Raw genomic sequence first — 228620 nt, 5'->3', positions numbered from 1 at the left:
CAGGGTGGCGACCACATGCCAGACACGGCGCAGCTCGTAACGCGCCAGGTCCTGGTTGATGTGCCCGGCCTTGAGGATGTCCGCATACTTCAATGTCGGATCGTCGAGTTTGTAGCTGTCGGAGGCGATGTACATCTCTTTCTTGCCTTCGAGTTTCCAGTCGTAACGATCCGGTGCACCGTTGTACATGTCCAGGTTGTCGGAGGTGCGCAAGCCATCGGCAGCGGTACCCGGCCCGTCATAGGACACTTGCGGTGCCCGTCGCACACGACGTTGCCCGGCGTTGTAAACCCAGGCCGCGCGCGGTTCCTTCACCTGGTCGAGGGTTTCGTGAACCAGCAGTACACCACCGGCCAGACGTGCAGGCGCCGTCACTTTCTGCTTGAAGTAGAACAGGATGTTGCCCGGGTTGGCTGGATCGTAGTCCTTCATCTTGTCACGGAACACGAACTGATCCTGGAAGTACACCAGGCTGAAGGAACCATTCGCCTGAGGCGTGGCCTGGGTGACCAGTCGAGTCACGCTGCCGCCACGGTAGCGGGTGATGTGGTTCCAGATCACCTCGACACCGCTCTGCGGAATCGGGAACGGTACAGCGGTCTCGAAATTTTCCAGACCGTTGCCGCCACCGACCAGCTTGGTATTGGTGGCGTTTTTCTTGATGGCGGCGAACACGTCATCCGGCACCGTGGCACCGCGATGGGACGGATACACCGGCATCTTGAAGCTGTCCGGGTAACGCTTGAACATCGCGTACTGACCCGGTGCCAGCTTGTCCTTGTACTGATCGACGTTCTGCGCGGTGATGGTGAACAGCGGTTTTTCACTGGCGAACGGGTTGGACAGGAAACCTTTGCTGTCGACGCTGCCAGCGTTCTTCGCCATTGGCTTCCAGGCCGGGATCGAACCGTCGGCATTACCCGCCATTTCGGCGCCCATCGGCGTCAGGCTCTTGCCCAGCTTGTCCGCTTCGGCCGCCGGGACCGCAGCCATCACGCTGGAGGCCAGCAGTGTCAGCCCCAGAACACCAACGTGGAACAGACTCTTTGTTGTTTTCATAAGTGTGTTCGTCCTGAAAATGCAGTGCTTAGAAGTTCACGCCGAAGCTGAGCGCAACGAAGTCGCGGTCGTCCACGGTGGTGTACTTGCCGTCGAAGAAGTTGGTGTAGGCCAACGACGCGGTGTAGGTGTTCTGATACTCGGCGTCCAGACCCAGGCTGACCGCCTTGCGGCCTTCCTCGAAGTTGCCGCCAGGGCCAGGCGAGTAACCGTCGACGTCATGCTGCCAGGCGATGTTCGGCTTGAGGTTCACACCGGCAAACACGTCGTTGTATTCCCAGATGGCCCGTGCACGGTAGCCCCAGGAATCCGTCGTGGTGAAACCGTCGTTTTCGCAGTAACGGCTGACGTTGTTTTGCGGGCCACCGGCCAGGGTAGACGCGTTCAACGCCTGGCACTGACCGCCTGGCAATGGACCTGGGCCGTAGCTCGGGTCACGACCGTAACGGGCTTTGGAGGTGCTTTCCAGGCCACCGACGTGAGTCCAGCCCACCTCGCCCACCAATGTCAGGCGCTCGGCGCCCATCACTTGGTCGAAGAAGTGGGTGAAGGTGGTTTGCAGCTGGCTGACTTCCTTGCGGCGATAGCCGTGCTGATCCGTATTCGGGCGGCCTTGCAGTACGGACACGCGCGGGTCCAGCGGGGTCAGGCCGGAATACAGGATGTCGGTGGTGTTGAGCTGCACCGGCGCGTTCGGACGGTAGCTGAACTCACCGCTCCACGCGGTGCCGGTAGGCAAGGTGGTGGAGAAGCTCAGGCCGTACAGGCGGATGTCTTCCGGATACTCGACGAAGTAGCTGGAGTTGCCCGCTACCTGCAATGGCAGCAACGATGGAGCCAACGCAGTTGCGGTACCAAGGGGAATACCTGAACCGACCAATGCGCCAACCAGTCCCGCGCCGCTATAGGCACTCGCCGGCGCTCCTTTGCCGCTGAAAATCGGTGCGCGGCTGTGGTAGTTCATGAAATAGGCACCGAACTCGGTGTCCAGCGGCTCGAACATGTACTTGAAGGACACGCCGAACTGGCCGCTATCGCGGGCATCCCGGTCCGGGCCACGGCGAACGATCGCGCCTTCATCCGGGCTGCCCCAGTTCACGCCGCGAGCCGCGAGCGTGTTGAGCACGGCGTTACGCGCGCCAGCTGGCAAACCCGCAGCCGCCAGCGAACTGTTGACACCGTTGCGGGTACGCAGCACAGCCAGGTTATTGTCGCACCCGTCGGCAATCACGTCCGGCTGCGAGAAGAACGTGCCGCAGTTGTCGGCGACGGTCTGGTCCCATTCGAGCTGATAGAACGCCTCGGTCGACAGGTTCTCGGTCAGGCTCTGGGACACGTAGAACATGTTGACCGGGATCAGGCCTTCCTTGATCTCGGCACCCGGGCGACGGAACGCGGACACGTCGATCGGGTTGATCGAGTTGATGCCGCCGCCGATGAAGGTACTTTCACCCCAACTGACCACTTGCTTGCCCAGACGCACGGAGCCCGGCTGATCAGCAATCGCGTAGTTGTGATAGACGAAGGCGTCGAGGATCTGGCCGCCGGAGGACTTGGCGCCCTCCTTGCGGTTGCTGTCGCTGATGTCCTTGAACGGACGGCTCTCATCCTTGAGTTCAAAGTCATACCAGTATTTGCCACGGACGAAGATACCGGTGTCGCCGTATTTCAACTCAAGGTCATGGATACCCTTGAAGATCTTCGAGAAGGTGTCACCGCTCTTGAAGTTCAGGTGACCGTCGTCGGAGGTCTGCGACAGGCCACGACCACCGTTGTTGACGCCGATGAGGTTCTTGTTGGCGCTCTCGGTCGACCAACTGGCACCAATCGACAGCGACGAGTCGAACTGACCTTCGATTTCACCGATGTTGAAACTGACGCCGAATGCGGGCCCGGCGAGCGTGGAGGCAAGACTGACAGCCAGAGGCAGTTTCGCCCGGCGCCAGAACTGGTTTGCTGATGTCATCGACGCTACTCCATGTGCATTATTGTTATGGCAGTGAGTACTTTTAAAAACGCCTGGTTGACCGGGCGCCAAAGGCCTCCCGAAGTCACTCCAAAGTTGCATCGCCCCGTCTTGTGCGTGTGCCCCGTTCTTAAAAATCCTTGAGCGGACTATAGCCAGCAGGTAGTAGAGCTTGATCCCTCTAAAGTGTGATTTGAGCTGCCAGCCACTCTGGAACAGTCCTTTCGCCAGGCCGACCCCTGTCGGCAGGGGAAGGATGGCTGAAAATTCGGATTTGACAAGCCAAGCGCTTGCTTGGTGGGGCTGGCGCGCCCTTTCGGGCACGCCAAGGGAGGGTTAAAGCGTCGAGAGGAAGGTGCTGTTGTTCGCCTGCCATTCGGTGATGTCGAGGCGGATGCGCTTCTTGTCCAGCTTGCCGACACTGGTCTTGGGAATTTCAGTAACAAGGGCGATCTGGCTCGGGATGGCCCACTTGCTCAGGTGCCCCAGCTCGACGAAGGGCTTGAGGTGTTCCTTGAGCTCTTTGGCCCCGATGGCATGGCCGTCGCGGATCACCAGCAAGGCAAACGGACGCTCACCCCACTGCGGGTCGGCGATGCCCACCACTGCTACTTCGCGTACCGCTGCGTGGCGACTGATCAAGTCTTCGAGGTCCAGGGAGGAGATCCACTCGCCACCAGTCTTGATCACGTCCTTGATCCGGTCGCGGATGTCGATCACGCCCATGCTGTCCAGCGTCGCCACGTCTCCGGTATGCAACCACCCCCCGGACCAGAGCTCGGCGCCCTTCTGTGGCTCGTTGAAGTAGCCTTCGGTGAGCCAAGGGGCTCGCAGGACCAATTCACCCTGGGTTTCACCATCGGCGGGCAGGAAATGGCCGTCGCAATCCACGATTGCCGCCTCCACCAGGGGGCCTGGCACACCGGCCTTGATTCGATAGGTGGTGCGTTCGTCTTCGGTGCCCGCCATCAGTTCGTCATTGAGGTGTGCACACGACACCAGCGGCCCGGTTTCCGACATGCCATACGCGGCAGTCAATTGAATGCCCTTGGCCTTCGCCGCTTCATACAGCGCGCGATTCAACGCGCTGCCGCCAATGACGATTTTCCAGCCCGCGAAATCCGTGCCCTGCGCCGCCTTGGCATTCAGAAGCATTTGCAGGATGGTGGGCACGCAGTGGGAAAAGGTGACCTTTTCCTTGTGCCACAGCTCCACCAGGTATTCAGGATCATAGCGGCCGGGATACACCTGCTTGAGGCCGAGCATCGTCGCGACATACGGCAAGCCCCAGGCATGCACATGGAACATCGGGGTGATCGGCATGTACACGTCGTTGGTACCCAGCAGGCGAACGCTGTCGATGGCGCCCATGATGGTCGACACGCCAATGGTGTGCAGCACCAGTTGCCGATGGGTGAAATACACGCCCTTGGGATTGCCGGTGGTGCCGGTGGTGTAGAAGGTGGTGGCCACCGAGTTTTCGTCGAAATCCTCGAAGTCGTAGCGCGTGCTCGCAGCCGCCAGCAACTGCTCGTACTCACCCACCAGGTTCGGCAGGTCGGCAGTCTTTTCCGGCAGGTCGGTCAGCAGGACGGTTTTCTCGACCGTGGTCAGGTGCCCGGCCACGGCATTGTAGAGCCCCACGAACTCGCTGTTGACCAGCACGAAGCGGTCCTCGGCATGGTTCATGGTGTAGAGAATCTGCTCCGGCGACAGGCGCACGTTGATGGTGTGTATGACCGCGCCGATCATCGGGATGGCGAACATGCACTCCAGGTAACGATGGCTGTCCCAGTCCATCACCGCCACGGTATCACCCGCCTTCACACCCGCCTCGGTCAGCACGTTGGCCAGGCGCGCGACACGTTCGATCAGAGTTGGATAGGTGTAGCGCAGCTGGTCGCGGTAAATGATCTCGCGGGTTTTCTCGTAGCGAGCCCCGGACATCAGCAGCCGTTTGATCAGCAATGGATACTGGTAAGCGCCTTCGGCTGGGGGGATAACGCGAGTCTGCAACATAAGAATCCCTTTTCTGACTGCACGGTCGTGGCTGAAAGCTAGCACTCTAGTGCCCTTGCACGCCGGCCAAATCAGCCAAAGGAATGATTTGCAGAGCCGCCTAAATGCTAGCTTTGCGCCAGCATTCAACGACTTGAACACCCATCCTGTAGGAGCGAGCAATCGAGCGTCGACCGGCTGCTCCTACAGGGAAGAGGCGGTGGGTCAGTGCATTTCGGTGAACGCCAGTTTTACGCCAATGGCGATCAGCACCGCGCCCATGGTGCGGTCGAACCAGTGGCCCATGCGGGCGAAACCGGCGCGCACGCGCTGCTGGCTGAACAGCATGGCCACCAGGCAGAACCAGCTCGCCGTGGCGACGGCAAGGTAAACCCCATAACCGGCCTGCACCGACAGCGGCGTGTGCGGGTTGATGACCACGGTGAACAATGACAGGAAAAACAGGGTGGCCTTCGGGTTCAGGCCGTTGGTCACGAAGCCCGAAGTAAAGGCGCCACGGGCAGTGCGCTCACCCGCTTCCTTGTGCAGATCATCCGCCACGGGTTTGGCCGGTTGCGCCCGCAAGGCCTTGAAGCCGATGTACAGCAAGTAGGCGGCGGCCGCCCATTTCAAGGTGTTGAAGAGCACGATCGACTGGGACACGATCAGACCGATCCCGAGCAAAGAATAACCAACGTGCAGGAAAATCGCCGTACCCACGCCCAGTGCGGTCCAGGTGCCGGCGCGTCGGCCGTGGGTCACGCTTTCACGTACCACAACGGCAAAGTCCGGGCCGGGGCTGGCAACGGCCAGCAGATGGATAAGGGCGACGGTCAGGAATTCTGTCCAGTACAAGGGAATACCTCGAGGTGATCGGTCGAAAAAACTATGACCCCTGTAGGAGCGGGCTTGCCGTGATGGCGGTGGGCCAGGCGATATTTTCGTTAACTGACACAACGCTATCGCGAGCAAGCTCGCTCCTACAATGTAGGTCGGCAGGGAGTAACCATTTGTTTCTATCTGGTAGGCTCGGCAGATTACGCTTTCAGTTCATTGCACAAAAGGTACAGTTGATGACGAACTTTTGCCGCGCCGTTTTCCTTGACCATCCATCGCTCGACCTCGGTGACCTGGACCTCTCCCCCTTGCGCGATTGTTTCGACGAACTGGAGCTCTTCGCGCAGACCGCGCCGGAACAGGTCGCCGAACGCCTCAAGGGCGCGACCGTCGCCATCAGCAACAAGATCCTGATCGACGCCGCCGCCATTGCTGCCAGCCCCGACCTTAAGCTGATCCTGATTACCGCCACTGGCACCAACAACGTCGACCTCGCGGCCGCCCGCGCCCATGGCGTGACCGTCTGCAACTGCCAGGGCTACGGCACGCCGTCGGTGGCGCAGCACACGATCATGTTGCTGCTCAACCTGGCCACGCGCCTGGCCGACTACCAGAAGGCCGTCGGTGAAGGTCGTTGGCAACAAGCCAGGCAGTTTTGCCTGCTCGACTACCCGATCGTCGAACTGGAGGGCAAAACCCTCGGCCTGCTCGGACACGGCGAACTCGGTGGCGCCGTTGCCCGATTGGCCGAGGCGTTCGGCATGCGTGTGCTGCTCGGCCAGATTCCAGGTCGCCCTGCTCGCCCGGATCGCTTGCCGTTGGACCAACTGCTGCCGCAGGTCGATGCACTGACCTTGCACTGCCCGCTCAATGAACACACCCGCCACTTCATCGGTGCCCGCGAGCTGGCATCGATGAAGCCGGGCGCGTTCGTGGTCAATACCGCGCGCGGTGGCTTGATCGATGAACAGGCACTGGCCGACGCCTTGCGCAACGGCCACCTCGGCGGTGCGGCCACGGACGTGCTCAGCGTCGAACCGCCAGCCGCGGGCAACCCGTTGCTGGCCGCCGATATCCCGAGGCTGATCGTCACCCCGCACAACGCCTGGGGCAGTCGCGAAGCGCGCCAGCGCATCGTTGGACAACTGACCGAAAACGCCTTGGGGTACTTCAGCGGTAAGGCACTGCGGGTCGTCAGTTGATAAACTGCCGCACTTTTTTCAGGGAGCAGAATATGGATCCGCGCAGTGAAGTACTGCTTCGTCAGGCCGAGTTATTCCAGGGTGCTGTATTGCTGGCGGGTTTGCCCGCCGACGATTTGCTCGGGCGCCTGCCCGACGCTCACGGCTGGTGCTGGCATGCCGGCGATCAGGCCGCTCTGGAGGCCCGCTTCCCCGGGCGCAGCCATTTCGGCGTAAGCGCCCCGGAACGTGAGTTCGATGCTGCCGTGCTGTTCCTGCCCAAGGCCCGGGACCTGACCGACTACCTGCTCAACGCCCTCGCCTCGCGTCTGGCCGGGAAAGAGCTGTTTCTTGTGGGTGAAAAGCGCAGCGGCATCGAAGGTGCAGCCAAGCAACTGAACCCGTTCGGCAAGCCGCGCAAGCTCGACAGTGCGCGGCATTGCCAACTCTGGCAGGTCACGGTGGCGAACGCGCCTGCGGCCAAATCCCTGGAAAGCCTGGCGCAAACCTACGAACTGCCATTGGATGAAGGCCCGCTGACCGTCGTCAGCCTGCCGGGTGTATTCAGTCACGGCCGACTGGATCGCGGCAGCGCGATGCTGCTGGAGCACCTTGATAAGTTGCCGAGCGGCCATTTACTGGACTTCGGTTGCGGCGCCGGTGTGCTGGGCGCTGCGATCAAGCGTCGCTACCCGGACAACCAGGTGACCTTGCTGGACGTCGATGCATTTGCCACGGCCAGCAGTCGCCTGACCCTGGCGGCCAACGGCCTCGACGCCGAGGTGATTACCGGTGACGGTATCGATGCGGCCCCCATGGGCCTGAGTGCGATTCTGAGCAATCCACCGTTCCATGTCGGGGTGCACACCAACTATCACGCTACCGAGAACTTGCTGAGAAAAGCAGCGAAACACCTGAAATACGGCGGCGAACTCCGTTTGGTTGCCAACAGTTTCCTCAAGTACCAGCCACTGATCGAAGAGCACCTGGGCGTGTGTGCGATCAAAGCCGAAGGACAGGGTTTCCGCATCTACCGGGCCAAGCGCAGCTGACGCGTCTTTAAAAAAAGGGGCTTGCCCAATCGGATTTGCCTAGGCAGAATCCGCTCCGTCCTAGGGGAGTAGTCTCCCACGAGCGCCACGCTCGTCCGGCATGCGTCAACATACTTGGTCCTCAGACCATGGCGCATGCGACCCAAGCCTCCGCATCAGACGGAGCGCAGGGTTTGACAAGACCTATGACACGCACACCTTACCCGGGGCGGGAAGGCTGTACGTGTCATAGCCGTGTCGACCCGCCCCTTAGGAAAACCCTGATGCTGGATTCACTTCTCGTCCCCACCGCAATCGTTGCCTTGGCCGAAATCGGCGACAAGACGCAACTGCTCGCGCTGATTCTGGCTGCCCGGTTCCGTAAACCGTGGCCCATCATCGCCGGCATCGTCGCCGCTACCCTCGCCAACCACGCAGCCGCCGGTGCAGTCGGGGCCTGGTTCGGCAGCTTCTTCTCGGATGCAATGCTGCACTGGATTCTCGCCGCCAGCTTCGCCGCGACCGCGCTCTGGACCCTGGTGCCAGACAAGATGGACGACGACGAAGCCAGCACCACGCGCAAGTTCGGGCCATTCCTGACGACGCTGATTGCGTTCTTCCTGGCGGAGATCGGCGACAAGACGCAAATCGCGACGGTCATGCTCGCTGCGCAATACCCGGAATTGTGGCTGGTGATCATCGGTACCACCGTGGGCATGCTGATTGCCAACGTGCCGGTGGTATTGGCGGGTAACTTTGCTGCCGAGAAACTGCCGTTGACCCTGATCCGTCGTTTGGCGGCCTCGGCGTTCTTCATCCTGGCGGTGGTCGCGGTATACAAGGCGATGCAAAGTAGCGGGTGGGTTTGACGCGCTAGAGCGATAAATGCGCGTTACTTCGGTGACCCCATCGCGGGCAAGCCCGCTCCCACAGGGTTCACGGGCGTCTGCGCAATTCGTGTTTCACACCGCAACCTGTGGGAGCGGGCTTGCCCGCGATTGCGGTGGATCAGGCGACATTGTCGTTAATTGACACACCTCTATCGCGAGCAAGCTCCCTCCTACAGGGGATCCATCAGGACTTCGGCGCCTTCTCGTACAACGGCATCACCTTCGGAATCGCCGCCTGCAGGGACGCGATCCGGCTGCTGGAGTTCGGGTGAGTGCTCATGAACTCTGGTGGAGAGCCTTCCGAAGCCTTGCTCATCTTGTTCCACAAGGTGATCGCCGCATTCGGGTTGTAGCCGGCGCGAGCCGCCAGTTCCAGGCCGATCAGGTCCGCTTCGTTTTCATTGGCGCGGCTGTTCGGCAGCGTCATGCCGTAGTTCGCGACGGTGTCGGCCAGAGCCAGGCTGTCCTGGCCCAGACCGAGCAAGGCACCCGCGCCCTGCTTGGCCATTTCGATACCGTAAGCCTTGGACATGGCTTCACGACCGTGCTCGCGCAGGGCGTGGGCGATTTCATGCCCCATGACCGCGGCGATTTCATCGTCGGTCAGCTTCAGGCTGTCGATCAACCCGGTGTAGAAAATGATCTTGCCGCCAGGCCCGCAGTTGGCGTTGAGCTCGTCACTCTTGATCAGGTTGACCTCCCATTTCCACTGCGCCGAATCCGGACGGAAAACCGGTGCCTGGGCAATGAGTCGATTGGCTATCGCCTGGACACGCTTGGCTTCGGCACTGGTCTTGTCCAGCACGCCCTGACTGCTCGCCTCGCCCACGGTCTTCTGGTAAGACTGGGCATACATCTGGTTGACCTCGTCCGTGGACAACATGCTGAACATGTACTGCTTGCGCTCGACACCCACGGCACCGCCGCTGGTGGTGTTGACCGACTGACACCCGGCGAGCAACAGGCCCGCACTCAGAGCACACACAACCAATCTTTTGTTCATCAACACACTCCTTGAAAACTTGCCGGCTATCCTAGGCGCCCATTTGTATTGGCGCCAGATACAACAGACACACAAGCAAACATTTCAGATGAAGCCCGTGCCGTAGGAAAAAATTCACACTCCTACCATCGCCACACGCAGCAATGGTTCAAATACGACACTGATCCATCAGAAAGAGTCATTTCGTCGCTCCCCGCTTATGGCGCTTCAAGTCCAGGCCGATACATCACCGCAGACGTCCTCTTGCGGGTGGAGCCCTCATGAAATTCAAGTCGATCCAGTTTTCCGTGGCAGCGCTCGCCGGTGCCATCGTTCTCAGCGTAGTCGCCGCGCTGGTGCTGTATACGCTGTTTTCCGGTGCCCGCACCCAGGTCATGGTCCAGGAGCGAACCCAGGCGCAATTCGAGCAAGTCATCGAGCAGCGCTTGACGTCCCTCGTGCAAACCCAGGTCTCCCAGATCCAGCGTGAACTCGAGGCGCCCTTGCTGATCGCCGGCGGGCTGGTGCGAGTCAACGCCCTGATCGGCACGCCAGGCACCGACGGTCAGCCGCAACTGAGCCTGAACCGTGAGCAACTGATCAGCCTCATCAGGGAAAACGTCGTAAAAAATCCGAAAATTCTCGGCACCTACATTGCCTGGGAACAAAACGTACTGGACCGCAATGATGCGGCCTACGTCGGCACGCAGGTGGTGGGCATCGACCCCGCCAACGGTCGTTTCCTGCCATGGTGGTACCGCAACGCCGATGGCAGCCTGGGGCTGGACAAGCTGGTGGACGTGGACGACCAGAAAACCCTGTCCACAGGGGTGCGCGCCAGCGAGTACTACCTGTGCTCGAAAGAAACCAAAAAGCCCTGCGTGATTGATCCGGCCCCCTACAAGGTCGGCGACAAAATCGTCATGCTTGCGTCCTTCATTGAACCCATCATGCTCAATGGTGCCTTCCAGGGCATCGTCGGCGCCGACCTGTCGGTGAACTTCATCCAGGACATGCTCCTGGGCGCCAACCAGAAGTTGTACAACGGTTCCGGCGTAATGGCACTGATCGGCGGCAATGGCCGGATCGTTGCCTATACCAAGGACCCGAGCAAGTTCGGCGAGAAAGTCAGCGACATCCTCGACAGCCAGCAGGTGGCCAACATGGCCAATCTCAAGCGCGGCGAGGTGACTTATAGCGTCGACAAGACCCAGGGCCGGATCGAGTTATACCTGCCGTTCGGCATTGGCCAGACCGATGCTCGCTGGACGCTGATGCTGCAACTGCCGCTGGACGCGGTCATGGCCGACCTGCAAAAACTGCAGGCCGACCTCAATGCTCAACGCAAATCCGACACCTTTGGCATGGCCATGGTTGGCCTGCTGGTTGCAGGCATCGGCCTGCTGGTGATCTGGCTCGTGGGCCACGGCATTGCACGCCCACTCAAACAAATGGTGGCCATGCTCGACGACATCGCCAAGGGTGAAGGTGACCTGACCCGCCGCCTGACCAGTGATCGCGCCGATGAACTGGGCTCGATTGCCAACGGCTTCAACACGTTCCTCGCCAAATTGCAGGCGATGATCACCCAGGTCGTCAGTTCGGTGCAGAGTGTCAGCGACTCCTCGGAACACACCGCCGATATTGCCATCCGCACCAACATCGGCGTGCAGAAGCAGATGGTCGAGATCGATCAGGTGGCTACCGCGGTGCATGAAATGACCGCCACGGCCCAGGATGTGGCGCGCAACGCCACCCAGGCAGCGCAAGCCGCCAGTCATGCCGACCAGTCGGCGGCCCAGGGCAAGCAGATCGTGCAGGACACGTCGAACTCGATCGGCGTGCTGGCGGTGGAAATCGGCAAGGCGGTGAACGTTGTACAAGCGCTGGCCAAGGACAGCGAGAACATCAACGCCATCCTCACCGCCATCCGTGGCATCGCCGAACAGACCAACCTGCTGGCGTTGAATGCCGCCATCGAAGCGGCGCGAGCCGGGGAACAGGGCCGCGGCTTTGCCGTGGTAGCCGATGAGGTGCGCAACCTGGCGCAGAAAACCCAGAAGGCCACCGAAGAAATCCAGACCATGATCCAGCAACTGCAACAGGGCACGCGGGACGTGGTGCGCGTGATGGAAGACAGCCAGAGCCGCACCGACGAAAGCGTGCAACAGGCGGCCAAGGCAGCCGAAGCGCTGGATGCGATCACCCAGGCCGTGTCAGTGATCAATGACATGAACACACAGATCGCCAGCGCCGCCGAGGAACAGAGTGCGGTGGCCGATGACATCAACCGCAACGTGATCAACATCGGCCAGGTGGCCGGTGAAGTGGCGGGCGGAGCCGATGAATCGAGCGCGGCGAGTGCGGGATTGACCAAATTGGCTGAGCAGCAGCGGCGGTTGATCAATCAGTTCAAGGTTTGATTCAAGGACCCCATCGCGAGCAGGCTCGCTCCCACAGGTTGTGTGTCGTAGCCAAATTCTCCAGCTGATACAAAAACCCTGTGGGAGCGAGCTTGCTCGCGATGGAGGCCGGACCTGACACCCCATCAAGCCGGGGTCAGGCACTCCGGGCCATTGAGCTTCGGATCATTCACCAGGTTGGCCAGCACCCGCTCGCGCAATGGAACCGGCTCGCTGGCCAACAACCCTTGCAACACATGCAGGGGCGTCTCTGGATCCAGCCAGGCCTGCTGCCCCGCCGCATCGAGAATCAACGGACGACGCTGGCTCGCCGCCGGCTGGGTGATCACCGCCGTGCTCAACCACACCTGTTCCTGGACGGGATAGGCTTCCCAGACCGCAGCAAAAAACAGTGAAGAACCCTCCCCAGGCGTCAGCCAATACGGGCGTTTGCGAGTGCCACCGCGCCATTCGTAAAAGCCGTTGGCCGGTAACAGACAGCGGCGTTCACGCAGGGCCTGGCGAAACATCGGTTGCTCGGCCACGGTTTCAGCGCGGGCGTGGGCCGGAGTGCGCGACAGGTCGGTCAACCACGGCGGCGTCAGCCCCCAGCGCGCGCGCGCCAGCTCGCGCTGACCGTCCGCACCGGCACGCAGCATCAATACCGAATCATTGGGGGAAATGTTCCACTGGGCCTGCTGATCGGCAGGGAAGCCAGGCAGGGCCGCGAAAGCGGGATTCCAGCGGAACAGGGCATAACGTCCACACATTGGGCAACAGGACTCTTGAGAAAACGCTCGCCAGCCTAACAGACCAGCGTGCCGGGAAAACTGTCCGGTTCATCGCCGGGCAGCGGCAGGGCCGCATTGTACGCAGCGATCAACGCTCGGGCATTGTCCGCCTGATCATCCTCGACCGATAACCCCAACAGACCGAAGATCGGCAGTTCGCCGCTGCCACCGAGCAAATCCCGCCCGGCCAGATGCGCCTCGATGCCTTCACTGGCGAGCATGCTCTTGAGCAGCTCGCCCTCCATCAGGTTTTCAGGCTCATAGATTCGCCGCATGGAGCGCCCCTTCATTCGTTTTCGCTGTGAACTTCAAGCATCCATTCGTGGCCATCGGTTTGCAGTACAAAGGTGATGGGCCTGCAGCACACCGGGCAATCCTCGATGTAGGTCTGATCGCCGCCGGACAAATCCAGCACCGCTTCGGCTTCTTCTCCACAATACGGGCATTCGTAGCGTTCGGTTTCCAGCATCGCGGTCTCCAGGGTGACTTGTGCGTATAATCGCCGGTCTATTTGCAGGGCTATTGGTGTCTGACTACTTTTTCAGACCGTGCTCCGCCGGTTTTCGATCAAAACCTTTACTTACACTAGCCGTTTCCAACAAGAGAGCATGATGGGCGAATTCGATGCCATCCGACCTTACGACGATAGCGAAGTACCAGCGGTGCTGGCACGTTTGCTCAGCGACAAGGCGTTTCTAGATATCCTCACCCACTTCCGCTTTCCGCGTTTTGCCGGCGCGCTGGGCTGGATGCTCAAACCGCTTATCGCCCGCCGCCTGCGCCGTGAGTTCGCGGGCGTCAATTCGGTGGCCACCCTGCAAGACAAGGTCGAGTATTACGTCGACCACACCATCGACCGCGCCACGGATGGAGTGACCTACACCGGCGTCGAGCAGTTCAAGTCCGGCAGTGCCTACCTGTTCATTGCCAACCACCGCGACATCGTGATGGATCCGGCCTTCGTCAACTACGCCGTGTACCACGCCGGCCTGCCGACACCGCGCATTGCCATTGGCGACAACCTGCTGCAAAAACCTTTCGTCAGCGACCTGATGCGCCTGAACAAGAGCTTCATCGTGCATCGCTCGATTACCGGGCGCCGGGAAAAAATGGCGGCTTACCAATTGTTGTCCGCCTATATCAACCACTCGATCCGCAACGATTGCGCTTCGATCTGGATCGCCCAGGCCGAAGGGCGGGCCAAGGACGGCGATGACCGTACCGAGTCGGCGATCCTCAAGATGTTCCATATGAGCCGCAAAGACGAGCCGTTCGGCGAAGTCATCCGCTCGCTGAACCTGACCCCGGTGTCGATCAGCTACGAATACGACCCGTGCGACCAGGCCAAGGCCCGTGAGTTGTATATCCGCGCCACGACCGGCAGCTACACCAAGGCGCCTGGCGAGGACGATGTGAGCATCGCCAAGGGCATCACCGGCTACAAGGGCCGGGTGCACGTCAACTTCGCGGCGCCCATCACCGAGTTGTTCGAAGACACCAAGCAATTGGCAGTCGAAATGGACAAACAAATCCTCGGCGGTTATCGCCTGTTCCCGGTGCATTACCTGGCTTACGAGCAATGGCAGGACGCCGACCCGCAGTTGCAGGTGCCGAGCGCTTCCCAGGTATTTGCCGCCGATGAGCTGGCCAAGGCCCAGGCACAATGGCAAGAGCGCCTTGACGCTTGTCCCGAAGAGCACCGTCCGTTTTTGGTCCTGCAATACGCGACGCCCGTGCGCAATCAGTACCGGGTGAAAGCCGGCTTACCGTTGTAGGGGGCTGGACATGAAAAACGGCGCTCTCGGGCGCCGTTTTTCATGGGGGTTACCTGGATCAGACCATCAGACCCGCGTGCTGATCCACGACACCAGCAACGCCAAGCCCAGGCAGGCAAAACCGAAGCGGTAGAAAAACCGGTTCATGCGCAAGGTCGCCCAATCCATGATTGGCTCTTCACTTGGACGGCTCTGACGCTGCGCCACCAGACTGGCCTGCGCGCGCAGTTCACGACGACGGGTGGCGTGCAGCAGCCAGCTGCCGGGGCAGGCAAACAGCAAGGCCAGAAGGTTGATCAGTTTGGCGGGATGGGCGGTTAACAGCGTCATCAAGTGAAGCGACATCACGAACCTCGGACAAAACAAGCGTGGCAGGCGTCGGATCGACGGTTGCGGCGCGAATTCTACCGAAAGACGTGCGTGCTGCCGAAGTTTTACGACAAATAACGCACCATTTGGCAGATTCCTGCCCTGCGTCACGGCTTCGTCATCTGAATGCGCCAACCTTTCGCCCGACCAAAACCGACACGGACATTGTCATGTTGCACGCCGAAAATCAGGATCGTCTCTACCTCGTCGCCCAAAGTGACGAACAACAAACGCTGGTGGGCAGCCTCGCCTTCAACGTTCAGGATCGCCATTGGCTGGTGTACTGCGCACTGGGTGGGCATCAACATGCGGACTTGCCCGAGACGGACTTGCTCACTGGCGTGAGCGTGCTGGATTTTTACTGCGAGGCGGCTTGAACTGAGTGGCGGCTATAAACCGCCATCGCGGGCAACTACCCTCATGAAAAAGCCCGGGACCATCACTGGCACCGGGCTTTTTTGCATCAGGCAAGCAATTACTCGCCGAGGATCTGCCCCACGGTCGGGTCCTTGAACAGGCGCGTCAACGCATCGCTCAACACGTCGCTGACCAGCTTGGTGTTGGTTTCCTGGTTCGGCGCCATGCCAAAGCGCTGATCCAGTGAAGCGCCGTAACGACCGCTGTAGCGGCGGTTGGCGTTCTGTACGTCGGAGCGGAAGGTCGCGCCGATGGTCGCCTCGGTCACGTACATGCCTTCCTTCGGCGACTGGTACTTCAGCTCGGCCAGGGTCACGGTCAGTTGTGGGGCGTTCAGCGCGTTGGACGTCGGAGTGAAGCCCAACAGGCGCACGGCCGCTTCGGCCTGGGCCTGCAACTTCGGCAGAATCTGTGCCCCCTGCACGGTGATCGCGCTGGTTTCAGGGTACAGGCCGCCGCGGGTGCCCAGGGTCGGCGACGGACGACCGTCCACCACGCGCACCACCACTGGCTGGCCATGGCCGACCGGTGCCAGCTGAGCGGTCAGCTTCGGCTCCGGATTGAGTTGTTGCGGGCTGTGGGCGCAGCCAGCCAGCGTCAAGCTGGTTACAGTGATCAAACCGAACAACAAGCGTTGCAACATGCTCTTCTCTCCAGAATCAGGCACAAACAGGTCGGCAGTATAGCGGTGCGCCAGCGCGGCGAACCAGCGCAACAATCACGGAAAAGTCCGACAAGGCCTTCGGATTCGGCGCCTGTCACACAGATTTCACCCTTCATACACTTGCACGTCACGTTTTTTGGACAATCTCCACAGCAATCCACCTCAAGGTACATGGCCATGCGTTTCCTGACTTCATTGTTCGCACGCCGCCCGCTGCCTCGCTGCTTCGCCCTGCTCGACCGCAACGGCCACTGCCAGGCGTTCAAACAGTGCAATCTGCAGCCACTGGGTGAAGGCTGGGTCGAAATCGAGGAAATCCGCCTCAATTGGTTGCACCAGCCCCTGCCCGTCAGCGCCCGCGTCAGCCAGCGCCAACCGCGTGCCCGCGCGCAGCCACTGTTGGCCATCTGACCAGACGCCTAATAAAAGTCATTAAACACGCCCATTTCCCTGCGTTTCTTAGATACAATCTCCCCCCGATTATAAGGACGTCTCCTGATCGGGCCTCGCAGCATCGTCAACGCCTCCGGCATTGGCACCCCGCACCGCCCCACAGAGAGCCGCCCACACAGATCGAGTGAAGCTGGCGCGCTTGCTGTTCCCTGGCAATCCCTTCTTTTCGCGAATCTGCAGAGCTGTCATTACGCTCGGTCACTGAGCTGTTTGCCCGTTTTGTCCGTCGTGCCTGGCACGACGGCCATCCATCCGGGCGCGGTGCCAGGCTGGGACAGCCCTTTTTTGAGGTTCACGTCTTCAAAAGAGCGTGAAAAAAACGGGTTTTCACAACTTCACAAGAGTGTGGCGAGCAAATGAATAGTTTTGCGTCTGAATATGCACCATTAGCGTCTGGAACAGCCCAACGACACAGGACCGAGTACGCCTCGAACACCGGAGCCTGAAGCCTGTCCGCTACGGATTTGGTTGCACAAACGGATGTCTCGACCATAAGTCGAATTGCCAGTCGCGCGTCGAAATGAGTTCATAGACCTCATTGACCCGGCCGGTAGCGTCCGTCGAAGTTGCGATAAATTGCGAAGATTCGGACATGGCGATACTGCCATGGGTACCTTGGGGCATCATTGACACGCCCCGTCACTCCTGGCAGCCATGCCGACAATTTGGTGCTGCAGATTTTGGAGACGCGTTAAATGGCGCATAACGAAGCAGTCGACGTAGTACTTGTTGGGGCCGGCATCATGAGTGCCACCCTGGCCGTACTGCTCAAAGAGCTCGACCCCGCGATCAAGCTGGAAGTCGTCGAGCTGATGGATTCCGGTGCTGCGGAGAGCTCCAACCCGTGGAACAACGCCGGTACCGGTCACGCCGGGCTGTGTGAGCTCAACTACACGCCACAGGGCGCTGACGGCGTCGTTGACATCAAGAAAGCCGTGCACATCAACACCCAGTTCGAAGTGTCGAAGCAGTTCTGGTCCTACCTGACCAAAAAAGGCACCTTCGGCTCGTGCAAATCCTTCATCAGTCCGGTTCCGCACCTGAGCTTCGTCCAGGGCGACAGCGGCGTGTCGTTCCTCAAGGAACGCTTCAAGGTGCTGAGCAAGCATCACGCCTTCGCCGACATGGAGTACACCGAAGACAAGGCCATGATGGCCGAATGGATGCCATTGATGATGCCTGGCCGCGACAAGGACGAAGTCCTCGCCGCCACCCGCGTCATCAATGGCACCGACGTCAACTTCGGCGCACTGACCAACCAGTTGCTCAAGCACCTGACCAGCGCGCCCGATGCCCAGGTCAAGTACTGCAAGCGCGTCACCGGCCTGAAGCGCAACAATGGCGGTTGGACCGTCAGCATCAAGGACGTCAACAGCGGCAACACCCGTGAAGTCGACGCCAAATTCGTGTTCCTCGGCGCGGGCGGCGCGGCTCTGCCGCTGCTGCAGGCATCGGGCATCGAGGAAAGCAAAGGCTTCGGTGGCTTCCCGATCAGTGGCCAGTGGCTGCGTTGCGACAACCCGGAAGTGGTCAAGCACCACCAGGCCAAGGTGTACAGCCAAGCCGCCGTGGGTTCGCCGCCGATGTCCGTGCCGCACCTGGACACTCGCGTGGTCGACGGCAAGAAATCCCTGCTGTTCGGACCGTACGCCGGTTTCACCACCAAGTTCCTCAAGCACGGTTCGTTCATGGACCTGCCCATGTCGGTTCGGGCCGGCAACATCGGCCCGATGCTCGCCGTGGCGAAAAACAACATGGACCTGACCAAGTACCTGGTCAGTGAAGTGATGCAATCGATGGAGCAGCGCCTGGAATCCCTGCGTCGCTTCTACCCCGAAGCCAAAGCCGAAGACTGGCGCCTGGAAGTGGCCGGCCAACGGGTGCAGATCATCAAGAAGGACCCGAAAAAAGGCGGCATCCTGCAGTTCGGCACCGAACTGGTCGCCGCCAAAGACGGTTCCCTGGCGGCACTGCTCGGCGCTTCGCCGGGTGCTTCGGTGACGGTTTCGATCATGTTGGAACTGATTGAAAAATGCTTCCCGGGCAAGGCCTCGGGCGAGTGGGCTGCCAAACTGGCGGAAATCTTCCCGGCCCGTGAAAAAGTCCTGGAAACCGACGCTGCGCTGTATCGCAAGATCAACGCGCAGAACAACGTCGCGCTGGAACTGGTTGAAGAAAGCAGCGAAACCCCAAGCTTCGCTTGATTCAGCCCCATAAAAAACGCCCCGCTCTCGTTGAGAGCGGGGCGTTTTTTATGCCTGAATACAATCTCCGATACCTGTAGGAGCCAGCATGCTCGCGATGAACGCCAGAACACTGCGGGGCATCAGGCTCCCCGCGTCATCGTTGCCCTCCATCGCGAGCATGCTCGCTCCTACAGGGGATCAGCCGCGGGCAGCGTTGATCAATTCGATGTACTCAGCGGCGTTACGCTGATCCTTGATCAACGCGACAAAATCATTGCCGTGCTCGTCCTTGCCATCGAAGTCCAGGCCTTCGGCCTTGAAGAACACCAGGAAACGTTCGAAGTCGTCGATGCGCAGGCCACGATAGGCCTTGATCAGTTTGTGCAGAGACGGCGAAGTGGCATCGACCGGTTCGAAATCGAGAAACAACTTGATCTGCTCGTCGCCGATCTCGTCACCAATCACTTGCTTCTTATCTTTACGCATTGCCGACTCCAGCTCGCAGACATTTCACGGGGACGGCAGTTTACCCCTCACTGGCCGCCCGGCTCAACGCGGACGCACGGCGCCGGTGTGCAAATCAGCCCACACGTGTCCATTGGCGTAGCTCAGGAACTGGCAATACACGGTTTCATTGCGCAACAGGTCGATGACCACACGGTACTGAGCCAGCGGGTAGAACAGCGTCAGGGTTTTGCTCTTGTCGTCGTAGATCGGCTTTTTCAGGCTTTTGCTTTCGCCATCGAAGTTGACCAGCACCTGGGTGATGGTCGCGCCCTTGTTCAGGGATTTGCCCTTGAGGCGAATCAACAACGGCGAGGTGACCGGAATCGGTTGCTGATTGGACTGGCGCTGGCTGCCGACCACCACCGAATACTCGGTGACCTGCAACAGTTGTTGCTGTTCCGGCTCGGCGTCGCGCAAGGTCAGATCATCGGGGGGCAGGAACTGCGCGTGCATCGGCGCCGGCGCGGCCGCCAGGGGCAGGCTGAGGGTCAGCAACAGGGCGGTGCAGCAGCGGATCAAAGGGCTCATGACGGGCTCCAAAAGTAAACGCATCCCCCCTGTAGGAGCGAGCTTGCTCGCGATGGACGTCAACGGTAACGCGGGAAACCTGATGCCCCGCGGTGTTCTTGCGTCCATCGCGAGCAAGCTCGCTCCTACAGGGAAAGGGGGGATCAATCGAACTGCGTGCGCATCCAGGCCTGGTACTCCGCCACGCCCGGCTCGCCTTCTCGCGGCGCCCAAGGTGCGAGTTCGCCTTCGCCAACAGGGCGATAAGGCCCGGCCTTGCACTCGAACATCAGGCTGTCGGCTTCCAGCACCACGAGGCCGTGGAACACACCGATCGGCAAATCCACACCCACACATTCACCACCAGCCTGAAGAACCTGCTTTCGCACCACCCTACCGGACTCGTCGAAAATCAGCAGGCCAAGACGCCCTTTGAGTACCAGCAAGGTTTCGGCCTTGTTTTCCCCCAGGTGACGGTGAGGCGGAATGTAGGTGGCGGGTTGCAGGCCCACCGCCATTCGGTGACAGGCCTCATCCATCTCATGGAAATTGTGATGCTGGCGGCCACGCGGGTTAGCCCCGGCTTTCTCGGCAAGGTCGGTGAACAGGGTCTGGTCAAGAAAGCGCGGCGTTCCCATGGCTTACATCCCTTTAACGGCAAAAATCCCGTTGGCGTTGCGCCAGTAGCCCTTGTAGTCCATGCCGTAACCAAAGATGTAGCGGTCGATGCACGGCAGGCCGACGAAATCGGCTTTCAGGTCCGGGCGTGCCTTGCGGTCGTGATCCTTGTCGATCAACACGGCGGTGTGCACTTTGCGCGCGCCGGCATGTTTGCAGAAATCGATGATCGCACCCAGGGTGTGACCTTCGTCGAGGATGTCGTCGATGATCAGCACGTCACGGTCGATGAACGACACTTCCGGCTTGGCTTTCCAGAACAGCTCGCCGCCACTGGTTTCGTTGCGGTAGCGAGTGGCGTGCAGGTAGGACGCTTCCAGCGGGAATTGCAGATGGGTGAGCAGCTTGCCGGCGAAAATCAGGCCGCCGTTCATGACGCAGAACACCACCGGGTTGGTATCCGCCAGTTGTTCGTTGATGTGTGCACCGACACGGGCGATGGCCGCCTCGACCTCCGCTTCGGTGTACAGGCAGTCAGCCTCTCGCATGATTTGACGGATATGCTCGAGATCAGCGGACATGGTGCTCTCCAGGGGTGCAAGTTGGGAAAAGCGGGCAAAGGTACGCATCCGGCCCGGTCAGATCAAGCGTTTGTGGACTAACGTACTCTAATGTCTATAGGACAACACCCTCGGATAGATTAATCTAGGCCGGTTTTTTTGCCCGCCGCCGGAGCCTTTCCCATGCCCATCCTCGAGATCCGCCATCCGCTGATCCGTCATAAACTTGGCCTGATGCGCCGCGCAGACATCAGCACCAAGAATTTTCGTGAACTCGCCCAGGAAGTCGGCGCCCTGCTGACCTACGAAGCCACCAAAGACCTGCCGCTGGAAACCTACGATATCGAAGGTTGGTGCGGCACCGTGTCGGTGGAAAAAATCGCCGGCAAGAAAATCACCGTCGTGCCAATCCTGCGCGCCGGTATCGGCATGCTCGAAGGCGTGCTGAGCCTGATCCCGGGCGCCAAGGTCAGCGCCGTGGGCGTGGCCCGCAACGAAGAAACCCTTCAGGCCCACACCTACCTGGAAAAACTGGTGCCTGAGATCGACGAACGTCTGGCGATGATCATCGACCCGATGCTCGCCACCGGCAGCTCCATGGTCGCCACCATCGACCTGCTGAAAAAGGCCGGTTGCCGCGACATCCGCGCCATGGTGCTGGTTGCCGCCCCCGAAGGCATCGCCGCCGTCGAGAAGGCTCATCCGGACGTGACCATCTACACCGCGTCGATCGACGAGAAGCTCAATGAACACGGTTACATCATCCCAGGCCTGGGCGATGCCGGTGACAAGATCTTCGGCACCAAGCAGAAGGACGCGTAACCATGCAGCAAGAGTTCAACGATCCGCTTTGGCGCACGGTGCTGTCCGGCGCGCAGATGCTGTTCGTGGCGTTCGGCGCGTTGGTGTTGATGCCGTTGATTACCGGCCTCGACCCTAACGTCGCGCTGTTCACTGCGGGTCTGGGCACGATCCTGTTCCAGATCGTCACCGGACGTCAGGTGCCGGTGTTTTTGGCATCGAGCTTCGCCTTCATCACCCCGATCATTCTCGCCAAGGGCCAGTTCGGCCTCGCGGCGACCATGGGCGGTGTGATGGCGGCCGGTTTCGTCTACACCTTCCTCGGCCTGGCCGTAAAGATCAAAGGCACCGGGTTTATTGATCGCCTGCTGCCGCCGGTGGTGATCGGCCCGGTGATCATCTCGATCGGCCTGGCCATGGCCCCGATCGCCGCCAACATGGCGATGGGCAAGGCCGGAGACGGCTCCGAGCTGATCCACTACCAGACCGCCATGATGATCTCGATGCCAGCGCTGCTGACCACCCTGATCGTCGCCGTGTTCGGTAAGGGCATCTTCCGCCTGGTGCCGATCATCTCCGGCGTGCTGGTGGGTTTTGCCATGTCGTTCTATTTCGGCGTGGTCGATACCGCCAAGATCGCCGCCGCTCCCTGGTTCGCGATTCCGGCCTTTACCGCGCCGGAATTCAACTGGCAGGCCATTCTGTTCATCGTTCCGGTGGCGCTGGCCCCGGCCATCGAGCACATCGGCGGTGTGATTGCCGTGGGCAGTGTGACCGGCCGTGACTACCTGAAAAAACCCGGCTTGCATCGCACGCTGTTCGGCGATGGCATTGCCACCACCGCAGCCGGGTTGTTCGGCGGTCCGCCCAACACCACCTACGCCGAAGTGACGGGCGCGGTGATGCTGACCAAGAACTACAACCCGAAAATCATGACCTGGGCGGCGATCTTCGCCATCAGCCTGGCGTTCATCGGCAAGTTCGGCGCGCTGCTGCAAAGCATCCCAGTGCCGGTCATGGGTGGGATCCTGTGCCTGCTGTTCGGCTCGATTGCCGCAGTGGGGATGAACACGCTGATTCGCCACAAGATCGACCTGGGCGAAGCGCGCAACCTGGTGATCGTCTCGGTCACGCTGGTGTTCGGGATTGGCGGCGTGCTGGTGGGCACCGGCACAGGTCCGGACGACTTTGGCCTGAAAGGCATCGCGCTGTGCGCGGTGGTGGCGATTGCGCTGAACCTGATTTTGCCGGGCAATGATGGCTGGAAGAACAAAAAGGCGGATGAGCCTTTGTTGTAAGGCTTGCCGATATGGTTGTTGGAGCGGGCAAGCCCGCTCCTACAGGAAGCAGCGCTGTACCTGTAGGAGCGGGCTTGCCCGCGATGCCTTTAAAGGGCCAAAGGCGCCCGCTCACACAAGGCATTCAGCGCATGCGCCCACTGCGGGTCATCGTTGAGACAAGGCACCAGCACCAGCTCCTCCCCTCCCGCCTCGCGGAACTGCTCCTTGCCACGATCGCCGATCTCTTCAAGTGTCTCGATGCAATCGGCCACAAATGCCGGGCACATCACCAGCAACTTCCTCACGCCGCTTTTGGCCAGCTCATCCAAACGGGCTTCCGTGTAAGGTTCGATCCATTTCGCCCGGCCCAGTCGCGACTGGAACGATACGGACCACTTGCCATCAGGCAAGCCCATACGCTCGGCAAATACCGCCGCACTGCGCAGGCACTGTGCGCGATAACACGTGGCGAGCACCTGCGGCGAGGCCTTGGCGCAGCAGTCAGCATCACCAAGGCAGTGCCCTGGGTTGAGCTTTTTCAGATGACGCTCCGGCAAGCCGTGGAAGCTGAGCAACAAGTGATCGAATTCCTGCTCCAGATGCGGCCTGGCACTGGCCACCAGGGCATCGATGTATTCCGGCTGGTCGTAGAACGGCTCGAGGATCGAGAACTGCAGGTCGAGTTTTCGCTCGCGCACAACGCGCTTGGCTTCTTCGATCACCGTGGTCGTGGTGCTGTCGGCGAACTGAGGATAAAGCGGTGCCAGGGTGACGCGTTTATGCCCCTGGGCGGCGAGCTGCACCAGTTTCGACTCGATCGACGGCTCGCCATAACGCATCGCCAACTCCACCGGACCGTGCCGCCACTGAGTGGTCATGGCCTGTTGCAGGCGACGGCTGAGCACCACCAGAGGCGAACCCTCCTCCCACCAGATCGAGGCGTAGGCATGCGCCGACTGTTCGGGGCGCTTGATCAGGATCAGCGAGACGAGCAAACGACGTACCGGCCAAGGCAGGTCGATCACATACGGGTCCATTAGAAATTGATTGAGGTAGCTGCGCACATCCGCCACCGACGTGGTGGCGGGAGAACCCAGGTTGACCAGAAGCAACGCGTGATCGGTCATGCAACATCCTATTTCAAAGGCGGCGGGACACGTCGTCCAGCGCCGCGCGCAAATCAGTGAACCGGAAGGTGTAGCCCGCTTCCAGCAAGCGAGCCGGCATAGCCTTCTGGCCGCCCAGCAACAACGATGACAATTCCCCAAGGCCAACTTTCAGGGCCAGCGCCGGCATCGGCATGAAGGCCGGTCGGTGCAGCACGCTGCCCAGCGTCTTGGCGAACTCGCGATTGCGCACCGGTTTGGGCGCGCAGGCATTATAAGGACCACTGGCGCTTTTCTGATGCAGAAGAAAATCAATCAGGGCGATTTCATCCTCGATATGAATCCATGGCATCCATTGCCGACCATTGCCCAAAGGCCCACCCAGTCCCAGTTTGAACGGCAGCAATAGCCGCGACAAAAAGCCGCCCTCGGCGGACAACACCAGCCCGGTGCGGATGAAGATAACCCGAATGCCCAGCGCCTCGGCTCGTTGCGCGGTTTCCTCCCAGGCAATGCACAGCTGACTGGCAAAGTCGTCGATGACCGGTGCCGAGTCCTCGGTCAATTCCCGCTCACCACCGTCGCCATACCAGCCAATCGCCGAACCCGAAATCAAGACCTGTGGTTTGTGCTCCCGCGTTTCCAGCCAGGACAGTAGGCTTTCAGTGAGGGTAATTCGGCTGCTCCAGAGGAGCGCCTTGCGCCGCGATGTCCAGGGGCGATCGGCAATCGGGGCACCCGCCAGATTGATAACCGCATCGACGGATTCCTGCCCAAGGTCCTCGAACGACGCGACACCGCGCACGCCTTCGCCACAGATTTCGCTGACCTTTGCAGGCGAGCGGCTCACCACGGTCAGTTGATGCCCTTGGCTCAGCCAGTGCCGGCAAAGTTGACGGCCTATCAAACCAGTACCGCCGGTCAGCAATATGTGCATGACTTCTTCCTCGCGTGGCGTTTTAGCCTGATCACTAGTCTATTTTTATAAGCAGGGAATCTTTGATATCGGACAGGCTCTGTGTTTAACAATAGGCCAAGCTGTCAGAACGAGAACACCAAAAGTTATACCAAAAAATAATTATGTACAGGTTTAATCTGCGGCGTAGTCTGTACAGAAAGGCAAACGAGGCCCCTATGACTGTACCTATCGCAATCATCGGCACCGGCATCGCCGGACTCTCAGCGGCCCAGGCCCTCACCGAGGCAGGGCATGTCGTTCAACTTTTCGATAAAAGCCGCGGCAGCGGCGGACGCATGTCGAGCAAACGCAGCGATGCGGGCGCCCTGGACATGGGCGCACAATATTTCACTGCGCGCGACCGCCGCTTCGTCACCGAGGTCCAGCGCTGGCAAACCAAGGGTTGGGTCGCCGAATGGGCGCCGCAGCTCTACACCTACCACGGCGGGCAACTGAATCTCTCGCCCGACGAGCAGACACGCTGGGTCGGCACGCCGCACATGAGTGCCATCACCCGAGGGCTGCTCGGTGACTTGCAGGTGCAGTTTGGCTGCCGCATCACCGAGGTCTATCGCGGTGAAGAGCACTGGCATCTACAGGACGCCGAAGGCTTTACCCACGGCCCGTTCAGCCACGTGATCATCGCCACGCCAGCCCCTCAGGCCACGGCGCTGCTGGCTTCTGCGCCCAAGCTCGCCGGCGCGGCAGCGGGGGTCAAAATGGACCCGACCTGGGCGGTCGCCCTGGCCTTCGAAACGCCGCTGGACACGCCCATGGAAGGTTGCTTCGTGCAGGACAGTCCGCTCGACTGGCTGGCCCGCAACCGCAGCAAACCAGGACGAGACAACACCCTCGACACCTGGGTACTGCACGCAACCAGCGCGTGGAGCCGACAACACATCGACCTGCCCAAGGAGGCGGTGATCGAACAATTGCACGGTGCATTCGCCGAATTGCTGCACAGCAGCATGCCCGCCCCCACCTTCAGCGTGGCCCATCGCTGGCTCTATGCCCGACCTGCCAGCAGCCATGAATGGGGCACCCTGGCCGACGCCGACCTGGGCCTTTATGCCTGTGGCGACTGGTGCCTGTCAGGGCGGGTAGAAGGGGCCTGGCTCAGTGGCCAGGAAGCTGCACGGCGCTTGCACGAACACCTGCAATGAACCCGATCAATCCGAGCAAACTGCTGCTGTCGAAATGGACAGCAGTCCATCCGCAAAACCGCGAAAAACACTTTCTGGTGACCGACCTCTACCGCGATGATGCGGGCACCGTACTGGACGTTGAACTGCAGGCGGTGCTGACCAGGCGCAGTGAACGTCTCGATTGGAAGGCCCTGAGAAACGGCGAAGCCTGGATGCCGGGCTGGAAGTGACCCAGCACCGCGAGACGGCACAACTTATACAAAAAGTTTGACTTGTACACCTTTGAATCTATGATGAACTCATGTTGTACAGAATTATTAGTCTGTACAGGTTTAGATTCGAGGTGCGCCAATGCCCGATACCCGCGTGAAACCGAAAATAGCCATCAGTGCCTGCCTGATGGGCGCCGAGGTGCGCTTCAACGGCGGACACAAGCAATCGGCCCTCTGCAGCCTCACCCTTGCCGAGTATTTCGATTTCATCGAGGTCTGCCCGGAAGTCGCGATCGGCCTGGGCATTCCCCGGCAACCGATTCGCCTGGTCGGCAATCCGGACCATCCCGAAGCCGTCGGCACCGTTGACGCCGAACTGAACGTTACTCGGCCATTGGCTGATTTCGGCGAGCAAATGGCCGGCGAACTGAGCGATATCTGTGGCTACATCTTCATGCAAAAGTCGCCGTCGTGCGGCCTGGAGCGGGTCAAGGTCTATCACCCCAACGGTGCGCCGGTCGATGGCGGAGGTCGTGGCGTCTACGCCCAGGCTTTTGTGCACAGCATCCGAACTTGCCAGTGGAAGAAGCAGGTCGGCTCAACGACCCGGTCCTGCGCGAGAACTTCCTCACCCGCGTGTTTGCCTACAGCGACTGGCAATGCGTGCTGCAAGAAGGCCTGACCCGTCGCGCGCTCACCGATTTCCACTCGCGCTACAAATACCTGCTGATGGCCCACCACCCGGTGCAGTACAAGACCCTCGGCAATTTGCTGGGCAACATGGGCGATACCGATCCTCGCGAACTGGGCCCGCGCTATTTCAGCGAACTGATGGCGGCATTGAAACAATGCGCCACGCGTCGCACCCACACCAATGTCTTGCAGCATCTGAGCGGCTACCTCAAGCGCTGCATCAGTGCCGAAGACAAACAGGAGGTGCAGCACGTTATTGGCCAATACCGACACGGAATCGTGCCGCTGGTGGTGCCGCTGACGCTGCTCAAACACCATTTTCGCCAACACCCGGATCCGTACATTGCGCAGCAGGTCTACCTGCAACCGCACCCGGAAAACCTCAGCCTGCGAAATGCGATCTGATGAAAAGCGCAATTGACAGCAGTGCCGGCGAAGACCTTGGCGCCGACTTCAAGAAGGCCCTCGATGACGGCTGGCTGCCGATCCGCGAGGTGGCTCGGCAGACCGGCGTCAACGCGATCACCCTGCGTGCATGGGAGCGTCGCTACGGCCTGATCGTGCCGCAGCGCACGCCAAAGGGGCATCGGTTGTTCAGTGCCGAGCACGTGCAACGCATCCTGACGATCCTGACCTGGCTCAATCGCGGTGTGGCTGTCAGCCAGGTCAAGCAGCTGCTCGATACACCGCAGCCACACAGCGCCGCAGTAGAAAACGACTGGCACGTCCTGCGCAGCGCCTTGCTGCAAGCGGTCACGCTGTTGAATGAGCGCAGCCTGGATGACACCGTCAACCAGGCCATCGCGCTGTATCCGCCGCAAACCCTGTGCGAACACCTGCTGATGCCGTTGCTGGCCGAGCTTGAGCAACGCTGGCAAGGTCAGTTTGGCGCACAGATGGAACGCGTCTTTTTCCACTCCTGGCTGCGCAGCAAGTTCGGTGCCCGCATTTACCACAACAACCGCCAATTGCGCGGCTCGCCGCTGCTGCTGATCAATCATTCGGACCGGCCACTGGAACCTTACTTGTGGCTGACCGCCTGGCTGATCAGCAGCGCCGACTGCCCGGTGGAGGTGTTCGACTGGCCACTGCCGACAGGCGAACTTGCATTGGCCATCGATCACCTGCAAGCGCGTGGCGTACTGCTCTACTCCAGCACAGCCATCAACTTGGCGCAGTTGCCAAAGCTGTTGAATGGCGTCAGTTGCCCAAAAATGATCGCAGGGCCGACCGTGTGCATCCACCACGCCGAGTTGACGCTGAAAACCTCCGAGATCGCTGATTTGTCCCTGGCCGAAGATCCGTTATCGGCGCATCGGCAATGGGCTCAGCGCGGGCTTTATTAAGATGAGTGCCAATAACAGCATGCAATTGATCTGGCTGCGCAGTGACTTGCGCCTACATGACAACACCGCCCTCTCGGCTGCAGCAGCCTGCGGACCGTGTGTCGCGGTGTATCTGCTCAGTCCTGGACAATGGCAAGCGCATGATGACGCGCCCTGCAAGGTGGATTTCTGGCTGCGCAACCTCGGCGAGTTGAGCAAGGCACTGGGCGAACTGCACATTCCCTTGATGATTCGTACGGCCAACCATTGGGGTGAAGCGCCCAAGGTCCTGCTCGACCTTTGCCGTCAATTGAACATTGAAGCGGTGCATGCCAACGAGGAATACGGCATCCATGAAAGTCGTCGTGACACGGCCGTGGCCGACCTGCTGAACCGGCACGACATCACTTTTCACAGTTACCTGGACCAATTGCTGTTCAAGCCCGGGACCGTGCTGACCAAAACCGGCACTTACTTCCAGGTGTTCAGCCAGTTCCGCAAGGTGTGTTACGAGCGCCTGCACCGTTCGCTGCCAAGCCGGGTGAAAGCACCGTCAGCGCAAGCGAAGCTGGACATCGCCAGCGACGAGATCCCCTCGCAGATCGAGGGCTTCGAGCCTTGCGGCGAAGCCCTGCGCAGTCTCTGGCCGGCGGGTGAAGCTGAAGCGCAACGGCGCCTCGAGTCGTTCACCGATGTGCAGATCGACTACTACCAGAGCGAGCGTGACTTCCCTGCCAAACCCGGCACCAGCCAGCTCTCGGCGTACCTCGCTGCCGGTGTCATTTCCCCGCGCCAATGCCTGCATGCGGCCTTGCAGAGCAATCAGGGCGAGTTCGAAAGCGGCAAGGTCGGCGCGGTCACCTGGATCAACGAACTGCTGTGGCGCGAGTTTTATAAACACATTCTGGTGGGTTACCCCCGGGTCTCCCGACACCGCGCCTTCCGCCCGGAAACCGAAGCCTTGGCCTGGCGCAAGGCGCCCAAGGAGCTCCAGGCCTGGCAGCAAGCACGCACCGGCCTGCCAATCATCGACGCGGCGATTCGCCAATTGCTGGAAACCGGCTGGATGCATAACCGCCTGCGCATGATCGTGGCGATGTTCCTGACAAAAAACCTGCTGATCGACTGGCGCGAAGGCGAGCGGTTCTTCATGCGTCATCTGATCGACGGCGACCTTGCGGCCAACAACGGCGGCTGGCAGTGGAGCGCGTCCACCGGCACCGACTCGGCACCCTATTTCCGGATATTCAATCCGATCAGCCAGTCGGAAAAATTCGACCGCGAAGGCGTGTTCATCAAGCACTGGCTGCCGGAGCTGGCCGACCTGAACAAAAAGGATGTACACAACCCGGCCCACCTCGGTGGTCTGTTCGGGGTAGCGGATTATCCCTCGCCCATCGTCAATCTGAGCACCTCGCGTGCACGTGCATTGGCCGCGTTCAAGGACCTGCCATCACGACAACCTGCCGGAGAGGATCATGAGTGATTTCCTGCGTGGTTTTGCGCGGCAGTTTGCCAAGTTGGACAAAGACAATCTTCAGCACTTGGACGCGCTGTACACCGCCGACGTGCACTTTACCGATCCGCTGCATGACGTACAGGGACTGGAAACACTGCGTCGCTATTTCACGGCGCTCTACGCCAATGTCAGTGAGCTGCGCTTCGACTTTCATGGCTTTGACCAGATTGCCGAGGGCGAAGGCTACCTGCGCTGGGTCATGAGTTATCGCCATCCGCGCCTGGCCGGCGGTCGGCTGATTCGCGTTGACGGATGTTCGTACCTGCGCTGGCGCGACAAGGTGTATCGCCACCGGGATTACTTCGATGCTGGCGCGCTGCTTTATGAACATGTGCCCGTGCTGGGCCGGGCGATTGCCTGGTTGAAAAGGAGGATGGGATGAGTCGTACACCTGCAAGACGGTATTGGCTGACCGGCGCCAGTAGCGGCATTGGCGCCGCACTGGCCGAAGAAATATTGAAAACCGGCGCGCAACTGGCTGTCAGTGCCCGCTCGGTCGCGCCCTTGAAAATCCTCTCCAAACGCTATCCGGGGCAAGTGCTGGTGGTGGCGGGTGATCTGACCGACAGCCAGACCGTACGTGAAATCGGCGAACAAATAGCCGACTTCTGGGGCGCACTGGATACGGTGATATTGAACGCTGGAACCTGCGAATACGTCGACGCTCGCCAGTTCGATGCCTCGATCATCGAGCACGTGGTGCGCACCAACCTGCTGGCCAGCAGTTACTGTATCGAGGCCGCCTTACCCCTGTTGCGCAAGGGTGTCGCTCCCCATCTGGTGGGCGTTGCCAGCTCCGTGACCTACCTGCCGCTGCCTCGAGCCGAAGCCTATGGCGCGTCAAAAGCGGGGTTGCGGTATCTGTTCGAATCCTTGCGCCTGGACCTGGCGCCGGACGGCATTGAAGTCACCGTGGTCAGCCCGGGTTTCGTCGAGACACCCCTGACCGCAAAAAACGATTTCCCCATGCCTCTGAGCTGGCCAGTGGGCAAAGCCGCACGTCACATCTTCGCCAAACTCAAGGATCGCCCCCTGGAAATCGCATTCCCGGCGCTGTTCATGGCGGCGCTCTGGCCCCTGTCGAAAATGCCCAACGGCGTGAAGTTCGCCATCGGCAAACGCATGGTGCGCAGCAATCCACCGATCAAGGATGAGACGTGAACATCGCAATTATCGGTAGTGGCATCTCGGGGCTGACCAGCGCTTACCTGCTCAATCGCAACCACGAGATCACCCTGTTTGAAGCCGATGATCGCGTCGGTGGCCACACCCACAGCGTGGACGTGAGCGTCGAGGGTCGCCGCTATGTCGTGGACACCGGCTTCATTGTGTTCAACGACTGGACCTATCCCAATTTCATTCGTCTGCTGGAGCAGATTGGCGTGAGCTTCAAGCCGACGCAGATGAGTTTCTCGGTCATGGACCCCGACAGTGGCCTGGAATATAACGGCAACAACCTCAACAGCCTCTTCGCTCAGCGCCGCAATCTGCTGTCGCCCGGGTTCTGGGGAATGCTGCGAGACATTCTGCGTTTCAACAAACAAGCACCACGCGACCTCGCCGAGGGCCGCATCGCCGCCGATACCAAGCTCGGGGATTACTTGGCGGCGAACGGCTACGGCGAGCGCTTCACCCTGCATTACATCGTGCCGATGGGCGCCGCCATCTGGTCCATGTCCATGGCCGACATGCTCGGTTTTCCATTGCAGTTCTTCGTCCGCTTCTTCAAGAACCACGGCTTGCTGTCGGTGCGCAATCGACCTCAATGGTGTGTGATCGAGGGCGGATCAAGTGCCTATGTCGAACCGCTGACCGCGTCGTTCAAACATCGGATACGCCTTGGGTGCCCGGTGACACGGGTCGAGCGCACGACCGAAGGCGTGGTTATCCACAGCGCCGCCGGCAGTCAACGCTTCGACAAAGTGGTGTTTGCCTGCCACAGCGTCGAAGCGCTGAACCTGTTGGCCGACCCCAGCGCCGCCGAACAGTCGATCCTCGGTGCCCTGCCCTACGCCAACAACGAAGTGGTGCTGCACACCGACACACGGCTGCTGCCCACCCGCAAATCGGCCTGGGCCAGCTGGAATTACCGCCTCGGTGGCAGCGGCCACACCCGAGCCGCCGTGACGTACAACATGAACATTTTGCAGGGCATTGAGAGCGACACCACGTTCTGCGTCAGCCTCAACCAGAGCGCCGGCATCAGCCCATCGAAAGTGCTCGGCAAATTTACCTACGCCCATCCGCAATACAGCGTGACGGCGATAGCGGCACAGCAACGTTGGGAAGAACTGAACGGCGCGCAGCACACCTTCTATTGCGGCGCCTACTGGGCCAACGGTTTTCATGAAGATGGCGTGGTCAGCGCATTGCGCGTGGCCCGGTCATTTGGGCTCACACTGTGAACAGCGCCCTCTACAGCGGCTGGATACGCCACCGCCGATTTTCCCCAAAGCAGCATGAGTTCCGTTACCGGATCGGCCTGCTGTACCTCGATCTGGATGAGCAGGACGCCGTACTGGGCTTGTCGCCGCTGTCGGGCAATCAGCGTTTCTCGGCTTTTTCGTTTCGTGAAAGCGATTACCTCAAGGCCTATACCGGCAACGGCATGCGCTTGAGCGATGCGGTGCGCGAACACGTCGGCCAGGCGATTGGTCATGTGCCGCAAGGCTCGATCTGCTTGCTGACCCAGCCGCGCAGCTGGGGGTTGTCGTTCAACCCGGTGAGCTTTTTCTACTGCTACGAACTTGACGGTCAATTAGCGGCGATTCTCGCCGAGGTCACCAACACGCCCTGGCGCGAGCGCTATCACTATGTATTGCCGGCCAGGACGCCCGATGACCTACACGACTTTCATCAGCATTTTCGCGTGGCCAAGGCCTTCCATGTGTCGCCCTTCCTGCCGCGCGATCTTGAGCACCGCATGAGCTTCAGCCCCGCCGCTACGAGGCTGGGGATACACATGGCCGATTGGCAGGGCAATCGCAAGCTGTTCGATGCCACGCTCAACCTCGAACGCGAAGCGCTGGATCGCACCAGCCTTCATCGTTACTTGCGGCGTTTCCCGTGGATGACCGCAAAAACCTGCCTGGGAATTTACTGGCAAGCCCTGCGCCTGCTGCTCAAACGCCTGCCGATCTTTGCCCATCAGGCGGCCGATGGCAGCTCCCGAACCGCGACCATAGCGCCCAAGGACCACCGTCATGAAATCCATTAGCGTCTCGGGCAGAACCCACCTGCTTGCCATCAACGGCCTCAGCGGATCGCTGCTGCGCCGTGGCGTCCTCAGGCAACTGGCACGCCTCAAAAAGGGCCAACTGGTGATTATCGAAGAGGGCGAGCGCCTGGTATTCGGCAGCGCCGGCAGCGCTTTGCAAGCGGAGATCCAGGTCCTCGATGCTGCCGCGTGGGGATTGGTGGCGAGCAATGGTTCAATCGGAGCCGGCGAAGCCTTTATCCATGGCTACTGGAGTTCGCCGGATTTGACCGCCGTGGTCCGGGTGTTTGTCAGCAACCTTGAGGTGCTGGACGCAATGGAAGGCGGCCTGGCCAAACTGGGCCGGCCAGTCGTTCAAGCGCTCCACTGGCTTAACCGTAATACGCGCAAAGGCTCGCGCCAAAACATTGCCGCTCATTACGACCTGGGCAATGACCTGTTCGAACAATTTCTCGATCCGACCATGATGTACTCCGCCGCCCAGTTCCGCAGCCCCGACGACAGCCTGGAACAGGCGCAGTTGAACAAGCTGGAGCGCATCTGCCGCAAACTCGACCTGAAACCGAGCGATCACCTGCTGGAAATCGGCACCGGCTGGGGCAGCATGGCGCTGTACGCAGCACAAAACTATGGTTGCACGGTGACCACCACCACGCTGTCCAGGGAACAGTACGCCTTCACCGCACGGCGCATCGAAGCCCTGGGGATGCAAGACCGGGTGACGTTGCTGCTCACGGACTATCGCGATCTCACCGGGCAATATGACAAATTGGTGTCGATCGAGATGATCGAAGCGGTGGGGCACCGCTTTCTGCCCACTTACTTCAAGCAATGTGCACACCTGCTCAAGAGCAACGGCTTGATGCTGTTGCAAGCGATCACCATCCGCGAACAGCGTTACGAACAGGCCAGGAACAGTGTCGACTTCATTCAGCGCTATATCTTTCCCGGAGGCGCTCTGCCCTGCGTGCAGAAGATGCTGGAAATCGTCAGCCGCGACACCGACATGAACTTGCTGCACATGGAAGATTTTGGTTTGCACTACGCGCGAACCCTGCGCCTGTGGCACGAGAATTTTCGCCGTGCCCAGGGACGCTTGAGCGAGCTGGGCTACGACGATTGCTTCCTGCGGCTGTGGGAGTTCTACCTGTGTTATTGCGAGGGGGGCTTTCTGGAGCGCACCATCGGCACTGCACAATTGCTGCTGGCCAAGCCTGCGGCGATGCCGGCACCGTTGCTTGGCCAATTCGATGCCTGAGCGGCTGATCAACGCGCTGTTGTTTCAGATCGGATGGCTGGCCTGCGTAATGGGTGGCAACAGCCTGTGGTTGTTGGTGGCCATGGGAGTGCTGGTGTTCCATCTGCTGTGGATAAGTCGCTGGGCGGACGAAGGCCGATTGATCCTCAGCGTGGTCCTGCTGGGCACCACTGTCGACAGTTCATTGCGCTGGCTGGGGGTGTTCGACTTCAACGATATCGCACCGCTGATTCCTCTGTGGCTGATGCTGATGTGGGCACTGCTGGCCACAACGTTGCGCCATAGCCTGCAATGGACGGCCAGCCCCTGGTGGCTGGCAAGCCTGCTTGGGGCCGTGGCGGGCCCATTGTCGTATTACGCCGGAGGACAACTGGCCGGGGTGCAATTTCCCTACGGCCAGTGGCCAACCCTGATCGGCCTCGGCGTACTCTGGTCGCTAGTGTTACCGACGCTGCATTTCATGGCCAGGCGGCTGGCGAACTGCGACCCTCGACCCTAAGCGTCCGTCAGACCTTTCACACAGCGGCGATCAGCTGACTTACACTGCGCGCCATGAAAACCATCGCCCACACGCAAATCGTCGAGCCTGCAGTCACTTGCTCGACTTGCGCAGCCTGCTGCTGTCAGCTCGAAGTCATGTTGATCACCGACACGGGTGTGCCCGAGCGGTTTATCGACACGGATGATTGGGGCGGCGAAGTCATGCTGCGCCTGGACGATGGTTGGTGTGCCGCGCTGGATCGCAACACCATGATGTGCACGATCTATGAGAAGCGTCCGCTGATTTGCCGGGAGTTCGAGATGGGCGCACCGGAGTGCATCGAGGAGCGTCGGGGGATTGCTACGGCGTATCGGTAATGGCGTGTTGGGCTGACGCCATCGCGGGCAAGCCCGCTCCTACAAGAGCGCTGAACCTGCTCGCGAGGGGTGTACCAGTCGATAGTGATGTTGACTGACTCACCGCATCGCGAGCGGGCTTGCTCCCACAGTTCATTTAAACAACAGGAATTACAACGGCATCGTGTAGTGCAATGCGTAACTTTCTACACCGTCGTTCGGGCTGCTGATCCCGGCGTTGGAGTAATGCGTTGCGCGAATGCCGACTTCATGCCCGCCCGCAAAACGCAGGCCGAATCCCAGACGGTCTTCGAACTGGAAGGAGCCGCCCAACTTGTTGTCTTCAAGCTCGGTGTTGGAAAACAACGCCACGCCGACCCCAAGTTCAACGTAGGGCTTCACGTTTTGACCGGCAAATTCATAAACGAACACCGGCGAGAACGACAGGCTGTTGTTGCTGGAAGTCTTGTCGCCTTCCCAGTAAGTGTAGGCGCCGCTCCAGTAACCGGTCAGGCGACCAACGTCACTTTGGAGCCAGCTTTTGTCCCAATCAAAATTCATCCCCAATCGATAGGTCATGGTCGAATCGCTGGTCTGGCCGACCGCGAACTCCACGCCTGCCGCTTGGGCGGTAAAACTATTCCCCATCAACGCAGCCGCAATCGCGGCCAAACAAAACAGTCGTTTCATCAGAAACATCCTTTTGCGAACCATCACGTAAGATTTTTTCGTTATTGAGCAGAACCAGCCTATAGAAATCGGCGTTTATTCAGAAGTTCATTCTGATTAGCCATCCCCCCATAAATTGTTTATCGGCCCAAACGACTTACAACACCAGAAGACTTCCACAGTATCGGCAGAATGTGACTGAAGTGAACCGGATCGGCACTTGTCCAAAACTGCGCTTCACGCGCCGGGCCATCAGCGAGCAGATTGCGCTGCGACAAAAGCCGTTGCAATTGACGCGCCACCGCCGCGCCGGTGTCGATCAGGCTGATGTCCTCGGGGATCATCTGCCGCAGCATCGGCTTGAGGAAAGGGTAATGGGTGCAGCCCAGGATGATGGTGTCGCAACCGGCCGCGAGCAACGGCCCAACGTAGCTGGCCAGTAGCGTGCGCAAGGCCGGACTGTGCAGGTCACCGTTTTCAATCAGTTCCACCAGGCCTGGGCAGGGCTGGGTGATCACTTGTACGTCGGTGGCGAAGCGGTCGAGCAAGGCGGCGAACTTGGCGCTTTGCAAGGTGCCGGTGGTCGCGAGGACACCGACCACGCCGCTGCGCGTCGCTGCTGCGGCGGGTTTGACCGCCGGCTCCATGCCCACGATGGGCCACTGGGGATAATCACGACGCAGGTCGGCCACCCCGGCGACTGTCGCCGTGTTGCAGGCGAGCACCAGGGCCTTGGCGCCTTGCGCCTGGAAAAATTCGGCCATCACGCTGCATCGCTGGCGAATGAACTCCGGGGTTTTCTCGCCGTAGGGGATGTTCCCGCAGTCTGCCACGTACAGCAGCGTTTCATTGGGCAACAACCGCTGGATCTCAGCCAGCACCGACAGCCCACCGACGCCGGAATCGAACACGCCGATGGGCGCTTCACGCATGTGTTGGCCCACAAACGCGACAGCCCGGGTCACGCTTGACCCTCAGCTCACGAAAGCGTGAACCCAGAGCGTCGATCAACAAAAGGCGCCCCACCAGTGGCTCGCCGAAACCGGCCAGCATTTTCAAGGCTTCCAGCGCTTGCAGGCTGCCGACCAGGCCCACCAGCGGCCCGATCACCCCCGCTTCGCTGCAGGTCAAGTCGGCTTCGCTGCCGTGCCCGTATAAACAGTGGTAGCACGGACTGTCCGCCCGCCGGAGGTCGAACACCGACAATTGCCCTTCAAGGCGAATCGCCGCCCCGCTGACCAAAGGTTTGCCGGCGGCGACACACGCGGCATTGACCGCTTCGCGGGTGGAAAAGTTATCGGAGCAATCCAGCACCAGGTCCACTGCCGCCACTGCGGCGGCCAGGGAATCCTCATCCAGCGCCGTGCGATGGGCGATCAGCTGGACCTCGGGGTTGATCGCGCTCAGTCGGCGCATCGCCGAGTCGACCTTGGTCTGGCCAACGCTGTCGGTATCGTGAATGATCTGGCGTTGCAGGTTGGTCAGGTCGACGGTGTCGAAATCCGCCAGGTGCAACTCGCCCACACCGGCTGCCGCCAGGTACAGCGCGACGGGTGATCCAAGGCCACCCAGGCCGACGATCAATACGCGGCTCTGTTTCAGGCGCGCCTGACCGTCGATGTCGACGTGTTGCAGCAAAATCTGCCGACTGTAGCGCAACAATTCCTGATCATTCAGCACGGCAGGCACCCCCAGGCTGATCCGTTGGTGGCCGCCCAGATCGGTGCGGCTGCGAACCTCGGCAAACCCGTGAGTCTGCAACAGATCACGCACGGCCTCTGCCTGATCATAACCGTGTTCGAGCATCAGCCAGCCCCCCGATTCCAGGTGCTGCGGTGCCTGCGCGACGATCAGGCGCAGATCGTCCAGCCCGTCCACACCGGCAACCAACGCACTGGCCGGCTCGAAACGCACATCGCCTTTTGCCAGATGCGGATCAGTTGATGCGATGTAAGGCGGGTTGCTGATGATCAATTGAAAACGTTGGCCGGCCAAGGCGCTGAACCAATGACTGTTCAGCACCGTGGCGTTGTCCAGTTGCAGACGCTGGCGGTTACGCTCGGCCAGGGCCACGGCTTGGATCACGCGATCCACCGCCGTGACTTTCCACGCCGGGCGCTCGCTGGCCAGGGCCAGGGCGATGGCGCCGCTACCGGTGCCCAGATCGAGCACGGTGGCCGGAGTCGCGGGCAACAGCTCCAGCGCCGCTTCCACCAGCAACTCGGTGTCAGGACGCGGTATCAGTGTGTGCGGCGCAACCTCAAGGTCAAGCTTCCAGAAACCTTGCTGACCCAGAATGTAGGCCACCGGCTCACCGCCACGACGGCGTTGCAGGTACTCGGCAAACTGCAACGCGGCTTCGCCCGGGACGATGCGCTCCGGCCAGGTGTGCAGGAAACTGCGGGACTTGCCCAATGCCGCCGCCAGCAACAACTCGGCATCCAGACGCGCCGTGGGCGAGTCGGGCAGATCGGCAGCGCGCAACAGACTGGCGATGATCGTCATTCGATGGCCGCCAGTTGATCAGCCTGGTACTCGGCCAGCAAAGGCTCGATGACCGCATCGACGCCACCGGCGAGGATTTCGTCAAGCGAATACAGGGTCAGGTTGATGCGGTGATCAGTCACCCGACCCTGGGCATAGTTATAGGTGCGGATGCGCTCGGAACGATCCCCCGAACCCACCAGCAGTTTACGCTCGCTGGCGATGGCATTCGCTGCAGCGCTGGTCTGCTGGTCGTTGAGTTTGGCGGACAGCCAGGCCATCGCACGGGCACGGTTCTTGTGCTGGGAACGTTCTTCCTGGCACTCCACGACAATGCCCGACGGCAAGTGAGTGATGCGGATTGCCGAGTCGGTCTTGTTGACGTGCTGACCGCCCGCGCCGGAAGAACGGTACGTGTCGACACGCAGGTCCGCCGGGTTGATCTCGATCGCTTCCTGTTCGTCCGGCTCGGGCAGCACCGCCACGGTGCACGCCGATGTATGGATGCGGCCCTGGGATTCGGTGGCCGGAACCCGTTGCACACGATGCGCGCCGGATTCGAATTTCAGCTTGCCGTAAACATTCTCGCCTTCGACCCGGGCAATGACTTCTTTATAGCCGCCGTGTTCGCCTTCGTTCTCGGAGAGGATTTCCACTCGCCAGCCACGCCGCTCGGCGTAACGCGAGTACATGCGGAATAAGTCACCGGAGAAAATCGCCGCCTCGTCGCCGCCGGTGCCAGCACGGATTTCAAGGAACACGTTGCGGCCATCGTTCGGATCCTTGGGCAGCAACTGGCGCTGCAAGAGGGCTTCGATCTCGACCAGTTGCTCCTTGGCTTCACGGACTTCTTCCACGGCCATCTCGCGCATGTCGGCGTCACTGTCCTTGAGCAAAGCCTGGGCACCTTCGAGGTCGGCCTGGACCTTGAGCAACTGCTTATAAGTCGCCACGATCGGCTCGACTTCCGCGTACTCCTTGGAATAGGCGCGGAATTTGGTCTGGTCGCTGATGACTTCGCCGTCGCCAAGCAAGGCGGTCAGTTCTTCAAAACGATCCTGGAGCACGTCCAGCTTGTTGAGCAGTGACGCTTTCATTGCGGTTTTTTATCCGAAAAGCTGTTCGATGAGCCCTCACCGAGGGCAAAGAGTTCCTGGGCCATGGCCAGCGCATCGAGGCGACCTTCGGCAGAGAGCTTTTTCAATTGAACGCTTGGCGCGTGCAAGAGTTTATTGGTCAGGCCGCGCGCCAGTTGCACCAGCACCTCTTCGGCGCTGCCACCGTTGGCCAGCAACCGCTGGGCCTTTTGCAGTTCTTCGTCGCGCAGGCGCTCGCTCTGTTGACGATAGGCCTTGAGCACATCCACCGCCGCCAGCTCGCGCAGGCGCACCATGAAATCCTCGGCGCCCACCGAGACCATTTCCTCGGCCGCTTGTGCAGCGCCCTGGCGACTTTTGAGGTTTTCGGCGACCACTTCATGGAGATCGTCGACGCTATAAAGGTAAACATCGTCCAACTCGCCGACTTCCGGCTCGATGTCCCGTGGAACGGCGATGTCCACCATGAAGATCGGCTTGTGCTTGCGCAGCTTCAGGGCACTTTCCACCGCGCCTTTGCCAAGGATCGGCAACTGGCTGGCCGTGGAACTGATGACGATGTCGCTGCGCACCAGCTCTGCCGGAATATCCGAGAGCAGCACGGCATGGGCGCCGAACTGCTCGGCCAGAATGCTCGCGCGCTCCAGCGTCCGATTGGCGACGACGATGCGCTTGACCCCGAGGTCATGCAGATGGCGGGCGACCAGAGTGATGGTCTCGCCCGCTCCGATCAGCAGGGCCTGGCTGCGTTGCAAGTCGCTGAAAATCTGCTTGGCCAGGCTGACGGCGGCAAAGGCCACAGACACCGGGTTTTCACCAATGGCGGTGTCGGTGCGCACTTGTTTGGCAGCGTTGAACGTGGCCTGGAACAGACGACCGAGCAGCGGACCGACAGTACCGGCCTCCCTCGCGACCGCATAGGCCGATTTCATCTGGCCCAGAATCTGCGGTTCACCCAGCACCAGCGAATCGAGCCCGGAGGCGACCCGCATCATGTGACGAACTGCCGCATCATCTTCATGCACATAACTGCTGGCGCGCAGCTCGTCGAGGCTCAGATGGTGATAATCCGCCAGCCAGCGCAGCACGATGTCAGCCGAAAGCTGATCCTGTTCTATATAGAGTTCACTGCGATTGCAGGTGGAGAGGATCGCAGCTTCGCGGCTGTCGGTGAGTCGGCAGAGCTGCTGCAAGGCCTCAACCAGTTGCTCAGGGGTAAAGGCCACGCGCTCGCGGACGTCTACTGAAGCAGTCTTGTGGTTAATACCGAGTGCAAGGAAGGCCATTCAAAGTCGCTGATGGTGACGTGAAGCCGGCAATTGTCCTACTTCGACACACCGAGAACAACTACCCGATTTCTATTGACCCGGTAGGCGCGACCCCGGCTTGCGAGCGCTTCTCGTTTACACCTCATTCTCACCCGCCATGACGAGGGCAAACGGGAAAATGGTCGGGCGGTTATGTTTGCAAGATGGCTTGTGTCATGATGGCCCGACCGCAGGTTAGTCGTCCTCTTCCTATATGAATAGATCTTCCGCGTTGCTCCTAGCTTTTGTCTTCCTCAGCGGCTGCCAGGCCATGGCACCCGTTTCGTCGGACGGTACGCCGCCGGTCGAAGACAGCACTCCGGCCCCTGAAAAACCCAAGGTCTACAGCTCATTCAGCGAAGAAACCGTCTTCAGCCTGCTGAGCGCCGAACTGGCTGGCCAGCGCAATCGTTTCGACATTGCCCTGGACAACTATGTGACCCAGGCCATCAATACCCAGGACCCGGGCATCTCCGAGCGTGCCTTTCGCATCGCCGAGTACCTGGGCGCCGACCAGGCAGCTCTGGACACCGCTTTGATCTGGGCGAAAAACGCGCCGGACGATCTTGAGGCCCAGCGGGCTGCCGCCGTGCAACTGGCGCGCGCAGGACGCTATGACGACTCCATGGTCTATATGGAGAAAGTCCTGCAAGGCAAGGGCGATACGCATTTCGACTTCCTTGCCCTGTCTGCGGCGGATACCGATCAGGAAACCCGCAACGGCCTGATGAAAAGTTTCGACCGATTGTTGCAGCGTCATCCGAACAACAGCCAACTGATTTTTGGCAAGGCACTGCTGATGCAGCAGGACGGCGACAATAAGGGTGCATTGACCCTGCTGGAAGATAACCCGCCGGAAGAAGGTGAGATCGCGCCGATCCTCTTGCGCGCACGCTTGTTGCAAGTCCTCGGTCGCGGTGATGAAGCGCTGCCCCTGCTCAGAAAAAGCATCAAGCAGTACCCGGACGACAAACGCCTGCGCCTGACTTATGCGCGCATGCTGGTCGAACAGGATCGCATGGACGACGCCAAGGTCGAGTTCTCGAGCCTGGTCCAGCAATACCCGGAAGACGACGAACTGCGTTACTCCCTTGCGCTGGTCTGCCTGGAAGCCAAGGCATGGGACGAGGCCAAGGGTTACCTGGAAGACCTGATTGCCCGGGAAAGCCACGTCGACTCGGCGCACCTGAACCTTGGCCGTATCGCTGAAGAGCGTAACGACCCCCAGGGCGCACTGATCGAGTACGCCCAGGTTGGCCCGGGCAACGATTACCTGCCGGCGCAACTGCGTCAGGCCGACATCATGATGAACAACGGCAAGACCGCCGAAGCGCAAAGACGGCTAGCGGCCGAACGAGATGAACAGCCGGATTACGCGATCCAGCTTTACCTGATCGAAGCCGAGACCCTGTCCGCCAATAAACAGGAAGACAAGGCCTGGGGTGTGCTGGCCAAGGCGTTGCAGCAATACCCGGACGATCCGAACTTGCTGTACACCCGCGCCATGCAGGCGGAAAAACGCAATGACCTGGCGCAGATGGAGAAAGACCTGCGCCTGATCATCAAGCGCGACCCGGACAACGCGATGGCACTGAACGCCCTCGGCTACACCTTGTCCGATCGTACGACACGTTATGTCGAAGCCAAGGCGCTGATCGAACAGGCACACCAGATCAATCCGGAAGACCCGGCGGTACTCGACAGCCTCGGCTGGGTGAATTTCCGCATGGGCAACCTCGACGAAGCCGAAGCCTTGTTGCGCAAGGCGCTGGAGCGCTTCCCCGACCAGGAAGTCGCCGCTCACCTGGGTGAAGTCCTGTGGGCCAACGGCAAGCAGCGAGAAGCCCGGCAAATCTGGAGCAAGTTCCTTACCGAACAACCCGACAGCCCCATCCTGCGCGACACCATCAAGCGCCTGACCGGATCAGAGACTCTTTAAGATTATGTTTTTGCGCCACCTCATCGTATTCAGCTTCATCGCCCTGCTCGCCGGTTGCGCGGGCTTCGGCGCCCGTGAATCGGTCCAGGGCCAGGGCGACCAGGCCCAATGGCGCGAGCACAAGGCGCAATTGGCCGGCATCGATGGCTGGCAGATCAACGGCAAGATCGGCATTCGCGCGCCGAAGGATTCGGGTAGCGGCACGTTGTTCTGGCTGCAACGCCAGGATTACTACGATATCCGCCTGTCCGGCCCACTGGGTCGCGGCGCAGCGCGCTTGACTGGCTCGCCGGGCAAGGTTTCGCTGGAGGTCGCCAACCAGGGGCGCTATGAAGCGCCGACCCCGGAAGTGCTGCTCGAAGAACAACTGGGTTGGAACCTGCCGGTGTCACACTTGAACTGGTGGGTACGCGGGCTTCCGGCACCGGACAGCAAGAGTCGCCTGACGCTGGACACCGACAGCCGCCTGGCCAAGCTGGATCAGGATGGCTGGCAGGTCGAATACCTTAGCTATAGCGAACAGAACGGCTACTGGCTGCCCGAGCGGATCAAACTGCACGGCGCCGACCTTGATGTCACATTGGTGATCAAGGAATGGCAACCTCGCAAGCTGGGGCAGTGAAATCATGACGGTCCCACGCCTGACCCTGCCCTCCCCGGCCAAGCTCAACCTGATGTTGCATATCCTCGGCCGTCGTGAAGACGGCTATCACGAGTTGCAGACGATTTTTCAGTTTCTCGATTACGGCGATGAAATCACTTTTGCCGTACGCGACGACGGCGTGATTCAACTGCACACCGAATTCGAAGGCGTACCTCACGACAGCAACCTGATCGTTCGGGCGGCGAAAAAACTCCAGGAGCAATCCGGTTGCACTCTGGGGATCGACATCTGGATCGAAAAAATCCTGCCCATGGGCGGCGGTATTGGTGGCGGCAGTTCAAACGCCGCGACGACTTTGCTGGGTCTCAATCACCTCTGGCAACTGGGGTGGGATGAAGATCGCCTGGCCGCACTGGGCCTGTCGCTGGGGGCTGACGTCCCGGTTTTCGTGCGTGGCCACGCGGCTTTCGCCGAGGGCGTGGGCGAGAAACTCACCCCGGTAGACCCCGAGGAACCGTGGTATCTCGTGCTTGTGCCGCAAGTATCTGTAAGTACAGCAGAAATTTTTTCAGATCCACTGTTGACACGTAACTCTCCTCCCATTAAAGTGCGCCCCGTTCCCAAGGGAAACAGTCGAAATGACTGCTTACCGGTGGTAGCAAGGCGTTATCCAGATGTTCGTAACGCATTGAATTTGTTAGGTAAATTTACCGAAGCAAAACTCACCGGAACTGGAAGTTGTGTGTTTGGGGGCTTCCCAAGCAAAGCTGAAGCTGATAAAGTCTCGGCCCTTCTTACAGAGACCCTTACAGGGTTTGTAGCAAAAGGAAGCAACGTTTCGATGTTGCATCGCAAGCTGCAAAGTCTGCTCTAAAGGAACCGAGTACTGGGTACTCGTTGCAACAGATACAGGGGCGTCGCCAAGCGGTAAGGCAGCAGGTTTTGATCCTGCCATGCGTTGGTTCGAATCCAGCCGCCCCTGCCATTTTCCTATACTCATCCAGGTATACCCTCAGCCTTCAGGTACTGCGCGTGTCCAAGATGATGGTCTTTACGGGGAACGCTAACCCCGATCTGGCTCGGCGTGTCGTACGTCAGCTGCATATCCCTCTCGGTGACATCTCTGTCGGTAAGTTTTCCGACGGTGAAATTACTGCCGAGATCAATGAAAATGTCCGCGGTAAAGACGTCTTCATTATTCAGCCGACCTGCGCTCCGACCAACGATAACCTGATGGAACTGGTCGTGATGGCTGATGCCTTCCGCCGCTCCTCGGCTACTCGTATCACTGCTGTTATTCCTTACTTTGGTTATGCCCGTCAGGATCGCCGTCCGCGTTCCGCACGTGTGGCTATCAGCGCGAAAGTCGTGGCTGACATGCTGACCGTCGTTGGCATCGACCGTGTTCTCACGGTTGACCTGCACGCTGACCAGATCCAGGGTTTCTTCGATATTCCGGTAGATAACATCTACGGCTCCCCGGTACTGGTGGATGACATTGAAGATCAGCGCTTCGAAAACCTGATGATCGTGTCCCCGGACATTGGTGGCGTCGTGCGTGCACGTGCCGTTGCCAAATCCCTGGGCGTGGATCTCGGGATCATCGACAAACGCCGTGAGAAAGCCAATCACTCCGAAGTGATGCATATCATCGGTGATGTCGAAGGGCGTACCTGCATCCTGGTCGATGACATGGTCGACACCGCCGGCACCCTGTGCCATGCGGCCAAGGCTTTGAAAGAGCATGGCGCTGCCAAGGTTTTCGCCTATTGCACGCACCCTGTGCTGTCGGGTCGGGCGATCGAGAACATTGAAAATTCCGTGCTGGACGAACTGGTGGTGACCAACACCATCCCGTTGTCCGCAGCTGCACAAGCCTGTGCGCGTATCCGCCAACTGGATATCGCACCGGTTGTTGCCGAAGCGGTCCGCCGCATCAGCAATGAAGAATCGATCAGCGCGATGTTCCGCTAAGGGCCCTGCCCTTCTCGAACACCCTGTTGACGAAAAGCGCCCCGCCCCGGCATCACCTGCCGGGGCGGGGCTTTTTTGCCCATACCGTGTCTGGCGCTGGTCGCAAACGCCAACCGGTGATGGCTATTTTGGAGATACAAAATGACTGACTTTACTCTGAACGCTCAAGCGCGTACTGACCTGGGGAAAGGTGCGAGCCGCCGCCTGCGTCACGCTCTGAACATCCCGGCCGTTGTATACGGTGGTGACAAGCCTGCTGAATCCCTGACCATCGTGGCCAAGGAAATGGCCAAGCTGTTCGAAAACGAAGCGGCCTACAGCCACGTTATCGAGCTGAACGTTGACGGCAAAAAGCAAAACGTCATCGTTAAAGCCATGCAACGTCATCCAGCCAAGCAATTCATCATGCACGCTGACTTCGTGCGCGTTGTTGCTGGCCAGAAACTGACTGCAAAAGTACCGGTTCACTTCATCAACGAAGAAGCTCCGGTCAAGAAAGGCGGCGAAATCTCTCACGTTCTGAACGAGATCGAAGTTTCCTGCGAAGCCAAGGACCTGCCTGAATTCATCGAAGTCGACCTGGCTAAGGCCGAAGTCGGTTCGATCATTCACCTGTCCGACCTCAAAGCCCCTAAAGGCGTTGAGTTCGTTGCTCTGGCACACGGCGATGACAAGGCTGTTGCCAACGTCCACGCTCCACGTGTTGCTCCAGAAGCTACCGAAGAAGGCGCTGCAGAGTAATTTCACTCTGTACGCCGGAGTGACGGAAACATCGCGGACTGGAACGTAGCGAGAAAGCGGGCGGGAACGCGGAGTTTACATTCATGGTAAATGAGCATTTTTCGTCCGCCACTTGCACCGGCGGCGATGTTATCCACCACTTCAAGGAAGGGCCCCTATCGTGACTGCCATCAAACTGATCGTTGGCCTGGGAAATCCAGGCGCTGAATACGAACAGACCCGGCATAACGCAGGGGCCCTTTTTGTTGAGCGCATCGCGAACGCACAAGGTGTCAACCTTGGCGCCGATCGCAAATATTTCGGCCTGACCGGGCGCTATTCGCACCAGGGTCAGGATGTTCGTCTGCTGATTCCCACCACCTACATGAACCGCAGCGGCCAGGCCGTGGCGGCACTCGCCGGTTTCTTCCGCATCAAGCCCGAAGAAATCCTGGTGGCGCATGACGAACTCGACCTGCCTCCGGGCGTTGCCAAGCTTAAACAGGGCGGCGGTCACGGCGGTCACAACGGGTTGCGCGACATCATTGCGCAATTGGGTAATCAGAATACCTTCTACCGCTTGCGGCTTGGCATTGGCCACCCGGGCGTAGCCAGTATGGTTTCAAATTTCGTCCTGGGTCGCGCGCCTCGCGCCGAACAGGAAAAACTCGATGCCAGCATCGACTTCGCCCTCGGCGTGCTGCCGGATATCCTCGCCGGTGAATGGAACCGCGCGATGAAAAACCTGCACAGCCAGAAGGCCTGACTCTAATCCGAGGGGGAAACACCATGGGATTCAATTGCGGCATCGTCGGCCTGCCTAACGTCGGCAAGTCCACCCTGTTCAACGCGCTGACCAAATCCGGGATCGCGGCCGAGAACTTCCCCTTCTGCACCATCGAGCCGAACAGCGGTATCGTGCCGATGCCGGATTCGCGTCTGGACGCCCTGGCCGCCATCGTCAACCCAAAACGCATCCTGCCGACCACCATGGAATTCGTCGACATCGCAGGCCTGGTGGCGGGCGCGTCGAAAGGTGAAGGCCTGGGCAACAAGTTCCTGGCCAACATCCGCGAGACCGATGCCATCGCCCACGTGGTCCGCTGCTTCGAAGACGAGAACGTGATTCACGTCTCCAACAGCGTCGACCCGAAACGCGACATCGAGATCATCGATCTGGAACTGATCTTCGCCGACCTCGACAGCTGCGAGAAGCAACTGCAGAAAGTCGCGCGCAATGCCAAGGGTGGCGACAAGGACGCCGTGGTCCAGAAAGGTCTGCTGGAGCAATTGATCGCTCACTTCACCGAAGGCAAGCCGGCGCGCAGCCTGATGAAGAACATGGGCAGCGACGAGAAGCTCGTGATCAAGGGCTTCCACCTGCTGACCACCAAGCCTGTCATGTACATCGCCAACGTTGCTGAAGACGGCTTCGAAAACAACCCGCACCTGGACGTGGTCAAGGCCATTGCCGAAGAAGAAGGCGCCGTGGTTGTTCCGGTCTGCAACAAGATCGAAGCGGAAATCGCCGAGCTCGATGACGGCGAAGAGAAAGACATGTTCCTCGAAGCCCTGGGCCTGGAAGAACCTGGCCTGAACCGCGTGATCCGCGCCGGCTACGAAATGCTCCACCTGCAGACCTACTTCACCGCCGGTGTAGAAGAAGTCCGCGCCTGGACCGTGCGCGTCGGTGCCACCGCACCGCAAGCTGCCGGCGTAATCCACACCGACTTCGAAAAAGGCTTCATCCGCGCCGAAGTGATCGCCTACAACGACTTCATCCAGTTCAAGGGTGAAGCCGGTGCCAAGGAAGCCGGTAAATGGCGCCTGGAAGGCAAGGATTACATCGTCAAGGACGGCGACGTGATGCACTTCCGTTTCAACGTGTAAGCCGCTTTCTTACACGGCGGACAGACAAAACCCCTGGGACTCAACCTCCCAGGGGGTTTTTCTTTGGCCCGCAATTGGTGTGCAGGTGTCGACCCACCACGATGGTCGTGGACGATGACGCTCCGCAACCCTGTAGGAGCGAGCACGTCGAGGCGTCGAACCGTCGCGATGGCGTCAACGATGACACCGACCACCTGACACCCCGCGGTGCCTGATCCTCCTGTAGGAGCGAGTTTGCTCCGGGCGGCGTTCCGACGATGGTCGCCAACGATCACGCGGGAAGCCTGACACCCCGAGGCGCCCGAACCACCATCGCAAGCCTTCCAGCGTCGACCGGCTGCTCCTACAGTAAAGCTGCGTTTTCAGAGGCTTCCAAAATCTGGAAACTTCCTACAGACCCGGCGCCATAACATTTGGACGCATCCTACGCGCCTATCAGAACCGTCCTATTTCCACAATTTTCAGCCTCTAGAACACTGACCCGCATCCAACGCGGGTGGATAAAAACCTCCCCGCCACTCCATCCAGGCCAGGGAGGCTTGAGCATGAATGCACCCCCGATTTTCTTCGACCACAGCCGCCACAAACTCTGGGTACGCGACCTTGAACCCTCCCTCGACGTACTGGCCTTCCACGGCGAAGAGCGCCTCAGCCAACCCTTTTGCTACCACATCGAATTCACCAGCACCGAGCAGGACCTGGCCGCCCAGCAACTGCTCGGCCAGGACGCCGGCTTCAGCCTGCATGCCATACCGATCGCGGTGATGCCCTGGGAAACGCTGACCATCGAACCGTTGCGCACCCTGCAAGGGGTGATCACCGGTTTCCAGCGCCTGTCCGCCTCCAAAGACGAAGCGCGCTACGAAATCACCCTGCAACCGCGCCTGCAACTGCTGGGCCTCGGCCGGCAATACCGCATCTACCAACATAAGTCGGTGCCGGAAATCGTCGAGAGCATCCTGCGCAGCCGTCACGACATGCGCGGCCATGAATTCCTGTTTCGCCTCAAGCGTGAATACCCCCGGCGCGAACAGGTCATGCAATACGGCGAGAGCGACCTGACGTTCATCAACCGCCTGCTGGCCGAGGTCGGCATCTGGTACCGCTTCGTCAGCAACGAGCGCCTGCGCTTCGATGTGGTGGAGTTCTGCGACAACCAGTGCGGTTACCAGTTCGACGTGCAGTTGCCGCACCGCCCGCCAGCGGGGTTGGGCAGCGACGAGGTCGGCGTGTGGGCCCTGCAAACCCGCCACCGGGTGGTGGAACAACACGTCAACGTGCGCACCTATCAGCACCGCGACGCCAAGGCGCGGCTCGATGCCGAGGTCGATCACTCCCGTGGCGCACGCGGCACCTACGGCGAGGCCTACCATTACGCCGAACCCTACCGGGCGCTGGGCGACCCTTACGAGCGCCACGAAAAACAGCTCGGTGAAAGCGGCTACTTCTTCGCGCGCCTGCGCCACGAGCGTTACCTCAACGAGCAGACACACCTCAGTGGCACCAGCAACAGTCCGACCCTGGCGCCGGGCCAGGTGCTGTCCATCAGCGACGGCGCCCCGCAAGCCTTCAACCCGAGCTGCGCGGTCATTGCCGTCAGCACCCGGGCCAGCCGCGATGGCGCGTTTGTCTGCCAGTTCCAGGCCATGCCCTACAGCGAAGAGCTGTGTTTCCGCCCGCCGTTGTTACCCAAACCGCAGATCGCCGGCACCGTGCCCGCCCGCGTCACCAGCGGCCTGGCCCACGACCGCTATGCCGAAATCGACAAGGAAGGCCGCTACAAGGTCAACTTCCTGTTCGACCGCGACACCTGGCCACTCGGCCGCGAAAGCGCCTGGCTGCGCCTGGCCCGGCCCTACGCCGGCGACACCCACGGCCTGCACCTGCCGCTGATCTGCGGCACCGAAGTGGCGATCGCCTTCGAACAGGGCGACCCCGACCGCCCCTACATCGCCCACGCCCTGCACGACAGCGAACACCCCGATCACGTCACCCTCAACGCCCGCAACTACAAGCGCAACGTGCTGCGCACCCCGGCCAACAACAAGCTGCGCATGGACGACAGCCGGGGCCAGGAGCACGTCAAGCTAAGCACCGAGTATGGCGGCAAGAGCCAGCTGAATTTGGGGCATCTGGTGGATGCGCAGCAGAAAAAGCGCGGCGAAGGGTTTGAGCTGAGGACCGATGATTGGGGCTGTGTGCGGGCGGGTAAGGGGGTGTTCATCAGTGCGGATGCGCAGGGCAAGGCCCAAGGCCCGGTCCTCGACATGAGCGCTGCGGTGAACCGCCTGCAACAGGCCGGCCAACAACTGCAAAAACTCTCCACCGACGCCCAGGCCGCCCACGCCGAACCTGCGGATGTGGCGGCGCAATTGCAGCTGCTGCGCCAGGACCTGGAACAACTGAAATCCTCGGTGTTGCTGCTCAGCGCCCCACAGGGCATCGCACTCACCAGCGGCCAGCACCTGCAACTGGCCGCGCAGGACAACCTGATGCTCAACGCCGGCGGCGAAGCGGACATCAGCGTGGTCAAGCGCCTGTTCATCGGCGTGGGCCAGGGCTTGAGTTTGTTCGTGCGCAAGTTGGGCATCAAGCTGATCGCCAACCAGGGCGCGGTGAGCATCCAGGCGCAGAACGACAAGTTGCAAGTGCTGGCAAGGCATGGTCTGGACATCAGCAGCACGGAAGATGAAGTGCGCATCACCGCGAAGAAAAAAATCATCCTGAACGGCGGTGGTAGTTACCTCACCCTGGAGCGGTCTGGCATCGAGTCGGGCACAGCGGGAGACTACAACGTCAAGTCGGCGCATTACGCCTACTCAGGCCCCGCCAGCATGACCGCCGCGCACCCGGACTACCCGGCCAATCCGTCCAGGCAACCGCTGCGGTTCAACCTCTCGCAAGCGGCCAATACCCATCAACAATCCTGGGCCGGCATGCCCTACACGCTGTACGCCGACGGTGCCGAACTCAAGCGAGGGGTGTTGGACGATTCCGGGCAACTGGAAATCGACCACCAGGTGGTCACGCATGCCTATCGGTTGGTCATGGCCAGCGGTGTGGCGTTCAAGATCCCGGTGCCAGGCGAGTACCGCAATGCCGAACAGGCGCAAATGGCCAGTCAAGGCCTGCGTAATCACGCCTCTCAAGCGCACGACGAGATCCATCAACCCAACTCACACACGGACCACCGCGCCTTGTACGGCAAGGCCATGCAAGCGAATGAGCAAGGGAAACCATCATGAGCCAGTATGAAGCTGTATTTCCGGTCGCACTCCAGCATGCCCAGGAGGTGACCTGCACGCCGCCCTGGTACGTACGTGATACCGAATACCCACCCGCCATGGCCACCTATGAGCCGCTGATCAACGGCGAGGAAGCGTTTCGCGCCGTGCATCTGGCCATTGCCCAGGCCAGGGAATCGGTCGACATCATCTGCTGGGGATTTCAGCCGTCGATGTATTTCATCCGCGACGGGATATCGCCGTGCATCGGTGATCTCCTCGTCGCGAAGGCTCGTGAAGGGGTCAAGGTGCGGATACTGGGCTGGGAAATGCCGTTCAACAGTGCAGGTTTCGCCGACGAAGCCAATCTGCCAGGCAAAGGCATGGTGAGCATCGGTGATCGTAAAATGCAGAGCTCCACCGAGGAGCAATACGCTTTCGACCGCCAGTGGTTCGTCAACCATGCGGTGGCCGACTACATGGCCGCCGGACTTCAGGCCGCTCGCGGTATTTGCGTTTTTGTCAGCCGAGGGTTCAGCCTGTTTGAACGGGCGGAAATCGCCCACCAGGCCCGCTATAAAAGCCTCGACCCCAAAGTCAGCGCCACCACGCAATTTATCCTGACGGCCGCGGCGACCCACCATCAAAAGACCGTCCTGGTCGATTACGAACGGCCGGACCGCGCCGTCGGTTTCGTCATGGGCCACAACATGCTCGACGAGTACTGGGACACCAACGACCACTCGGGACGCAACCGTTACAAGGACAAAAAGCCCGCCCCCAACCTGGGCCCACGGGGCGATACCCCACGCCAGGATATTTCCAGCCGGGTCAGCGGGCCGATCCTGGAACACCTGCACCACAACTTCGCCAAGGCCTGGCTGAAGGAAACCGGCGAGAACCTGCTCGATCTGCGCCAGGCCAAAGTGGTCGGGCCGCAACTGCAATGCGCCCCGGGCACCACCCACCAGATCGCCCAGATCGTGCGCACCCAGGCCCAGGAAGGCAAACGCGATATTGAGCAGGCCTACCTGCAAGCCGTCAACAATGCCAGCCAGTTCATCTACATCGAGAACCAGTATTTCCGCTGGCCGCCGCTGGCCGAGCAGATCAAGGAACACGCGGCTGCCATGGTCCGCGGCGGTCGCGACCCCGCCGTTCACGGTGACCTGCACCTGTTCGTGATCACCAATGCCACCGCAGACGGCATTGGCTCCGGCACCCTCAACACCTACCGCATGCTCGAAAGCGTGGGCAAGGGTCATACCATCCCCGAAATCACCAAATTGCAACGCATCAAACAGGCCAAGGCCGACGCGGCAGCGCTGGAAACCGAGTTCGGCGAACGCCTGGAGGGGCAGGCTCTGGCGATGCTGTTGAGCCTCACCGACCCATTGGCCGGGACCGATTACGGTTCCCGGGCCCAGCAAGAACGGTGGACGAAAGAAGCGGAGAACGCCAGGCGCAAAGCCGAGCTTAAAGAACAGATAAAGGCCATCAAGGGAGAAAGCTTTGGGGAGCTTCCGGAGCTGTCCAGCCTGAAAGTACACGTGTGTTCGCTGGTCGCTCCCGACACCGCGGAGGGCGTCGCCTGGATGCCGGTGTACATCCACTCCAAGTTGATGATCGTCGACGACGTATTCACCACCCACGGCTCGGCGAACATCAATACCCGCAGCATGCAGGTGGATAGCGAGCTGAACATCATTCATGAGTGGGTGAGTGTGACGCGAGCGATGAGGCAGCGGTTGTGGCGAATGCATACGGGCAAGTTGGGGGCGCAGGATGATCCTGAAGAAGCGTACCGGGCTTGGCAAAAGATTATCAATGAGAACAAAACCCGTCAGGCAGACAAGCACTCCCCATATGCCCCCCTCGTCGAGTTCTATTACGACAAAAAAACCTATCGGATCTCGACTGATGCGCCAGTTCTTGATGCTGTCATGCCTATTGCTGGTCGCGTGCGATAGCAGCCACACCCTCTCTACCAAGGAAGCCACCTTGAAACCTTTGACGAAAACAGCAGCCAATCTTGCCTTTAGCTGTGTGCACGAAAATATTCCTGAGGCCTCTAGCGAGTCCAACGTACTGTTCCAGTACGCGCGCTGGTTGCAAAAGAACAACTTGCTCAAACAGGATGAGAAAGTTAACGCAGAGGTTGAGCGTTTGTACCGCATTTCCAGTGAGAATGATCACCACAAGGCAACGATCAATTTGCAAAATGGGGCAATACGCGGCACGTTCAAACTGCGAAGTGAAGAACAGCTTCGCATGAGTCAGCAACTGATTGATGCGGGAGTGGCCTCGGGATACTACTTCGTCGGGATTTTATTGCAGCACGGCTCTGCGGGATTAAAAAAAGATCACGAACAGGCGTTGCAGTACTACCGCAAGGCAGCTGATGAGGGGAGTGCGCTCGCTCAAGCTTTAGTCGCAGGCAAGCTGGCGCCGATTGACATTGCTCCGGATGTTGCACGGCAAATGCGGCGTTGCGCAGCCGAGCAGGGGAATGGTGCTGCGGCCGTCGATCTGGCAGTCCATTTAAAAAACAGAAAACAGTACGGGGAGGCACTCGAAGCATTCCAGATGGGCGTAGCTGCAGGCAATGAAGCCGCTGCCGGCTGGCTGGGTGATGGATTTCGTGACCCGCAACCTACCAACCAGTTAGATTACCTTGACCAAGAAAAAGACCCCGAACGGGCAGAGCGTTATTACAAAATCTGGAAACTTCTCTCGGGCTATTCATACGCCAACCCCAAAGTCCCCGAAATCAACGAAATCGTCCCGCTCCCCCCCGCGCCGCTACCGGCATGGAATGGCAAGCTAAAGTGGGTCGAAGAGCGCCTGGCCAATATCCCACCTGAGAAGCCCAGCGAAGCGTTGATTCATCAATTGGCCAAGGCCAGGATGCTCGACCCCCTCACCGGCCGGCCCATGCCCGGCTCCCCGGACTTCGTGAAGATCGACCCCGATGAAAGGCCTGCCTGCAACACCGGCGAACCCTGCACCCATACCGGTTACTGGCATGCCTACCGCGTCGCTGGCGGTGGCAGCTACGTGGGCGAGAACAAACCGCAACGTTTCGAGAAAGGCCGGACCATGCCGACCCTGGCAGTCAGTTATCGCCAGCGCCGTTTCCTGTTGCCGGATGTGTTGACGAGCAAAGAAGAAAAGATTGAATGGAGGCTGGTCGGTGAAGCGTGAATATTTTTTGATCTGGATCATGAGTGCGTTGTTGGTTGGCTGTAATGCTGATGCGCTACGTTCCGGTAAAAAAAATTGTCGTGAAATCACTGACCAATCGGAGGGGAAGTGCACGGCGAACCTGAAGTATCTGTCCAGCAACTATGTCGTAAAAAATGGTTATGTATATTGGATTACAATTGATAATCTTACTGAAAGTCCCTGTCTTTTAGGGATGCCTGCTTTCTTTCATAATATGTTTTCCTGGAAGTGCGTATCTTCAAAATGGAACGATAAGGAGATAGTGGAAGAACGAAGTCTCTTGAAGGTGGCAAAATTTTCACCGGAGTTCAAGACGCTTGAAGGGACTGAGCCTTCGCTTCCAGATTGGCAGCAAGAGCATTTGGTGAATTACGCGAAAGACGATCGCGCCGTCTATCATTACTTCTCTAAATTGGATGGCGCCGACCCGAAGGATTTTTCAGTTATTTTTCCATTCGGCACGAATAAAATATGGCAAAGATTTGAATTATCTCAAAGTGCAGGATCAACCTATTTTGGTAGAGAAAAATTCAAATACGTTAACTTTTCCGAGTTAAATTTGTTCACCGATGTCCGTTGCCCAGGTCATGGATTGTCGTGCTTGTCAATCTCTCACATGAAAGAAGCGCACGACTATGAAAGACATCCGTCAATGCGTGGGTGGATCGGAAATGACGTAATTTTACTTCGTCACGATGGCATAACTTATTTTACTAATAGTCTGTCGCCAGACACGTTTACATTCTCAACCCGTTACGGGCATTACATTTATACCAATAAAAAATTTTATGAACTGCATCGGTCAGCAGAAGGGCTGTTCGACATGGACGTCGAATATTACGAAAGCTTGAATAAGTGGTGAAAACAATACACTCACCAATCGGTGATGATCGGACAAAGAACTGCATCTCGCAAACGCCCCCTGTAGGAGCGAGCATGCTCGCGATGGACTTCAACGATGACGCGGGCTTCATGATGACCAGCGGTGTTCTTGCAACCATCGCGAGCATGCTCGCTCCTACAGAGGGCACGTCTTGGAACCTCTTGTTTACAAATTTTTCGATAACTCAATGGAACGGCCACCCCTGGCCACTAACAAGGAACGACTCAATGAAAAAGACTGATAAAGACCCCATCACCGTAGAATTTGGCCCACTGTTGTCCGACGCACAAGCCAAGGGCGAGAGCATCGTGCTGTTGGACGCCGAAGGTCATCTTGTCGAGGCGCACGCTCACGGTAATCTTGTCGAAAAAATCGACGGTGGAATGCGTTTGACACGCCCGGACGGCGTGTCGGTGAGTGTGATTGACGGTGAGATGTTCATCGAAAACCTGGTTCCCAAAGCTGTGGGTATCCGGGATTTATCAGAGGTTGAGTCGTTTTCCGTGAGCGTGAAGGAGCAGGCACGCACCTGTCGCGTCGGGTTTCAGGGTGGCGGCCACCTGCAAATCGTGTATTCCCCTGACGGGCAGGTGATGGAGCTTTCCGGGCACAACCTCAAACAAACACTCTCCAAAGACAACACCCTGGTATTTGCTAAAGGTGATTCAGCCCACGGGCAATAGGGTTGATTCCTCGTGGACACAACCCCTGTGGGACCGTGTCCACAGTTTCCTTTTCTACAGGGATAAGGCCTGTCAGACCTTCCTGGTCCTCGGCAGGAAAATCGCCAGCACCCCGAACAACGGCAGGAACGAGCACAGGAAGTACACATACTCGATACCGTGGATGTCCGCCAGGTGCCCCAGCAAGGCCGCGCCGATCCCGCCGAAGCCGAACATCAGGCCGAAGAACACCCCGGCGATCATGCCGACGTTACCCGGCACCAGTTCCTGTGCGTACACCACGATGGCCGAGAATGCCGAGGCGAGGATGAAGCCGATCACCACGCTGAGCACGCTGGTCCAGAACAGGTCGACGTGCGGCATGATCAGGGTGAACGGTGCCACGCCGAGGATCGAGAACCAGATCACCGCCTTGCGGCCGATCTTGTCGCCGATCGGCCCACCGAAGAAGGTGCCCGCCGCCACTGCGCCGAGGAAGAGGAACAGGTGCAGTTGCGAGCTGGCCACCGACAGGTCGAACTTCTCGATCAGGTAGAAGGTGAAATAGCTGGTGAGGCTGGCCATGTAGAAATACTTGGAGAACACCAGCAGGCCCAGCACCACCAGGGCACTGATCACCCTGTTCTTCGACAGGCCGTGGGTGGCCGCATGGCCCTGCTTGAGCTTGAACAGGCTCAGGTGGTTGGCGTACCAACGACTGATGCGGTAGAGCACGAACAGCGCAAACACCGCGAACAGGCCGAACCACGCCACATGGCCCTGGCCGAACGGAATGATGATCGCAGCCGCCAGCAGCGGGCCGAACGCCGAACCCGCGTTACCGCCGACCTGGAAGGTCGACTGCGCCAGGCCAAAGCGCCCGCCCGAAGCCAGGCGCGCAATGCGCGAGGCTTCCGGGTGGAAGGTCGACGAGCCGATGCCGATCAGCGCCGCAGCCAACAGGATCATCGGGAAGTTGCCGACCACCGACATCATCACGATGCCGATCAGCGTGCACACGGTGCCGGCCGGCAACAGCCAGGGCTTGGGATGGCGATCGGTGTGGTAACCGACCCAGGGCTGCAACAGCGAGGCGGTCAACTGGAAGGTCAAGGTAATCAGGCCGACCTGGGTGAAGGTCAGGCCGTAATTGTCCTTGAGCATCGGGTAGATCGACGGCAGCACTGACTGAATCAGGTCGTTGATCAAATGCGCCAGCGCCACGGCGCCGATGATGGACATGACCAGGGGACTGCTTTGTGGGGTCGCGGACGCCGGCGTCGTGCCGGTCTGGGCATTGCTGATAGCCATGGGAGTTTCCGTACAACAGATGGGTGCACACGGGCAGGTGCGTCAATGTGCCATTTTTCGGTGCAGATGCGCCATCCCCTTAGGCAGCTAACGAACGGAACATGTTGACCTGTAGGAGCGAGCTTGCTCGCGATGGACGTCAAAACGCCGCGGTGTGCCAGGCGTCCAGCGTCATCGTTAACGACCATCGCGACGGTTCGACGCTTCGACAAGCTCGCTCCTACAGGGGGTACAGGTCGGCATCCATGGGTAATAGCCCATCGCCATGGTCTGAATCTTGCCTTGTTATTGGCTTCAACGCGGCGTTCTTACAAAGGACGTCGAGAATGGGAAGTTTCGCTACAGAATCGGCCTACAGAGCTGACCAGGGTGAACTTCCGAGGCCTTTAAAAGGGGCACGAGTCGCGGTCGCAATGACTTCGACGCACGCCAATGGTGCGTGGTGCCCACAGGAGTCGTGGGGCATGCAGGCTTTTTTATCGCCGGGTATTTCGTTGTTGGGCCGTTTCGGCTTCGCCCGCAAATTTCAGTTGTTGTTCCTGCTATTTATCCTGCCACTTGCAGGCAGCCTGCTAATGATCGGCCAGGACTATCGGGCCAAGTTGAGCCTGATCTCGGGCGAACGCGCCGGCGTGCGCCAACTGTTGGCACTCGACGAACTGGATAACCTGCTGTCCGCCCAGCGTGACCGCGCCGCCCGCTGGCGCGCCACCGAGACCAATCGCCAGCCGACGCCTGCGACCCTCGCCGCCGTGTCGGCATTCGACGCCTGCGACCCTCGCCGCCGTGTCGGCATTCGACGCCGTGCAGCCCGCCCTCACCCAGGCCACCACCGACCTGGCTGGCACGCTGCAAACCGAAGGAGCCGACACCCAGACCCTCGCCCGCTTTCAGGCTCTGCAAACCGCGCTCGACGGCCTCGATTCAAAAAGCCTGAGCAGCGTGGGCTGGTGGCCCGACGGTTATGATCGATTCACGAACGCCCTGAGTGCACTGCAAGCGCTGCGCGAACAGATCGCCATGGACAATCGCCTGACCCTGGCGCCATGGCTGGAAACCTACCTGCTGACGCAAATTTCCACCCAGCACGCGCCTGACCTGATCGAACGCGTCGGCCGGCTGGCGAGTGTCGGTCAGGCCTCGGTGGTGTCCGGGCAATTCACCCTGCAGAGCCGCCTGCAACTACGCGACCTGCGCAGCCGCATCGGCGATGCCCGCGAACAGCTTGTAAAAACTGCGAGCTTGCTGGAGGCGCGTCTGCCCAGCAACCTGCAAAGTTGGGCCGGGCACTACCACGACAGCCTGAAAAACCTCGACGCCGAACTGAAAGTGCTGGACGACGGCGTGTTCGGCGGCAGCATCCAGCTCAAGCCCGAGGAATTCGAGCGCGGTCTCGACGCCCTGCTCGGTGACCTCGCCACATTGCGTCAGCAGTCGTTGGTGTCGCTGGATCAGCGCCTGGATGATTACCAGGGTTCGGCAATCCGCCAGTTCATCGTGGTGGCGGCTGTCTTTGGCTGCCTGTTGTTGGCAGCGCTGTACCTGTTCATCTGTTTGCAGGCCTCGATCCGCCGCAGCGCCAGCGGCATTACGCTGCTGGCCGAAGCCCTGCGCGACGGCAACCTGAGCCTGCAAGTCGCGGTTGAGGGGCGCGATGAATTGGCGGCAATCAGCACGGCGCTCAATGTTGCCGTGGTGCAACTGCGCACCAGCCTGCTGGGAGTCGATCACGAGACCCTGCAATTGAGTCATGCGGTGCGCACGCTCAATCAGCATTCCAGCGGCGCCCTGAATGAAGTCGAAGCGCAGCAATTGCAGATCAGCCAGATCGCCGCCGCCGCCACGCAATTGGCTGCCACCTCGCAAGGCGTGGCCCAGAGCTGCGAACAGGCCTCCGGCAGCGCCCAGCACACCCAGCGCATCGCGGCTGATAGCAGCCGCGACAGCCAACGCACCACCGCGAGCATCCAGCAGCTCAACCAGCGCTTGAATGAAACGGCGGCGGCGCTTGGGCGCGTCAGTGAACAAGGCCAGCAGATTCAACTGGTGGTCGACACCATTCGCGGCGTCGCCGAACAAACCAACCTGCTGGCGCTCAACGCCGCCATCGAAGCCGCCCGTGCCGGTGAACAGGGCCGTGGTTTCGCCGTGGTCGCCGATGAGGTGCGCAGCCTGTCACAACGCACCCAGACTTCCACGGCGCAGATCGCCGGCACCGTCGACAGCCTGCGCAATACCGTCGATGAAGCCGTGAGCCTGATGGAGGCCGCGTGTGGTCAAGCGCAGTCAGACGCCCAAGCCGTCACCGGCCTGGGCGAGCGCCTGGGGGAAATCGCCAGTGCCGTGCAAAGCGTTACCGACACCCTGACGCAGATCGCCACGGCGGTCGACGAGCAGGCCAGCACCGCCGATGAAGTCAGCAGCAACATCCAGCAGGTGGATCAGGCGGCGGTGCGCTTGCTCGAAGGCGCACGGGCGGTGAACCTGGCGGCAGACACGTTGAGCCACGGCAGCAAGGCATTGAGTACCAATACCGGGAGATTTCAGCTCGGATGATCGCGGCAGGAAGGGTTTTTTCACCCTTTGCGGATAAGCGGTTGAAACTGTGGAGAAATATTTTGTTTTTACGCTTGACGCTTCTGCATTAGCGGTGAATAATGCGCGCCACTTGGCTACATAGCTCAGTTGGTTAGAGCATAGCATTCATAATGCTGGGGTCCGGGGTTCAAGTCCCTGTGTAGCCACCAAGTACTAAAAACGGCTTACCGCAAGGTAGGCCGTTTTTTTATGCCTGAAGAAAATGCCTGCAGGTTTGCGTCACTTACCGTCCGCCGATAAAGTCCACTGACCTTTCCCACGGACGGAGTGCCCTCGCGTGATCTCAGCCCTTGCCCTGAATCGTTTCCGCCTGTCAGCCCTGTCGCTGGTCGTTGTCGCCCTCACCGCATGCCATGCTCCGCCCGCCTCGACGTTGCCCACCGCGCCGGAGGCCGCGTCGGGCTTTCGTACCGACCTGCAAACGCGCCACGCCTCCCGGCACATGGCTGCCGCCGCAAACCCGCTCGCAGCCGAAGCAGGGCGCGCGATGCTGCGCCAGGGTGGCTCGGCGATTGATGCGGCCATTGCCATGCAGGCGGTGCTGACACTGGTTGAACCGCAGTCATCGGGCATCGGTGGCGGCGCCTTTATCGTGTTCTGGGATGGCAAACAGGTGCGCACGTTCGACGGCCGCGAAACCGCGCCAGCCGGCGCCACCGAGAAACTGTTCCTGCAAGCCGATGGGCAACCGATGGGGTTCACCCAGGCGCAGATTGGCGGTCGTTCCGTGGGCACGCCAGGTGTGCTGCGGGCGCTGGAGATGGCTCATCGACAATACGGGCGCCTGCCGTGGACGCAGCTGTTCGAGCCTGCGATCGAGCTTGCCGAGTACGGCTTCCCCATCTCGCCACGCCTGCACCAGTTGATCGCGGCCGACTCGTCGATGGCGCGCTCGCCCGAGATGATGGCGTACTTTCGCAACACCGACGGCAGCCCGAAAGCGATCGGTACACTGTTGAAAAACCCGGCGCTGGCCGCAGTATTCAAGCGCATCGCCAAAGAAGGCGCCGACGCGTTCTACACCGGCGCCATCGCCGAGGAAATCGTTGCCAAGGTGCAGGGCCACGCTAATCCAGGCAGTCTGTCGCTGAGCGATCTCAAAGGTTATTCCGCCAAGGAACGCGCGCCGTTGTGCACCGATTACAAACGCTGGCAGGTCTGCGGCATGGCGCCACCGTCGTCGGGCGGTATCGCCGTGGCGCAGACACTCGGCACCCTGCAAGCACTGGAAGCCCGCGACTCGCGCTACGCCCTGGCGCCACTGAAACCGATAAAGAGTGCCCAACCCGCCCGCCTCGAACCCACTCCGCAAGCCGTGCACCTTATTGCCGAAGCCGAACGCCTGGCCTACGCCGACCGTGCACAGTATGTCGCCGACAGTGATTTCGTGCCGGTCCCGGTCAAAGGCCTGGTCGACCCCGTCTATCTGGCCAGCCGCGCCGCCCTGATCGGCGAACGCAGTATGGGCACCGCCAAACCCGGAAACCCGCCCGGCACTCAGGTGGCCTACGCCCCCGACCGGTCGCCCCTGCGCATTTCCACCTCGCAAGTGGTGGCGGTAGATGACCAGGGCGGTGCAGTGTCGATGACCACCACGGTAGAGTCCGCATTCGGCTCTCACTTGATGGTCCAGGGCTTCATGCTCAACAACCAGATGACTGACTTCTCGTTCATCCCCGAAGAAAACGGGAAAAAAGTTGCCAACCGCGTAGAACCCGGCAAGCGTCCCCGCTCCTCCATGGCGCCGACCCTGATCTTCGATCGCCAAAGCGGCGAGTTCCTCGCCACCCTCGGCTCCCCCGGCGGTTCACAAATCATCGAATACGTCACCAAATCCACCATCGGCCTGCTCGACTGGCAGCTCGACGCACAAACTGCCATCAACCTCCCCAACTTCGGCAGCCGCAACGGCCCGACCGAACTGGAACAGGGGCAGTTCAGCGCTGGCTTGATTCAGGCATTGAAAGACAAGGGCCACAGCGTGACCGAGATCGACATGACCAGCGGCACCCAGGCGATTGTTCGGGTCAGGGATGCACAGGGTAATGCAGCACTGGCTGGTGGCGCGGATCCACGGCGGGAGGGAGAGGCGTTGGGGGATTGAGTTTTACATTCTCAAAAGCCGCAGAGTCGTGTTCAACATCAAGGGAAATGACTTGCGGTGGGTCGTCGCTGTTGCCTATCGCTTCGGGGCCGTTTACATAAAATTTGTCAGCACTCACGAGCAGTACGACGCAATCGACGCCAACACCGTCGAGATGGACTCACAAGCACCCTGCGTTAACCCTCGTAGCTGAAATGGGCGCCGCCACCTAGACGCCTTTCAGCGATTGGCTACCAGATGCGCACCGAAAAGCAGGTAACAACTTCCGGCAAAACGATCCAGCCATTTGCGCGAACGCTCGTAACCCTTCGCCATTCGACGACTGGAAAACAACAACGCCACGCTGCAATACCAACTGAACGACAAGGTTGCCATCGTCAGAACGGCCAGCGCCAATAATGTCGCAGGCACCGTTGCCGGCATGGCCGTCGCAAAAATGGTCGCGACAAACAGTGCGGCTTTGGGATTGGTCATGTTGCCGAGAAACCCTTGGCCATACACGGATAACAACGTACGGCTTGCACCGCCCCTCAGGCCGGTATCACTGACAGCCATCGGCGGTTTGCGCTTGAACTGTTTCAGCCCGAGGTAGATCAAGTAACAACCACCCGCGATCTTGAAGCTCAGGTACAGCATCGGTGCTGCGCTGAACAGCGACTTGATACCCAAACCACCCGCCACCCCCCACAACACGGTGCCAGTCGCCACGCCGAGCGAGGCTACGACACCGTGGCGCTTGGACTGACTGGCCGCCAGTTGCGCGACGTTGAAAAAGTTGGGCCCCGGCGTCACCACCGCGACTGTCCAGAGCAGCGCCAAAGACAGCAACGGCGCTGCGTAGCTCGAGACTTCCATGCTCCGTCATCCCTTTCGTTGTTCAAGGAGGCTCAACACAATGCGCCATCTGCTCTCCATTTTCTACTGAATAAAGCGACTGCCCCGCCGGAAGACAATCGACTGATCATTGAGTTAACGTATTACCTGTCTCGTCCAGAAACGGCGTCTTCATGGCCAGCCCTCCCCCTCGCAACGACTGGTTCCACCGCGCCCCCGACGTCGGCGGCATGCAGCGCTTCGAGGCGTTTTTCGCAGGCCATGGTTACGAGATGCATCGCCACGACACCTACGCCATCGGTCATACCCTGTCCGGCGTGCAGCGTTTCCAATACCACGGTGGCTGGCGCCACAGCTTGCCAGGCGGGACGATCGTATTGCACCCGGACGAAGCCCACGATGGCGAAGCCGGGACCGAGAACGGCTTTCAATACAGGATGATGTACATAGAGCCGGCGTTGATCCAGCAAATGCTCGACGGCCAACCCCTGCCTTTCATCAAGGATGGGATATCGAACGACCCTCGCCTTTTTGCCGCCAGCGCCGCATTGCTGCACAGCCTCGATTGCCCAATGGAACCCTTGCATGCGCAGGACGCGCTGTTCGACCTGGCGCAAGCCTTGAACACGGTCAGCGGCAGCGCTGCCAAACATCACAACTTCGACTACGTGGCGGCAGAGCGTGCCCGGGAATACATGCACAGCGCACTGGATCGCACGGTGACGCTGGAAGAGCTCGCGCACCACAGCGGTCGGGATCGCTGGAGCCTGTCGCGGGATTTTCGCCTGCTGTTCGGCACCAGCCCTTATCGCTACCTGACCATGCGCCGCCTGGACCTGGTTCGCTCGCTACTGATGCAGGGCCAGCCGCTGGTCAACGCGGCGCTGGTCGCTGGCTTTACCGACCAGAGCCACATGACCCGTCAGTTCAGCAAAACCTTCGGCATGTCGCCGGCGCGCTGGATAAAGATGCACCGGCGCTGACCCACGCACAATCGTTCAAGAATCAACCCGACGCTCTGACTATCGTGGTTGCACGAATAACCACCAGAGCCGTGTCATGAACGCCTATCAAAGCCTGAACTTCGCTGAAAAAATTTCCCGGATCGGCACGCACTGGAGCCCGCGGGTCATCGCCGAAATGAACGACTACCAGTTCAAGGTGGTAAAGCTGCTGGGGGACTTCATCTGGCATGACCACCTCGACACCGACGAGACGTTCATCGTCCTGGACGGCCAGTTGCGCATCGACTTTCGCGATGGTCACGTGCTGGTGAATGCCGGTGAAATGTACGTCGTACCTAAAGGGGTCGAGCACAAACCCTGCGCCGAGCAGGAAGTGAAACTGCTGCTGATCGAACCCCGAGGCGTATTGAATACGGGCAACGAAGGCGGCGAACGGACGGCGCAGAACGACGTCTGGATCTGACGCCAAGGCGTTACGGCGCCAGCGTCTTTCCATCCACCGGATCACCGATGGTCAGGAAGTGTCCGCCGGCCACGTGGTGCAAGGTGCGCAACGCATCGTATCCCTCGAAATGCCAACGGCCGTCGCTGAACACGCGCTCATCCGCGTGGGCGGCGATCACTTCAGCCAGGAACAGATCATAGCGTTCATGGTTGCCGGGCTCGGGCAGTAGCCGGCATTCGAGCCAGGCTACACAGCCTTCGAGCAGCGGCGCGTCGATCAACTCGCCGTTGAACGCCTGCAGGTCATAAGCCTGGAACTTGTCTCGGCCTTGGTCTCGGGTCAGCTCCAGGCCCGAGATCGAGCCGACGGTCTGCACGATGTCGGCCTGCACAGCGCAAGGCACGTTCAGGGCGAACGTGCCCGACGCTTCCAGCAATTGCCGGGTCCAGGTGGATTTATCGAGTACCACGGCAATTTTGGGGGGCTCGAAATCCAGCGGCATGGCCCAGGCCGCCGCCATGATGTTGCGCTGCCCGCCGTGGGCCGCGCTGACCAGCACGGTCGGCCCGTGGTTGAGCAGGCGGTAGGCCTTGGCCAAGGGAACCGGGCGACGATGGGAAGCGCTCATGGACATCTGCTCCAGGGAAAAGAGCCGATTGTAGCGACTTGCGCCCGGTTCGCAGGGATCAAGTCGACAGTTGATTGGCGAACTGCCCGACGGCATTCACCACTTTCTGCGCACCGTCCTGAATCTCGACAATCACCGTACCGGCCTCTGCCGCGAGTGCCAGGCCCTGCTCCGCCTGGAGTTTGCCGTCGGTCATCAGTGACACAGCGTTACGCGCCATGTCCTGGTTCTGACGAACAACGAGGACAATTTCATCCGTGGCCTGGCTGGTACGCGACGCCAGTTGTCGGACCTCGTCCGCCACCACCGCAAAACCGCGCCCCTGCTCACCGGCCCGTGCCGCTTCGATGGCGGCGTTGAGCGCCAGCAGGTTGGTCTGTTCAGCGATGCCGCTGATGGTCTTGACGATGGTGCCGATCACCAGCGATTGCTCGTTCAGTGCTTCGATGCCGTCGCCGGCGGTTTGCATATGCCTGGCCAGATCGCGCATCACATTGACCGCCTGGGTGACCACGGTGGTACCGCGCTGCGCACTTTGATCGGTCAGTTGCGAAGTACCGTAGGCGATGTTGGCGGCTTCGGCGACAGCCAACTCCTGGTTGACCTGATCGGTAATCACAGTGGCGAATTTCACCACTTTGTAGAGTTTGTTATTGGCATCGATCACCGGGTTGTAGGAGGCTTCCAGCCACACATCACGTCCGTGACTGTCGATACGCTTGAAGCGCCCCGCCACGAACTCGCCGGCGTTCAAGCGACGCCAGAACTCCTGGTATTGGGGGCTGTTGTATTCGTGCGCGTCGCAGAACGTGCGGTGATGTTTGCCCTTGATCTGCGCCAGGTTGTAGCCCATGGCGTTCAGAAAGCGGTCATTGGCCGTCAGCACGTTGCCCTGCAGGTCGAACTCGATCACGGCGGTCGAACGCACCAGCGCGCCGATCAGGTTCTCGTGCTCACGGGAGGCTTCGATGGTGCGGGTGAGATCGCTGGAGAAAATCGAAAAACTCCTGATCTTTCCACTTGAGGAGCGCACCGGTTGCAGGATCGAGCGCAACCAGGCCTCCTGGCCATTACCACGCAGCAGGCGCACGGCACCGACGAAGTGCTCGCCACGCGCCAGGGCTTGCTTGAAGCGAATATGGAATTCGTTGGACTTGACGTGGACCGGTACGAACTCCTCCAGCGGGCGCCCAACAAGATCATTCGCCTTGTAGAGCATCTCGTTGAGGAAGTTGGGGTTGACCGATTGAATCCGTGCATCGGCGTCAAGAGTGAAGACAAGCATTTCGCTTTCCAGGCTTTCCTTGACTTGCTTGAGGCAGGAAAGCTCCTCGCGAAGGTCCGACAGTTCTTGCTTCAAGCGTTTGTTGAACATGGGAAAGCACCGATGGCAGGATAAATAGCGGCTTACAGCTTAGCCATCGGCCTACACGGTAGTTTCTGAAGCGTCTTTGAGGATTGTCCTACATAAATATTGTTACAGCGCGCAATCAGATGGCCTCAGCCGCTGGGCACGCTTCGGCTTTCGGCATACGCGTACCAAAGTACATCGCGCTGCTGATCCCCACGGCCCCCACCACGGCGCAGAAAATCACGCAGATCCAAGGGCTCCAGGGCATCAGTCCGATCAGCAATAGCGGTGTGATACTCGCCCAGGCGGCGTAGGCAATGTTGTACGTGAAGGAAATCCCGGAGACACGAATGCGCGCGGGGAACAGGTTCACCATCACTGACGGCACCGCGCCCACCACGCCGCAGCACAGGCCGGCAATCGCGTACGCCAGACCCAGCCAGCTCCCCCCGGTGATCAGGCAGGTGTAAAGCAGGCCGATACCCAGTGGCAGCAGCAGGCTGTAGAGCAACACCGTGCGCCAGGCACCCATGCGGTCGACGAGCAACCCGGCCAGCACGCAACCCATATTGAGGAAAACGATGCCCAAGGCGCTCAACGCAAAGGTGTGGCCGGCGGTCATGCCGAAGGTTTTCTGCATCATGGTCGGGGTAATGACCACGAACACCACCACCGCCGAGGTCAGCACGCAGGTGAGGATCATGGCGGGCAGGATCGCCAGGCGATGCTCTCGCAATACCGTGCGCAGCGGCAATTCGACCGCGGCCTCGCGCTTGGCCTGCATCGCAATGAATACCGGCGTTTCACTGAGCCAGCGGCGCAACCAGACACCTATTACGCCGAATACGCCGCCCAGCAGGAACGGGTAGCGCCAGGCGTAATCGAGGATTTGCTCCGGGGTGAACGCCTGCGCCAGGAAGGTCGCGGTCAGCGCTCCGATCAGATAACCAAAGGTCAGCCCTGCCTGCAAAAAGCCCAAGGCATAACCACGATGGCCGGCCGGCGCGTGCTCGGCCACAAACACCCAGGCGCTCGGCACCTCGCCGCCCACCGCAGCCCCTTGCAGAACCCGCAGGGCCAACAGCAGCAGCGGGGCGAAATAGCCAATCTGGGCGTAAGTCGGCATGATACCGATCAGCAGGCACGGCAGCGCCATCATCAGGATGCTCAGGCTGAACACCTTCTTGCGCCCCAGACGATCGGCGAAATGCGCCATCAGGATCCCGCCCAGCGGCCTGGCCAGATAGCCGGTGACGAAAATCCCGAAACTTTGCAGCAGCCTCAGCCATTCAGGCATTTCCGGCGGGAAGAACAGTTGGCTGAGGGTCAGGGCGAAAAACACGAAAATGATGAAATCGTAGATTTCGAGCGCACCGCCCAGAGCCGCAAGGCCAAGGGTCTTGTAGTCCGAGCGGCTGAAGGGAGCCGGGCGCGATTCGTTAGGGGCAGTCATCAAAAAGAACTCTGGCGTAGGCAAAAACCAAGGCGCACATGGTCTACGCAAATGCGCCAGCGAACAACCCGTTAGACCATAGTCCTGAAATGCAGAAACGTTGTCACAAAACGTGACCGATTGTTTTACTGTGGGCACCTGTCCAGACGGGCCTTTGCAGCCCCGAAGACCATAACAAACATAAAAATAGAGGTACTCCTGTGGCCGCTGATATCGAAGATACCCGCTCCGCCCGCTTTGCCCTGCGCTGTTCAAACTTTGCCGAACGCTGGTTTCCCGACTCCTGGGTGTTCGCCGCCCTGGCGGTGATCATCGTCGCCGTGGCGACCTTGTTCATGGGGGCCAAGCCCACCGACGCCGCCATGGCCTTCGGTGACGGATTTTGGAGCCTGATCCCATTCACCATGCAGATGGCGTTCGTGGTGATTGGAGGTTATGTGGTGGCCAGTTCGCCACCCGCCGTGAAACTGATCGACCGCCTCGCGCGCATCCCAAGCAACGGCCGTTCCGCCGTCGCCTGGGTTGCCCTGATTTCCATGGTCGCATCTCTGTTGAACTGGGGTCTGTCGCTGGTGTTCGGCGGCTTGCTGGTACGCGCACTCGCCCGCCGTACCGACCTGAAAATGGATTATCGCGCAGCCGGCGCGGCCGCCTATCTGGGGCTTGGCGCTGTGTGGGCCCTGGGCCTGTCGTCGTCTGCCGCGCAATTACAGGCCAACCCGGCCAGCCTCCCGCCGTCGATTCTGTCGATCACAGGGGTGATTCCTTTCACCGAGACGATCTTTCTCTGGCAGTCCGGCGTGATGCTGCTGGCGCTGATCGTGATCTCGCTGATCATTGCCTACGCCACCGCGCCGGGTCCCAAGTCGGCCCGTGATGCCCAGGCCTGCGGCGTCGACCCGAGCTTCAACCTGCCACCGCTGCAACCGCGCACCCGTCCGGGCGAATGGCTGGAGCACAGCCCACTGCTGACGATCGTGCTGGTGCTGCTGGCCGCCGGTTGGCTGTTCCACGAGTTCTCGACCAAACCTGCGATCACGGCGATTTCGGGGCTGAACACTTACAACTTCCTGTTCATCATGCTGGGCGCGCTGCTGCACTGGCGTCCGCGCAGCTTCCTTGACGCGGTGGCGCGCGCGGTGCCGACCACCACCGGTGTGCTGATCCAGTTTCCGTTGTATGGCTCGATCGCCGCATTGATGACCACTGTCAAGGGCACCGATGCGCAGACCCTGGCCCACCATATCTCGACCTTTTTCGTACAGATCGCCTCGCACGATACTTACGCGCTGTTGATGGGTGTGTACTCGGCGATCCTCGGTTTCTTCATTCCGTCCGGCGGCGGCAAATGGATCATCGAAGCGCCGTATGTCATGCAGGTGGCGACCGACCTCAACTATCACCTGGGTTGGGCCGTGCAGATCTATAACGCGGCCGAAGCGCTGCCGAACCTGATCAACCCGTTCTATATGCTGCCGTTGCTCGGCGTGTTGGGTTTGAAGGCGCGGGACCTGATCGGTTTCTCCTTCGTGCAACTGCTGGTGCACACACCACTCGTGCTGTTTTTGCTGTGGGCATTGGGGACGACGCTGGCGTACACGCCTCCAGTCATGCCATAAAGAAACAGGGCCGATCGTGCTATCGGCCCTGTTTTTCGCGGGTCTGTTTCTGTTCGCCTCTCTATCGGGACCACACGCTGACAAGGATCTGAGCATGTTAAAACTCGCTGGACTCACCCTCGCCGCCCTCACCCTCAGCACCGCTGCCCATGCGGATGTCGGCCTGAAGCTGGGCAGTACCGAGCGCGTCACCCGCCTGTTCGCCTACCCCAACAACTGCAACGTGATCTGCTTTCGCAACTGGACGCTGGAGCAGACCGTGGAACACTACCTGACACAAAGCGTGCAGCGCGATGGCTACAGCGATGCGAAGGTGCAGGTCAAAAACGATAACGGCCAGCTACACGCCGAAATCCTCGGCGTGCCGCCCCGTTATGAAAAGCCGCTGACCGCGCTGCTCGATGCGGGCGATCTGGCCTACACCGGCGCCAGCAAGCTCAATGCCGACGGCAAGTGGGCGTACAACTGGTACTTGTTCCTGCCGCTGGGCATGGCCCTGGAAAACCGCAGAAGCGTCGAACTGCTGCACTTCCCGCCGGATTACTCGCTGACCCAGGCGCAGGATTATCTGAAATCGGCCACAACCGACCGCTGGGCCTCGCTGTTGACGATCAACGGCGTCGCCGCCGAGCAGACACCGGCTTACCAGACCATCATCGACATTGCTCCGATTGCCGCGCCCTCCAACGCCGGCAAGGACCTGGAAGGGGTTTATGACTACTTCAAGGACTACCAGACCACCATGGTCAAGCAACTGAGCCAGACCTCCAGCGGCACGGCATTGCCAATGGTGGCCTTTGGCTCGCCCGTACGGACCTGGATCAAGCAGCAATACGGGCCCACCGTGAACGTACTGGGCCTGGTCAGCATCAACCCGACCGGCGCGCTGAAAGTGCCGGTATTGGGCGCCAACCACCCCAGTTATATCTGGTATGCGGCGGACCCGGACAGCTACACCGGCAAGGATGCACAGGCACAGGCCGATGCGGCGGGCCTCAAAGTCATGGGCCAGGATCTGGCCGCGTCGTGCTGGCAAGCCACCATGGGCCGCGAACCCGACAGCAATCCGGACATCGAGCTACGAACCTGCACCCAGACCTGGCAAGTCGCTCAGGCAGAGAAGACCTGTCAACTGTTCTACACCTCGATTCGCGACTTGACGCCTGCGCAGGCCGCTGCCAAATGCACATCAGCACCGATCAAGGCGCAACTCAAGCAACTCAAGGTTCCGACACCCGCGACCGCGGCACCTGCTGCCGCTCACCTGTAAAAAAACGCGCATTCGCATGTAAGCCCAGGCGGACATGCAAATGCGCGCTTTTCTCCTGTCAGATGTGACAGTAGACCGACCCGCCTATTTGCGAGAGGCTTGCGCCACACCCATGTGCCGCAGAGTTGACAGGATGTCAGCTGCCGGAGGTCGCAGCACCCAGACAACAGGGACCGTTATGACTGCCCAGACAAAACAGCCGGTTACCCAATCATCAACCGACGGCGGCATCTACGCGTCCAGCAGGTTGCCGGTCCACCGTGGTTTCCCCTCCCGTCACGATTTTGAAATCGTCACCAACGCCAAGGGTGTTGCAGTGGCGGTCACGGCCTTGCGTGATTTCCTGCGACTTGGCCGGGTTTGCCGGGTATCCGGCCAACTCTTGCCTTATCGCAACCTGCACACCCGCCAGCTCGCGCCGGGGATCCACGTCTTCGACCCCCTCTTCTGCAGCCTGCTCAACCACAGCTGCGACCCCAACGTGTTTCTCGATATGAGTGAGTTGTGGTTATGGGCGTTGAAGGACATCAAAAAGGGAGATCGCTTGACGATGGACCTCGCCATGACCGAAGACAAACTGCAGCGGCAGTTTGCCTGCCGCTGTGGTTCACCGGGATGCCGGGGCTGGATTACCGGCTACGACGAAATGCCGAATGCCAATGGTCAGCTGTTCTTTCGCAAACGGCGCAGCCCCGGTCCGGGTTGACGGTTGTTACGGGGCGTCGATCGGGCGCAGTCGGTATTGCGGCGGCAACTGCTCGAAACCACTGATGGTGGCATTGAGGCTTTTCCAGCGACCGTCCTTGATGCCGTAGATGCAACCGTGAATCGACAGTTTCTGCCCCCGATGCCAGGCATTTTGCACAATGCTGGTGTGGCCCACGTTGGCCACCTGCTGGATCACATTGAGTTCGCACAAGCGGTCGACCCGCTCTTCTTCGGTGGCGAAAGTGGCCAGTTCTTCACGCTTTTCGTAGTACAGATCACGAATCGAGCGCAGCCAACCGTCGATCAGGCCGAACTGACGGTCCTGCATCGAGGCCCGCACACCACCACAGCCATAGTGGCCGGTGACGAGGATGTGTTTGACCTTGAGCACGTCAACGGCGTACTGGATTACCGACAGGCAATTGAGGTCGGTGTGCAGCACCACGTTGGCGACGTTACGGTGGACGAACAGGTCGCCAGGCAGCATGCCAACAATCTCGTTCGCCGGCACACGGGCGTCGGAGCAGCCGATCCACAGGTATTCCGGGGTTTGCTGACGGGCCAGTTTGGCGAAGAAATCAGGATCTTCCTGTTTGATCGCGTCAGCCCAACGCGCGTTGTTATCAATCAGATCTTGTAATTCGTTCATGCATGAAGCCTCGATAATGATGCGCTGGTTTGACAGACAACCGTCCGTCGAGGTCACGCATCAGATGCAGATTGCCGTAGATGCATATTACCGGTGTTCCATGCCGGCGGAATTCTGGGCAGCCCAGTGGGTCCACCCAAGTAAGGACCACAGTATGAGGAATTGCCATGACTGATTCACGACGTCCATTTGACGCAGCGCAACCAGAGCCCATTGATGACAACGAAGATCGCATGGGATCGATGCATGAGCTGGATTTCGACGAGCAAGAGCCCAGCGCGAAGATCGGCGATGAACTGCCGGAAAAGGAGCGCAAGCAGCTGATGCCCGAGGAGCGCGTACGAGAAGCCGGAATGACCGGCGCATCGACCGCTGACCACGAAGCCACCGACGATGACCTGAGCCCCGAGACTCTCATCCGCGAGGACGGTGCTCGGGATGCCCGTGAGGCAGGGGATGACGGTCAAGCCGATTGGGATTTGAGCGTGGTCGACGAGAATGAAATCGGCGGCGGTGACGGGCTGGATGAGGCTGAACTGGCGCGGCGCAGGCCTTTGGATGGCAAGCCCTGACAGGATCGTTATCGTCGGAACGCCCCCGGAGCGAGCTTTCTCCGGGCGGGGTTCCGACGATGCTTTCAGGCGATCATTCCACCAAGGTGCAGGCCATCACCACCGCATCCTCACGCCCACCCACCGCCGGGTAGTAATCCCGACGTCGGCCAATCTCGTTGAACCCATACCGCTCATAAAGCCTGAACGCCGAAGTATTACTGTCGCGAACCTCGAGGAAACACTCCCGGGCCTCGGCCTTATAGGCAATCGACATCAAATGCTCCAGTAGCGTCAACCCGAGGCCGCGGCCCTGGTTTTCCGGTTTAACCGTGATGTTCAGCAGGTGCGCTTCATCCAGGATGATTTGCACCACCCCGTGGCCCACCTGTTGCGAACCTTCGAACATCAGCCATATCTGGTATTTGCCCAGCCCGTCGAGAAAAATCCCGCGTGTCCATGGGTGGCTATACGCTGCGTATTCAATCTTCAGCACAGCCTCGAGGTCCGCCTCGGTCATCGGGCGGAACGATACAGCGTCAGTCATTCGATTCTTTCCAGCGCGCCATCAGCCGACGCATGGCTTGCCAGACATCAGCCTTACGCTGTGGCTCGTCCATTAACAATTCCAGGCCCGGCAGGGCCCAAACCGAACCCAGGCCGTCGACCTGGAGTTCTCGGTTGAATGATTCAGCGTTGCTCTCACCGGCAAAACGCACCGCTGGCAGGCCGATCAGCCACACGCAAACGCACGGCGCGTCCTCCAGCCGGGCCGAGAGAAAACCCTGCACGAAGTCGCGGGCTGCTTCCGGGCCCTGATCCATGGTGCCCCGGGCCAGCAGCGGCCAGCGCACCGGGTCGCCGACAATCTGCGGGCTGTCCGGCAGACCGGCGGCGCGCAGCATGTCCTTGAGCAACAAATACGCCGGATCGCGGCTCTGGAAGCGTTCGCCTGTGGGTAACTCCACCAGCAGCAGGCAACGGCCAGCACGCAGCAATTGCAGCGCGAACCGCGGCGGCGGCACTGGCGTCGGCTTGACGACTGCTGGAGCCTCCTCCTCCACCGGAGGTGTGGCGACACGTGTGCTCGGCGAGGACGGCCTCGGCACTTCGATCTTCACTCGCTCGACAGGCCTGGCCACCGGTTGGACAGGCGCATCCGCCACGACCACGGGCGCCAGGGGCGCCTCGACCAGCGGCGAAGGCATCTCCAGCAACTCGGGCCGCGAGGGGGCGGCGAAGGGCAATTCGGTACGCGGCAGCCAGTTGACCACCTGCATGGCGGTCAAATAAGCGCGGCGACGGGACTCGATAAGCAAAGGTCGGCCACTTGTGGATAACTAAAGTGCGCTGATTCTACCGCCGTTCGCTCAAGATCGCCCGCGCTGATGATCGATAGACCTCACCGCCAGCCTTTGCACCAGGGAAAAATGGCGACAGCCCGTCCCCGGAGTGAATCGACAGGGCTGCGATGCAGTACAATCGCGGCTTTTAATTGCCAACCAGCCGGCCATTCCGATGATCGAACCCAAGCGCGTCTTGCGCGCCCTCGCTGAACACTGGGCACTTCTGGAGCCACTGTGCGAGCACTTCGACCAAGGCACACTGAGCCTCAACGAACTGCGCACGCAGCTGGCGACCCAGCAACTGGACAGTACGCCGCAGGACATCACCAACCTGCTGGACGTGTGGATCCGCCTCGACATCCTGGTGCCCGTGGCCAAAAGCCCGAACCGTTTCGAGCTCAATGCGCAGATCCATGACTTCCTGGCGTATCTACGTCGTGAGCACCGCCTGGGCCTGTGCCTGGAAATCGAAGCTTACCTGCGCCACCTCGAGCGTCTGGCCGGTTACATCCAGGATGCCTTCGACGTGCGCGACGGCCACGACCTGGCGCGCCAGTTGCGCCTGCTCGACATGCGCGTACGCGATGTATTGAAAAAACTCGCCAACGACGAACAAGCCCTGGTGGCCGTGGCCGAACGGGCCAAGACCAGCGACCGCCAGATTCCGCTACGCCAGCGTTACGCCGAAGTGCTGGCGACCTGGGACGAATACGTCGAGCCGATGATCCAACTGGTGAACGCCGACGGTGCCTTCGAACAAGGCGTACGCAAGGTCGAAACCGTGTTGTTGAAAATGCTCACCGAGCAGCAACGACTTGGCCACCTGGTCGACGACGACATGCTGCTGCGCACCCACGCGCGCATCCTCGAAATGCAGACGAGCGCCCAATTGACGCTGCGTCACGCCCGCGAGCTGCTGTTGCCGCTGCGTGAAGAGGCTCGACGCCACAATGCCGTGACCCGTGGCGCGGCCCTGGCCCTGGCGGCCATCCGGCGAAAGGGCATCGACGCGGTGCCGCAAGCGGCGATGCCAATGTTCACCCGGCCGCAGAGCACGTTCCTCGGCAGCGCCAGCCAGGTTGAAGCCTATGTTTACGCCCTGGCCCGTTTCGAGCCAAAACCGGCGCGTTTCCCCAAGGCCCACAAAACCCACAGCGGCGTGGGTGCCCCGCGCGCGCCGCGCACCGTTCGGGAGATGCTCGATCGCTGCGAAGACGCCCTGCCCATGCCGGACTTGATGACCTGGCTGCTGGAGCAGGAGCCGGACGGCGCCACCGACGAATTGCTCTACTGGTTCTCGCGCCTGTCGCGGGAGAAACGCTTCAAGCGCGAGCGTCTGGAACGTCGCGACTACTTCACACATGAGCACCAGGTCAGCCTGCGCTCCTTCGCCCTGCTCTCGGCCGCCGCCGATGCCACCGAGAATTCTGCGAGCAAACCACATGCATCTTGATCTATCCGAACTGTCCCAACTGGCACCGATCTTTCGCGAGCTGTTCAAGGGCTATCACGTCAGCCGCCGCGATCCGGAGCTGTACGCGCAATTGTCCAACTTCCAGGACCAGTACCGCACGCTGTTCAAGGCCCTGGGCTTTGAACTGGTGTGCGACACCCGGGCTTCTACTACTTCGTGCCGGACCTCGCTGCGGCAGCGGTCAACAAGACCGCGCAACGCCTGGCGCTGTTCACCTTCATCCTGGTCGAGCACCTGGCTGACCAGGGCCGTGACCCGATCGCCGTGCTGGACGGCGGCAGCCTTGGTCGCGACGAACTGCCGTCGCTGCTGGAAAAGTACCGCGATCTGTTCATCCAGGCCGAAGTACAGACCCAGGACGAGCTTGAAGAAAAAATCATGCGCCGCATGACCCAGCTCGGTTTCGCCAGCGAAGACAACGGCGTTTACCGCTTCCTGCCGCCGATGCACCGGTTCCTGGACGTCTGCCTGTCGGTCCAGCAAGACCGCGACCTGGCCGCCAGCCTGCACAGTGTGCTGCCGTTGCCGGCACCGGTGCTGATCGACGAAGACAGCGACGAAAAACTGCTGCAAACCGATGATCCGCTGGATTTGAGCGAATTTGAAGGAGAGGGTGTCGAGGAAAGCGAAGAAGACGCCCTCGCCCGCGCCATTGCCGAAGAACAGGAGACCGACGCATGAGCAAGGAACGCTACGGCATCCGCCGCTTCGCCCTTTTGAACACCGCCGGCTACAGCCTTGGTTTGTTCCCGCTGGAAGAGCCGCTGTCGGTCTACGGCGCGAACAACCTCGGCAAGTCCGCGTCGATCAACGCCCTCCAGTTTCCCATCCTGGCGCGCATGTCGGACATGAGTTTCGGCAAATACAGCCTGGAACAATCCCGTCGTTTCTACTTCGCCTCGGACACGAGCTACATCCTGGTGGAAGTCGCACTGCCTCACGGCCCGCACGTGATTGGCGTGGTCGGTCGCGGTCCTGGCGGTGGTTTCGGTCACCAGTTCTTCGCCTACGCCGGCAAGCTCGATCTGGCGCACTACCAGAAGAACGACACCTGCCTGCGCCAGAAAGAGCTGTTCACCAACCTGGAGCGTGAAGGCCTGAAAGCCTACGAGCTGAAGCCTGACGAACTGCGGCGCCTGCTGGTAGGCGGTCACACCTCGATTCCGCTGGACCTGACGCTGATCCCGCTGCGCTCCACCAGTGAACAGAGCCTGAAAACCTTCCGGGCCTTGTTCATCAACCTGCTGCACATGCGCGAAATTACCGCCGCCAAGCTCAAGCAGCTGTTCCTCGATGCGTTCGAGCACAGCCTGCGTTCCGGTAGCGTCGATTACATCGCCGCGTGCGAAGAAGCCTTCCGCGACGTACGTCGCATGGAGCAGGACTACAACTCCCTGGTCACCGCCGGCCCGTTGGTCGAAGCCCTGTCCGCAGGCGTCACCCAGCGCAACATCCTGCGCGGCAAGCTGCACCGCATTTCGCCTGTGCTCGACTCGTTGCTCGGTACCTGGTCGGATTACGCCAGTGCGCGCAAGGAAGAGCTGACCATCCAGGCCGAGCACTATCGCAACGAGCAGGACGCCCTGCAAAACGATCAGCGTAGCGGCACCCAGGAGCTGATGCGCCTGGAACGGGAAATCACCGGCATCCAGCGCTGGCTCGGCGAACTCTCGGCACTGAAGAACCGCTTCGCGCTGGTCGACGACGTCAAAGTGTTGGAGCAACAACTGCTCGCCGCCAAGGATGCCCACGATGAACTGGCCGGTGCATTGGCGCAGTCGCGACAGTTCTCCGCCGAGGATCTGGATGAACGTCTGCGCGATCTGGAAAAACGCCTGAAGTCGGTCAAGCAGCAACTCGATCACGCCGACAACAATAGCTATGCACGCCTGCGCGAAGAGTTTTCGCAACAGGACGTCGAGCGCCTGATGCGTCTGTTCAACAGCGCGCTGTTCAGCCTGCCGCTGGGCGAACACGGGATTGCACTGGACGAGGACGGCCAGTGGGTCAAATCCATGGAGCTGATCCTCGATGGCTTCAAGGGCGAGCGCTTTGAGGTGCCAGGCCTGAGCATCGACCTCTCGCACATCGAACCTCCGGCGCTGCAAGCCCTGGCCGACCGAGCGGCGTTGCGCGATCAGAAAGAGCGCCTGGAAAAAGAACTCAAGCAGCTGAAAACACAGCAAGCCGTGGCGGCCGACCGCGCGGCGAGCAAGACCCAGACCGAAGCGCTGTACCAGCAAGTGCTGGATGCACAGAAAGCCCTGGAGGACTTCCGCCGCGCGCAAACCCTGAGCGCCGAAGAAGGTGACAAGCTCGAACAACTGGCGCAGATGGAAGCCGCACAGGACGAGTTGAAGCGCTCCAGCGACGCGTTCACCGAACGCGTCCAGCAACTATCGGCCAAGCTGCAATTGGTCGGCCGGCAGATCGGCGACATGGAAGCCAAGCAGCGCACCCTCGACGACGCCCTGCGTCGCCGTCAATTGCTGCCGGCAGACTTGCCATTCGGCACGCCGTTCATGGACCCGATCGACGACTCCATGGACAACCTGCTGCCGCTGCTCAATGACTACCAGGACAGTTGGCAAGGCCTGCAACGCAGCGACGGTCAGATCGAGGCGCTGTACGCCCAGGTGCGTCTCAAGGGCGTGGCCAAGTTCGACAGCGAAGACGATATGGAACGTCGCCTGCAACTGTTGATCAACGCTTATGCGCACCGCACCGACGAAGCCCTTACCCTGGGCAAGGCTCGTCGCGCCGCCGTGACCGACATCGCCCGGACCCTGCGCAATATCCGCAGCGACTACGACAGCCTCGAACATCAACTGGCGTTGTTCAACCGCGAGATCAACAAGCGGCAGGTGTCCAACCTGCAAAGCTTCCGCATCGTGCTCGCCCCGAACAAGGAAGCGCTCAAGCACATCGATCAGATCATCCACAGCGCCGGCCAATACGAGGAAGGCGAAACCCTCTCCGTATTCGACTTGAGTCAAAGCGCCGAGCAGGACAACAAGAACGAGGAAGCCAAGGAATACCTGGCGCGCCTGGTGGCGGCGAACCACAACCAGCTCGGGCTCAAGGACCTGTTCGAGTTGGCGTTCGAAATCACCAAGGTCAACGGCCAGCCGGTGATCCACACCGACATCGATGGCGCCGCGTCCAATGGCACCACAATGACCATCAAGGCGCTGACCAACATGTACCTATTGCTGCATTTGATGGACCGCGACCAGGCCGGCCGCGTGCGTTTGCCGTACTACCTCGACGAGGCAGCGGACATCGACGAACGTAACCAGGCGGCATTGCTGGAAACCAGCCTGCAATTGGGCTTCGTGCCGATCCTGGCCAGTGTGAAACCGCAGGTCTGCGCCAGTGTGGCAATCGACCTGGAAGGTGGCAGTGGGCCAAACGGCATCTACATCGACGAGGCGGACTGGAAGTACATCCGTCGTCACGATCAGGTGAAGGCCGTGGTCAATGTCGAGTCGGATGAGCCGGAGCTGGATGCGGTCTGATCCTGCGCAATAAATGAAAAGGGCCGCGATCCATTGGATGGCGGCCCTTTTTTTGTCTGGGGGTTTTGGGTTGTCTGTGCCGGCCCCTTCGCGAGCAAGCCCGCTCCCACAGTGATTTTGGGTGTGGCTCGCGATAGGGCCTTACTTGCCGAGCGAGATCTTCGGCGCCCAGGTCAACCACTCATCCTCGAACTTGTCGAACAACGGGAACGTCTGCTCCGGTCGCGCCGGCGCGCCCATGCGATCACCTTCCGGTGTTGCGAAGGCGATACCGCCCTGCAGCAGCGTCTCCAGCGATTCGGTCCGGACCGTCGCACCCTTGAACAATCCGTAATCGAAACCAAAACCGCTGGTGTTCCAGAAGCGCGTACCACTGCGTACCAACGGCGCATATTTCGGTTCGATCAGGATGTGCACCAATACGCGGTCCGCCGTCTGGCCCAACTCATACCCCGTCACCTTGCCCACCGTCACTTCGCGATAGGTGACCGGCACGCCGATTTTCAGCGATCCACGGCGAGCGGCGCTCAGTACGAGGCTAAGACCGTCTTCCGATTTGACAATTTCCGGAGGTGTGGTCAACGCAACGAAATTCTTCTGCGGCGCCGCGCTCTTCGCCGCTGGCTGCACTTCGATGTACTGACCGGTCACCAGGGTTTCCAGGTTCTGCGTCTTGATCAGGCCCAGCTCAGGCTTGACCACCCAGAATCGACTGCCGGCACGGGCGATGCGCTCCGGTACTTCGGTAATCCGCGCGGTAAGCAGCACCGACTGCAGGTCATCGCTCAAGTCGACATCTTCGACCTTGCCCACATCCAGGCCTTTGAAACGTATCGGCGTGCCGCTGCGCAGACCGTCGGCGCGATCCACTTTGATGGTGATGACTTCACCTTTCTGATTGGCTTCGTCGTGGCTGGCAAACAGGCGGAAGCGCGGGATGCGCTTCTGCAGGGGCGCTTTCGCCAGTGGCGTTTCGAAAGCGATACCGCCAGCCATCAGGCTTTGCAGCGACTCACTCTTGACCTGAATGCCGCCGGTCAATCCGCCGGTGAGGGTAACGCCGCTGGCGTTCCAGAAACGGGTGGAGGCGTTCACCAATCCTTCGTATTCCTTCTCGATGTGCACGCCGATCACCAGTTGCTTCTTGGTGCGCGAGAACTGATAGCTCTGAACCGAACCGACCTTGACCTGTTTGTAAAGAATCGGGCTGCCCACCTCCAGCGATCCCAGATTGTCGGTGAATAACACCAAGTGCAGGCCGGGTGAGCGCAGGTCCAACGGCGGCGCCTTGGCCCGAGCGATAAATTCACGCTGTGGAGTAGCGCCCTTGTCACCAGGACGCACTGCGATGTAATTGCCTTTGACCAGCGCTTCGAGGCCGGTGATACCTGCCAGGGAGATCGATGGTTTGACCACCCAGAACTGCGTGCCTTCGACCAGGTAATCTTCGGCCAGCGGGTCCAGGGTCAACTCGGCGGAAGCACCGGACAGGTCCGGATCGATTTTCAGCGTTTTCAAGTTACCGACTTGAATGCCCTTGTACATGACTGGCGTCCGTCCGGCCTGAAGGCCTTCAAAATCGCTGAGTTTGACCTTGACCTTGATCCCGGCGGCAGCGGCATCATAATCCTCGTACAGGCGAAACGGCAGGCTCGGATCGGTGGGAGGGCTGTCCTTGCGGTTTTCCGGGGTGGCGAACGCGATACCGCCGGCGACGATGCTGGCCAAGGATTCGCTGCGCACCTTCACGCCGGACAGGTTGGCATCGATACTGATGCCGCTGGCATTCCAGAAACGCGTATGTTTACGCACGAGCTTGGCGTAGGTTGGTTCGATGAACACCTTGAGCTCGACCGTACTTTGATCTTCTGACAGCACGTAGCTTTTGATCTGACCGACCCGGATTTGTTTGTAGAACACCGGGCTTCCCCGGTTCAGCGAGCCGAGGCGGTCAGCCTTTATGGTCAAGTGCAGGCCCGGTTGTGCATCTGACAGCGGCGGCTCTTCGGCCAACGCCTTGAACTTGCGCGCGGGCTCACCCTCCCCCGGACTGATGGCGACATAGTTGCCGGAGACCAATGTCTCCAAACCAGAAATACCGGCCAGGGTTACGCTCGGCTTGACCAGCCAGAAGCGTGTGCTGGTACGCAGGTATTGCTCGACGTCCTTGTTCATCTCGACCGTGGCAATCACCGCTTTGGAGGCGCCTTCGTCATCGAGCTTGAGGGTTTTCACCTTGCCGACCGGCATGCCTTTGTAGACCACTTCGGTCTTGTTGGCCTGAATGCCTTCACCACTCTCGAAACGCACCTGAATCTCGATGCCTGTTTCGTTGTAGGCGCGCCAACCGAGCCAACCACCAATGATCAGGGCGATCAGGGGCAACACCCAGATGGCGGACCAGTTGGAGGCCGGTCGGGTTTTCGCTTTAGGCAAATCAGTCATGGTCGTCGTCCGACTCCGTGTTATCCCAAATCAGTCGGGGATCAAATGTTACTGCGGCAAGCATTGTAAGAATCACCACACTGGCGAAAGCGATCGCGCCAAGATTGGCTTCGACACTGGCAAGCCGTCCGAAATTCACCACCGCAACAAGGATGGCAATCACAAATATGTCGAGCATCGACCAACGACCAATGAACTCGATAAAACGGTACATCCAGATGCGCTGGCGAGCCGACAGCGGCTGGTGGCGCTGAACTGAAAACAACAGCAACGCGATACCAACCAGCTTGAAGGTCGGCACTAGAATACTGGCGATGAACACCACGGCAGCGATGGGAATCATGCCGTGCTGAACCAACTGGATGACGCCGGACATGATGGTACTGGGGTCGCCCTGGCCAAGTGAGCGGACCGTCATGATCGGCAGGACGTTGGCCGGTATGTAGAGAATGGCAGCGGTGATCAGCAACGCCCAGGTACGGACGATGCTGTTCGGGCGTCGCGAGTGGACCAGCGCCCCACAACGGGTACAGGCCTGCTCATCAGTGCCGGCTTCCTGCCGGTTCAACTCGTGGCATTCAGCACAAATCAGAATGCCTGCATCAATCGCCCGCATGGGCATCCTCTCCTGATAGTGCCTGCCAGACCTGATGAGGCGACATCACCACCTCCAACCAGACCTGGACCAACAACAAGCCGATGAAGCATGCCAGACCAAGGCCGACAGTGAGCGCTGCCATATCTGCCAGCTTTACGATCGCCACCAGCACGCCCATGAGGTAGACCTCGAGCATTCCCCAATCGCGCAAGTGGTGATAAATCCGGTAGAGCAGCAGCCCGTAACTACGGCCGACATCAAATCGAATGCTCAACAATACGGCCAATTGGCACAGCAGCTTGAGTAACGGGATGGCCATGCTGCATAGGAAGACGATCACCGAAACACCTTGCATTCCGGTATCGAACAAGCCGACAACGCCCGTCCAGACAGTGTCTTGCGACTCCTGCCCGAGTAGATTGAGCTGCATGATGGGTAAAAAGTTCGCCGGGATGTACAACAACAGCGCGGCGATCACCAGGGCGAGGCTGCGCTGCACCACATTGTGTCGATGGGCGTAGAGTTCGTAACCACAGCGAGGGCACAAGGCTTTCTCGCCATGGGCAAGTGTGGGCTTGCGCATCAGCAAGTCGCACTCATGGCACCCCACCAGGTCGTCCAGCGGTAATTCTGACAGCCCTGAGGTGTCAACCGGATCTGGCATACAGGCTCTGACTCCGAAAATGATCGACCTATTCTAGTGCCGCGAGTTGAAAATAACTGTGCAAATTTGTGAGGGTGTGCAGCGCTGTTTTGTTCCGCGCAAAAACAAAACCCCAACTGCTTTCGCAATTGGGGTTTCGGAATTTAATCTTGACGATGACCTACTCTCACATGGGGAAACCCCACACTACCATCGGCGATGCATCGTTTCACTGCTGAGTTCGGGATGGGATCAGGTGGTTCCAATGCTCTATGGTCGTCAAGAAATTCTTGAGCTGACGTGTCTTTCGACATTCCAGCGAATCGGGTATGTGATGGCTTTCGGTGCTTTGTGAGTCGCAAACTTTCGGTTCGTTTCGTCTTCACAACACCGCAATCTGGCCTTTCGACTCAAATTGCTTGGGTGTTATATGGTCAAGCCTCACGGGCAATTAGTATTGGTTAGCTCAACGCCTCACAGCGCTTACACACCCAACCTATCAACGTCGTAGTCTTCGACGGCCCTTCAGGGAACTCAAGGTTCCAGTGAGATCTCATCTTGAGGCAAGTTTCCCGCTTAGATGCTTTCAGCGGTTATCTTTCCCGAACATAGCTACCCGGCAATGCCACTGGCGTGACAACCGGAACACCAGAGGTTCGTCCACTCCGGTCCTCTCGTACTAGGAGCAGCCCCTCTCAAATCTCAAACGTCCACGGCAGATAGGGACCGAACTGTCTCACGACGTTCTAAACCCAGCTCGCGTACCACTTTAAATGGCGAACAGCCATACCCTTGGGACCGGCTTCAGCCCCAGGATGTGATGAGCCGACATCGAGGTGCCAAACACCGCCGTCGATATGAACTCTTGGGCGGTATCAGCCTGTTATCCCCGGAGTACCTTTTATCCGTTGAGCGATGGCCCTTCCATACAGAACCACCGGATCACTAAGACCTACTTTCGTACCTGCTCGACGTGTCTGTCTCGCAGTCAAGCGCGCTTTTGCCTTTATACTCTACGACCGATTTCCGACCGGTCTGAGCGCACCTTCGTACTCCTCCGTTACTCTTTAGGAGGAGACCGCCCCAGTCAAACTACCCACCATACACTGTCCTCGATCCGGATAACGGACCTGAGTTAGAACCTCAAAGTTGCCAGGGTGGTATTTCAAGGATGGCTCCACGCGAACTGGCGTCCACGCTTCAAAGCCTCCCACCTATCCTACACAAGCAAATTCAAAGTCCAGTGCAAAGCTATAGTAAAGGTTCACGGGGTCTTTCCGTCTAGCCGCGGATACACTGCATCTTCACAGCGATTTCAATTTCACTGAGTCTCGGGTGGAGACAGCGCCGCCATCGTTACGCCATTCGTGCAGGTCGGAACTTACCCGACAAGGAATTTCGCTACCTTAGGACCGTTATAGTTACGGCCGCCGTTTACCGGGGCTTCGATCAAGAGCTTCGCGTTAGCTAACCCCATCAATTAACCTTCCGGCACCGGGCAGGCGTCACACCCTATACGTCCACTTTCGTGTTTGCAGAGTGCTGTGTTTTTAATAAACAGTCGCAGCGGCCTGGTATCTTCGACCGGCATGGGCTTACGGAGCAAGTCCTTCACCCTCACCGGCGCACCTTCTCCCGAAGTTACGGTGCCATTTTGCCTAGTTCCTTCACCCGAGTTCTCTCAAGCGCCTTGGTATTCTCTACCCAACCACCTGTGTCGGTTTGGGGTACGGTTCCTGGTTACCTGAAGCTTAGAAGCTTTTCTTGGAAGCATGGCATCAACCACTTCGTGTTCTAAAAGAACACTCGTCATCAGCTCTCGGCCTTAGAATCCCGGATTTACCTAAGATTCCAGCCTACCACCTTAAACTTGGACAACCAACGCCAAGCTGGCCTAGCCTTCTCCGTCCCTCCATCGCAATAACCAGAAGTACAGGAATATTAACCTGTTTTCCATCGACTACGCTTTTCAGCCTCGCCTTAGGGACCGACTAACCCTGCGTCGATTAACGTTGCGCAGGAAACCTTGGTCTTTCGGCGTGGGTGTTTTTCACACCCATTGTCGTTACTCATGTCAGCATTCGCACTTCTGATACCTCCAGCAAGCTTCTCAACTCACCTTCACAGGCTTACAGAACGCTCCTCTACCGCATCATCCGAAGATGATACCCGTAGCTTCGGTGTATGGTTTGAGCCCCGTTACATCTTCCGCGCAGGCCGACTCGACTAGTGAGCTATTACGCTTTCTTTAAAGGGTGGCTGCTTCTAAGCCAACCTCCTAGCTGTCTAAGCCTTCCCACATCGTTTCCCACTTAACCATAACTTTGGGACCTTAGCTGACGGTCTGGGTTGTTTCCCTTTTCACGACGGACGTTAGCACCCGCCGTGTGTCTCCCATGCTCGGCACTTGTAGGTATTCGGAGTTTGCATCGGTTTGGTAAGTCGGGATGACCCCCTAGCCGAAACAGTGCTCTACCCCCTACAGTGATACATGAGGCGCTACCTAAATAGCTTTCGAGGAGAACCAGCTATCTCCGAGCTTGATTAGCCTTTCACTCCGATCCACAGGTCATCCGCTAACTTTTCAACGGTAGTCGGTTCGGTCCTCCAGTCAGTGTTACCTAACCTTCAACCTGCCCATGGATAGATCGCCCGGTTTCGGGTCTATACCCAGCGACTAAACGCCCTATTAAGACTCGCTTTCGCTACGCCTCCCCTATTCGGTTAAGCTCGCCACTGAATATAAGTCGCTGACCCATTATACAAAAGGTACGCAGTCACAGAACAAAGTCTGCTCCCACTGCTTGTACGCATACGGTTTCAGGATCTATTTCACTCCCCTCTCCGGGGTTCTTTTCGCCTTTCCCTCACGGTACTAGTTCACTATCGGTCAGTCAGTAGTATTTAGCCTTGGAGGATGGTCCCCCCATATTCAGACAAAGTTTCTCGTGCTCCGTCCTACTCGATTTCATGACTAAGAGACTTTCGCGTACAGGGCTATCACCCACTATGGCCGCACTTTCCAGAGCGTTCCGCTAATCTCAAAGCCACTTAAGGGCTAGTCCCCGTTCGCTCGCCACTACTAAGGGAATCTCGGTTGATTTCTTTTCCTCAGGGTACTTAGATGTTTCAGTTCCCCTGGTTCGCCTCTTAAGCCTATGTATTCAGCTTAAGATAACCATCTTATGATGGCTGGGTTCCCCCATTCAGACATCTCCGGATCAAAGTCTGTTTGCCGACTCCCCGAAGCTTTTCGCAGGCTACCACGTCTTTCATCGCCTCTGACTGCCAAGGCATCCACCGTATGCGCTTCTTCACTTGACCATATAACCCCAAGCAATCTGGTTATACTGTGAAGACGACATTCGCCGAAAATTCGCAAAACTCTTAAGAGTCACTCACAAATTTTACCTTAGCCTGATCCGTTACCAGTGAAAGTAACGTTCAGTCTATCTTTCTATCACATACCCAAATTTTTAAAGAACGATCTAATCAAAGACTAGAAATCAATATTCACAATGGAATATTCATTTCTAAACTCTAACAAGTAGAAGCAGTTAATGGTGGAGCCAAGCGGGATCGAACCGCTGACCTCCTGCGTGCAAGGCAGGCGCTCTCCCAGCTGAGCTATGGCCCCATAACAAAATTGGTGGGTCTGGGCAGATTCGAACTGCCGACCTCACCCTTATCAGGGGTGCGCTCTAACCAACTGAGCTACAGACCCAATTTTGATGCTTAGCGCAATCAAACTTGAAGCTTGCAGCTTTAAGCTTGGAGCTGCTTCTAATCGTCTTCTTCAATGAATCAAGCAATTCGTGTGGGAGCTCATGGAGCAGCTGAGTCGTCGATTAAGGAGGTGATCCAGCCGCAGGTTCCCCTACGGCTACCTTGTTACGACTTCACCCCAGTCATGAATCACACCGTGGTAACCGTCCTCCCGAAGGTTAGACTAGCTACTTCTGGTGCAACCCACTCCCATGGTGTGACGGGCGGTGTGTACAAGGCCCGGGAACGTATTCACCGCGACATTCTGATTCGCGATTACTAGCGATTCCGACTTCACGCAGTCGAGTTGCAGACTGCGATCCGGACTACGATCGGTTTTGTGGGATTAGCTCCACCTCGCGGCTTGGCAACCCTCTGTACCGACCATTGTAGCACGTGTGTAGCCCAGGCCGTAAGGGCCATGATGACTTGACGTCATCCCCACCTTCCTCCGGTTTGTCACCGGCAGTCTCCTTAGAGTGCCCACCATAACGTGCTGGTAACTAAGGACAAGGGTTGCGCTCGTTACGGGACTTAACCCAACATCTCACGACACGAGCTGACGACAGCCATGCAGCACCTGTCTCAATGCTCCCGAAGGCACCAATCCATCTCTGGAAAGTTCATTGGATGTCAAGGCCTGGTAAGGTTCTTCGCGTTGCTTCGAATTAAACCACATGCTCCACCGCTTGTGCGGGCCCCCGTCAATTCATTTGAGTTTTAACCTTGCGGCCGTACTCCCCAGGCGGTCAACTTAATGCGTTAGCTGCGCCACTAAAGACTCAAGGTCCCCAACGGCTAGTTGACATCGTTTACGGCGTGGACTACCAGGGTATCTAATCCTGTTTGCTCCCCACGCTTTCGCACCTCAGTGTCAGTATCAGTCCAGGTGGTCGCCTTCGCCACTGGTGTTCCTTCCTATATCTACGCATTTCACCGCTACACAGGAAATTCCACCACCCTCTACCATACTCTAGCTTGTCAGTTTTGAATGCAGTTCCCAGGTTGAGCCCGGGGCTTTCACATCCAACTTAACAAACCACCTACGCGCGCTTTACGCCCAGTAATTCCGATTAACGCTTGCACCCTCTGTATTACCGCGGCTGCTGGCACAGAGTTAGCCGGTGCTTATTCTGTCGGTAACGTCAAAATTGCAGAGTATTAATCTACAACCCTTCCTCCCAACTTAAAGTGCTTTACAATCCGAAGACCTTCTTCACACACGCGGCATGGCTGGATCAGGCTTTCGCCCATTGTCCAATATTCCCCACTGCTGCCTCCCGTAGGAGTCTGGACCGTGTCTCAGTTCCAGTGTGACTGATCATCCTCTCAGACCAGTTACGGATCGTCGCCTTGGTGAGCCATTACCTCACCAACTAGCTAATCCGACCTAGGCTCATCTGATAGCGCAAGGCCCGAAGGTCCCCTGCTTTCTCCCGTAGGACGTATGCGGTATTAGCGTCCGTTTCCGGACGTTATCCCCCACTACCAGGCAGATTCCTAGGCATTACTCACCCGTCCGCCGCTCTCAAGAGAAGCAAGCTTCTCTCTACCGCTCGACTTGCATGTGTTAGGCCTGCCGCCAGCGTTCAATCTGAGCCATGATCAAACTCTTCAGTTCAAACATCTTTGGGTTTTGAGAAAACCCTAAACTTGGCTCAGCAATCGTTGGTTACATCTTTGATTTCTCGCGGAGTAACTTGTGATGCTGATAATCTGTTGACTAGCAGTCTGACTCCACAAGCACCCACACGAATTGCTTGATTCAGTTGTTAAAGAGCGGTTGGTTAAGAGCTTTCGTCTCAACCGAGGCGCGCATTCTACAGCGCCTGGCGTATCTGTCAAGCGGTTATTTTAAGAAGTTTTCAAAGTTTCCTCTGCAACTTCAACCACTTGCGCTTTCGATCTCTCGTCAGCGGGAGGCGAATTCTACAGCGTTACACGCTGCTGTCAACACCTCTTTTTACCGCTTTCGACCGAGAAGATCGAACCGTCCATCAAGCGACAACTTCCTGCCTGACCGACTCCTTCCAGGCTTCGATGATCTGAAGCTCAACACTGTCGAAAACCGCGTAACTCATTGTTTACCAAGGAGTTTTCCGTTTCGACTGCGCCGGAAGTGGGGCGAATTATAGACTTCTGAAATCTGCCGTCAACACCTTTTTATGCTTTTCTTGCAGAAGATGACTTTCCCGCCCTGAAACGCGGGATACGGCGGGCTACAGAAGGCAGACGCAGCACCAATAGCAGCGCGCCTATAACGGCATACACCGCCCACTCCTTAAGATCGGCCCGCACGATCCACAACATATGCAGCAAACTCAGTCCGAGCACGACATAGGCCAAACGATGCAACTTCTTCCAACGAGACCCCAGGCGTCGCTGACTATAGCGATTTGACGTCACCGCCAACGCCAGCAAACCAAGGAACCCCAGCGCCCCAACAATAATGTAGGGCCGCTTGCGTAATTCGACGCCCAGTTGAGACCAGTCAAATCCAAGAATGAACGTCATGTAGCCACACATGTGCAGCACCACATAGGCGAAACACCACAACCCCAACTGCCGCCGCACAGCCACCCACCCCGCCCAACCGGTCAGCTTTTGCAACGGCGTCATGCTCAAGGTGATCAGCAGCAAGATCAGCGTTCCAAGCCCAAGCCGATCAACCAACACTTTGCCAGGATCAGGCCCAAGCAAATCAGCCCACGCCTGATAGAGCCAAAGCAGCGGCCAGATAGCCGCCACTATAAAGACAGCCAATCGCCACAATCGCATCAGTAGTTTTTCCGCAGGTCGAGCCCTGTATATAACGATGCAACTTCATCCGCGTAACCATTGAACATTTGCGTCTCGCGCACATTGGGCTTGAACAATCCACTTGGCAGTCGCCGCTCCCGCGCCTGGGTCCAGCGGGGATGGTCGACCGTAGGATTCACGTTGGCGTAAAAACCATATTCATCTGCGGCGATGCTTTGCCAGGTGGTTTTCGGTTGCTCACTGACCAGGCTGATTCGCACGATGGACTTGATGCTCTTGAAACCGTACTTCCACGGCACTACCAAACGTAGAGGCGCGCCGTTTTGATTGGGCAGCTCGCGCCCATACATGCCTACCGCAAGAATAGCCAAAGGGTTCATCGCCTCATCGAGGCGCAACCCTTCTATATAAGGCCAGTCAATCAAGGCAAAACCCGAACGCTGCCCCGGCATCGTCTTGGGGTCCTGCAGCGTTTCGAAGCGAATGAATTTTGCCTTCGAAGTCGGTTCGACCTGTTTGAGCAATGCCGAGATAGGGAAACCCAGCCACGGAATGACCATCGACCAGGCTTCCACACAGCGCAGACGATAGATACGCTCCTCCAATTGGTAAGGCTTCATGAAGTCTTCCAGCGCATATCGCCCCGGCTTGCCCACCTCCCCGTCCACGACCACACTCCAGGGCTCGGTCTTCAACGCACCCGCGTTCGCAGCCGGATCGCCCTTATCGGCACCGAACTCATAGAAGTTGTTGTAGTGGGTAGCGTCCTTGAACGGCGTGATCGCCTCATCCTTGACGTTGACTGCCCCCCATTGTGTGGAAGCAAGCTTCTCGGCAAACCAGGCAGGCGCCTTGCCGGGTTCGACATCCGGGTATCGAGCGGCATCGGCAGCGCTGGTCCAACGCGGCAGACTGCTCACAGCCAGACCGGCAGCCGCAGCCCCCAGGACACTTCGACGGGATAGATAAAGAGATTGAGGCGTAACGTCCGATTCATGACAGTCGGACGCCTTGGGGACTTTGATCAGCATGGTAACTCCGCAGCATTGGAGAACAGACGCACCAATAGACTGCGGAGTATGGAGGAAATTACACGCTTTTGTTCCGGCGAAGGCGTAACAGATATTGCACCGGCCCTGACGCTGCATAAGCGAGGAACACCAGCAGCAGGATGCGGGGCGGATCACTGAACACGACTGCAAAGACAAGGACGACCGCAAGGATGGCCACGAACGGCACGCGCCCCTTCAGATCCAGTTCCTTGAAGCTGTTGTATTTGATATTGCTGACCATCAGCATGCCGGCAGCGGCAACCAACAACGCCACCAGGAACGACATCTTGGAACCCTGGATACCGTAATCGCTGAAAGCCCAGACAATGCCGGCTACCACTCCCGCAGCTGCCGGACTGGCAAGGCCGATGAAGTAGCGTTTGTCGGCGGTGCCGACCTGGGTGTTGAAACGCGCCAGGCGCAAAGCTGCACCCGCGACATAGATGAAGGCAACCATCCAACCGACCTTGCCCATATCGCCCAAGGCCCAGCCGAACGCCAGCAAGGCAGGCGCGACACCGAAGGCGACCATGTCCGACAGCGAGTCGTACTCGGCACCGAAGGCACTTTGGGTGTTGGTCATGCGGGCCACGCGACCATCAAGGCCATCGAGCACCATGGCCACGAAAATCGCGATGGCGGCGAATGCGAAATATTTGCTGGCACCGGCTGCGTCGCCAGCACTCAGGGCGCTCTGCGCACTCATCGAGCTGATGATCGAGTAAAACCCGGCGAACAGGTTCGCCGTGGTGAAAAGATTCGGCAGAAGATAGATACCACGATGCCTGACTTTACGGCCTTCGGCGTCATGCCCTTCTTCGACGTGTTCATCGATGGGCAGCAGGCTTTCGGCGTCGCTAGCCTGGTTTGGCTCTTCGGGACGTTCGCTCATGGAGATTACCTTGCAACGGGGTGGAAAGTTTCGACAGGTGTCTGGGACGACGGTTCGGCCGCAAACGAAGCAGCTTTATACCAGAACCGTCCCCCTCAAACGAAAAAACGCGGCCTAAGCCGCGTTTTTTCGCACAAGTAGCCGACTTAGTTTTTGGCTTTGTCGACGATCTTGTTGGCACCGATCCACGGCATCATGGAGCGCAGTTGCTCGCCGATGACTTCGATACCGTGAGCGGCGTTGTTGCGACGCTTGGCGGTCATCGAAGGATAGCCGGTAGCGCCTTCGCTGATGAACATCTTGGCGTATTCGCCGTCCTGAATACGTTTCAGGGCGTTGCGCATGGCCTGACGGGATTCGGCGTTGATCACTTCCGGCCCGGTCACGTACTCGCCGTACTCGGCGTTGTTGGAGATCGAGTAGTTCATGTTGGCGATACCGCCTTCGTACATGAGGTCAACGATCAGTTTCAGTTCGTGCAGGCATTCGAAGTAGGCCATTTCCGGCGCGTAGCCAGCTTCAACCAGGGTTTCGAAACCGGCTTTGACCAGTTCAACGGTACCGCCGCACAGTACGGCTTGCTCGCCGAACAGGTCGGTTTCGGTTTCGTCCTTGAAAGTGGTTTCGATGATGCCGGTACGACCGCCACCAACGCCAGCAGCGTAGGACAGTGCAACGTTCTTGGCGTTGCCCGAGGCGTCCTGGTAGATCGCGATCAGGTCAGGGATACCGCCGCCTTTCACGAACTCGGAACGTACGGTGTGGCCTGGTGCTTTCGGCGCGATCATGATCACGTCGAGGTCGGCGCGTGGCACGACCTGGTTGTAGTGGATCGCGAAGCCGTGGGAGAAGGCCAGGGTGGCGCCCTTCTTGATGTTCGGCTCGATTTCATTCTTGTACAGCGAGGACTGGAACTCGTCCGGGGTCAGGATCATGACCAGGTCGGCAGCAGCAACAGCCGAAGCAACGTCAGTCACTTTCAGGCCGTGGGCTTCTGCCTTGGCAACGGTAGCCGAACCTTTACGCAGGCCAACGGTAACGTCTACGCCGGAATCTTTCAGGTTGCACGCCTGGGCGTGGCCCTGGGAACCGTAACCGATGATGGCAACTTTCTTGCCCTGGATGATCGACAGGTCGCAGTCTTTATCGTAGAAAACTTTCATGAATTTCCCCTATATATCCAGGCCGTTCAGGCCATTCGCTAATTTGGTTTAGATGCTGAGTACTTTGTCGCCGCGCGCGATGCCGGTGACGCCACTACGGACGGTCTCCAGGATCGAGGCGGTGCCGATGGACTGGATGAAGCTGTCGAGCTTGTCGCTGGTACCGGTCAATTGAACGGTATACACGCTAGCGCTGACATCGACGATCTGCCCACGGTAAATATCGGTAGTGCGTTTGATCTCGGCGCGCTGGGCACCGGTGGCCTTGACCTTGACCAGCATCAGTTCGCGCTCGATGTGAGCACTTTCCGACAGGTCCACCAGCTTGACCACTTCGACCAGCTTGTTCAGGTTTTTGGTGATCTGCTCGATGATCTCATCGTGACCGACTGTGGTCAGCGTCAGACGCGACAGGGTCGGGTCTTCGGTCGGAGCCACGGTCAGGCTTTCGATGTTGTAGTTGCGTTGCGAGAACAGGCCAACCACACGAGACAGAGCGCCAGGTTCGTTTTCCAGAAGCAAGGAAATAATGTGCCGCATGATTAAGTACGCTCCGTCTTGCTCAGCCACATATCGCGCATCGAGCCGTCTTTGATCTGCATCGGGTAGACGTGCTCGCTGGTGTCGACCGAAACGTCGATGATCACCAGGCGATCCTTCATGGCGAACGCTTCTTCCATCTTCGACTTCAGGTCTTTCGACTCGGTGATGCGTACGCCAACGTGACCATAGGCTTCGGCCAGCTTGACGAAGTCAGGCAGCGATTCCATGTACGAATGCGAGTGACGGCTGCCATAGCTCATGTCCTGCCACTGGCGAACCATACCCAGAACGCCGTTGTTGAGGATGACAATCTTGACCGGCAGGCCATATTGCAGACAGGTGGACAGTTCCTGGATGTTCATCTGGATACTGCCCTCGCCTGTCACACAGACGACGTCGGAGTCAGGGAAGCTCAACTTGATGCCCATGGCCGCCGGGAAACCGAAGCCCATGGTGCCCAGGCCGCCGGAGTTGATCCAGCGGTTAGGCTTGTTGAACTTGTAGTACTGCGCCGCGAACATCTGATGCTGACCGACGTCGGAGGCGACAAAAGCATCGCCCTTGGTCACCTCGCACAGGGTTTCGATCACGGTCTGCGGCTTGATCAGGCTACCGTCGCCCTTGTCATACGGGAACAAGCCACGGTCACCGCGCCACTCATCAACCTGCTTCCACCAACTGGCAACGGACTCCTTGTTCGGGGTTTCGCCGATTTCCTTGAGGATCGCGACCATTTCGGTCAGGACGCTCTCGACCGGACCGACGATAGGTACGTCGGCCTTGATGGTCTTTGAAATCGAAGCCGGATCGATGTCGATGTGAATGATCTTGGCATTCGGGCAGAACTTGGACGCGCCATTGATCACGCGATCGTCGAAACGCGCGCCTACAGCCAGGATCACGTCGGCATGGTGCATCGCGAGGTTGGCGGTGTAGCTGCCGTGCATGCCCAGCATGCCGATGAACTGGCGGTCGGTACCAGGGTAGGCACCGAGCCCCATCAGCGTATTGGTCACTGGCAGGTTGAGCATCTTCGCCAACTCGGTCAGCTGCGCGGAGCCACCACCGAGAATCACGCCACCGCCGGCGTACATGACCGGACGCTTGGCCGCCAGGAGCATTTCGGCTGCCTTGCGGATTTGCCCGGAATGGCCACGAACAGCCGGACTGTAGGAACGCAGCTTGGCTTTTTTCGGGAAGATGTATTCGAACTTCTCGGCCGGGTTGGTCATGTCTTTCGGGATATCGACAACGACGGGACCAGGACGACCGGATTGCGCCAGGTAGAACGCTTTCTTCATGACTTCCGGAATTTCCGAGGCGTGTTTGATCATGAAGCTGTGCTTCACGATCGGCCGGGAGATACCGATCATGTCGGTTTCCTGGAACGCGTCGGTACCTACCATGGTGCTCGGCACCTGGCCGGAAATGACCACCATTGGAATGGAGTCCATGTAAGCCGTGGCGATACCGGTGATGGCGTTGGTCGCGCCCGGGCCGGACGTCACCAGTACGACGCCGGCTTTACCGGTGGCACGGGCATAGCCGTCAGCCATATGGGTCGCCGCTTGTTCGTGACGAACCAGGATGTGGGTCACTTCCGGTTCTTTGAACAGGGCATCGTAGACATGAAGAAGAGCACCGCCCGGGTACCCGTAGATATATTTGACGCCTTCGTCACGCAAAAAGCGGACGAGCATCTCACCGCCAGATAAAAGCTCCACGTTGTTCACCTCTAAAACGCCAGAATACCGTCCATGTCAGCATGGGACGGGTCTTAATAGGTTTACTTCTCGGCAGAGCATGAGCGACGGTGGTCGCCGACTACGTCAGCACTGACTGAGCAAGTATTGGGATCGTCCCAAGTGTTGCGGGCTTTTCCCACCCAGCGCGAGGTAACGCGTTGCGGGTGTAACAGGTCGACGCGGATGTGCGCCTCATGATCTGCTGAGTGGGTCTGCTTCTGGCAGTCCCTCTACAGCGGACTTTGGATTCTTCTGTTTCGTCCCCTGCAAGTCAAGTCGTCTATGTGCTTTATTGAAGTAAGCACATGAGAAAGCAAGAAAAAACCGCTAAACAGCAACTGTGTTAGCTTCAATTGCGCAACCCGAGACAAGGAAATGGCATGCGAACGTTTTTCCTGACCGCCGCCCTGCTGATGGGCCTCGGCCCATCGGTCATGGCCGCGCAGATTTACAAATGGGTCGATGAACAAGGCGTCACCCACTTTGACGCACAACCGCCGCAAGGCCGCCAAGCGGAAACCGTGGTCACGCCCTCTTCCTCGTCGGGCACTCCGACCGCGCCGCCACGCAGCAACACCATTGGCGATCAACAGGCCATCGACAAGTCGGTCAAGAGCCAGGTCGCCGAGCAGCAGGCTCAACTGAAGGTGTTCTGCGAGCAAGCCCGGACGAACCTGGCTCAACTCAAGAACAATCCGAGATTACGGGAAGATGTCGATGGGGAATTGCGCCGCCTGAGCGAGGAGCAACGTCAGGAGCGCACGGCCGAGACGCAGCGGCAGATTGAAGAGAATTGCCAGTGATACGTTGAACCTGTAGGAGCGAGCATGTCGAGGCGTCGAACCGTCGCGATGATGGATCAGACCCCGCGGAGTGCCAGGCTGCCCAGCGTTATCGTTGACGTCCATCGCGACGGTTCGACATGCTCGCTCCTACAGATACAGCTATCTTTAGCGGGTGGCGGTGATCAGCAGGTCGAACTCTTTGAGCAGTTTCTGCAACTGCCGGTCCCGCCCCTGGACATTGCGAGAGGCGAAGACCATCTCGGCCATTTCCTGAATGCCAGAAGCATTGGGTAGCGGCAAATCCTGCTCCAGGATCATTTTCATGCGGGGCAGGAAGATCCATTGCAGCCACTGTTCGAAGTCCAGTGTATCGACCGAAAAGGGCTCGACACTGGACAACGCCTCAGCAGAAGGCGAGACATCGTCCCACCAGCCCTGAACCCTCAGTTCGCGCTCGATCAGCAGCAAGTGTTCGGCAATTTTTGGAAAACGCACGTCCATCACGAAGAGACCTTGGCCTTCTGACGAGCCAGTGCCGCGCCAGAAGAGTCACCTTGCTTCTCACGCGCCTGAGCAATCAAATCCCACAGGCTGGCCTGAAGCGCCGGACGCCCATTGGCGAATGTCAGGCCACGACGGGCAAACTGTTCAGCTTGCGCTGCATCGCCTTGGGCCATGCGCACCTGCGCCAGGCGATAAAGCACTTGCGGCTCACGGGGCGCAACGCGCTGGGCCCGCTCCAGGCTGGAAGACGCGCCATTCAGGTCGCCGCCAGCCTGTTGCTGTTGAGCGGTGGTCAACAGCGCCAATACCGGACCGTCCAATTGCTCGTCGGCCGACAGGCCACCGGCGCTCGCGGAGGGAATGCCGCTCGGGGTCGACGGCATGCTGTAGCTGCCCTGGTTGATCGGCGCCGACGAAGTGTCGATTGGGCCAGGGGTAATCGGGCCCGAGCTCGAAGGGCCTGGCGTGATCGGCGAAGTGCTGATCGGCGCGGACGAAACGGCGCCGCCGCCCGGCACCATGACCACGACACCGGTATCACCCTGCGGGATGGCCTGGCTCTGAGACTGCACCGGACGCTGTACCGTCGTCTGCCGGAAACCCCCATTGGCCGAAACCCGCTCGCTGTTGGATACGGCACTGCCCGAATCCACTACGGGAATGGAGCCACGCTGTACGCTGGAACAACCGCTGAGCAAAGCCACGGCGGTCATCGCCGGAATCAACCACTTGTTCACTTCAAACCCTCATTGCTTAATTCATCCAGCCCTTGACCCAATCCATCACCGTTTCGCCGGAAGCAGGTTCGCCACCACAGGCGGCGCCGGGAGGCGGTTCGCTGCCGCGAATATACGGCATCTGCACGGCACCTGGGCAATTGGCATCGGAGCCCTGCCCGGTTCGCGAGTCAACCCAGGCCTGAACGACGTTGTCCGGTTGCGGCATGTCCAGCGGCAGCGGGTCGGCTTTGCGCATGAAACTGGTCCAAACCTGCAGCGCGCCGGTGGCACCGGTAAACGGAGTCTTGCCGTTATCATCGCGTCCCAGCCAGACCACCGCCAGCAAGTCCTGGCTGAAGCCTGCGAACCAACTGTCTCGCGAATCGTTACTGGTCCCGGTCTTGCCTGCCAGTGTCAGGGTTTTCGGCAACACGTTGTACACCGAACTGCCCGTACCTTCGCGCATCACTCGCTGCATGGCGTTCTGGATCAGGTAAATGGATGCCGGATCGAAACGCTGTTGAATCTGGAAAGGATAACGCTTGAGCGGCTCGCCCTCAGCCGTCAGTACGCTGCGAATCCCGCGCATTGGCGTATTGAAACCACCGTTGGCGAGCGTCTGGTACATGGTGGCGACCTCGATCGGGGTCATGCCACCGGCCCCCAGCAACATCGACGGGAACGCCGGGAATTCCCGGCTCACACCCAGTCGGGCCACCGTTTTCAGGACGTTGGGCACGCCCACCGCCAACCCGAGACGTGCGGTCGACAGGTTGTAGGAATGCGCCAGGCCTTGATACAGGAAAACCGTGCCATGGGAGCGGCGATCATAGTTCTGCGGCTTCCAGACTTGCCCGTCAGCACCTTTGACCGAAAACGATTCGTCCGACAGCCAACTGGTCAAGGAGTACTGGCTCGGTTTTTCCAGGGCGGTCAGATAAACCGCCGGCTTGATCAGCGAACCAATCGGTCGTACCGCATCCAGCGCCCGGTTGAAGCCGGCGAAACTCGCCTGGCGACTGCCGATCATGGCCTGGACTTCCCCGGTTTCCGGGTTGGTCACCACCATCGCCGCTTCGACATCATCAGAACCTTTGCGCCCCGCCAGCCGTTTGAAGGTGTCGTTGACCGAGGCTTCGGCTTTCATCTGCAGAATCGGATCGAAACTGGTGAAGATCCGCAGGCCTTCTTCAGTCAAGTCTTCGTCGCGGTAGTCTTCACGCAACTGACGTTTGACCAGGTCGATAAAGCCTGGGAACGAGCTGTCGGCCAGCTTGCCGCGAGTGGTCACGCCCAACGGCATTTTCTTCGCCGCCGCGACTTGCTCCGCCGTGGCGACGCCCTGTTGCTCAAGCACATCGAGCACCAGGTTGCGACGCTCCAGTGCGCGCTCGGGATTGCGACGCGGGTTGTAGTAGGAAGGCCCCTTGACCATACCCACCAACATGGCCACCTGATGCAGTTTGAGTTCGGACAATGGCTGCCCGAAGAAGAACTGACTGGCCAGACCGAAACCGTGCACCGCACGCTGCCCATCCTGACCGACGAACACTTCGTTGAGGTAAGCCTCAAGGATTTCGCGCTTGTCGTAGTGCAGTTCCAGCAACATCGCCATCATGGCTTCGGTGAGTTTACGAGTCAGGCTGCGCTCGCTGGTCAGGTAGAAATTCTTCACCAACTGTTGCGTCAGCGTACTACCACCCTGGGTCATTTTGCCGCCGGAGGTATTGACCCAGACGGCACGGGCAATCGATTTGGGCGATACGCCCCAGTGGCTGTAGAAATCACGGTCTTCCACGGCAACCAGGGTTTCGAGCAGGTACGGCGGTACCTGATCGAGTTTGATCAGGATGCGGTCTTCAAGATTTTTCGGGTAGATGCCGCCGATCAGTAGCGGTTCCAGGCGCACCACAGACAGTTTCGAACCGTTGGTCGCCGAGAGTTCCGCCACGTAGTCGCCGGAGAAACGCACGCGCACCGGTTGCGGCTTTTCCAAGCCTTCATAGAACTGGAACCCCCGCGTGTTCAGGTCAACGGTGTTGCCACTGACAGAGGCGGCACCGGGGCCATTGCTGACGCTTTCGCGGCGATAGCCCAGGGCATCGAGTTCCGTCAGGAAGTCTTCTTTACTCAACTTCTGGCCGGTAAACAGCTCAAGCGGACGGGCGTACACCTTCGCCGGGATCGTCCAGCGCTTGCCGGAGAACTTCTCCTGGACGATGGCATCGAGGTAAACGGCGAATCCGGCGAGGAGCACAAGGCTGACCAGACTGAGTTTAATGGCCCAGCCCAGCCAGGGGCGCAAGCCCCGGGAAGGTGGTTTTTTAGGGGTTCGGGGAGATCGAGTACGAGTCATGGCGCCGGATTATACGCAGTTTATTCATAGTCAACAGGAGCGCACCGAGGTTTGCGTCGGGCGGACTTGTGGACATAATGGCGGCCAATAAATTCCCCAGACTCTGAAGGAAAGCCTGTGAGCCAGTCCCTGATCGCCGCCCTGCAAAACCCGGCCCTTTACCCACATCCGGTAGACGGGTTCCAGGTCATCGAGACCCATATCTCCTGGGTCATTCTCACGGGCCCCTTCGCCTATAAAGTGAAAAAGCCGGTGAATTTCGGTTTTCTGGACTTCACCAGCCTGGATGCCCGTGAGCATTTCTGCGGCGAAGAACTGCGCCTGAACCAGCGCCTGACCGATGATTTGTATCTGGAAGTATTGCCAATCACCGGCAGCATCGACGCGCCACAACTGGGGGGTGATGGTCCCGCGCTCGACTTCGCGCTCAAGATGCGCCAGTTCCCGCAGAGCCAGTTGCTCAGCACCCTGCAAGCCAACGGTGAACTGACCACCGCCCATATCGACGAGATGGCCGCGCAGATCGCCCAGTTCCACCTTAACGCACCGAAAGTGCCAGCCGAACATGAAGCCGGCACTCCCGACAGCGTCATGGCACCCGTGCGGCAGAACTTCGAACAGATCCGCCCATTCCTCAGCGACAAGGCCGACCTGCTGCAACTCGACGCGCTTCAAGCTTGGGCCGAAAGCAGTTTCGATCGCCTCCAGCCGCTGTTTGCCCAACGCAAAGCCGAGGGGTTCATCCGTGAATGCCACGGTGATATCCACCTTGGCAACGCCACTGTCATCGACGGCAAGGTCGTGATTTTCGACTGCATCGAATTCAACGAACCGTTTCGCTTCACCGACGTGTATGCCGACACCGGCTTCCTGGCGATGGACCTTGAAGACCGTGGCTTGAAGTGCCTGGCCCGTCGTTTCGTCAGCCAGTACCTGGAGTTGACCGGCGACTACCAGGGCCTGGAAGTGTTGAATTTCTACAAGGCCTATCGCGCGCTGGTTCGCGCCAAGGTCAGCCTGTTCAGCATGCCGGCCGAAGCCGATGCGGTGCAACGCGCCACGACCCTGCGCCAATACCGCAACTACGCCAACCTGGCCGAAAGCTACAGCACCATCCCTTCGCGTTTCATGGCCATTACCCACGGCGTTTCCGCTGTCGGCAAAAGCCATGTGGCCATGCGCCTGGTCGAGGCTCTGGGGGCAATCCGGCTGCGTTCCGACGTGGAGCGCAAGCGCCTGTTCGGTGAGCAAACGGTCAAGAACGATCCTCGAGCCGGTATCTATAGCGACGATTCCAGCGTCGCGACCTACGCCCGCCTGCATGAAATTGCCACCCAGATCCTGCGCGCCGGCTTCCCGGTAGTGATCGATGCCACCTACCTCAAGCGTGATCAGCGTGATGGCGCCGCGCAGATCGCCGAAGCCACTGGCGCGCCGTTCCTGATCCTTGACTGCAACGCGCCACAAGCCGTGATCGAAAGCTGGCTGGCGATGCGTCAGGCAGACAAGAACGATCCTTCCGACGCCAACCTGGCCGTAATCGCCGCTCAACAGGCCAATCGTGAAGCGCTGACGCCTGCCGAGATTCTGTGCAGCAAACGCGTCCAGACCAATGAAAGCGGAACCCTGGACACCGTTGTTGCACAAATCCGTCAACGCCTGCCAGGCCTGTAAGGAGTATTTCAGTCGTGAAGCCTTCCACGGCTTCACGACTGTAACGTGGTGGCACTATACTGGCGTCATAAAACCAACAGGTGACCTGACATGAGCCAGCCCAAACTACTCGACACTCCGCTCTATGCTTTGCTGCACAAAGACGACATCAGGGGTTTCAACAACGAACGCCCCAAAGACGGACCTATCGACATGGTCGGGGGTGACTTCCGTGGCCTGGACCTGCGGGAGTTGAATGCCGAAGGCGTCGACTTCAGCAATGCCTATTTCCGTTCCGCCGACCTGCGCGGTATCGACTTCACACGCTCGAACCTGGAGGGTGCAAGCCTGGCTCACGCCCAAATTTCCGGTGCGTACTTCCCGCCCGAGCTGAGCGCCGACGAGATTCTGATGTCGATGAATTTCGGCACACGCCTGCGTTATCGCTCGCGCTGAAAATGACGGGTCAGTCCGGCGCCGCGTTGCGCTGGACTGAAGGTGTCTCGCCGACTGCCAACTGACTACTTCCTGCCTTCCCGACGCGATTTCATCCGTCTACGTCCCCTCCCCCGCATGCTTCTTAGAAGCAATTGCTCCAAAACCGACCAAACAATCACGCTTTTCCTACTGATGGCTACACTCCTCAGAAGCTCGCCCACGCACCGTTCGGCCGTCGCAAGGAGGCTTGATGAATGATGAACTGCAGCATCTGAAGAATCTTGGCAAGACGTCGGCGCAGTGGCTGCATGCCGTGGGTATCCATAGCGCCTCGGATTTGCGCCGCCTTGGCGCTGTGGATGCCTATCGGGCCGTGCGCACGCGCGGGTTCCGGGCATCGAAAGTGTTGCTGTACGCGATTGAGGGAGCTCTGATGGATGTGCACTGGAACGACATTCCCGCAGAGCGCAAGGAAGCCCTGAATAAGCAGCTGGATGCTATTTCGTCACGCCACAAGAACTGAACGAGCCCTGCCGCCATGTATTTGCTTGGGGAACAACCGGCTTACGCCGACGCACTGATCAACCGCCTGCAGAATATCCCGACACGCCTGCTGGAGCATTTGACCCCGTGCGGTCCGGTGCTGGAATTCCGCGCAGTCGAGGACCTGGCGGCCGACTTGCCGGGCGATCAGTTGTTTGTCTTGAAAAATGGTTTGCTGTACGGATGCATCGACGAACGCCCACTGTTTTACCTTCATGAAGGTGATCTAGTCGGCTTGCGCCAGGAGGTCGATCTGCCGCGCTGCCGCTTGCGCACCGACAGCCCGATCGCGCTGATACCCTATTTGCGTAGCGAAGTGTTCCGACATATTTACGCTGACTCACAACGCTCGGAACTGTTCGTGCAGTACATGGCCGGGCAGAACGCGCTGCTGTCCGACGCCGTCGCGCGCCTCAAACAACCGGAGTTTCGCAGCACCAACGGTTTTCAGCGCGTGGCGCGTGGCGACCTGCTGATCAATCAGGGCGATGAGGCGGATCATGTTTTCGTCATTATTGAAGGACACGCCGAAGCCTTCGTCGACGGACACAAGGTGGGCGACATCCCCAGGGACGAGATTTTCGGCGCCATGGCGGTGTTCACCGGCGAGAAACGCAACGCGAGCGTGATTGCCAGCGAACCCAGCACGGTCATGTTGATCCCCAAGGATCAGTTTTTGAGCCTCACCCGCAGCAATCCGAAGATCGCCCACAGCCTGATCGAGACCATGGCGCGCAGAATTGGCTCGTTGAATAAACAGGTTACACATCTGAGCACGATGAAAAATTCGCCCTGACGCCAATGACTACGCGGCCTCGCATCGCTGGAACAACAATTTTCAAATAAATGCAGAATCAGTTGTTGACTCGGTAATGAGAATCGATATGATTATCACAACTGGTCGCGAGACTGGTCGATATTTGAAAAGCCCTTGGTTCGGACTCTCAGATATCTCCTCATCAGGCTAATCACGGTTATTTGACCCGGCTCTTGCCGGGTCTTTTTTTGCCTGAGAAAAAGCCGCGCTATTTGCCGAACTGCTCACGCATCTGCGCGCAATAATCCGGTGCCTGCGTGACGGGTGTGTACCAAACGTAATCGGCCATTGCCGCCGTCACCTCATTGCCCTGCTCAGCCAACATCAAAACCGTCGGTGCCTGGGCCGGGCCCAAATCCAGGACATGGATCGGCACCCCAACATCCTTGCGTGCGTGGTAAGCCCCCGCCAATAACAACGCTGGAGCGGGTGCCGCGATCAGGCGCTGCGCCATGCGGCGGTCGCGCTGTTGCTGCACGGCGAGCATGGCCGGCATTTGTGATTCAGGCAGCAGGCCGCAATGGGATTCGCTGACTTGCGCCAGCAACTGCGCCCTGACCGTTTCGGCATTCGTGCGCGATCCACTCAGGACCGGCGGCTTGGCATAGATAGCACGGACCTCGTTGGTGTCCAGATTGGCAGCCAGCAACGGATAAGGTTGGGTCAGGGCGAAACTGACGATTGGCCCGTACAGGTTCCAGTCCCAACCTGCCTGCCAGGCCAAGGCACCGGGCAAGTCTGCCGGCAAAGTCGGGGCCTGGCGCAGATCATCGACACGGGCCTGCTGATCCGGCGTGAGCATCTCCAGCAACAGGCTGCCTTGGGGTCGCTGATCTCCCATTGACTGCAACAACCATCGCTGCAGTTCATGATGATCACGGTTGTCGTGCTGTTCACCCACGATCAATCGCGCCGATTTGGCCAACTGCGACACAAGCTCTTGCGCGCTCAGCACTCGGCCAGTGCGCAAGTCGCGAATCTCGCCGACAACCTGCGGCGGTGCTGAAACGTGTTGGCAGGCACTCAGCAACAGCCCCGCCAGAATTACCCAGATACGCATGCGCTCACCCTGTGGTTTCAGCGGGCGATGATCAACGGATGCCCGCGCTCCGGATGCTGTTGAACCAATACGTCCAGACCGAATACGGACTTGAGCGGTCCTGGGCGCAGCACCTGTTCAGGTGTATCGAGCGCCACCGGACGCCCGCCTTCGAGTAACAACAGGCGGTCACAGTAACGCGCCGCCAGGTTCAGATCATGCAGGATCACCATGACCGCCGCACCGCGGTCAGCGAATTCGCGCACCGCCTGCAGGGTCGTGTGCTGGTGCAGCGGATCGAGCATCGAGGTCGGCTCGTCCAGCAGCAGGGTCTGCCCAACTTCGCCGGGCCAGAGTTGAGCCAGCACACGGGCCAGGTGCACCCGCTGACGCTCGCCACCGGACAATGCCAGATAACTGCGCCCCATCAAATGCCTGGCGTCGGCGGCCTGCAAGGCGGCCGCGACGATTTCGTCGTCCCGGAGTCGCCCGCTCTGATGCGGCAAGCGCCCCATACCGACCACTTCCTCCACGCGAAACGCGAAATCCAGGGTCGATACCTGCGGCAATACAGCCAGGCGCTGCGCACGGCGGGCGCCCGTCCATTCGCGCAACTCGCGATCGTCGAGCCACACGCTGGGTTGATCCGCGTGCAACTCACCTGCCAAGGCACTCAGCAGCGTACTTTTACCGGCTCCGTTCGGCCCCAGCACGCCGAGTACTTCACCGGGCTTGAGCTCAAGCGTGATGTCCGTCAGGACCCGTTGGTGCCCCCTATGGATGTGCAGATTTTGCGTTCGCAACATCAGGCACGCCCCCGCAGTAACAGATACAGAAAGAACGGCGCACCAATGAACGCCGTAACAATTCCGATCGGCAGCTCGGCCGGCGCCAACGCCAGGCGCGCCACCAGATCGGCCAAGAGGAGCAGGCTCGCCCCCGCCAGCACCGAAGCCGGCAACAGGACACGATGATCCGGGCCAGCCAGCAAGCGCACCAGATGCGGCACGACCAACCCGACGAAGCCGATCATTCCCGCCGCCGCTACCGCTGCCCCAACCCCCAGCGCCGTACAAAACACCAGCTCGCGCTTGAGTCCTTCGACATCGATGCCCAGGTGACCGGCCTCCGACTCGCCGAGCAACAATGCATTCAGCGCTCTGGCCCGGCGCGGCAGCCACAACGCCACGCCGACACTGATCAGCAACAATGGCCAAAGTCGCGAATAACTGGCGCCATTGAGGCTACCCAGGTTCCAGAACGTCAGCGTGCGCAAGGTCGCGTCATCCGCCAGATAGGTAAACAGCCCAACGGCGGAACCGGCCAGTGCGGTCAAGGCGATACCGGCCAGCAGCATGATCGCGACATGGGTCTGCCCATTTCGCCGGCCCAGTCGGTACACCAGCGCGGTCACGCCAAGACCACCGAGAAACGCGCACAGCGACAACAAATACGGCCCGGCGGATTCAGGCAATCCCCCAAAAGCCGAGCCGCCGACAATCGCGATCGCCGCACCCAAGGCCGCGCCGCTGGAAACGCCAACCAGGCCCGGATCAGCCAGCGGATTGCGAAACAGGCCTTGCATCGCCACACCCGACAGCGCCAATACGCCGCCCACCGCCAACCCGAGCAAGGTACGCGGTAGGCGAATCTGGCCCAGGATCAGTTCAGCCTGTTCCAGCCCATCGGCGGCAATCGGCAAACCGAGCATGCGCAACGTCGCGCGCAGGGTATCGAACAACGGCAGGCTGACTGGCCCCAGCGCCAGAGACAGCCAGATCGCCAGCACGCACAGGACACCCAGGCCAATGAACAAAGTCCGTGGTTTTACGAGTACGGTCATGGAGTGGCAGTGCCGGGGTAGAACAGATCACTGATGTTTTTCAAGGCAGCGGGCAATCGAGGGCCGAGTCCACCCACCAGAAGGGTCGGATCAAGTTCCATGACCCGCCCATCTTTAGCGGCACGGGTTGAGGACAGGATCGGATTTTCCTTGAACAACGCGGCACGCGCCGCTTCGCCAGTCAGGGCACGGTCAGCGAAGACCAATACTTCGGGGTCCAGGCTGATCAGGGATTCGTTGGAAAAAGGTTTGTAACCGGCGTGGGTCGCCAGATTATGCCCGCCGGCTTTCTGGATCAGCCAGTCGGCCGCGGTGTCCTTGCCGGCGATCAGGGGTTTGCCACCCGCATGCCCCACCAATAACAGCACCCCAGGCGACGATTGCGTCAACTGCGCCTTGGTGACGCGGACTTTCTGCTGGTCCAGTTGCTGTTGATAGTCCTGATACACCTGCGCAGCCTTGTCTTCAGCCCCCAGCAACTTGCCCAGGTGCTGCAGATTGCCTTGAAGCGTTGGCAGATCAGGCTGGGCGGAAAACAGTTCGACTTTTACCCCGGCAGTACGAATCTGCGACAGCACCGGCGGCGGCCCCATTTCCTCGGTGCCCACCAGAATGTGTGGGCGCAGGCTCAAGACACCTTCCGCCGACAGCTGCCGTTGATAGCCGATGCTCGGTAACGCCTTGAGAGATGGTGGGTGCTGGCTGGTGGTGTCGACTCCGACCAGTTTCGATTCGCCCCCCAGTTCACAGACCCATTCCGACAGGGCGCCTCCGGCACTGACCCAACGTTGTGGCAACTCGGCCGCCATGGCGTGATGGCTGGCGAAAAGTCCGACGCAAAGCGCAACAACGCGGGTACTCAGACGCATAAACGACTTCCTTTGAAAGGTTTTCCCAGACATTGAGATGTCAGGCCAAGTATCCTCGGCTCCGTGCACCTTTGTCCCACGGACAAGTCGGCCATTTGATAATTGTTTGCATTTGAACGTCAAGCTCGGACATATCCAGTCACGAGCCGTCGGCGTTGAGGAGAGTCATGAAGTTTCTCTGCGCCGGCACTGAGCTGGCCGATTCCAGCAGCCGCGGTTTCGACGTCGAGGGGCGGAAGCTGTTCGCCGTGCGTCGCAACGGCCTGGTCCATGTTTATCTCAACCGCTGCCCGCACCGTGGCGTAGGGCTGGAATGGACGCCCGACCAATTTCTCGACCCGAGTAACACCCTGATCCAGTGCGCCACCCATGGCGCATTGTTCCTGATTGAGGACGGCGAATGCGTGGCCGGCCCCTGCGCCGGACAATTTCTCACCGGCATTGATTGCCGCGAAGACGACCAGGGTATCTGGATCAGCGTCTAACGACCGAGCAACACGTCCAGTCGCCGCTCAACCCGCATTTCTTCATGGCTCAAGCGCACACCGTACGCCAGCACCTCGACTCCACACGCTACTGCTTCTCGCAATGCCGACGCGTAGGCCGCATCGATTTCGTCCGCTGGGCGCACGGCGTCGATATCGTTCAGGCACACGCAGTACAATTGCACAGCGCGGATGCCGTCCCTGGCCAGATGCGCCAGCTCACGCAAATGCTTGGCACCCCGCTGGGTCACCGCATCGGGAAACGCCGCAACGGATGATCCGTCGAAGCCCAGTGTCACGCTTTTGACCTCCACATAGGCGGGGCCACTCGGGTAGTCGAGACGAAAATCGATGCGACTTCGTTCCTGTCCGTAAGCCACTTCACGCTTGAGCTCGGTAAAACCAGCCAGCTCGGTGATGACGCCGCCACGCAGCGCCTCCTCGACCAAACCATTGGCACGTCCGGTATTTACGCAAAACAGCCGTCCTTGTGGGGTTTCACCGATTTCCCAAGTGCCCGTCAATTTGCGCTTCGGGTCGTTTGAGCGACTGAACCACACTTGACCGCCTTCAACCTGGCAATTAAGCATCGAGCCGGTATTCGGGCAATGTAGGGTGAGGAACTCGCCGTCAACGGTCTCGATATCGGCGAGAAACCGCTTGTAGCGCCGGATCAGGCGACCTTCTTCGAGGGGCGGGTGAAAACGCATCAGCCTTGCCAGCTCCGCAAGCCGCGAGCGATGCGCTCAACCGCTTCCTGTAGGCGCGGCAGACTCTGGGTGTAGGCAAACCGAACGTGATGGCTGGACTGGTAGCGCCCGAAATCGAGACCAGGCGTAATTGCAACATGCTCGGTTTCAAGGAAATGTTTACAGAACGCGAAGGCATCACCGCCGAACTGGCTGATATCGGCGTACAAATAGAAGGCGCCTTCAGGCTCCACGGCAATATTGAATCCCAGCTCACGCAGGGCCGGCAACAGGAAGTCCCGACGTCGGCCAAATTCGGCGCGGCGTTCTTCAAGAATATTAATAGTCGCCGGTTCGAAACAGGCCAAAGCCGCATGCTGGGCCACGCTTGGGGCACTGATGTAGAGGTTCTGGGCCAGTTTCTCCAGCTCACCTACCGCTGCCTCCGGTGCCACCAGCCAGCCCAGCCGCCAACCGGTCATGCCGAAATACTTGGAAAAACTATTCAACACAAAGGCGTCGTCGTCGACTTCCAGGACGCTGGCGGCATCGGTGCCGTAAGTCAGGCCGTGGTAGATCTCGTCCACCACCAGATGACCGTGACGTGCCTTGATTGCATCGGATAACCCGGCCAGGTCGTCGCGGCTCAGGATCGTACCCGTCGGGTTGGCGGGCGAGGCCACCAGAGCACCGACGCTGTCTTTGTCCCAATGACGCTCGACGAGATCCGGCGTCAGTTGATATCGCACCTCGGGCCCCACAGGGACAAGCTGCGCCGCACCTTCGACCAGTCGCAGAAAATGCCGGTTGCACGGGTAGCCCGGATCCGCCAGTAGCCAGTGTTTGCCCGGATCCACCAGCAAGGCACTGGCCAGCAGCAACGCGCCGGAGCCGCCGGGGGTAATGAGGATGCGCCGCGGATCGATACCCAAACCATAACGCTGCTGATAGAAACCCGAAATGGCCTCGCGCAGTTCTGGAATGCCGCGGGCGGCAGTGTAACGGGTCTTCCCTGCCGACAACGCCGCTTGGCCGGCCTGGATGATCGGCTCGGCGGTGGTGAAATCCGGCTCGCCGATTTCCAGATGAATCACATCAAAGCCGGCCGCTTGCAGTTCATTGGCCCGCGCCAGCAGCGCCATGACATGGAACGGTTCGATCGCGCGACTGCGGGCACTGTAGGACTGGGCCATTAGCCTTCCTTCAACAAAAGGGGAAAAAACCGATTCTACCCAAGCGCGGGAACGAGCGAGAACCAAAAGCGGTCAGACACCTGGTACCCCTGGCCACAAACGACTCATACGCGTGCGCCAGGTTTGACTAAAATCATTACTTGATCAGGCCTCCATCGCCAGCAGACAAGGCTTTGCAATCATTTGCAAGCCCCACCGGGCCGTGACCTCGACATCCGGGAGTAGCGCGGTCCGACTTGATCTGTTAAGTTCGCCCGCTTGCAGCCGCAGGGCCGGCAGGTGCCGGTGATGGAGCAATCCTGCGCAGATGGATTACAAGAGTAGAGGCGGTCTATTTCATGTCCACCCAAGCAAAGCAACAGCCAATCAGCGGTTTCGAACCTTACGTTCAAACCAAGGGTGAGGAATACATGGGCAAGCCCATGCGCGCTCACTTCACCAAGGTCCTGAACAAGTGGAAACAGGACTTGATGCAGGAAGTCGACCGCACGGTTGATCACATGAAGGACGAAGCAGCCAACTTCCCGGACCCGGCAGACCGTGCCAGCCAGGAAGAAGAGTTTGCCCTCGAACTGCGCGCCCGCGACCGCGAGCGCAAGCTGATCAAGAAGATCGACAAGACTCTGCAACTGATCGAAGACGAAGAGTACGGCTGGTGCGAATCCTGCGGCGTCGAGATTGGCGTCAAGCGTCTGGAAGCCCGCCCTACCGCCGACATGTGTGTTGACTGCAAGACCCTTGCGGAAATCAAGGAAAAACAAGTCGGCAAGTAATGGCGATTTGAATGAAGAACGGAGCGTGCGAACGCTCCGTTTTTGTTTCTGATATTTACCCGCCCCTGTAGGAGCGAGCTTGCTCGCGATGCGATGCGATGTGTCATGTCAGACCGCATCGCGATCAAGCTCGCTCCTACAGGGATTGGTGCACGCTGAAATTGATATCGCGCTTATGAAATCTTCCTACATCGGACGCTTCGCCCCCACGCCAAGCGGACATCTGCATTTCGGTTCGCTGGTCGCCGCGCTGGCTTCGTACCTCGACGCCCGTGCAGTGGGTGGGCGTTGGCTGATGCGCATGGAAGATCTCGATCCGCCGCGGGAAGAGCCCGGCGCGCAGGCAGCCATTCTCCACGCCCTGGAAAGCTACGGTTTCGAGTGGGATGGCGAACTGGTCCGCCAGAGCGAGCGCCACGACGCGTACGCCAACATGCTCGATCAGTTGTTCAATCACGGCCTGGCGTACGCCTGCACCTGCTCGCGCAAACAGCTTGAGCCCTATCACGGCATTTATCCCGGGCTGTGCCGCAATGTCGGTCACAGTCCTGAAGGCGCAGCCATCCGCCTGCGCGTCCCCGAGCTCGAATATCACTTCATCGACCGCGTGCAGGGTGAGTACCGCCAGCACTTGGGCCGGGAGGTTGGTGACTTCGTGATCCGTCGCCGCGATGGCCTGTACGCCTATCAATTGGCGGTGGTGCTCGATGACGCCTGGCAGGGCATCACCGATATCGTTCGCGGCGCCGACCTGCTGGACTCTACCCCGCGCCAGTTGTACCTGCAGGAACTGCTCGGTCTGCGGCAGCCTCGTTATCTGCACATTCCTCTGATCACCCAGCCTGACGGCAACAAGCTCGGCAAGTCCTACCGCTCGCCGCCACTGACCAAAGATCAGGCAACACCCTTATTGCTGCGGGCACTGCGGGCACTCGGGCAAAATCCCGGGACCGAACTGACCTACGGCACGCCCCGGGAAGTGTTGGACTGCGGCATCGCCCACTGGGATGCATCGAAGATCCCGCGCACACTCAACCTGCCCGAAGCGCAACTACAGTGATCAGGCTTGCAGTGGCTCACCCATCCGTTACCATCGCCGCACGTTTTCGGGCACGCGCATAAAAAAGAGAGGCCGGGATGTACATCTATCGCTTGGTCCTGCTCCTGGTAGTGGGGATCTATCTGTTCTCCCCAGCCATCATGGATTGGTGGATCGACGCCACAGGCGCCTGGTATCGCCCTTATCTGCTCTGGCTGATCCTGATCGTCGTGACCTTCATCCTGCAGAGCCAAAAAGATGCCGATGAGCTTTAGCCTGACCCAGATGATCCTGATCAGCGCCGCCTACCTGGCAGTGCTGTTCGGCGTGGCCTGGGTCAGCGAACGGGGCATGATCCCCCGGGCGATCATTCGCCACCCGCTGACGTACACCCTGTCGCTGGGGGTCTACGCCAGTGCATGGGCGTTTTACGGCACGGTTGGCCTGGCCTACCAGTATGGCTATGGCTTTCTGTCGAGTTACCTCGGGGTTTCCGGTGCATTCCTGCTGGCGCCGGTGTTGCTGTACCCAATCCTGAAAATCACCCGCACCTATCAGTTATCGTCACTGGCCGATCTGTTCGCGTTCCGCTTTCGCAGTACCTGGGCGGGCGCGCTGACCACCATCTTCATGTTGATCGGCGTGCTGCCGTTGCTGGCCCTGCAGATTCAAGCGGTGGCCGACTCCATCAGCATTCTCACCGGCGAACCGGTACAGCATCGCGTGGCGCTGAGCTTCTGCGCATTGATTACCCTGTTCACGATTTTCTTCGGCTCACGACACATCGCCACTCGCGAGAAGCATGAGGGCCTGGTGTTTGCGATTGCCTTTGAGTCGGTGATCAAGCTGATCGCCATTGGCGGTGTCGGCCTGTATGCCCTTTATGGTGTATTCGACGGCCCCCAACAGCTTGAGCTTTGGTTGCTGCAAAACCAGACCGCCCTCGCCGCCCTGCACACGCCCTTGCAGGAAGGCCCGTGGCGCACGTTGTTGCTGGTGTTCTTCGCGTCGGCGATCGTGATGCCGCACATGTACCACATGACCTTTACCGAAAACCTCAACCCGCGCTCGCTGGTCAGCGCGAGCTGGGGCTTGCCGCTGTTCCTGCTGTTGATGAGTCTGGCGGTGCCGCTGATTCTCTGGGCTGGACTGAAACTGGGTGCCACCACCAATCCTGAATTCTTCACCTTGGGCATCGGCATCGCCGCCAACAGTCCGGCCCTGGCGCTGCTGGCCTATGTCGGAGGGTTGTCGGCCGCCAGCGGTCTGATCATCGTCACCACCCTGGCCCTGTCCGGGATGGCCCTGAACCACCTGGTGCTGCCGCTTTACCAGCCCCCTGCCGAAGGCAACATCTATCGCTGGCTGAAGTGGACCCGCCGCGCCTTGATCGTCGCGATCATCATGGCCGGCTACGGTTTCTACCTGCTGCTGGGGGCCGAGCAGGACCTTGCAAACCTGGGCATCGTCGCGTTCGTCGCCACCCTGCAGTTCCTGCCTGGCGTGTTGTCGGTCCTGTACTGGCCAACCGCCAACCGTCGCGGCTTCATCGCCGGCCTGCTGGCGGGGATATTGGTGTGGCTGATCACCATGCTGTTACCCCTGGTGGGCAACCTTCAGGGTTTCTACATTCCGCTGCTGAACATGATCTACGTGCTGGACGACACCAGTTGGCACATGGCGGCCATCGCATCGCTGGCCGCCAACGTGCTGATGTTCACCCTGATTTCACTGTTCACCAACGCCAGCACCGAAGAGGCCAGCGCCGCCGAAGCCTGCGCGGTCGACAACGTGCGTCGCCCGCAACGCCGGGAACTGCATGCCGCCTCGCCCCAGGAATTCGCCACGCAACTGGCCAAGCCCCTGGGTGCCAAGGCGGCACAGAAAGAAGTCGAACAGGCCCTGCGCGATCTCTATCTGCCGTTCGACGAACGCCGGCCTTATGCCCTGCGCCGCTTGCGGGACCGGATCGAAGCCAACCTCTCCGGCCTGATGGGGCCGAGCGTGGCACAAGACATGGTCGAAACCTTCCTGCCGTACAAGGCTGGCGGCGAAAACTACGTCACCGAAGACATTCATTTCATCGAAAGTCGCCTTGAGGATTATCACTCGCGCCTGACCGGCCTGGCCGCCGAACTCGACGCCCTGCGCCGCTACCACCGCCAGACCCTGCAGGAATTGCCCATGGGCGTTTGCTCCCTGGCCAAGGACCAGGAAATCCTCATGTGGAACAAGGCCATGGAGGAGCTCACCGGCATCGCCGCGCAACGCGTGGTCGGTTCGCGCCTGAGCACCATTACCGAACCGTGGAAGGGCCTGCTGCAAGGTTTCATCAACGTGCCGGACGAGCACTTGCACAAGCAGCACCTGGCTCTCGATGGCCAGACCCGCTGGCTCAACCTGCACAAGGCGGCCATCGATGAACCACTCGCGCCGGGCAACAGCGGGCTGGTACTGCTGGTCGAAGACCTGACCGAAACCCAGATGCTCGAAGACAAACTGGTGCACTCCGAGCGTCTGGCCAGCATCGGCCGTCTCGCAGCGGGCGTGGCCCATGAGATCGGCAACCCGATTACCGGCATTGCCTGCCTGGCTCAGAATCTGCGCGAAGAGCGTGAGGAAGATGGCGAGCTCAAGGAAATCAGCGGCCAGATCATCGAGCAGACCAAACGCGTGTCGCGCATCGTCCAGTCATTGATGAGCTTCGCCCATGCCGGGAGCCATCAGCACAACGATGAAGCCGTCTGTCTGGCCGAGGTGGCCCAGGATGCCATCGGCCTGCTGGCGCTGAACCGACGCAATTTCGAGGTGCAGTTCTACAACCTGTGCGATCCCGAGCACTGGGTCGAAGGCGATCCGCAACGACTCGCCCAGGTCCTCATCAATTTGCTCTCAAACGCCCGTGACGCCTCGCCTCCGGGCAGCGCGGTGCGGGTCAAGAGCGAAGCCTACGAACACACGGTCGACCTGATCGTCGAAGACGAAGGCAGTGGCATACCCAAGAACATCATGGACCGACTGTTCGAGCCTTTCTTCACCACCAAGGACCCTGGCGAAGGCACCGGTCTGGGCCTTGCACTGGTCTATTCCATCGTTGAAGAGCATTATGGACAAATCACCATCGACAGCCCGGCTGATGTTCAAAGCCAACGCGGCACCCGTATCAGGGTCACTTTGCCGCGTCATGTCGAAGCGACGTCCGCTGTGAACTGAGACCGTCGAGAGTATCGAATCAATGCCGCACATTTTGATCGTCGAAGACGAAACCATTATCCGCTCCGCCTTGCGCCGCCTGCTGGAACGTAACCAGTACCAGGTCAGCGAAGCCGGTTCAGTGCAGGAAGCACAAGAACGCTTCACTATTCCCACGTTCGACCTGATCGTCAGTGACCTGCGCCTTCCGGGCGCGCCGGGGACTGAACTGATCAAGCTTGGCCAAGGCACTCCGGTGCTGATCATGACCAGCTACGCCAGCCTGCGTTCGGCGGTCGACTCGATGAAGATGGGCGCGGTGGACTACATCGCCAAACCCTTCGACCACGATGAAATGCTCCAGGCCGTTGCACGCATCCTGCGTGACCGGCAATCGGCACCGGCCGGCGGCGAAACAGTAGCGGGCAAAGCTGCCAATGGTGCGGCCAAACCGGGCACCGACAGCAGCAATGGCGAAATCGGCATCATTGGCTCCTGCCCACCGATGCAGGACCTCTACGGCAAGATTCGCAAAGTCGCACCGACCGACTCCAATGTGCTGATCCAGGGCGAGTCCGGCACCGGCAAGGAATTGGTGGCGCGTGCCCTGCACAACTTGTCCAGGCGCGCCAAGGCACCGATGATCTCGGTGAACTGTGCAGCGATTCCTGAAAGCCTGATCGAATCCGAACTGTTCGGCCACGAGAAAGGCGCCTTTACCGGTGCCAGTGCCGGGCGTGCCGGCCTGGTGGAAGCTGCGGATGGCGGCACGCTGTTCCTTGACGAAATCGGTGAATTGCCACTCGAGGCCCAGGCTCGTCTGCTGCGCGTGTTGCAGGAAGGCGAGATACGCCGGGTCGGCTCCGTGCAGTCGCAGAAGGTCGACGTGCGCCTGATCGCCGCGACCCACCGCGACCTCAAGAGCCTGGCGAAAATCGGCCAGTTCCGTGAGGACTTGTACTACCGCCTGCACGTGATTGCGCTGAAACTGCCGGCATTGCGCGAACGCGGCGCCGACGTCAACGAAATCGCCAATGCGTTCCTGGCACGCCAAAGTGCGCGCATCAACCGCACCGACCTGAAGTTTGCCCCTGACGCGGAGCAGGCCATCCGTCACTATTCGTGGCCGGGTAACGTGCGCGAGCTGGAAAACGCAGTCGAACGCGCGGTCATCCTAAGCGAGAGCCCGGAGATTTCCGCCGAGCTGCTGGGCATCGACATCGAACTGGGCGATCTTGAAGACGACGAGTTCATCGGCCTGGCGCCGCAACAGGGCAATGGCGCTGCCAGCAGCAGCCATGAGCCGACCGAGGACCTGTCGCTGGAGGACTACTTCCAGCACTTCGTTCTTGAGCATCAGGACCACATGACCGAGACCGAGCTGGCGCGCAAACTGGGGGTCAGTCGCAAATGCCTGTGGGAGCGCCGTCAGCGCCTGGGCATTCCGCGGCGCAAGACCGGGGTGGCCAGCGAGAGCTGAACGTCACCTGAAGGGTGCACCAGTAAAACATGACTTTGTGAAAAAACTGTTACCGCAGGCTTTTCGCGTAACAGAAGCCGGGGCTTACGGTAACGAAGCCCCGGTTTTTTTTGACCTCGAAAAACCGGCCACGAGGGTGTAACCCCTTGTTTTACTGGGGTTCGCAAAAGTTGGCACGCACCCTGCTATATGTTTGGTACAAGAACAATAACAAGCAATGCATAAGACAATAAAAATAAGACGAATCGACTCACGCACAATAAAAACAAGACGGCGAGAGGCGCAGCTAACTGATTCTTTTGGAGAGGCGTTGTATTTGGGGCGTGCCCCACGACCAGGCCGAGAACAACAAAAACTGTCCTAAGACAGAGCCTGAACTGGTTGGATCGCAAGATCACTGCAACACAGCGACCAAAGCAATCCGTTTGCTCTTGGCTCCCGATTGGGAGGGTCATGAAGGAAAAGCTTCATGACGAGGGCACTCAACAAAAACAAAAAGCCCGAAACCAATAACAAAAATAGAGCATGCAACTACTTCTTGGGGAGCTTCGGCTCCCCCTTGTAGTTTCCGTCTTCCGGACCTCTTCCTACGGTGTCCTACACCATCCTCTGACTAAATGCTAGAATCCCCGCCCATCATGCGGTCATTCTTCGTTTTGGCCGAACATTCCTTCAAACAGTGCATCCCATGCTGAAGAAGCTGTTCCAGTCATTCCGTTCTCCCAAGCGTATTACGCAACACATCCGCAGCACGCCTGAAGTGCTTAACAGCGGCCAACATTCGCTGCAAAAGGCGCAATTCAGCCGCTACGCGGTGAACATTGTCGAACGCCTGCAGAGCGCCGGTTACCAGGCTTACCTGGTCGGTGGCTGCGTGCGCGACATGCTGCTGGGCATCACGCCCAAAGACTTCGACGTCGCCACCAGCGCCACGCCCGAGCAGGTTCGCGCCGAATTCCGGAATGCGCGCATCATCGGTCGTCGCTTCAAGCTGGTGCACATCCATTTCGGCCGTGAAATCATCGAAGTCGCGACCTTCCGCGCCAATCACCCGCAAAACGACGAGGAAGAAGACAGCAACCAGTCGTCGCGCAACGAGAGCGGACGCATCCTGCGCGATAACGTCTATGGCACCCTGGAGGAGGACGCACAACGTCGCGACTTCACCATCAACGCCCTCTATTACGACCCGGTCAGCGAGCGCATCCTTGATTACGCCAACGGCGTACACGATATCCGCAATCACCTGATCCGCCTGATCGGCGACCCGAAGCAGCGTTACCAGGAAGACCCGGTGCGGATGCTGCGGGCCGTGCGTTTTGCCGCCAAGCTCAATTTCGGCATTGAAAAGCACAGTGCCCAGCCGATCCGTGACCTGGCACCGATGCTGCGCGAGATCCCGTCGGCGCGTCTGTTCGAAGAAGTGCTGAAGTTGTTCCTCTCCGGCCATGCCGCCGACACATTCGAGATGCTGGTCGACCTGCAATTGTTCGATCCGCTGTTCCCGGCGAGCGCCGAGGCACTGGAATACAACCCGACGTACACACACACGCTGATCAGTGAAGCGTTGATCAACACCGATCTGCGCATCAAGCAGAACAAACCGGTGACCCCCGCGTTCCTTTTTGCCGCCTTGCTCTGGCCTGCCCTGCCTGCTCGCGTCTTGCGCCTGCAAGAGCGTGGCATGCCGCCAATCCCGGCGATGCAGGAAGCCGCTCACGAACTGATTGCCGAACAATGCCAGCGCATCGCGATTCCGAAGCGATTCACCCTGCCCATCCGTGAAATCTGGGACATGCAGGAACGCCTGCCGCGACGCAGCGGCAAACGCGCCGACCTGTTGCTGGACAACCCGCGATTCCGCGCCGGTTACGACTTCCTGCTGCTGCGTGAAAGCGCGGGCGAGCAGACCGACGGCCTGGGTGAATGGTGGACCGACTATCAGGACGCCAACGACAGCGAACGTCGCGACATGATCCGCGACCTCGGCGGCAAGGACGATGGCGCCCCCGGGGCTCCCCGCAAACGTCGTCGCAGCACCGGTGCCAAACGCAAACGAGCGGCTGGTGCACCGAGCGCATCGGGCGAGTAGCGCCATGGAACGCATCTACATTGGCATGGGCAGCAACCTGGCTGACCCTGCCGAACAACTGCGCAGCGCACTCGATGCGCTGGCGCGTTTGCCGCAGACCACCCTGGCCGGCGTCTCCGCGTTTTATCAGAGCGACTCACTGCTACCCGGCCAACCGCGCTACACCAATGCGGTGGCCGCCCTCGACAGCTCACTGGCGCCACTGGTGCTGCTGGACGCGTTGCAAACAATCGAAAACGGCCAGGGCCGCGAACGTCTCGAACGCTGGGGACCGCGCACGCTGGACCTCGACATTCTGCTGTTCGGCGATCGCCTGATCGACGAACCACGCCTCAAGGTGCCCCACTACCACATGCAGGAGCGCGCCTTCGTCCTGTATCCGTTGGCCGAACTGGCGCCGGCAGACCTGCGCCTGCCGGATGGCCGCACATTGGCCGACATGCTCGCCGCCTGCCCGTTCGTCGGACTCGAACGCCTCCCGCACGCCGCCCTGTAGGAGCGAGCTTGCTCGCGATTGCGACAGGCCAGTTAGCTCAGCAGTGACTGACACTCCGAAATCGCGAGCAAGCTCGCTCCTACAGGGGGAGTCTTGTGTTGCCAGTGCTGAAACGCATCAGTCCCCTTCGGTAACACCCCTGTCGTAACAATGCGGTAACACACGTAATTGACTTCCCGAGTTCTCCTCACGACTATAGGCGTCCCGCTGCCGTCAACTCGGCAGTAAAGGGCGCAATCCAGGCCTTAAAAGCACGACAACAGAGCGTGCGCCTGTATTTAACGAAGAATCACGCGCGTTACTCGCAGTAGTTTCCACAGCGCCTGAATGAGGAACTTTTGATGCCAGCCATCACCCTGACCACGCTGCAAGGTCTCAAGCAAAAAGGTGAAAAAATCACCATGCTGACCTGCTATGACGCCACCTTCGCACACGCCTGCAACGAGGCTGGCGTCGAAGTGCTGTTGGTGGGCGACTCCCTCGGCATGGTTCTACAAGGTCATGACAGTACTTTGCCGGTGACCACTGCCGAAATGGCTTACCACGTCGCGGCCGTCAAACGTGGAAACACCGACGCTTTGATCCTCGCCGACCTGCCATTCATGGCTTACGCCACCCTCGAACAAACCATGATCAACAGCGCCACGCTGATGCAGGCGGGTGCGCACATGGTCAAGGTCGAAGGGGCACTGTGGCTGGCGGAATCGATCCGCCTGCTGGCCGAGCGTGGCATTCCGGTCTGTGCACACTTGGGGCTGACTCCGCAGGCGGTGAACCTCCTCGGCGGTTACAAAGTCCAGGGCCGCAGCGAGAATCAGGCGCGGCAGATGCGGGCCGATGCCATTGCCCTGGAGCAGGCCGGCGCCGCCATGCTGTTGCTGGAGTGCGTGCCAAGCGAATTGGCTCAGGAAATCACTCAGGCAGTGAGCATTCCGGTGATCGGCATCGGCGCGGGTAACGGCACCGATGGCCAGGTACTGGTGCTGCACGACATGCTGGGCCTGTCGATCACTGGCCGCGTGCCGAAGTTCGTGAAGAACTTCATGGCCGGCCAGACCAGCATTGCGGCGGCGCTCGGCGCGTATGTATCCGAGGTCAAGGCAACGACTTTCCCCGGCACCGAACACGGATTCTCTGCATGAACACCGTAAAAACCCTACGTGAACTGCGGGCAGCCGTAGCTCGCGCCCGCAGTGAAGGCAAGCGCATTGCCCTGGTGCCGACCATGGGCAACCTGCACAGCGGTCACATGGCGCTGATTGCCAAGGCCTCGCAACGGGCAGATTTCGTGGTCGCGAGCATTTTCGTCAACCCACTGCAATTCGGCGCGGGCGAAGACCTCGACAAGTACCCGCGCACACTGGCGGCGGACCAGGAAAAACTCCTCGAAGCCGGTTGCCACCTGTTGTTCGCCCCCGCCGTTGAAGAGATGTACCCCGAGGGCATGGCCGGTCAAACCCGCGTCAGCGTCCCGCAACTGTCCGAAGGCCTGTGCGGTGCGAGTCGTCCTGGCCATTTCGAAGGCGTGGCGACGGTGGTCAGCAAGTTGTTCAACATGGTTCAGCCGGACCTGGCCGTGTTCGGCCAGAAAGACTTCCAGCAACTCGCTGTCATTCGCGCGCTGGTGCATGACTTGAACATGCCGATCCAGATCATCGGCGAGCCGACAGTCCGCGCCGACGATGGCTTGGCGCTGTCGTCGCGCAATGGTTTTCTCAATGAAGAACAGCGCGCGGTTGCCCCGATTGTGTATCGCACGCTGTCCTCGATGGCCGAGGCCATCAAACAGGGCGATCGGGATTATCCGGCGTTGATCGCGGCGCAACAGCAGCAGCTCGAGGCCGCTGGCCTGCGCACCGATTACCTGGAAATCCGTCATGCACTGACCTTGCGCCCGGCAACGGCGCAGGACCGCGACCTGGTGATTCTGGTGGCGGCATTCCTGGGCACCACGCGCCTGATCGACAACCTGCACCTGGATCTCGACGCTTCCTGAAATATGTGGGAGCGGGCTTGCTCCCACACAGGAACCCATCGCCCCCTCGACCTGGGAAACACTCATGCACACCATCATGCTCAAGGCCAAGCTGCATCGCGCCGAAGTCACTCATGCTGTACTCGATTACGAAGGTTCCTGCGCCATTGACGGCGAGTGGCTGGACCTGTCCGGCATCCGAGAATACGAACAGATCCAGATCTACAACGTCGACAACGGCGAGCGCTTCACCACTTACGCGATTCGTGGCGAAGAAGGATCGCGCATCATTTCAGTCAACGGCGCCGCAGCCCACAAGGCCAAGGTCGGCGACCGCGTGATCATCTGCGCCTATGCGCAGTACAGCGAAGCCGAGCTCGCCCACTTCAAGCCGCGCATGCTCTATATGGCCCCAGGCAATGAGCTGAGCCACACCAGCAACGCCATCCCCGTCCAGGTCGCCTGAGCCAATTTCCCCGTTTGTCGGACCGTTCCCTATCCCATGTACAAAAAAGTACCGGGAACGGGTCAGACAAAGTCAAGACAGATCGCAGCGCGAGGTTTACTGTAGTCGCCCTGTGCCATGAAATCGTGTCGACGCAGTTTGACCGGGCGCCCACCCATGGCGCTCCGTGACTTTTAGTGTTCAAAAGGCCGTTCAAGTAAAAAGGAAACCCGCAGCGATGGCGTATTACCGTACTCCTCAAGACGTGACCGCACTGCCCGCTTGGCAGGCGCTGAAAGAACACCGCCAAGCCATGCAGGATTTCAGCATGCGCGAGGCCTTTAATGCCGATCCGCAGCGCTTTACTCAATTCACCCTCAGCAGCTGCGGCCTGTTTCTCGACTACTCGAAGAACCTGATCAACGCCCAGACGCGTGACCTCCTGGTCGGCCTGGCCAAGGAAGTCGACCTGCAAGGCGCGATCAAGGCGCTGTTCGAAGGCGAGATCGTCAACTCGTCCGAAGGCCGCCCGGCCCTGCACACCGCGCTGCGCCGCCCGGTCGGCGACAAGCTGTCGGTCAACGGCGTCAACGTCATGCCGGAAGTCCACAAGGTGCTGAACCAGATCACCGACCTCGTCGGCCGTATCCACGACGGGTTGTGGCGCGGTTACACGGAAAAGCCGATCACCGACGTGGTCAACATCGGCATCGGCGGGTCCTTCCTCGGCCCGGAGCTGGTATCCGAAGCGCTGCTTTCCTACGCGCAAAAAGGTGTGCGCTGCCACTACCTGGCGAACATCGACGGCAGTGAGTTCCATGAGCTGACCATGAAGCTGCGCGCCGAAACCACGCTGTTCATCGTCTCGTCGAAATCCTTCAACACGCTCGAAACGCTGAAAAATGCCCAGGCCGCTCGTGCCTGGTACTTGGCGCAGGGTGGTTCGGAAGCCGAGCTGTACCGTCACTTCATCGCCGTTTCCAGCAACAACGCGGCGGCGGTCGCCTTTGGTATTCGTGAAGAAAACATCTTCCCGATGTGGGACTGGGTCGGCGGGCGTTACTCGCTGTGGTCGGCCATCGGCTTGCCGATCGCCCTGGCCATCGGCATGTCGAACTTCAAGGAGCTGCTGTCCGGTGCCTACACCATGGACCAGCATTTCCAAAGCGCCCCGTTCGAACAGAACATGCCAGTGCTGCTGGCCCTGCTCGGCGTCTGGTACGGTAATTTCTGGGGTGCGCAAAGCCACGCGATCCTGCCGTACGATCACTACCTGCGTAACATCACCAAGCACTTGCAACAGCTGGACATGGAATCCAACGGCAAGAGCGTGCGCCAGGACGGGACCTCGGTGTCCACCGATACCGGTCCGGTGATCTGGGGCGGCGTCGGCTGCAACGGCCAGCACGCGTATCACCAGTTGCTGCACCAGGGCACCCAACTGATCCCGGCCGACTTCATTGTGCCGATCGTCAGCTTCAACCCAGTGTCCGATCACCACCAGTGGCTGTACGCCAACTGCCTGTCGCAAAGCCAGGCGTTGATGCTCGGCAAGACCCGCGCCGAGGCCGAGACCGAACTGCGCGACAAGGGCATGGCCGAAGCCGATGTACAGAGACTCGCGCCGCACAAGGTGATCCCGGGCAACCGTCCGAGCAACACTCTGGTGGTCGAACGCATCAGCCCGCGTCGTCTCGGCGCTCTGGTGGCGATGTACGAACACAAGGTCTTCGTGCAAAGCGTGGTCTGGGGCATCAATGCCTTCGATCAGTGGGGCGTGGAGCTGGGCAAGGAACTGGGCAAGGGCGTCTACAACCGCCTGGTCGGCAGCGAAGAAACCGCGGCCGAGGATGCGTCTACCCAGGGCCTGATCAACTACTTCCGCGGTCGTCACCGCGGCTGATCCTTAGCCCCACTGCTATGCCCACTGTGGGAGTGGGCTTGCCCGCGATAGCGGTGTGTCATTCAGCGTCTATGTTGACTGACACACTGCAATCGCGAGCAAGCCCGCTCCCACAGTCGTTTTTCCCTGGTTGTTTTGCTGTGAGTCCGGAATTCGGGCAACCCGGTTGAACCCTTCCCCATCTCGGTCCATCTTTACTCTTGTCGCAAAACAAGAATAAGGAACCGTCATGTTCGATATCAGCACGTTCCCCAAAGCCGATGCCGTCCGCCAGGCTGCACAGTTGAGTCAAGACGACTACAAGCGCCTTTACCGCCAATCGGTCGAACACCCCGGCGACTTCTGGGCCGAGCAAGCCCGGCACTTTCTGGACTGGAGCAAACCCTGGGACACCGTCCAGCGCTACAACCTGAAAACCGGTGAAGCCAGCTGGTTTGCCGGTGGCCAGTTGAACGTCAGCTACAACTGCATCGACCGCCACCTGGCAGAACGCGGCAATCAGGTCGCCATTGCCTGGGAAGGCGACGACCCGGCCGAATCCGCGCAAATCACCTACAAAAAACTCCACCATCACGTGTGCCGCCTCGCCAATGTGCTCAAAAGCCGAGGCGTCAAGAAAGGTGACCGCGTGTGCATCTACATGCCGATGATTCCCGAAGCGGCCTACGCGATGCTCGCCTGCACGCGCATTGGCGCGGTGCATTCGGTGGTGTTTGGCGGGTTTTCTCCCGACTCGGTGCGTGACCGGATTCTCGACGCCGACTGCCGCACCGTGATCACCGCCGATGAAGGCGTGCGCGGCGGCAAGTTCGTTTCACTCAAGGAAAAAGTCGACAAAGCCCTGCTCAGTTGCCCGAATGTCAGCACGGTGATCGTGGTGGAGCGCACCCAGGGCCAGGTGAACTGGGTCGAGGGCCGGGACCTGTGGTATCACCAGGCGCTGCGCGACGTCAGTGACGATTGCCCGCCGGAGCCGATGGATGCCGAAGATCCGCTGTTCATCCTCTACACCTCCGGCAGCACCGGCAAACCCAAAGGCGTGCTGCACACCACCGGCGGTTACCTGCTGCAAGCCGCCATGACCTTCAAGTACGTACTCGACTACCGCGACAAGGAAGTCTTCTGGTGCACCGCCGACGTTGGCTGGGTCACCGGTCACAGTTACATCGTCTACGGTCCACTGGCCAATGGCGCGACCACGCTAATCTTCGAAGGCGTCCCGAGCTACCCGACCAGCTCGCGCTTCTGGCAGGTCATCGACAAACACAAGGTGAACATCTTCTACACGGCTCCGACCGCCCTGCGCTCGCTGATGCGCGAAGGGGCCGAACCGTTGAAGGAAACTTCGCGGGCAAGCCTCAGACTGCTCGGCAGCGTCGGCGAGCCGATCAACCCGGAAGCGTGGGAGTGGTACTTCAATGCTGTCGGCGAACAGCGTTGCCCCATCGTCGATACCTGGTGGCAGACCGAAACCGGCGGCATCATGCTCAGCCCCCTGGTCAGCGCACAACGGATCAAACCCGGCTGCGCCACCCAACCGATGTTCGGCGTGCAACCGGTGTTGCTGGATGAAACCGGTAAGGAGATCAAAGGAGCCGGTAGCGGCGTGCTGGCGATCAAATCCAGTTGGCCGGCGCAGATCCGTAGCGTGTACGGCGACCCGCAGCGAATGGTCGACACCTACTTCAAGCCCTACCCCGGTTACTACTTCACCGGCGACGGTGCACGCCGCGATGAGGACGGCGACTACTGGATCACAGGACGTATCGACGACGTCATCAACGTGTCTGGCCACCGCATCGGCACCGCCGAAGTCGAAAGCGCCCTGGTGCTGCACGACAGCATTGCCGAGGCCGCCGTGGTCGGTTACCCCCACGATGTCAAAGGCCAGGGTATCTATGCGTTCGTTACCCCCATGAACGGTATCCAGCCCAGCGACGAGCTGAAAAAGGAGCTGCTGGCCCACGTCAGCGAGGAAATCGGCAGCTTCGCCAAGCCAGACCTGATCCAGTGGGCGCCGGCCTTGCCGAAAACCCGTTCGGGCAAGATCATGCGACGGATATTGCGCAAGATCGCCTGCAATGAACTGGACAGCCTGGGAGATACGTCGACGCTGGCGGACCCGAGCGTGGTGCAGGATCTGGTCGATAAGCGGCTAAACCAGTAAAAGCACCGCGAGCAAGCTCGCTCATACAGGGAATCTGCGCACGCCCCCTGTAGGAGCGAGCTTGGCGAAACGTCGCACCGTCGCGATCGCTTCACCTCGGTCTGACGTCAAACTGCTAAACTCCCGCGCCCCATTCCTCCAGCAAGGCGCCCAGCATGTCTTCCTTGAACCAGGCGCTGCGCGCCGCCCTTGATCATCGCCAGGACCTGCTGGCCGAACTGCATCAGCAGGGCACCGACTGCTATCGCCTGTTCCACGGCAGCCAGGAAGGCGCCGGTGGCCTGACCATCGACCGCTACGGTCCGCAATTGCTGGTGCAGAGCTTTCACCAGACGCTGGAACGTGAAGACCTGCTGCACATCCACGCCGTCATCAATCAACATCTGGGGCTCGACACCTTGCTGGTCTACAACGACCGCTCGCGGGGCAATTCGCGGATTGATCGCGAGGACACGGTCTACAAGGCCGATGACGCCGCCCTGCAAGACCTGGTGGGTCATGAATGGGGTCTGAACTATCGGGTACGCGGCCGCCACGCCGGCCAGGACCCGCTGCTGTTTCTCGACCTGCGTAACGCCCGTGGCTGGGTCAAGGACCATAGTCGAAACAAAAGCGTGCTGAACCTGTTCGCCTACACCTGCGGCGTCGGCCTGAGCGCAGCGGCTGGCGGGGCGCGCGAGGTGTGCAACCTGGACTTTGCCGAGGGCAACCTGGCCGTCGGCCGGGAAAACGGCCTGCTCAACCCGGATCTGCCGACCATGCAATTTATCCAGTCCGATTATTTCCCGGCTATCCGCCAACTGGCCGGGCTGCCCGTCAGCCAGCGTCGCGGACAAAAGCTGCCGAGCTACCCACGCCTGGAACAACGCCAATACGACCTCGTATTGCTGGATCCACCGGCCTGGGCCAAGAGTGCATTCGGCACCGTCGACCTGCTGCGCGACTACCAGAGCCTGCTTAAACCTGCCCTGCTGACCACCGCAGAGGATGGCGTGCTGATCTGCTGCAACAACCTGGCAAAAGTCAGCATGGATGACTGGCGCGAACAGGTCTTGCGTTGTGCCGAGAAGGCCGGGCGTCCGGTACGCGAATGGACAGAGATGAAGCCGGCAAGGGATTTTCCGTCGATGGACCAACAGCCCCCGCTGAAAACCCTGATCCTGCAGCTCTGAAACACGTCAGACAAATCTGAAAGTGGTGTGCAGCTCATTTGCTTCGGAACCGCAAACGCGTGCCATACTCCAAGGCACTCCGATTCAGACAGATGAAGCTGCACATGCACAAAGGATTGATTCGCGCCGTCGGCGCCTTGTTGACTGCCCTGGCCCTCTACAGCCTGCTGGGGTTTCTGATTCTGCCGGGCATAGCCTTGCGTGTAGCCAATCAACAATTGGCCAATTATGCGACGACACCCGCCACGCTGCAGCGAATCGAACTCAATCCCTTCAGCCTTGAAGTGACGCTGTGGGGCCTGACCATTGGCGAGCCGGGCAAGGAACAGGTCGGCTTCGAGCGCTTGTACGCCAACCTGCAGCTCGACAGCCTGTGGACCAAGGCGCTACACCTGGCCGACATCGAACTGGACAAACCCAAGACGGAGATTCTTTTTGACAAGGACGGCAAGCTCAACTTGCTGGGCCTGTTCAAGTTGCCGGCGAGTGAGCCAACGCCAGCCAATCCCGACGCCAAGCCCTTTCCATTGCGCATCGAACGCATCAACCTGGCCGGTGGCGCCGTGCACTTTCTGGACGAACGCCCCAGCGAGCCTATCGAATTCGTCTACGACAAACTGGACTTCGAGCTGAAAAACCTCAGCACCCTGCCCGAAGACAGCGCCGACATGACCCTGGTGGCTGTCGGGCCCAACGGCGGACAGATCGACTGGTCCGGTAACTTCAGCCTGATCCCGATTGCCTCCGAGGGCACGCTGAAAATTACTGACGGCAAGATGAAAGCCTTTTGGCCCTACGTGCGCGACGCCGTGCCGCTGGTGCTCGAAGACGGCGTTGTCAGCCTGAGCACCGACTACAAACTCAATCTGGCCAAGCAAACCGAACTGCTGCTCAGCAACGTCGCGGTCAGTGTGGCGCCGTTTGCCATCAAGGCCCCGGATGGCCGGCAACTGGCAAAACTCGAGCGACTGGATGTCACCGACACCACCGTGGACCTGGCCAGGCAACAAGTGGTGGTCGGCAAGATCCGCAGTCAGAAGCTCGAAACCTGGGCCGCTCTGGAAGCCGATGGCCAACTCGACTGGCAAAAACTGTTCGCCAGCCAACCGTCCAAAGCAGCCGTCAAGGCCAAGGCCGAACCCGCTGACACACCGGCGGCGGCCGACTCGCCGAAAGCGCCGCAAACGCCCGGCAAGCCGTGGCAAGTGTTGTTGAAGGACGTGCAGTTGCGCGACTACCAGGTGCATCTGGCTGATCGAAAGGCGCAACCCGCTGTCGAGCTGGATTTGAAACCGCTGAACCTGGACCTGCAGAACTTCGACAGCCTCAATGGTTCGCCCTTTACCCTCAAGCTCGACGCCGGCGTCGGCAAGCAAGGCAAAGTCAACGCTGAGGGCGAGGTCAACCTGGCGCCGGTGAGCGCCAGACTGAAGGTGCAAACCAAAGACATCGACCTGCGTGTTGCGCAGTCCTACATCAATCCGTTCATCCGCCTCGAACTGCGCAGCGGTATGCTCGGCAGCGATCTGGCGGTCGACCTGAAGAGCACCGAGCCGCTGGCACTCAGCGTCACCGGACGGGCGCAGATTGATCAGTTGCACACCCTCGATACCCTGAAAACCCGCGACTTCCTCAAGTGGCAGCAGGTGGTGGTCGAAGGCTTGAACTACCAGCATGGCGACAGCGTGTCGATCGACCGCATCAACCTGTTCCAGCCCTATGTGCGTTTCATGATCAACGACGACCGTACCACTAACGTCGATGACCTGCTGATTCCACAACCGGCCGACTCCGGCGGCAAAACCGCAGCGGCCAAACCGGCGAGCAAAGACAAACCGCTGGGCATCCACATCGGTGGCATTGCGATCAACGACGGCTCGGCCAACTTCGCCGACTTCAGCCTGACGCCGAATTTTGCCACTGCGGTTCAACAGCTCAACGGCCAGATCGGCACCATCGACAGCCGTCAGGCGAAACCGGCGACCGTAGACGTCAAGGGCAAGGTCGACCGCTACGCCCCGGTGACCATCAAGGGCGCGGTCAATCCGTTTGACCCGATGGCGAGCCTCGACATCGCCACCAGCTTCAAACGCGTGGAACTGACCACGCTGACGCCCTACTCCGGCAAGTTCGCCGGCTACCGCATCCGCAAGGGTCGGCTCAACCTCGACCTGCATTACCTGATCACCAAAGGCCAATTGAAGGCAGAAAACAAAGTGGTGGTCGAGCAGTTGCAGCTCGGTGAAAAGGTCGACAGCCCCGATGCGGTCAGCCTGCCATTGAAGCTGGCGATTGCCTTGCTCAAGGACGTCGACGGCAAGATTTCCATCGAACTGCCGGTGACCGGCGACCTGAACAATCCACAATTCAGCGTCATGCCAATTGTCTGGCAGACCCTGCGCAACCTGATCGTCAAGGCCGCCGCCGCACCGTTCAAGATGATCGGCGGGCTGATCAGTGGCGGTGGTTCCGAGGATCTGGGCACGGTGTCGTTCGCGCCGGGTTCCAGCGACCTGAGCAAGGATGCGGAGGGTTCACTGGTCAAACTGTCCCAGGCCCTGAAGGAACGTCCGGCGCTGCGCCTGGAGATCGAGGGCACGGCGGCCGCCAGCAGCGATGGCCCGCTGATTGCCGAGCAGCGCCTGGAACGCGAATACCAATACAACTACTACAAAATGCTCCAGCGTCGCGGCGACAAGGTGCCGGCGCAGGCGTCGCTGCTGCAAGTCCCGGAGGGCGAGAAAGGCCCGCTGCTCGAAGGCATCTACCGTACCCGCCTGAAAACCCAGCCACCGGCTGAATGGGCCGACCTTGGCAAGGAGGAGCGCACGGCGAAAATGCGCGCCGACGTCATCAAGTTCTGGAGCTCCAGCGACGTGCTGTTGCGCCAGTTGGGCCAGGACCGCGCCAGCAGCATCAAGGACTACCTGGTCGACAAGGGCCAACTGGCAGATGATCGTGTGTACTTCATCGACGCCAGCCTCGGCGAGGCTGAAAGTGACGGTCGGGTAGTGACACCGATGCACCTGGACGCCGAATGAGGGTCCGGGAGGTTCTGTTCGGCCTGACACTGGCATTGGGTACAACCCACGCCTGGGCTGCCGATACCCTGCGTTGCGGCAGCCAGTTGATCAGCGTCGGGGATCGGTCCAGCGAGGTGCTGCAAAAGTGCGGCGAGCCCGTTAGCCGCGATCTTTTGGGTTACAAGCGCAGCGCCAACCGGCGCGAAGAATTCCAGGTCGAGGAATGGACCTACGGGCCCAATGGCGGGATGTATCAGTACCTGCGGTTCGAGGGTAACCGGCTGAGGCAGATCACCAGCAAGCGTGGGAACTGATTACGCTGAGTACTCGGCTTGACTCACTCATTTGTGGGGCTTGTCGAGTCGTCGCACCGCCGCGATAGCGTCGTATCAGTCGCCATCCATGTGGCTGACACACCGTCATCGCGAGCAAGCCCGCTCCCACAGTTTTATTGTGTGTAGCCCCATTCACTTTGATTTGCGTGGCCAGAAATAGAACAGGCCCCGAGCACGAATGCCCGAGGCCTGTAATGGCCACATCCTTATGGCCGTCGCATGAACTCCAAAGTGGCGGCAGACGTATGACTCGGCCCGTCTACCGCACCTTCTCCCGGTCCAGGCGAGAAGTCTTGCCTTACTCGGCTTTCAGGCCGTCAGCGGAGACCGCTTTGACGCCTTTGATTTTCTTGGCGATGGCCACGGCGGTGGCTTTCTGCGATTCAGTCACAGCAGTAGTGGACGACAGGGAAACCACGCCTTTGTTGGTTTCTACCTTGATGTCAGTACCAGGAATGCCTTTCTCGGTAACCAGGTCAGCTTTGACTTTGGTGGTGATCCAGGTATCGGAAGTGGCTTCCTTGGCTTCGGTAACTTCACCAGCGGCCAGCATCATTGGGGCCTGGGTAGCCTGAGCAGCGAAAGCGGCGTTGGCCATGGTCAGGGTCAGCGCGGTAGCAGCAGCGGAAGCGATTACGAACTTCTTCATACGAGTAACTCCTGTTTTTCTGGAAAATCTGCTGGATGTCTTGTCAGCAGGTTACCCAGTACATTGCGAACGCTGTGCCAGTTTTGAAACAAGAATAAAACCTATATATATCAATCACTTATAAATTTAGTAAATTTTCGAAATCATGCAATTTGCATGACTTGTCATTTATCGACTTGCAAGTTGCCGGTTTTCGCGTGGGCCTAAGGCCATGAATTTGCGAAGGTTTTCCAATTACGCAGGGGGCGCGGTGGAATTGAGCCTATACGGCAAAAAAAACCCGCCTCAGAAGGCGGGTTTCCGTCAGCAGACAGGCGATCAATCATGTGCCTGTAGGGCAACCCGCTGGAGCGTAATCGGCCGTTGCGCTGGTTTTGCACGACCATCCGCTGGTCGCATCACGAGTGAGCGTGATCGTCGCGTTGGCGACAACCGTCGGCGCCCCCTTGAGCGTGCAGACAATCCCGTTGCTTGGCGCTGCCAGGACACTGATAGTGCAGTGCTGCGACGTGGTACTGGCACCGATATCAGTGGTAGACGGCGCCGCCGTGCCCGAATTGAGCTTGTCTTCATAAGCCACTTTCAACGCCGAAATCTCCGCCAACCCCGCCGTCACCTTCGCCCGCGCCTGGTACTTGGAGTACGCCGGAATCGCGAACGTCGCCAGGATCCCGATGATCGCCACGACGATCAGCAGCTCGATAAGGGTAAAACCTTTTTGATTATTCATAGACAGGCTCCATGCATGAGTCGGAATCTCATGATCTTAATGGCCTTCAGCACAGCCCGTGCCAGATCTTTCAACCCCTGCAATGAAGGCCCCCCGCCCAAAACTCGCAATGGGCGCCCCCCGGAATTCGCACTAACTGACACTTTTTGTCACTTCAAAACCACTGGTTTGGCTCGACCGGTTGACTAGGCTATAAGTCATGAATTGTTCGCGTCCGGTACTCCCATGAATGACATCGCTCTAAGCGGCCTGGCCAAGCAATTGGTCCTCGCCGAACTGCTCACTGACAAAAGCGCGCAACAGGCCTATCAACAGGCGCAACGCCAAAAAATCTCGCTGGTCAGCTATCTGGTGCAGAACAAACTGGTCAAGAGCCGCCAGGTGGCCGAGATCGCTTCGGAGCACTTCGGGATGGCCCTGCTCGATCTTCATCGGCTCGACAAGGATTCCCAGCCCAAAGATCTGGTCAGCGAAAAACTGGTGCGCCTGCATCACGTGCTGCCTCTGTGGCGACGTGGCAACAAACTGTTCGTCGGGGTGTCCGACCCGACCAATCATCAGGCCATCAACGATATCCAGTTCAGCACCGGACTCACCACCGAAGCAATCCTGGTCGAGGAAGACAAACTCAGCGACGCCATCGACAAATTCTTCGACAACCACGCCACCGGTCTGGAGGAGATGGCTGACGTCGATCTTGATGGCGTGGACATCGAAGCAATCGACGAACGACAGGACGGCATCGCCGGTCAGGATGCCGACGACGCGCCGGTGGTGCGCTTCGTTCACAAGATGTTGCTCGACGCCATCCGCGGCGGCTCCTCCGACCTGCACTTCGAACCCTACGAAAAAACCTACCGCGTACGGGTGCGCACCGACGGCATGCTGCGCGAAGTGGCCAAGCCGCCGATCCAGTTGGCCAGCCGCATCGCTGCGCGCCTGAAGGTGATGGCCAGTCTCGACATCTCCGAACGGCGCAAGCCCCAGGATGGGCGCATCAAGATGCGCCTTTCCAAGAGCAAGTCCATCGATTTTCGGGTCAACACCCTGCCGACCCTGTGGGGTGAAAAGGTGGTGATCCGGATTCTCGATCCGTCCAGCGCGCAGATGGGCATCGACGCCCTGGGCTATGAGCAGGATCAGAAAGAACTGTACATGGAGGCCCTGAAACAACCGCAGGGGATGATTCTGGTAACCGGGCCCACCGGGTCGGGCAAGACCGTATCCCTTTACACCGGGCTGAACATTCTCAACACCGTGGACATCAACATCTCCACCGCCGAAGACCCGGTGGAAATCAACATGGAAGGGATCAACCAGGTCAACGTCAATGCCAAACAGGGGCTGGGGTTTCCCCAGGCCTTACGCTCTTTCCTGCGGCAAGACCCCGACGTGATCATGGTCGGCGAGATCCGCGACCTGGAAACCGCCGAAATCGCCATCAAGGCCGCCCAGACCGGTCACCTGGTGCTCTCGACCCTGCACACCAACAGCGCGGCCGAAACCCTGACCCGTCTGCACAACATGGGCATCCATGGGTTCAATATCGCCACCTCGGTGAGCCTGATCATCGCCCAGCGCCTGGCGCGCAAGTTGTGCAGCCACTGCAAGAAGCCCCTGGATGTTCCCCGCGAAGCGTTGCTCACGGAGGGCTTCCCCGAGGAACGCATCGGCCAGTTCACGATCTATGAACCGGTCGGTTGCGAGCATTGCAACGCAGGCTACAAGGGACGCGTGGGGATTTATGAGGTGGTGAAGAACACGCCAGCGCTGCAACGATTGATCATGGCCGACGGCAACGCGCTGGAAATTGATATCCAGATGCGCAAGGACGGGTTCAACGACCTGCGCACTTCGGGCCTGATCAAGGCCATGCAGGGCATTACCAGCCTTGAAGAAATCAATCGGGTGACCAAGGACTGATCATGGCGGCCAAGGCAGCAAAAATCAGCGTATATGCCTGGGAAGGCACCGATCGCAAAGGCACGAAAATGTCCGGCGAGCTAAGTGGCCAGAACCCGGCACTGGTCAAGGCTCAACTGCGCAAGCAAGGCATTAACCCCGGCAAGGTGCGCAAGAAATCTGCCTCGATTCTCAGCTTCGGCAAGCGAATCAAGGCCCAGGACATCGCCCTGTTTACGCGGCAGATGGCGACCATGATGAAAGCCGGCGTGCCGCTGTTGCAGTCGTTCGACATCATCGGCGAAGGCTTCGATAACCCGGCCATGCGCAAGCTGGTGGACGAGGTGAAACAGGAGGTGGCAGCGGGTAACAGCTTCGCCGCCGCCCTGCGCAAGAAGCCGGAGTATTTCGACGAACTCTACTGCAACCTGGTAGACGCCGGTGAACAGGCTGGTGCGTTGGACACCCTGCTTGAGCGGGTCGCCACCTACAAGGAAAAGAGTGAAAGCCTCAAGGCCAAGATCAAGAAAGCCATGACCTACCCGACAGCGGTGGTGGTCGTCGCGATCATCGTCACCGGGATTCTGCTGGTCAAGGTGGTGCCGCAGTTCGAGTCGGTGTTCCAGAATTTTGGTGCTGAGCTGCCGGCGTTCACGGTCATGATCATCGGCCTTTCAAAGGTTTTGCAGGAATGGTGGTGGTTTGTCCTGGGCTTGATGATTGCGACCATCTTCGGCGTGCGCCGAGCGCTGAAAACATCCCAACGCTTTCGCGACACGATGGACACTTGGCTGCTGAAACTGCCATTGATTGGCACTTTGCTGTACAAATCCGCCGTGGCCCGTTTTGCCCGTACGCTGTCGACCACCTTCGCCGCCGGTGTGCCCCTGGTCGAAGCGCTGGATTCGGTGGCCGGCGCCACCGGCAATGTCGTATTCAAGCGTGCGGTGCAGCGGATCAAGCAGGATGTATCGACGGGAATGCAGCTGAATTTTTCCATGCGCACCTCCGGCATTTTTCCCAACATGGCCATTCAGATGACCGCCATTGGCGAAGAGTCCGGCGCCCTTGACGACATGCTCGACAAAGTCGCGAGTTTCTATGAGGCCGAAGTCGACAACATGGTCGATAACCTCACCAGCCTGATGGAACCGTTCATCATGGTGGTCCTGGGTGTTATCGTCGGCGGTTTGGTGGTGGCGATGTACCTGCCCATTTTCCAACTCGGCGCTGCGATCTGACATGCTCTGGAATGAAATTCTCACGATTTACCCGCTGGCATTCGTGGTCATGGCGCTGGTACTGGGCCTGCTGGTTGGCAGTTTTCTCAATGTGGTGGTCTGGCGCCTGCCGAAAATGCTCGCCCGTGAATGGCGATTGCAGGCCCAAGAGATCCTCGGTTTGCCGGATGAAACGCCCCTGCCCACCTACAACCTGCTGCTGCCCCACTCCCAGTGCCCGCGATGCGGGCACCGCATCCGGGCCTGGGAAAACATACCGCTGCTCAGTTACCTGTTCTTGCGCGGACGTTGCTCGCATTGTGCAACGCCGATCGGCAAGCGCTACCCCCTGACCGAACTGGCTTGTGGCCTGCTCTGGGCCTTCGTCGCCTGGCATTTCGGCTTCGGCTGGCAGGCGCTGCTGGTCATGGTGTTGAGCTGGGGTCTGCTGGCCATGAGCTTGATCGACGCCGAGCACCAACTGCTGCCGGACGCACTGGTGCTGCCGCTGCTGTGGCTGGGGCTGATCGTCAACAGCTTCGAGCTGTTCGTGCCGTTGCACGAGGCGTTGTGGGGCGCGATCGCTGGCTACATGGCCCTGTGGACGGTGTTCTGGGTGTTCAAGCTGATCACCGGCAAGGACGGCATCGGTCACGGCGATTTCAAGCTGCTGGCCATGCTGGGCGCCTGGGGCGGCTGGCAGATTTTGCCGCTGACGATACTGTTGTCGTCGCTGGTGGGCGCGGTGGTGGGCGTGATCGTGCTCAACCTGCGCAACGCAAAAACATCAACGCCACTGCCCTTCGGACCCTATCTGGCAATTGCCGGCTGGATTGCCTTGCTCTGGGGTGGTCAAATAACCGACTTCTATTGGCAGTTTGTCGGTTTGAAATGAATACCCCTGTGGAAAAACCCTGGATTCTCGGCCTGACCGGCGGTATCGGCAGCGGCAAAAGCGCGGCGGCGCAGCACTTCATCGACCTCGGCGTTCACGTGGTCGATGCTGATCATGCGGCACGCTGGGTCGTGGAACCGGGTCGTCCGGCGCTGGCGAAAATTGCCGAACATTTCGGTCCCGGCGTACTGCACGCCAACGGACAGCTCGATCGCACGGCGTTGCGCAAGCTGATTTTCGAAGACCCCAATCAGCGCCTGTGGCTTGAAGCGCTGCTACACCCACTGATCGCCGAGGAAATTGCCGAACACCTGGGCAAGGCACAATCGCCTTACGCGATTCTGGTTTCGCCCTTGCTGATCGAGTCCGGGCAGTACGCCATGACCCAGCGCGTGCTGGTCATCGATGCGCCCGAACAGCTGCAGATCGAACGCACCCTGCAACGTGACCAGACCAGCGAGCAACAGGTCCAGGCGATCCTCAAGGCGCAATCCAGCCGTCAGGATCGCGTGAGCCATGCCGACGACGTGGTGGTCAACGACCGCGACCTCGCCTGGCTGCACAGCGAGGTCGAGCGCCTGCATCATTTTTACTTAACATTGCGTGGAGGCCAGTCATGAGCCAGACCCCAACCGTCAATTGCCCGACCTGCGGCGCTCCCGTCGAATGGGCACCCGATAGCCAATTCCGGCCGTTCTGCTCGGACCGCTGCAAATTGATCGATCTCGGTGCCTGGGCGTCGGAAGAACACAAGATCCCGGTCGGCCCCGACGCTGAGGACGATCTGTTCAGCGAAGACTTCGAACCCCGTCACTAAGGCCGAAGGTCAGGGCCGCATGAAACCGTAGTCCTGACCGTCATCGAGGTTCTCGGCGAGAAACTGCAACTCGTCGGCCAGGTCCTCGACACTGCGCACCGCCTTGCTCTGCTGAACAACCGCACTGAGCATGGCGCGCAGGCTCAATCCCGGATCAAACCCAACTTCCTGCGCTGCATCCAGACTGTGGCGCAGTTCCTGCCTTGCCCATTCGTAGACACTCATTTCGATGCTCCTGAAGGTTTTGCGCGAGCATGGATTCGTCCGGTTCTTTTGCCTTTGATGTGGATCAAGATTTGGGATCGTCATCCTTCCAGGGCGCCGAAAGGTAGCGAGTGCGGTTGAAGGTCTCCAGCCACTCGGGGCAAAACACCACCAGTGCGCTGATCACCATGCCGTTGATGAACGCCTCGGGAAAAATGATCAACCACAGGTAGCCGACAAAATCTTCGAGCCAGTAGGGCATGGCAAACACGGCGTCAAACCAAAGTAACCACAGTGCCAGCAGCAGACATAGCAACGCCGACAGCGCAGCGGCGAAGAAACCGGAAACGAAGATGTACACGAAGAGATTACGCGGCTGCGCCCGTTCCACCAGAATCGCGCAGCATTCAGTGACCAGCACCGGTAGCACGATCAACAGGGCGCCGTTGACGCCAACGGCAGCGAGGTCCTGTCGTCCGAGCAACACCAGGCCAAGTTGCGCGACCAACCCGCCGACGATCGCCAAAGGCCAATCCAGCAGCAGGGTCACGGCCGTCATGCCGAGGAAATGGTAGGACACACCCGTATCGAAATCGCGCCGCACCAGCCACAGCATGAACAGCGCGAACACGGTGCCGAACAGCAGGTGTTGGCGGCGACGGTCGCTGAACAACTCGACCCAGGGCGCGCGCCAGATGGCCCAGAGAATCACCGGCAGGTAAATCAGCCAGCCAGTCGTCAGGCTTTCGGGTGACAGCAACGGCGCGCCTATCATCGGCCGGCCTTCTCCAGGGCCTCACGCAATTGCTCCGCCGTGGCAAATTCCTGTTGGCCCACCAGTCGCCCCTTTTCGAGCGTCAACCACAGCACCTTATCCACCGCACCGGGATAGCGCGGAGCCACTCGACCGTCCCGGTCAAGCATGATCCGATAGTCATAGCTGCGCATGGCGGGCACCGCGAACATTTTCGCAATCAGTCGGGGCATGCGCTCGATGTCCGCGACAAACACCACGTGGCGCGCTTCCAGGTACCCTTTGGGCTGGCCTTGCAGCGCGGCGTCGACCATCTTGGCCCCATCCATGCTCCGGGCCACCAGCAACGTCTGCGCCTGATCGTCGAGGCTGTAGGCGTGATCGAACTGGTCAAGCAACGTCCAGGGCGCCAACCGGTCGCCGACTTCCAACGCATGGGCACACAGGGGCAAGAGGCTGAGCAGCAACAACGGCCAACATTTCACGTCTGATCCCTCGTTTGATCGCTTGCGCGCAATGGCCATCAGTCTACACCGCAGGCTCCAACTGCCCAGTGATGTCCTTTGCGGTCAAACGCTTTCAGCTTGTCGCAATTGAACGCTAAGCTTGGGCCTATGGATGACTCAGATTACCTTCGCCTGCTGACCATCGCGGCCGAGCAAGCCAACGCGTTCCTGTCCAATGCCCGCAAATGGGAGCGTGAGCGTTGGGTCTGCCAGCGCCTGCTGCAAGGCTTGAACATCCCCTACCGCGTCGATGAGTTCGCCCCGGCTGGCGAGCCACCGGACGTGCTGTTTCGCGACGCCAACTTCGAAGTGTTTTTCGTGCTCGACGAAGGAAGACGCCTCAACGATGAATGGCGAGACGAGTTGCAACGCCGGCGCACGGCGTTTTCCTTGAGTTCCCTGGTGCGCCGCGAGGCCAAGCCCCGGCGCATTCCGGCCAATGAGTACCTGCAGAGGCTGGCGCCGACGCTGCGCAAGAAAGCTCACAACTACAAGGAACGCGGCATGGACTTGGGCGAACTGGACATCATCGCCTTCACCAGCCTCAAGCGCGAAGTGCTCGACCTCAATAGCCACTTCCCCCCGCCTACCGAGTACCTGCGCCAGGGCTGGCGCTCGCTGTCGCTGGTGGGCCCCACGTTTGCCCGCGTCCTGTTTGCCCATCCGGACGCGCCGGACTTTCTACGCAGCAACCTGGGACGCAGCATCGTGTTCGATGTCGGTATCAGTCTGTGAGCCCCTTGCAGGATTTACTCGCCCATGTGCCCCAGCAGGGCTGCGTTCGCTGGATCGGCGTGCGGCCAGAGCGCCACGCGCCGATGATCGAGCTCGACGCGGTAGAGGCACGCCTGGAAGCCGGCCTGACGGGTGATCGCACCCGCCCGGGTATCCGCAATGCGCGCCAGGTGACATTGATCCAGTCGGAACACCTGGCTGTGATCAGTGCGCTGATGGGCCGTGCGCACGATCAGCCGGTATTGCCTCAGGATTTGCGCCGCAACATCGTCGTCAGTGGCATCAACCTGTTCAGCCTCAAGGGCCGGCGCTTCAGGATCGGCCAGGCGATTTTCGAAACCACCGGCTGGTGCCAGCCGTGCGCACGCCTGCAGGACAACCTCGGCCCAGGCACCTTCCAGGCGGTTCGGGGGCATGGCGGAATCACCGCCCGGGTGTTACAAAGTGGAATCATTCGCCTGGACGATGCGGTCACGGTCGAGCCGATACCGGCAAGCGGCTATGCTCCCTTCAATGCGGGCTGAGGTATTGCACCGCAACCGGCATGTAGCTTCTACACATTCAGCAACGTCTACCCCCTGACGAGGCCAATATGACCAGCCGCCTGAACCCTGACGACCAAAAGCATGTCGAAGAGTATCTGCAGTTGTCTCAGCACCAAGTCGAGCGCCGGCCTTTTCGGCCCTGGATGCTCCTGGTGATGGTGTTGGCCGTGACCATCAGCCTGGGCCTGTTGAGCCGCTTTATCAGTTACCTGACGCTATGAGCTGCCTGGCGCTCGCTCGGGTAACCGCACCCGTTTCCTTTAGCCTTGCGAGTTATCCCCATGTCCCATCGTATTGTTATTGTCGGCGGCGGCGCCGGCGGCCTGGAGTTGGCTACCCGTCTGGGTAAGACTCTGGGCAAGCGCGGCACGGCCAGCGTGATGCTGGTCGACGCGAACCTGACCCACATTTGGAAACCGTTGCTGCACGAAGTGGCCGCCGGTTCCCTGAATTCCTCCGAAGATGAACTCAATTATGTAGCCCAGGCAAAATGGAACCACTTCGAGTTCCAGCTGGGGCGCATGAGCGGGCTTGATCGCACGCAGAAAAAAATCCAGCTGGCGGCCACCTACGACGAAGCCGGGCTGGAGCTGGTGCCGGCGCGTGAAGTGCCTTATGACACGCTGGTGATTGCCGTCGGCAGCACCACCAACGATTTTGGCACCCAGGGCGCGGCGCAGCATTGCCTGTTCCTCGATACCCGCAAGCAGGCCGAACGCTTCCACCAGCAACTGCTCAACCATTACCTGCGCGCGCATGCCGGGCAAACCGATGCAGTGCAGCAGATCAGCGTCGCCATCGTCGGCGCCGGTGCCACGGGCGTGGAACTGGCGGCCGAGCTGCATAACGCCGCTCATGAGCTGGCGGCGTACGGCCTGGACCGGATCAAGCCGGAAAACATGCACATCACCCTGATCGAGGCCGGCCCACGAGTGCTGCCAGCGCTGCCGGAACGGATCGGAGGGCCTGTGCACAAGACCCTGGAGAAACTCGGCGTCAACGTCATGACCAATGCCGCCGTCAGTGAGGTGACCGCGGACAGCCTGATCACCGCCGACGGCAATGTGATCAACGCCGGGCTGAAGGTCTGGGCCGCCGGCATTCGTGCGCCGGGTTTCCTCAAGGACATTGATGGCCTGGAAACCAATCGCATCAATCAACTGCAGGTGCTCCCGACCCTGCAGACCACCCGTGACGAAAACATCTTCGCCTTCGGCGACTGCGCGGCCTGCCCTCAGCCGGGTACCGACCGCAATGTCCCGCCGCGTGCCCAGGCGGCGCATCAGCAAGCGTCGTTGTTAGCCAAATCCCTGAAGCTGCGCATCGAAGGTAAATCGCTGCCTGTGTATAAGTACACCGACTACGGCTCGCTGATTTCGCTGTCGCGTTTCTCCGCTGTGGGTAACTTGATGGGCAACCTCACCGGCAGTGTGATGCTCGAGGGCTGGTTGGCGCGGATGTTCTACGTGTCGTTGTACCGCATGCATCAAATGGCGCTGTATGGCGCGTTCCGAACAGCGATGTTGATGCTGGGCAGCAAGATCGGCCGCGGGACGGAGCCGCGCCTGAAGCTGCACTGATTTACACCCTATCCCTGTGGGAGCGAGCATGCTCGCTCCTACAGGGAATCAGCGTCTGTTTCTCAGTGTATCTGCCCCTACCCTTTCGCCTCTTCGCTTACAAACTCCCCCCTTGCGCGACACAGTAGCGATACACCCCGCCTTTTAAATGACCACATCCGAGCAAGGCACCCCGCCCGCTCAGGTGTAGGAGAATTTAAATGACCCGTACCACTAAAAACACTATCGGTCTGCTCGGCGCTGTTTTGGCTGGCGGCATGATGTTGTCAGGCACCACGTTCGCTTCGCAGCCCTTGAGCCAGGGTTATCTTCTGGCCTCGGCCGACCAGGTGGTGAAAACCCCTGAAGGCAAATGTGGCGAAGGCAAGTGCGGCGATGCTTCGATGGCAAAAACCGACACCGACGGCGACGGCAAGGTTTCGCGCGCTGAATTCCAGAAAGTCGCACCAAACTCCAACTTCGACAAAATCGACACCAACCACGACGGTTTCATCGATGAGCAAGAGGCGTACGACAACGTCAAAGCCAACTTCGAAGCCAACGGCAAGAAAATGCCAAAAGGCCTGTTCGAACATTTGAAAGACCGCGACGGCGCCTGAAAACGAAAAAGCCGCGCTTTCTCCCCAGAAAGCGCGGCTTTTTTGTTTACGATTTACACCCGGAAGCGCTGGACCATGCCCTGCAAGGTGTTGGCCAATTTTGACAGCTCGTGGCTGGAGGTGCTGGTCTGATCGGCGCCTGTGGCAGAACGCACCGACAGGTCGCGGATGTTCACCAGGTTACGGTCCACTTCCCGTGCCACTTGTGCCTGCTCTTCGGCGGCGCTGGCGATCACCAGGTTACGCTCGTGGATCTCGTGCACCGACGATGTGATAGCGACCAACGCGTCACCCGCCCGTTCTGCCAGTTCCAGGGTGCTGGCGGCGCGCGAGGCACTGGCGTTCATCGAGTCCAGCGCCAGGCTCGAACCGCTGCGCATGCCCTGGACCATTTGTTCGATTTCCAGGGTCGATTGCTGGGTACGATGCGCCAGGGCACGTACTTCATCGGCGACCACAGCAAATCCACGCCCGCTCTCCCCAGCTCGCGCCGCTTCAATGGCCGCGTTGAGCGCCAGCAGATTGGTTTGCTCGGCGATGGCCCGAATGACTTCCAGTACCTTGCCAATGTGTTGGGACTGGTTAGCCAGCGATTGCACCAATTCGCCGGTGTGTTGCACTTCACTGGCCAGGGCACTGATGGCGTTTGCCGTTTCGCTGACCCGTTCCTGCCCCAAATGCGCCGATTCACTCGACTGACGGGTCGCATCAGAGGTCGACACTGCATTGCGCGCCACCTCTTCCACCGCCGTGGTCATTTCATTGACCGCCGTGGCCGCCTGCTCGATCTCGTTGTTCTGCGCTTGCAGGCCCTGTGTGCTGTCGAGGGTGACGGCGTTCAGTTCATCCGCCGCCGCGGCCAGTTGCGTGGCCGAACCGCTGATGGCTTGCAGGGTTTCGCGCAGGTTTTGCTGCATGGTTGCCAGGGCCTTGAGCAAGCGACTGACTTCATCGTTGCCATGCGTTGCAATCGGCTGGGTCAGGTCACCCTGGGCGACGCTTTCAGCGGCGCCCAGTGCTTCGCTCAATGGACGCACGATGCTGCGGGTCAACAACATGGCCAGCGCCACGGTCGCCAGCGCCGCAAGGGCAATGAACAAGCTGACAATGGTTCGCGACGTTTCGTAGTGCGCTGCAGACTTCTCGCTTTCCACGACGACCTGCTTGGCAAACAGTTCCGCCAGGTCATTGAGTTGCTTGCCGGAACCATCGACCACGGTCTTCATGTCGACCAGCAGCAATTTGGTCAACTCGTCACGGCGCCCCTGCTCGGCCAAGGTGAAAGACTGGGCAATGCCGGTACGATAGGCCGCGAACGTGGTTTTGAACTGGTCATACAAGGCCCGCCCTTCAGGGGTAGCGACCAAATGGTCATAGGCCGCGATTTTCTCCCCCAGCTCCTTGTCGCGCGTGTCCATCTGGCCGCGGTATACCGGGATATTCTTGGGGTCCTGGTCCAGCGCCATGCGCAGGGAAATGGTGCGGATACGCAGCATCAATTCGCGAATTTCGTCACCGCCGCGAATGCTCGGCAACCATTGCTTTTCCACTGCCACCTCGCTTTCGCGGATGCTGGACATCTGCCCCAGGGCGAAGATACCGAGTAACGCTACCAGCACGGCGATCAAAGCGAACCCCAGAGCCGCCCGAGGAGCGATATTCAACTGACGAAGCAACATGACGAGCGACCTTTTTTCTTGTAATGACCAGGAGTTGGGGGTGTTGTTCGGCAGTCCCCCATTGCCTGTTTATCGGCAACTTGTATGACGACTTAAGTGATCACTTTGTCGCAGGCAAAAAAAATCCCCGTATCTTTCGATACGAGGATTTTTAATATGGTCGGGGTAAGGGGATTCGAACTCCTGACATCCTGCTCCCAAAGCAGGCGCGCTACCGGACTGCGCTATACCCCGGTAAAAAAAAGGCACCTTCAAAAGGCGCCTTCTTCGATCAGCGCTTTTGGCCTCTGATCTTAAGATTCGATTCCAGTATTACCTGGTTTCAAAAATGGTGGGTCGTGTGGGATTCGAACCTACGACCAATTGGTTAAAAGCCAACTGCTCTACCAACTGAGCTAACGACCCAAATATGGTCGGGGTAAGGGGATTCGAACTCCTGACATCCTGCTCCCAAAGCAGGCGCGCTACCGGACTGCGCTATACCCCGGTTTGAAATTGGCTCCGTGACCAGGACTCGAACCTGGGACCCAATGATTAACAGTCATTTGCTCTACCGACTGAGCTATCACGGAACTGCATATTTCAAGTTACAACTTTACAGCTTGTTTCACCTCTTCGACCCGTTCGCATCGCTGCGTTCGTGTGTCTGAGGCGCGCTATTCTACAATCCTAAGCGCCTCTGTCAACCCCCTAAATTGCTTTCAAGTTAATGATTTGCAACTTAATTCAGATTTCTGCCCAGTGAGCTGAAACCCTTCGAGGTGACCTACTGCGGGGCGCACTTTACAAGCCTTTTCCTTTGAGTTCAACAACCTGACGAAAAAAAGGCCCCGCAATGCGGGGCCTTTTCATTTTTGCTACCAGCGGGAATCAGGCGAAGACAATCTCGTCGTTCTCCACCACCCCTTTGGCGACGTCGCCGGGCATGAAACGTCCCGACAGGATCAACTGCGCCAGCGGGTTTTCGATCCAGCGCTGGATCGCTCGTTTGAGCGGCCGTGCACCGTAGACCGGGTCGTAACCCACCGCAATCAGCTTGTCCATGGCCTCTGGGCTCAGTTCCAGCTTCAACTCCCGCTCTGCCAGGCGACTGCGCAGACGACCCAGCTGGATCTCGGTGATGCCCGCGATCTGATCCCGCGCCAACGGCTCAAAGATCACCACTTCATCGACCCGGTTGATGAATTCAGGACGGAAGTGGACGGAAATCGCATCCATCACTGCCGCGCGCTGCGCTTCACGATCACCCACCAGCTCCTGGATCTGTGCCGACCCCAGGTTGGAGGTCATGACGATCACGGTGTTCTTGAAGTCCACGGTGCGGCCATGGCTGTCGGTCAGACGGCCATCTTCCAGCACCTGCAACAGGATATTGAACACATCCGGGTGGGCCTTCTCGACCTCATCCAGCAGAATCACCGAATAAGGCTTGCGACGTACCGCTTCGGTCAGGTAACCGCCCTCTTCATAGCCCACGTAGCCCGGTGGCGCACCGATCAGGCGAGCAACGGAGTGCTTCTCCATGAACTCGGACATGTCGATCCGCACCATCGCCTCTTCGGTATCGAAGAGGAATTCGGCCAGCGCCTTGCACAGCTCGGTTTTACCGACACCGGTCGGGCCGAGGAACATGAACGAGCCGCTTGGGCGATTGGGGTCGGACAGCCCCGCGCGTGAGCGCCGCACCGCATTGGACACCGCGACCACCGCCTCTTCCTGGCCGATGACGCGCTGGTGCAACAGACTTTCCATTTTCATCAGCTTGTCGCGCTCACCTTCGAGCATTTTCGACACCGGAATGCCAGTCCACTTCGACACGACTTCAGCGATCTCTTCCTCGGTGACCTTGCTGCGCAGCAACTGGTTCTCGCTGTGACCATGCTGGTCGACCATTTGCAGGCTGCGCTCCAGGTCCGGGATGACCCCGTATTGCAGCTCGGCCATGCGGTTCAGGTCACCTTTGCGCCGGGCCGCTTCCAGTTCCTGGCGGGACTGCTCGATTTTCTGCTGGATCTGCGCGGAGCCCTGGACTTCGGCTTTCTCCGAGTTCCAGATTTCCTCCAGGTCCGAATACTCGCGCTCGTGACGAACGATTTCTTCCTGGAGCTTTTCCAGGCGCTTGATTGCCGCTTCGTCGCTTTCTTTCTTCAGTGCCTGGGACTCCACCTTCAACTGGATCAGCCGGCGTTCAAGACGGTCCAGCACTTCCGGCTTGGAGTCGATTTCCATGCGGATACGGCTCGCCGCTTCGTCGATCAGGTCGATGGCCTTGTCGGGCAACTGACGATCGGTGATGTAGCGATGGCTGAGCTTGGCCGCGGCAATGATCGCGCCGTCGGTAATCGCCACTTTATGGTGAACTTCGTAGCGCTCTTTGAGGCCACGCAGGATGGCGATGGTGTCTTCTTCGCTCGGTTCGTCCACCAGGACTTTCTGGAAGCGCCGCTCGAGGGCCGCATCTTTCTCTATATATTGGCGGTACTCGTTGAGCGTGGTCGCGCCGACGCAATGCAGCTCGCCGCGTGCCAGTGCCGGCTTGAGCATGTTGCCGGCATCCATCGAGCCCTCGCCTTTGCCCGCACCCACCATGGTGTGCAGTTCGTCGATGAACAAGATGATCTGCCCTTCCTGCTTGGACAGCTCATTAAGCAGGGATTTGAGGCGCTCCTCGAACTCGCCACGGTACTTGGCACCGGCGATCAATGCCCCCATGTCCAGGGACAACAGGCGCTTGCCCTTGAGGCCGTCCGGCACTTCACCGTTGATGATGCGCTGGGCCAGGCCTTCGGCAATGGCGGTTTTACCCACGCCAGGCTCACCGATCAGCACCGGATTGTTCTTGGTGCGGCGTTGCAGCACCTGGATGGTACGGCGAATCTCGTCATCACGACCAATGACCGGGTCGAGCTTGCCGTCTTCCGCGCGCTTGGTCAGGTCAACGGTGTATTTATCCAGCGCCTGGCGCGATTCTTCGTGGTTGGCATCATTGACTGCTTCACCGCCACGCAGGTTGTTGATGGCATTTTCCAGGGCTTTCTTGCTCACACCCTGGCCAAGCAGCAATTTGCCCAGCTTGCTGTTTTCGTCCATCGCTGCCAGCAGCACCAGCTCGCTGGAGATGAACTGGTCGCCTTTCTGCTGCGCCAGGCGATCAGCCTGGTTGAGCAGGCGCGCCAGATCCTGCGACATGTTCACGTCGCCGGTCGGGTTCTGGATTTTCGGCAGTTGGTCGAGCTCTTTGGTCAGCTCTTTACGCAGGCTGTTGACGTCGAAACCGACCTGCATCAGCAGGGGTTTGATCGAACCACCCTGCTGTTCCAGCATGGCCTGCATCAAATGTGCGGGCTCGATGCCGGGATGATCATGGCCGACGGCCAGCGATTGGGCATCGGACAGGGCTAACTGCAATTTACTGGTTAAACGATCTATTCGCATGGTTCACCTTCCTATGGAGCAGGCCGGACCAATAAAACATCCTGAATGAAGAAGCCTGCCAGATACCGTTATAGATGCGGTCGATTCTGGGAGTTTCAAGCGTCCTGATGTTGATGCAGATCAGCCTAGTCTAGCGTTCGAGCCAGACCAGGGAGGCGAACCGACCGGTGCGCGGGTTGCGGCGGTAGGAAAAGAAGCGAGGATCGGTCACGGTGCAGAAACCGCCGCCGTATACAGCGCTGACGCCACGGGTCGCCAGGCGCAGGCGCGCCAGCTCGTAGATGTCAGCCATGAACTTGCCTTCGTTGCGACTGAGGATAAAGGCCTTGGTGGCATGCGGCATTTGATCGACAAAGGTTTGCCGTACTTCTGGGCCGACTTCAAAGGCTTGCGGGCCGATGGCGGGGCCGAGCCAGACCAACACGTTTTCGGGGGCAACGGCCAGGGCGTCGAGTGTCGCTTCCAGCACGCCCGCCGCCAACCCGCGCCAGCCGGCATGGGCCGCCGCAACCCGAGTACCGGCGCGATCGCAGAACAACGCTGGCAGGCAATCGGCCGTCATCGCCGCACAGGCTATGCCAGGAGTTGCCGACCAACTGGCGTCAGCGGTGGCGACCAGGCTGGGATCGGCGTGGGCCACGGCGATGCCGTGGACCTGCTTTAACCAGGCCGGCGCGATGGAAAAGTGATCGGTGAGGCGTCGACGGTTCTCGGCCACGGCTTCAGGCCTGTCCTCGACATGATCGCCAAGGTTAAGACTGTCGAACGGCGCCAGGCTGACGCCGCCCGCGCGGGTGGTCACACAGGCTTTTACCCCGGCAGGCGCTGGCCAGTCGGGAATCAGCCAGTCACTCATCCGACAAACGCCTCGCGATCCTGCTTGAGCAGGGTCAGCAGCCACACGAAGTCTTCCGGCAGAGGCGACTCCCAGCTCATGCGCTCGCCGGTAGTCGGATGCTCCAGCTCCAGGAACCGTGCATGCAGCGCCTGGCGGGGGAAAGTCTTCAATGACTCGACCATGGTCGGGTTCGCGGCCGGAGGAATACGGAAACGACCACCGTAGGCCGGGTCGCCGACCAACGGGAAGTTAATGTGCGCCATGTGTACGCGAATCTGGTGGGTCCGACCCGTTTCCAGCTTGACCCTCACGTGGGTGTGGGAGCGGAACCGCTCGAGCACCCGGTAGTGGCTGACGGCTTGCTTGCCACCTTCCATCACGGCCATGCGTTGGCGCTGCTGGCCATGACGACCGATGGGCGCGTTGATCTTGCCGCCAGCGGTCACCACGCCGATCACGATGCATTCGTAGATACGGCTGACGCTGCGACTCTGCAGTTGTGCAACGAGCTTTGTCTGCGCCTGAATGGTCTTGGCCACCACCATCAATCCGGTGGTGTCCTTGTCCAGGCGATGCACGATACCGGCGCGCGGGACGTTGATGATGTCCGGCACATGGTGCAGCAAGGCGTTGAGCAAGGTGCCATCAGCATGGCCAGCGGCCGGGTGCACGACCAGGCCTGCGGGCTTGTTGATCACCAGGATGTCGTCATCTTCATAGACGATGTCCAGCTCGATGTCCTGAGCGACCCATTCGCCCTGGGCTTCCTGCTCGGCGGTCAACTCAAGGACGGCGCCGCCGTGGACGATGTCTCGCGGGCGGATTACCGCCCCATCCACAGTCAGGCGGCCTTCTTTGATCCAGGCGGAAAGGCGCGAGCGCGAGTGCTCGGCGAAGAGTTGTGCGGCGACTTGATCGAGGCGTTGGCCGCCCAATTCGGACGGCACCTCTGCGCGAAGTTCAATTTTATCGGACATGCTCGGACTGGGCGTCGGCACAGCCTTTGGTTTCGGCTGCGCGCTTGTGGTTAAATACGGCGTCTTTTGCCCCGAGGCTATTCATCGGGGCGCTCATCATAACAGGACGGCCTCGCCCAAGACAGCGGCCGTCATAGGGACGCAAGCCGCCATGCAAGTGAAACACCTGCTGCTGATCGCCATCCTCGCATTGACCGCTGCTTGCTCATCGAAGGAAGTCGTAGACGAAAACCTCAGTGAAGTCGAGCTGTACCAGCAGGCTCAGCATGACCTGGACAACAACAGCTACACCGCTGCAACAGCCAAGCTGAAGGCGCTGGAGTCGCGTTATCCGTTCGGTCGTTATGCCGATCAGGCTCAACTCGAGCTGATCTATGCCAACTACAAGAACACTGAGCCAGAGGCTGCAAAATCAGCCGCCGAACGCTTCATTCGACTGCACCCGCAGCATCCCAACGTCGACTACGCCTACTACCTCAAAGGCCTGACCTCGTTCGACCAGGACGTCGGTCTTCTGTCGCGGTTCCTGCCGCTGGACATGACCAAGCGCGACCCGGGCGCTGCCCGCGACTCCTATAACGAGTTCGCCCAGCTGACCAGCCGTTTCCCGAACAGCCGTTACTCGCCTGATGCCAAGCAGCGCATGATCTACCTGCGCAACCTGCTGGCCGCCTACGAGATTCACGTGGCCGACTACTATCTGACCCGTCAGGCCTACGTCGCTGCCGCCAACCGTGGCCGTTACGTGGTGGAGAACTTCCAGGAAACCCCATCGGTCGGCGACGGCCTGGCGGTGATGACCGAAGCCTACCAGCGCCTTCACCTGGATGAACTGGCTGCCACCAGCCTGGAAACCCTGAAGCTCAACTACCCGAACCATCCAAGCCTGGTGGACGGTCAGTTCGTACCGTCCATGGACGAAGCCGACAACCGTTCGTGGCTGAGCAAGGCGACTCTGGGCCTGATCGAGTCCCGTCCACCGCTGCCGCCGGGAGAAACCCGCGCCAACCAGGACGTGCAGAAGCAGTTCCAGGACGCCAAGGATGCGATTCCGAACGAGCTCAAGCCTAAAGATGAAAATGGCGACGTGATCGAAGAAGAAGAGCATGACGCGGCTGGCAACAACGAAGACCGCTCGTGGTTCAGCTACATGACCTTCGGCGTGTTCGACTAAGACCTGCGCGCAATACCGAAAAGGAGCCCTCGCCGGCTCCTTTTTTATTGTCTGTCGAGCGCTGAGGCTGTGCGCTGCCCATGTCCTTGGCTAAACTGCTGAATCTCTCGTCATAAAGCAGCTCATCATGCTTCGTTTATTGTTCTGGATCGCCCTGATTGCCGCTGCGGTATGGTTCTGGCGCAAGTTCAAGGGACCGACCGGCGTGCCAAAGTCCTCCGCCGAACTGGAAGCCGCACCGATGGTTCGCTGCGCCCACTGTGGTGTGCACCTGCCACGCGACCGCGCGCTGAATCTTCAACAACAGTGGTATTGCAGCCAGGCTCACCTTGAGCAAGGCCCGGGCTCCAGTGAGCGCTGAGGCTTCCAGCCCCGATAGCAAACAAGCCCAGCGACTGCTGCGCCTTTACCATCTCTACCGCTTAAGCATCGGCATCACGCTGGTGCTGCTGATTTCCAGCAACCTGGATAATCAGCTGCTGACCTCAACGAATGACAACCTGCTTCGCAATGGCAGCTGGTTGTACCTGGTGCTGAACATTCTGCTGGTCGTGTTCCTCGAGAACATCCGCCGCCCTGCTCAGCTTTTCAGCTTGGCACTGGTCGATGTCCTGCTGCTGTGCAGCCTGTTCTATGCCGCTGGCGGTGTCGCCAGCGCCTTCGGCAACCTGCTGGTGGTCACCGTGGCGATCGGTAACGCCCTGCTGCGGGGCCGCTTGGGTTTGCTGATAGCCGCTGTAGCCGCACTGGGCATTGTCGGGCAGAGCTTCCTTCTGGGGCTCAGCCAACCCGCCAGCCCCAATGATTACTTGCAAGCCGCCACACTGGGCGCGCTGTGCTTTGCGGCGGCCCTGCTCGTGCAAGCGATGATGCAACGCGTGGAGGTGAGCGAGACCCTCGCTGAAAAGCGCGCCAGTGAAGTCGTGGAGCTTGAGGCTCTCAACGCGTTGATCTTGCAGCGCATGCGCACCGGCATTCTGGTGCTCGATGATCAGCGGCACGTGCAACTGGCCAACCACAGCGCCCTGGCCCTGCTGGGCCAAGACACGCTTGAAGGTCAATTGATCGACGACTGCTCCCCCACCCTGATCGAGCGCTTACACCTGTGGCAGAGCAACCCGACCCTGCGTCCCCAAAGCGTGAAAGTCGCCGGCAGCGGTCTGGAACTGCAACCGAGCTTCATTGCCCTGGACCAGAGCGCGAACCGCCAGACCCTGGTGTTTCTTGAGGACCTCGCGCACATCACCCAGCACGCGCAACAGCTCAAGCTCGTCGCCCTTGGGCGCCTGACCGCAGGGATCGCCCACGAGATACGCAACCCCTTGGGTGCCATCAGTCACGCCGCCCAGCTCTTGCAGGAATCGGAGGAACTCAACGGCGCGGATCGGCGTCTGACCCAGATCATCCAAGATCACTCCCAGCGCATGAACCGGATTATCGAAAACGTCCTGCAACTGTCACGCCGCCAGCAGACCGTGCCGCACCGGCTCGACCTGAAGCCGTGGCTGGAACGGTTCGTGGCCGAAAGCCGCGAGGGTGCGCTCGATAACCAGCAGATTCACCTGCGCATCGCAGAGGGTGATTTCAATACCCTGATGGACCCGAACCAACTCACCCAGATACTCGACAATCTGGTACGCAACGCCTGGCGCCACAGCGCTCAGCAGCACGAGCAGGCACAGGTCTGGCTCGATCTGTTCATCGATGCCGACACCCAACTGCCGATCATCGAGGTGCTGGACGACGGAGCCGGCGTGACCACCGAGCAACAGGTCCATCTGTTCGAGCCGTTCTATACCACCAGCGCTCAAGGCACGGGGCTTGGGCTCTATCTGTCCCGTGAGCTGTGCGAAAGCAACCAGGCCCGCCTAGACTTCAAATCACGCCAAGGCGGCGGTTGCTTTCGCATCACCTTTGCTCACGGACGGAAACAAAGTTGAATATGAGCCCACAGCAAAAAGTCCTGATCGTCGACGATGAACCGGATATCCGCGAGCTGCTGGAAATCACCCTGGGACGCATGAAGCTTGACACTTTCAGTGCTCGCAACCTGGGTGAGGCGCAAGCGTTGCTCAAGCGCGAGACCTTCGACCTGTGTCTTACAGACATGCGCCTGCCGGACGGCACGGGCCTGGACCTGGTGCAACACATTCAGCGACGCTACCCGCAACTGCCAGTGGCCATGATCACCGCCTACGGCAACCTGGAGACGGCGATCAACGCGCTCAAGGCCGGGGCGTTCGATTTTTTGACCAAACCGGTGGATCTCTCCCGTCTACGCGAGCTGGTCAGCAGCGCGCTGCGCATGCCCGCACCAAGCAGCAGCGTCGATCGCCGCCTGCTGGGCGACTCACTGCCCATGCGCAGTTTGCGCAAACAGATCGACAAACTGGCGCGCAGCCAGGCACCGGTCTACATCAGCGGGGAGTCCGGCAGCGGCAAGGAGCTGGTGGCACGGCTGATCCACGAGCAAGGCGCGCGAGCCAATCAGCCGTTTGTCCCGGTTAACTGTGGGGCGATCCCGTCGGAGCTGGTGGAAAGCGAGTTCTTTGGCCATCGCAAAGGCAGCTTCAGCGGCGCCATTGAAGACAAACCCGGACTGTTCCAGGCGGCCCATGGCGGCACGCTGTTCCTCGATGAAGTGGCGGATCTGCCACTGTCGATGCAAGTCAAACTGCTGAGGGCGATTCAGGAAAAGGCTGTGCGCAGCGTAGGCGGCCAACAGGAAACCGTGGTCGATGTGCGTATCCTCTGCGCCACCCATAAAGACCTCGATGCCGAAGTGGCCGCTGGACGCTTCCGCCAGGACTTGTACTACCGGCTCAACGTCATCGAACTCAGGGTGCCGCCGTTACGCGAGCGCCGCGACGATATCGAGTCGCTGGCCGGGCATGTTCTCAAGCGCCTCGCCGCAGTGACCGGCCAACCTGTGGCCAAACTCCATCCGAAGGCCCTCGACGCGCTCAAGGGCTATCGCTTTCCGGGCAACGTGCGGGAACTGGAAAATGTGCTCGAACGGGCGCATACCCTGTGCGAAAACAAACAGATCGAAACCGCAGACCTGCGCTTGGTCGAGGGCAACAGCAGCGCAGAAAACGGCGTGCCGGATCTGACCCAGATCGACAACCTGGAAGACTATCTGGAAAACGTCGAGCGCAAACTCATCCTCCAGGCCCTGGAGCAAACCCGCTGGAACCGCACGGCGGCGGCGCAGCGATTGAATCTGTCATTTCGGTCGATGCGTTACCGGTTGAAAAAACTCGGGTTGGATTGAAATTCGCTCCTACAGAGGTCTGTGTTCCCCTGTAGGAGCGAGCTTGCTCGCGATGAGTGCCCGGGCACTACGGGCACTCGCTCCTACAGTCGTCCGATAGGGGCATAGGGGGCTGGATCGATGATGGGGGTGCGGCCCAGCATCACATCGGCGAACAACTGGCACGAAGCAGGCGCCAGCACGAGGCCGTTGCGGTAGTGCCCACAGTTGAGCCATAACCCGTCAAAACCCGGCACTGGGCCAATGTAGGGAATGCCCTCCGGCGAGCCCGGTCGCAATCCGGCCCAGTGCCCGACCACTTCTGCATCCGCCAGCGCCGGAATCAATTCCACGGCCGTTGCCTTCAGGCTCTCCAGCGCCGACTCGGTCGGCGTCTTGTCGTAACCTTCGTGCTCCAGCGTGCTACCGACCAGGATGTGCCCATCCCGACGCGGAATGGCGTAGCGGCGTTTGGCCAGGACCATGCTTGGCAGGAAGTCAGCCGCACACTTGTAGAGAATCATCTGACCTTTGACCGGCTCCACGGGAAGTTCCAGCCCCAGGCCCTTGAGCAAGTCACCGCTCCAGGCACCAGCGGTCAGGACCACCTGATCGCCGTGAACATCACCCTTCGACGTCTGCACACCAACGACCTTATCGCCTTCACGAATGAATCCGCCGACTTCACATTGTTCGTGGATCGTCACGTTCGGCAGCGCCTGCAAGGCTGCCTTGAGCGATTTGACCAGCCGCGGGTTGCGCACGTTGGCCACATCGGCCATGTAGATGGCCCGGGAAAATCCAGCGCCCAATACCGGGACGGCATCGTGCACAGCCGAGATATCCACAGCCCGTAACGGTCGACCTTCCCGCTCGGCCCATTCGAGGGCCAGGGCTTCATCTTCCAGGTCCAACCAGTACAGCCCAGTGACGTGTACCTCCGGGTCCACTCCGGTGGTGGCAAACAGCCGCTCACCCAGTTGTGGATAAAAATCCTGCGACCAATGCGCCAGTGCAGTGACCGCCGGGCTGTAACGCCATGGGTACAGCGGCGAAACAATGCCACCACCGGCCCAGGACGCCTCTTGCCCGACACTCGCTCGATCCAGCAGCACAACGCTGTGCACTTCGGAGGCGAGATTGAACGCCGTCATCAGGCCAATCACACCGCCGCCGACGATCACTACTTGCTGTTGCATGGTCATGTTTCGATCCAAACGTTAGATAGACAGAGGGCACACAAAGCGCCCGAACGATGAAACTCAGCGGCCCCAGCAATCCTTCGTGGTCAGCCCGGACGCTGCGTTAACCATGCTTCTGACGCCGGTGTTGGTGATGGTGAAATCGCCGCACTTGTCAGTGGCCATGGCGCTGCCGGCCTTGCGGGTGGCGGTCAGCAGGAACGTCTGGTCCGTCAGGGTCGGGGTGATGGTGTAGAAATCGTTGCCGGTGCTCAATCCAGTGGCACCGGTGTAGACGCTGGTGGTGTTCTTTGAATAAAAACGCTCAAGCAGTTGCGCCTGCTCGGACAGCAAACCGGTCACTTCTGCCCGCCGTCCTTTTTTCACGTATTCGGTAAGGCTCGGGTAGCCAATGGTGATGACGATACCAATGATCGCAATCACGATCATGATTTCGATCAGGGTAAAACCTCGGTTGGATCTGCGCATGCCTGAACTCTCACTCACTGAATTTGCCGCCACATGATGCGACGGCTACCGCCGCCGGCCTTCTCCACCAACGTAGTGGGTGTTCCACTGGAGTCGTTCACGACCTTGCGCGCTCCGCCGTTGACGATGGCATTCAACATCGGCATCCCCCCGGAGAACACCACCCCGCTGGATATCGTGTCCGCACTGTCGACTACCCCGTCGCCATTGGTGTCGAGCACGGCGTAGTTGAGCATCTTACCGCTGAACGCATCCAGTTCGATCAGCTTGCCGGTTCCGAAACTGGCGCAGGGGTCCGTGGTATCGACCGCCGCCGTGGTGAAGACGATCCGCCCCAGCACCAAAGCGGCCTGGTTGATGACTCGCTCGCCGGTCAAAAGGTTGTTGTAGACCAACGGCAGATACCAGCCCTTTTTCCCCGGATAAATCACTTCGTTCTGACTGGTGGTGACGAACTGTCCCGAACTTCCCGAAAACACGCCCGTGATCGACTGGGCCTGCAAACTGGACGTAGTGATCTGACCCGAGCCACCGTCCGCATCCCACACCGCATAAAACGCCTGTAGATCCTTGTTGGTCTTGTCCACGGCCTCGTTGAATTTGCCGGTGCCAAAAAACACCACCTTGCCGCCCAACGAGTTATCGGCCAGCAACGGCTGCGCCGTGATCGGCTGGGTAGTACCGCCCGCCGCCGTGAACAAAGGCTTGCCGGAAAACGCCACGCCCCAACTGTCAGGGCTGACACTGCTCAAATCGAATTTCCACAACTGCCCTTCCAGGTCACCGCCATAAGCGGCCTGCACCACATTCTGGGAGTTGACCTTGAGTTTCACCGAGGAGAGGCCGTTATTGGTGTCGCTCGGGTCGACGACGATCTTCCTGATCAGCGAGCCATCGCGAATATCCACCACATACAGCGCTGCTACACCGGAGTTACTGCCATAACCGTTGGCAATGAACGCCGCCCATCGACCATCGGCCAAGCGTGCCACGTCCGGGCGCGCATAGGCATAACCCAGATCATTGAAAGTGTTTGCGGTATTGGCTGTAGCCGGCGCACTGAGCTCCCACAGCGCCTTGATCGCGTTACCCGCCGACGCATCAAACAGCTGCAATGCGTAAAACGTCTTACCGCCCGCGCCTGTGCCTCCCAGTGCCAGGGTTTTCCAGGCGCCGGCCAGTTGCGCGTCGAATACGCCGACCTGTCCGTCGACCAGAAACTTGTGGCTCACACCGTTGATATAGGTGGTGTCAGCGATGTAACGCAGAGATGGCAACACACTGGATGGCATATAGGCATAACGCCGGGCGCCGTTACCTGCATTGATCACACTGACAAAACCGTCGTTGCCATTGACCACCAGGTTGCTGTTCATGTTGCTGGCTTTGGTCGCCAGATAGTTGCTGTAGCTGGTGTCGTTCGCCAGATCGGACGCGGTTTGTTCCGTGGGCGATGCCAACACCAGGGGCGAGTTGATAATGTCACCGAGCAGAACGGTACGGGTTTTCAACCCGGTCTTGTTGGTGCCTTTGCTCCATTCCACCAGATCGCTGCCCGTGATGCCGGTGGGCAGGCCTTGATTCAGTACCGTCTGCTGCGCCGGAGCGAAATTGGCGAAAGCCAGAGCCACAGGGGCGTTGCTGGCGCTGTTCCAGGACTGATAAGTCGGCGCGGTGGCGCCGGGCACGATGGCGGTGTCGGTGGTCCAGAGCACCGAAGAGGTGTTCACCGAACCGGTAGCACTGAAACCATAGGATTTGATCGTGCCACGCCAATCCTTGGGGTCGTAGCTGGTTTGATAGTAAGCAGATCCGACCCCGACAATGGCGCTGCTGGTAGTGCCGCTGCCTCCGGAACCGGCTTTGGAGGTGATATCGCTCAGCGCCGAGGCCAATGCCGTACTGAGCCCGGCACTGTCGGTTGCCTGATAATACTTACCCTGCCCGTAGCTCGCGGCATCCGACAACATCTGGTTCGCAGCGGTGAAACCCACGGTGTAGGTGTTCATGTTCTGTTTGGGAAAATCCACCGCATTCCAGCTTTTGCCGGCGGCGTCGGTGCCAGTGCTGCGCATGTCGATGTCGAAAGCGAACTTGGCAATGTCGTCCAGGTACAGGGTGTCGCCCTCGCCGTCTCCATTGAGATTGTCGCCATCGTTCGCGCTGTTGCCGTCCCAGTTTGGCAGGCGGCTGCCCCCAAGCGGATCATTGGTCGCAAAGGTGCGGTCGTAAGTCGGCAAACCATCGGTGATCACCACGCCATAGTTTTTCTGGCAGCGATATTGGATCGGGCTGGTGTAGGTCGTGGGCGTCGAGTTGTAGTACGGCGCCATGCCGCGCATGTAGCGGGTGATCTCGTAGTAGGTTTCCGCCAACGGGGTATTGGCGATCGCGCTCAAACCATTGATCGAATTGATCAACGCGTTGTAGTTGGCGTCTGCCTGCGCTTGGGTGACACTGCCACTGACAGGGGACAGGTCGCTGATGCCGCGGGCGATGAATCCTCCGGGGCCTGGGTTGCCGCTGGCGGGAGGGTTGAACGTCGACAGGCCGATCCGCAGCGAACGGTTGTTGCTGACCAGGCTGGTCGAGACATCCTGCGCAACGCTGATCCGGTTATCATTGGGAATGGCGCCGGTGGTGTAGTCCCGGTTCGCCCCGTTGGCCTGTGAAACCAGGTAAGACAGGTAGTTCGCCGTGTAACGGGTATTCTGATTCCCCACCGGGTCCGGCAGCTTCAGGCAAATTGACCCCAGCCCCAAGAGTCCTCGATAGAAGCCGAACCAGTTGCCGTTGGTCGAACAACCGCCACGGTTGAGGCTCGATAAAGCGATGTTGGTATCGCTCATGTCCAGGTTCTGGCCGCCAAAACACGAAAAACTGGAATTGCAGTTCGCAATTTGGGGACGGTTCGCCGTCGGATCAAAACCTGGCGCCCAAATGATGTTGTTCATGCTGCCCGAATCATCGATGAGCAACATCACGTTGGGCGGTACTGCCGCTGCACTCAGCAAAGGTGAGTCCGAAGGCGTGAACGCGTACACCGGGGCCGACAGGTACGCTCCCACCGCAACGCCACACAGCCATTGCCGCCACTTGTGCACGCGCGAGTCAGTACTTGGCATAAATGCTCTCCACCACGCTGCGCACGTTGTTGCCCACGATGGCCACTGCCGTGATGCGGTAGAGCGTCGCAGAGGTGTTGCTCGGCACGTTCACCGCGTTCAGCGAGGCGCCGATGTTTTGTACCCCATAGAAACCGTTGGCCACACCGACCCAGGTTACGCCCGACGTCGCGTTTACCCCGGCGGTGGTGAGCGTTGCCGATTCGGCAGGCGGTGCACATTGGGTGGTGCCGCTGCACACCGGCAGGGTGAAGGTGCTCATCTGCACCACACTTTCACCGATACGCAGCACGGCTTCGGCGTTCTGGAACGACTGGTTGCGCAAGGTCACACTGCTGGCCATCTTTTCTTGGAGCGTGGCGTTCTGCATCGACGAAATTCCGATAAGAGTCAGCAGTAAGAGGAATACCAAGCTGACCAGCAACGCCATGCCGCGTTGACCGCCAGGGTTCATGGATTGAACATTCATCAGTCGCCCCGTCATGGCAATCGGTTGCGCAGGGCCGCAACCACGCTGAAGGTCTGGTCGCGCACCTGTCGGTTGGGATCCGTGAGGGTCAACGTCAGGCGCACACTGCGGATCCGAGCCGCGTCCGAAGGGTTGCTGCTATAACTCGACGCGGCACCTTCGGATGCCGAACTGGCCATGCCGAAACTGACGTTGAAGGCGCTGACATTGTCGACCAGCACGGCCTGGGCGGGCGCACTCGGTATTCCGGAACCGACCCCCATGGTGAGCTGGTTGTTCTTGAGGCTGTAGATCAGGCGCCGGATGGGAAACGCCAATTGCCCCAAGGCAGGCGTTCGCGCTTCCGAGTACGCCGTGGCCGTGTTTCGACAGTCGGACACCACCGTCCAGGTCGGCGTGCCTCCACCGTTTCCGACATCGGCCGTCACCAGGGTCAGCCTGAGATTGGCGTTGTCCCAACTGATCGGGTTGGCCTCATTCGCACTGAAGCCAGCCCCCGAGCTGGCATCGGTGATGGTGGCCACGCAACCGAACATCCCCACCATTCGGATTTCCTGGATCATCTTGCTCAGCACGAAACGCGCATCTTCCTGCATGTTGGCAGCGGCGTTTTGGCTGACGTAAGTGTTCTTGGCCGCGATGAATACCTGCGCCACCCCGAGCACCACCACCAGGCTCAGCACCAGGGCGATCAGCAATTCGATCAGGCTGAAACCACGACTGTGCCCCCGGTTCATGGCGTCACCACCGGATCGACGGCGGCGCGACTGGTCAGCACAAGGCTGCGGCGGGAGTCGGCAGCCTTGGCGGCCCGCGAGTCGTCCCAGGTGATGGTGATGGTGTACACCCGTTGGTTCAGCGTGACAGTGCCGGTGGCCGTGCTGCCGAGGAAATTGCGGATATTGGAGGCGAAGTCGTACAGGTCCTGGTCCCGCGCAACACTGGGATTGCCCGAGGTCGGAGGCGTTACGGTGTAGTCGGCGCCGGAATTGGCTCGAATGCGGTCCAGCATGTCATAGGCGATGAAACTCGCCTGGCTGGTCATCCGCGAGCTGTCGGTGTACTTCAGTGCATTGAGCTGAAATGCCGCCGCGCCCAGCAACCCGACACTCAAAATCAACAAGGCGACCAGTACTTCGATCAGCGTGGTGCCTTCCTGTGCACGCTTGCTCCATCCCCTCATCCGCAACTTCCGCCCAATAGAATTCGTCCGTTCAAACACACTGTCAGCGTCCTGCTTTGCGCCCCCAGTACATAGTTGATCACCACCGCCGTGGAAGGTGCCGAGAGACCGCCCAGATTGTTGAAGTCGATGGCGGTCACTCCTGAGGTTAGCGTCAGAGTGGCGCCACTGCTCATCGCAGGAACAACCCGCAATACATTGGCCGGATTGCCAGTACCGTCATAAATCGACAGTTCTCCCGTCCAGGTGGTGCCGCCCGACGTCGGTCGCACGCGTGTGGTGATCCCCCGATCAATGGCCTCCAGCCTGGCGTAATTCAAACCGCGTTGCAGATCGCCCATCTCGGTATCGGCCCGGGTGCCTTGTATCGAACGGGTAAACATTGGCACTGCCAGAGTGATCAGCACCAGGAAAACAGCGAGTGCGACCAGCAACTCGATCAGCGTGAAACCTTTTGAACGATGATCCATCGATGCCCTCCGTTGCCGTCGGCTATACCTGTAACACGCTAGAACATTCGACCGACAGGGGTACGGTTGTTTTGCCATTACTCGCGCAAGGATCGCGCGCGTCACCCCGCTCCAGGGAGGGAGATACCATGCACCAGCAAGGTTTCAGCCTGATCGAACTGCTTATGGGACTGACGATTGTCGGGATTGTTCTGTATTGGGTCAGCCCGGCGATGGCCGCGTTCACTGAGTCGATCCAGCGCAAGGAAGCCGCCAGTTCGCTGATCAGCGGCATCCGTCATGCCCGCACGCTGGCGATGACACGAAGTCAGGCCGTGGTGATCCATGGCATCGACGGAGATTGGGGCCAAGGCTGGCGCGTCATTCTCGATGTGAGCGGCAAAGGCGCGGATGACCGTGACAACCCGCTGATCTCAGAGCACGCGAATGGCAACAAACTGGCGATTGTCGGGAATGAAATGGTGACGAGCTACATACGCTTCAGTAGCTTGGGAATGCCGCTGATGACTCATCGCAGCTTTCAAAATGGAACGTTGCATTTTTGCGATGCTCGCAAACCGATCAGTCAGCTACAAGTCGTAGTGTCCCGCTCCGGCCGCGCCAGCCTGCGCAACCAAAAGGCCGAGCAGGCTCTATGCGAACGGTGAATCAGGTCAGCGAGCGAACCCGCAGCTCTTTGGGCATCGAGAACGTGATGTTCTCCTCGCGCCCGGCCAGCTCATCGGCGCCGGTGGCACCCCAGGCCTGCAATTGCTGGATCACGCCGCGCACCAGGACTTCCGGAGCGGAAGCACCGGCGGTGATGCCAATACGTTCGACGCCATCGAACCAGCTCTTTTGCAGGTCTTCGGCACCGTCGATCAGGTACGCCGGGGTGGCCATGCGCTCAGCCAGTTCACGCAGCCGGTTGGAGTTGGAGCTGTTCGGGCTACCGACCACCAACACCACATCACATTCGTCGGCCAGGGTCTTCACCGCATCCTGACGGTTTTGCGTGGCGTAGCAGATGTCGTCCTTGCGCGGGCCACCGATGGCCGGAAAGCGAGTACGCAGGGCATCAATGACACGGCTGGTATCGTCCATGGACAAGGTGGTCTGAGTGACAAACGCCAGTTTTTCCGGGTTGTTCACCTGCAATGCGGCGACGTCTTTCTCGTCTTCCACCAGGTAAATCGCCCCACCATTGCTGCCATCGTACTGGCCCATGGTGCCTTCGACTTCCGGGTGGCCGGCATGGCCAATCAGGATGCATTCACGACCGTCGCGGCTGTAGCGCGCAACCTCGATGTGCACCTTGGTCACCAACGGACAGGTGGCATCGAACACCTTGAGGCCACGCCCGGCGGCTTCGGTTCGCACGGCCTGGGATACGCCATGGGCACTGAAGATCACGATGACGTCGTCCGGCACCTGATCCAGTTCTTCGACGAAGATTGCGCCGCGAGCACGCAGGTCTTCGACCACGAATTTGTTGTGGACCACTTCATGGCGCACATAGATCGGCGGACCGAAGACTTCCAGGGCGCGGTTGACGATTTCGATCGCCCGATCCACTCCGGCGCAGAAGCCACGGGGGTTGGCGAGTTTGATTTGCATGGTGTGCCTCGTGTGTCGCTTACAACGCCGTGACGGAAATGATTTCCACGTCAAAGGTCAATGTCTTGCCGGCCAGCGGATGGTTGAAGTCGATGGTCACTTGCTCGTCATCGAAGACTTTCACCACGCCAGGCAGTTCAGTATTGGCCGCATCGTTGAAGATCACCAGCAATCCCGGCGACAGCTCCATGTCCTTGAACTGCGAGCGCGGGATGACCTGGACGTTTTGCGGGTTAGGCTGGCCAAAGGCGTTTTCCGGCTGAATGGTCAGCGTGCGTTTGTCGCCGGCCTTGAAGCCAAACAGCGCGGCCTCGAAACCTGGCAGCAGGTTGCCATCACCGACCTTGAAGGTCGCCGGTGCCTTGTCGAAAGTGCTGTCGACCGTGTCGCCGTTCTCCAGGTTCAGTGCAAAGTGCAAAGTGACTTCGGTGTGCTCTCGGATGCGTTGTTCAGCCAATACCTGTTCAGTCATGAACGGCTTCTCCAGTTTTTTTGGATTTGAACATGTCCAGCGCCAGCATCACCGCGCCCACAGTGATTGCACTGTCAGCGAAATTGAACGCCGGGAAATACCAGCGGTTCTGCCAATGCACCAGGATGAAATCGATCACATGGCCCAGGGCGATGCGGTCATACAGGTTGCCCAGCGCGCCACCCAGCACCAACGCCAGGGCGACCGCCAGCCAGGTTTCGTTACGCCCCAGGCGCTTGAGCCACACCACCAGTACCGCGCTGACGGCCACGGCGATCAGCGCGAACAACCAGCGCTGCCAGCCGGAGCTGTCAGCCAGGAAGCTGAACGCGGCGCCGGTGTTGTAGGCCAGGGTCCAACTGAAGTAATCGGGGATCACCACGATTTGCTGGTACATCTTCAGCGAGCCCTCGAAGTAGAACTTGCTGGCCTGGTCGATGACCAGGACCAGCAAACTCAGCCAGAGCCAACCCAGCCGTCCAAAACGACCAACGCCATTAGGCATAGTGACGAACCTCGCCAGCACCGCTGATGTTGTCCACGCAGCGGCCGCAGATTTCCGGATGTTCCGGATTCACGCCGACATCTTCACGGCAGTGCCAGCAACGGGCGCATTTGGCGTGAGCCGACTTGACGATCTTCAGCTTCAGGCCGCTCACTTCAGTGACCACGGCATCGGCCGGTGCCTGCGCCAATGGCGCAACGCTGGCGGTGGAGGTGATCAGCACGAAGCGAAGTTCGTTGCTCAGCTTGGCCAGGTCGGCACTCAGTGCGTCTTCGGCGAACAGCGTCACTTCGGCTTGCAGGTTGCCACCGACGGCCTTGGCGGCACGCTGGATTTCCATTTCCTTGTTGACCGCGACCTTGACCGCCATGACCCGGTCCCAGTACGCACGATCCAGCTCGAAGCCTTCCGGCAGTTCGGTCAGGCCTTCGTGCCAGGTGTTGAGCATCACCGATTCGTTACGCTCGCCCGGCAGGTACTGCCACAGCTCGTCGGCGGTGAACGCCAGGATCGGTGCGATCCAGCGCACCAGCGCTTCGCTGATGTGGAACAGCGCAGTCTGGCACGAACGCCGAGCCTTGCTGTCGGCGCCGGTGGTGTACTGGCGATCCTTGATGATGTCGAGATAGAAACCACCCAACTCCTGCACGCAGAAGTTGTGGATCTTGGAGTAGACGTTCCAGAAGCGGTATTCGCCGTAATGCTCTTGCAGCTCGCGCTGCAGCAGCAGGGTGCGATCCACCGCCCAACGGTCCAGGGCCAGCATTTCTTCAGCGGGCAGCAGGTCGGTGGCCGGGTTGAAACCGGTCAGGTTGGAGAGCAGGAAGCGGGCCGTGTTACGGATACGCCGGTAGGCGTCCGCACTGCGTTGCAGGATCTGCTCGGACACCGCCATCTCACCGGAGTAGTCAGTCGAGGCGACCCACAGACGCATGATGTCGGCACCCAGGGTGTCGTTGACTTTTTGTGGTGCGATCACGTTGCCCAGCGATTTGGACATCTTGCGGCCAGACTCGTCGACAGTGAAGCCGTGGGTCAGCAGCTCGCGGTATGGCGCGTGGTTGTCGATGGCGCAACCGGTCAGCAAGGATGAGTGGAACCAGCCGCGGTGCTGGTCCGAACCTTCCAGATACAGATCGGCACGCGGGCCGTTTTCGTGGCCCATTGGGTGCGAACCGCGCAGAACGTGCCAGTGCGTGGTGCCCGAATCGAACCAGACGTCCAGGGTGTCGCTGATCTTGTCGTACTGCGGCGCTTCATCACCCAACAGTTCGGCGGCGTCCAGTTTGAACCAGGCCTCGATGCCTTCGACTTCGACGCGTTTGGCCACTTCTTCCATCAGCTCGACGGTACGTGGGTGCAGCTCGCCGCTTTCCTTGTTGAGGAAAAACGGGATCGGCACGCCCCAGTTACGTTGGCGAGAGATGCACCAGTCCGGACGGTTGGCGATCATCGAGTGCAGGCGCGCCTGGCCCCAGGCCGGCACGAACTTGGTGTCTTCGATGGCCTTGAGCGAACGCTGGCGCAGGGTCTCGCCAGTGGCTGGCTGCTTGTCCATGCCGATGAACCACTGCGCGGTGGCGCGGTAGATCAGCGGGGTCTTGTGGCGCCAGCAGTGCATGTAGCTGTGTTCGATGACAGCGGTGTGCATCAGCGCATCGACTTCGGTCAGTTTGTCGACGATGGCCGGGTTGGCCTTCCAGATGAACTGGCCGCCGAAAAACTCCAGCGACGGCACGTATACGCCGTTGCTTTGCACCGGGTTGAGGATGTCATCGTTGACCATGCCGTACTTCTTGCAGGTCACGAAGTCGTCCACGCCGTAGGCAGGAGCGGAGTGAACCACGCCGGTGCCGGCGCCCAGCTCGACGTAGTCGGCCAGGTAGACCGGCGACAGACGGTCGTAAAACGGGTGACGGAAGTTGATCAGTTCCAGCGCCGAGCCCGGTGCAGTGGCCAGTACCGAGCCTTCGACGCCGTAGCGCGACAGGCACGCCTCGACCAACTCTTCGGCCAACACCAGCAGCTTGCTGCCGATATCGACCAGGGCGTAGGTGAATTCCGGGTGGACGTTCAGCGCCTGGTTGGCCGGGATGGTCCACGGGGTGGTGGTCCAGATCACGATGGCAGTCGGCTTGGCCAGCGACGGCAGGCCGAACGCGGCAGCCAGTTTGCCTTCGTCGGCAATCGGGAATGCCACGTCGATGGTCGAGGACTTCTTGTTCTCGTACTCGACTTCCGCTTCGGCCAGTGCCGAACCGCAGTCGAAGCACCAGTTCACCGGCTTGAGGCCCTTGAACACGAAACCGCCCTTGACGATTTCGGCCAGGGCACGGATTTCACCGGCCTCGTTCTTGAAGTCCATGGTCTTGTAGGGGTTGGCAAAGTCGCCCAACACGCCCAGACGGATGAATTCGGATTTCTGCCCTTCGATCTGCTCGGTGGCATAGGCACGGCACAGTTCGCGGGTCTTGTCCGCGCCCAGGTTCTTGCCGTGGGTCACTTCGACCTTGTGCTCGATCGGCAGGCCGTGGCAGTCCCAGCCCGGAATGTACGGCGCATCGAAGCCCGACAGGGTCTTGGAGCGGATGATCATATCCTTGAGGATTTTGTTCAGCGCATGACCGATGTGAATCGTGCCGTTGGCGTACGGAGGACCGTCGTGAAGGACGAACTTCGGACGATCCTTGCCAATCTCGCGCAACTTTCCGTACAGGCCAATGCTGTCCCAGCGCTGCAGAATCTGCGGTTCGCGCTGAGGCAGGCCGGCCTTCATTGGGAAGGCGGTGTCCGGAAGGTTTAACGTGGCTTTATAGTCGGTCATTTAAGGCTCTTCATTAGCGATGGGCGCTAGGTGCGGCTAGTGCACGGGCGGCGGCGACATCCGCGTTGATCGCCGTTTTCAACGCCTCCAGAGAGGCGAAACGCTGCTCTTCACGCAGCTTGTGGTGGAAAACCACCGTCAGACGCCGGTCATACAGATCGCCGGCAAAATCCAGAAGATGGACTTCGAGATGGGCTTTGCCATCTCCCTGGACCGTGGGCCGTACGCCAATATTGGCGACGCCTGGCCAGGTCTTGCCGTCGATGTCGACATTGACCAGATACACCCCGGTCAGCGGCACTCGACGACGTTTGAGTTGAATGTTGGCAGTGGGCGTACCCAGTTGGCGCGCCAGTTTCTGTCCGTGCAATACCCTTCCGGTAATCTGGAATGGACGCCCGAGAAGGCGCTCGGCCAAGGCGAAGTCAGCGGCCGCCAGGGCATTACGCACCTGGGTACTGCTGACGCGAATGCCATCGAGCTCGACGGTTTGCGCGGCTTCGACGGTAAAGCCTTGCATGACACCAGCCTGTTGCAGGAACTCGAAATCGCCGACCCGGTCACAGCCGAAGCGAAAGTCGTCACCGACCTCAAGATGCTTGACGCCCAGGCCGTCGACCAGAATGGTATCGATGAATTCGCTGGCACTGAGCTTGCTCAGGCGCTGATTGAACGCCAGGCACAGTACGCGATCGACGCCCTCGCCCGCCATCAACTGCAGCTTGTCGCGCAATCGGGCCAGGCGCGCCGGCGCGGTGTCAGGAGCGAAGAACTCTCGCGGCTGCGGCTCGAAAATCACCACGCAGCTGGGTACGCCCAACTCGCGCGCACGCTCACGAAGTCTCGCCAGGATTGCCTGGTGACCACGGTGAACACCGTCAAAGTTGCCAATAGTGGCGACACAGCCCCGATGCTGGGGGCGCAGGTTTTGAAGGCCTCGAACCAGCTGCATAACGCGCTTCTTGCTCATAAAGTGGTCGATTATAACCACACCCGGCGGCCGACGACAGGCAGCACCGTAACCCAAAGTGATCGAGCCGACAAAACCGCCGGCCCGCCGATGATTTTCAAGGCAAAGTCTTCAGCTCAACGCCTTGCGATTGAAGTCGCGTAAACGGAAGCCCATTAACAGCAACATGCCGAAATACGAAACCACACCTGCCGCGACCAACGCGCCCAGGCGCAGGAAACGCTCGAGCATGTGCCCCTGATCCCACGCCGGCAGGAAGTGCATCCCGGCCAGCAATACCCCAGACATCACCAGCACGGCGATTACCAGCTTGGCGCCAAACTTCGCCCACCCCGGTTGCGGTTGGTACATCTGCTGCTTGCGCAGTTGGTAAAACAGCAACCCGGCATTGAGACAGGCACCCGCACTGATGGCCAGGGCCAGACCGGCATGGGCCAGCGGACCGATCAACATCAGGTTGAACAACTGCGTAACAATCAGCGTGAAAATCGCGATTTTCACCGGCGTGCGGATGTTCTGTTGCGCGTAAAAGCCCGGCGCCAGCACTTTGATCACGATAATACCGAGCAAACCGACCGAGTAGGCAATCAGCGCTCGCTGCGTCATGGCCGCATCGAAGGCACTGAACTGGCCGTACTGAAACAGCGAAACCGTGAGCGGCTCAGCCAGGATCCCCAATGCCAGGGCACAGGGCAGCACCAGCACAAAGCACAGGCGCAGGCCCCAGTCGAGTATGCGCGAATATTCGGTCCGGTCCTGACTCGCGTAGGTCTTGGCCAGGGTCGGCAGCAGAATCGTGCCCAAGGCCACGCCCAGCACGCCGGACGGCAATTCCATCAGACGGTCGGCGTAATACATCCATGACACGGAACCGGCCACCAGGAACGAGGCAAAAATCGTGTTGATGATCAGTGAAATCTGGCTGACCGACACCCCGAGAATCGCCGGCAGCATCTGCTTCATGACCCGCCATACGCCACTGTCACGCAGATTCAGGCGCGGCAGTACCAGCATACCGATCTTTTTCAGTGCCGGCAGTTGATACAACAGTTGCGCCAGGCCGCCGGCCAGCACCGCCCAGCCCAGGGCCATGACCGGCGGATCGAAATACGGCGTCAGGAACACCGCGAAGATGATCATGCTGACATTGAGCAGGGTCGGCACGAAGGCCGGCACCGAGAAACGGTTGTAGGTATTGAGGATGGCGCCTGCCAGTGAAGACAGGGAGATCAGCAATATATAAGGAAAGGTCACGCGCAGAAGACTGGAAGTGAGCTCGAATTTTTCCGGCGTGTCGGTAAAACCAGGCGCGGTCACCCAGATCACCCAGGGCGCGGCGAGCATGCCCAGCGCGGTCACCAGCGCCAGCACCAGCGTCAGCAGCCCGGATACGTAGGCAATGAAAGTGCGCGTTGCCTCCTCGCCTTTCTGGTTTTTGTATTCGGCGAGAATCGGCACAAACGCTTGGGAGAACGCTCCCTCAGCGAAGATTCGGCGTAACAGATTGGGCAGCTTGAACGCGATAAAGAAAGCATCCGTTGCCATCCCCGCACCGAAGGCGCGCGCGATGAGGGTGTCGCGTACGAACCCCAGAACTCGGGAAAGCATCGTGATAGAGCTGACGGCCGCCAATGATTTGAGCAGATTCATTAAAAGAGTTCGCGCCTGTCGATAAACAGCAGGCGAACAATGCGCCTACTTGTGCGATACTCCGCGCCGCAACAGCACAGAGCCAAAGCTCGCGAGTTTACAGGTCAAACGCCGGAAAGAAATCTCCCGCCTCTTTATACCTACCACTTAGCGGAACGTCTCAACCGCCCTTGACAAGACTTCAACTCATCGGCATGATTCGCGGCCTATTTTGTTTGCTATTTCCTAAAAAGTCTTTCGAGGAGCTCGACGGTGGCCAACTCACCTTCCGCCAAAAAACGTGCTAAACAGGCTGAGAAGCGTCGCAGCCACAACGCCAGCCTGCGTTCCATGGTTCGTACCTACATCAAGAATGTAGTTAAAGCCATCGACGCAAAAGACGCTGCAAAAGCTCAAGCCGCTTACACCCTGGCTGTGCCAGTTATCGACCGCATGGCCGATAAAGGCATCATCCACAAAAACAAGGCTGCTCGCCATAAGAGCCGCCTGAATGGCCACGTAAAGGCCCTGAACGTTGCCGCTGCTGCCTAAGCGACGCGTTCACTAAAAAACCGACCCAAGGGTCGGTTTTTTATTGTCTGTGATTTGATGATATAGAGAGCACTGTGGGAGCGAGCACGCTCGCTCCCACAGTATTTTTCGTTCAGGTTACTGCGCGCTGGCCCACGGCAAGATCGGAATCGCCGTCACCGCATTCTGCGGACTGCCTTCGATCAGGCGATCGCTGTAGACCAGATACACCAGCGTATTACGTTTCTTGTCGAGGAAACGCACCACCTGCATGGTCTTGAAGACCAGCGAGGTGCGCTCCTTGAACACCTCTTCGCCATCCTTCAACTGCCCCTTGAAGTTGATCGGCCCGACCTGGCGGCAAGCGATGGAGGCTTCGGCACGATCCTCGGCCAAACCCAGACCACCCTTCACACCCCCGGTCTTGGCGCGCGACAGGTAGCAGGTCACACCCTCGACCTTCGGATCATCAAACGCCTCGACGACGATACGGTCATTCGGACCGACGAACTTGAACACCGTCGACACCTGACCAATTTCTTCGGCCGAAGCCAGCAGCGGCATTGCCAACAGCATGCCCAACAATCCTTTTGCCACACGCATTCAGGTATTTCCTCAGACCAGAATCAGGTTATCGCGGTGAACCAGTTCCGGCTCAGCCATATACCCCAACAGACCGACAATCGCCTCAGACGACTGACCGATGATTTTTTGTGCCTCGAGTGCACTGTAGTTCGCCAGGCCACGGGCAATCTCACGCCCGTCCGGCGCCACGCACACCACCATTTCGCCGCGACGGAAACTGCCCTGGACCAGCTTGACGCCCACCGGCAGCAAACTTTTATTGCCTTGGGACAACGCCGTTACCGCACCCGCATCCAGCACCAACGTGCCACGGGTCTGTAGATGCCCGGCCAGCCACTGCTTACGTGCCGCCAGCATGCCGCGCTCAGGCGACAGCAAGGTGCCGATGCGTTCACCCGCCTTCAGGCGATCCAGCACACGCTCAAGGCGCCCGCCGACGATGATGGTGTGCGCACCGGAACGCGCCGCCAAGCGTGCCGCACGCAATTTGGTCTGCATGCCACCACGACCCAGCGCCCCACCTGTACCGCCCGCCACCGCATCGAGCGCCGGATCATCGGCGCGCGCCTCGTAGATCAGTTGGGCGTCAGGATTGTTGCGCGGATCGGCGTCGAACATGCCATCGCGATCCGTGAGGATCACCAGCAGATCAGCCTCAACCAGGTTGGCCACCAGCGCCGCCAGGGTGTCGTTGTCACCGAAGCGAATCTCATCGGTGACCACGGTGTCGTTTTCGTTGATCACCGGAATCACTTTCAATTCGACCAGGGCGCGCAGGGTGCTGCGGGCATTCAGGTAGCGCTTGCGATCAGACAAGTCGTCGTGGGTCAGGAGAATCTGCGCGGTGTGCCGATCATGCTCGGCAAAGCTCGACTCCCAAGCCTGCACCAACCCCATCTGACCGATTGCTGCAGCCGCCTGGAGCTCGTGCATCGCACTGGGTCGCGCGGTCCAGCCCAAACGGCTCATGCCCGCTGCTACCGCGCCAGAGGACACCAGCACCAACTCGACGCCCGCCTCGTGCAGGGCCACCATCTGCTCCACCCAGACACTCATTGCCGCGCGATCCAGACCCTTGCCGTCCGCCGTCAGCAAAGCGCTGCCGATTTTCACGACCCAACGCTGCGCACCTGTCACCTTGCTCCGCATCATCTTCAACCTTAGCCTGAGGGCAGCGCGACCTGGCGCTGCCCGTAACGTTATTCGTGTCTACCAGATCCCAGATACTGACGATTTCCAGATACTAAAACGCCGCTCGATTGAGCGGCGCTTCAGTTTATCGCAACGCGTCAGTCGCGCACGTAAATGATTTCCGGACCATCTTCATCATCCACGTCTTCCTCGTCCCAATCATCGTCGCCGATGTCATGGACCGACTTGACGCCACTGCGACGCAGCGCACGCTGGTCGTCCAGCGCCTGCAACTGGGCACGCGCCTCGTCTTCGATGCGCTGATCGAGGTCTGCCAATTCTTCCCGGTATGCAGGGTCGTTTGCCAGTCGGTCGGCACGATCTTCCATGTAACGCATGATGTCGTGGCACAGGCGCTCGGTGCCCAGCTTGGAGATCGCCGAAATGACGTAGACCGGACCGGTCCACTCCAGGCGATCAACGACTTCCTTGACGCGAGCGTCGTGCTCTTCATCCAGGATCTGGTCGCACTTGTTCAGCACCAGCCAACGATCACGCTCAGCAAGGGACGGGCTGAACTTGGTCAACTCACTGACGATGACTTCGGCCGCATCCGGGGCGCTGCTTTCATCCAGCGGCGCCATGTCCACGAGATGCAACAGCAGGCGAGTACGCGCCAAATGCTTGAGGAAGCGAATCCCCAAGCCTGCACCGTCGGAGGCACCTTCGATCAGACCCGGAATGTCCGCGATCACGAAACTTTTCCAGCGATCCACGGAGACCACACCCAGGTTCGGCACCAGCGTGGTGAACGGGTAGTCGGCCACTTTCGGCTTGGCGGCTGACACCGAACGAATGAAGGTGCTTTTACCCGCATTCGGCAAACCCAACAGGCCCACGTCCGCCAGCACCTTCATTTCCAGCTTGAGGTCACGTTGCTCACCCGGCTTACCCGGCGTGGTCTGGCGTGGCGCGCGGTTGGTACTGGATTTAAAACGGGTGTTGCCCAGACCGTGCCAGCCACCATGGGCAACCAACAGCTTCTGGCCAGCCTTGGTCAGGTCGCCGATGACTTCCTGGGTAGCGGAATCGATCACCGTGGTGCCCACCGGCACGCGCAGCACCAGGTCCTCGCCTTTCTTGCCAGTGCAGTCTGTGCTGCCACCATTGGAGCCACGCTCGGCATCGAAGTGGCGGGTATAACGGTAATCCACCAGGGTATTGAGGTTTTCGTCGGCGATCATGTAGACCGAGCCACCATCACCCCCGTCACCGCCGTTCGGACCACCGTTCTCAATGAACTTCTCGCGACGGAAGCTCATGCAACCGTTGCCACCGTCACCGGCCTTTACTCGAATGGATACTTCATCAACAAACTTCATAACAAAACGCCTCTCGCCGTACGGACGAGCCGAAAAAATCCAGATGTAAGACTCTTGCAAAAATGAGCGCAGCGACCTCAATCAACGACCGCGAATCCAGCGCGCCGACAGCCCATACAAACAGTTTTGCAAGAGACTCACCCCACAAACGAAAAAGCCCCGTCGCGAGACAGGGCTTTTCCAGCGAGTGCGCAATTAAGCTGCGACTACGCTCACGTAACGGCGGTTGAACGCGCCCTTTACTTCAAACTTGATCACGCCTTCGATTTTCGCGAAGAGGGTGTGATCTTTACCCATGCCTACACCGTAACCGGCGTGGAATTGGGTGCCGCGCTGACGCACGATGATGTTGCCCGGAATGATTTTCTGGCCGCCATACATCTTCACGCCAAGGCGTTTGGCTTCTGAGTCGCGACCGTTACGGGTACTACCACCAGCTTTTTTGTGTGCCATGAGTTCAATTCTCCTAGTGAGGAATTAGGCTGAAATTAAGCCTGAATACCGGTGATTTTGATCTCGGTGTACCACTGGCGGTGGCCCATACGCTTCATGTGGTGCTTACGGCGACGGAACTTGATGATGCGGACTTTATCGTGACGACCTTGGGAGATCACTTCAGCCACAACGGTAGCGCCGGCAACAACTGGAGCACCGATATTCACGTCGTCACCATTGGCAACCAACAGAACGCGATCAAAGGTAACGGATTCGCCGGTAGCGATTTCCAGTTTTTCGATCTTCAGGTATTCACCTGGGGCGACTTTGTACTGCTTGCCGCCAGTAACGATTACTGCATAAGACATGGTATTTCTCCGATAATCCTGCTCACCCAGCTCTTTATAGGAAGAGGTATTGGCTGGCATGGCTGCATTGGGCTGGAAGGCCCGTTGCAATTGCGTAAGGCAGGTGCTGCCCAGGAAGTTCAGGGTGCGCGATTGTACGCAAGGCACGAGCGCCTTGCAATAGGCCGTCCATCGCGCCTTGACAGGCCCGGACGTGGGTCCTAGCATGCCGCGCAACCCTTCTGGAGCGACTGTCGCTGATGCAACCCCAAGCTTTCTACCGCGCGGTGGCGGACGATTTTAGCGCCGTCGACGGCATCATCAAGAAGCAACTGACGTCCCGCGTGCCGCTGGTCTCGAAAATCGGCGACTACATTACCTCGGCGGGTGGTAAACGCTTGCGTCCTTTGTTGGTGCTGCTGTGTGGCAAGGCCCTGGGCCGCGAAGGCGACGATCTGCGCTTGCTCGCCGCCACCATCGAGTTCCTGCACACCGCCACCTTGCTGCACGACGACGTGGTCGACATGTCCGGCATGCGCCGTGGTCGCTCGACCTCCAATGCCATCTGGGGCAACGCGCCAAGCGTACTGGTGGGCGACTTCCTGTACTCGCGCTCCTTCGAAATGATGGTCGAACTGGGCTCCATGCCCGTGATGAAGATTCTTTCGCAAGCCACGCGCATCATCGCCGAAGGCGAAGTGTTGCAGCTGTCGAAGGTTCGTGACGCCAGCACCACCGAAGAAACCTACATGGAGGTCATCCGCGGCAAGACCGCGATGCTCTTCGAAGCCTCCACCCACAGTGCTGCGGCCCTGTGCGAGGCAACGCCAGAACAGTCTGAAGCCTTGCGCACGTTCGGTGACCACCTGGGCGTGGCCTTCCAACTGGTCGACGACCTGCTGGACTACAAAGGTGACGCCGAGACCCTGGGCAAGAACGTCGGCGACGACCTGGCCGAAGGCAAGCCGACCCTGCCGCTGATCTACACCATGCGCGAAGGCACGCCGGAACAGGCAGCCCTGGTGCGTCAAGCCATTCAGAAAGGCGGGATCGAAGACCTGGAAAGCATCCGCGCAGCCGTGGAAGCCTCCGGCTCGCTGGACTACACCGCCCAACTGGCTCGTGATTACGTGGCCCGTGCAATCAAATGCCTCGAGGCCCTGCCAGCCAGCGAATATCGCGATGCGTTGGTAGAACTGAGCGAGTTTGCGGTCGCGCGTACGCATTGATCTTTTCTGTCCTGTAGGAGCGAGCATGCTCGCTCCTACAGGAATCACGAAAAACCCTATACAATGTGCGCTTTTTAGCGATCCTGAACCTAAGGAGCCTTAGTGAGCACGTTGCCACCCTGCCCGAAATGCAATTCCGAATACACCTACGAAGACGGCGCCCAACTGATCTGCCCGGAGTGCGCCCACGAGTGGTCCGCCAGTGGCGAAGCAGAAACGGTGTCCGATGACGCCGTGAAAAAGGATTCGGTAGGTAATATCCTGCAGGACGGCGACACCATCACCGTGATCAAGGACCTGAAGGTCAAAGGCACCTCTCTGGTGGTCAAGGTCGGTACCAAGGTCAAGAACATCCGCCTGTGCGATGGCGATCACGATATCGACTGCAAGATCGACGGCATCGGCCCGATGAAGCTCAAGTCCGAGTTCGTCAGAAAAGTCTGAACCTGCTGTATTCCATCCCGCGCCAGGCGTGGGATGGTGCTTCGCCCTCCCCTCCTCGCCCAGCCTTTGCTCGCAATAGCCAAACGCCAGCCGTGTTGACCTGACACAATCTTTACCCGCAAAAAAGCACAAACCGCCAATAGGCTCTTGCTATTTATTGAATAAGAATTATTCTCATTGAAACCCATCAATGGAGATGAGCCCCATGACTTATTTGATCGATGCCTGGCTGGACCGTCCACACCCCTACCTGCGTATCCTGCATCGGGAAACCGGGGAAGTCTGTGCGGTGCTTGAAGAAGAAGCCTTGAACGAGCTGCAGGATCAGGGCGACCTGGACGTCAACGGCTTGAGTTCCAGCGAGCCGGTGGTGCTCAAGGAACTGGTGCGTAACCTGTTTCTGTTCTGCTATGCGCGGGCGTTGCGCCCGGCGGGTGATCTCAGCGGCAGATTTCATCCATGAGACACCTCGCTGAACGCTGTACCTGTACCTGTACCTGTACCTGTAGGAGCGAGCATGCTCGCGATGGTAGTCCGGACACCGCTGGTTGTCAGACGCCCGGCGTTATCGTTGGCGACCATCGCGAGCATGCTCGCTCCTACAGGTAGCGGGTATTACAGAACGTCGAGCAGTTCGACGTCGAACACCAGTACGCTGTGCGGCGGAATGCTGCCAACGCCTTGAGCGCCGTAAGCCAGTTCGCTCGGCACGTACAGACGCCATTTGCTACCAGCGTTCATCAGTTGCAGCGCTTCGGTCCAGCCGGCGATGACGCCGCCTACCGGAAACTCTGCAGGCTGGCCACGATCGTAGGAGCTGTCGAACACAGTGCCGTCGATCAGGGTGCCGTGGTAGTGAGTACGCACGGTGTCTTCACGGGATGGCTTGGCGCCTTCACCTGCGGTCAGCACTTCAAATTGCAGACCGGAAGCCAGGGTGGTGATGCCATCACGCTTGGCGTTTTCAGCCAGGAAAGCCAGGCCTTCACCCGCCGCTGCCTCAGCCTTGGCGGCTGCTTCGGCTTGCATGATGTCGCGGATCACCTTGAAGCTGGCGGACAGCTCTTCCTGACCTACTCGGCTTGGCTTACCGGCGAACGCGTCGGTCAGACCCGCCAGGATCGCGTCCAGGCTAACGCCCGGCGGCGGGTTGTCACGCAGTTGGTCGCCCAACTGACGGCCAATGCCGTAGCTGACGCGGGTTTCGTCGGTGGACAGATTTACTTCGGACATGACACTGCTCCGCTGTGCGGACGACCCGGAATCTGCCGCGCATGCACGGCCAACCCGGAGCGCCCGGAACCAAAAAGGGCCAGCAGACTAGCACAGATGTCGTTGCACGGATGAAGCGTGTCAGTGATGCCAGGCGGAACCGAAGCCCAGCGGCACCTTCAGGCATTCCTCCTCGCCGGGCGCCATGCCGCACATTTCATCCTGGACCGAAGTGTGCACCAGGTTGAGTGGCAGGTCGGGAAAGGAGCGAAGTACCTCACGCGCGTGCTCTATCGAGCGCAGGTGATACATCTGGCCACGTGCATCGCTCAGCGGGTACGCCGCACCGTGCATGCGCGCTTCGATCAGGTAGATCCCGCCTTCCAACGAAAGCAGGTTCAGCTCTTGGACTTTTCCGGCGATGGCATAAGCATGTAGCTCTTCAAAGTTCATGAATGCACCTCACGCACTGGCGAGACAATACTCATACAGGCATAGGCGTCAGAACATCAAAGTACAAGCCCAATGCGCCACCGCTTGTCCGGTTCGAGCGGTGGCGCTGGCAATCAATGCTTGGTGACCTTGTCCAGGTAGCCCATGGCGAACGCGGAGACCACGAAGGTCATGTGAATGATCACGTACCACATCAGATGCTCGGGATCGACGTTCTTGGCGTCCATGAAGATACGCAGCAGGTGGATCGAGGAAATCGCCACGATGGAAGCCGCGACCTTCATCTTCAACGAAGACGAGTCCATGGTGCCCAGCCAGTTGAGCTTTTCCTTGGTGTCGTCGATGTCCAGTTGGGAGACGAAGTTTTCGTAGCCGGAAATCATCACCATCACCAGCAAACCACCCACCAGCGCCATGTCGATCAGCGACAGCAACACCAGGATCAGGTCCGATTCGGCCATGGAGAACACGTTGGGAATGACGTGGAAGACTTCCTGGAAGAATTTCAGCGCGAGCGCCAGCAGACCGAGGGAAAGGCCGAAGTAGATCGGCGCCAGCAGCCAGCGGGAGGCGTACATTGCATTTTCGATAAAACGTTCCATTGAATCTCACACATGGGTTGGAAATGGCGGCGAGTATACCAGCCACCTGTTACACCCAGAAACCGTCGGTAAATCCGCGACCTGCACGTGTATGACAAGGTTTTTCTGCTAGTGTCCAAACCATGACAGCGCAGTGATATCAGACAGGAAGACTGGAATGGATGGGCGATTGCCGTTGAAGAGCCTCGGGATGTGTCTGGCCCTGCTGACGAGCGGATGCTCACCCGGCGAGGATAAGTCCCAGGTCAGCCTCGAAGAAAAGACTGCACAGTTCGAAACGTCCCTGGAGGCGATTCAAGACCCCAAGCTCAAGGAGGCCGTGACCGAGCTGGGCAGCTCACTGTTGTTGCTTGAGCGAGCGCAGCTCAAGCTCGACAGCAAACCCGTGGTAACCGAATACGGCGAAGACGTGCTGGCCGTGCTCAAGCACTATCCCACGCCCCAGGCCCTGGTCGACACGTACATTAACGGCTTGATCGTGCTGCACAAGGATTCCAGCTCCGACTACCTGACCGATCTGCAACCCCTGTTCCCCTTCAACTTCGACATTCCCGCCGGGTTTCTCTTTCCCCACACAACGCAATGGCAGTCGGTGACCCTGAGCAACAAGCGGGTCATCGCATTTCAACCGGAATGGTCGGAAACCGACCCGGGTATTCAATTGAGCCCGTCGAGTTCAAACGTAACCAATCCCGACGATCTTACCGTCACCTACCCCTTCATCGATGGCCTTGAGGTGCAAAACAACCATCAGCCGCAGCCCGTGAGCCTGCAAGGCACAGTGGAAGTGATCGTACCGCGCCGCCTCTACAGTTTTGACCTGAGCCAAAAGGACATCGGCCAGACTCGCAACAACGACAATCTCCACGTCACGCTGCTGAAGTTGACCCACAATTACGCCGAAATCGAATACAGCAACAGCGCTCCACTGGCACCCGAGCTTGCCGAGATCCTGATCAACCCCTTGATCGTCCAGGCCCGGGACGCCAGCGGACAGTTTCTTTCACGAGCTGGCTCAATCAACCAGAGCGCCGCGCAAATTGCCTTCTACCAGAAACAACTGGCAAAAATGCAGCAGCAAAAAGCCTGGAGCGACGCCTTTGAAAAGCAACTCGAAGACGAGCAACACGCCTTTGAGAAGCAACAGAAAAACCTGTATTCCAGGGTGTATTTCAACGGGCCTGTGGAGCGCCTCGAAGTCAGCGTGCTCGACTTCTCGAAGGCCACGGTCACCCGCAAGGAACTCGACCTGCCGATCCAGCGTTTCGATCCGCACACCACGGCCAAAGCTGTCCAGCCGTTGACGCCACCGGTCGTGGTCTATGACGATCACGCCCCTACCTGGCTCAAAGGCGCGACGCTGAGCGAGGATCAACTGAAGAAAAGTGTCACCATCCGGCAATCGGTCGACGACCCTGGCGCTGCGCGCATCGAGTTCGAGCACACCCCAAGTTTCAACGATGAGTTGTTGGGCGCGTCCTTCAACCCTGGCGACAGCCCTGTCACGTTTTTTACCGAGGACAGCAGTGGCAAACGCGACGAGCCGATCGAGCTACCGTCAGAGGCGTATCAGATCGACCCTCTGAGCGGCACCATTACTTATGACTTGAACCTGTTCGCGCAAACGCCCGCTTACGCGGTGGGCTCCATGCCGCTGTTCCTGGCCACGATCGACAAACAGACCATCGACACTCAGGCGCTCCCCAAGGGCCTGGAGCTCAAAGGCAATGCACTGGTGGTGGACCTCAAGCAGTTTCCCGCTCAGGACTGGCGTTTTTTTGCCAAGGATGACACCGGCCACTATCTCAAAGAAATTCTATCGGTCAGCCATGACGCGAGCGCGCAAGGCCCGGCGCTGTTTGGCGTGCATTATTTTTACGGCCAGCCGACGCGGCTGGAGACCTATCAGCGCACCGACCTCACCACCGTGCAATACGGCTTTGAGGTCAAGCTCGACAAGGCTGACACGTCCAACGCAGTCCAGTAGCCCTGCCGCCCTTCAGGACGGAAAGTGAGCGGGGCTGCGGCAACGACCGCCGTTGATTTCCCGAAGCTGGGCTTGCAAGTGCAGGCACCAGATCTGAGGGTCGTCCGCGAGTTCGTAGCCGTGCAGGGTCAGGCTTTCAACGATGGTGTCGAGGATCGATTCAGCTACGAAGGGGCCATGAAACGGACCCTGCGCCTTGATCGCCGAAGGTTGCTCGCCAGCCATGCCGGCGGCGAAGAGTAAGGTCCACATGCCGGTATCGCCCGCCAGCGGGCGAATGGCACATTCGATACGGGTCACAAGACCCAGACATTGACGGGTGAGGCAGAGGTTGCGCGACATGGCGGCGACCCTCGGTAGATCCGCTGTTCAGCCCCACTGGGAGCTGTCTCGATCCTTTTATGACTCTCCTTATCCTTGAGCTGAGGATAGAAGAAAAGTTCGCTGCGCATGCATATCGAGACCAGAAGGCGCCGAATGGTCACTGTGTGAATTTTGACGTCAGGGTGATGGCACTTTCAGGGGAACACTGGATGCAAATGTGGGAGCGGGCTTGCCCGCGAAAGCGGTGTATCAAATGACAAATATGTCGACTGATACGACGCTTTCGCGAGCAAGCCCGCTCCCACAGGGTATTTACGCCGGTTTCGCCTCGGCCAGCGCTTCCTGTGCCGCTTCCTTCTCAGCTTCCTTGATGTCTTCTTCGCTGATCATCTCGGCGATCACCCGCAGGCGCTCCACCACCCGTGCGTTGACGCTGCCTTCAGGGAATTCGCCGTTCTCGTCCGGCGCGCCAGCCGGCTCGCCCACCAATAGGCTCAGGGCTTCGTCCGCCTGGCGAACCGCGTAAACGTGGAATTGCCCCGCGCGCACCGCCGCCAGCACTTTCTCGTCGAGCATGAGCGTGGCCACGTTGGCGTGCGGAATGATCGCCCCTTGCTCTCCCGTCAGCCCACGGGCCTCACAGAGGCGGAAGAAGCCTTCGATCTTCTCGTTGACCCCACCCACCGCCTGCACTTCACCGAACTGATTGATGGAACCGGTGATGGCAAAACACTGCTTGAGCGGCGTTTTCGACAGGGCCGAAATCAACGTACACGCCTCGCCCAGCGACGCGCTGTCACCATCAACGTAACCGTACGACTGCTCCAGCGCGATGCTGGCGGAAATCGCCAGCGGGAATTCCTGGGCATAACGGCTGCCCAGATACCCGGTGAGGATCATCACCCCTTTGGAGTGAATCGGCTGACCCAGGTTGACCTCGCGTTCGATATCGACGATGCCGCTGCCGCCCGGGTAAACCGTGGCGGAAATCCGCGCCGGCACACCGAATGCCGAGTCACCGACCTCCAGCACCGTCAGCCCGTTGCACTTGCCAACGGCTGCGCCATCGGTGTCGATCAGGATGATCCCGGCCAGCATGTCGTCGAGAATCCGCGCCGAGACGCGTCCGGTGCGGGTGGCCTTGGCCTTGAGCGCGCGTTCGATGTGCCCGGCATCGGTCATTTCGTCGCTCGCCAGGTGACGTATGAAGTCCGCCTCGCTGACCAACTGGAACAGATCACCGATGCGCGCCGACAGCCGCCCCTGGTGTTCGGCCAGACGCGCGCTGTAGGTAGCCAGGCGTGCCACCGCGTCGGCGGTCAGCGGCGCCATGCCTTCTTCGGAGGTGCGGGTTTTGAGTAGCTGCGCGAATTGCTCCAGGCTCTCGTCGACCATCGGAATGTCTTCGTCGAAGTCCACCAGGACGCGGAACATCTCCTGGAAGTCCGGATCGAGGTCCTGCAGCGTGTAATAAAGCTGGCGCGCCCCGATGATGACCACCTTGACCTGCAACGGAATGTGTTGCGGAGTCAGCGTCACGGTCGCCAGGCGGCCCAGTTCGCCCAAGGGCGATTCCATTTTCAACTTGCGCGATTGCAGGGCGCGCTTGAGCGCATCCCAGACGAACGGCTCGCCGAGCATTTTTTCCGCTTCGAGAATCAGGAAACCACCATTGGCCCGGTGCAGCGCCCCGGGACGAAGCTGTCGATAGGTGGTGTAGAGTGCGCCCTGATCGGTGCTGTATTCGATGCGGCCGAACAGATTTTCGTAGGTCGGATGCGGCTCGAACACCACTGGTGCGCCGCCGCTGGCGGAATGCCCCACCACCAGGCTTGGTGCATATTGTTCTTCGAGCATCTTGCGGGCGACGGCGTCAGCCTTGCTGTCGTCAACCAATTGTTCCACCACGGTTTTCAGCAGGTAGACCTGCATCGCTTGCAGGTAACCGCAAACTGCCGCGTTCTCTGCGTACTTTTCCGACAACGGCGCCAGCAAAGGCTGCAGGGCCAGTGTGATGGTTTCTTCGTTGAGGTGACGCAACTGATTGCTCGATTCACGCTTCCATTGCGGCAGGCTCGCGAGCTCTTCGTTCAGCCGCTCTTCGAGCGCAGAGATGTCGTCGTGAAACCGCTCGCGATCAGCTTCCGGCAGTTGGGCGAATTCCGCTTCATCGAGGGCTTTGCCGTCCAGCATCGGGGTGAACGCAATGTTGCTGGCATCGCGGTAGAGCGCGACGTCTTTCTCCAGCGCCAATCGCTCGATCACATCCAGGGCCTTGTCGTACCGCTGGTTGAAGGCGCGATCGATGGCACTTTTCTTCTGCTGATAGGACGGGTGCTCGAACACGGCGGGAAACGTCGCCAACAGGTTGTCGATCAAACCGTTGATGTCACCGATGAACGCACCGGCGCTGCCTGACGGCAATTCCAGTGCCCGGGGTTCGCGCGGCTCATCGAAATTATTGACGTAGACCCAGTCCGGCGGGGTCTGCAGTCGCTTGCCTTCGGCCTTCAGGTAGCGTTTGACGAACGAAAACCGGCCCGTGCCGGGCTCACCCATGACAAATACGTTGTAACCGGGGCGCGGCATGGCAACGCCGAACTGCAAGGCTTCGACCGCGCGTTCCTGGCCGAGCACTCCGCGAAAGGGCTCCAGATCATTGGTGGTAGAGAAGCTGAACTGTTCAGCGGAAAACGGACGAGTCAGCGCTTCGGGCGCTAGACGCAAGCTGGCAGCAACAGGATCAGGCATCGGGCTTCCTTACATCAGGCGGGGCAGATAGCGGCATTCTGGCGCTGCCCGTACCTCACTGGCAAGGCGCGCCTTGAGTCAAAGCATAGCCAAACGCTCAGCCCCAGGCAGGTCGTGCCTAAAACGAGCTTTTCAACGAATATTTCGCAAAATGTCACGGAACCCTTGGAACATGCCTAAACTCCAAACTGCGCGGCTGGAACAATAACCGGCCCACTGGCGCCAGTTCGGGCCAAACCCTGTCCATTGGTATGCACATAAAGAGAACAAAGCTATGAAACGGATTCTTCTCGGTACTCTCTTCACCGCTGTATCCATCAACGCCATGGCACAAGCGCCAGGCGGTCCGGATTGCGGTTGGGGCAACATGCTGTTCGAAGGTCAGCGTGGCACTCCGGCTCACTTCCTGGCATCCACCACCAACGGCACTTCCGGTAACGCAACCTTTGGTATGACTTCCGGCACCAACGGTTGCTCGACCAACGCGTCGCTGACCTATGGCGGCAAATCCTGGTTTGCCATGAATGGCATGATGAACGAGCTGTCCGAAGACATGGCCAAAGGCAACGGCGAAGCGCTGACGACTTACGCCGTGGTACTGGGCGTGGCGCCGGAAGACCGCGCGCACTTCGCAGCCGTGACCCACGAGCACTTCCAGCAGATCTTCAGCAAGGCTGACGTGACCGCAGAAGACGTGCATACCAACACCCTGGCTGTCCTGAAGAACGATCCGCGCCTGGCCAAATACGCTACCCAGGCTTAAGCTCGACTCGCCCGTTCCCTTCGGGGAGCGGGTTTTATTTTTTGGACCTGCCCCTCCTTGGGTCTTTGTTTTTTTAATTTAAGTTGCCCACTATGCTCAAACGCCTTTCCTGGCTGGCGCTGTGTGCCTGCGCCCCGCTGTCTGCCGCGCCTCACCTCGACAATCAACGTTTGCAGCAATTGGCCAATGATCCCTTCTGGATCTCCCTGGGCCACTACGAAACCGCCAAACTGGGCGGCTGGCGCAGTTATGTCAGCGACAGCAAATTCTTCCTTGCCCCTGATGGCAATGCACACCCGGACCGTGAACTGGCAGCCACCGTGCAAGCGCTGTATGCCCCGGCCAGTGCCGGCGAACAGCACGCCCAATGTGTCTACCCGTCCCGCACCCGCTGGCTGAAAGCGCAGCTCAACCTTACCGACTTGCCCGCCCCCGACTGCGCCGAGTTCAAACAATGGTTCAAGGATGTCTCGCCCCATAGCGCGGTGATGATTTTTCCAGCGGCCTACCTGAACAGCCCATCCTCGATGTTCGGTCACACCCTGTTGCGCATCGACCAGGCCGATGTGCAGACCGACAAGACCTCGCTGCTCAGTTACGCGATCAACTTCGGCGCTTATATCGAAGGTTCGGACAACAGCATCCTGTATGCCTGGAAAGGCTTGATGGGGGGTTACCCAGGCCTGTTTGCACTGGTGCCGTATCAGGAAAAACTTTCTGAGTACCGCAGCCTGGAAAACCGCGACCTGTGGGAATACCGCCTGAACCTGACGCCCGAAGAAACCCAACGCATGGTCGAGCACGTCTGGGAGCTGAAGCAGATCAAGTTCGATTACTTCTTTTTTGACGAAAACTGCTCTTATCGCCTGCTGGAACTGTTGCAGGTAGCTCGCCCGAGCCTGCGCCTGACGGAGCAATTCCCGCTGACCGCCATTCCGACAGACACCGTGAAAGCGGTGAAGGACGCCGGCCTGGTGGAGTCGATTCAATACCGGCCATCGCGCGAGCGCGAGTTGTTGAGCCGTGCCGAAACACTGGACCCTGAAGAAAAGCAGTGGGTGCTCAAAGTCAGCGCCGATCAGCAGCAATTGCAGGACCCGGCATTCAAGGCGCAGCCCCGCGAGCGCCAGGCGCTGATCGTTGACGCCGCTTACCGCCTTGAGCGCTACCGCGCCAACGGCCAGGAACGCGATCCGCAACGCGCTCAACGCAGTTTCGAACTGCTGCGGGCGATCAACCAGAATCCGGCGCCAGAGCTGAATATTGCGCAACCCGGCCTGCCCGAAGACGGCCATGAATCCCGTACCTGGCAGGCCGGTATCGGTACTAGGGGCGACAAGGCCTTTGGCGAGTATGGCTTGCGCATGGCATACCACGATCTCAACGACAACGCCGAGAGTTTCCCTCTGGGCGCACAGATCGAAATCCTGCAAATGAAACTGCGCCAGTACGAAGGCAATCAGTGGCAATTGCAGCAACTGGATCTGGCGACCATCCGCTCTCTCACGCCACGTAACGAGCTGCTCCAACCGCTGTCATGGCAGGTCACCGGAGGCCTCGAGCGCGTACCTGGCAAACATGACGATGAAACCCTGGTCAGTCACGTCAACGGCGGTGGTGGCGGCACTTGGCAACTGAGCGAGGACATGCTCGGGTTTGCCCTGGGTACCGTGCGCGTGGAACACAACAATGATTTCGCTGAATTCATCTCCCCCGCCGCCGGCTTCAACAGCGGCCTGCTGTGGAAAAACCCGCTGGGCAACTTTAGCGTGGAAGCCAAGGGAGATTTCTTCACCAATGGCGAAGTGCGTCGTAGCCTGAGCCTGAATCAGCAGTGGGAACTGTCGCGCAACCTCGGCCTGCGCCTGAGCGCGCAGCGGGAATTCAGTCATCTCGCCACACCAGAGAACGAGGTGATGCTTGAGGTGAAGTGGTATCACTATTAAGAATTTATCGAGGTCCTGTAGGAGCGAGCATGCTCGCGATGGACGTTAACGATAACGCGGGGCGCCTGATAGCCAACGTTGTCTGGACGACCATCGCGAGCGTGCTCGCTCCTACAGGGAAACACTGGATTCAACGGATCCATCACACGCCTTTCACGAACGCCTCACCAACCGGCTCTTAGACTTGCCTCATTAGTCGGGAGTCGATGATGTGGCGTTGTGTGGTGGTAGTGGGTTTATTGATGCTGACCACGGGTTGCGAGACGACCCACGAAAATCTGATTGCCAAAGGTTACCCGCCGGCGTTCGCCGACGGCTTCGATGACGGCTGCAGCAGCGGGCGACAGGCCGCCGGCGCGATCAGCGGGGAGTTTCGTAAAAATGTCCCGCGCTACCTCAAGGATCCGCAATACGCCGAAGGCTGGGGCGATGGCTTTCGCCAGTGCCAGGCCATGCGCGAGAGCCAGGACCGCGAGGACTACTACAGTCACCATTGGGAGGAGCGGGACAAGGCCTGGCAACAGCAGAAAGACCGGGACGCCGCCCATGCATTTCGCTCGCAATGAGTCGCTGACAGACATCCGTTGAAACCAAAAGCCTGTGACCATGGCCCAAACCCTATAACGGGAGAACACCATGAGTCGCGCTTTCGTCAATGAAGATAACGCCGCTGCGCAAGCCGACCAGCCCGTCGAACGGCAGGTGAGCGCTCAGCCCAATTATGTTACGCCGGCGGGCCTTGCTCAGTTGCAGGCAAAAGTCGCCGAACTGCAACAGCACCGCAGTCAACAGTCGGCCATGGGCGAACAGGCCGACAAGCAGCGCCTGGCCGATCTGGAGAGGGATTTGCGTTATTTCATGTCGCGTGCGCAAAGCGCCCAGGTGGTGGCAGCGCCCAGCTCACGGCAAAAAGTGCAGATCGGCAGTCGGGTGACGTTCGCCGACGAACAAGACACCCAGCAGACGGTACAACTGGTTGGCGAAGATCAGGCCGACGCATCTGCGGGCCTGATCAATTGGGGCTCACCGCTGGGTCGGGCGTTGCTCGGCGCGCAGCTGGGCGACGAGGTGCTGTGGCAACGCCCGGCTGGCGATCAGACGATCGAGATCATCCGCATCGAACCGACTTAAACAACACCTTGGGCGAGCATCGCGTCGGCAACCTTGACGAAACCGGCGATGTTCGCACCCTTGACGTAGTTGATCCGGCCATTCTCCTCGCCGTACCGCACACAGGCGTGGTGGATCGACTGCATGATCGCGTGCAGCTTGCTATCCACTTCGCCCCCCGTCCAAAGGAGGCGCATGGCGTTCTGCGACATTTCCAGGCCACTGACCGCAACGCCTCCGGCGTTGGAAGCCTTGCCCGGCGCAAACAGGATGCCCGCCTCGATGAACAGGTCCACGGCTTCCAGGGTGGTCGGCATGTTCGCACCTTCGGCCACGCACACGCAGCCATTGCGCAACAGCGTTCGCGCAGCCTCGGCGTCGAGCTCGTTCTGGGTGGCGCACGGCAGCGCGATGTCGCATGCCAGGCCCCATGGGCATTGACCCGCGAGGAACTGCAGGCCGAATGCCGCTGCCAGTTCGCTGATGCGGCCGCGCTTGACGTTTTTCAACTCCAGCAGCGCCAGCCATTGCTCCTCGGTCAAACCCGCCTCGCAGTAAAGCGTGCCTTCCGAGTCGGACAGAGAAATCACTTTGCCACCCAGGTCCATGACCTTCCGAGCAGCGTATTGCGCTACGTTGCCCGAACCGGAGATCGCCACACGCTTGCCTTCAACGGTCTCACCGCTGCGCTTGAGCATTTCTTCCGCAAAGTACACGCAACCGAAACCGGTAGCTTCCGGGCGAATCAGACTGCCGCCGTAGCTGGGGCCCTTACCGGTGAGCACGCTGGTGAACTGGTTGCTCAGACGCTTGTACTGGCCAAACAGGAAACCGATCTCGCGGGCGCCGACACCGATGTCACCGGCCGGCACGTCAACGTCGGCACCGATGTGGCGATACAACTCAGTCATGAAGGCTTGGCAGAATCGCATGACTTCCGCGTCGCTTTTGCCTTTCGGGTCGAAGTCCGAACCACCCTTGCCGCCCCCCATTGGCAACGAGGTCAGCGAGTTCTTGAAGGTTTGTTCGAAGGCGAGGAACTTCAGCACGCCGAGGTTAACCGACGAATGGAAGCGCAAACCGCCCTTGTACGGACCGATGGCGCTGTTCATCTGTACGCGGAAACCGCGATTGACCTGCACCTTGCCCTGATCGTCTACCCAGGACACGCGAAACACGATGGCCCGCTCCGGCTCGCAGATCCGTTCCAGGATGCCGGAAGTCAGATAGTGCGGGTTAGCTTCCAGAAACGGCCACAGGCTGCGCAGGACTTCTTCCACCGCCTGGTGGAATTCCGGCTGGTCCGGGTCACGTTTTTTTAGTCGGGCAAGGAAGGAGTCGACGGATTCGATCATGGAAAATCTCGGCACAATTGTTGTCATTGCGCGGGACTGTACCAAAGGATTCGCGCACTGGAACAGCGCAAAATGTCGCAGTTATGAAATTAAATGGTGCATTTGTATAAATTAAATGGAGTTTTCAAAAGTTCTTGCACCAGAAAAGGGAGTACAAACTTCAGAACTGCACCAGCGGTGACACCGTCTTCGACTTGCTCGCGAAGGGCGCAACTCGGTCCCACTGAAAAAACACAGGCAAAAAAAACGGAGCCCGAAGGCTCCGCTTTTTATGCAACCAACCCGAGTCAGGCCAGTTTCTTGTGCCGTACACGGTGCGGCTGGGCAGCGGCTTCGCCAAGGCGTTTCTTGCGATCCGCTTCGTACTCGGTGTAGTTGCCTTCGAAGAACACCGCTTGCGAGTCGTCTTCGTACGCCAGGATGTGTGTGGCCACGCGGTCCAGGAACCACCGATCGTGAGAGATCACAATGGCGGCGCCCGGGAAGTCCAGCAGCGCTTCCTCCAGCGAACGCAGGGTTTCAACGTCGAGGTCGTTGGACGGTTCGTCGAGCAGCAGGACGTTGCCACCCTCCTTCAGGGTCAGGGCCAGGTGCAGGCGACCACGCTCACCACCGGACAGATCCTTGACGAACTTCTGCTGATCGCCGCCCTTGAAGTTGAAGCGACCAACGTAGGTACGCGACGGGATTTCGTAGTTGCCGATGCGGATCTGGTCCGAACCGTCGGAGATCTGTTGGAACACGGTCTTGCTTCCATCCAGGTCTTCGCGACTCTGGTCGACGCAAGCCAGTTGCACGGTTTCGCCGATTTCGATGCTGCCCGAATCCGGTGTTTCCTTGCCCATCAGCATGCGGAACAGGGTCGATTTACCGGCACCGTTACCGCCGATCACGCCAACGATGGCGCCTTTGGGCATGGCGAACGACAGGTTGTCGATCAGCACGCGATCGCCGTAGCCCTTGGTGACGTTCTTGAATTCGATGACCTTGTCGCCCAGGCGCGGGCCCGCCGGGATATAGATCTCGTTGGTTTCGCTGCGCTTCTGGAATTCCTGCGATTGCATTTCTTCGAAGCGTTGCAGACGAGCCTTGGACTTCGACTGGCGGGCCTTGGCGCCTTTGCGCACCCACTCCAGCTCTTCCTTCATGGCTTTTTCATGGGCCGACTGCTGCTTGGATTCCTGGGCCAGACGATCGGACTTGGCTTCCAGCCAACCCGAGTAGTTACCCTCGTAAGGAATACCCGCACCACGGTCGAGTTCCAGGATCCAGCCCGCAACGTTGTCCAGGAAGTAACGGTCGTGCGTGATCGCAACCACGGTGCCCGGGAAGTCGTGAAGGAAATGCTCCAGCCAGGCGACGGAATCGGCGTCCAGGTGGTTGGTTGGCTCATCGAGCAGCAGCATGTCCGGTGCGGACAGCAGCAGGCGGCAGAGGGCTACACGACGTTTTTCACCACCGGACAGGTGTTCGACCTTGGCGTCCCACGCCGGCAGACGCAGCGCGTCGGCGGCGACTTCCAGCTGGCGCTCCAAATTGTGACCGTCGCCCGCCTGCAGGATGGCCTCAAGTTTGGCTTGTTCAGCGGCCAGCTTGTCGAAGTCGGCATCCGGCTCGGCGTAAGCGGCGTAAACCTCGTCAAGGCGAGCCTGCGCGTCCTTTATCACACTCACCGCTTCCTCGACCACCTCACGCACGGTTTTGGTCGGGTCCAGAACGGGCTCCTGCGGCAGGTAACCGATGTTCAGCTCCGGCATCGGACGAGCTTCGCCTTCGAATTCGGTGTCGACGCCGGCCATGATTTTCAGCAACGTCGATTTACCCGAACCGTTGAGACCGAGCACGCCGATCTTGGCGCCCGGGAAGAAGGACAGCGAAATGTTTTTCAGGATTTCCCGCTTCGGCGGAACAACTTTGCCCAGCCGATGCATGGTGAATACGTATTGAGCCATGGAGAACCTAGGGTCAGTGACAAATGAATGATTGGAGCAGGCGATGCCTGGCCAGGCTGTGCGCGTCGTCGCTTGATGGCTACCAATGCTGCGCGCTGAAAAAACCTGATTCTAGGAGCTGGAACGCTCCCGCGTAACCGGCAAAGCTACCTGAATGACGAGAGGCAGTCCAGCCGAACGGGACTGGCACTTTGCCACAACTCAAGGCATGCTAGCCGCCCTTCGGGCGTCCGGCTTATAGTGCACGTCGCGCCAGTCCAGCCAAACCGCAGGATCACAGCTTGTCCAATGTCACGCCGCCCCTGATCAACCGCGCACCGACTGCTGCGTCCAGCTCGCCCCTGCGTGGAACCTTGAAGGGCGCTCTGGCGACTCTGGCTTTGCTGCTGCTCGCCCTGCTCTTCTGGCAGTTGCTGGATCAATTGCGGGAAACCCAGAAAAGTCAGCGTCAGTACACCATCGACTATACGGCCGACCTCGCCGCGCAGGTCAGTCTTAACATGTCGCTGAATGCGCAGATTGCGCTCAATCTGCTGCCGATCCTCGAGCAACCGCAAAGTGCGGATGAGCAGCAGGAGCTCTTGCGCAAACTGCAAAAAAGCCTACCCGATCTGATCAGCCTCGCGCTGTTGAGCCCCTCGGGCAAAATTCTCAGTGACAGCGCCGCTGACAGCGACGACGCCGACTACCTTGCCGAACTGGTGCGCCGCAGCCGCGCTCAGGTCCATTACTTCAGCAACGCCGATAATGGTTCAATGGTGCACCTGCTGTTGCACCAGTCCAGCGGCAGCAGTCGGGGTTACTGGGCGCTGCGGCTCAAACCGGGCTTTTTCTCGGTGCTGACCCAACAGAACGATGCCGGCGTGCGGCCGCTGTGGTTGGTCGAAAACCGCGTCAATCATCAGGTCATCAGCCGCGACGAATCGGGCCCCCTCGCCAAGCCGGGCGAATTGACCGAAGCCGATGTGGCCAACAGCGTGCTGACAGTGCCCCTGAGCTACAGCGACTGGCAATTGCGCGGCTTGTTCGACCGCCAACAGGTCATCGAAGAACTGCTGCCTGCCTTCGTCGGCAAATGCCTGCTGGGGTTGGCGTTCTCTTTGCTGCCGCTGATCGCCCTGCTTAACCTGCGACGCCGGCAACGCCAGGTCACTGAAGGCCGCCGCCGCTATCAGGACATTTTTGAGGGCACCGGCGTCGCGTTGTGTGTGCTTGACGTGTCCGGCCTCAAGAATGCGTTTGACAAGGCACACCTGCACGGCAGCGAGCAGTTGCACACATGGCTGGCCTCTACCGAGCATCGGCGTCAATTGTTGCAAGAACTGCGTATCACCGAGGTCAACCAGGTGGCCTTGCAACTGCTCAACGTCAGCACTTGCGAGCAAGCCTGGAAACTGTTGATCGACGGCAATCCCCTGGACGGCACCGCCATCGGCAACCAAGTGATCGAAGCAGTGCTCAGCCAGCAAAAACAGCTGGAACTGGAGATTAAACTTCCGGACGCCAACGGCCGTGACCAGCACCTGTGGCTGGTGCTGCGACTACCGGAAGACCAGGCCGACTATAAGGCGGTGATCCTGAGCATCAACGACATCACCAGTCGCAAACTCATCGAACTGTCGTTGCTCGAGCGTGAAGGGTTCTGGTCCGACGTGGTGCGCACCGTGCCCGATCACCTGTATGTGCAGGACGTGATCAGCCAGCGCATGATCTTCAGTAACCACCACCTGGGCCAGACACTGGGCTACAACCGTACCGAGCTGCACCAGATGGGTGAATATTTCTGGGAAATCCTGCTGCACCCCGAAGACGCCGATCATTACCACCGTTCGCGCCAGTCCCAGCGCCACGGCGGTTATGTCCAGCTACTGCAATGTCAGTTGCGCTTCCGGCACCGGGACGGCAAGTGGCGGCGCTTCGATATTCGCGAGCAGGCCCTGGCGCGGGACAAATACGACCAGGTCACGCGAATCATCGGCGTGGCGAAGGACATCACCGAACAGATCGAGGCCAGCGAATCCCTGCGCGACAGCGAGCAGCGCTACCGGATGCTCGCTGAGAGCATCAGCGACGTGATTTTCTCCACCGACAGCCAACTCTCGCTCAACTATGTCAGCCCGTCAGTGCAAAGCGTGCTGGGCTACGACGTCGAGTGGATTTTCCAGAACGGTTGGCAAACGACCATCGCCAACCCCCAGCAACTGTCCGGCATCTTCAGCTTGATGGATCGCGTCAGTAAAGCGCTGGGAAAACCCGATCAACTGGCGCTGTTGCGCAACCAGGTACAGACCCAGCTGTTCGTGTTCGACTGTCTGCGCGGTGACGGACGCAAGATTCCCATCGAGTTGCGCCTGGTACTGGTGTGGGATGAACACGGCGCCTTCGAAGGCGTGCTTGGCGTTGGCCGGGACATCAGCCAGCAACGTCGGGCCGAGAAAGATCTGCGCATGGCGGCCACGGTATTCGAACACTCGACCTCGGCGATCTTGATCACCGACCCGGCGGGCTACATCGTCCAGGCCAACGAAGCGTTCAGCCGTGTCAGCGGATATGCCGTGGAACAGGTACTCGACCAGTTGCCGAACATCCTGACAGTGGACGAGCAACAGGAAGCGCACCTTCGCTATGTGCTCAAACAACTGAACCAGAACAGCACCTGGGAAGGCGAAGTGTGGCTCAAGCGACGCAACGGCGAGCACTACCCGGCGTGGGTCGGTATCACGGCAGTGCTCGACGATGAAGGCGACCTGGCCAGTTACGTGTGCTTCTTCACCGACATCAGCGAGCGCAAGGCCAGCGAGCAACGCATCCACCGCCTGGCCTACTACGACGCCCTGACCCACCTGCCCAACCGCACCTTGTTCCAGGATCGCCTGCACACCGCACTTCAATCGGCGGAACGGCAGAAATCCTGGGTGGTGCTGATGTTCCTCGACCTCGACCGCTTCAAGCCGATCAATGACTCCCTGGGCCACGCGGCGGGTGATCGCATGCTCAAGGAAATGGCCACCCGCCTGCTCGGGTGCGTCGACGATGACGACACTGTGGCGCGCATGGGCGGCGACGAGTTCACACTGCTCCTGCAACCGCGTGCCACCCGGGAGACGGCGCTGAACCGGGCAATCCATGTGGCCGAGCAGATTCTCGCCAGCCTGGTGACACCGTTCGTGCTGGAAGGCCGTGAGTTTTTCGTCACCGCGAGTATCGGCATTGCCCTGAGTCCGCAGGATGGCAACGAACTCAGTCAGTTGATGAAGAACGCCGACACGGCGATGTACCACGCCAAAGAGCGCGGCAAGAATAACTTCCAGTTCTATCAGACCGACATGAACGCCAGTGCCCTGGAGCGTCTGGAGCTGGAAAGCGACCTGCGTCATGCCCTCGACCAGAACGAATTCATCCTGTACTACCAACCCCAGTTCAGTGGCGACGGCAAACGCCTGACCGGCGCCGAAGCCCTGTTGCGCTGGCGCCATCCGCGTCGCGGCCTGGTGCCGCCCGGGGATTTCATCCCGGTGCTCGAAGAGCTTGGATTGGTGGTGGATGTCGGCGACTGGGTGATCAGCGAGGCGTGCCGTCAGCTCAAAACCTGGCATCAGGCCAAGGTTCGGGTGCCGAAGGTGTCGGTGAACATCTCTGCCCGTCAGTTCTCCGACGGCCAATTGGGTACGCGCATCGCCACTATCCTCAAGGAAACCGGCCTGCCACCGGCGTGCCTGGAGCTGGAGCTGACCGAAAGCATCCTGATGCGCGAGGTCAGCGAAGCGATGCAGATTCTCGACGGCCTTAAAAACCTCGGTTTGAGCATCGCCGTCGATGACTTCGGCACCGGTTATTCGTCGCTCAACTACCTCAAGCAGTTCCCGATCGATGTGTTGAAAATCGACCGCACCTTCGTCGATGGCCTGCCCTCGGGCGAACAGGATGCGCAGATCGCCCGGGCGATTATCGCCATGGCCCACAGCCTTAACCTGGCGGTTATCGCGGAAGGTGTGGAAACCCACGAACAGCTCGATTTCCTGCGTGAGCATGGTTGCGATGAGGTTCAGGGGTATCTGTTCGGGCGACCGATGGCGGCTGGGCAGTTCGAGGCGCAGTTCAGCAATGATGCACTTTTTGTGTTTGATTGAAGCTGACAGCTCCAATCAAATACAAAAAGAGCTGCAAGCTGCAAGCTGCAAGCTGCAAGCTGCAAGCTGCAAGCAACAGCGAATCAGCTTTTACTTGTGGCTTGCGGCTAACAGCTTGAAGCCCGCTTATCCACAACGTGATTGTGTTTCATAGCCCTTCCAAAAGCGGTTGGGTTAGAATGCCCCCTTTTCTGCCCCCGATCCTTGAGGACCGCCATGTTCAGCCGTGATTTGACTATTGCCAAGTACGACGCCGATCTCTTTGCCGCCATGGAGCAAGAAGCTCAGCGCCAGGAAGAGCACATTGAGCTGATCGCTTCGGAAAACTACACCAGCCCTGCGGTGATGGAAGCTCAAGGCTCGGTGCTGACCAACAAATACGCCGAAGGCTACCCAGGCAAGCGCTACTACGGCGGTTGTGAGTACGTCGACGTGGTTGAGCAGCTGGCCATCGACCGCGCCAAGCAGCTGTTCGGCGCCGACTACGCCAACGTTCAACCACACGCCGGATCGCAAGCCAACAGCGCCGTTTATCTGGCCCTGCTGTCGGCTGGCGACACCATCCTGGGCATGAGCCTGGCCCACGGCGGTCACCTGACCCACGGCGCCAGCGTTTCGTCCTCGGGCAAGCTGTACAACGCCATCCAGTATGGCATCGACGCCAACGGCCTGATCGATTACGACGAAGTCGAGCGCCTGGCGGTCGAGCACAAGCCGAAAATGATCGTAGCCGGTTTCTCCGCCTACTCGCAGATCCTCGACTTCCCGCGCTTCCGTGCAATCGCCGACAAGGTTGGCGCCTACCTGTTCGTTGACATGGCCCACGTGGCCGGCCTGGTTGCCGCAGGTGTCTACCCGAACCCGGTTCCATTCGCTGACGTGGTGACCACCACCACCCACAAGACCCTGCGCGGTCCACGTGGCGGCCTGATCCTGGCGCGTGCCAACGCCGACATCGAGAAGAAACTGAACTCCGCCGTATTCCCGGGCGCCCAGGGTGGCCCGCTGGAGCACGTCATCGCCGCCAAAGCGATCTGCTTCAAGGAAGCACTGCAGCCTGAGTTCAAGGCTTACCAGCAACAAGTGGTGAAAAACGCCCAGGCCATGGCCAGCGTATTCATCGAGCGCGGGTTCGACGTGGTTTCCGGCGGTACTGAGAACCACCTGTTCCTGCTGTCGCTGATCAAGCAGGAAATCTCCGGGAAAGATGCTGACGCCGCACTGGGCAAAGCTTTCATCACCGTGAACAAGAACTCCGTGCCAAACGACCCACGCTCCCCGTTCGTCACTTCCGGCCTGCGCTTCGGCACCCCGGCCGTGACCACTCGTGGTTTCAAGGAAGCCGAGTGCAAGGAGCTGGCGGGCTGGATCTGCGACATCCTGGCCGACCTGAACAACGAAGCGGTGATCGACGCCGTTCGTGAGAAAGTCAAAGCCATCTGCAAAAAGCTGCCCGTTTACGGCGCCTGATAGCAGGTCACTGAAAAATCCCGGCCCCGGTGGCCGGGATTTTTTTGCCCGGATTCGACCGCTGCAAGATGTACTTGAAACATCAGATCATCAAATGGGCGACTCACTCAAACTTCATTGCTGATAGTTTAATCATCACCGGATATACCCGGAACAATTAAACCCAATGCACAATGGAATGAATTGCATGAGTCAGAACAAAGAGCGCTCATTTGTAGCCTCGGCCACTACCCACCATGGAAACCTGCACCTACCCAAACTCACTTACGGTAGAACCGTGCGCATTAAAAAACCGGATTACGACGTCTGGTCATTTGAAGCAAACATGGACGTTTCAAACTATCTTTGCGTACTAAAAGGTGCACCACAAAAAATCAATTTCTACTTCTATTGCATCGAAGACTACTACTCGATTTATCTTTTAACCAACGACGTCTATCACCGTCAGGCTTTGAGCAACGAGGACAAGGACTTCATCGCAGCCTTCGCGCCCACTAAAGAGCAAACCACTTACAACCTGCTCGATGCACAGGGCCGCATCATCACCCCTGAACAATTCAACAGTCACACCCCAACCGTCAGGATACAGACCCGGGGTGGCAAAACCCTGAGCGTGCGAGGCAACACCAAGGTCGGCGGCCTGGTCTGCACCGAATCACCACGCTCCAAGCCGTTGGATATCACGCTCAACATCATCAGTCGCGGCGCGGCTTGATCATCCAGGCAAGGAGCCGCTCATGACGACCGACCGACAGAAATCTTTCATTGCGACCTTGAGTGTCGACTATAAGCAAATGCATTTTCTCGACATGTTTCACGGTGAGCCAGTCTACATAGTCAACCCAAACTTCAGTGGCGGCGTATTTACCGGTCGCCCGCGAAAACTTGACCACTCCCATTTCCTGGCATTGCGACCGAATACATCTGCACCACCAGATCTTTCATTAACGCTCTATTTCAGACATGCGCACTATGGCTATACGCTTTATATCAGGACGCCTGGACAACACTTCGGAAAATGCCTGAGCCACGACAACAATCTGATTGGTGCATTCCCACCCGGCGAAGCATCTCTATTCCATTTGGTGGACATTCAGAATTCAACCATCAATCTGGATCATATACAGGCGGATGAAACTACGATCTTTCTACGACTCAAAAATTCAGGCCTGATTCATGCGCAGAGCTCTCATCACTCCAGGCATGTATTCATTGGTAATAAGGGTGGACTGCCGCTCCCCTTCAAATTGAAGATTCTCGAAAGAAACGCCCCTTACATCAACCATCCTGATGAAGTTTGATGCGCCAGGAGCGGGTTTCAGCTCGCCCGCTCGTTTCGCAAGCAACGCCCGAGGTCAATCCGCCGCCATCCTGGCGAACCCCGCCTGGATCTTCTCCTGCGGCAGATCATCGGCGATGAACACGATCACGCTTTCGCGCGGCTCATCGATGGCCCATTCGGTATCCCAGTCGAAGCCATACAGCTTCAGCACACCCTGAAACACCATGCGCCGCGGCTCGCCCTGAATGTTCAGCACGCCTTTGTAGCGAAGCAGTTGCTTACCATGGTCTTCCAGCAGTTCGTTCATGAACTCGCTGAGCTTATCGATATCCAGCGGTTTGTCAGTGCGCAGCACCAAGCTGGAAATTCGATCAATAGAGGGCGCGACGCTCACCGGCCGCAAACTCAGGCCGCCACCGAGGTCGGCATTGAGATTGAAACCGCGCACGTCGAGCAGTTCAGCCAGGTCGATATTCCCGTGGTCCACCAGACGAATCGGGGCGCGGCGATTGATGCGGGTCAGGCGCTCGCTCAAGGCGTTGAGGGTCACCTCGTCCACCAGATCGCGTTTGCTCACCAGCAAACGGTCGGCGAAGCCGATCTGAGCCTGGGCGATGGTCTGTGTCAGATGTACCTCGGCATGCGCTGCGTCGACCAGAGTGATGATGCCGTCGAGGATGTAACGTTCGCGCAGTTCTTCATCGATGAAGAAGGTTTGCGCCACAGGCGCAGGGTCCGCCAGGCCGGTGCACTCGATCACCAGCCGGTCAAAAGCCAGCTCGCCGCTGTCCAGGCGCTCGAGCAGCAAGTACAGCGCCTTGGTCAGGTCAGTGTGGATGGTGCAGCAGACGCAGCCGTTGGACAGCGTCATCACTTGCACCGGCTCATCACCCAGCAGTTGGGTGTCGATACCGGCGTCACTGAATTCGTTCTCGATCACGGCGATTTTCAGGCCGTGCTCGGCCTTGAGCAAGTGGCGCAGCAACGTGGTCTTGCCGGCGCCGAGAAAGCCACTGAGGATCGTGACGGGAATGGGGGAGGACACACTGAATCTCCTGTCATATGAAATCTGAAGAAAAACACAAAACAAATGTGGGAGCGGCGGTGCGACGATTCGACTTGCTCGCGATTAGGCCGCGTCAGTCAACATCAATGTTGAATGACACACCGCTTTCGCGAGCAAGTCGAATCGTCGCACCGCCGCTCCCACAGGGGTACCGCGCTAACCAGGCCGTTAGCTCAACAACACTTCGGCCCACCCTTGCCACCGTAACGGGCTTCCTGGCGCTCCCGGAAGAACACCTCGTAGCTCATCACCGGTTTGTCCGGGTGTTTGGTCTGCATGTGCTCGACGTAGGTGTCGTAGTCGGGCATGCCGACCATCAGGCGTGCAGCCTGACCGAGGTATTTACCGAGGCGACTCAGGTCATTGAACATGCTGCACTCCTCGATCAAGCGTCCGGCAATGCCTGGAACGGCGCTTCTTTATCCGTACGCTCTTTTTTGCCCCAGGCGGCAATGCCAACCTTGAGCGCATAGAACAGGATACTGAACACCACAAACAGGAACAGCGCCGTCAGCGTTGCGTTGGTGTAGGCGTTGAAGATCACGTGCTGCATCTGCTCGACGCTCTTGGCTGGGGCCAGGACCTGACCATTAGCCAGCGCATCGCTGTACTTCTTCGCCAGGGACAGGAAGCCGATCGCCGGGTTGGCGTCGAACAGCTTGATGAAGCCGGCAGTGGAAGTGCAGATCAGCAGCCAGACCGCAGGCAGCATGGTGACCCAGACGTAGCGCTGACGCTTCATTTTGATCAGCACGACCGTGCCGAGCATCAGTGCGATACCGGCCAGCATCTGGTTGGAAATACCGAACAGCGGCCACAGGGTATTGATGCCACCCAGCGGGTCGATCACGCCCTGATACAGCAGCCAGCCCCACATGGCCACACAACCGGCGGTGGCGATCAGGTTGGCGGTCCAGGATTCGGTGCGTTTGAGCGCAGGCACGAAGGAGCCCAGCAGGTCCTGCAGCATGAAACGCCCGGCACGAGTACCGGCATCCACGGCAGTCAGGATGAACAAGGCTTCGAACAGGATCGCGAAGTGATACCAGAACGCCATGGTGTTTTCACCCGGCAGGACACTGTGCAGGATCTGCGCGATGCCGACCGCCAGGGTCGGCGCACCGCCGGCACGGGCCAGGATGGTGGTTTCACCGATGTCCTTGGCCACCGCTTGCAGCGCCTCGGGGGTAATGGCAAAACCCCAGCTGCTGACGGTTTGCGCCACAGCCACCACGTCACCGCCAACGACGGCTGCGGGGCTGTTCATGGCGAAGTACACGCCCGGCTCGATCACCGACGCGGCAACCATGGCCATGATGGCCACGAAGGACTCCATGAGCATGCCACCGTACCCGATGTAACGGGCGTTGGTTTCGTTATCCAGCAGTTTCGGCGTGGTGCCCGACGAGATCAGCGCATGGAAGCCCGATACCGCGCCGCAGGCGATGGTGATGAACAGGAATGGGAACAGACCGCCCTTCCAGACCGGGCCAGTGCCGTCGACGAACTGGGTCAATGCCGGCATTTTCAGCTCGGGCATGGTCACCAGGATACCGATCGCCAAGGCGATGATGGTGCCGATTTTCAGGAAGGTGGAGAGGTAGTCACGCGGCGCCAGGATCAGCCACACCGGCAATACGGCGGCAACGAAACCGTAACCGATCAGCATCCACGTGATCTGGATCCCGGTGAAGGTGAAGGCCTTGGCCCAGACCGGATCGGCAGCGATCTGCCCGCCCAGCCAAATGGAACCCAGCAGCAACAACACGCCGATCACCGAGATTTCGCCGATGCGACCCGGACGGATGTAGCGCATGTAGACGCCCATGAACATCGCGATCGGGATGGTCGCGATCACCGTGAAAATGCCCCACGGACTCTCGGCCAGGGCCTTGACCACGATCAGCGCCAGCACCGCGAGGATGATGATCATGATCAGGAAGCAGCCAAACAGGGCGATAGTGCCGGGGATACGACCCATTTCCTCACGGACCATGTCGCCCAGGGAGCGACCGTTGCGGCGGGTGGAGAGGAACAGGACCATGAAGTCCTGCACCGCACCGGCCAGCACCACGCCGGCGATCAGCCACAACGTACCGGGCAGATAGCCCATCTGCGCAGCCAGGACCGGACCGACCAGTGGCCCCGCGCCCGCGATGGCGGCGAAGTGGTGACCGAACAGAATGTGCTTGTTGGTCGGCACATAGTCCAGACCGTCGTTATTGAGCACGGCAGGGGTAGCCCGACGTGGATCGAGTTGCATCACGTTGTTGGCGATGAACAGACTGTAATAGCGGTAGGCGACGAGATAGATGGCCACCGCAGCGACCACAATCCACAAGGCGTTGATCGCCTCGCCTCGACGCAATGCCACTACGCCAAGGGCGCACGCTCCCACGATTGCCAGCAGCAGCCAGGGTATGTGGCGTAGCAGGCTATTGTTATTTTTCATTTTATTATTCCAGCCAGGGTGGACAAGAAAGACAGCCACCCCGAGTTTAGCTCTCCTGACGGCAAAGACCATACCCGACATTCGTCTAGCCACCGACGCCGGCTGGCAGGCCTGGACAATCGGGGTCTATAGTCAGCGAACCCACTGGAGGATTGCGCCATGAGCGAGCACCCCGCCGATCGCCGCCGCTTCAAACGAATTGCGTTCGATGCCCGAACCGAGCTGATCCAGGGCGCGTTCATCTGGCCGGTGAAGCTGGTGGACCTGTCACTCAAGGGCTTGCTCATCGAGCGCCCCGATCCATGGCTGGGCAATCGCGATGAGGCGTTTTGCGTCGACATTCATTTGAGCGATGACGTCGAGATCACGATGGATGTGCAACTGACCCATGAAGAACGCGGACAACTGGGTTTCGTTTGCCGGCATATCAGCCTGGAATCCATCGAACGCCTGCGGCGCCTGATCGAACTCAATCTGGGCGATCCACAGGAACTCGAGCGGGAGTTGGGCGCCCTGATCGAAGTCTGAGCGCCCAGAGGCTTACTCGAACAACGCGTCGAGCGCCTGTTCCAGGCGCGTCACGGCGATGATCTTCAACCCGGCAGGCGCCTCTTTCGGCGCGTTGCCCTTGGGTACGATGGCGCGCTTGAAGCCATGTTTGGCGGCTTCTTTCAAACGTTCCTGGCCGCTCGGCACGGGCCGCACTTCGCCGGACAACCCCACTTCGCCAAACACCAGCAAATCATGGGGCAGTGGCCGGTTGCGCAGGCTGGACATGACAGCAGCCATCAAGGCCAGGTCGGACGCGGTTTCCAGGACTTTCACCCCGCCGACCACGTTGAGGAACACGTCCTGATCGTGGGTCGGGATGCCCCCATGGCGGTGCAGCACCGCCAGCAACATCGCCAGCCGATTCTGATCCAGACCCAGCGTGACCCTTCGCGGATTGGCCAGGTGGCTGTCATCCACCAGAGCCTGGACTTCCACCAGCATTGGCCGAGTGCCTTCCCACGTTGCCATGACCACACTGCCCGGCACTTCTTCCTGGGCTCGGGTCAGAAAGATCGCCGACGGGTTGGAGACCTCCTTCAAACCCTTGTCGGTCATGCCGAACACGCCCAGTTCATTGACTGCACCGAAGCGGTTTTTCACGGCACGCAGCAAACGCAAGCGTCCATCGGACTCGCCCTCGAAATACAGCACGGTGTCGACCATGTGCTCCAGCACTCGCGGGCCCGCCAGCGCGCCCTCCTTGGTCACGTGGCCCACCAGGAAAATCGCCGTACCGCTCTGTTTGGCATAACGTACCAGCAACGCCGCACTCTCTCGGACCTGGGACACGCCGCCTGGAGCCGATTGCAACTGTTCGGTGAAGATCGTCTGGATCGAATCGATCACCATCACCTTGGGCTTTTCCACCCGGGCGGTGGCAATGATGGTTTCGATGCAGGTTTCGGTCATGACCCTCAGTTGATCCTGCGGCAAACCCAGGCGCCGGGCACGCATGGCCACCTGTTGCTGGGACTCCTCTCCCGTGACGTACAGTGCCGACATCCCTTTGGCGATGTTGCACAGGGTCTGCAACAAAATGGTCGATTTGCCGATGCCGGGGTCGCCGCCGATGAGCACCACGGAGCCATCCACCAGACCGCCACCCAGCACCCGATCGAGTTCACTGGAAGCCGTGGAGAAACGCGGAATTTCCTCGACACTGACCTCCGCCAGCGTCTTGATCTGCGCCTGCTGGCCTGTCCAGCCTGTGCGACCACTGGGAGCAGCGGCGCCACCACTCTCGACCATGGTTTCCGTCAGGGTATTCCAGGCACCGCATTCTGCGCATTGGCCGGCCCACTTTGGGAACGTTGCGCCACACTCGGTGCAGCCATACATGCGTTTGGCCTTGGCCATCTGAACTCCGGGGAAAATTGCGATGATAGCGCAGCTGGGCTGAATCGGCGCGTGCACTCCATAAATGAAACTTCACAGTAACGCCACGACTCTTTACTTGTGCATGTCACAGAGCAACAGCAAAAATTTGTACAACAGCCCGGTATACAGATCACCGCTGATTAACTACCTAAAGAAAAACTGTACAAAACTTCCGGAACACGAACAATAGATGTACAACATAAAAACCATAATAACCTTTCAATACATAAGGCTTATTTGGTAGCACTTTAATATCGCCTTGATTATTTCAAGTAATCCCAACACACACGCCTGTCCTTCCCCACCATCAATGTAAAATAGTGTGAAGACAGGTTTTCAAACTTCACGAGTTCGTTTCGTCAGACTTATACAACCCAATGTTCGCCCGTGTATCAACGATGAATCAGTACAATGACGAGAAAAGGACCGAGTGACAAGCAGGCCCGAGGCTGCCCTTCTGTAAACTTTTTTCTGCCTGCCCGGTCGACTGCAGGCAAGACCTGCAAGCAGTTGTTTCGAGCGAGATGCCTTTGCCTGACTTACACTGCATTACCAACCTCATCTGTAACAAGGAAATACCTATGGGCGTAATAAGTGAGTTCAAGGCCTTCGCGGTCAAGGGAAACGTGGTCGACATGGCTGTCGGTATCATCATCGGCGCCGCGTTCGGCAAGATCGTTTCGTCGTTCGTCGGCGACGTGATCATGCCACCCCTGGGGCTGCTGATCGGCGGTGTGGACTTCAGCGACCTTGCCATAACGCTCAAGGCCGCCGACGGCGCCACCCCTGCGGTCATGCTGGCGTACGGCAAATTCATCCAGACGGTGATCGACTTCATCATTGTCGCCTTCGCCATCTTCATGGGCGTCAAAGCCATCAACCGTTTGAAGCGCGAAGAAGCTGTCGCGCCTAGCCTGCCTCCTGTTCCGACCAAGGAAGAGGAGTTGCTGGGGGAGATTCGCGACCTGCTCAAAGCCCAGAACCAAAGGCCTGAGTGACAGGATGCAAATAGTGACGGCGCCCTCCAGGCGCCGTTTTTTTTACCAGTAGGTTTCCACTGCCACTTGGCCGGGACGGCGGCTGAGGCTCAGGTTCATGTCGCGCTGTTTAAGCAGCTTGCGCGTGTCGTCGATCATCTGCGGATTGCCGCAAAGCATTACCCGGGAATGCTCGGCCGTCATGGGCACGCCCGCCACTCGCTCCAACTCGCCGTTATCCAGCAAGGTGGTGATCCGTCCGTTCAAGGCACCGGCGTGCGACTCACGTGTAACGGTGGGAATGAACTGCAATTTGTGCGCGTACTCGGCCAGGTAGTCTCGCTGCGCCAAGCCTGCAATCAAGTCCTGATAAGCCAACTCTGCCCCTTCACGCACGCTGTAGACCAGCAGGATTCGCTCGAACCGCTCCCACACCTCGAAATCCTGCAGGATCGACAGGAACGGCGCCACTCCAGTGCCCGTGGACAACAACCAGAGGTCACGGCCGTCTACGAAACGATCGAGCGTGAGGTAACCAAAGGCCTGGCGCTCGACCAACAAGGTATCCCCCACGCCAAGGCGGCTAAGCTCACTGGTAAATTCCCCCCCCGGAACCACGATGGAAAAGAACTCGAGGAACTCGTCAAAAGGCGAGGAAACCATGGAGTAAGCCCGCCATACCGTGCTGCCATCGGGCTTGCTGACCCCCAAACGCGCGAATTGCCCCGCACGAAAACGGAATCCCGGATCCCTCGTTGTGCGCAGCGTGAACAGGTTCGGGGTCAACGGGCAGACATCGAGCAGGGTCTGCTGGGTGAATTTTTCGGCGCTGGCAGTCATGGGGCGCTCCATTGGACAGGTAGTACCAGTGTCCCGCAAAGCAGATGAATTAAACACCTTCGTTTTGTAATGACTTTAAGGGTCGCGCCTGAAATATCACTGCTCTTTGAATAACCGTTAGAGTGGTTACTCGGTTAATGGAGGAACCCCTTAATATTAAAACCACCATAGAATGCAATAGAACTGGATAATTAATTTAAAGGGTTTCGGTAAACGAAAAAATCTCACCCAATTGTAAGAAGCATCCTACAATCCGACAACGTGCAGGATCTCGGATCCAAAGTGCACCCTATAAGAGAGATATCTGGAGAATCGTGATGGAACGATGGAAGGAGTACCAACTCACTCAACTGTCGTGCACGACGGATATAGATTCCGCATACCGCAGCGCACTCGGTTTTGCTCAGAATATCGGATTTAAATTTTTCGCCTTTTCAGCGACTTGGAAAACCAAAAACAATCAGTCCAGTACTATTGGACGGCATAATTTCCCGCCAGGATGGAGCACCGAGTATGCGAACGAAACCTTCAGCTCGATTGATCCGATAATAGCACATTGCAACCACTCAATGTTGCCCGTGTTGTGGACAGAGCAACTGTTTGCCAACACGCCAACACTTTGGGAAGCGCTTGAAGCGCACGGCATCCAGCACGGCTGGTCCCAAGCGTTGCATGACGAAGAAAGCGGCCTGTGCAGTATCTTCAGTCTGTCGAGGAGCGATTGCCCGATCACCCCTCTGGAACTCTACGAAAACCTTGGATTTTCAGTGTTCATGGGGCGCCACCTGCACCAATTGGCGCTGCAATCGTTGCCCAGGAAACCACAAGCACCCCACCTGTCCGTTCGGGAAGTCGATGTGCTGAAATTGGCGGCAGCGGGCAAGACCGCAGATGAGAGCGCCAGAATCCTCAATTTGAGCCCGCGCACGATCCATTTCCATATTCAGAGCGCCATCGAGAAACTCGGTGTCAACAATAAGATCTCCGCGATCATCGCGGCCATCAAGGCGGGTTACCTCAACAGTCCGTCGATCCCAAGCTGATGAAAACCTGCAAGTAATCCAGAAGAAAAAAACGTACCATTTGCGACGCCTCCAGAGTGTTGAACGTGTGACTTTTCACGGCGCTGTACACTCGGACGGTTTCGCCCGCTCCGACGCCCCTGGGCCGCGGGATACCCGTTGATCACCCAGAGCCCCGCCCCATGCCCTTGCTCGAAACGCCTTTCGCCCGACTTGACCTGATCCGCCAGCCGGAGCAGCAGAATGAACCGCTGCAAGCATTTGATGCGGCAGACGAATACCTGCTCAATTTCCTGGCGGAGCAACAACCCTCGCTGGACACTCGCGTTCTGGTGCTCAACGATAGCTTTGGTGCATTGGCCGCAAGCCTTGTGGGCAACGTTCAGGTCACCAGCAGCGGCGACTCGTTTCTGGCATTTCAGGGGCTGGAAAAAAACCTGGCCCGTAACGACCTGGCGTTCGATGCCGTGCCGAAGGTTCCTGCCAGTGAAAGCTTCACCGGGCCGTTCGACCGGGTATTGATCCGAGTTCCCAAGACGCTGGCTCTGCTGGAAGAACAATTGATCCGCCTGCAAGCACAACTGGCGCCCGGGGCCCAGGTCATTGCCGCCGCCATGATCAAGCATTTGCCACGTGCCGCCGGGGATCTGCTCGAACGCTACATCGGCCCGGTACAAGCCTCGCTGGCGGTGAAAAAAGCGCGACTGTTGATCGCCACGGCCGAAGCCAAACCCACGTCAGACTCGCCCTATCCGACACGCTATCGACTCGACACGCCAGCGATCGAACTGCTCAACCATGCCAACGTGTTTTGCCGGGAAGGCCTGGACATCGGCACCCGGGCATTTTTGCCGCACTTGCCCAACGATCTCGGCAGTGCACGGGTGGCTGATCTCGGTTGCGGTAATGGCGTACTGGCCATTGCCAGCGCGTTACAGAACCCGCAAGCGCACTACACGCTGGTGGATGAATCGTTCATGGCCGTGCAATCAGCCGTCGAGAACTGGCGCGCTGCGCTGGGTGATCGAGAAGCGGTCATGCGTGCCGGCGATGGCCTCGCGGGCCAGGAGCCGCAATCGCTGGACGTGGTGTTGTGCAACCCACCTTTCCACCAGCAGCAAGTGGTGGGCGACTTCCTCGCCTGGCGGATGTTCCAGCAAGCGCGCGAAGCGCTGGTGGTGGGCGGAGCCTTGTACATCGTCGGCAATCGCCATCTGGGATATCACAGCAAGTTGGCGCGCCTGTTCCGCGGTGTCGAGCAAGTGGCGGCCACCCCCAAGTTTGTGATCCTCAAGGCCCGAAAATAATCCCGCGCAAAAAAAACCCTCCAATGTTGGAGGGTTGAAAATCCGTGCCACAAGGCATCGGGATGGGATGAATTCAATGGGTTGAAAGGCCCGCAGCATTCATGAACAGGCGCATCAGGCTCGCGACGACGAACAGCGCCAGCACGCTGCCAGCCCAGATCATCGCCAACCAACCCAGGCGCTTCCACAGCGGCTTTTTCTCGGCGGCCTCGATTTCCTGCAAGGTGTGTTTACCGGTCATGGCGTTGCGCTCCCCTGTCTTGGAGGTGGATGGCGTCTGCATGACGCCATCTCGAACAGCTGGCTAGTGATACCCATCTTCATGGGTGACCTTGCCGCGGAACACGTAATAGCTCCAGAAGGTGTAACCCAGGATGAACGGAATGATGAATAACGTGCCAACCAGCATGAAGCCCTGGCTTTGTGGTGGCGCAGCCGCGTCCCAGATCGAGATCGACGGCGGTACGATGTTTGGCCAGAGACTGATGCCCAGCCCGCTGTAACCCAGGAAGATCAGCACCAGGGTCAACAGGAACGGCGTGTAATGTGCGTTGCGAGCCACGGCTCGGATCAGCCCGTACATCGTCACCAGCACCAGAATCGGCACGGGCAGGAACCAGAACAGGTTCGGCAATGTGAACCAGCGCGCAGCGATTTCGGTATGGGCCAGCGGCGTCCAGACGCTGACGATGCCAATCACCGCCAACAGGACGAAGGCCAGCGGCCGCGCCAGATCATGCATTTGCTCCTGTAACTTGCCTTCGGTCTTCATGATCAGCCAGGTACAACCGAGCAACGCATAAGCCACCACCAATGCCGCTCCGCAGAACATCGTGAACGGCGTCAGCCAGTCCAGTGAGCCACCGGCAAACTGACGGTTGACCACCGGTAACCCGTCGATGAATGCACCCAGGGCAACCCCCTGGAAAAACGTCGCCGCTACCGAACCGCCAATGAAGGCCTTGTCCCAAAGATGACGTTTCTCATCCTTGGCCTTGAATCGGAACTCAAACGCCACACCCCGAAAGATGAGCCCGATCAGCATGAAGATCAGCGGCAGGTACAACGCTGAGAGCACCACCGAATAAGCCAGTGGAAACGCTCCGAACAACGCTGCGCCGCCCAGGACCAGCCAGGTTTCATTACCGTCCCAGACTGGCGCAACGGTGTTCATCATCACGTCGCGGTCGGTCTTGCCTGGGATGAACGGGAAAAGAATCCCGATGCCCAGGTCAAAGCCGTCCATGACCACGTACATCATGATGCCGAAGATGATGATCACGGCCCAGATCAGCGGAAGATCAATACCCATGATTCAAATCTCCTTGTTCAGGCTGCGAAGGTCATCACCATCAAGGCCGTCATCGTCAGCGGCGGACAGCGGACGAGCCGGCGTGCGTTTTTTGCCTGGACCACCGTCTTTGGTTTCCTTGCCTTCATCCGTGGTCGGCCCCTTGCGTACCAACCGCATCATGTAGCTCAAACCGGCACCGAACAGCGCGAAATACACCACCACGAACAACACCAGGGTGATGCTCATCTGTATGACGCTGTGATTGGACGACGCATCCGCCGTGCGCATCAGGCCGTAGACCACCCACGGCTGTCGCCCGATTTCAGTGGTGAACCAGCCCGCAAGAATCGCAATCAGGCCGGACGGCCCCATCCATAGCGCCAGATAAAGGAATGGTCGGGACGTGTACAACTTGTCGCTTTTGCGCAGCCAAAGGCTCCAGAGCCCCGTGAAGATCATCAGAAGCCCCAGGCCGACCATGACCCGGAACGACCAGAACACGATCGTCGAATTCGGCCGGTCTTCAGGCGGAAACTCTTTGAGGGCCGGCACCTGCTTGTCCAGGGAGTGCGTGAGTATCAGGCTGCCCAGGTATGGAATTTCGACGGCGAATTTGGTTTTTTCCTCTTTCATGTCCGGCCAGCCGAACAGGATCAGAGGGGTCGCTTCGTCGCCCTTGTTCTCCCAATGGCCCTCGATTGCGGCGATTTTCGCTGGCTGGTGTTCAAGCGTGTTGAGCCCGTGGAAGTCGCCGATGACAGCCTGGATGGGGGCGACGATCAACGCCATCCACATCGCCATCGACAGCATCTTGCGAATCGCCGGGTTGTCCTTGCCGCGCAGCAAGTGCCAGGCCGCCGAGGAGCCGACGAAGAACGCCGTGGCAACGAATGCCGCCGTGGCCATGTGCATCAGGCGGTAGGGGAAAGACGGGTTGAAGATAACGGCGAACCAATCAGTCGGGATCACTTGGCCGTTGACGATTTCAAAGCCCTGGGGCGTTTGCATCCAGCTGTTGGACGCAAGAATCCAGAAGGTCGAGATCAGCGTACCGATAGCAACCATGACCGTGGAGAAAAAGTGCAGATTGCGTCCCACCTTGTTCCACCCGAACAGCATCACCCCCAGGAAACCGGCTTCGAGGAAGAAGGCCGTGAGCACCTCGTAGGTCAGCAATGGGCCAGTCACCGATCCGGCGAAGTCCGAAAACCGGCTCCAGTTGGTACCGAACTGATAGGCCATCACCAACCCGGACACCACGCCCATGCCAAAATTGACGGCAAATATTTTCGACCAGAAGTGGTAAAGGTCCCGGTAGGTATCGTTGTTGGTCTTCAGCCACAGGCCTTCGAGCACCGCCAGGTAACTCGCCAGGCCGATGGTGATGGCCGGGAACAGGATGTGAAACGAGATGGTGAACGCAAACTGAATCCGGGCGAGTTCAAGCGCCTCCAAACCGAACATAAGTCTTCCTCTGTCAGGTAATACGGGCTGAAGGCTTGCGGCCTACATCCACTGCCCCCACGGATATGGAGTGTGGCGAATTTCAATTCGTTCTTTTTTTAGCTGCATCACAACGTGGGGATTCTGGCCATCCGGCCGCCGGACCAATTCCGGAAAAGGCATTGATCTGGATCAAGCTTGTATCAAAGAGTAGTCCGATTTTCGGCGATGGACGGTGTGGTCTTTTGCCGCGTGACAGGTTGCCTCATAGGATTTGAAGAGATAGATGTCTTGCTAACAAATTTTTCACAGCGGCAACTTTTGGTTACAGGTAGGTGATAATCTCGCCGTTCCCTTTGCTCAAGATCTGCCTCTGATGCCCAGCCAAGCGCCTTTGCTGTTACGTCATCATCGTCCTTTCATTGCGTTCTGGCTGGCCCGGGTTTTTACCGCCAGCGGCTTCCAGATGCTCACCGTGGCCATCGGCTGGAACCTTTATCAGCTGACCGGCAACGTGCTGGACCTGGGCCTGGTCGGCCTGGTGGAGTTCGCTCCCCGGGTTCTGTTCATGCTGCACACCGGGCATGTCGCGGACCGATATGATCGACGCAAGGTCGCGGCGATCTGCCAGTCGCTGCAAGCGCTGATCGCATTGACCTTGGCCATTGGTGGGGCCACGGGCCACGTCACCCGGGAAATGATCTTCATCCTCGCGTTCCTGCTCGGTGCGGCCCGCTCGTTCGAGATGCCGACGACCCAGGCGCTACTGCCAAGCATCGTGCCCCCCGCGTTGTTCCCCCGAGCCGTCGCCGCGGCGCAGTCGGCGCAACAATCGGCGACCATCGTCGCCCCGGCCCTCGGCGGCTTGCTCTACGCCTTTGGCAGCGTCTGGGTGTATGGGCCTACGGTTGTTCTGTACGTCATCGCCTGCGCGTTGATGCTTAACCTGCCGGCTCGGCAGACACCGCTGAACAAGGGCAAGGCGACCCTGGACTCTCTGCTGGCCGGCATTCGCTTCATCCGCAGCCGTCCGGACATTCTCGGCGCGATTTCCCTGGACCTCTTTGCCGTGCTGCTGGGCGGAGCAACCGCGCTGCTGCCCGTGTTCGCCAAGGACATCCTGCTGACAGGGGCGTGGGGGCTAGGTCTGCTGCGCTCGGCTCCTGCGGTGGGGGCATTGTTGATGTCGCTGTGGCTGGCGCGGTTCTCCGTGGATCGCCATGTCGGTCGGGTGATGTTTACCGCTGTCGGCGTGTTCGGAGTCGCGACCATCGCCTTCGGCCTCTCGACTTCGTTCTGGTTTTCCCTGGCGGTCCTGGTCGTACTGGGCGCGGCTGACATGATCAGCATGGTGATCCGGGCCTCCTTCGTGCAACTGGAAACACCGGACGAGATGCGCGGCCGGGTCAGCGCCGTGAATGGCCTGTTCATCGGCGCCTCCAACCAGTTGGGCGAGTTCGAATCCGGCGTCACGGCCCATTGGTTCGGCACCGTGCCGGCGGTGGTCATGGGCGGACTTGGCACATTGGTAGTGACCGGGGTCTGGATCAAGCTATTCCCGACCCTGGCCAATCGTGACCGCATGCATGTGCCGGCTGAAGAAGCCAAGGTCTAGAGCAGCTTGTCGAGGGTGATGGGGAAGTCCCGCACCCGTCTGCCGGTGGCGTGGTAGATGGCGTTGGCGACCGCCGCCGCCACCCCGACAATGCCGATCTCGCCGACGCCCTTTGAACCCAGCGCATTGACAATTTTGTCGTGTTCTTCGACGAACAGCACGTCAATGTCGCCGATATCGGCGTTCACCGGGATGTGATACTCGGCCAGGCTGTGGTTCATGTGCCGCCCCAATGCATGGTCGGTTTGTGTTTCCTCGTGCAACGCCATGCCGATGCCCCACACTACCCCGCCCAGGATCTGGCTACGCGCCATTTTCGGATTGACCACCCGACCTGCGGCGATGGCGCTGACCACGCGATTGACCTTCACCGAACCCAAATCCTCGTCCACCAGCACTTCCACAAACACGGCGGAATGGGTTGCAGTGGCGTAGGCTTCACGTTGTTGATCAGGTTCGGCATCTACCTGGACCTCAATCAACGCTTCACCGCTGCTTCGGACCAGCTCGGCAAGATCGATTTGTGCTTCACCAAACGACAAATGGCCCGCTTCGAAAACAGCCTGCTCAGCCGTTACGCTGCTGAATTGCGCCGACGTCTGACGCGCCACGGCCAGCAGTTTTTCCTTCAACGCCTCACAGGCCTGCTGCACGGCCGTGCCGACCGACGATACGGTGAACGAGCCACCCTGCAAGGGTGCCTTCGGCAATGAAGAGTCGCCGAGGACAAAGGTGACATTTTTCAAAGGGACGCCTGACGCTTGCGCCGCGATTTGCGTCATCACCGTGTAGGTTCCGGTGCCGATGTCAGTGGTCGCGCTGCTGACCGTCAGCTTGCCCTGTTGATCGAGCGATGCCTTCGCACTGGCCTTCTGCTGCATCGCCTCCCAGACGCCACCGGCCATGCCCCAACCTACCAACTGCTGGCCCTGACGCATGCTGCGTGGCTCAGGATTGCGCTGGTCCCAGCCAAAACGCTGGGCACCCTGGGCATAACATTGACGCAACGCCTTGCTGGAGTAAGGTTTGTCCTCGTTCTGGTTGCGCTCGGCGTAATTGAGCAAGCGCAATTGCACGGGATCAATCGCCAATGCGCAGGCTATTTCATCCATCGCACACTCCAGGCCGATGAGCCCCAGCGCCGCACCGGGAGCGCGCATGTCCAGTGGCGTATAAACGTCGAGTGGCAGCAGCTTGTAGTCCAGCTGCACATGGTCGCAGTGATAAAGCATGCCGCTCCACTCGACCACATGTTCAGTGAAGTCTTCGAACCGCGAAGTCTGGCCAATGGCGGTGTGCGCCAGGGCGAGCAAACGCCCGTTCGCAGCTACGCCCAATTGCAGGCGTTGCAGGGTGCGCGGGCGATAGCCGAAGGTGAACATCTGCTGGCGAGTGAGGGTCACGCGGACGGAACGCTTGAGATGTAACGCCGCCATCACCGCCAACGGAAGCTGGTATTGCGGACGCAGGCCGGACCCGAACGCCCCGCCGACATAAGCTGCGAATACTCTGACCTGATCCTTCTCCAGGCCAAATACCTTCTGCACATACGACTGACAGTTCTGCGTGCCTTGCGTCTTGTCGTGAATGTGCAGGCTGCCATCGGCCTGGTAAAGCACCGTACTGGCATGCGGTTCCATCGGATTGTGGTGTTCGATCGGCGTGCTGTAGTTAAGGTCCAGACTCAAGGCGGCACCGGCAAACTCAGCCTGAAAATTCCCACGAGGTTTTGGCAGTTCGGCTGGCGCCGGATAGGCTTGGCCTTGCAGGCTCAACAGATCGGTCTGGTGTGGTTCGGCTTCGTATTCAACGGTGATCAATGAGCCGGCATGCCGAGCCAGTTCCAGGTTATCCGCGACCACCAACGCCAGGGGCTGCCCGCTGTACAACACTTTGTCGTTGTACAGCGGGCGAAACGGAGATCCTTCGGCCGAATCCGCGTCTTCGTAAGGCTCGTCGTAGCCGGCGACGCTTGGCCGATTGGTGTGGTCGATCACTGCGACCACGCCGGGCAACGCCAAGGCTTTCGACGCATCGATGCGGATCACGCGGCCGCAGGCGATATTGCTGGAAACGACACTGCCGTGTAGCAACCCCTGTTCGGGAAACTCCCCGGCATAACGTGCCTGGCCGGTGACCTTGAGGCGTCCTTCGACGCGATCCACCGGTTGCCCCACAGGTTGGGTAGAAGTCTTCATCAGGCGTGCCCTCCCTTCGCGGCAGTGCTCAGGGCGCGAATGATGGCTCGACGCGCCAGTGCCACTTTAAAAGCGTTGTGATCCAGAGGTTCGGCGTTCTGCAGCAAGGCGTTAGCCGCAACGCTGAAGGTTTCCTGCGTGGCTGCCTTGCCCACCAGGGCGGTCTCTACCGCTTCATCGCGCCAGGGTTTATGCGCCACACCGCCGACCGCCAGGCGTGCCTCACGAATGATCGGCCCAGACAAATCAAGTGCCGCCGCGACTGATACCAGGGCAAAGGCATAGGACGCACGATCCCGGATTTTCAGGTAATGGCTGTGCTCGGTAAAACCTGCCGCTGGCAGCTCGATTGCCGTCACCAGCTCGTCATCCGCCAGTTGGTTATCCCGCTCAGGGGTATCGCCTGGCAGGCGGTGGAAATCGGCGAACTCAATGCTGCGTACACCGCTGCGCCCCTGGACGTGGACCGTCGCGCACAAGGCGGCGAGTGCAACACACATGTCCGAAGGATGCGTAGCCACACACTGCGAACTGGCGCCCAGAATCGCGTGAATACGGTTGAGTCCTGCCCGCGCCGGACAGCCACTACCCGGCTCGCGCTTGTTACACGGCACACTGGCGTCATAGAAGTAATAGCAGCGCGTACGCTGCAACAAATTGCCGCCCGTGCTGGCCATGTTGCGCAATTGCGGGGAGGCGCCCGCAAGTATTGCCTGCGACAGCATTGGGTAACGTTGTTCTATCAAGGGGTGCCACGCCAGGTCGGCGTTGCTGACCAACGCGCCGATCATCACCCCGCCCGTGGCTGTTTCACTGACTTCGTTGAGTGCAAGCCCGGTGATGTCGATCAGTTGCGCCGGGCGCGCGACGTTTTCCTTCATCAAGTCCAGCAGGTTCGTACCGCCTGCGATGAAGCGCGACGCCGGACCGGCGAGTTGAACGGCCTCTTGCACTGAAGCGGGCTTGCTGTAATGGAAAGGGTTCATTGGCCTCCTCCCTGCCCGGCGCGTTGACGGCAGGCTGGCAGCGCTTCCTCAATTGCTGCACGGATGTTGCTATAGGCGCCACACCGGCAGAGGTTCCCACTCATCATTTCGGCAATCTGCGCACTGGATTGCGCCCGTCCTTCAGTGGCCAGGCCCACCGCCGAGCAGATTTGCCCTGGCGTGCAATAACCACATTGAAAGGCGTCGTGCTTGATAAAGGCTTGCTGCATGGGGTGCAACTCGTCACCGCTGGCCAGGCCTTCAACGGTGGTGACTTCGGCCCCCTCGCACATCACTGCCAACGTCAGGCAGGCGTTTACGCGCTTGCCATCGCGCAGCACCGTGCAGGCGCCGCATTGGCCGTGATCGCAGCCCTTTTTCGTGCCGATCAAGTCCAGTTGCTCGCGCAGCATATCCAGCAGTGTGGTCCAGGGCAGGACTTCAAGCCGGACCTCCTTGCCGTTGAGTATCAGCGCCAACGGATGACGGACAAACGACGGCGGCGTCGCGTCGGGAAGGGTCGCGTTCATATACACCTCACGGTTGGTCGTACGTTCGCGGCGTTTTCGCAAACCGCCGTCATAAGGGGTACGACTTCGGGGGTGTTTGAGCGTTCAAGGAGATTGATCAGAGGATAACCAGCCCGCCACCTGGGCTTTGCACGCTCGCAACTTTCGCGCGTACTGCACCGTCATGCACGGTCAGCCCGGACCCTGTGATCTCTGGCAAGCAGAGCAGCAGGAGCAGCCGGTCATCGAACGGCTCGCTGTTCACGCCTGCCTACACCACCAATTCCCCCGCCACCGCCGCTCTTGTGGCTTTGCCGCAAAGTTGTTCCACCAATGTCAGGGCAAACTCCAGAGCGCTCCCCGAGCCTTGGGCCGTTACGCAGTTGCCATCGACCACCACCGGTTGATCGACGAAGTTGCAGCCGGACAATTGGTGGCTAATTGACGGCAGGCAGGTCATGCGGCGCTGGCGCAAGGCGCCGCTCGCTTGCAACGCCAGGGCCGGAGCTTCGCCGATACCAGCGAACAGTCGACCGGCCTTCACCTGATCCTTGATCAATTGTTGCAAGGGTTGATGGGCTGATAGATGTTGCGCACCTACCGCTCCCCCAGGCAATGCGATCAGGTCGAAAGGCTGGGCCAGTACATCGACCAGCATCGCATCAGCTGTGATGCGGGTGCCGCGGGCACAGGTGAGCATGCGTCGCCCTTCGATACTGGCGACTACCACTTCTACCTTTGCGCGGCGCAAGACGTCGACCAGGGTCACGGCTTGCAGGTCGTCGATGCCCTCGGCGAGGGGAATCAAAGCTCTATAGGTCATGGGCGAAATCCGCAGGATGATCCTTAAAGCGTAGCCAGCTTTGCTGACCCTTGTTCAAGCGCGCCGTTACTTGATGTAAAGCTGCGTCGACATCGTGTTGCCCGGCGCGTTGATGGAGGTGTTGCTGAAGGTGAAGGTGCCTTCCTGCTTGCCGGCCAGATCAAAGACGTACAGGTAGCCGACAGTTCTTCTGCCAACCGTGCATTCGGTCAGGTTGCCGTTATCGAAGGCGCAGACCGGCGTGCGCGTACCATTGACCGTAAAACCGTCGAGCCCGACCTGGGCTGCGCGCCCGTAACCGACCTCCAGCACATAGACCTTGATGTTCGGCCCACTGTGATCGCAGCGAGTCCGTTCCTGCCCTGGATCGATGCTCTCAAAACCACAGGCCGGCGATTCGACCTTGAGCACCTTGACCTGGCTCAACGGCGCAGCCGAAGCAGCCATAGCGGCCTGCCCTCCCAGCGAGAAGGCCGCGAAAGCGCCGAACAAGGTGATCCAACTCTTTTTCATGTCATTCCCGCCCCCAAAATCCAGCGCGCAGTATGGCGCACTTGGCTTTAACGCAAAACATCGACGACGATCACCGCCTTGAGCAGCCACAACGCTACGCTGCTGGTATGATGCGCGGCTTTTTCCGACCCGCAGAAAAATCCCAGGCATCTGGAACGGTCTGTGCTTTGCTGTTGAGGTCGATACATTCACGGCGCCGGGCGCGCCACGGGGAGCAGACATGCTGGAAAGGCTGTTTCAACTCAAGGCACACAACACCAATGTGCGCACCGAAATACTGGCGGGCATCACAACCTTCCTGGCCATGGCCTACATTCTGTTCGTCAACCCGAGCATCCTCGGCGAGACCGGCATGGACAAGGGCGCCGTCTTTGTCGCGACCTGCCTGGCAGCCGCCATCGGCTCCACGGTCATGGGCCTGATCGCCAACTACCCGATCGCCCTCGCGCCGGGCATGGGCCTCAACGCCTTCTTTACCTACACCGTGGTCCTGCACATGGGTCATACCTGGCAAGTGGCGCTGGGGGCGGTGTTCATTTCCGCGGTGCTGTTCTTTCTGCTGTCGATCTTCCGCATCCGCGAATGGATCATCAACAGCATCCCGCTGCCGCTGCGCTCGGCGATCGCCGCCGGTATCGGCCTGTTCCTGGCGCTGATTGCCCTGCACAACGCCGGCATCGTCGTCAGCAACCCGGCAACCATGGTGGGCCTGGGTGACCTGAAACAACCGGCACCGATCCTCGCGACGCTCGGCTTTGCCTTGATCGTTGCTCTCGAAGCCCTGGCCGTTCGCGGCGCCGTGTTGATCGGCATTTTGACCGTGACCATCGTTTCGATCCTGATGGGTTTTACCGAGTTTGGCGGCGTGACGTCGATGCCGCCGTCGCTGGCGCCGACCTTCCTGCAACTGGACATCAAGGGCGCACTGGACATCGGCTTGGTCAGCGTGATCTTCGCCTTCCTGTTCGTCGACCTGTTCGACAACTCCGGCACCCTGATCGGCGTTGCCAAGCGTGCCGGCCTGATGGGCAAGGACGGCCACATGCCAAAAATGGGCCGCGCGCTGATCGCCGACAGCACCGCGGCCATGGCCGGCTCGCTGCTGGGCACGTCGACCACCACCAGTTACATCGAATCGGCCGCCGGCGTCAGTGCCGGGGGCCGCACCGGCCTGACCGCTATCGTGGTTGCGATCCTGTTCCTGCTGGCGCTGTTCTTCTCGCCGCTGGCCGCCAGCGTCCCGGCTTTCGCCACTGCACCGGCGCTGCTGTTCGTCGCCGTACTGATGACGTCCGGCCTGGCCGAAATAGACTGGGAAGACATCACGGTAGCCGCGCCAGTGGTAGTGACTGCCCTGGCCATGCCATTCACGTACTCCATCGCCAATGGCATCGCTTTCGGCTTTATTTCCTGGACCGCGATCAAGTTGCTTTCCGGTCGTGGTCGTGAGCTGAACCCGGCGCTGGTGATCCTGTCGATTCTGTTCGTGATCAAGTTGGGTTGGTTCAACGCATGACTTTTGATTCCCAGGCTTACGCCGTCCAGCTCGAAGAAAAAGCCACGCGTCTGCGTGGCCTGCTGGCACCTTTCGATGCACCCGCGCCTGCGGTGTTCGACTCACCGCTGAAGAACTTCCGCCTGCGCGCCGAGTTCCGCCTGTGGCGTGAAGCCGGCGAACGCCATTACGCAATGTTCTCCCAGGAAGACAAACGCACGCCGATCCTGATCGAAGAATTTCCGATTGCCAGCCTGCGCATCAACCAATTGATGCCCCAGCTCAAGGCCGCCTGGCAAGCCAGTTCGGCCCTGAGCCACAAGCTGTTTCAGGTGGAGTTCCTAACCACCCTCGCCGGCGACGCAATGATCACCTTGTGCTATCACCGCCCTCTGGATGAGCATTGGCATGCAGCAGCATCGAAGCTGGCGGCCGACCTGAACGTCAGTGTAATCGGTCGTTCCAAGGGCAAACGCGAAGTGATCGGTCACGACTACGTGGTCGAACAGCTCGAGGTCGGTGGCCGCACATTCAGCTACCGCCAACCGGAAGGTGCATTCACGCAGCCCAATGGCACGGTCAACCAGAAGATGCTCAATTGGGCCTACGATGCATTGGGCGAGCGCACTGACGATTTGCTGGAGCTGTATTGCGGCAATGGCAACTTCACCCTGCCCCTCGCGACTCGCGTGCGCAAAGTGCTGGCCACCGAGATCAGCAAGACCTCGGTCAACGCAGCCCTGAGCAACCTCAGCGACAATGCTGTGGATAACGTCACGCTGGTGCGCCTTTCCGCCGAAGAGCTGACCGAAGCGCTTAACGAAGTCCGTCCGTTCCGTCGACTGCACGGCATCGACCTCAAGAGCTACGAGTTCGGCAGCGTCTTCGTCGACCCGCCACGTGCCGGCATGGACCCGGACACTTGCGAACTGACCCGACGCTTCGACAATATTCTGTACATTTCCTGCAACCCGCAGACCCTGGCGGACAACATCGCCCAGTTGCACGACACCCATCGCATCACCCGCTGCGCGATGTTCGACCAGTTTCCGTGGACCCACCACATGGAATCCGGGGTGTTGTTGACCCGACGTTGATTGCCACCGTGCACTACAAATCAGCCGTCATTGCGACGGCTTTTTTGTGCGCGCTCATTCGGTGACTTCTGTCTTTCGCGGACGCCCGCCCTTGCGACCGTTGGCCCGGGCGGCCTCGGCCTTGGCAGCGCTGCTCTGGCGCCCATTGCGCGAGGCGACCACTGAGGCCGCCATGTCCATCAACGGCTTGCTCGCCGAGATCAACCCGGCGATGGACACCTGCAGATCCTTGCCTTCATGACACAAGGCAGTCCCGGAAAACCCGACGGTCAACCCCGCGAAATCATCGACCTCGAAATCATCGAATTCCACATAATTGCGCACGGGCAGCAGTACGCCACTGCCATCGATGAAACCGAGCACCAGGCACGGTTCTGCAAACGTCACCGACGTGACTTGCAAACTGTTTTTGCGGCGCATTTGCCCACGCTGAATGGCCTCATCCAGCAAGGACTCGGTGACGGGTCGATCAACCAGCGTCCCGGCTTCTATTGTTTTCATAGTTGGATCTCCACCCCTTGCGCAGCGCCCAACAGCGCCAGCAGGGTCTTGTTTGTCTCGGGCTCATAGCAGGCCGAGTCAATCATGTAGGTCGTGGTGGCAATGCGTTTCACAACCACGACTTCGCTGGTCTGCCAGTCCCACACCTGATGGTCGAGGCAGACCGTTTGCAACTTGTCCCACCAGACCGAACGGGCGCGTCGCAAATGGGCCGGCTGCCCGAGTGCGAGACGCAAGTCTTCCAGAACAGCTACAGGCGGCCGGTTGTACACGGGAACCACATCCCACAGTTCGACGCTGTTATGCCAGTAGCTGAACTTGAAGCGTGCGCTCCAGGCACCGGCGTCCACATGTGCATGGGGCGGACAATGTTCATCGCGCAACATGATCACGACCGAAAGGCCTTTGTAGCTGAACAATTTCATACTAACCCATCCGTTAGGTTATTGAGTCCGGAGACTGATCTTTCCATGAGAAATCCGATAATCGGCGTCGATCTGCGCTCGTCGATCGTCATTCAGGCTAGCTGTGGATGCCCTGGTGAGCCGGACGATTGCACGCAAAAATGGTAAGCAATCCTTTCGGTTATTTGATAAACACTGCGTCAGGTTCCCAATTTGATCCCCGGTGTAATCAATCATGCAGCGCACATTCGACGATCTTCAGCTAGGTAGCATCGAACTGTTTTGCCTAGCCGCCGAGGCCGGCAGCTTTACCGCTGCGGCGCTGGTGGCAGGCGTTACGCCGGCAGCGGTGAGCCGCTCGGTATCGCGCATGGAGGAACGCCTGGGGGTCCGCTTATTCGCACGCACCACCCGCAGCGTGAAAATGACAGACAGCGGCCGCCGGTATTACGAGGAGTGTCGTCAGGCATTGGCACAACTGGTCGAGGCGCAACGCGAGGTGATGGGCCAACAGCAGGAGCCTTCAGGCACCTTGCGCATCAGCATCCCCACCACCTATGCCCATCACCGCATCCTGCCGTTGCTCCCGGCCTTTCGAGAACGTTTTCCCCAGGTCAAAGTCGAGTCGCACATCAGCAACCGCAACATAGACTTTGTCGGCGAAGGCTATGACATGGTCATCCGCGTGCGGGCGATTCCAGACTCCGGCCTGATCGCCCGCCAACTGGAAGATGCAGAACTGGTGATGATCGCCGCCCCCGCCTACTTGGCGCGCGCGGGCACGCCGCAGACCCTGGATGACCTCAAGCAGCACGAGTGCATTCAATTCGAGCTACCCAGCAGCGGACGGCGCATCGCTTGGTTATTCAATGAAAACGGGGGGCAGCGCGAGATTCTCGCCGAGGGCAATCTCAGTTGTTCCGACGACGTTCTGGGCGGGGTGACCCTGGCAAAACACGGGGCAGGCCTGTTTCAGACCTATCGGTTTATTGTCGAGAAGGAATTGGCCGACGGGTCTCTGGTGGAAGTTCTCAAAGCCTACGGCGGCCGTTCGCGTCCTTTCACCCTGCTCTACCCGCAAAGCCGTCATATGCCTTTGCGGCTCAGGGCATTTATCGACTTTCTGCTCGAACAACTGCCACGCTGAACGAAAAATCTTCAGGCTTGCAGATAGCGCAACACAGACTCGCAAATCATCTGCCGATGACGCTGCTTGATGCGCTCGTCCGGCAACTCGATCTCGAAGATCTCACCGACCGTGTGCCGGTTCGACACACGATAGAAACAGAACGAGCTGATCAACAAATGCACATCCAGCGGCTCGAGCCCCGAGCGGAACACACCCTCCAGCGCGCCTCGCTGCAGAACCTCACCCAGTGAATCGAGGATAGTGCTGTTCATCGCCTTGATCGCATCGGAGCGTTTCACATACTCGGCGTTGTGAATGTTCTCGATGCTGACGATGCGCACGAAATCGACATTGCGATCATGGTGATCGAAGGTGAATTCGACCAATCGCCGAATCGCGTCGACCGGCGCCAGTTCGGCCAGGTGCAGGCGATTTTCGGTGCTGCGAATGTCGCCGTAGAGTTTCTCCAGCACCTCAAGATACAACTGCTCCTTGCTGCCGAAGTAGTAATAGATCATGCGCTTTGAGGTGTGGATACGCTCGGCGATCGCGTCGACACGGGCTCCGGAAAGGCCCTGCTGGACGAACTCGACAATGGCTTCCTGAAGAATGTTCTCGCGGGTCTTTTCCGGGTTGTTCTTGCGACTTTTGCGAGGCTCGGCCAAAGGTTCGTCCGGCGCTGCGGAAAGATCTGAAATCACGGTCATCGCGGGCTCACGGCCATCACTGTACAAGCTGGCGATTATGAGCCGCGCCGCAAAGCGAAGGAAGCTGCGCGGCGCGGGTTTAGCCTCACGCTTACCAATTTCCTACAACTTCGCCTGACGAATCGCACCGTGAGCGTCGACCGGCTGCTCCCATAAGGGTCAATACGGCCCGCAAGCGATCTTTCTACCGCCGACTCTGCTGCCACGCTGCCGCCAACCCACTGCAACAGATCACCGCAATCCCGATCACCGTGGTCAGGGTCGGGGTGTGGGAGAACAGCAGCCAACCCAGCAAACCGGCGAAAATGATCTGGCAATAGCCGAACGGCGCCAGCAGCGCGGGCGCGGCGAAGCGAAACGCCTGGGTCAGAAACAGATGCGCCGTCATCCCGCAGGCCCCCAGCGCCACCATCATCAAGCCATGCGTCACGCTGGGCACTTGCCAGAAGAACGGCACCAGCGCGCTCATCACCAGGGTGTTGCACAACCCGGCAAAGAAGTTGCTGGTTGTCGGGCTGTCGACGCTGCTGAGCTTGCGGGTCAGCAACTGATAGAAGCAGAAAAACATCGCCGAGCAGAACGGCAGCAACACCGCCGGCGTGAACAGATCACCGCCAGGGTGAACAATGATCAGCACCCCGATAAATCCACAGATGACGGCGATCCACTGTCCCCGGGTGACACGCTCCTTCAGTAACGGCACCGACAGGGCCGTCACCAGTACCGGCGCAAGAAAGTTGACCGCCGTGGCTTCCGCCAATGGGATGTACAGCAGTCCAGTGGTGAAGAACAGACTGGTGCCCAGCAGGCATAACGCCCGTATCAACTGCAGCATCGGCCGTTTTGTGCGCAGGACTCGCAGCCCGGACTGTGGCAGGAAAATGCCAGCCATCAATAAGGTGTGAACCACATAACGCGCCCAGACCACCATGACGATGGGATAGAACCCGGACAGGTATTTCGAGAAGGCGTCATGACTGGAGAAGAGGAAGGTAGCGAAGACAATCAGCAGAATCCCTTTGAAGGGCTGGTTTACACCGGAAAGCGGGGTGCTGACGGTCATCAGGTATTCCTTGTGTTCCACAGATCATAAAGACATTGCGAACCCGCGACGTCGTACGCATACCGTAACCGTGACGGGGCCGCTTTGGCCAGATGTTCCAGCCGATTATCAAACGAAGATAAAAACCCCGCGCTTAAGGGAATTTGAGGGGCGATCCACGTTCCTACAAGTCGACGATGCGCACCGGTGCGGTAAAAGCCGGACGACCGGACTGGCGCCACTCCCACACAGCAGCAACACTCATCCCACGGACCAGCAGAGGATTCCCACATGCTATGGAGAAAAGGCAGGCGCAGCGACAACGTGGTCGACGCCCGTGGCGATAACATCGGCAGTGGTGGGGGCGGCATGCGCTTCGGTGGTGGCAAGGGACTGAGCCTGACGGCAATCCTGCTGATTGTCGGGATCGGCTGGATCACTGGCCAGGACCCGCTGCAGATCCTCGGACAACTCACCGGCCAGATGAGCGAGCAATCGGCACCCACCTCGACGCAAACTCGCCAGGCGCCACCGGCCAACGATGAAGGCGCGGAGTTCGTGCGATCGATCCTGGGTGACACCGAAGACACCTGGCGCGATATCTTCCAGCAAGCTGGTCGTCAGTATAAAGACCCGACCCTTGTGCTGTTCAGCAGCCGGGTGAACTCGGCGTGCGGTCTTGCCACGTCGGCGACCGGCCCGTTCTATTGCCCGGCAGACCAGAAGGTGTACCTGGACACGTCATTCTTCCAGGAAATGTCGCAACGCTTTGCCGCCGCAGGCGACTTCGCCCAAGCCTACGTGATTGCCCACGAAGTCGGACATCACGTTCAGACCTTGCTCGGTGTTTCGGCGAAAATTCAGGCGGCCCGCCAACAGGGCCGGCAAATGGAAGGCGATGGTGGTTTGCTGGTGCGTCAGGAGTTACAGGCGGATTGCCTGGCCGGCGTGTGGGCCAATCATGCACAGAAACGCCTCAACTGGCTGGAGCCGGGTGACATCGAGGAAGCCTTGAACGCCGCCAACGCCATCGGCGACGACCGTTTGCAGCAGCAGGGCCAGGGCCGCGTGGTACCGGACTCCTTCACCCATGGCACATCAGCGCAAAGAGTGCGCTGGTTCAAAACCGGATTTGCGCAAGGCCAGGTGGGCCAGTGCGATACCTTTGCGGCGAAAAACCTGTAGATGAAAAAGTGGCTGTTGATCCTGTTGTTGACCACTGCAAGTACCCAGGCTGTCGGGCAGGGAGTCAAGGAAATCAGCCCCGGACGCTTGTTGTTGAAAGAAGGCGAGATGGCGGTGGGCATCGGTCCGGCGCCAGGGAAAATCGAGCGCGTGCTGATCGTCCTCCATGGGCGATTGCGCAATGCCGAAACCTATCGCCAGAACGCCGAGCGCGCGACGGAGCAGGCGGGACAAAGTGCCAATACTCTGGTCATCGCCCCGCAGTTTCTCAATGAAACCGACGTGGAACGCCATCCTGTGGCCGACACCGTTCTGCGCTGGCAGGGCAACGACTGGATGGCCGGCGGCTCATCCACAGCACCTTTCGCCCTGAGTTCCTATGCTGCGCTGGATCAGATCATCGCCCGGCTCGGCGATCGCCGGCAGTTTCCCGATGTGAAGGATGTCGTGATTGTCGGCCACTCCGGCGGCGCCCAGGTGGTCCAGCGCTATGCATTGCTCAGTCATGACCAGCCGGAACTTCAGGCGGCGGGTGTGCACGTGCGCTACGTCATTGCCAACCCGTCTTCCTATGCTTATTTCGATGAACGACGGCCCGTAGCCTTCAGCCATGCCGGTTGCCCGGCATTCAATCGCTGGAAGTATGGCCTGTCGGATTTACCGGCCTATGCCGAAGGACAAACGCCTGCGCAACTGGAGGAAAACTACGTTCAGCGCGACATCGTTTATCTGCTGGGCCAGCAGGACATCGATCCGAATCATCCGGCACTGGACAAGGGTTGCGAAGCCAGGGCCCAGGGCGCCAACCGACTGGCCCGTGGACGCAACTACTTTGAATACCTCAAGCGCCGTCATCCCCAGGGGTTGAACCAACAACTGGTGGAAGTGCCTGGGGTTGGTCACAACGGTGGAGAGATGTTGATGTCGGTGGAAGGGCAAAAAGCCTTGTTCGATCAGTGAAAAAGCTCGCGAGCCTGCTCGCGAGGGGACCTCTCAGACACCACAATCTCAAGCCAACAACATCCGCCGCAACTCGACACAATCCGCCGCGTGCCAATCGGTCAATTCAGGCCACGGGTTATCCGGCAAATTCACCAGTACCGTGTGCGCTCCCGCCGCCCGGCCGCAATCCAGATCAAAGCGGTAATCACCGACCATCACCATCTCGCTAGCTGGAACCTGCCAGGCCGCAGCCAGCTTCAACAAGCCGCCCGGATGCGGTTTGGGCGGTGCTTCGTCACGGCCCAGCACATCCTCCACGGCAAAACAGTCGGCCAGGCCGATGGCTTCCAGCGTCACATGCGCCAGCTCCCGCGCGTTGCGCGTGAGAATTCCCAGTCGATAGCCGCGCCCCGCCAGCTCGCGCACCAGCTCCACGGCACCCGGCGCCGGCTTCGAACCCAATGCCAAATCCCGCTCATGCTCCAGCAACCAGGCGTGCTTGGCTGCCGCTTCGTCGGCGGGCAATGCCGCCAGGTGTGTGAGTATGTCGTCCGCAGCCGGGATCGCCAACGCCACGCGGATGGCCGCAAAATCGTGGACGGCCACCGTCAGGGTTCCGTCCATGTCGAACACCCAGTGGCGTACGTCGGTCAGGCTCATGTCCAATCCTTGCGGTGGCGGATCAAGCCTTCCTGCGTAACCGACGCCACCAGTTGCCCGGCACGGTTGAACACGCTGCCCCGGGAGAAACCGCGAGAATTGCCGGCCCAAGGGCTGTCCATCGCGTACAGCAGCCAGTCATCGGCACGCAGGTCCGCATGGAACCACAAGGCGTGATCGAGGCTGGCGACCTGCATGTCCTTGTGCCACACGGACTTGCCATGGGGCAGCAGCGAAGTGGTCAGCAGACCAAAATCCGAAGCGTAGGCCAGCAGGTATTTGTGCAGCGCCGGGGTATCGGCCAATGCACCGTCGGCGCGGAACCACACGTACTTGACCGGATCGGCAGGCTTGGGGTTGTAGGGATCTTCCCCGGTCACCGGTCGGAATTCGATCGGCTTGGGACACAGGAATTTTTCACGCATGTGCTCGGGGATCAGGTGAGCACGCTGCTGGGTCAATTCCAGTTCCGAAGGCAGGTTTTCCGGGCCAACCACCACTGGCATTTCGCGCTGGTGCTCGAAGCCTTTCTCGTCGTACTGGAACGAGGCGCTGCACGTGAAAATAGGGTGGCCCTTCTGGATCGCCGTGACCCGACGCGTACTGAAACTGCCGCCGTCGCGCACCCGATCCACCTGATAGACCACTGGCAATCCGGCATCCCCCGGACGCAGGAAATAACCATGCATCGAATGCACATGCCGCGCTTCTTCAACCGTCTGACTGGCGGCAGACAGGGACTGACCGAGCACCTGGCCACCGAACAGCTGGCGGAAGCCCAGGTCCTGGCTACGGCCACGGAACAGGTTTTCCTCGATCGGTTCCAGGGTCAGCAAGTCGACCAGATCTTCCAACACGTGGCTCATTCAGACTCTCCTCACACAACGCAATGCCGCGCAGTCTCGGCTGCAACGGCCCATTCAGGTTCTGGCCGGGGCCATCATGGGTGCCATTGTAAACGTCCGGGCCGGCTTAGCCATGCAAGGTTTGCAGCCATTGCTCACGGCTGATGCGGTACAACACATGGTGGCGCAGAGGATGGCCCGCCGCGAGTTTGGGGTGCTCGAAGTCATCTGCCGGATCATGCCGCATACCGATCGCCTGCATGACTTTTTCCGAGGGCGTGTTGGTCGCGCTGGTAAACGACACCACCTCGTCCAGCGCGAGACGGTCAAAACCGCAGCGCAGAGCGGTCCAGGCCGCTTCACTGGCGTACCCCAGGCCCCAGTGTTCACGGGCCAGGCGCCAGCCGATTTCGATGGCGGGAGTGAATGGCGCATCGAAACCCACCACACCCAAACCGGTAAACCCGATGAATGCTCCGGTGTCCTTGCGCTCCAGCGCCCAAAGACCAAAACCGTGCTCGGCAAAATGCCCCCGCACCCGGCCAATCAGCGAAGCGCTTTCCAATCGACTCAGGGGAGCGGGAAAATAGCGCATCACTTGAGGATCAGCGCACATCGCCGCAAACGCCGGCAAATCCTCGTCACGCCACTGGCGCAGCAACAATCGCGCACTCTCAAGTTCCAGTATTGGCTCCAATCGTGTTCTCCCCTTCCCATGTCACCAGTCTACAACGCTGGTAGGATCCTTCCTGCATTCCTGCCCGCCGTTCTGAAAATCCTGCTATGCCGATGCCGTTGATCTACCACGAAGACTACAGCCCCGAGTTCCCGGCGGAACACCGCTTCCCGATGGACAAGTTCCGCCTGCTGCGCGATCACCTGGTGGACAGCGGGTTGACCCGGGACGAAGACCTGCTGCGTCCGGAACTCTGTCCACCCGAGATTCTCGCCCTCGCACATGACGCTGCCTATATCGAACGCTACATGAGCGGCGAGTTGTCCCGAGAGGACCAGCGGCGCCTCGGCCTGCCCTGGACCGAAGCCCTGGCCAGGCGCACGGTGCGTGCGGTCGGCGGCTCGGTGCTGGCCGCTGAGCAGGCGCTGGAGCATGGCCTGGCCTGCCACTTGGCTGGCGGCACGCACCATGCGCATTACGACTACCCGGCGGGGTTTTGTATCTTCAATGACCTCGCTGTGATCAGCCATTACCTGCTGGAAAGCGGCCGAGTGAACCGGGTGCTGATCTTCGACTGTGATGTGCATCAGGGCGACGGAACCGCACGCATCCTGCACAACACCCCGGACGCGATCACCGTCTCCCTGCATTGCGAAAAAACTTTCCTGCACGCAAGGCCGAAAGCGACTGGGACATCCCACTGCCCAAGGGAATGGGCGATGCTGACTACCTGAAAATTGTCGATGACACGCTTAATTATCTGCTGCCGTTGTATCAACCGGATCTGGTGCTGTACGACGCCGGTGTCGACGTGCACAAGGATGACGCGCTCGGTTACTTGAAGCTGACAGACGAAGGCGTGGCTGCACGGGATGAAAGCGTGATGCGTCATTGCCTGGGGAGGGATATCCCGGTGATGGGGGTTATCGGCGGTGGCTACAGTCAGGATCGCAAGGCGCTGGCGCGGCGTCACGGCATTCTCCACCATAGCGCGCAGCGGGTTTGGACGTCATCAGGTTGTCACTGAGTTGTGGATGCGTTACCCACAATGGCTGTGGAGCTGCCTGTGGATAAGCTGAGAGAAAGGTCACCCAGACCCTATGAATCAAGGCCTCCACTGCAGCGATCATTTTTTGATCACCTCATGTAATCCACTGATTCCTGTGGGAGCGGGCTTGCCCGCGATGAGGCCATCCCATACAACATCTGCGCTGTGCGACAGGCCGCTATCGCGAGCATGCTCGCTCCTACAGGGTTTATGTGCTGCTAGAATGCCCGGCTTATTCCGCCAGACCGCAGCACTGCCCATGACCCTCCCCCACACGCCCCTCTCCCAGGTCGCCATCATCGGCGGCGGTCCCGCTGGCCTCATGGCCGCAGAGGTACTGAGCCAGGCTGGGATCAAGGTCGATCTGTACGACGGCATGCCTTCTGTGGGGCGAAAATTCCTGTTGGCCGGGGTCGGCGGCATGAACATCACCCATTCCGAAGCCTATCCGGCGTTTCTCTCGCGATACGCCGAGCGTGCACCGCAGATTGCCCCGTTGCTGCGCGCCTTCGGCGCCGAGGCGCTGTGCCAGTGGATTCACGACCTGGGTATCGAAACCTTTGTCGGCAGCTCCGGCAGGGTGTTTCCGACCGACATGAAAGCCGCCCCGCTGCTGCGCGCCTGGCTCAAACGCCTGCGCGACAGCGGCGTAGTTATCCACACCCGCCACCGTTGGCTCGGGTGGGACGAGCACGGGAGCTTGCTTATCCACAGCCCCAACGGCGAAACAACCGTCCAGGCTGACGCCACCCTGCTCGCTCTTGGCGGCGGGAGTTGGGCACGCCTGGGCTCGGATGGCGCCTGGATGCTGCAACTGGAGAAGCACGGCGTAGGACTGGCGCCCCTGCAGCCGAGCAACTGCGGGTTCGAAGTGCAGGCTTGGAGCGAGTTGATGGTCAGCAAATTCGCCGGCGCTCCACTGAAGAACATCGCCATTGGGCTGAACGACGACATTCCTCGGCTTGGCGAATGCGTGATCACGGCCACCGGCATCGAAGGCAGCCTGATCTATGCGCTGTCGGCACCGATCCGCGAAGCCATCAACCATCACGGGGCGGCAACCATTCACCTGGACCTGTTGCCGAATCGACCTGTGGATAAAGTCATCGCAGCCCTCAGCAAACCACGCGGCTCCCGCTCGATGTCCAAGCATCTGCACAGTCAACTGGGCATCGACGGCGTGAAAGCGGCGCTGCTTCGGGAACTGACTGGCGCCGAATGTTTTGCCGATCCAGCCTTGCTGGCCAGGGCGATCAAGGCGCTGCCGCTGACGCTGGTGAAAACCCGTCCGCTGGACGAAGCCATCAGCAGCGCCGGTGGCGTGCAATTCGAGTCGATGGATGAGCGATTGATGCTCAAGCAGTTGCCGGGCGTGTTCTGCGCCGGGGAAATGCTCGACTGGGAAGCGCCGACGGGGGGGTATCTGTTGACCGCCTGTTTCGCCAGTGGACGTGCAGCAGGGTTGGGGATGGTGGAGTGGGTGAGGAGCAGCTGCAAGCTATAAGCTATAAGCTGCAAGCTGCAAGCTGCAAGCTGCAAGCGGAGCGCACTCGTCTAGCAGCTTGCAGCTTGTAGCTGCCGTCAAGGCTTCCTCTTACGCGGCCCCGTATTGAACACCGGCACTTTGCGCACAGGCTTGATCGAAGGTTCCACCGGTGCGGCGTCTCCGCTGTCCACCCACTTACCCAGATTGCGCTTGCCGCCACCACCGGAAACCTTCGGCTTCTTCGGTTTTTTCGGCTTTTTGATCACCTGGCCGCTCGCATCGGTGTCCGGCACCCGATGCTCTGGTTCGAACTCCGGTTCGTTCTGACGCTTCAAGGTCTGACGGGTCAACATCTCGATAGCCGACAGCAGATTCACTTCATCGGCGCACACCAGCGAAATCGCCTCGCCGGTCGAGCCCGCACGGCCGGTGCGGCCAATTCGATGGATGTAATCCTCGGCCACGATCGGCAGGTCAAAATTGACCACCAACGGCAGGTCTTCGATATCCAGCCCCCGGGCGGCGACGTCAGTGGCCACCAGGATCTGCACTTCGCTGGCCTTGAACCGGTCCAGTGCGCGCTGGCGGGTCGCCTGCGGCTTGTCGCCATGGATGCCGTCGGCGTTAACGCCAAGGCCCTGGAGTTTTTCCACCAATGCGTCCACACCATTGCGAGTCTTGGCAAACACCAGCACCTGCTTCCATTTGCCCTTGCGCATCAAATGCACAAACAGCTCCGGCTTGCGCTTTTTGTCTACCGTCACCACCCACTGCTTGACGGTGTTGGCCGCGACGTTGCGCGGGCTCACTTCAATGCTCAGCGGGTCATTGAGCATTTGCCCGGCGAGCAGGCGAATGGCATCGGAGAAGGTCGCGGAGAACAGCAGGGTCTGACGTTTTTTCGGCAGCGCCCTGTAAATGTTCGCCAGTTCCTCGGAAAAGCCCAGGTCGAGCATGCGGTCGGCTTCGTCCAGGACCAGGGTTTGCAGCTGGTTGAATTTCAGCGCGTTCTGGCGGAACAGATCGAGCAAACGGCCCGGGGTCGCGACCAGGAGGTCGACGCCGCCGCGCAGTTTCATCATTTGCGGGTTGATGCTGACACCGCCGTACACCGCATAGGTGCGCAACGGCAGGTTCTCGGCGTACTGGCGCACGGCTTCGTGAACCTGTTCTGCCAGTTCACGGGTCGGCACCAGGATCAGCGCACGGACCGAGTTCGCGGTGACTTTCGGACCTTCCATGGCCAGCATTTGCAGGAGCGGCAAGGCGAAACCGGCGGTCTTGCCGGTGCCGGTCTGGGCCGCGGCCATCAGGTCACGACCGGCCAGCACCGCCGGAATGGCTTGCGCCTGGACCGGCGTCGGAGTCTGGTAGCCAAGCGTCTCGAGAGAGCGCAACAAGGGTTCGATCAGGCCAAGGTTGGCGAAAGTCATGGGATTACCGTAGGAAAATTCAGCGCGCGAGTGTGCAATGCCGCGCAGTTTACCCTAATTCACACCCGATTCTGCCTGCGCTACCGCTGCCGGTCGCTGCGGAGCCCGGCGCCACTGCGGCAAACCGATCAACACTACGGCGCTGATGATCACCAGCATGGCCAACGCCTCCTCGATGCCGATGCTTTCGCCGGCGAATACGATCCCCAGCAACACCGCCACCGCCGGGTTGACGTAGGCATAACTGGTGGCCGCTGCCGGACGCACATTTTTCAGCAGGTACATGTAGGCGTTGAAGGCGATGATCGAGCCGAAGACGGTGAGGTAGGCCAGTGCCGCCCACCCTTCGATCGGCGGCATGGCAGGCAGGTGCTCACCGCTCACCGCGCTGCCGATCAGCAGTACCAGGCCGCCCACCAGCATTTCCACGGCACTGGCCATCGCCCCTTGAGGCAGCGGCAGGTGCTTGCTCCAGACCGAACCGAAGGCCCAGGTGGCCGCCGCAAAGATCAGCAACATCGCGCCCAGCGGGCTCGATTGCAGGTTGGAACCCAGGTTCAACATGGCGATGCCGATCAGGCCAAGCACAATTCCGGCCCATTCCAGACGAGTGTTACGGGCGCCCCAGAAATATCCGCACAGCAAAGTGAACAGCGGCACCGTGGCCACCGCCAATGCGGCAACGCCTGACGCGACGCCGGTATGCTCGGCCACGCTCACCGCGCCGTTACCGCAACTGAGCAGCAAAACCCCGATGATCCCTGCCGCTTTCCACTGCGCCCAGGTGGGCGCCGGCACCCCGCGCCAGCGCAAGTAGCCATACATCAAAGTCCCGGCAATCACGAAACGAATCCCGGCAAGCAGCAGCGGTGGCCAATATTCAATACCGATGCGGATCACCAGGTAAGTCGAGCCCCAAATCACGTACAGCGCGAAAAAGGCGGCGATCAACGGTAGAGGGAAGCGACGCGGGGCAGACATGGGAGTAGCTCGCAGGCAAGGCAGGTGAATGGCTATTCTAGAAAGGCCAACGAGTAAAAATAAGTTACAAAACCTGTTTATAGCGCCGGTACACTTTTCAAATCACGGAGATCAACGCTATAAACCGTGCTTTCGAAAGTCAGTCACTTTCTGGAGTTCCACCATGGACAAATACGACCGCATGCTGCTCGGCGCCCTGCTGGAAAACGGTCGTGCGTCCTACGCCGACCTCGCGCGCAAGGTGAACCTGTCCGCTCCCGCCGTCGCCGAGCGTGTGGCCAAACTCGAGGCCTGCGGGGTCATCACCGGCTATCAGGCGAAAGTCGACATGGCCAAGCTCGGGCTGCCGATCCAGTGCGTCATCGAACTGCGCCTGAACCAGCACGGCAATCAAAAAGCCTACGACGACCTGATCAAAATCCCACAACTGACCGAATGCCACCGGGTCACCGGCGATCCGTGCGTGATCATGCAGGCAGCGGTGGGTTCGATGCCGGAACTGGAGGAGTTGA

General features: G+C 59.5%; 207 protein-coding genes, 8 tRNA genes, 3 rRNA genes, 8 pseudogenes and 1 riboswitch (2 of these 227 only partly in view). Of the genes and pseudogenes, 112 read left to right on the top strand and 114 right to left on the bottom strand.

The window, feature by feature from the left end:
• The 4 genes from AB4N33_RS26435 to AB4N33_RS26420 all read right to left on the bottom strand — a co-directional run.
• Positions 1–1059: the 5' portion of a DUF1329 domain-containing protein gene (locus AB4N33_RS26435; RefSeq protein ID WP_476458561.1), read on the bottom strand. Its footprint begins 306 nt before the window's first position; the window shows 1059 of its 1365 coding nt (coding positions 1–1059); its start codon is at positions 1057–1059; its stop codon lies off the left edge, out of view.
• A 28-nt stretch (positions 1060–1087) separates the two neighbouring features.
• Positions 1088–3025, bottom strand: coding sequence for a DUF1302 domain-containing protein (locus AB4N33_RS26430; RefSeq protein WP_476458560.1), 1938 nt, complete (start codon positions 3023–3025; stop codon positions 1088–1090).
• 336 nt (positions 3026–3361) lie between these two features.
• Positions 3362–5044 (bottom strand): fatty acid--CoA ligase, encoded by a 1683-nt coding sequence (locus AB4N33_RS26425; protein ID WP_476458559.1) that lies wholly within the window; start codon positions 5042–5044, stop codon positions 3362–3364.
• A gap of 204 nt (positions 5045–5248) precedes the next feature.
• Positions 5249–5878 carry a LysE family translocator gene (locus AB4N33_RS26420; protein WP_476458558.1) on the bottom strand — a complete coding sequence of 210 codons (630 nt, stop codon included), beginning with the start codon at positions 5876–5878 and terminating at the stop codon, positions 5249–5251.
• Positions 5879–6096: 218 nt separating this feature from the next.
• Between AB4N33_RS26420 and AB4N33_RS26415 the strand changes: the two genes are divergently transcribed.
• The 3 genes from AB4N33_RS26415 to AB4N33_RS26405 all read left to right on the top strand — a co-directional run bounded on the left by AB4N33_RS26415 (position 6097) and on the right by AB4N33_RS26405 (position 8941).
• Positions 6097–7062 carry a 2-hydroxyacid dehydrogenase gene (locus tag AB4N33_RS26415; protein WP_460140919.1) on the top strand — a complete coding sequence of 322 codons (966 nt, stop codon included), beginning with the start codon at positions 6097–6099 and terminating at the stop codon, positions 7060–7062.
• A 32-nt stretch (positions 7063–7094) separates the two neighbouring features.
• Entirely contained in the window at positions 7095–8093 is a 999-nt protein-coding gene (locus AB4N33_RS26410) for a methyltransferase (RefSeq protein WP_460120983.1), read from the top strand.
• A gap of 50 nt (positions 8094–8143) precedes the next feature.
• Positions 8144–8268, top strand: a riboswitch (yybP-ykoY riboswitch).
• A gap of 88 nt (positions 8269–8356) precedes the next feature.
• Positions 8357–8941 carry a TMEM165/GDT1 family protein gene (locus tag AB4N33_RS26405; protein ID WP_460120981.1) on the top strand — a complete coding sequence of 195 codons (585 nt, stop codon included), beginning with the start codon at positions 8357–8359 and terminating at the stop codon, positions 8939–8941.
• 205 nt (positions 8942–9146) lie between these two features.
• Here the strand turns inward: AB4N33_RS26405 and AB4N33_RS26400 are convergent, their stop codons facing one another.
• A complete protein-coding gene (locus AB4N33_RS26400) occupies positions 9147–9965 on the bottom strand; it encodes a M48 family metallopeptidase (protein WP_476458557.1) in 819 nt (272 codons plus the stop codon).
• Between the two features lie 260 nt (positions 9966–10225).
• Here AB4N33_RS26400 and AB4N33_RS26395 point away from each other — a divergent pair.
• Positions 10226–11512 (top strand): annotated as a pseudogene (locus AB4N33_RS26395) (methyl-accepting chemotaxis protein); the annotation flags it as partial.
• Between the two features lie 12 nt (positions 11513–11524).
• Positions 11525–12367, top strand: coding sequence for a methyl-accepting chemotaxis protein (locus AB4N33_RS26390; RefSeq protein WP_460126552.1), 843 nt, complete (start codon positions 11525–11527; stop codon positions 12365–12367).
• Positions 12368–12492: 125 nt separating this feature from the next.
• On the opposite strand, the gene AB4N33_RS26385 is transcribed toward AB4N33_RS26390, so the two are convergent.
• Genes AB4N33_RS26385 through AB4N33_RS26375 form a run of 3 tightly spaced genes read right to left on the bottom strand, consistent with a single transcriptional unit; the run spans position 12493 to position 13606 of the window.
• Entirely contained in the window at positions 12493–13116 is a 624-nt protein-coding gene (locus tag AB4N33_RS26385) for an SOS response-associated peptidase (protein ID WP_460120978.1), read from the bottom strand.
• A gap of 35 nt (positions 13117–13151) precedes the next feature.
• Positions 13152–13412 carry a putative signal transducing protein gene (locus AB4N33_RS26380; protein ID WP_460120976.1) on the bottom strand — a complete coding sequence of 87 codons (261 nt, stop codon included), beginning with the start codon at positions 13410–13412 and terminating at the stop codon, positions 13152–13154.
• Positions 13413–13423: 11 nt separating this feature from the next.
• A complete protein-coding gene (locus tag AB4N33_RS26375; protein ID WP_460120974.1) occupies positions 13424–13606 on the bottom strand; it encodes a CPXCG motif-containing cysteine-rich protein in 183 nt (60 codons plus the stop codon).
• Positions 13607–13748: 142 nt separating this feature from the next.
• Here AB4N33_RS26375 and AB4N33_RS26370 point away from each other — a divergent pair, with 142 nt between their 5' ends.
• Positions 13749–14912 carry a 1-acyl-sn-glycerol-3-phosphate acyltransferase gene (locus AB4N33_RS26370; protein WP_460120972.1) on the top strand — a complete coding sequence of 388 codons (1164 nt, stop codon included), beginning with the start codon at positions 13749–13751 and terminating at the stop codon, positions 14910–14912.
• A gap of 66 nt (positions 14913–14978) precedes the next feature.
• Here the strand turns inward: AB4N33_RS26370 and AB4N33_RS26365 are convergent, their stop codons facing one another.
• Positions 14979–15257: a hypothetical protein gene (locus AB4N33_RS26365; RefSeq protein ID WP_460120970.1), complete on the bottom strand. Its 279-nt coding sequence runs from the start codon at positions 15255–15257 to the stop codon at positions 14979–14981.
• 194 nt (positions 15258–15451) lie between these two features.
• On the opposite strand from AB4N33_RS26365, the gene AB4N33_RS26360 reads away from it, so the two are divergent.
• A complete protein-coding gene (locus tag AB4N33_RS26360; protein WP_460120968.1) occupies positions 15452–15658 on the top strand; it encodes a hypothetical protein in 207 nt (68 codons plus the stop codon).
• Between the two features lie 98 nt (positions 15659–15756).
• On the opposite strand, the gene AB4N33_RS26355 is transcribed toward AB4N33_RS26360, so the two are convergent.
• The gene (locus tag AB4N33_RS26355; protein ID WP_460120966.1) at positions 15757–16341 is read right to left on the bottom strand and encodes a YajG family lipoprotein; all 585 of its coding nucleotides are present in this window, start codon (positions 16339–16341) and stop codon (positions 15757–15759) included.
• A gap of 198 nt (positions 16342–16539) precedes the next feature.
• Here AB4N33_RS26355 and AB4N33_RS26350 point away from each other — a divergent pair, with 198 nt between their 5' ends.
• Both AB4N33_RS26350 and mqo read left to right on the top strand, forming a co-directional pair.
• Positions 16540–16773 (top strand): hypothetical protein, encoded by a 234-nt coding sequence (locus AB4N33_RS26350; RefSeq protein WP_476458556.1) that lies wholly within the window; start codon positions 16540–16542, stop codon positions 16771–16773.
• 737 nt (positions 16774–17510) lie between these two features.
• Positions 17511–19019: a malate dehydrogenase (quinone) gene (gene mqo, locus AB4N33_RS26345; protein WP_460120962.1), complete on the top strand. Its 1509-nt coding sequence runs from the start codon at positions 17511–17513 to the stop codon at positions 19017–19019.
• A gap of 180 nt (positions 19020–19199) precedes the next feature.
• On the opposite strand, the gene AB4N33_RS26340 is transcribed toward mqo, so the two are convergent.
• From AB4N33_RS26340 to AB4N33_RS26325, 4 genes are all read right to left on the bottom strand, one after another.
• Positions 19200–19487 (bottom strand): PA4642 family protein, encoded by a 288-nt coding sequence (locus tag AB4N33_RS26340; RefSeq protein ID WP_460120960.1) that lies wholly within the window; start codon positions 19485–19487, stop codon positions 19200–19202.
• Between the two features lie 63 nt (positions 19488–19550).
• Positions 19551–20036: a hypothetical protein gene (locus AB4N33_RS26335; protein ID WP_476458555.1), complete on the bottom strand. Its 486-nt coding sequence runs from the start codon at positions 20034–20036 to the stop codon at positions 19551–19553.
• A gap of 143 nt (positions 20037–20179) precedes the next feature.
• Positions 20180–20653 (bottom strand): WbuC family cupin fold metalloprotein, encoded by a 474-nt coding sequence (locus AB4N33_RS26330; protein ID WP_476458554.1) that lies wholly within the window; start codon positions 20651–20653, stop codon positions 20180–20182.
• A 3-nt stretch (positions 20654–20656) separates the two neighbouring features.
• Positions 20657–21214, bottom strand: a complete 558-nt coding sequence (locus AB4N33_RS26325) for a hypoxanthine-guanine phosphoribosyltransferase (RefSeq protein ID WP_046030190.1) — start codon at positions 21212–21214, stop codon at positions 20657–20659.
• 162 nt (positions 21215–21376) lie between these two features.
• Here AB4N33_RS26325 and upp point away from each other — a divergent pair, with 162 nt between their 5' ends.
• Positions 21377–22015, top strand: a complete 639-nt coding sequence (gene upp / locus AB4N33_RS26320; RefSeq protein ID WP_476458553.1) for a uracil phosphoribosyltransferase — start codon at positions 21377–21379, stop codon at positions 22013–22015.
• Positions 22016–22017: 2 nt separating this feature from the next.
• Entirely contained in the window at positions 22018–23292 is a 1275-nt protein-coding gene (locus AB4N33_RS26315) for a uracil-xanthine permease family protein (RefSeq protein WP_460120954.1), read from the top strand.
• An 89-nt stretch (positions 23293–23381) separates the two neighbouring features.
• On the opposite strand, the gene hemH is transcribed toward AB4N33_RS26315, so the two are convergent.
• Both hemH and AB4N33_RS26305 read right to left on the bottom strand, forming a co-directional pair.
• Complete coding sequence (hemH, locus tag AB4N33_RS26310) at positions 23382–24401, bottom strand: ferrochelatase (RefSeq protein ID WP_476458552.1); 1020 nt, start codon at positions 24399–24401, stop codon at positions 23382–23384.
• A 13-nt stretch (positions 24402–24414) separates the two neighbouring features.
• Positions 24415–25317 carry a TIGR01777 family oxidoreductase gene (locus tag AB4N33_RS26305; protein WP_460120950.1) on the bottom strand — a complete coding sequence of 301 codons (903 nt, stop codon included), beginning with the start codon at positions 25315–25317 and terminating at the stop codon, positions 24415–24417.
• A 197-nt stretch (positions 25318–25514) separates the two neighbouring features.
• On the opposite strand from AB4N33_RS26305, the gene AB4N33_RS26300 reads away from it, so the two are divergent.
• From AB4N33_RS26300 to AB4N33_RS26245, 12 genes and pseudogenes are all read left to right on the top strand, one after another.
• The gene (locus AB4N33_RS26300) at positions 25515–26501 is read left to right on the top strand and encodes an NAD(P)/FAD-dependent oxidoreductase (protein WP_476458551.1); all 987 of its coding nucleotides are present in this window, start codon (positions 25515–25517) and stop codon (positions 26499–26501) included.
• Positions 26498–26713: a TIGR02450 family Trp-rich protein gene (locus AB4N33_RS26295; protein WP_460120945.1), complete on the top strand. Its 216-nt coding sequence runs from the start codon at positions 26498–26500 to the stop codon at positions 26711–26713. Before AB4N33_RS26300 ends, AB4N33_RS26295 begins: the two co-directional genes overlap by 4 nt.
• 121 nt (positions 26714–26834) lie before the next feature.
• Positions 26835–27793 (top strand): annotated as a pseudogene (locus AB4N33_RS26290) (YbgA family protein).
• Positions 27793–28734: a MerR family transcriptional regulator gene (locus tag AB4N33_RS26285; protein WP_460120940.1), complete on the top strand. Its 942-nt coding sequence runs from the start codon at positions 27793–27795 to the stop codon at positions 28732–28734. The pseudogene AB4N33_RS26290 and the gene AB4N33_RS26285 overlap by 1 nt, the downstream one beginning before the upstream one ends.
• A gap of 19 nt (positions 28735–28753) precedes the next feature.
• Positions 28754–30199: a deoxyribodipyrimidine photo-lyase gene (gene phrB, locus AB4N33_RS26280; RefSeq protein ID WP_476458851.1), complete on the top strand. Its 1446-nt coding sequence runs from the start codon at positions 28754–28756 to the stop codon at positions 30197–30199.
• On the top strand, positions 30192–30614 hold the full coding sequence (locus AB4N33_RS26275) for a nuclear transport factor 2 family protein (RefSeq protein ID WP_460120937.1): 423 nt from the start codon (positions 30192–30194) through the stop codon (positions 30612–30614). Before phrB ends, AB4N33_RS26275 begins: the two co-directional genes overlap by 8 nt.
• A complete protein-coding gene (locus tag AB4N33_RS26270) occupies positions 30611–31393 on the top strand; it encodes an SDR family NAD(P)-dependent oxidoreductase (protein WP_460120934.1) in 783 nt (260 codons plus the stop codon). The genes AB4N33_RS26275 and AB4N33_RS26270 overlap by 4 nt, the downstream gene beginning before the upstream one ends.
• Positions 31390–32637: an NAD(P)/FAD-dependent oxidoreductase gene (locus AB4N33_RS26265; protein ID WP_476458550.1), complete on the top strand. Its 1248-nt coding sequence runs from the start codon at positions 31390–31392 to the stop codon at positions 32635–32637. The genes AB4N33_RS26270 and AB4N33_RS26265 overlap by 4 nt, the downstream gene beginning before the upstream one ends.
• A complete protein-coding gene (locus tag AB4N33_RS26260) occupies positions 32634–33449 on the top strand; it encodes a DUF1365 domain-containing protein (protein WP_460120932.1) in 816 nt (271 codons plus the stop codon). The genes AB4N33_RS26265 and AB4N33_RS26260 overlap by 4 nt, the downstream gene beginning before the upstream one ends.
• Positions 33436–34707 (top strand): class I SAM-dependent methyltransferase, encoded by a 1272-nt coding sequence (locus tag AB4N33_RS26255; protein WP_476458549.1) that lies wholly within the window; start codon positions 33436–33438, stop codon positions 34705–34707. The genes AB4N33_RS26260 and AB4N33_RS26255 overlap by 14 nt, the downstream gene beginning before the upstream one ends.
• The gene (locus AB4N33_RS26250) at positions 34700–35206 is read left to right on the top strand and encodes a DUF2878 domain-containing protein (protein WP_460120928.1); all 507 of its coding nucleotides are present in this window, start codon (positions 34700–34702) and stop codon (positions 35204–35206) included. The genes AB4N33_RS26255 and AB4N33_RS26250 overlap by 8 nt, the downstream gene beginning before the upstream one ends.
• A 53-nt stretch (positions 35207–35259) precedes the next feature.
• Positions 35260–35565, top strand: a complete 306-nt coding sequence (locus tag AB4N33_RS26245; protein WP_460120927.1) for a YkgJ family cysteine cluster protein — start codon at positions 35260–35262, stop codon at positions 35563–35565.
• A gap of 150 nt (positions 35566–35715) precedes the next feature.
• On the opposite strand, the gene AB4N33_RS26240 is transcribed toward AB4N33_RS26245, so the two are convergent.
• From AB4N33_RS26240 to hemA, 6 genes and pseudogenes are all read right to left on the bottom strand, one after another.
• Positions 35716–36234: an acyloxyacyl hydrolase gene (locus AB4N33_RS26240; RefSeq protein WP_460120925.1), complete on the bottom strand. Its 519-nt coding sequence runs from the start codon at positions 36232–36234 to the stop codon at positions 35716–35718.
• Between the two features lie 119 nt (positions 36235–36353).
• Positions 36354–37145 (bottom strand): glutamate racemase, encoded by a 792-nt coding sequence (gene murI, locus AB4N33_RS26235; RefSeq protein WP_476458548.1) that lies wholly within the window; start codon positions 37143–37145, stop codon positions 36354–36356.
• On the bottom strand, positions 37138–37893 hold the full coding sequence (locus AB4N33_RS26230) for a molybdopterin-synthase adenylyltransferase MoeB (RefSeq protein ID WP_476458850.1): 756 nt from the start codon (positions 37891–37893) through the stop codon (positions 37138–37140). The genes murI and AB4N33_RS26230 overlap by 8 nt, the downstream gene beginning before the upstream one ends.
• Positions 37894–37902: 9 nt before the next feature.
• Positions 37903–38718 (bottom strand): annotated as a pseudogene (gene prmC / locus AB4N33_RS26225) (peptide chain release factor N(5)-glutamine methyltransferase); the annotation flags it as partial.
• Positions 38715–39794: a peptide chain release factor 1 gene (gene prfA / locus AB4N33_RS26220; protein WP_460120918.1), complete on the bottom strand. Its 1080-nt coding sequence runs from the start codon at positions 39792–39794 to the stop codon at positions 38715–38717. The pseudogene prmC and the gene prfA, both read right to left, overlap by 4 nt.
• The gene (gene hemA / locus AB4N33_RS26215; RefSeq protein ID WP_460120916.1) at positions 39791–41080 is read right to left on the bottom strand and encodes a glutamyl-tRNA reductase; all 1290 of its coding nucleotides are present in this window, start codon (positions 41078–41080) and stop codon (positions 39791–39793) included. Before hemA ends, prfA begins: the two co-directional genes overlap by 4 nt.
• Positions 41081–41315: 235 nt before the next feature.
• Here hemA and AB4N33_RS26210 point away from each other — a divergent pair, with 235 nt between their 5' ends.
• The 13 genes from AB4N33_RS26210 to AB4N33_RS26150 all read left to right on the top strand — a co-directional run bounded on the left by AB4N33_RS26210 (position 41316) and on the right by AB4N33_RS26150 (position 56243).
• Positions 41316–43040, top strand: coding sequence for a tetratricopeptide repeat protein (locus AB4N33_RS26210; RefSeq protein WP_460120914.1), 1725 nt, complete (start codon positions 41316–41318; stop codon positions 43038–43040).
• Positions 43041–43044: 4 nt separating this feature from the next.
• Positions 43045–43662: a lipoprotein insertase outer membrane protein LolB gene (gene lolB / locus AB4N33_RS26205; protein ID WP_460120912.1), complete on the top strand. Its 618-nt coding sequence runs from the start codon at positions 43045–43047 to the stop codon at positions 43660–43662.
• Between the two features lie 4 nt (positions 43663–43666).
• Entirely contained in the window at positions 43667–44518 is an 852-nt protein-coding gene (ispE, locus tag AB4N33_RS26200) for a 4-(cytidine 5'-diphospho)-2-C-methyl-D-erythritol kinase (protein ID WP_460120910.1), read from the top strand.
• Between the two features lie 36 nt (positions 44519–44554).
• Positions 44555–44629, top strand: a tRNA-Gln gene (locus AB4N33_RS26195).
• Between the two features lie 47 nt (positions 44630–44676).
• The gene (locus AB4N33_RS26190; protein ID WP_003171603.1) at positions 44677–45618 is read left to right on the top strand and encodes a ribose-phosphate pyrophosphokinase; all 942 of its coding nucleotides are present in this window, start codon (positions 44677–44679) and stop codon (positions 45616–45618) included.
• Between the two features lie 141 nt (positions 45619–45759).
• Positions 45760–46359 (top strand): 50S ribosomal protein L25/general stress protein Ctc, encoded by a 600-nt coding sequence (locus AB4N33_RS26185; protein ID WP_460120907.1) that lies wholly within the window; start codon positions 45760–45762, stop codon positions 46357–46359.
• Between the two features lie 160 nt (positions 46360–46519).
• The gene (gene pth / locus AB4N33_RS26180; RefSeq protein WP_476458547.1) at positions 46520–47104 is read left to right on the top strand and encodes an aminoacyl-tRNA hydrolase; all 585 of its coding nucleotides are present in this window, start codon (positions 46520–46522) and stop codon (positions 47102–47104) included.
• 23 nt (positions 47105–47127) lie between these two features.
• Positions 47128–48228, top strand: a complete 1101-nt coding sequence (ychF, locus tag AB4N33_RS26175) for a redox-regulated ATPase YchF (protein ID WP_476458546.1) — start codon at positions 47128–47130, stop codon at positions 48226–48228.
• Between the two features lie 545 nt (positions 48229–48773).
• Entirely contained in the window at positions 48774–51473 is a 2700-nt protein-coding gene (locus tag AB4N33_RS26170; protein WP_476458545.1) for a type VI secretion system Vgr family protein, read from the top strand.
• Entirely contained in the window at positions 51470–53422 is a 1953-nt protein-coding gene (locus AB4N33_RS26165; protein ID WP_476458544.1) for a phospholipase D-like domain-containing protein, read from the top strand. The genes AB4N33_RS26170 and AB4N33_RS26165 overlap by 4 nt, the downstream gene beginning before the upstream one ends.
• Entirely contained in the window at positions 53373–54656 is a 1284-nt protein-coding gene (locus AB4N33_RS26160; RefSeq protein WP_476458543.1) for an SEL1-like repeat protein, read from the top strand. The genes AB4N33_RS26165 and AB4N33_RS26160 overlap by 50 nt, the downstream gene beginning before the upstream one ends.
• Before the next feature lie 19 nt (positions 54657–54675).
• Entirely contained in the window at positions 54676–55539 is an 864-nt protein-coding gene (locus tag AB4N33_RS26155) for a hypothetical protein (RefSeq protein WP_476458542.1), read from the top strand.
• A 74-nt stretch (positions 55540–55613) separates the two neighbouring features.
• Positions 55614–56243, top strand: coding sequence for a hypothetical protein (locus AB4N33_RS26150; RefSeq protein WP_476458541.1), 630 nt, complete (start codon positions 55614–55616; stop codon positions 56241–56243).
• Between the two features lie 72 nt (positions 56244–56315).
• Here the strand turns inward: AB4N33_RS26150 and AB4N33_RS26145 are convergent, their stop codons facing one another.
• On the bottom strand, positions 56316–57533 hold the full coding sequence (locus tag AB4N33_RS26145) for an MFS transporter (RefSeq protein WP_476458540.1): 1218 nt from the start codon (positions 57531–57533) through the stop codon (positions 56316–56318).
• A gap of 1020 nt (positions 57534–58553) precedes the next feature.
• Between AB4N33_RS26145 and AB4N33_RS26140 the strand changes: the two genes are divergently transcribed.
• The 4 genes and pseudogenes from AB4N33_RS26140 to AB4N33_RS26125 all read left to right on the top strand — a co-directional run.
• The gene (locus AB4N33_RS26140; protein WP_476458849.1) at positions 58554–60089 is read left to right on the top strand and encodes a methyl-accepting chemotaxis protein; all 1536 of its coding nucleotides are present in this window, start codon (positions 58554–58556) and stop codon (positions 60087–60089) included.
• Between the two features lie 114 nt (positions 60090–60203).
• Positions 60204–60280: transfer RNA gene (locus tag AB4N33_RS26135), tRNA-Met, on the top strand.
• A gap of 128 nt (positions 60281–60408) precedes the next feature.
• Positions 60409–62235 (top strand): gamma-glutamyltransferase, encoded by a 1827-nt coding sequence (ggt, locus tag AB4N33_RS26130; protein ID WP_476458539.1) that lies wholly within the window; start codon positions 60409–60411, stop codon positions 62233–62235.
• 7 nt (positions 62236–62242) lie between these two features.
• Positions 62243–62428: pseudogene (locus AB4N33_RS26125) on the top strand (type II toxin-antitoxin system HigB family toxin); the annotation flags it as partial.
• A 26-nt stretch (positions 62429–62454) separates the two neighbouring features.
• On the opposite strand, the gene AB4N33_RS26120 reads toward AB4N33_RS26125, so the two are convergent.
• Complete coding sequence (locus AB4N33_RS26120; protein WP_476458538.1) at positions 62455–63090, bottom strand: LysE family transporter; 636 nt, start codon at positions 63088–63090, stop codon at positions 62455–62457.
• Between the two features lie 152 nt (positions 63091–63242).
• On the opposite strand from AB4N33_RS26120, the gene AB4N33_RS26115 reads away from it, so the two are divergent.
• Positions 63243–64052, top strand: a complete 810-nt coding sequence (locus AB4N33_RS26115; protein WP_476458537.1) for an AraC family transcriptional regulator — start codon at positions 63243–63245, stop codon at positions 64050–64052.
• Between the two features lie 76 nt (positions 64053–64128).
• Entirely contained in the window at positions 64129–64497 is a 369-nt protein-coding gene (locus tag AB4N33_RS26110) for a cupin domain-containing protein (protein ID WP_476458536.1), read from the top strand.
• 10 nt (positions 64498–64507) lie between these two features.
• On the opposite strand, the gene AB4N33_RS26105 is transcribed toward AB4N33_RS26110, so the two are convergent.
• From AB4N33_RS26105 to AB4N33_RS26090, 4 genes and pseudogenes are all read right to left on the bottom strand, one after another.
• On the bottom strand, positions 64508–65107 hold the full coding sequence (locus AB4N33_RS26105; protein WP_476458535.1) for a flavin reductase family protein: 600 nt from the start codon (positions 65105–65107) through the stop codon (positions 64508–64510).
• 58 nt (positions 65108–65165) lie between these two features.
• A pseudogene (locus tag AB4N33_RS26100) lies at positions 65166–65600 on the bottom strand (methyl-accepting chemotaxis protein); the annotation flags it as partial.
• Between the two features lie 111 nt (positions 65601–65711).
• Positions 65712–66392, bottom strand: a pseudogene (locus AB4N33_RS26095) (PAS domain-containing protein); the annotation flags it as partial.
• 205 nt (positions 66393–66597) lie between these two features.
• Entirely contained in the window at positions 66598–67911 is a 1314-nt protein-coding gene (locus AB4N33_RS26090; protein WP_476458534.1) for an MFS transporter, read from the bottom strand.
• Positions 67912–68111: 200 nt separating this feature from the next.
• Between AB4N33_RS26090 and AB4N33_RS26085 the strand changes: the two genes are divergently transcribed.
• From AB4N33_RS26085 to AB4N33_RS26075, 3 genes are all read left to right on the top strand, one after another.
• Positions 68112–69530, top strand: coding sequence for a short-chain fatty acid transporter (locus AB4N33_RS26085; RefSeq protein WP_476458533.1), 1419 nt, complete (start codon positions 68112–68114; stop codon positions 69528–69530).
• Positions 69531–69624: 94 nt separating this feature from the next.
• Positions 69625–70800: a hypothetical protein gene (locus tag AB4N33_RS26080; protein WP_476458532.1), complete on the top strand. Its 1176-nt coding sequence runs from the start codon at positions 69625–69627 to the stop codon at positions 70798–70800.
• Positions 70801–70978: 178 nt separating this feature from the next.
• Complete coding sequence (locus AB4N33_RS26075; protein ID WP_476458531.1) at positions 70979–71506, top strand: SET domain-containing protein-lysine N-methyltransferase; 528 nt, start codon at positions 70979–70981, stop codon at positions 71504–71506.
• A 6-nt stretch (positions 71507–71512) separates the two neighbouring features.
• On the opposite strand, the gene can is transcribed toward AB4N33_RS26075, so the two are convergent.
• Positions 71513–72157 (bottom strand): carbonate dehydratase, encoded by a 645-nt coding sequence (gene can, locus AB4N33_RS26070; RefSeq protein ID WP_460120879.1) that lies wholly within the window; start codon positions 72155–72157, stop codon positions 71513–71515.
• A 167-nt stretch (positions 72158–72324) separates the two neighbouring features.
• Between can and AB4N33_RS26065 the strand changes: the two genes are divergently transcribed.
• Positions 72325–72729 (top strand): serine kinase/phosphatase, encoded by a 405-nt coding sequence (locus AB4N33_RS26065; protein ID WP_460140901.1) that lies wholly within the window; start codon positions 72325–72327, stop codon positions 72727–72729.
• 73 nt (positions 72730–72802) lie between these two features.
• On the opposite strand, the gene rimI is transcribed toward AB4N33_RS26065, so the two are convergent.
• Both rimI and AB4N33_RS26055 read right to left on the bottom strand, forming a co-directional pair.
• Complete coding sequence (gene rimI / locus AB4N33_RS26060; protein ID WP_460120875.1) at positions 72803–73255, bottom strand: ribosomal protein S18-alanine N-acetyltransferase; 453 nt, start codon at positions 73253–73255, stop codon at positions 72803–72805.
• A complete protein-coding gene (locus tag AB4N33_RS26055; RefSeq protein ID WP_476458848.1) occupies positions 73248–73988 on the bottom strand; it encodes an energy transducer TonB in 741 nt (246 codons plus the stop codon). The genes rimI and AB4N33_RS26055 overlap by 8 nt, the downstream gene beginning before the upstream one ends.
• Before the next feature lie 238 nt (positions 73989–74226).
• Between AB4N33_RS26055 and mksB the strand changes: the two genes are divergently transcribed.
• The 3 genes and pseudogenes from mksB (at position 74227) to mksF (ending at position 79046) form a co-directional block, all read left to right on the top strand.
• Positions 74227–75507, top strand: a complete 1281-nt coding sequence (gene mksB, locus AB4N33_RS26050; RefSeq protein WP_460120873.1) for an Mks condensin complex protein MksB — start codon at positions 74227–74229, stop codon at positions 75505–75507.
• Positions 75497–76209: pseudogene (mksE, locus tag AB4N33_RS26045) on the top strand (Mks condensin complex protein MksE). The gene mksB and the pseudogene mksE overlap by 11 nt, the downstream one beginning before the upstream one ends.
• The gene (gene mksF / locus AB4N33_RS26040; RefSeq protein ID WP_460120869.1) at positions 76206–79046 is read left to right on the top strand and encodes an Mks condensin complex protein MksF; all 2841 of its coding nucleotides are present in this window, start codon (positions 76206–76208) and stop codon (positions 79044–79046) included. Before mksE ends, mksF begins: the two are co-directional and overlap by 4 nt.
• A gap of 141 nt (positions 79047–79187) precedes the next feature.
• Here mksF and AB4N33_RS26035 read toward each other — a convergent pair whose 3' ends face one another.
• From AB4N33_RS26035 to AB4N33_RS25970, 14 genes are all read right to left on the bottom strand, one after another.
• Positions 79188–81491, bottom strand: a complete 2304-nt coding sequence (locus tag AB4N33_RS26035) for a PqiB family protein (protein ID WP_476458530.1) — start codon at positions 81489–81491, stop codon at positions 79188–79190.
• Positions 81484–82107 (bottom strand): paraquat-inducible protein A, encoded by a 624-nt coding sequence (locus tag AB4N33_RS26030; protein ID WP_460120865.1) that lies wholly within the window; start codon positions 82105–82107, stop codon positions 81484–81486. Before AB4N33_RS26030 ends, AB4N33_RS26035 begins: the two co-directional genes overlap by 8 nt.
• Positions 82094–82753, bottom strand: coding sequence for a paraquat-inducible protein A (locus AB4N33_RS26025; protein ID WP_460120864.1), 660 nt, complete (start codon positions 82751–82753; stop codon positions 82094–82096). Before AB4N33_RS26025 ends, AB4N33_RS26030 begins: the two co-directional genes overlap by 14 nt.
• A 147-nt stretch (positions 82754–82900) precedes the next feature.
• Positions 82901–83016 (bottom strand): 5S ribosomal RNA (rrf, locus tag AB4N33_RS26020).
• Between the two features lie 146 nt (positions 83017–83162).
• Positions 83163–86056, bottom strand: a 23S ribosomal RNA gene (locus AB4N33_RS26015).
• A 237-nt stretch (positions 86057–86293) separates the two neighbouring features.
• Positions 86294–86369 (bottom strand) — tRNA-Ala (locus AB4N33_RS26010).
• Positions 86370–86379: 10 nt separating this feature from the next.
• A tRNA-Ile gene (locus tag AB4N33_RS26005) sits at positions 86380–86456 on the bottom strand.
• 125 nt (positions 86457–86581) lie between these two features.
• Positions 86582–88118, bottom strand: a 16S ribosomal RNA gene (locus AB4N33_RS26000).
• Together the 16S, 23S and 5S rRNA genes with 2 tRNA genes alongside form the textbook arrangement of a ribosomal RNA operon.
• A gap of 542 nt (positions 88119–88660) precedes the next feature.
• Positions 88661–89275, bottom strand: coding sequence for a protein-methionine-sulfoxide reductase heme-binding subunit MsrQ (msrQ, locus tag AB4N33_RS25995; protein ID WP_476458529.1), 615 nt, complete (start codon positions 89273–89275; stop codon positions 88661–88663).
• The gene (msrP, locus tag AB4N33_RS25990; protein WP_476458528.1) at positions 89275–90288 is read right to left on the bottom strand and encodes a protein-methionine-sulfoxide reductase catalytic subunit MsrP; all 1014 of its coding nucleotides are present in this window, start codon (positions 90286–90288) and stop codon (positions 89275–89277) included. Before msrP ends, msrQ begins: the two co-directional genes overlap by 1 nt.
• A gap of 58 nt (positions 90289–90346) precedes the next feature.
• Positions 90347–91201: a CDP-diacylglycerol--serine O-phosphatidyltransferase gene (gene pssA / locus AB4N33_RS25985; RefSeq protein WP_460120856.1), complete on the bottom strand. Its 855-nt coding sequence runs from the start codon at positions 91199–91201 to the stop codon at positions 90347–90349.
• A 146-nt stretch (positions 91202–91347) separates the two neighbouring features.
• On the bottom strand, positions 91348–92364 hold the full coding sequence (gene ilvC / locus AB4N33_RS25980; protein ID WP_007909969.1) for a ketol-acid reductoisomerase: 1017 nt from the start codon (positions 92362–92364) through the stop codon (positions 91348–91350).
• Between the two features lie 48 nt (positions 92365–92412).
• On the bottom strand, positions 92413–92904 hold the full coding sequence (gene ilvN / locus AB4N33_RS25975) for an acetolactate synthase small subunit (RefSeq protein WP_040064172.1): 492 nt from the start codon (positions 92902–92904) through the stop codon (positions 92413–92415).
• A 2-nt stretch (positions 92905–92906) separates the two neighbouring features.
• Positions 92907–94631, bottom strand: a complete 1725-nt coding sequence (locus tag AB4N33_RS25970; RefSeq protein ID WP_460120854.1) for an acetolactate synthase 3 large subunit — start codon at positions 94629–94631, stop codon at positions 92907–92909.
• A 401-nt stretch (positions 94632–95032) separates the two neighbouring features.
• Here AB4N33_RS25970 and AB4N33_RS25965 point away from each other — a divergent pair, with 401 nt between their 5' ends.
• Positions 95033–95455, top strand: coding sequence for a DUF4124 domain-containing protein (locus tag AB4N33_RS25965; protein ID WP_460120851.1), 423 nt, complete (start codon positions 95033–95035; stop codon positions 95453–95455).
• A gap of 147 nt (positions 95456–95602) precedes the next feature.
• Here the strand turns inward: AB4N33_RS25965 and AB4N33_RS25960 are convergent, their stop codons facing one another.
• Genes AB4N33_RS25960 through mrcB form a run of 3 tightly spaced genes read right to left on the bottom strand, consistent with a single transcriptional unit; the run spans position 95603 to position 99016 of the window.
• Positions 95603–95938 carry a YqcC family protein gene (locus AB4N33_RS25960; protein WP_476458527.1) on the bottom strand — a complete coding sequence of 112 codons (336 nt, stop codon included), beginning with the start codon at positions 95936–95938 and terminating at the stop codon, positions 95603–95605.
• The gene (locus AB4N33_RS25955; protein ID WP_476458526.1) at positions 95938–96678 is read right to left on the bottom strand and encodes a tetratricopeptide repeat protein; all 741 of its coding nucleotides are present in this window, start codon (positions 96676–96678) and stop codon (positions 95938–95940) included. The genes AB4N33_RS25960 and AB4N33_RS25955 overlap by 1 nt, the downstream gene beginning before the upstream one ends.
• A 16-nt stretch (positions 96679–96694) precedes the next feature.
• Positions 96695–99016 carry a penicillin-binding protein 1B gene (mrcB, locus tag AB4N33_RS25950; RefSeq protein WP_476458525.1) on the bottom strand — a complete coding sequence of 774 codons (2322 nt, stop codon included), beginning with the start codon at positions 99014–99016 and terminating at the stop codon, positions 96695–96697.
• Between the two features lie 117 nt (positions 99017–99133).
• Here mrcB and AB4N33_RS25945 point away from each other — a divergent pair, with 117 nt between their 5' ends.
• From AB4N33_RS25945 to AB4N33_RS25930, 4 genes are all read left to right on the top strand, one after another.
• On the top strand, positions 99134–100690 hold the full coding sequence (locus AB4N33_RS25945) for a bifunctional aminoglycoside phosphotransferase/ATP-binding protein (protein ID WP_476458524.1): 1557 nt from the start codon (positions 99134–99136) through the stop codon (positions 100688–100690).
• 90 nt (positions 100691–100780) lie between these two features.
• Positions 100781–101125: a pentapeptide repeat-containing protein gene (locus AB4N33_RS25940; protein WP_476458523.1), complete on the top strand. Its 345-nt coding sequence runs from the start codon at positions 100781–100783 to the stop codon at positions 101123–101125.
• 232 nt (positions 101126–101357) lie between these two features.
• Entirely contained in the window at positions 101358–101630 is a 273-nt protein-coding gene (locus AB4N33_RS25935) for a TfoX/Sxy family protein (RefSeq protein ID WP_009050884.1), read from the top strand.
• A 15-nt stretch (positions 101631–101645) separates the two neighbouring features.
• Complete coding sequence (locus tag AB4N33_RS25930) at positions 101646–102446, top strand: Crp/Fnr family transcriptional regulator (RefSeq protein WP_476458522.1); 801 nt, start codon at positions 101646–101648, stop codon at positions 102444–102446.
• Between the two features lie 229 nt (positions 102447–102675).
• Here the strand turns inward: AB4N33_RS25930 and AB4N33_RS25925 are convergent, their stop codons facing one another.
• Genes AB4N33_RS25925 through AB4N33_RS25910 form a run of 4 tightly spaced genes read right to left on the bottom strand, consistent with a single transcriptional unit; the run spans position 102676 to position 106218 of the window.
• Positions 102676–103527, bottom strand: a complete 852-nt coding sequence (locus AB4N33_RS25925; protein WP_476458521.1) for a ChaN family lipoprotein — start codon at positions 103525–103527, stop codon at positions 102676–102678.
• A gap of 17 nt (positions 103528–103544) precedes the next feature.
• Complete coding sequence (locus AB4N33_RS25920; RefSeq protein WP_476458520.1) at positions 103545–104312, bottom strand: heme ABC transporter ATP-binding protein; 768 nt, start codon at positions 104310–104312, stop codon at positions 103545–103547.
• Positions 104312–105295, bottom strand: a complete 984-nt coding sequence (locus AB4N33_RS25915) for a FecCD family ABC transporter permease (RefSeq protein WP_460126893.1) — start codon at positions 105293–105295, stop codon at positions 104312–104314. Before AB4N33_RS25915 ends, AB4N33_RS25920 begins: the two co-directional genes overlap by 1 nt.
• Positions 105296–105345: 50 nt before the next feature.
• Entirely contained in the window at positions 105346–106218 is an 873-nt protein-coding gene (locus tag AB4N33_RS25910) for a heme/hemin ABC transporter substrate-binding protein (protein ID WP_460140893.1), read from the bottom strand.
• Positions 106219–106385: 167 nt separating this feature from the next.
• Between AB4N33_RS25910 and AB4N33_RS25905 the strand changes: the two genes are divergently transcribed.
• Positions 106386–106703, top strand: a complete 318-nt coding sequence (locus AB4N33_RS25905; protein WP_460120835.1) for a Rieske (2Fe-2S) protein — start codon at positions 106386–106388, stop codon at positions 106701–106703.
• Here the strand turns inward: AB4N33_RS25905 and sfsA are convergent.
• Positions 106700–107413 (bottom strand): DNA/RNA nuclease SfsA, encoded by a 714-nt coding sequence (gene sfsA / locus AB4N33_RS25900; protein ID WP_460120833.1) that lies wholly within the window; start codon positions 107411–107413, stop codon positions 106700–106702. The two genes, AB4N33_RS25905 and sfsA, sit on opposite strands and share 4 nt — an antisense overlap.
• A complete protein-coding gene (locus tag AB4N33_RS25895; protein WP_460120832.1) occupies positions 107413–108585 on the bottom strand; it encodes a pyridoxal phosphate-dependent aminotransferase in 1173 nt (390 codons plus the stop codon). The genes sfsA and AB4N33_RS25895 overlap by 1 nt, the downstream gene beginning before the upstream one ends.
• A 338-nt stretch (positions 108586–108923) precedes the next feature.
• Here AB4N33_RS25895 and dksA point away from each other — a divergent pair, with 338 nt between their 5' ends.
• The 15 genes from dksA to AB4N33_RS25820 all read left to right on the top strand — a co-directional run bounded on the left by dksA (position 108924) and on the right by AB4N33_RS25820 (position 128656).
• Positions 108924–109358, top strand: a complete 435-nt coding sequence (dksA, locus tag AB4N33_RS25890; protein WP_460120830.1) for an RNA polymerase-binding protein DksA — start codon at positions 108924–108926, stop codon at positions 109356–109358.
• A 175-nt stretch (positions 109359–109533) separates the two neighbouring features.
• Entirely contained in the window at positions 109534–110418 is an 885-nt protein-coding gene (gluQRS, locus tag AB4N33_RS25885) for a tRNA glutamyl-Q(34) synthetase GluQRS (RefSeq protein ID WP_476458519.1), read from the top strand.
• A gap of 77 nt (positions 110419–110495) precedes the next feature.
• A complete protein-coding gene (locus AB4N33_RS25880) occupies positions 110496–110672 on the top strand; it encodes a hypothetical protein (RefSeq protein WP_003176118.1) in 177 nt (58 codons plus the stop codon).
• A complete protein-coding gene (locus AB4N33_RS25875) occupies positions 110656–113610 on the top strand; it encodes a sensor histidine kinase (protein ID WP_460120827.1) in 2955 nt (984 codons plus the stop codon). The genes AB4N33_RS25880 and AB4N33_RS25875 overlap by 17 nt, the downstream gene beginning before the upstream one ends.
• A gap of 22 nt (positions 113611–113632) precedes the next feature.
• The gene (locus AB4N33_RS25870) at positions 113633–115069 is read left to right on the top strand and encodes a sigma-54-dependent transcriptional regulator (RefSeq protein ID WP_476458518.1); all 1437 of its coding nucleotides are present in this window, start codon (positions 113633–113635) and stop codon (positions 115067–115069) included.
• A gap of 688 nt (positions 115070–115757) precedes the next feature.
• Entirely contained in the window at positions 115758–117161 is a 1404-nt protein-coding gene (locus AB4N33_RS25865) for a polynucleotide adenylyltransferase PcnB (protein WP_460140892.1), read from the top strand.
• Positions 117162–117165: 4 nt separating this feature from the next.
• Positions 117166–117657, top strand: a complete 492-nt coding sequence (gene folK, locus AB4N33_RS25860) for a 2-amino-4-hydroxy-6-hydroxymethyldihydropteridine diphosphokinase (RefSeq protein WP_476458517.1) — start codon at positions 117166–117168, stop codon at positions 117655–117657.
• Between the two features lie 341 nt (positions 117658–117998).
• Positions 117999–118799 carry a 3-methyl-2-oxobutanoate hydroxymethyltransferase gene (gene panB / locus AB4N33_RS25855; protein ID WP_460140890.1) on the top strand — a complete coding sequence of 267 codons (801 nt, stop codon included), beginning with the start codon at positions 117999–118001 and terminating at the stop codon, positions 118797–118799.
• Entirely contained in the window at positions 118796–119653 is an 858-nt protein-coding gene (panC, locus tag AB4N33_RS25850; protein ID WP_476458516.1) for a pantoate--beta-alanine ligase, read from the top strand. The genes panB and panC overlap by 4 nt, the downstream gene beginning before the upstream one ends.
• 64 nt (positions 119654–119717) lie before the next feature.
• A complete protein-coding gene (gene panD, locus AB4N33_RS25845) occupies positions 119718–120098 on the top strand; it encodes an aspartate 1-decarboxylase (protein ID WP_460120814.1) in 381 nt (126 codons plus the stop codon).
• Between the two features lie 217 nt (positions 120099–120315).
• On the top strand, positions 120316–121980 hold the full coding sequence (pgi, locus tag AB4N33_RS25840) for a glucose-6-phosphate isomerase (protein WP_460140888.1): 1665 nt from the start codon (positions 120316–120318) through the stop codon (positions 121978–121980).
• A 229-nt stretch (positions 121981–122209) separates the two neighbouring features.
• On the top strand, positions 122210–124147 hold the full coding sequence (acs, locus tag AB4N33_RS25835) for an acetate--CoA ligase (protein ID WP_476458515.1): 1938 nt from the start codon (positions 122210–122212) through the stop codon (positions 124145–124147).
• 155 nt (positions 124148–124302) lie between these two features.
• Positions 124303–125319: a class I SAM-dependent rRNA methyltransferase gene (locus AB4N33_RS25830; protein ID WP_460120808.1), complete on the top strand. Its 1017-nt coding sequence runs from the start codon at positions 124303–124305 to the stop codon at positions 125317–125319.
• Positions 125320–125411: 92 nt separating this feature from the next.
• Positions 125412–128360, top strand: coding sequence for a DUF748 domain-containing protein (locus AB4N33_RS25825; protein ID WP_460120806.1), 2949 nt, complete (start codon positions 125412–125414; stop codon positions 128358–128360).
• Positions 128357–128656, top strand: a complete 300-nt coding sequence (locus tag AB4N33_RS25820; RefSeq protein WP_460120804.1) for a DUF2845 domain-containing protein — start codon at positions 128357–128359, stop codon at positions 128654–128656. The genes AB4N33_RS25825 and AB4N33_RS25820 overlap by 4 nt, the downstream gene beginning before the upstream one ends.
• A gap of 319 nt (positions 128657–128975) precedes the next feature.
• Here the strand turns inward: AB4N33_RS25820 and AB4N33_RS25815 are convergent, their stop codons facing one another.
• Positions 128976–129326, bottom strand: a complete 351-nt coding sequence (locus AB4N33_RS25815; RefSeq protein ID WP_460120802.1) for a BON domain-containing protein — start codon at positions 129324–129326, stop codon at positions 128976–128978.
• Positions 129327–129648: 322 nt separating this feature from the next.
• Complete coding sequence (locus AB4N33_RS25810) at positions 129649–130056, bottom strand: pilin (RefSeq protein WP_460120800.1); 408 nt, start codon at positions 130054–130056, stop codon at positions 129649–129651.
• Positions 130057–130281: 225 nt separating this feature from the next.
• On the opposite strand from AB4N33_RS25810, the gene pilB reads away from it, so the two are divergent.
• The 5 genes from pilB to yacG are packed head-to-tail and all read left to right on the top strand — an operon-like array spanning position 130282 to position 134890.
• The gene (gene pilB, locus AB4N33_RS25805; protein ID WP_460120798.1) at positions 130282–131979 is read left to right on the top strand and encodes a type IV-A pilus assembly ATPase PilB; all 1698 of its coding nucleotides are present in this window, start codon (positions 130282–130284) and stop codon (positions 131977–131979) included.
• A 2-nt stretch (positions 131980–131981) separates the two neighbouring features.
• The gene (locus tag AB4N33_RS25800) at positions 131982–133199 is read left to right on the top strand and encodes a type II secretion system F family protein (RefSeq protein ID WP_476458514.1); all 1218 of its coding nucleotides are present in this window, start codon (positions 131982–131984) and stop codon (positions 133197–133199) included.
• Position 133200: 1 nt separating this feature from the next.
• The gene (locus AB4N33_RS25795; RefSeq protein WP_476458513.1) at positions 133201–134073 is read left to right on the top strand and encodes a prepilin peptidase; all 873 of its coding nucleotides are present in this window, start codon (positions 133201–133203) and stop codon (positions 134071–134073) included.
• A complete protein-coding gene (coaE, locus tag AB4N33_RS25790; protein WP_460120792.1) occupies positions 134070–134693 on the top strand; it encodes a dephospho-CoA kinase in 624 nt (207 codons plus the stop codon). The genes AB4N33_RS25795 and coaE overlap by 4 nt, the downstream gene beginning before the upstream one ends.
• Entirely contained in the window at positions 134690–134890 is a 201-nt protein-coding gene (gene yacG / locus AB4N33_RS25785) for a DNA gyrase inhibitor YacG (RefSeq protein WP_460120790.1), read from the top strand. Before coaE ends, yacG begins: the two co-directional genes overlap by 4 nt.
• 9 nt (positions 134891–134899) lie before the next feature.
• On the opposite strand, the gene AB4N33_RS25780 is transcribed toward yacG, so the two are convergent.
• The 3 genes from AB4N33_RS25780 to AB4N33_RS25770 form a co-directional block, all read right to left on the bottom strand.
• A complete protein-coding gene (locus tag AB4N33_RS25780; protein WP_460120788.1) occupies positions 134900–135115 on the bottom strand; it encodes a hypothetical protein in 216 nt (71 codons plus the stop codon).
• Positions 135116–135179: 64 nt separating this feature from the next.
• Complete coding sequence (locus AB4N33_RS25775; protein ID WP_476458512.1) at positions 135180–135869, bottom strand: energy-coupling factor ABC transporter permease; 690 nt, start codon at positions 135867–135869, stop codon at positions 135180–135182.
• Positions 135866–136333 carry an FAD/FMN-containing dehydrogenase gene (locus AB4N33_RS25770; protein WP_476458511.1) on the bottom strand — a complete coding sequence of 156 codons (468 nt, stop codon included), beginning with the start codon at positions 136331–136333 and terminating at the stop codon, positions 135866–135868. Before AB4N33_RS25770 ends, AB4N33_RS25775 begins: the two co-directional genes overlap by 4 nt.
• A gap of 129 nt (positions 136334–136462) precedes the next feature.
• Between AB4N33_RS25770 and AB4N33_RS25765 the strand changes: the two genes are divergently transcribed.
• From AB4N33_RS25765 to AB4N33_RS25745, 5 genes are all read left to right on the top strand, one after another.
• Entirely contained in the window at positions 136463–137089 is a 627-nt protein-coding gene (locus tag AB4N33_RS25765; protein ID WP_460120784.1) for a DUF1780 domain-containing protein, read from the top strand.
• Positions 137086–137613: an MOSC domain-containing protein gene (locus tag AB4N33_RS25760; RefSeq protein WP_476458510.1), complete on the top strand. Its 528-nt coding sequence runs from the start codon at positions 137086–137088 to the stop codon at positions 137611–137613. The genes AB4N33_RS25765 and AB4N33_RS25760 overlap by 4 nt, the downstream gene beginning before the upstream one ends.
• A 68-nt stretch (positions 137614–137681) precedes the next feature.
• Positions 137682–137855, top strand: a complete 174-nt coding sequence (locus tag AB4N33_RS25755; protein ID WP_460120781.1) for a DUF3094 domain-containing protein — start codon at positions 137682–137684, stop codon at positions 137853–137855.
• 60 nt (positions 137856–137915) lie between these two features.
• Entirely contained in the window at positions 137916–139214 is a 1299-nt protein-coding gene (locus AB4N33_RS25750; protein WP_460120779.1) for an NAD(P)/FAD-dependent oxidoreductase, read from the top strand.
• A gap of 200 nt (positions 139215–139414) precedes the next feature.
• Positions 139415–139813 carry an HvfA family oxazolone/thioamide-modified RiPP metallophore gene (locus tag AB4N33_RS25745; RefSeq protein ID WP_460120777.1) on the top strand — a complete coding sequence of 133 codons (399 nt, stop codon included), beginning with the start codon at positions 139415–139417 and terminating at the stop codon, positions 139811–139813.
• 53 nt (positions 139814–139866) lie between these two features.
• On the opposite strand, the gene AB4N33_RS25740 is transcribed toward AB4N33_RS25745, so the two are convergent.
• The 8 genes from AB4N33_RS25740 to rluD form a co-directional block, all read right to left on the bottom strand.
• Positions 139867–141492 carry a methyl-accepting chemotaxis protein gene (locus AB4N33_RS25740; RefSeq protein WP_476458509.1) on the bottom strand — a complete coding sequence of 542 codons (1626 nt, stop codon included), beginning with the start codon at positions 141490–141492 and terminating at the stop codon, positions 139867–139869.
• A 157-nt stretch (positions 141493–141649) separates the two neighbouring features.
• Positions 141650–141726, bottom strand: a tRNA-Pro gene (locus tag AB4N33_RS25735).
• Positions 141727–141821: 95 nt separating this feature from the next.
• Positions 141822–141897: transfer RNA gene (locus AB4N33_RS25730), tRNA-Lys, on the bottom strand.
• 5 nt (positions 141898–141902) lie between these two features.
• Positions 141903–141979, bottom strand: a tRNA-Pro gene (locus tag AB4N33_RS25725).
• 9 nt (positions 141980–141988) lie between these two features.
• Positions 141989–142064: transfer RNA gene (locus AB4N33_RS25720), tRNA-Asn, on the bottom strand.
• A 298-nt stretch (positions 142065–142362) separates the two neighbouring features.
• Positions 142363–144927 carry an ATP-dependent chaperone ClpB gene (gene clpB, locus AB4N33_RS25715; protein ID WP_460120774.1) on the bottom strand — a complete coding sequence of 855 codons (2565 nt, stop codon included), beginning with the start codon at positions 144925–144927 and terminating at the stop codon, positions 142363–142365.
• Between the two features lie 130 nt (positions 144928–145057).
• Entirely contained in the window at positions 145058–145783 is a 726-nt protein-coding gene (gene pgeF, locus AB4N33_RS25710; protein WP_476458508.1) for a peptidoglycan editing factor PgeF, read from the bottom strand.
• Positions 145780–146742 carry a 23S rRNA pseudouridine(1911/1915/1917) synthase RluD gene (gene rluD / locus AB4N33_RS25705; RefSeq protein ID WP_460120771.1) on the bottom strand — a complete coding sequence of 321 codons (963 nt, stop codon included), beginning with the start codon at positions 146740–146742 and terminating at the stop codon, positions 145780–145782. The genes pgeF and rluD overlap by 4 nt, the downstream gene beginning before the upstream one ends.
• A 151-nt stretch (positions 146743–146893) precedes the next feature.
• On the opposite strand from rluD, the gene AB4N33_RS25700 reads away from it, so the two are divergent.
• The 4 genes from AB4N33_RS25700 to AB4N33_RS25685 all read left to right on the top strand — a co-directional run bounded on the left by AB4N33_RS25700 (position 146894) and on the right by AB4N33_RS25685 (position 151190).
• Positions 146894–147916 carry an outer membrane protein assembly factor BamD gene (locus tag AB4N33_RS25700; protein ID WP_460120769.1) on the top strand — a complete coding sequence of 341 codons (1023 nt, stop codon included), beginning with the start codon at positions 146894–146896 and terminating at the stop codon, positions 147914–147916.
• Positions 147917–148043: 127 nt separating this feature from the next.
• Positions 148044–148277, top strand: coding sequence for a PP0621 family protein (locus AB4N33_RS25695; RefSeq protein ID WP_460120767.1), 234 nt, complete (start codon positions 148044–148046; stop codon positions 148275–148277).
• Positions 148267–149856, top strand: coding sequence for a sensor histidine kinase (locus AB4N33_RS25690; RefSeq protein ID WP_476458507.1), 1590 nt, complete (start codon positions 148267–148269; stop codon positions 149854–149856). Before AB4N33_RS25695 ends, AB4N33_RS25690 begins: the two co-directional genes overlap by 11 nt.
• Positions 149857–149858: 2 nt before the next feature.
• Positions 149859–151190, top strand: a complete 1332-nt coding sequence (locus tag AB4N33_RS25685) for a sigma-54-dependent transcriptional regulator (RefSeq protein WP_460120763.1) — start codon at positions 149859–149861, stop codon at positions 151188–151190.
• Positions 151191–151273: 83 nt separating this feature from the next.
• Here the strand turns inward: AB4N33_RS25685 and thiO are convergent, their stop codons facing one another.
• From thiO to AB4N33_RS25650, 7 genes are read right to left on the bottom strand one after another with little or no spacing between them, the layout of a single operon-like run.
• On the bottom strand, positions 151274–152374 hold the full coding sequence (gene thiO, locus AB4N33_RS25680; RefSeq protein WP_460120761.1) for a glycine oxidase ThiO: 1101 nt from the start codon (positions 152372–152374) through the stop codon (positions 151274–151276).
• Positions 152375–152431: 57 nt separating this feature from the next.
• On the bottom strand, positions 152432–152839 hold the full coding sequence (locus AB4N33_RS25675) for a type IV pilin protein (protein WP_460120759.1): 408 nt from the start codon (positions 152837–152839) through the stop codon (positions 152432–152434).
• Positions 152840–152853: 14 nt separating this feature from the next.
• On the bottom strand, positions 152854–155964 hold the full coding sequence (locus AB4N33_RS25670) for a pilus assembly protein (RefSeq protein WP_476458506.1): 3111 nt from the start codon (positions 155962–155964) through the stop codon (positions 152854–152856).
• Complete coding sequence (locus AB4N33_RS25665; RefSeq protein WP_460120755.1) at positions 155951–156433, bottom strand: pilus assembly PilX family protein; 483 nt, start codon at positions 156431–156433, stop codon at positions 155951–155953. Before AB4N33_RS25665 ends, AB4N33_RS25670 begins: the two co-directional genes overlap by 14 nt.
• 11 nt (positions 156434–156444) lie before the next feature.
• Entirely contained in the window at positions 156445–157170 is a 726-nt protein-coding gene (locus AB4N33_RS25660) for a PilW family protein (RefSeq protein ID WP_476458505.1), read from the bottom strand.
• Positions 157167–157616, bottom strand: coding sequence for a type IV pilus modification protein PilV (gene pilV / locus AB4N33_RS25655; protein WP_460140884.1), 450 nt, complete (start codon positions 157614–157616; stop codon positions 157167–157169). The genes AB4N33_RS25660 and pilV overlap by 4 nt, the downstream gene beginning before the upstream one ends.
• Positions 157613–158086 carry a GspH/FimT family pseudopilin gene (locus AB4N33_RS25650; protein WP_460140883.1) on the bottom strand — a complete coding sequence of 158 codons (474 nt, stop codon included), beginning with the start codon at positions 158084–158086 and terminating at the stop codon, positions 157613–157615. The genes pilV and AB4N33_RS25650 overlap by 4 nt, the downstream gene beginning before the upstream one ends.
• A gap of 128 nt (positions 158087–158214) precedes the next feature.
• Here AB4N33_RS25650 and AB4N33_RS25645 point away from each other — a divergent pair, with 128 nt between their 5' ends.
• Positions 158215–158733: a GspH/FimT family pseudopilin gene (locus AB4N33_RS25645; protein ID WP_460140882.1), complete on the top strand. Its 519-nt coding sequence runs from the start codon at positions 158215–158217 to the stop codon at positions 158731–158733.
• A 1-nt stretch (position 158734) separates the two neighbouring features.
• Here the strand turns inward: AB4N33_RS25645 and ispH are convergent, their stop codons facing one another.
• The 5 genes from ispH to ribF are packed head-to-tail and all read right to left on the bottom strand — an operon-like array spanning position 158735 to position 164435.
• Positions 158735–159682: a 4-hydroxy-3-methylbut-2-enyl diphosphate reductase gene (ispH, locus tag AB4N33_RS25640; RefSeq protein ID WP_460120746.1), complete on the bottom strand. Its 948-nt coding sequence runs from the start codon at positions 159680–159682 to the stop codon at positions 158735–158737.
• 19 nt (positions 159683–159701) lie between these two features.
• Positions 159702–160139, bottom strand: coding sequence for an FKBP-type peptidyl-prolyl cis-trans isomerase (gene fkpB, locus AB4N33_RS25635; RefSeq protein ID WP_460126891.1), 438 nt, complete (start codon positions 160137–160139; stop codon positions 159702–159704).
• Between the two features lie 7 nt (positions 160140–160146).
• The gene (lspA, locus tag AB4N33_RS25630) at positions 160147–160659 is read right to left on the bottom strand and encodes a signal peptidase II (RefSeq protein WP_460120744.1); all 513 of its coding nucleotides are present in this window, start codon (positions 160657–160659) and stop codon (positions 160147–160149) included.
• Positions 160652–163483, bottom strand: coding sequence for an isoleucine--tRNA ligase (gene ileS / locus AB4N33_RS25625; protein WP_476458504.1), 2832 nt, complete (start codon positions 163481–163483; stop codon positions 160652–160654). Before ileS ends, lspA begins: the two co-directional genes overlap by 8 nt.
• Positions 163484–163496: 13 nt before the next feature.
• Positions 163497–164435 (bottom strand): bifunctional riboflavin kinase/FAD synthetase, encoded by a 939-nt coding sequence (gene ribF, locus AB4N33_RS25620; protein WP_460120740.1) that lies wholly within the window; start codon positions 164433–164435, stop codon positions 163497–163499.
• Between ribF and AB4N33_RS25615 the strand changes: the two genes are divergently transcribed.
• Positions 164343–164597: a hypothetical protein gene (locus tag AB4N33_RS25615; protein ID WP_460126901.1), complete on the top strand. Its 255-nt coding sequence runs from the start codon at positions 164343–164345 to the stop codon at positions 164595–164597. The two genes, ribF and AB4N33_RS25615, sit on opposite strands and share 93 nt — an antisense overlap.
• Here the strand turns inward: AB4N33_RS25615 and murJ are convergent.
• Complete coding sequence (gene murJ / locus AB4N33_RS25610; protein ID WP_460140880.1) at positions 164565–166103, bottom strand: murein biosynthesis integral membrane protein MurJ; 1539 nt, start codon at positions 166101–166103, stop codon at positions 164565–164567. The genes AB4N33_RS25615 and murJ overlap by 33 nt on opposite strands.
• Before the next feature lie 252 nt (positions 166104–166355).
• On the opposite strand from murJ, the gene rpsT reads away from it, so the two are divergent.
• Entirely contained in the window at positions 166356–166634 is a 279-nt protein-coding gene (gene rpsT, locus AB4N33_RS25605) for a 30S ribosomal protein S20 (RefSeq protein ID WP_368555431.1), read from the top strand.
• A gap of 117 nt (positions 166635–166751) precedes the next feature.
• On the opposite strand, the gene AB4N33_RS25600 is transcribed toward rpsT, so the two are convergent.
• The 5 genes from AB4N33_RS25600 to rplU all read right to left on the bottom strand — a co-directional run bounded on the left by AB4N33_RS25600 (position 166752) and on the right by rplU (position 170514).
• Positions 166752–167216 (bottom strand): CreA family protein, encoded by a 465-nt coding sequence (locus tag AB4N33_RS25600; protein ID WP_460120737.1) that lies wholly within the window; start codon positions 167214–167216, stop codon positions 166752–166754.
• Between the two features lie 12 nt (positions 167217–167228).
• A complete protein-coding gene (gene proB, locus AB4N33_RS25595; protein ID WP_460120735.1) occupies positions 167229–168347 on the bottom strand; it encodes a glutamate 5-kinase in 1119 nt (372 codons plus the stop codon).
• A 140-nt stretch (positions 168348–168487) separates the two neighbouring features.
• The gene (cgtA, locus tag AB4N33_RS25590) at positions 168488–169711 is read right to left on the bottom strand and encodes an Obg family GTPase CgtA (RefSeq protein ID WP_460120733.1); all 1224 of its coding nucleotides are present in this window, start codon (positions 169709–169711) and stop codon (positions 168488–168490) included.
• A gap of 195 nt (positions 169712–169906) precedes the next feature.
• Entirely contained in the window at positions 169907–170164 is a 258-nt protein-coding gene (rpmA, locus tag AB4N33_RS25585; protein WP_003176049.1) for a 50S ribosomal protein L27, read from the bottom strand.
• Between the two features lie 35 nt (positions 170165–170199).
• Positions 170200–170514: a 50S ribosomal protein L21 gene (gene rplU / locus AB4N33_RS25580; protein WP_003176051.1), complete on the bottom strand. Its 315-nt coding sequence runs from the start codon at positions 170512–170514 to the stop codon at positions 170200–170202.
• Between the two features lie 239 nt (positions 170515–170753).
• Here rplU and AB4N33_RS25575 point away from each other — a divergent pair, with 239 nt between their 5' ends.
• The 3 genes from AB4N33_RS25575 (at position 170754) to AB4N33_RS25565 (ending at position 172629) form a co-directional block, all read left to right on the top strand.
• Positions 170754–171722 carry a polyprenyl synthetase family protein gene (locus tag AB4N33_RS25575; protein ID WP_460120731.1) on the top strand — a complete coding sequence of 323 codons (969 nt, stop codon included), beginning with the start codon at positions 170754–170756 and terminating at the stop codon, positions 171720–171722.
• A gap of 102 nt (positions 171723–171824) precedes the next feature.
• Complete coding sequence (locus AB4N33_RS25570; RefSeq protein WP_460120729.1) at positions 171825–172166, top strand: zinc ribbon domain-containing protein YjdM; 342 nt, start codon at positions 171825–171827, stop codon at positions 172164–172166.
• Positions 172167–172371: 205 nt separating this feature from the next.
• Positions 172372–172629, top strand: a complete 258-nt coding sequence (locus AB4N33_RS25565) for a PA4570 family protein (RefSeq protein WP_460120727.1) — start codon at positions 172372–172374, stop codon at positions 172627–172629.
• 152 nt (positions 172630–172781) lie between these two features.
• On the opposite strand, the gene AB4N33_RS25560 is transcribed toward AB4N33_RS25565, so the two are convergent.
• The 3 genes from AB4N33_RS25560 to AB4N33_RS25550 form a co-directional block, all read right to left on the bottom strand.
• Entirely contained in the window at positions 172782–173399 is a 618-nt protein-coding gene (locus AB4N33_RS25560; protein WP_460120725.1) for an FKBP-type peptidyl-prolyl cis-trans isomerase, read from the bottom strand.
• 120 nt (positions 173400–173519) lie between these two features.
• Complete coding sequence (locus tag AB4N33_RS25555; RefSeq protein ID WP_460120723.1) at positions 173520–173831, bottom strand: DUF6482 family protein; 312 nt, start codon at positions 173829–173831, stop codon at positions 173520–173522.
• A gap of 113 nt (positions 173832–173944) precedes the next feature.
• Positions 173945–174433, bottom strand: a complete 489-nt coding sequence (locus AB4N33_RS25550) for a TIGR00645 family protein (protein ID WP_175378846.1) — start codon at positions 174431–174433, stop codon at positions 173945–173947.
• Between the two features lie 157 nt (positions 174434–174590).
• Here AB4N33_RS25550 and AB4N33_RS25545 point away from each other — a divergent pair, with 157 nt between their 5' ends.
• Positions 174591–176420, top strand: a complete 1830-nt coding sequence (locus AB4N33_RS25545) for a hypothetical protein (RefSeq protein ID WP_476458503.1) — start codon at positions 174591–174593, stop codon at positions 176418–176420.
• Positions 176421–176432: 12 nt separating this feature from the next.
• Here AB4N33_RS25545 and AB4N33_RS25540 read toward each other — a convergent pair whose 3' ends face one another.
• Positions 176433–176762 (bottom strand): PA4575 family protein, encoded by a 330-nt coding sequence (locus tag AB4N33_RS25540; protein WP_460120720.1) that lies wholly within the window; start codon positions 176760–176762, stop codon positions 176433–176435.
• A 294-nt stretch (positions 176763–177056) separates the two neighbouring features.
• Entirely contained in the window at positions 177057–179495 is a 2439-nt protein-coding gene (locus AB4N33_RS25535) for a Lon protease family protein (protein ID WP_460120718.1), read from the bottom strand.
• Between the two features lie 274 nt (positions 179496–179769).
• Here AB4N33_RS25535 and AB4N33_RS25530 point away from each other — a divergent pair, with 274 nt between their 5' ends.
• From AB4N33_RS25530 to AB4N33_RS25515, 4 genes are all read left to right on the top strand, one after another.
• Positions 179770–180258, top strand: coding sequence for a DUF3015 domain-containing protein (locus tag AB4N33_RS25530; protein WP_192309054.1), 489 nt, complete (start codon positions 179770–179772; stop codon positions 180256–180258).
• A gap of 92 nt (positions 180259–180350) precedes the next feature.
• Positions 180351–182204, top strand: a complete 1854-nt coding sequence (locus AB4N33_RS25525) for an Lnb N-terminal periplasmic domain-containing protein (RefSeq protein WP_476458502.1) — start codon at positions 180351–180353, stop codon at positions 182202–182204.
• A 209-nt stretch (positions 182205–182413) separates the two neighbouring features.
• Positions 182414–182770: a hypothetical protein gene (locus AB4N33_RS25520; RefSeq protein ID WP_460120715.1), complete on the top strand. Its 357-nt coding sequence runs from the start codon at positions 182414–182416 to the stop codon at positions 182768–182770.
• 70 nt (positions 182771–182840) lie between these two features.
• Complete coding sequence (locus AB4N33_RS25515) at positions 182841–183335, top strand: GreA/GreB family elongation factor (RefSeq protein ID WP_460120713.1); 495 nt, start codon at positions 182841–182843, stop codon at positions 183333–183335.
• Here AB4N33_RS25515 and gdhA read toward each other — a convergent pair.
• Positions 183332–184669, bottom strand: coding sequence for an NADP-specific glutamate dehydrogenase (gene gdhA, locus AB4N33_RS25510; RefSeq protein WP_460120711.1), 1338 nt, complete (start codon positions 184667–184669; stop codon positions 183332–183334). The genes AB4N33_RS25515 and gdhA overlap by 4 nt on opposite strands.
• Before the next feature lie 287 nt (positions 184670–184956).
• Entirely contained in the window at positions 184957–186621 is a 1665-nt protein-coding gene (ettA, locus tag AB4N33_RS25505) for an energy-dependent translational throttle protein EttA (RefSeq protein WP_460120709.1), read from the bottom strand.
• A gap of 281 nt (positions 186622–186902) precedes the next feature.
• Here ettA and AB4N33_RS25500 point away from each other — a divergent pair, with 281 nt between their 5' ends.
• From AB4N33_RS25500 to AB4N33_RS25485, 4 genes are all read left to right on the top strand, one after another.
• Positions 186903–190751, top strand: coding sequence for a sensor domain-containing protein (locus AB4N33_RS25500; RefSeq protein WP_476458501.1), 3849 nt, complete (start codon positions 186903–186905; stop codon positions 190749–190751).
• Between the two features lie 216 nt (positions 190752–190967).
• Positions 190968–192221 carry a serine hydroxymethyltransferase gene (gene glyA, locus AB4N33_RS25495; protein WP_460120705.1) on the top strand — a complete coding sequence of 418 codons (1254 nt, stop codon included), beginning with the start codon at positions 190968–190970 and terminating at the stop codon, positions 192219–192221.
• A 187-nt stretch (positions 192222–192408) separates the two neighbouring features.
• Positions 192409–192936, top strand: coding sequence for a hypothetical protein (locus tag AB4N33_RS25490; protein WP_476458500.1), 528 nt, complete (start codon positions 192409–192411; stop codon positions 192934–192936).
• Between the two features lie 22 nt (positions 192937–192958).
• On the top strand, positions 192959–193522 hold the full coding sequence (locus AB4N33_RS25485) for a fibronectin type III domain-containing protein (protein ID WP_476458499.1): 564 nt from the start codon (positions 192959–192961) through the stop codon (positions 193520–193522).
• A 54-nt stretch (positions 193523–193576) separates the two neighbouring features.
• Here AB4N33_RS25485 and yjiA read toward each other — a convergent pair whose 3' ends face one another.
• From yjiA to AB4N33_RS25470, 3 genes are all read right to left on the bottom strand, one after another.
• Complete coding sequence (gene yjiA / locus AB4N33_RS25480; protein ID WP_476458498.1) at positions 193577–194548, bottom strand: GTPase; 972 nt, start codon at positions 194546–194548, stop codon at positions 193577–193579.
• Between the two features lie 194 nt (positions 194549–194742).
• A complete protein-coding gene (locus AB4N33_RS25475) occupies positions 194743–194940 on the bottom strand; it encodes a YbdD/YjiX family protein (RefSeq protein ID WP_460120698.1) in 198 nt (65 codons plus the stop codon).
• A gap of 14 nt (positions 194941–194954) precedes the next feature.
• A complete protein-coding gene (locus AB4N33_RS25470) occupies positions 194955–197021 on the bottom strand; it encodes a carbon starvation CstA family protein (protein ID WP_460120695.1) in 2067 nt (688 codons plus the stop codon).
• A 159-nt stretch (positions 197022–197180) separates the two neighbouring features.
• On the opposite strand from AB4N33_RS25470, the gene AB4N33_RS25465 reads away from it, so the two are divergent.
• Complete coding sequence (locus AB4N33_RS25465; protein ID WP_460120693.1) at positions 197181–197549, top strand: PilZ domain-containing protein; 369 nt, start codon at positions 197181–197183, stop codon at positions 197547–197549.
• A gap of 12 nt (positions 197550–197561) precedes the next feature.
• On the opposite strand, the gene radA is transcribed toward AB4N33_RS25465, so the two are convergent.
• Positions 197562–198929, bottom strand: a complete 1368-nt coding sequence (gene radA, locus AB4N33_RS25460; RefSeq protein ID WP_460120691.1) for a DNA repair protein RadA — start codon at positions 198927–198929, stop codon at positions 197562–197564.
• A 602-nt stretch (positions 198930–199531) separates the two neighbouring features.
• Here radA and mscL point away from each other — a divergent pair.
• The gene (gene mscL, locus AB4N33_RS25455; protein WP_460120689.1) at positions 199532–199948 is read left to right on the top strand and encodes a large-conductance mechanosensitive channel protein MscL; all 417 of its coding nucleotides are present in this window, start codon (positions 199532–199534) and stop codon (positions 199946–199948) included.
• A gap of 42 nt (positions 199949–199990) precedes the next feature.
• Here mscL and AB4N33_RS25450 read toward each other — a convergent pair whose 3' ends face one another.
• Positions 199991–200767: a ferredoxin--NADP reductase gene (locus tag AB4N33_RS25450; protein ID WP_476458497.1), complete on the bottom strand. Its 777-nt coding sequence runs from the start codon at positions 200765–200767 to the stop codon at positions 199991–199993.
• 317 nt (positions 200768–201084) lie between these two features.
• Here AB4N33_RS25450 and AB4N33_RS25445 point away from each other — a divergent pair, with 317 nt between their 5' ends.
• Entirely contained in the window at positions 201085–201810 is a 726-nt protein-coding gene (locus AB4N33_RS25445; protein WP_476458496.1) for a LuxR family transcriptional regulator, read from the top strand.
• Between the two features lie 161 nt (positions 201811–201971).
• Positions 201972–203096, top strand: a complete 1125-nt coding sequence (locus tag AB4N33_RS25440; RefSeq protein WP_460120683.1) for a methyltransferase — start codon at positions 201972–201974, stop codon at positions 203094–203096.
• Positions 203097–203169: 73 nt separating this feature from the next.
• On the opposite strand, the gene AB4N33_RS25435 is transcribed toward AB4N33_RS25440, so the two are convergent.
• The 3 genes from AB4N33_RS25435 to AB4N33_RS25425 form a co-directional block, all read right to left on the bottom strand.
• Positions 203170–203337 carry a DUF2474 domain-containing protein gene (locus AB4N33_RS25435; protein ID WP_460126889.1) on the bottom strand — a complete coding sequence of 56 codons (168 nt, stop codon included), beginning with the start codon at positions 203335–203337 and terminating at the stop codon, positions 203170–203172.
• A 63-nt stretch (positions 203338–203400) separates the two neighbouring features.
• Entirely contained in the window at positions 203401–204408 is a 1008-nt protein-coding gene (gene cydB, locus AB4N33_RS25430) for a cytochrome d ubiquinol oxidase subunit II (RefSeq protein ID WP_460120681.1), read from the bottom strand.
• 3 nt (positions 204409–204411) lie between these two features.
• A complete protein-coding gene (locus AB4N33_RS25425; protein WP_476458495.1) occupies positions 204412–205854 on the bottom strand; it encodes a cytochrome ubiquinol oxidase subunit I in 1443 nt (480 codons plus the stop codon).
• A 355-nt stretch (positions 205855–206209) separates the two neighbouring features.
• On the opposite strand from AB4N33_RS25425, the gene AB4N33_RS25420 reads away from it, so the two are divergent.
• A complete protein-coding gene (locus AB4N33_RS25420) occupies positions 206210–207448 on the top strand; it encodes an MFS transporter (RefSeq protein WP_460120677.1) in 1239 nt (412 codons plus the stop codon).
• Here AB4N33_RS25420 and AB4N33_RS25415 read toward each other — a convergent pair.
• From AB4N33_RS25415 to AB4N33_RS25395, 5 genes are all read right to left on the bottom strand, one after another.
• A complete protein-coding gene (locus AB4N33_RS25415; RefSeq protein ID WP_476458494.1) occupies positions 207445–209646 on the bottom strand; it encodes a xanthine dehydrogenase family protein molybdopterin-binding subunit in 2202 nt (733 codons plus the stop codon). The two genes, AB4N33_RS25420 and AB4N33_RS25415, sit on opposite strands and share 4 nt — an antisense overlap.
• The gene (locus tag AB4N33_RS25410) at positions 209646–210632 is read right to left on the bottom strand and encodes an FAD binding domain-containing protein (RefSeq protein ID WP_476458493.1); all 987 of its coding nucleotides are present in this window, start codon (positions 210630–210632) and stop codon (positions 209646–209648) included. The genes AB4N33_RS25415 and AB4N33_RS25410 overlap by 1 nt, the downstream gene beginning before the upstream one ends.
• On the bottom strand, positions 210629–211162 hold the full coding sequence (locus AB4N33_RS25405) for a (2Fe-2S)-binding protein (protein ID WP_476458492.1): 534 nt from the start codon (positions 211160–211162) through the stop codon (positions 210629–210631). Before AB4N33_RS25405 ends, AB4N33_RS25410 begins: the two co-directional genes overlap by 4 nt.
• A gap of 250 nt (positions 211163–211412) precedes the next feature.
• Positions 211413–211964 carry a DJ-1 family glyoxalase III gene (locus AB4N33_RS25400; protein ID WP_476458491.1) on the bottom strand — a complete coding sequence of 184 codons (552 nt, stop codon included), beginning with the start codon at positions 211962–211964 and terminating at the stop codon, positions 211413–211415.
• A gap of 66 nt (positions 211965–212030) precedes the next feature.
• Positions 212031–212477, bottom strand: a complete 447-nt coding sequence (locus AB4N33_RS25395) for a DUF4879 domain-containing protein (RefSeq protein WP_460120668.1) — start codon at positions 212475–212477, stop codon at positions 212031–212033.
• Between the two features lie 220 nt (positions 212478–212697).
• Here AB4N33_RS25395 and AB4N33_RS25390 point away from each other — a divergent pair, with 220 nt between their 5' ends.
• Both AB4N33_RS25390 and trmA read left to right on the top strand, forming a co-directional pair.
• Positions 212698–213993, top strand: coding sequence for an NCS2 family permease (locus AB4N33_RS25390; protein WP_460120666.1), 1296 nt, complete (start codon positions 212698–212700; stop codon positions 213991–213993).
• On the top strand, positions 213990–215069 hold the full coding sequence (gene trmA / locus AB4N33_RS25385; RefSeq protein WP_476458490.1) for a tRNA (uridine(54)-C5)-methyltransferase TrmA: 1080 nt from the start codon (positions 213990–213992) through the stop codon (positions 215067–215069). The genes AB4N33_RS25390 and trmA overlap by 4 nt, the downstream gene beginning before the upstream one ends.
• Positions 215070–215123: 54 nt before the next feature.
• On the opposite strand, the gene AB4N33_RS25380 is transcribed toward trmA, so the two are convergent.
• The gene (locus tag AB4N33_RS25380) at positions 215124–215570 is read right to left on the bottom strand and encodes a DUF2442 domain-containing protein (protein WP_460120662.1); all 447 of its coding nucleotides are present in this window, start codon (positions 215568–215570) and stop codon (positions 215124–215126) included.
• Complete coding sequence (locus AB4N33_RS25375) at positions 215567–215995, bottom strand: DUF4160 domain-containing protein (protein WP_476458489.1); 429 nt, start codon at positions 215993–215995, stop codon at positions 215567–215569. Before AB4N33_RS25375 ends, AB4N33_RS25380 begins: the two co-directional genes overlap by 4 nt.
• Positions 215996–216209: 214 nt before the next feature.
• On the opposite strand from AB4N33_RS25375, the gene AB4N33_RS25370 reads away from it, so the two are divergent.
• Positions 216210–217121 carry a LysR family transcriptional regulator gene (locus tag AB4N33_RS25370; RefSeq protein ID WP_460120658.1) on the top strand — a complete coding sequence of 304 codons (912 nt, stop codon included), beginning with the start codon at positions 216210–216212 and terminating at the stop codon, positions 217119–217121.
• An 11-nt stretch (positions 217122–217132) separates the two neighbouring features.
• Here AB4N33_RS25370 and AB4N33_RS25365 read toward each other — a convergent pair whose 3' ends face one another.
• Both AB4N33_RS25365 and AB4N33_RS25360 read right to left on the bottom strand, forming a co-directional pair.
• A complete protein-coding gene (locus AB4N33_RS25365) occupies positions 217133–217810 on the bottom strand; it encodes a TetR/AcrR family transcriptional regulator (protein ID WP_460120656.1) in 678 nt (225 codons plus the stop codon).
• Positions 217811–217994: 184 nt separating this feature from the next.
• Positions 217995–218873 (bottom strand): DMT family transporter, encoded by an 879-nt coding sequence (locus tag AB4N33_RS25360; protein WP_460120655.1) that lies wholly within the window; start codon positions 218871–218873, stop codon positions 217995–217997.
• Between the two features lie 270 nt (positions 218874–219143).
• On the opposite strand from AB4N33_RS25360, the gene ypfJ reads away from it, so the two are divergent.
• Positions 219144–220037 (top strand): KPN_02809 family neutral zinc metallopeptidase, encoded by an 894-nt coding sequence (gene ypfJ, locus AB4N33_RS25355; protein WP_460120653.1) that lies wholly within the window; start codon positions 219144–219146, stop codon positions 220035–220037.
• Positions 220038–220997, top strand: coding sequence for an alpha/beta hydrolase (locus AB4N33_RS25350; protein WP_460140869.1), 960 nt, complete (start codon positions 220038–220040; stop codon positions 220995–220997).
• A gap of 48 nt (positions 220998–221045) precedes the next feature.
• Here the strand turns inward: AB4N33_RS25350 and AB4N33_RS25345 are convergent, their stop codons facing one another.
• The 3 genes from AB4N33_RS25345 to AB4N33_RS25335 form a co-directional block, all read right to left on the bottom strand.
• Positions 221046–221639: an HAD family hydrolase gene (locus AB4N33_RS25345; protein ID WP_476458488.1), complete on the bottom strand. Its 594-nt coding sequence runs from the start codon at positions 221637–221639 to the stop codon at positions 221046–221048.
• Positions 221636–222505, bottom strand: a complete 870-nt coding sequence (gene tesB / locus AB4N33_RS25340; protein WP_476458487.1) for an acyl-CoA thioesterase II — start codon at positions 222503–222505, stop codon at positions 221636–221638. Before tesB ends, AB4N33_RS25345 begins: the two co-directional genes overlap by 4 nt.
• A gap of 106 nt (positions 222506–222611) precedes the next feature.
• Positions 222612–223181 carry a GNAT family N-acetyltransferase gene (locus AB4N33_RS25335; protein WP_460120646.1) on the bottom strand — a complete coding sequence of 190 codons (570 nt, stop codon included), beginning with the start codon at positions 223179–223181 and terminating at the stop codon, positions 222612–222614.
• Between the two features lie 86 nt (positions 223182–223267).
• On the opposite strand from AB4N33_RS25335, the pseudogene AB4N33_RS25330 reads away from it, so the two are divergent.
• Together AB4N33_RS25330 and AB4N33_RS25325 are read left to right on the top strand one after the other, a co-directional pair.
• A pseudogene (locus tag AB4N33_RS25330) lies at positions 223268–224187 on the top strand (histone deacetylase family protein).
• A gap of 280 nt (positions 224188–224467) precedes the next feature.
• Positions 224468–225712: a TIGR03862 family flavoprotein gene (locus AB4N33_RS25325; protein WP_476458847.1), complete on the top strand. Its 1245-nt coding sequence runs from the start codon at positions 224468–224470 to the stop codon at positions 225710–225712.
• Positions 225713–225789: 77 nt separating this feature from the next.
• Here AB4N33_RS25325 and AB4N33_RS25320 read toward each other — a convergent pair whose 3' ends face one another.
• Positions 225790–227127 (bottom strand): DEAD/DEAH box helicase, encoded by a 1338-nt coding sequence (locus tag AB4N33_RS25320; RefSeq protein ID WP_476458486.1) that lies wholly within the window; start codon positions 227125–227127, stop codon positions 225790–225792.
• Positions 227128–227181: 54 nt separating this feature from the next.
• The gene (gene yedA, locus AB4N33_RS25315) at positions 227182–228108 is read right to left on the bottom strand and encodes a drug/metabolite exporter YedA (RefSeq protein ID WP_476458485.1); all 927 of its coding nucleotides are present in this window, start codon (positions 228106–228108) and stop codon (positions 227182–227184) included.
• A 163-nt stretch (positions 228109–228271) separates the two neighbouring features.
• Between yedA and AB4N33_RS25310 the strand changes: the two genes are divergently transcribed.
• Positions 228272–228620, top strand: partial view of an Lrp/AsnC family transcriptional regulator gene (locus tag AB4N33_RS25310; RefSeq protein ID WP_460120639.1) — the 5' portion only. Its footprint extends 107 nt past the window's final position; 349 of the gene's 456 nt are visible here — the first part of the coding sequence; the start codon lies at positions 228272–228274; the stop codon falls past the right edge of the window.

It is taken from the genome of Pseudomonas sp. S1_E05, from assembly GCF_056337105.1.
The sequence above is the reverse complement of the archived record's forward strand: the minus strand, read 5'-3'. Positions and strand labels throughout refer to the sequence as shown.

Bases quoted from the DNA above. Each gene is read 5' to 3' on its own strand.
- AB4N33_RS26430 (WP_476458560.1), bottom strand. From the start codon at position 3,025: ATGACATCAGCAAACCAGTTCTGGCGCCGGGCGAAACTGCCTCTGGCT.
- AB4N33_RS26425 (WP_476458559.1), bottom strand. From the start codon at position 5,044: ATGTTGCAGACTCGCGTTATCCCCCCAGCCGAAGGCGCTTACCAGTAT.
- AB4N33_RS26415 (WP_460140919.1), top strand. From the start codon at position 6,097: ATGACGAACTTTTGCCGCGCCGTTTTCCTTGACCATCCATCGCTCGAC.
- AB4N33_RS26410 (WP_460120983.1), top strand. From the start codon at position 7,095: ATGGATCCGCGCAGTGAAGTACTGCTTCGTCAGGCCGAGTTATTCCAG.
- AB4N33_RS26405 (WP_460120981.1), top strand. From the start codon at position 8,357: ATGCTGGATTCACTTCTCGTCCCCACCGCAATCGTTGCCTTGGCCGAA.
- AB4N33_RS26400 (WP_476458557.1), bottom strand. From the start codon at position 9,965: ATGAACAAAAGATTGGTTGTGTGTGCTCTGAGTGCGGGCCTGTTGCTC.
- AB4N33_RS26390 (WP_460126552.1), top strand. From the start codon at position 11,525: ATGATCACCCAGGTCGTCAGTTCGGTGCAGAGTGTCAGCGACTCCTCG.
- AB4N33_RS26385 (WP_460120978.1), bottom strand. From the start codon at position 13,116: ATGTGTGGACGTTATGCCCTGTTCCGCTGGAATCCCGCTTTCGCGGCC.
- AB4N33_RS26380 (WP_460120976.1), bottom strand. From the start codon at position 13,412: ATGCGGCGAATCTATGAGCCTGAAAACCTGATGGAGGGCGAGCTGCTC.
- AB4N33_RS26375 (WP_460120974.1), bottom strand. From the start codon at position 13,606: ATGCTGGAAACCGAACGCTACGAATGCCCGTATTGTGGAGAAGAAGCC.
- AB4N33_RS26370 (WP_460120972.1), top strand. From the start codon at position 13,749: ATGGGCGAATTCGATGCCATCCGACCTTACGACGATAGCGAAGTACCA.
- AB4N33_RS26365 (WP_460120970.1), bottom strand. From the start codon at position 15,257: ATGTCGCTTCACTTGATGACGCTGTTAACCGCCCATCCCGCCAAACTG.
- AB4N33_RS26360 (WP_460120968.1), top strand. From the start codon at position 15,452: ATGTTGCACGCCGAAAATCAGGATCGTCTCTACCTCGTCGCCCAAAGT.
- AB4N33_RS26355 (WP_460120966.1), bottom strand. From the start codon at position 16,341: ATGTTGCAACGCTTGTTGTTCGGTTTGATCACTGTAACCAGCTTGACG.
- AB4N33_RS26350 (WP_476458556.1), top strand. From the start codon at position 16,540: ATGCGTTTCCTGACTTCATTGTTCGCACGCCGCCCGCTGCCTCGCTGC.
- mqo (WP_460120962.1), top strand. From the start codon at position 17,511: ATGGCGCATAACGAAGCAGTCGACGTAGTACTTGTTGGGGCCGGCATC.
- AB4N33_RS26340 (WP_460120960.1), bottom strand. From the start codon at position 19,487: ATGCGTAAAGATAAGAAGCAAGTGATTGGTGACGAGATCGGCGACGAG.
- AB4N33_RS26335 (WP_476458555.1), bottom strand. From the start codon at position 20,036: ATGAGCCCTTTGATCCGCTGCTGCACCGCCCTGTTGCTGACCCTCAGC.
- AB4N33_RS26330 (WP_476458554.1), bottom strand. From the start codon at position 20,653: ATGGGAACGCCGCGCTTTCTTGACCAGACCCTGTTCACCGACCTTGCC.
- AB4N33_RS26325 (WP_046030190.1), bottom strand. From the start codon at position 21,214: ATGTCCGCTGATCTCGAGCATATCCGTCAAATCATGCGAGAGGCTGAC.
- upp (WP_476458553.1), top strand. From the start codon at position 21,377: ATGCCCATCCTCGAGATCCGCCATCCGCTGATCCGTCATAAACTTGGC.
- AB4N33_RS26315 (WP_460120954.1), top strand. From the start codon at position 22,018: ATGCAGCAAGAGTTCAACGATCCGCTTTGGCGCACGGTGCTGTCCGGC.
- hemH (WP_476458552.1), bottom strand. From the start codon at position 24,401: ATGACCGATCACGCGTTGCTTCTGGTCAACCTGGGTTCTCCCGCCACC.
- AB4N33_RS26305 (WP_460120950.1), bottom strand. From the start codon at position 25,317: ATGCACATATTGCTGACCGGCGGTACTGGTTTGATAGGCCGTCAACTT.
- AB4N33_RS26300 (WP_476458551.1), top strand. From the start codon at position 25,515: ATGACTGTACCTATCGCAATCATCGGCACCGGCATCGCCGGACTCTCA.
- AB4N33_RS26295 (WP_460120945.1), top strand. From the start codon at position 26,498: ATGAACCCGATCAATCCGAGCAAACTGCTGCTGTCGAAATGGACAGCA.
- AB4N33_RS26285 (WP_460120940.1), top strand. From the start codon at position 27,793: ATGAAAAGCGCAATTGACAGCAGTGCCGGCGAAGACCTTGGCGCCGAC.
- phrB (WP_476458851.1), top strand. From the start codon at position 28,754: ATGCAATTGATCTGGCTGCGCAGTGACTTGCGCCTACATGACAACACC.
- AB4N33_RS26275 (WP_460120937.1), top strand. From the start codon at position 30,192: ATGAGTGATTTCCTGCGTGGTTTTGCGCGGCAGTTTGCCAAGTTGGAC.
- AB4N33_RS26270 (WP_460120934.1), top strand. From the start codon at position 30,611: ATGAGTCGTACACCTGCAAGACGGTATTGGCTGACCGGCGCCAGTAGC.
- AB4N33_RS26255 (WP_476458549.1), top strand. From the start codon at position 33,436: ATGAAATCCATTAGCGTCTCGGGCAGAACCCACCTGCTTGCCATCAAC.
- AB4N33_RS26250 (WP_460120928.1), top strand. From the start codon at position 34,700: ATGCCTGAGCGGCTGATCAACGCGCTGTTGTTTCAGATCGGATGGCTG.
- AB4N33_RS26245 (WP_460120927.1), top strand. From the start codon at position 35,260: ATGAAAACCATCGCCCACACGCAAATCGTCGAGCCTGCAGTCACTTGC.
- AB4N33_RS26240 (WP_460120925.1), bottom strand. From the start codon at position 36,234: ATGAAACGACTGTTTTGTTTGGCCGCGATTGCGGCTGCGTTGATGGGG.
- murI (WP_476458548.1), bottom strand. From the start codon at position 37,145: ATGCGTGAAGCGCCCATCGGCGTGTTCGATTCCGGCGTCGGTGGGCTG.
- prfA (WP_460120918.1), bottom strand. From the start codon at position 39,794: ATGAAAGCGTCACTGCTCAACAAGCTGGACGTGCTCCAGGATCGTTTT.
- hemA (WP_460120916.1), bottom strand. From the start codon at position 41,080: ATGGCCTTCCTTGCACTCGGTATTAACCACAAGACTGCTTCAGTAGAC.
- AB4N33_RS26210 (WP_460120914.1), top strand. From the start codon at position 41,316: ATGAATAGATCTTCCGCGTTGCTCCTAGCTTTTGTCTTCCTCAGCGGC.
- lolB (WP_460120912.1), top strand. From the start codon at position 43,045: ATGTTTTTGCGCCACCTCATCGTATTCAGCTTCATCGCCCTGCTCGCC.
- ispE (WP_460120910.1), top strand. From the start codon at position 43,667: ATGACGGTCCCACGCCTGACCCTGCCCTCCCCGGCCAAGCTCAACCTG.
- AB4N33_RS26185 (WP_460120907.1), top strand. From the start codon at position 45,760: ATGACTGACTTTACTCTGAACGCTCAAGCGCGTACTGACCTGGGGAAA.
- ychF (WP_476458546.1), top strand. From the start codon at position 47,128: ATGGGATTCAATTGCGGCATCGTCGGCCTGCCTAACGTCGGCAAGTCC.
- AB4N33_RS26170 (WP_476458545.1), top strand. From the start codon at position 48,774: ATGAATGCACCCCCGATTTTCTTCGACCACAGCCGCCACAAACTCTGG.
- AB4N33_RS26165 (WP_476458544.1), top strand. From the start codon at position 51,470: ATGAGCCAGTATGAAGCTGTATTTCCGGTCGCACTCCAGCATGCCCAG.
- AB4N33_RS26160 (WP_476458543.1), top strand. From the start codon at position 53,373: ATGCGCCAGTTCTTGATGCTGTCATGCCTATTGCTGGTCGCGTGCGAT.
- AB4N33_RS26155 (WP_476458542.1), top strand. From the start codon at position 54,676: ATGAGTGCGTTGTTGGTTGGCTGTAATGCTGATGCGCTACGTTCCGGT.
- AB4N33_RS26150 (WP_476458541.1), top strand. From the start codon at position 55,614: ATGCTCGCGATGGACTTCAACGATGACGCGGGCTTCATGATGACCAGC.
- AB4N33_RS26145 (WP_476458540.1), bottom strand. From the start codon at position 57,533: ATGGCTATCAGCAATGCCCAGACCGGCACGACGCCGGCGTCCGCGACC.
- AB4N33_RS26140 (WP_476458849.1), top strand. From the start codon at position 58,554: ATGGACAATCGCCTGACCCTGGCGCCATGGCTGGAAACCTACCTGCTG.
- AB4N33_RS26120 (WP_476458538.1), bottom strand. From the start codon at position 63,090: ATGGAAGTCTCGAGCTACGCAGCGCCGTTGCTGTCTTTGGCGCTGCTC.
- AB4N33_RS26115 (WP_476458537.1), top strand. From the start codon at position 63,243: ATGGCCAGCCCTCCCCCTCGCAACGACTGGTTCCACCGCGCCCCCGAC.
- AB4N33_RS26110 (WP_476458536.1), top strand. From the start codon at position 64,129: ATGAACGCCTATCAAAGCCTGAACTTCGCTGAAAAAATTTCCCGGATC.
- AB4N33_RS26105 (WP_476458535.1), bottom strand. From the start codon at position 65,107: ATGAGCGCTTCCCATCGTCGCCCGGTTCCCTTGGCCAAGGCCTACCGC.
- AB4N33_RS26090 (WP_476458534.1), bottom strand. From the start codon at position 67,911: ATGACTGCCCCTAACGAATCGCGCCCGGCTCCCTTCAGCCGCTCGGAC.
- AB4N33_RS26080 (WP_476458532.1), top strand. From the start codon at position 69,625: ATGTTAAAACTCGCTGGACTCACCCTCGCCGCCCTCACCCTCAGCACC.
- AB4N33_RS26075 (WP_476458531.1), top strand. From the start codon at position 70,979: ATGACTGCCCAGACAAAACAGCCGGTTACCCAATCATCAACCGACGGC.
- can (WP_460120879.1), bottom strand. From the start codon at position 72,157: ATGAACGAATTACAAGATCTGATTGATAACAACGCGCGTTGGGCTGAC.
- AB4N33_RS26065 (WP_460140901.1), top strand. From the start codon at position 72,325: ATGACTGATTCACGACGTCCATTTGACGCAGCGCAACCAGAGCCCATT.
- rimI (WP_460120875.1), bottom strand. From the start codon at position 73,255: ATGACTGACGCTGTATCGTTCCGCCCGATGACCGAGGCGGACCTCGAG.
- AB4N33_RS26055 (WP_476458848.1), bottom strand. From the start codon at position 73,988: ATGCAGGTGGTCAACTGGCTGCCGCGTACCGAATTGCCCTTCGCCGCC.
- mksB (WP_460120873.1), top strand. From the start codon at position 74,227: ATGATCGAACCCAAGCGCGTCTTGCGCGCCCTCGCTGAACACTGGGCA.
- mksF (WP_460120869.1), top strand. From the start codon at position 76,206: ATGAGCAAGGAACGCTACGGCATCCGCCGCTTCGCCCTTTTGAACACC.
- AB4N33_RS26035 (WP_476458530.1), bottom strand. From the start codon at position 81,491: ATGACTGATTTGCCTAAAGCGAAAACCCGACCGGCCTCCAACTGGTCC.
- AB4N33_RS26030 (WP_460120865.1), bottom strand. From the start codon at position 82,107: ATGCGGGCGATTGATGCAGGCATTCTGATTTGTGCTGAATGCCACGAG.
- AB4N33_RS26025 (WP_460120864.1), bottom strand. From the start codon at position 82,753: ATGCCAGATCCGGTTGACACCTCAGGGCTGTCAGAATTACCGCTGGAC.
- msrQ (WP_476458529.1), bottom strand. From the start codon at position 89,275: ATGCGATTGTGGCGATTGGCTGTCTTTATAGTGGCGGCTATCTGGCCG.
- msrP (WP_476458528.1), bottom strand. From the start codon at position 90,288: ATGCTGATCAAAGTCCCCAAGGCGTCCGACTGTCATGAATCGGACGTT.
- pssA (WP_460120856.1), bottom strand. From the start codon at position 91,201: ATGAGCGAACGTCCCGAAGAGCCAAACCAGGCTAGCGACGCCGAAAGC.
- ilvC (WP_007909969.1), bottom strand. From the start codon at position 92,364: ATGAAAGTTTTCTACGATAAAGACTGCGACCTGTCGATCATCCAGGGC.
- ilvN (WP_040064172.1), bottom strand. From the start codon at position 92,904: ATGCGGCACATTATTTCCTTGCTTCTGGAAAACGAACCTGGCGCTCTG.
- AB4N33_RS25965 (WP_460120851.1), top strand. From the start codon at position 95,033: ATGCGAACGTTTTTCCTGACCGCCGCCCTGCTGATGGGCCTCGGCCCA.
- AB4N33_RS25960 (WP_476458527.1), bottom strand. From the start codon at position 95,938: ATGGACGTGCGTTTTCCAAAAATTGCCGAACACTTGCTGCTGATCGAG.
- mrcB (WP_476458525.1), bottom strand. From the start codon at position 99,016: ATGACTCGTACTCGATCTCCCCGAACCCCTAAAAAACCACCTTCCCGG.
- AB4N33_RS25940 (WP_476458523.1), top strand. From the start codon at position 100,781: ATGAGCCAGCCCAAACTACTCGACACTCCGCTCTATGCTTTGCTGCAC.
- AB4N33_RS25935 (WP_009050884.1), top strand. From the start codon at position 101,358: ATGAATGATGAACTGCAGCATCTGAAGAATCTTGGCAAGACGTCGGCG.
- AB4N33_RS25930 (WP_476458522.1), top strand. From the start codon at position 101,646: ATGTATTTGCTTGGGGAACAACCGGCTTACGCCGACGCACTGATCAAC.
- AB4N33_RS25925 (WP_476458521.1), bottom strand. From the start codon at position 103,527: ATGCGTATCTGGGTAATTCTGGCGGGGCTGTTGCTGAGTGCCTGCCAA.
- AB4N33_RS25920 (WP_476458520.1), bottom strand. From the start codon at position 104,312: ATGTTGCGAACGCAAAATCTGCACATCCATAGGGGGCACCAACGGGTC.
- AB4N33_RS25910 (WP_460140893.1), bottom strand. From the start codon at position 106,218: ATGCGTCTGAGTACCCGCGTTGTTGCGCTTTGCGTCGGACTTTTCGCC.
- AB4N33_RS25905 (WP_460120835.1), top strand. From the start codon at position 106,386: ATGAAGTTTCTCTGCGCCGGCACTGAGCTGGCCGATTCCAGCAGCCGC.
- sfsA (WP_460120833.1), bottom strand. From the start codon at position 107,413: ATGCGTTTTCACCCGCCCCTCGAAGAAGGTCGCCTGATCCGGCGCTAC.
- AB4N33_RS25895 (WP_460120832.1), bottom strand. From the start codon at position 108,585: ATGGCCCAGTCCTACAGTGCCCGCAGTCGCGCGATCGAACCGTTCCAT.
- dksA (WP_460120830.1), top strand. From the start codon at position 108,924: ATGTCCACCCAAGCAAAGCAACAGCCAATCAGCGGTTTCGAACCTTAC.
- gluQRS (WP_476458519.1), top strand. From the start codon at position 109,534: ATGAAATCTTCCTACATCGGACGCTTCGCCCCCACGCCAAGCGGACAT.
- AB4N33_RS25880 (WP_003176118.1), top strand. From the start codon at position 110,496: ATGTACATCTATCGCTTGGTCCTGCTCCTGGTAGTGGGGATCTATCTG.
- AB4N33_RS25875 (WP_460120827.1), top strand. From the start codon at position 110,656: ATGCCGATGAGCTTTAGCCTGACCCAGATGATCCTGATCAGCGCCGCC.
- AB4N33_RS25870 (WP_476458518.1), top strand. From the start codon at position 113,633: ATGCCGCACATTTTGATCGTCGAAGACGAAACCATTATCCGCTCCGCC.
- AB4N33_RS25865 (WP_460140892.1), top strand. From the start codon at position 115,758: ATGCTGAAGAAGCTGTTCCAGTCATTCCGTTCTCCCAAGCGTATTACG.
- folK (WP_476458517.1), top strand. From the start codon at position 117,166: ATGGAACGCATCTACATTGGCATGGGCAGCAACCTGGCTGACCCTGCC.
- panB (WP_460140890.1), top strand. From the start codon at position 117,999: ATGCCAGCCATCACCCTGACCACGCTGCAAGGTCTCAAGCAAAAAGGT.
- panC (WP_476458516.1), top strand. From the start codon at position 118,796: ATGAACACCGTAAAAACCCTACGTGAACTGCGGGCAGCCGTAGCTCGC.
- panD (WP_460120814.1), top strand. From the start codon at position 119,718: ATGCACACCATCATGCTCAAGGCCAAGCTGCATCGCGCCGAAGTCACT.
- pgi (WP_460140888.1), top strand. From the start codon at position 120,316: ATGGCGTATTACCGTACTCCTCAAGACGTGACCGCACTGCCCGCTTGG.
- acs (WP_476458515.1), top strand. From the start codon at position 122,210: ATGTTCGATATCAGCACGTTCCCCAAAGCCGATGCCGTCCGCCAGGCT.
- AB4N33_RS25830 (WP_460120808.1), top strand. From the start codon at position 124,303: ATGTCTTCCTTGAACCAGGCGCTGCGCGCCGCCCTTGATCATCGCCAG.
- AB4N33_RS25825 (WP_460120806.1), top strand. From the start codon at position 125,412: ATGAAGCTGCACATGCACAAAGGATTGATTCGCGCCGTCGGCGCCTTG.
- AB4N33_RS25820 (WP_460120804.1), top strand. From the start codon at position 128,357: ATGAGGGTCCGGGAGGTTCTGTTCGGCCTGACACTGGCATTGGGTACA.
- AB4N33_RS25815 (WP_460120802.1), bottom strand. From the start codon at position 129,326: ATGAAGAAGTTCGTAATCGCTTCCGCTGCTGCTACCGCGCTGACCCTG.
- AB4N33_RS25810 (WP_460120800.1), bottom strand. From the start codon at position 130,056: ATGAATAATCAAAAAGGTTTTACCCTTATCGAGCTGCTGATCGTCGTG.
- pilB (WP_460120798.1), top strand. From the start codon at position 130,282: ATGAATGACATCGCTCTAAGCGGCCTGGCCAAGCAATTGGTCCTCGCC.
- AB4N33_RS25800 (WP_476458514.1), top strand. From the start codon at position 131,982: ATGGCGGCCAAGGCAGCAAAAATCAGCGTATATGCCTGGGAAGGCACC.
- AB4N33_RS25795 (WP_476458513.1), top strand. From the start codon at position 133,201: ATGCTCTGGAATGAAATTCTCACGATTTACCCGCTGGCATTCGTGGTC.
- coaE (WP_460120792.1), top strand. From the start codon at position 134,070: ATGAATACCCCTGTGGAAAAACCCTGGATTCTCGGCCTGACCGGCGGT.
- yacG (WP_460120790.1), top strand. From the start codon at position 134,690: ATGAGCCAGACCCCAACCGTCAATTGCCCGACCTGCGGCGCTCCCGTC.
- AB4N33_RS25780 (WP_460120788.1), bottom strand. From the start codon at position 135,115: ATGAGTGTCTACGAATGGGCAAGGCAGGAACTGCGCCACAGTCTGGAT.
- AB4N33_RS25775 (WP_476458512.1), bottom strand. From the start codon at position 135,869: ATGATAGGCGCGCCGTTGCTGTCACCCGAAAGCCTGACGACTGGCTGG.
- AB4N33_RS25765 (WP_460120784.1), top strand. From the start codon at position 136,463: ATGGATGACTCAGATTACCTTCGCCTGCTGACCATCGCGGCCGAGCAA.
- AB4N33_RS25755 (WP_460120781.1), top strand. From the start codon at position 137,682: ATGACCAGCCGCCTGAACCCTGACGACCAAAAGCATGTCGAAGAGTAT.
- AB4N33_RS25750 (WP_460120779.1), top strand. From the start codon at position 137,916: ATGTCCCATCGTATTGTTATTGTCGGCGGCGGCGCCGGCGGCCTGGAG.
- AB4N33_RS25745 (WP_460120777.1), top strand. From the start codon at position 139,415: ATGACCCGTACCACTAAAAACACTATCGGTCTGCTCGGCGCTGTTTTG.
- AB4N33_RS25740 (WP_476458509.1), bottom strand. From the start codon at position 141,492: ATGTTGCTTCGTCAGTTGAATATCGCTCCTCGGGCGGCTCTGGGGTTC.
- clpB (WP_460120774.1), bottom strand. From the start codon at position 144,927: ATGCGAATAGATCGTTTAACCAGTAAATTGCAGTTAGCCCTGTCCGAT.
- pgeF (WP_476458508.1), bottom strand. From the start codon at position 145,783: ATGAGTGACTGGCTGATTCCCGACTGGCCAGCGCCTGCCGGGGTAAAA.
- rluD (WP_460120771.1), bottom strand. From the start codon at position 146,742: ATGTCCGATAAAATTGAACTTCGCGCAGAGGTGCCGTCCGAATTGGGC.
- AB4N33_RS25700 (WP_460120769.1), top strand. From the start codon at position 146,894: ATGCAAGTGAAACACCTGCTGCTGATCGCCATCCTCGCATTGACCGCT.
- AB4N33_RS25695 (WP_460120767.1), top strand. From the start codon at position 148,044: ATGCTTCGTTTATTGTTCTGGATCGCCCTGATTGCCGCTGCGGTATGG.
- AB4N33_RS25685 (WP_460120763.1), top strand. From the start codon at position 149,859: ATGAGCCCACAGCAAAAAGTCCTGATCGTCGACGATGAACCGGATATC.
- thiO (WP_460120761.1), bottom strand. From the start codon at position 152,374: ATGACCATGCAACAGCAAGTAGTGATCGTCGGCGGCGGTGTGATTGGC.
- AB4N33_RS25675 (WP_460120759.1), bottom strand. From the start codon at position 152,839: ATGCGCAGATCCAACCGAGGTTTTACCCTGATCGAAATCATGATCGTG.
- AB4N33_RS25670 (WP_476458506.1), bottom strand. From the start codon at position 155,964: ATGCCAAGTACTGACTCGCGCGTGCACAAGTGGCGGCAATGGCTGTGT.
- AB4N33_RS25665 (WP_460120755.1), bottom strand. From the start codon at position 156,433: ATGAATGTTCAATCCATGAACCCTGGCGGTCAACGCGGCATGGCGTTG.
- AB4N33_RS25660 (WP_476458505.1), bottom strand. From the start codon at position 157,170: ATGAACCGGGGGCACAGTCGTGGTTTCAGCCTGATCGAATTGCTGATC.
- pilV (WP_460140884.1), bottom strand. From the start codon at position 157,616: ATGAGGGGATGGAGCAAGCGTGCACAGGAAGGCACCACGCTGATCGAA.
- AB4N33_RS25650 (WP_460140883.1), bottom strand. From the start codon at position 158,086: ATGGATCATCGTTCAAAAGGTTTCACGCTGATCGAGTTGCTGGTCGCA.
- AB4N33_RS25645 (WP_460140882.1), top strand. From the start codon at position 158,215: ATGCACCAGCAAGGTTTCAGCCTGATCGAACTGCTTATGGGACTGACG.
- ispH (WP_460120746.1), bottom strand. From the start codon at position 159,682: ATGCAAATCAAACTCGCCAACCCCCGTGGCTTCTGCGCCGGAGTGGAT.
- lspA (WP_460120744.1), bottom strand. From the start codon at position 160,659: ATGCCTAATGGCGTTGGTCGTTTTGGACGGCTGGGTTGGCTCTGGCTG.
- ileS (WP_476458504.1), bottom strand. From the start codon at position 163,483: ATGACCGACTATAAAGCCACGTTAAACCTTCCGGACACCGCCTTCCCA.
- ribF (WP_460120740.1), bottom strand. From the start codon at position 164,435: ATGCAGCTGGTTCGAGGCCTTCAAAACCTGCGCCCCCAGCATCGGGGC.
- murJ (WP_460140880.1), bottom strand. From the start codon at position 166,103: ATGAATCTGCTCAAATCATTGGCGGCCGTCAGCTCTATCACGATGCTT.
- AB4N33_RS25600 (WP_460120737.1), bottom strand. From the start codon at position 167,216: ATGCGTGTGGCAAAAGGATTGTTGGGCATGCTGTTGGCAATGCCGCTG.
- proB (WP_460120735.1), bottom strand. From the start codon at position 168,347: ATGCGGAGCAAGGTGACAGGTGCGCAGCGTTGGGTCGTGAAAATCGGC.
- cgtA (WP_460120733.1), bottom strand. From the start codon at position 169,711: ATGAAGTTTGTTGATGAAGTATCCATTCGAGTAAAGGCCGGTGACGGT.
- rpmA (WP_003176049.1), bottom strand. From the start codon at position 170,164: ATGGCACACAAAAAAGCTGGTGGTAGTACCCGTAACGGTCGCGACTCA.
- rplU (WP_003176051.1), bottom strand. From the start codon at position 170,514: ATGTCTTATGCAGTAATCGTTACTGGCGGCAAGCAGTACAAAGTCGCC.
- AB4N33_RS25575 (WP_460120731.1), top strand. From the start codon at position 170,754: ATGCAACCCCAAGCTTTCTACCGCGCGGTGGCGGACGATTTTAGCGCC.
- AB4N33_RS25565 (WP_460120727.1), top strand. From the start codon at position 172,372: ATGACTTATTTGATCGATGCCTGGCTGGACCGTCCACACCCCTACCTG.
- AB4N33_RS25560 (WP_460120725.1), bottom strand. From the start codon at position 173,399: ATGTCCGAAGTAAATCTGTCCACCGACGAAACCCGCGTCAGCTACGGC.
- AB4N33_RS25555 (WP_460120723.1), bottom strand. From the start codon at position 173,831: ATGAACTTTGAAGAGCTACATGCTTATGCCATCGCCGGAAAAGTCCAA.
- AB4N33_RS25550 (WP_175378846.1), bottom strand. From the start codon at position 174,433: ATGGAACGTTTTATCGAAAATGCAATGTACGCCTCCCGCTGGCTGCTG.
- AB4N33_RS25545 (WP_476458503.1), top strand. From the start codon at position 174,591: ATGGATGGGCGATTGCCGTTGAAGAGCCTCGGGATGTGTCTGGCCCTG.
- AB4N33_RS25540 (WP_460120720.1), bottom strand. From the start codon at position 176,762: ATGTCGCGCAACCTCTGCCTCACCCGTCAATGTCTGGGTCTTGTGACC.
- AB4N33_RS25535 (WP_460120718.1), bottom strand. From the start codon at position 179,495: ATGCCTGATCCTGTTGCTGCCAGCTTGCGTCTAGCGCCCGAAGCGCTG.
- AB4N33_RS25530 (WP_192309054.1), top strand. From the start codon at position 179,770: ATGAAACGGATTCTTCTCGGTACTCTCTTCACCGCTGTATCCATCAAC.
- AB4N33_RS25525 (WP_476458502.1), top strand. From the start codon at position 180,351: ATGCTCAAACGCCTTTCCTGGCTGGCGCTGTGTGCCTGCGCCCCGCTG.
- AB4N33_RS25520 (WP_460120715.1), top strand. From the start codon at position 182,414: ATGTGGCGTTGTGTGGTGGTAGTGGGTTTATTGATGCTGACCACGGGT.
- AB4N33_RS25515 (WP_460120713.1), top strand. From the start codon at position 182,841: ATGAGTCGCGCTTTCGTCAATGAAGATAACGCCGCTGCGCAAGCCGAC.
- gdhA (WP_460120711.1), bottom strand. From the start codon at position 184,669: ATGATCGAATCCGTCGACTCCTTCCTTGCCCGACTAAAAAAACGTGAC.
- ettA (WP_460120709.1), bottom strand. From the start codon at position 186,621: ATGGCTCAATACGTATTCACCATGCATCGGCTGGGCAAAGTTGTTCCG.
- glyA (WP_460120705.1), top strand. From the start codon at position 190,968: ATGTTCAGCCGTGATTTGACTATTGCCAAGTACGACGCCGATCTCTTT.
- AB4N33_RS25490 (WP_476458500.1), top strand. From the start codon at position 192,409: ATGAGTCAGAACAAAGAGCGCTCATTTGTAGCCTCGGCCACTACCCAC.
- AB4N33_RS25485 (WP_476458499.1), top strand. From the start codon at position 192,959: ATGACGACCGACCGACAGAAATCTTTCATTGCGACCTTGAGTGTCGAC.
- AB4N33_RS25475 (WP_460120698.1), bottom strand. From the start codon at position 194,940: ATGTTCAATGACCTGAGTCGCCTCGGTAAATACCTCGGTCAGGCTGCA.
- AB4N33_RS25470 (WP_460120695.1), bottom strand. From the start codon at position 197,021: ATGAAAAATAACAATAGCCTGCTACGCCACATACCCTGGCTGCTGCTG.
- AB4N33_RS25465 (WP_460120693.1), top strand. From the start codon at position 197,181: ATGAGCGAGCACCCCGCCGATCGCCGCCGCTTCAAACGAATTGCGTTC.
- radA (WP_460120691.1), bottom strand. From the start codon at position 198,929: ATGGCCAAGGCCAAACGCATGTATGGCTGCACCGAGTGTGGCGCAACG.
- mscL (WP_460120689.1), top strand. From the start codon at position 199,532: ATGGGCGTAATAAGTGAGTTCAAGGCCTTCGCGGTCAAGGGAAACGTG.
- AB4N33_RS25450 (WP_476458497.1), bottom strand. From the start codon at position 200,767: ATGACTGCCAGCGCCGAAAAATTCACCCAGCAGACCCTGCTCGATGTC.
- AB4N33_RS25445 (WP_476458496.1), top strand. From the start codon at position 201,085: ATGGAACGATGGAAGGAGTACCAACTCACTCAACTGTCGTGCACGACG.
- AB4N33_RS25440 (WP_460120683.1), top strand. From the start codon at position 201,972: ATGCCCTTGCTCGAAACGCCTTTCGCCCGACTTGACCTGATCCGCCAG.
- AB4N33_RS25435 (WP_460126889.1), bottom strand. From the start codon at position 203,337: ATGACCGGTAAACACACCTTGCAGGAAATCGAGGCCGCCGAGAAAAAG.
- cydB (WP_460120681.1), bottom strand. From the start codon at position 204,408: ATGGGTATTGATCTTCCGCTGATCTGGGCCGTGATCATCATCTTCGGC.
- AB4N33_RS25425 (WP_476458495.1), bottom strand. From the start codon at position 205,854: ATGTTCGGTTTGGAGGCGCTTGAACTCGCCCGGATTCAGTTTGCGTTC.
- AB4N33_RS25420 (WP_460120677.1), top strand. From the start codon at position 206,210: ATGCCCAGCCAAGCGCCTTTGCTGTTACGTCATCATCGTCCTTTCATT.
- AB4N33_RS25415 (WP_476458494.1), bottom strand. From the start codon at position 209,646: ATGAAGACTTCTACCCAACCTGTGGGGCAACCGGTGGATCGCGTCGAA.
- AB4N33_RS25410 (WP_476458493.1), bottom strand. From the start codon at position 210,632: ATGAACCCTTTCCATTACAGCAAGCCCGCTTCAGTGCAAGAGGCCGTT.
- AB4N33_RS25405 (WP_476458492.1), bottom strand. From the start codon at position 211,162: ATGAACGCGACCCTTCCCGACGCGACGCCGCCGTCGTTTGTCCGTCAT.
- AB4N33_RS25400 (WP_476458491.1), bottom strand. From the start codon at position 211,964: ATGACCTATAGAGCTTTGATTCCCCTCGCCGAGGGCATCGACGACCTG.
- AB4N33_RS25395 (WP_460120668.1), bottom strand. From the start codon at position 212,477: ATGAAAAAGAGTTGGATCACCTTGTTCGGCGCTTTCGCGGCCTTCTCG.
- AB4N33_RS25390 (WP_460120666.1), top strand. From the start codon at position 212,698: ATGCTGGAAAGGCTGTTTCAACTCAAGGCACACAACACCAATGTGCGC.
- trmA (WP_476458490.1), top strand. From the start codon at position 213,990: ATGACTTTTGATTCCCAGGCTTACGCCGTCCAGCTCGAAGAAAAAGCC.
- AB4N33_RS25380 (WP_460120662.1), bottom strand. From the start codon at position 215,570: ATGAAAACAATAGAAGCCGGGACGCTGGTTGATCGACCCGTCACCGAG.
- AB4N33_RS25375 (WP_476458489.1), bottom strand. From the start codon at position 215,995: ATGAAATTGTTCAGCTACAAAGGCCTTTCGGTCGTGATCATGTTGCGC.
- AB4N33_RS25370 (WP_460120658.1), top strand. From the start codon at position 216,210: ATGCAGCGCACATTCGACGATCTTCAGCTAGGTAGCATCGAACTGTTT.
- AB4N33_RS25365 (WP_460120656.1), bottom strand. From the start codon at position 217,810: ATGACCGTGATTTCAGATCTTTCCGCAGCGCCGGACGAACCTTTGGCC.
- AB4N33_RS25360 (WP_460120655.1), bottom strand. From the start codon at position 218,873: ATGACCGTCAGCACCCCGCTTTCCGGTGTAAACCAGCCCTTCAAAGGG.
- ypfJ (WP_460120653.1), top strand. From the start codon at position 219,144: ATGCTATGGAGAAAAGGCAGGCGCAGCGACAACGTGGTCGACGCCCGT.
- AB4N33_RS25350 (WP_460140869.1), top strand. From the start codon at position 220,038: ATGAAAAAGTGGCTGTTGATCCTGTTGTTGACCACTGCAAGTACCCAG.
- AB4N33_RS25345 (WP_476458488.1), bottom strand. From the start codon at position 221,639: ATGAGCCTGACCGACGTACGCCACTGGGTGTTCGACATGGACGGAACC.
- tesB (WP_476458487.1), bottom strand. From the start codon at position 222,505: ATGAGCCACGTGTTGGAAGATCTGGTCGACTTGCTGACCCTGGAACCG.
- AB4N33_RS25325 (WP_476458847.1), top strand. From the start codon at position 224,468: ATGACCCTCCCCCACACGCCCCTCTCCCAGGTCGCCATCATCGGCGGC.
- AB4N33_RS25320 (WP_476458486.1), bottom strand. From the start codon at position 227,127: ATGACTTTCGCCAACCTTGGCCTGATCGAACCCTTGTTGCGCTCTCTC.
- yedA (WP_476458485.1), bottom strand. From the start codon at position 228,108: ATGTCTGCCCCGCGTCGCTTCCCTCTACCGTTGATCGCCGCCTTTTTC.